The organism is Herbiconiux sp. 11R-BC (assembly GCF_049472555.1).
Classification (GTDB): Bacteria; Actinomycetota; Actinomycetes; order Actinomycetales; family Microbacteriaceae; genus Herbiconiux.
The window spans coordinates 1-205,556 of sequence record NZ_JBCEBO010000009.1 but is presented as its reverse complement, the minus strand read 5'-3'; the positions used below and the strand labels follow the sequence as shown (position 1 = coordinate 205,556).

Annotated in this window: 193 protein-coding genes, 1 tRNA gene, 2 pseudogenes and 1 riboswitch; of the genes and pseudogenes, 95 read left to right on the top strand and 101 right to left on the bottom strand. The window is 70.4% G+C overall.

Annotated features, from left to right (window positions below):
- Both VD659_RS18555 and VD659_RS18550 read right to left on the bottom strand, forming a co-directional pair.
- On the bottom strand, positions 1-395 hold a 395-nt coding region (locus VD659_RS18555; RefSeq protein WP_423262522.1), incomplete at its 3' end, for a nucleoside hydrolase.
- Between the two features lie 130 nt (positions 396-525).
- On the bottom strand, positions 526-1,356 hold the full coding sequence (locus VD659_RS18550; RefSeq protein ID WP_423262521.1) for an alpha/beta fold hydrolase: 831 nt from the start codon (positions 1,354-1,356) through the stop codon (positions 526-528).
- A gap of 93 nt (positions 1,357-1,449) precedes the next feature.
- On the opposite strand from VD659_RS18550, the gene VD659_RS18545 reads away from it, so the two are divergent.
- Entirely contained in the window at positions 1,450-2,409 is a 960-nt protein-coding gene (locus VD659_RS18545; RefSeq protein ID WP_423262520.1) for an LLM class flavin-dependent oxidoreductase, read from the top strand.
- Between the two features lie 201 nt (positions 2,410-2,610).
- Here the strand turns inward: VD659_RS18545 and rsmA are convergent, their stop codons facing one another.
- The 4 genes from rsmA to rsmI all read right to left on the bottom strand — a co-directional run bounded on the left by rsmA (position 2,611) and on the right by rsmI (position 7,073).
- A complete protein-coding gene (gene rsmA, locus VD659_RS18540; protein WP_423262519.1) occupies positions 2,611-3,504 on the bottom strand; it encodes a 16S rRNA (adenine(1518)-N(6)/adenine(1519)-N(6))-dimethyltransferase RsmA in 894 nt (297 codons plus the stop codon).
- Positions 3,501-4,382, bottom strand: a complete 882-nt coding sequence (locus VD659_RS18535) for a TatD family hydrolase (protein WP_423262525.1) — start codon at positions 4,380-4,382, stop codon at positions 3,501-3,503. The genes rsmA and VD659_RS18535 overlap by 4 nt, the downstream gene beginning before the upstream one ends.
- A 26-nt stretch (positions 4,383-4,408) precedes the next feature.
- On the bottom strand, positions 4,409-5,980 hold the full coding sequence (metG, locus tag VD659_RS18530; RefSeq protein ID WP_423262518.1) for a methionine--tRNA ligase: 1,572 nt from the start codon (positions 5,978-5,980) through the stop codon (positions 4,409-4,411).
- Positions 5,981-6,251: 271 nt separating this feature from the next.
- Positions 6,252-7,073 (bottom strand): 16S rRNA (cytidine(1402)-2'-O)-methyltransferase, encoded by an 822-nt coding sequence (gene rsmI / locus VD659_RS18525; RefSeq protein ID WP_423262517.1) that lies wholly within the window; start codon positions 7,071-7,073, stop codon positions 6,252-6,254.
- Between the two features lie 108 nt (positions 7,074-7,181).
- Between rsmI and VD659_RS18520 the strand changes: the two genes are divergently transcribed.
- From VD659_RS18520 to VD659_RS18510, 3 genes are all read left to right on the top strand, one after another.
- Positions 7,182-8,849: a dolichyl-phosphate-mannose--protein mannosyltransferase gene (locus VD659_RS18520; protein ID WP_423262516.1), complete on the top strand. Its 1,668-nt coding sequence runs from the start codon at positions 7,182-7,184 to the stop codon at positions 8,847-8,849.
- Positions 8,846-9,919, top strand: a complete 1,074-nt coding sequence (locus VD659_RS18515) for a YeiH family protein (RefSeq protein ID WP_423262515.1) — start codon at positions 8,846-8,848, stop codon at positions 9,917-9,919. The genes VD659_RS18520 and VD659_RS18515 overlap by 4 nt, the downstream gene beginning before the upstream one ends.
- Positions 9,920-9,988: 69 nt before the next feature.
- Entirely contained in the window at positions 9,989-11,509 is a 1,521-nt protein-coding gene (locus tag VD659_RS18510; RefSeq protein WP_423262514.1) for an NHL repeat-containing protein, read from the top strand.
- A gap of 79 nt (positions 11,510-11,588) precedes the next feature.
- On the opposite strand, the gene VD659_RS18505 is transcribed toward VD659_RS18510, so the two are convergent.
- Complete coding sequence (locus VD659_RS18505; protein WP_423262513.1) at positions 11,589-11,903, bottom strand: DMT family transporter; 315 nt, start codon at positions 11,901-11,903, stop codon at positions 11,589-11,591.
- A gap of 14 nt (positions 11,904-11,917) precedes the next feature.
- Positions 11,918-11,982: riboswitch (guanidine-III (ykkC-III) riboswitch) on the bottom strand.
- A 111-nt stretch (positions 11,983-12,093) separates the two neighbouring features.
- On the opposite strand from VD659_RS18505, the gene VD659_RS18500 reads away from it, so the two are divergent.
- Positions 12,094-15,897 (top strand): AfsR/SARP family transcriptional regulator, encoded by a 3,804-nt coding sequence (locus VD659_RS18500; protein ID WP_423262512.1) that lies wholly within the window; start codon positions 12,094-12,096, stop codon positions 15,895-15,897.
- A gap of 22 nt (positions 15,898-15,919) precedes the next feature.
- On the opposite strand, the gene VD659_RS18495 is transcribed toward VD659_RS18500, so the two are convergent.
- From VD659_RS18495 to VD659_RS18485, 3 genes are all read right to left on the bottom strand, one after another.
- Positions 15,920-16,735: an ABC transporter permease gene (locus VD659_RS18495; protein ID WP_423262511.1), complete on the bottom strand. Its 816-nt coding sequence runs from the start codon at positions 16,733-16,735 to the stop codon at positions 15,920-15,922.
- Positions 16,732-17,757: an ATP-binding cassette domain-containing protein gene (locus VD659_RS18490; RefSeq protein ID WP_423262510.1), complete on the bottom strand. Its 1,026-nt coding sequence runs from the start codon at positions 17,755-17,757 to the stop codon at positions 16,732-16,734. The genes VD659_RS18495 and VD659_RS18490 overlap by 4 nt, the downstream gene beginning before the upstream one ends.
- 135 nt (positions 17,758-17,892) lie before the next feature.
- Positions 17,893-19,068 (bottom strand): RtcB family protein, encoded by a 1,176-nt coding sequence (locus VD659_RS18485; RefSeq protein ID WP_423262509.1) that lies wholly within the window; start codon positions 19,066-19,068, stop codon positions 17,893-17,895.
- 417 nt (positions 19,069-19,485) lie between these two features.
- On the opposite strand from VD659_RS18485, the gene VD659_RS18480 reads away from it, so the two are divergent.
- On the top strand, positions 19,486-20,361 hold the full coding sequence (locus VD659_RS18480; RefSeq protein WP_423262508.1) for a sulfurtransferase: 876 nt from the start codon (positions 19,486-19,488) through the stop codon (positions 20,359-20,361).
- Positions 20,362-20,518: 157 nt separating this feature from the next.
- On the opposite strand, the gene VD659_RS18475 is transcribed toward VD659_RS18480, so the two are convergent.
- From VD659_RS18475 to VD659_RS18465, 3 genes are all read right to left on the bottom strand, one after another.
- The gene (locus tag VD659_RS18475) at positions 20,519-22,486 is read right to left on the bottom strand and encodes a thioredoxin domain-containing protein (protein ID WP_423262507.1); all 1,968 of its coding nucleotides are present in this window, start codon (positions 22,484-22,486) and stop codon (positions 20,519-20,521) included.
- Positions 22,487-22,562: 76 nt separating this feature from the next.
- Positions 22,563-23,300 carry a DUF1684 domain-containing protein gene (locus VD659_RS18470; RefSeq protein WP_423262506.1) on the bottom strand — a complete coding sequence of 246 codons (738 nt, stop codon included), beginning with the start codon at positions 23,298-23,300 and terminating at the stop codon, positions 22,563-22,565.
- A gap of 109 nt (positions 23,301-23,409) precedes the next feature.
- On the bottom strand, positions 23,410-24,693 hold the full coding sequence (locus VD659_RS18465; RefSeq protein ID WP_423262505.1) for a cell wall-binding repeat-containing protein: 1,284 nt from the start codon (positions 24,691-24,693) through the stop codon (positions 23,410-23,412).
- 90 nt (positions 24,694-24,783) lie between these two features.
- On the opposite strand from VD659_RS18465, the gene VD659_RS18460 reads away from it, so the two are divergent.
- The 4 genes from VD659_RS18460 (at position 24,784) to VD659_RS18445 (ending at position 31,786) form a co-directional block, all read left to right on the top strand.
- Positions 24,784-25,590: an alpha/beta hydrolase gene (locus VD659_RS18460; protein ID WP_423262504.1), complete on the top strand. Its 807-nt coding sequence runs from the start codon at positions 24,784-24,786 to the stop codon at positions 25,588-25,590.
- A 61-nt stretch (positions 25,591-25,651) separates the two neighbouring features.
- On the top strand, positions 25,652-29,668 hold the full coding sequence (hrpA, locus tag VD659_RS18455; protein ID WP_423262503.1) for an ATP-dependent RNA helicase HrpA: 4,017 nt from the start codon (positions 25,652-25,654) through the stop codon (positions 29,666-29,668).
- A 59-nt stretch (positions 29,669-29,727) separates the two neighbouring features.
- Complete coding sequence (locus VD659_RS18450; RefSeq protein WP_423262502.1) at positions 29,728-30,936, top strand: MFS transporter; 1,209 nt, start codon at positions 29,728-29,730, stop codon at positions 30,934-30,936.
- Between the two features lie 7 nt (positions 30,937-30,943).
- The gene (locus VD659_RS18445; protein ID WP_423262501.1) at positions 30,944-31,786 is read left to right on the top strand and encodes an aldo/keto reductase; all 843 of its coding nucleotides are present in this window, start codon (positions 30,944-30,946) and stop codon (positions 31,784-31,786) included.
- A 145-nt stretch (positions 31,787-31,931) separates the two neighbouring features.
- Here VD659_RS18445 and VD659_RS18440 read toward each other — a convergent pair whose 3' ends face one another.
- Both VD659_RS18440 and VD659_RS18435 read right to left on the bottom strand, forming a co-directional pair.
- Positions 31,932-32,930 carry an aldo/keto reductase gene (locus VD659_RS18440; RefSeq protein ID WP_423262500.1) on the bottom strand — a complete coding sequence of 333 codons (999 nt, stop codon included), beginning with the start codon at positions 32,928-32,930 and terminating at the stop codon, positions 31,932-31,934.
- Positions 32,931-33,028: 98 nt separating this feature from the next.
- On the bottom strand, positions 33,029-33,244 hold the full coding sequence (locus VD659_RS18435) for a hypothetical protein (protein WP_423262499.1): 216 nt from the start codon (positions 33,242-33,244) through the stop codon (positions 33,029-33,031).
- Positions 33,245-33,446: 202 nt separating this feature from the next.
- Between VD659_RS18435 and VD659_RS18430 the strand changes: the two genes are divergently transcribed.
- Positions 33,447-34,370: a DUF4349 domain-containing protein gene (locus VD659_RS18430; protein ID WP_423262498.1), complete on the top strand. Its 924-nt coding sequence runs from the start codon at positions 33,447-33,449 to the stop codon at positions 34,368-34,370.
- On the opposite strand, the gene VD659_RS18425 is transcribed toward VD659_RS18430, so the two are convergent.
- From VD659_RS18425 to VD659_RS18410, 4 genes are all read right to left on the bottom strand, one after another.
- Positions 34,273-35,553, bottom strand: a complete 1,281-nt coding sequence (locus tag VD659_RS18425) for a glycoside hydrolase family 3 N-terminal domain-containing protein (protein WP_423262497.1) — start codon at positions 35,551-35,553, stop codon at positions 34,273-34,275. The genes VD659_RS18430 and VD659_RS18425 overlap by 98 nt on opposite strands.
- Positions 35,554-35,603: 50 nt before the next feature.
- On the bottom strand, positions 35,604-36,770 hold the full coding sequence (locus VD659_RS18420; RefSeq protein ID WP_423262496.1) for an acyl-CoA dehydrogenase family protein: 1,167 nt from the start codon (positions 36,768-36,770) through the stop codon (positions 35,604-35,606).
- Between the two features lie 204 nt (positions 36,771-36,974).
- Complete coding sequence (locus VD659_RS18415; RefSeq protein ID WP_423262495.1) at positions 36,975-37,511, bottom strand: gamma carbonic anhydrase family protein; 537 nt, start codon at positions 37,509-37,511, stop codon at positions 36,975-36,977.
- A 79-nt stretch (positions 37,512-37,590) separates the two neighbouring features.
- Positions 37,591-39,279, bottom strand: coding sequence for a Na+/H+ antiporter (locus tag VD659_RS18410; protein WP_423262494.1), 1,689 nt, complete (start codon positions 39,277-39,279; stop codon positions 37,591-37,593).
- A gap of 68 nt (positions 39,280-39,347) precedes the next feature.
- On the opposite strand from VD659_RS18410, the gene VD659_RS18405 reads away from it, so the two are divergent.
- On the top strand, positions 39,348-39,749 hold the full coding sequence (locus VD659_RS18405; RefSeq protein WP_423262493.1) for a hypothetical protein: 402 nt from the start codon (positions 39,348-39,350) through the stop codon (positions 39,747-39,749).
- Between the two features lie 51 nt (positions 39,750-39,800).
- Positions 39,801-41,018 carry a low temperature requirement protein A gene (locus tag VD659_RS18400; protein WP_423262492.1) on the top strand — a complete coding sequence of 406 codons (1,218 nt, stop codon included), beginning with the start codon at positions 39,801-39,803 and terminating at the stop codon, positions 41,016-41,018.
- Between the two features lie 13 nt (positions 41,019-41,031).
- Here VD659_RS18400 and VD659_RS18395 read toward each other — a convergent pair whose 3' ends face one another.
- Positions 41,032-42,708 (bottom strand): AMP-binding protein, encoded by a 1,677-nt coding sequence (locus VD659_RS18395; RefSeq protein WP_423262491.1) that lies wholly within the window; start codon positions 42,706-42,708, stop codon positions 41,032-41,034.
- A 61-nt stretch (positions 42,709-42,769) separates the two neighbouring features.
- On the opposite strand from VD659_RS18395, the gene VD659_RS18390 reads away from it, so the two are divergent.
- Positions 42,770-42,922, top strand: coding sequence for a hypothetical protein (locus VD659_RS18390; protein ID WP_171010850.1), 153 nt, complete (start codon positions 42,770-42,772; stop codon positions 42,920-42,922).
- Between the two features lie 42 nt (positions 42,923-42,964).
- On the opposite strand, the gene VD659_RS18385 is transcribed toward VD659_RS18390, so the two are convergent.
- From VD659_RS18385 to VD659_RS18370, 4 genes are all read right to left on the bottom strand, one after another.
- Positions 42,965-43,177, bottom strand: a complete 213-nt coding sequence (locus VD659_RS18385) for a hypothetical protein (RefSeq protein WP_137838211.1) — start codon at positions 43,175-43,177, stop codon at positions 42,965-42,967.
- A gap of 37 nt (positions 43,178-43,214) precedes the next feature.
- Positions 43,215-43,955, bottom strand: coding sequence for a hypothetical protein (locus VD659_RS18380; RefSeq protein ID WP_423262490.1), 741 nt, complete (start codon positions 43,953-43,955; stop codon positions 43,215-43,217).
- A 196-nt stretch (positions 43,956-44,151) separates the two neighbouring features.
- Positions 44,152-45,375 carry an FAD-dependent oxidoreductase gene (locus VD659_RS18375; protein ID WP_423262489.1) on the bottom strand — a complete coding sequence of 408 codons (1,224 nt, stop codon included), beginning with the start codon at positions 45,373-45,375 and terminating at the stop codon, positions 44,152-44,154.
- Between the two features lie 111 nt (positions 45,376-45,486).
- Complete coding sequence (locus VD659_RS18370; protein ID WP_423262488.1) at positions 45,487-47,319, bottom strand: DUF7059 domain-containing protein; 1,833 nt, start codon at positions 47,317-47,319, stop codon at positions 45,487-45,489.
- 28 nt (positions 47,320-47,347) lie between these two features.
- On the opposite strand from VD659_RS18370, the gene VD659_RS18365 reads away from it, so the two are divergent.
- The 3 genes from VD659_RS18365 (at position 47,348) to VD659_RS18355 (ending at position 52,744) form a co-directional block, all read left to right on the top strand.
- Positions 47,348-48,940, top strand: a complete 1,593-nt coding sequence (locus tag VD659_RS18365) for a carboxylesterase/lipase family protein (RefSeq protein WP_423262487.1) — start codon at positions 47,348-47,350, stop codon at positions 48,938-48,940.
- 149 nt (positions 48,941-49,089) lie between these two features.
- Positions 49,090-49,851, top strand: a complete 762-nt coding sequence (locus VD659_RS18360) for an HAD-IIB family hydrolase (RefSeq protein WP_423262486.1) — start codon at positions 49,090-49,092, stop codon at positions 49,849-49,851.
- A gap of 247 nt (positions 49,852-50,098) precedes the next feature.
- Positions 50,099-52,744 carry a LuxR C-terminal-related transcriptional regulator gene (locus tag VD659_RS18355; RefSeq protein ID WP_423262485.1) on the top strand — a complete coding sequence of 882 codons (2,646 nt, stop codon included), beginning with the start codon at positions 50,099-50,101 and terminating at the stop codon, positions 52,742-52,744.
- Here VD659_RS18355 and VD659_RS18350 read toward each other — a convergent pair.
- Positions 52,737-54,023, bottom strand: a complete 1,287-nt coding sequence (locus VD659_RS18350) for a glycosyltransferase family 2 protein (RefSeq protein WP_423262484.1) — start codon at positions 54,021-54,023, stop codon at positions 52,737-52,739. The genes VD659_RS18355 and VD659_RS18350 overlap by 8 nt on opposite strands.
- Positions 54,024-54,372: 349 nt before the next feature.
- Here VD659_RS18350 and VD659_RS18345 point away from each other — a divergent pair, with 349 nt between their 5' ends.
- The 6 genes from VD659_RS18345 to VD659_RS18320 all read left to right on the top strand — a co-directional run bounded on the left by VD659_RS18345 (position 54,373) and on the right by VD659_RS18320 (position 61,984).
- The gene (locus VD659_RS18345) at positions 54,373-55,716 is read left to right on the top strand and encodes a nucleotide sugar dehydrogenase (RefSeq protein WP_423262483.1); all 1,344 of its coding nucleotides are present in this window, start codon (positions 54,373-54,375) and stop codon (positions 55,714-55,716) included.
- 61 nt (positions 55,717-55,777) lie between these two features.
- On the top strand, positions 55,778-56,800 hold the full coding sequence (locus VD659_RS18340; RefSeq protein ID WP_423262482.1) for an NAD-dependent epimerase/dehydratase family protein: 1,023 nt from the start codon (positions 55,778-55,780) through the stop codon (positions 56,798-56,800).
- Entirely contained in the window at positions 56,800-58,623 is a 1,824-nt protein-coding gene (glmS, locus tag VD659_RS18335; RefSeq protein ID WP_423262481.1) for a glutamine--fructose-6-phosphate transaminase (isomerizing), read from the top strand. The genes VD659_RS18340 and glmS overlap by 1 nt, the downstream gene beginning before the upstream one ends.
- A 49-nt stretch (positions 58,624-58,672) precedes the next feature.
- Positions 58,673-60,196, top strand: a complete 1,524-nt coding sequence (locus VD659_RS18330) for a polysaccharide deacetylase family protein (RefSeq protein ID WP_423262480.1) — start codon at positions 58,673-58,675, stop codon at positions 60,194-60,196.
- The gene (locus VD659_RS18325; RefSeq protein ID WP_423262479.1) at positions 60,193-61,179 is read left to right on the top strand and encodes a hypothetical protein; all 987 of its coding nucleotides are present in this window, start codon (positions 60,193-60,195) and stop codon (positions 61,177-61,179) included. The genes VD659_RS18330 and VD659_RS18325 overlap by 4 nt, the downstream gene beginning before the upstream one ends.
- A 211-nt stretch (positions 61,180-61,390) precedes the next feature.
- Entirely contained in the window at positions 61,391-61,984 is a 594-nt protein-coding gene (locus VD659_RS18320; RefSeq protein WP_423262478.1) for an ASCH domain-containing protein, read from the top strand.
- Positions 61,985-62,089: 105 nt separating this feature from the next.
- Here VD659_RS18320 and VD659_RS18315 read toward each other — a convergent pair whose 3' ends face one another.
- The 4 genes from VD659_RS18315 to aceA all read right to left on the bottom strand — a co-directional run bounded on the left by VD659_RS18315 (position 62,090) and on the right by aceA (position 68,899).
- A complete protein-coding gene (locus tag VD659_RS18315) occupies positions 62,090-64,054 on the bottom strand; it encodes a lamin tail domain-containing protein (protein ID WP_423262477.1) in 1,965 nt (654 codons plus the stop codon).
- Positions 64,055-64,184: 130 nt separating this feature from the next.
- Positions 64,185-65,789, bottom strand: coding sequence for a cation:proton antiporter (locus VD659_RS18310; protein WP_423262476.1), 1,605 nt, complete (start codon positions 65,787-65,789; stop codon positions 64,185-64,187).
- A gap of 37 nt (positions 65,790-65,826) precedes the next feature.
- Positions 65,827-67,482 carry a malate synthase A gene (gene aceB, locus VD659_RS18305; RefSeq protein ID WP_423262475.1) on the bottom strand — a complete coding sequence of 552 codons (1,656 nt, stop codon included), beginning with the start codon at positions 67,480-67,482 and terminating at the stop codon, positions 65,827-65,829.
- A gap of 124 nt (positions 67,483-67,606) precedes the next feature.
- On the bottom strand, positions 67,607-68,899 hold the full coding sequence (aceA, locus tag VD659_RS18300; RefSeq protein ID WP_423262474.1) for an isocitrate lyase: 1,293 nt from the start codon (positions 68,897-68,899) through the stop codon (positions 67,607-67,609).
- A gap of 201 nt (positions 68,900-69,100) precedes the next feature.
- Between aceA and VD659_RS18295 the strand changes: the two genes are divergently transcribed.
- Positions 69,101-70,534, top strand: a complete 1,434-nt coding sequence (locus VD659_RS18295; protein ID WP_423262473.1) for a helix-turn-helix domain-containing protein — start codon at positions 69,101-69,103, stop codon at positions 70,532-70,534.
- A 66-nt stretch (positions 70,535-70,600) separates the two neighbouring features.
- A complete protein-coding gene (locus tag VD659_RS18290) occupies positions 70,601-71,494 on the top strand; it encodes a LysR family transcriptional regulator (protein WP_423262472.1) in 894 nt (297 codons plus the stop codon).
- A 24-nt stretch (positions 71,495-71,518) separates the two neighbouring features.
- On the opposite strand, the gene VD659_RS18285 is transcribed toward VD659_RS18290, so the two are convergent.
- Positions 71,519-72,220: a type 1 glutamine amidotransferase domain-containing protein gene (locus tag VD659_RS18285; RefSeq protein WP_423262471.1), complete on the bottom strand. Its 702-nt coding sequence runs from the start codon at positions 72,218-72,220 to the stop codon at positions 71,519-71,521.
- 255 nt (positions 72,221-72,475) lie between these two features.
- On the bottom strand, positions 72,476-73,498 hold the full coding sequence (locus tag VD659_RS18280; protein WP_423262470.1) for an aldo/keto reductase: 1,023 nt from the start codon (positions 73,496-73,498) through the stop codon (positions 72,476-72,478).
- Positions 73,499-73,591: 93 nt separating this feature from the next.
- On the opposite strand from VD659_RS18280, the gene VD659_RS18275 reads away from it, so the two are divergent.
- Complete coding sequence (locus tag VD659_RS18275; protein WP_423262469.1) at positions 73,592-74,158, top strand: TetR/AcrR family transcriptional regulator; 567 nt, start codon at positions 73,592-73,594, stop codon at positions 74,156-74,158.
- Positions 74,159-74,229: 71 nt separating this feature from the next.
- On the top strand, positions 74,230-74,634 hold the full coding sequence (locus tag VD659_RS18270; protein WP_423262468.1) for a VOC family protein: 405 nt from the start codon (positions 74,230-74,232) through the stop codon (positions 74,632-74,634).
- A gap of 54 nt (positions 74,635-74,688) precedes the next feature.
- On the opposite strand, the gene VD659_RS18265 is transcribed toward VD659_RS18270, so the two are convergent.
- On the bottom strand, positions 74,689-75,486 hold the full coding sequence (locus VD659_RS18265; RefSeq protein WP_423262467.1) for a DeoR/GlpR family DNA-binding transcription regulator: 798 nt from the start codon (positions 75,484-75,486) through the stop codon (positions 74,689-74,691).
- Positions 75,487-75,567: 81 nt separating this feature from the next.
- Between VD659_RS18265 and VD659_RS18260 the strand changes: the two genes are divergently transcribed.
- The 3 genes from VD659_RS18260 (at position 75,568) to VD659_RS18250 (ending at position 78,215) form a co-directional block, all read left to right on the top strand.
- A complete protein-coding gene (locus VD659_RS18260) occupies positions 75,568-76,215 on the top strand; it encodes a bifunctional 4-hydroxy-2-oxoglutarate aldolase/2-dehydro-3-deoxy-phosphogluconate aldolase (RefSeq protein WP_423262466.1) in 648 nt (215 codons plus the stop codon).
- Between the two features lie 62 nt (positions 76,216-76,277).
- Positions 76,278-77,588 carry an MFS transporter gene (locus VD659_RS18255; RefSeq protein WP_423262465.1) on the top strand — a complete coding sequence of 437 codons (1,311 nt, stop codon included), beginning with the start codon at positions 76,278-76,280 and terminating at the stop codon, positions 77,586-77,588.
- 9 nt (positions 77,589-77,597) lie between these two features.
- On the top strand, positions 77,598-78,215 hold the full coding sequence (locus tag VD659_RS18250; RefSeq protein WP_423262464.1) for an AAA family ATPase: 618 nt from the start codon (positions 77,598-77,600) through the stop codon (positions 78,213-78,215).
- A gap of 29 nt (positions 78,216-78,244) precedes the next feature.
- Here the strand turns inward: VD659_RS18250 and VD659_RS18245 are convergent, their stop codons facing one another.
- Positions 78,245-78,691, bottom strand: a complete 447-nt coding sequence (locus VD659_RS18245) for a hypothetical protein (RefSeq protein WP_423262463.1) — start codon at positions 78,689-78,691, stop codon at positions 78,245-78,247.
- Between the two features lie 219 nt (positions 78,692-78,910).
- Positions 78,911-79,660, bottom strand: coding sequence for a TetR/AcrR family transcriptional regulator (locus tag VD659_RS18240; protein WP_423262462.1), 750 nt, complete (start codon positions 79,658-79,660; stop codon positions 78,911-78,913).
- Positions 79,661-79,678: 18 nt separating this feature from the next.
- Here VD659_RS18240 and VD659_RS18235 point away from each other — a divergent pair, with 18 nt between their 5' ends.
- Positions 79,679-81,097 (top strand): MFS transporter, encoded by a 1,419-nt coding sequence (locus tag VD659_RS18235; protein ID WP_423262461.1) that lies wholly within the window; start codon positions 79,679-79,681, stop codon positions 81,095-81,097.
- 16 nt (positions 81,098-81,113) lie between these two features.
- Here VD659_RS18235 and VD659_RS18230 read toward each other — a convergent pair whose 3' ends face one another.
- The gene (locus VD659_RS18230) at positions 81,114-81,248 is read right to left on the bottom strand and encodes a hypothetical protein (protein WP_423262460.1); all 135 of its coding nucleotides are present in this window, start codon (positions 81,246-81,248) and stop codon (positions 81,114-81,116) included.
- A 56-nt stretch (positions 81,249-81,304) separates the two neighbouring features.
- Between VD659_RS18230 and VD659_RS18225 the strand changes: the two genes are divergently transcribed.
- From VD659_RS18225 to VD659_RS18215, 3 genes are all read left to right on the top strand, one after another.
- The gene (locus VD659_RS18225; protein WP_423262459.1) at positions 81,305-81,676 is read left to right on the top strand and encodes a PH domain-containing protein; all 372 of its coding nucleotides are present in this window, start codon (positions 81,305-81,307) and stop codon (positions 81,674-81,676) included.
- 66 nt (positions 81,677-81,742) lie between these two features.
- Positions 81,743-82,837 (top strand): type IV toxin-antitoxin system AbiEi family antitoxin domain-containing protein, encoded by a 1,095-nt coding sequence (locus VD659_RS18220; protein WP_423262458.1) that lies wholly within the window; start codon positions 81,743-81,745, stop codon positions 82,835-82,837.
- Complete coding sequence (locus tag VD659_RS18215) at positions 82,830-83,735, top strand: nucleotidyl transferase AbiEii/AbiGii toxin family protein (RefSeq protein ID WP_423262457.1); 906 nt, start codon at positions 82,830-82,832, stop codon at positions 83,733-83,735. Before VD659_RS18220 ends, VD659_RS18215 begins: the two co-directional genes overlap by 8 nt.
- Positions 83,736-83,772: 37 nt before the next feature.
- On the opposite strand, the gene VD659_RS18210 is transcribed toward VD659_RS18215, so the two are convergent.
- Entirely contained in the window at positions 83,773-85,155 is a 1,383-nt protein-coding gene (locus tag VD659_RS18210) for an MFS transporter (protein ID WP_423262456.1), read from the bottom strand.
- A gap of 709 nt (positions 85,156-85,864) precedes the next feature.
- On the opposite strand from VD659_RS18210, the gene VD659_RS18205 reads away from it, so the two are divergent.
- On the top strand, positions 85,865-86,137 hold the full coding sequence (locus VD659_RS18205; RefSeq protein ID WP_423262455.1) for a helix-turn-helix transcriptional regulator: 273 nt from the start codon (positions 85,865-85,867) through the stop codon (positions 86,135-86,137).
- A 112-nt stretch (positions 86,138-86,249) separates the two neighbouring features.
- Here the strand turns inward: VD659_RS18205 and VD659_RS18200 are convergent, their stop codons facing one another.
- Entirely contained in the window at positions 86,250-89,366 is a 3,117-nt protein-coding gene (locus tag VD659_RS18200) for an HD domain-containing protein (RefSeq protein ID WP_423262454.1), read from the bottom strand.
- A gap of 270 nt (positions 89,367-89,636) precedes the next feature.
- On the opposite strand from VD659_RS18200, the gene VD659_RS18195 reads away from it, so the two are divergent.
- The 6 genes from VD659_RS18195 to VD659_RS18170 all read left to right on the top strand — a co-directional run bounded on the left by VD659_RS18195 (position 89,637) and on the right by VD659_RS18170 (position 92,290).
- Positions 89,637-89,807 (top strand): DUF1643 domain-containing protein, encoded by a 171-nt coding sequence (locus tag VD659_RS18195; protein ID WP_423262453.1) that lies wholly within the window; start codon positions 89,637-89,639, stop codon positions 89,805-89,807.
- 111 nt (positions 89,808-89,918) lie between these two features.
- A complete protein-coding gene (locus VD659_RS18190) occupies positions 89,919-90,572 on the top strand; it encodes a DUF5343 domain-containing protein (protein WP_423262452.1) in 654 nt (217 codons plus the stop codon).
- Positions 90,556-91,092: a hypothetical protein gene (locus VD659_RS18185; protein ID WP_423262451.1), complete on the top strand. Its 537-nt coding sequence runs from the start codon at positions 90,556-90,558 to the stop codon at positions 91,090-91,092. The genes VD659_RS18190 and VD659_RS18185 overlap by 17 nt, the downstream gene beginning before the upstream one ends.
- A 28-nt stretch (positions 91,093-91,120) precedes the next feature.
- A complete protein-coding gene (locus VD659_RS18180; RefSeq protein WP_423262450.1) occupies positions 91,121-91,588 on the top strand; it encodes a DUF1643 domain-containing protein in 468 nt (155 codons plus the stop codon).
- A 4-nt stretch (positions 91,589-91,592) separates the two neighbouring features.
- Positions 91,593-92,051 (top strand): hypothetical protein, encoded by a 459-nt coding sequence (locus VD659_RS18175; protein WP_423262449.1) that lies wholly within the window; start codon positions 91,593-91,595, stop codon positions 92,049-92,051.
- On the top strand, positions 92,048-92,290 hold the full coding sequence (locus tag VD659_RS18170) for a hypothetical protein (protein ID WP_423262448.1): 243 nt from the start codon (positions 92,048-92,050) through the stop codon (positions 92,288-92,290). The genes VD659_RS18175 and VD659_RS18170 overlap by 4 nt, the downstream gene beginning before the upstream one ends.
- A 134-nt stretch (positions 92,291-92,424) precedes the next feature.
- Here VD659_RS18170 and VD659_RS18165 read toward each other — a convergent pair whose 3' ends face one another.
- Complete coding sequence (locus tag VD659_RS18165; RefSeq protein ID WP_423262447.1) at positions 92,425-92,592, bottom strand: hypothetical protein; 168 nt, start codon at positions 92,590-92,592, stop codon at positions 92,425-92,427.
- A 64-nt stretch (positions 92,593-92,656) separates the two neighbouring features.
- Between VD659_RS18165 and VD659_RS18160 the strand changes: the two genes are divergently transcribed.
- A complete protein-coding gene (locus VD659_RS18160; RefSeq protein WP_423262446.1) occupies positions 92,657-92,977 on the top strand; it encodes a hypothetical protein in 321 nt (106 codons plus the stop codon).
- An 81-nt stretch (positions 92,978-93,058) separates the two neighbouring features.
- Here the strand turns inward: VD659_RS18160 and VD659_RS18155 are convergent, their stop codons facing one another.
- Positions 93,059-93,610, bottom strand: coding sequence for a hypothetical protein (locus tag VD659_RS18155; protein WP_423262445.1), 552 nt, complete (start codon positions 93,608-93,610; stop codon positions 93,059-93,061).
- 523 nt (positions 93,611-94,133) lie between these two features.
- Here VD659_RS18155 and VD659_RS18150 point away from each other — a divergent pair.
- On the top strand, positions 94,134-95,045 hold the full coding sequence (locus tag VD659_RS18150; protein WP_423262444.1) for a DUF1643 domain-containing protein: 912 nt from the start codon (positions 94,134-94,136) through the stop codon (positions 95,043-95,045).
- A gap of 12 nt (positions 95,046-95,057) precedes the next feature.
- Here VD659_RS18150 and VD659_RS18145 read toward each other — a convergent pair whose 3' ends face one another.
- The 3 genes from VD659_RS18145 to VD659_RS18135 all read right to left on the bottom strand — a co-directional run bounded on the left by VD659_RS18145 (position 95,058) and on the right by VD659_RS18135 (position 96,496).
- Positions 95,058-95,273, bottom strand: a complete 216-nt coding sequence (locus VD659_RS18145) for a hypothetical protein (RefSeq protein WP_423262443.1) — start codon at positions 95,271-95,273, stop codon at positions 95,058-95,060.
- A gap of 81 nt (positions 95,274-95,354) precedes the next feature.
- Positions 95,355-95,912, bottom strand: coding sequence for a hypothetical protein (locus tag VD659_RS18140; protein ID WP_423262442.1), 558 nt, complete (start codon positions 95,910-95,912; stop codon positions 95,355-95,357).
- Entirely contained in the window at positions 95,873-96,496 is a 624-nt protein-coding gene (locus tag VD659_RS18135) for a hypothetical protein (RefSeq protein ID WP_423262441.1), read from the bottom strand. The genes VD659_RS18140 and VD659_RS18135 overlap by 40 nt, the downstream gene beginning before the upstream one ends.
- Before the next feature lie 82 nt (positions 96,497-96,578).
- Here VD659_RS18135 and VD659_RS18130 point away from each other — a divergent pair, with 82 nt between their 5' ends.
- Positions 96,579-96,830, top strand: a complete 252-nt coding sequence (locus tag VD659_RS18130) for a DUF4143 domain-containing protein (protein ID WP_423262524.1) — start codon at positions 96,579-96,581, stop codon at positions 96,828-96,830.
- Here the strand turns inward: VD659_RS18130 and VD659_RS18125 are convergent.
- Positions 96,814-97,692, bottom strand: a complete 879-nt coding sequence (locus VD659_RS18125; protein WP_423262440.1) for an alpha/beta hydrolase family esterase — start codon at positions 97,690-97,692, stop codon at positions 96,814-96,816. The two genes, VD659_RS18130 and VD659_RS18125, sit on opposite strands and share 17 nt — an antisense overlap.
- 80 nt (positions 97,693-97,772) lie before the next feature.
- Between VD659_RS18125 and VD659_RS18120 the strand changes: the two genes are divergently transcribed.
- Genes VD659_RS18120 through VD659_RS18110 form a run of 3 tightly spaced genes read left to right on the top strand, consistent with a single transcriptional unit; the run spans position 97,773 to position 98,755 of the window.
- Complete coding sequence (locus VD659_RS18120) at positions 97,773-98,117, top strand: MerR family transcriptional regulator (protein WP_423262439.1); 345 nt, start codon at positions 97,773-97,775, stop codon at positions 98,115-98,117.
- Positions 98,118-98,168: 51 nt separating this feature from the next.
- The gene (locus VD659_RS18115) at positions 98,169-98,414 is read left to right on the top strand and encodes a CopG family transcriptional regulator (RefSeq protein ID WP_423262438.1); all 246 of its coding nucleotides are present in this window, start codon (positions 98,169-98,171) and stop codon (positions 98,412-98,414) included.
- Positions 98,408-98,755: a type II toxin-antitoxin system PemK/MazF family toxin gene (locus tag VD659_RS18110; protein WP_423262437.1), complete on the top strand. Its 348-nt coding sequence runs from the start codon at positions 98,408-98,410 to the stop codon at positions 98,753-98,755. The genes VD659_RS18115 and VD659_RS18110 overlap by 7 nt, the downstream gene beginning before the upstream one ends.
- A 3-nt stretch (positions 98,756-98,758) precedes the next feature.
- Here the strand turns inward: VD659_RS18110 and VD659_RS18105 are convergent, their stop codons facing one another.
- Positions 98,759-99,328, bottom strand: a complete 570-nt coding sequence (locus tag VD659_RS18105) for a dihydrofolate reductase family protein (protein ID WP_423262436.1) — start codon at positions 99,326-99,328, stop codon at positions 98,759-98,761.
- 175 nt (positions 99,329-99,503) lie between these two features.
- Complete coding sequence (locus VD659_RS18100; protein WP_423262435.1) at positions 99,504-100,733, bottom strand: MFS transporter; 1,230 nt, start codon at positions 100,731-100,733, stop codon at positions 99,504-99,506.
- Between the two features lie 221 nt (positions 100,734-100,954).
- Here VD659_RS18100 and VD659_RS18095 point away from each other — a divergent pair, with 221 nt between their 5' ends.
- Positions 100,955-101,434: a PPOX class F420-dependent oxidoreductase gene (locus VD659_RS18095; protein WP_423262434.1), complete on the top strand. Its 480-nt coding sequence runs from the start codon at positions 100,955-100,957 to the stop codon at positions 101,432-101,434.
- Between the two features lie 124 nt (positions 101,435-101,558).
- Here VD659_RS18095 and VD659_RS18090 read toward each other — a convergent pair whose 3' ends face one another.
- Both VD659_RS18090 and VD659_RS18085 read right to left on the bottom strand, forming a co-directional pair.
- Positions 101,559-102,080: a putative immunity protein gene (locus VD659_RS18090; protein ID WP_423262433.1), complete on the bottom strand. Its 522-nt coding sequence runs from the start codon at positions 102,078-102,080 to the stop codon at positions 101,559-101,561.
- 61 nt (positions 102,081-102,141) lie between these two features.
- Positions 102,142-102,627, bottom strand: coding sequence for a pyridoxamine 5'-phosphate oxidase family protein (locus VD659_RS18085; protein ID WP_423262432.1), 486 nt, complete (start codon positions 102,625-102,627; stop codon positions 102,142-102,144).
- A 223-nt stretch (positions 102,628-102,850) separates the two neighbouring features.
- On the opposite strand from VD659_RS18085, the gene VD659_RS18080 reads away from it, so the two are divergent.
- A complete protein-coding gene (locus VD659_RS18080) occupies positions 102,851-103,420 on the top strand; it encodes a nucleotidyltransferase domain-containing protein (RefSeq protein WP_423262431.1) in 570 nt (189 codons plus the stop codon).
- Positions 103,407-103,790 (top strand): hypothetical protein, encoded by a 384-nt coding sequence (locus tag VD659_RS18075; protein WP_423262430.1) that lies wholly within the window; start codon positions 103,407-103,409, stop codon positions 103,788-103,790. The genes VD659_RS18080 and VD659_RS18075 overlap by 14 nt, the downstream gene beginning before the upstream one ends.
- 21 nt (positions 103,791-103,811) lie before the next feature.
- On the opposite strand, the pseudogene VD659_RS18070 reads toward VD659_RS18075, so the two are convergent.
- A pseudogene (locus VD659_RS18070) lies at positions 103,812-104,003 on the bottom strand (aldo/keto reductase); the annotation flags it as partial.
- A gap of 154 nt (positions 104,004-104,157) precedes the next feature.
- Between VD659_RS18070 and VD659_RS18065 the strand changes: the two are divergent.
- Complete coding sequence (locus tag VD659_RS18065; RefSeq protein ID WP_423262429.1) at positions 104,158-104,382, top strand: winged helix-turn-helix transcriptional regulator; 225 nt, start codon at positions 104,158-104,160, stop codon at positions 104,380-104,382.
- Positions 104,379-104,606, top strand: coding sequence for an RNA-binding S4 domain-containing protein (locus tag VD659_RS18060; RefSeq protein ID WP_137835913.1), 228 nt, complete (start codon positions 104,379-104,381; stop codon positions 104,604-104,606). Before VD659_RS18065 ends, VD659_RS18060 begins: the two co-directional genes overlap by 4 nt.
- A 26-nt stretch (positions 104,607-104,632) precedes the next feature.
- On the opposite strand, the gene VD659_RS18055 is transcribed toward VD659_RS18060, so the two are convergent.
- The gene (locus VD659_RS18055) at positions 104,633-105,127 is read right to left on the bottom strand and encodes an SRPBCC domain-containing protein (protein ID WP_423262428.1); all 495 of its coding nucleotides are present in this window, start codon (positions 105,125-105,127) and stop codon (positions 104,633-104,635) included.
- A gap of 216 nt (positions 105,128-105,343) precedes the next feature.
- Between VD659_RS18055 and VD659_RS18050 the strand changes: the two genes are divergently transcribed.
- A complete protein-coding gene (locus VD659_RS18050) occupies positions 105,344-106,813 on the top strand; it encodes a serine hydrolase domain-containing protein (protein ID WP_423262427.1) in 1,470 nt (489 codons plus the stop codon).
- Positions 106,814-106,863: 50 nt separating this feature from the next.
- Here VD659_RS18050 and VD659_RS18045 read toward each other — a convergent pair whose 3' ends face one another.
- Entirely contained in the window at positions 106,864-108,351 is a 1,488-nt protein-coding gene (locus VD659_RS18045; protein WP_423262426.1) for a helix-turn-helix transcriptional regulator, read from the bottom strand.
- Between the two features lie 156 nt (positions 108,352-108,507).
- On the opposite strand from VD659_RS18045, the gene VD659_RS18040 reads away from it, so the two are divergent.
- Entirely contained in the window at positions 108,508-109,458 is a 951-nt protein-coding gene (locus tag VD659_RS18040) for a DUF1214 domain-containing protein (protein WP_423262425.1), read from the top strand.
- 28 nt (positions 109,459-109,486) lie between these two features.
- Entirely contained in the window at positions 109,487-110,281 is a 795-nt protein-coding gene (locus VD659_RS18035) for a tyrosine-protein phosphatase (RefSeq protein WP_423262424.1), read from the top strand.
- A gap of 24 nt (positions 110,282-110,305) precedes the next feature.
- On the opposite strand, the gene trpS is transcribed toward VD659_RS18035, so the two are convergent.
- From trpS to VD659_RS17985, 10 genes are all read right to left on the bottom strand, one after another.
- Complete coding sequence (gene trpS / locus VD659_RS18030) at positions 110,306-111,346, bottom strand: tryptophan--tRNA ligase (RefSeq protein ID WP_423262423.1); 1,041 nt, start codon at positions 111,344-111,346, stop codon at positions 110,306-110,308.
- 213 nt (positions 111,347-111,559) lie between these two features.
- On the bottom strand, positions 111,560-111,823 hold the full coding sequence (locus VD659_RS18025) for a GlsB/YeaQ/YmgE family stress response membrane protein (RefSeq protein WP_137835907.1): 264 nt from the start codon (positions 111,821-111,823) through the stop codon (positions 111,560-111,562).
- Positions 111,824-111,930: 107 nt separating this feature from the next.
- Entirely contained in the window at positions 111,931-112,104 is a 174-nt protein-coding gene (locus tag VD659_RS18020) for a CsbD family protein (protein WP_137835906.1), read from the bottom strand.
- 101 nt (positions 112,105-112,205) lie between these two features.
- On the bottom strand, positions 112,206-112,811 hold the full coding sequence (locus VD659_RS18015; RefSeq protein ID WP_423262422.1) for a hypothetical protein: 606 nt from the start codon (positions 112,809-112,811) through the stop codon (positions 112,206-112,208).
- Positions 112,808-113,464, bottom strand: coding sequence for a hypothetical protein (locus VD659_RS18010; protein WP_423262421.1), 657 nt, complete (start codon positions 113,462-113,464; stop codon positions 112,808-112,810). Before VD659_RS18010 ends, VD659_RS18015 begins: the two co-directional genes overlap by 4 nt.
- Positions 113,461-113,886, bottom strand: a complete 426-nt coding sequence (locus VD659_RS18005) for a hypothetical protein (protein ID WP_423262420.1) — start codon at positions 113,884-113,886, stop codon at positions 113,461-113,463. The genes VD659_RS18010 and VD659_RS18005 overlap by 4 nt, the downstream gene beginning before the upstream one ends.
- Positions 113,883-114,080 (bottom strand): DUF2273 domain-containing protein, encoded by a 198-nt coding sequence (locus VD659_RS18000; protein WP_137835903.1) that lies wholly within the window; start codon positions 114,078-114,080, stop codon positions 113,883-113,885. The genes VD659_RS18005 and VD659_RS18000 overlap by 4 nt, the downstream gene beginning before the upstream one ends.
- Positions 114,077-114,523 (bottom strand): Asp23/Gls24 family envelope stress response protein, encoded by a 447-nt coding sequence (locus tag VD659_RS17995; protein ID WP_423262419.1) that lies wholly within the window; start codon positions 114,521-114,523, stop codon positions 114,077-114,079. Before VD659_RS17995 ends, VD659_RS18000 begins: the two co-directional genes overlap by 4 nt.
- Positions 114,524-114,615: 92 nt before the next feature.
- The gene (locus tag VD659_RS17990; protein WP_423262418.1) at positions 114,616-115,536 is read right to left on the bottom strand and encodes an HpcH/HpaI aldolase/citrate lyase family protein; all 921 of its coding nucleotides are present in this window, start codon (positions 115,534-115,536) and stop codon (positions 114,616-114,618) included.
- A 123-nt stretch (positions 115,537-115,659) separates the two neighbouring features.
- The gene (locus VD659_RS17985; protein WP_423262417.1) at positions 115,660-117,132 is read right to left on the bottom strand and encodes a cation:dicarboxylate symporter family transporter; all 1,473 of its coding nucleotides are present in this window, start codon (positions 117,130-117,132) and stop codon (positions 115,660-115,662) included.
- 183 nt (positions 117,133-117,315) lie between these two features.
- On the opposite strand from VD659_RS17985, the gene VD659_RS17980 reads away from it, so the two are divergent.
- Together VD659_RS17980 and VD659_RS17975 are read left to right on the top strand one after the other, a co-directional pair.
- Positions 117,316-119,037 carry an ATP-binding protein gene (locus VD659_RS17980; protein WP_423262416.1) on the top strand — a complete coding sequence of 574 codons (1,722 nt, stop codon included), beginning with the start codon at positions 117,316-117,318 and terminating at the stop codon, positions 119,035-119,037.
- Positions 119,034-119,735, top strand: coding sequence for a response regulator (locus tag VD659_RS17975; RefSeq protein WP_423262415.1), 702 nt, complete (start codon positions 119,034-119,036; stop codon positions 119,733-119,735). The genes VD659_RS17980 and VD659_RS17975 overlap by 4 nt, the downstream gene beginning before the upstream one ends.
- Before the next feature lie 58 nt (positions 119,736-119,793).
- Here the strand turns inward: VD659_RS17975 and VD659_RS17970 are convergent, their stop codons facing one another.
- Positions 119,794-120,771: a zinc-binding dehydrogenase gene (locus VD659_RS17970; protein WP_423262414.1), complete on the bottom strand. Its 978-nt coding sequence runs from the start codon at positions 120,769-120,771 to the stop codon at positions 119,794-119,796.
- 191 nt (positions 120,772-120,962) lie between these two features.
- Here VD659_RS17970 and VD659_RS17965 point away from each other — a divergent pair, with 191 nt between their 5' ends.
- Positions 120,963-121,865 carry a CPBP family intramembrane glutamic endopeptidase gene (locus VD659_RS17965; RefSeq protein WP_423262413.1) on the top strand — a complete coding sequence of 301 codons (903 nt, stop codon included), beginning with the start codon at positions 120,963-120,965 and terminating at the stop codon, positions 121,863-121,865.
- Positions 121,866-121,895: 30 nt separating this feature from the next.
- On the opposite strand, the gene VD659_RS17960 is transcribed toward VD659_RS17965, so the two are convergent.
- The 3 genes from VD659_RS17960 to VD659_RS17950 all read right to left on the bottom strand — a co-directional run bounded on the left by VD659_RS17960 (position 121,896) and on the right by VD659_RS17950 (position 125,202).
- The gene (locus VD659_RS17960) at positions 121,896-122,864 is read right to left on the bottom strand and encodes a GGDEF domain-containing protein (protein ID WP_423262412.1); all 969 of its coding nucleotides are present in this window, start codon (positions 122,862-122,864) and stop codon (positions 121,896-121,898) included.
- A 100-nt stretch (positions 122,865-122,964) separates the two neighbouring features.
- Positions 122,965-123,654 carry an ABC transporter ATP-binding protein gene (locus VD659_RS17955; protein WP_423262411.1) on the bottom strand — a complete coding sequence of 230 codons (690 nt, stop codon included), beginning with the start codon at positions 123,652-123,654 and terminating at the stop codon, positions 122,965-122,967.
- Positions 123,655-123,699: 45 nt separating this feature from the next.
- Positions 123,700-125,202: an FtsX-like permease family protein gene (locus VD659_RS17950; protein WP_423262410.1), complete on the bottom strand. Its 1,503-nt coding sequence runs from the start codon at positions 125,200-125,202 to the stop codon at positions 123,700-123,702.
- Positions 125,203-125,426: 224 nt separating this feature from the next.
- Here VD659_RS17950 and VD659_RS17945 point away from each other — a divergent pair, with 224 nt between their 5' ends.
- From VD659_RS17945 to VD659_RS17925, 5 genes are all read left to right on the top strand, one after another.
- The gene (locus VD659_RS17945; RefSeq protein WP_374892951.1) at positions 125,427-125,684 is read left to right on the top strand and encodes a BatC protein; all 258 of its coding nucleotides are present in this window, start codon (positions 125,427-125,429) and stop codon (positions 125,682-125,684) included.
- A complete protein-coding gene (locus tag VD659_RS17940; protein WP_423262409.1) occupies positions 125,681-127,051 on the top strand; it encodes a cupin domain-containing protein in 1,371 nt (456 codons plus the stop codon). Before VD659_RS17945 ends, VD659_RS17940 begins: the two co-directional genes overlap by 4 nt.
- A gap of 142 nt (positions 127,052-127,193) precedes the next feature.
- Positions 127,194-128,132: a sucrase ferredoxin gene (locus tag VD659_RS17935; protein WP_423262408.1), complete on the top strand. Its 939-nt coding sequence runs from the start codon at positions 127,194-127,196 to the stop codon at positions 128,130-128,132.
- Between the two features lie 109 nt (positions 128,133-128,241).
- The gene (locus tag VD659_RS17930; protein WP_423262407.1) at positions 128,242-130,416 is read left to right on the top strand and encodes a glutamine synthetase III; all 2,175 of its coding nucleotides are present in this window, start codon (positions 128,242-128,244) and stop codon (positions 130,414-130,416) included.
- Positions 130,417-130,559: 143 nt separating this feature from the next.
- Positions 130,560-131,042 (top strand): MarR family winged helix-turn-helix transcriptional regulator, encoded by a 483-nt coding sequence (locus VD659_RS17925; protein WP_423262406.1) that lies wholly within the window; start codon positions 130,560-130,562, stop codon positions 131,040-131,042.
- 35 nt (positions 131,043-131,077) lie between these two features.
- Here the strand turns inward: VD659_RS17925 and VD659_RS17920 are convergent, their stop codons facing one another.
- On the bottom strand, positions 131,078-132,256 hold the full coding sequence (locus VD659_RS17920) for an ROK family protein (protein ID WP_423262405.1): 1,179 nt from the start codon (positions 132,254-132,256) through the stop codon (positions 131,078-131,080).
- Positions 132,257-132,456: 200 nt separating this feature from the next.
- Between VD659_RS17920 and xylA the strand changes: the two genes are divergently transcribed.
- Positions 132,457-133,647 carry a xylose isomerase gene (xylA, locus tag VD659_RS17915; protein WP_423262404.1) on the top strand — a complete coding sequence of 397 codons (1,191 nt, stop codon included), beginning with the start codon at positions 132,457-132,459 and terminating at the stop codon, positions 133,645-133,647.
- A 66-nt stretch (positions 133,648-133,713) separates the two neighbouring features.
- On the opposite strand, the gene VD659_RS17910 is transcribed toward xylA, so the two are convergent.
- From VD659_RS17910 to VD659_RS17900, 3 genes are all read right to left on the bottom strand, one after another.
- Complete coding sequence (locus tag VD659_RS17910) at positions 133,714-134,877, bottom strand: hypothetical protein (protein ID WP_423262403.1); 1,164 nt, start codon at positions 134,875-134,877, stop codon at positions 133,714-133,716.
- 1 nt (position 134,878) lies between these two features.
- On the bottom strand, positions 134,879-135,208 hold the full coding sequence (locus tag VD659_RS17905) for a hypothetical protein (RefSeq protein WP_423262402.1): 330 nt from the start codon (positions 135,206-135,208) through the stop codon (positions 134,879-134,881).
- Positions 135,209-135,404: 196 nt separating this feature from the next.
- Positions 135,405-135,884, bottom strand: coding sequence for a VOC family protein (locus VD659_RS17900; RefSeq protein WP_423262401.1), 480 nt, complete (start codon positions 135,882-135,884; stop codon positions 135,405-135,407).
- Between the two features lie 101 nt (positions 135,885-135,985).
- On the opposite strand from VD659_RS17900, the gene VD659_RS17895 reads away from it, so the two are divergent.
- Positions 135,986-136,852, top strand: a complete 867-nt coding sequence (locus VD659_RS17895; RefSeq protein ID WP_423262400.1) for an Fpg/Nei family DNA glycosylase — start codon at positions 135,986-135,988, stop codon at positions 136,850-136,852.
- A gap of 192 nt (positions 136,853-137,044) precedes the next feature.
- Here the strand turns inward: VD659_RS17895 and VD659_RS17890 are convergent, their stop codons facing one another.
- The 3 genes from VD659_RS17890 to VD659_RS17880 all read right to left on the bottom strand — a co-directional run bounded on the left by VD659_RS17890 (position 137,045) and on the right by VD659_RS17880 (position 141,492).
- On the bottom strand, positions 137,045-138,145 hold the full coding sequence (locus tag VD659_RS17890; protein ID WP_423262399.1) for a WxL protein peptidoglycan domain-containing protein: 1,101 nt from the start codon (positions 138,143-138,145) through the stop codon (positions 137,045-137,047).
- A 132-nt stretch (positions 138,146-138,277) separates the two neighbouring features.
- On the bottom strand, positions 138,278-140,113 hold the full coding sequence (locus tag VD659_RS17885) for a fibronectin type III domain-containing protein (protein ID WP_423262398.1): 1,836 nt from the start codon (positions 140,111-140,113) through the stop codon (positions 138,278-138,280).
- Between the two features lie 125 nt (positions 140,114-140,238).
- Positions 140,239-141,492 carry a HupE/UreJ family protein gene (locus VD659_RS17880; protein WP_423262397.1) on the bottom strand — a complete coding sequence of 418 codons (1,254 nt, stop codon included), beginning with the start codon at positions 141,490-141,492 and terminating at the stop codon, positions 140,239-140,241.
- Between the two features lie 215 nt (positions 141,493-141,707).
- Here VD659_RS17880 and VD659_RS17875 point away from each other — a divergent pair, with 215 nt between their 5' ends.
- The 3 genes from VD659_RS17875 (at position 141,708) to VD659_RS17865 (ending at position 143,960) form a co-directional block, all read left to right on the top strand.
- The gene (locus tag VD659_RS17875) at positions 141,708-142,418 is read left to right on the top strand and encodes a BMP family ABC transporter substrate-binding protein (protein ID WP_423262396.1); all 711 of its coding nucleotides are present in this window, start codon (positions 141,708-141,710) and stop codon (positions 142,416-142,418) included.
- Between the two features lie 88 nt (positions 142,419-142,506).
- Complete coding sequence (locus VD659_RS17870; RefSeq protein ID WP_423262395.1) at positions 142,507-142,962, top strand: PPC domain-containing DNA-binding protein; 456 nt, start codon at positions 142,507-142,509, stop codon at positions 142,960-142,962.
- Between the two features lie 38 nt (positions 142,963-143,000).
- On the top strand, positions 143,001-143,960 hold the full coding sequence (locus VD659_RS17865) for a lysostaphin resistance A-like protein (RefSeq protein ID WP_423262394.1): 960 nt from the start codon (positions 143,001-143,003) through the stop codon (positions 143,958-143,960).
- On the opposite strand, the gene VD659_RS17860 is transcribed toward VD659_RS17865, so the two are convergent.
- Positions 143,897-144,781, bottom strand: coding sequence for an MBL fold metallo-hydrolase (locus VD659_RS17860; RefSeq protein ID WP_423262393.1), 885 nt, complete (start codon positions 144,779-144,781; stop codon positions 143,897-143,899). The two genes, VD659_RS17865 and VD659_RS17860, sit on opposite strands and share 64 nt — an antisense overlap.
- A gap of 68 nt (positions 144,782-144,849) precedes the next feature.
- Between VD659_RS17860 and VD659_RS17855 the strand changes: the two genes are divergently transcribed.
- Positions 144,850-145,695 carry an SGNH/GDSL hydrolase family protein gene (locus VD659_RS17855; protein ID WP_423262392.1) on the top strand — a complete coding sequence of 282 codons (846 nt, stop codon included), beginning with the start codon at positions 144,850-144,852 and terminating at the stop codon, positions 145,693-145,695.
- A gap of 37 nt (positions 145,696-145,732) precedes the next feature.
- Here VD659_RS17855 and VD659_RS17850 read toward each other — a convergent pair.
- From VD659_RS17850 to galU, 5 genes are all read right to left on the bottom strand, one after another.
- A tRNA-Ala gene (locus VD659_RS17850) sits at positions 145,733-145,808 on the bottom strand.
- A 29-nt stretch (positions 145,809-145,837) separates the two neighbouring features.
- On the bottom strand, positions 145,838-147,187 hold the full coding sequence (locus VD659_RS17845) for an acyltransferase family protein (RefSeq protein ID WP_423262391.1): 1,350 nt from the start codon (positions 147,185-147,187) through the stop codon (positions 145,838-145,840).
- 163 nt (positions 147,188-147,350) lie between these two features.
- Positions 147,351-148,325, bottom strand: coding sequence for a hypothetical protein (locus VD659_RS17840; RefSeq protein ID WP_423262390.1), 975 nt, complete (start codon positions 148,323-148,325; stop codon positions 147,351-147,353).
- A 74-nt stretch (positions 148,326-148,399) separates the two neighbouring features.
- Positions 148,400-149,053, bottom strand: coding sequence for a GNAT family N-acetyltransferase (locus tag VD659_RS17835; protein ID WP_137835868.1), 654 nt, complete (start codon positions 149,051-149,053; stop codon positions 148,400-148,402).
- 37 nt (positions 149,054-149,090) lie between these two features.
- A complete protein-coding gene (galU, locus tag VD659_RS17830) occupies positions 149,091-149,981 on the bottom strand; it encodes a UTP--glucose-1-phosphate uridylyltransferase GalU (RefSeq protein ID WP_423262389.1) in 891 nt (296 codons plus the stop codon).
- Between the two features lie 85 nt (positions 149,982-150,066).
- On the opposite strand from galU, the gene VD659_RS17825 reads away from it, so the two are divergent.
- Genes VD659_RS17825 through mscL form a run of 3 tightly spaced genes read left to right on the top strand, consistent with a single transcriptional unit; the run spans position 150,067 to position 151,526 of the window.
- Entirely contained in the window at positions 150,067-150,651 is a 585-nt protein-coding gene (locus VD659_RS17825; RefSeq protein WP_423262388.1) for a 5-formyltetrahydrofolate cyclo-ligase, read from the top strand.
- A 43-nt stretch (positions 150,652-150,694) separates the two neighbouring features.
- Positions 150,695-151,042 (top strand): FmdB family zinc ribbon protein, encoded by a 348-nt coding sequence (locus VD659_RS17820; protein ID WP_423262387.1) that lies wholly within the window; start codon positions 150,695-150,697, stop codon positions 151,040-151,042.
- Positions 151,043-151,055: 13 nt separating this feature from the next.
- Complete coding sequence (gene mscL, locus VD659_RS17815) at positions 151,056-151,526, top strand: large conductance mechanosensitive channel protein MscL (RefSeq protein ID WP_423262386.1); 471 nt, start codon at positions 151,056-151,058, stop codon at positions 151,524-151,526.
- 71 nt (positions 151,527-151,597) lie between these two features.
- Here the strand turns inward: mscL and VD659_RS17810 are convergent, their stop codons facing one another.
- The 3 genes from VD659_RS17810 to VD659_RS17800 all read right to left on the bottom strand — a co-directional run bounded on the left by VD659_RS17810 (position 151,598) and on the right by VD659_RS17800 (position 156,244).
- A complete protein-coding gene (locus VD659_RS17810) occupies positions 151,598-151,840 on the bottom strand; it encodes a hypothetical protein (RefSeq protein WP_423262385.1) in 243 nt (80 codons plus the stop codon).
- A gap of 11 nt (positions 151,841-151,851) precedes the next feature.
- Positions 151,852-155,625 (bottom strand): DUF4011 domain-containing protein, encoded by a 3,774-nt coding sequence (locus VD659_RS17805; RefSeq protein ID WP_423262384.1) that lies wholly within the window; start codon positions 155,623-155,625, stop codon positions 151,852-151,854.
- A 133-nt stretch (positions 155,626-155,758) separates the two neighbouring features.
- Complete coding sequence (locus tag VD659_RS17800; protein ID WP_423262383.1) at positions 155,759-156,244, bottom strand: YbaK/EbsC family protein; 486 nt, start codon at positions 156,242-156,244, stop codon at positions 155,759-155,761.
- Positions 156,245-156,312: 68 nt separating this feature from the next.
- Between VD659_RS17800 and VD659_RS17795 the strand changes: the two genes are divergently transcribed.
- The gene (locus VD659_RS17795) at positions 156,313-157,407 is read left to right on the top strand and encodes an LLM class flavin-dependent oxidoreductase (protein ID WP_423262382.1); all 1,095 of its coding nucleotides are present in this window, start codon (positions 156,313-156,315) and stop codon (positions 157,405-157,407) included.
- A 107-nt stretch (positions 157,408-157,514) separates the two neighbouring features.
- Here the strand turns inward: VD659_RS17795 and VD659_RS17790 are convergent, their stop codons facing one another.
- Positions 157,515-159,293 carry a cell wall-binding repeat-containing protein gene (locus VD659_RS17790; protein ID WP_423262523.1) on the bottom strand — a complete coding sequence of 593 codons (1,779 nt, stop codon included), beginning with the start codon at positions 159,291-159,293 and terminating at the stop codon, positions 157,515-157,517.
- A 156-nt stretch (positions 159,294-159,449) separates the two neighbouring features.
- Between VD659_RS17790 and VD659_RS17785 the strand changes: the two genes are divergently transcribed.
- Positions 159,450-160,130 (top strand): 4'-phosphopantetheinyl transferase family protein, encoded by a 681-nt coding sequence (locus tag VD659_RS17785; protein WP_423262381.1) that lies wholly within the window; start codon positions 159,450-159,452, stop codon positions 160,128-160,130.
- 73 nt (positions 160,131-160,203) lie between these two features.
- On the opposite strand, the gene VD659_RS17780 is transcribed toward VD659_RS17785, so the two are convergent.
- Together VD659_RS17780 and VD659_RS17775 are read right to left on the bottom strand one after the other, a co-directional pair.
- Positions 160,204-161,532, bottom strand: coding sequence for a M1 family metallopeptidase (locus tag VD659_RS17780; protein WP_423262380.1), 1,329 nt, complete (start codon positions 161,530-161,532; stop codon positions 160,204-160,206).
- Positions 161,533-161,590: 58 nt separating this feature from the next.
- On the bottom strand, positions 161,591-165,574 hold the full coding sequence (locus tag VD659_RS17775) for a Pls/PosA family non-ribosomal peptide synthetase (protein ID WP_423262379.1): 3,984 nt from the start codon (positions 165,572-165,574) through the stop codon (positions 161,591-161,593).
- A gap of 131 nt (positions 165,575-165,705) precedes the next feature.
- Between VD659_RS17775 and VD659_RS17770 the strand changes: the two genes are divergently transcribed.
- Positions 165,706-166,293, top strand: a complete 588-nt coding sequence (locus tag VD659_RS17770; protein ID WP_423262378.1) for a TetR/AcrR family transcriptional regulator — start codon at positions 165,706-165,708, stop codon at positions 166,291-166,293.
- A 222-nt stretch (positions 166,294-166,515) separates the two neighbouring features.
- On the opposite strand, the gene VD659_RS17765 is transcribed toward VD659_RS17770, so the two are convergent.
- The 3 genes from VD659_RS17765 to VD659_RS17755 are packed head-to-tail and all read right to left on the bottom strand — an operon-like array spanning position 166,516 to position 171,679.
- On the bottom strand, positions 166,516-167,811 hold the full coding sequence (locus tag VD659_RS17765) for a GNAT family N-acetyltransferase (protein ID WP_423262377.1): 1,296 nt from the start codon (positions 167,809-167,811) through the stop codon (positions 166,516-166,518).
- Positions 167,812-167,841: 30 nt separating this feature from the next.
- Positions 167,842-170,376 (bottom strand): right-handed parallel beta-helix repeat-containing protein, encoded by a 2,535-nt coding sequence (locus VD659_RS17760; RefSeq protein WP_423262376.1) that lies wholly within the window; start codon positions 170,374-170,376, stop codon positions 167,842-167,844.
- Positions 170,369-171,679 carry a glycosyltransferase gene (locus tag VD659_RS17755; RefSeq protein WP_423262375.1) on the bottom strand — a complete coding sequence of 437 codons (1,311 nt, stop codon included), beginning with the start codon at positions 171,677-171,679 and terminating at the stop codon, positions 170,369-170,371. The genes VD659_RS17760 and VD659_RS17755 overlap by 8 nt, the downstream gene beginning before the upstream one ends.
- A gap of 170 nt (positions 171,680-171,849) precedes the next feature.
- Between VD659_RS17755 and VD659_RS17750 the strand changes: the two genes are divergently transcribed.
- On the top strand, positions 171,850-172,869 hold the full coding sequence (locus VD659_RS17750; protein ID WP_423262374.1) for a right-handed parallel beta-helix repeat-containing protein: 1,020 nt from the start codon (positions 171,850-171,852) through the stop codon (positions 172,867-172,869).
- A 56-nt stretch (positions 172,870-172,925) separates the two neighbouring features.
- Positions 172,926-173,342 (top strand): nitroreductase/quinone reductase family protein, encoded by a 417-nt coding sequence (locus VD659_RS17745; protein ID WP_423262372.1) that lies wholly within the window; start codon positions 172,926-172,928, stop codon positions 173,340-173,342.
- Positions 173,343-173,474: 132 nt separating this feature from the next.
- Here the strand turns inward: VD659_RS17745 and VD659_RS17740 are convergent, their stop codons facing one another.
- Entirely contained in the window at positions 173,475-173,759 is a 285-nt protein-coding gene (locus VD659_RS17740; RefSeq protein ID WP_423262370.1) for a GNAT family N-acetyltransferase, read from the bottom strand.
- Between the two features lie 89 nt (positions 173,760-173,848).
- Here VD659_RS17740 and VD659_RS17735 point away from each other — a divergent pair, with 89 nt between their 5' ends.
- The 11 genes and pseudogenes from VD659_RS17735 to VD659_RS17685 all read left to right on the top strand — a co-directional run bounded on the left by VD659_RS17735 (position 173,849) and on the right by VD659_RS17685 (position 183,219).
- Positions 173,849-174,985 (top strand): NAD-dependent epimerase/dehydratase family protein, encoded by a 1,137-nt coding sequence (locus VD659_RS17735; RefSeq protein ID WP_423262368.1) that lies wholly within the window; start codon positions 173,849-173,851, stop codon positions 174,983-174,985.
- Between the two features lie 143 nt (positions 174,986-175,128).
- Positions 175,129-175,872, top strand: coding sequence for a glycosyltransferase family 2 protein (locus tag VD659_RS17730; protein WP_423262366.1), 744 nt, complete (start codon positions 175,129-175,131; stop codon positions 175,870-175,872).
- Positions 175,873-175,958: 86 nt separating this feature from the next.
- Entirely contained in the window at positions 175,959-176,603 is a 645-nt protein-coding gene (locus VD659_RS17725) for a TIGR04282 family arsenosugar biosynthesis glycosyltransferase (protein WP_423262365.1), read from the top strand.
- Positions 176,604-176,731: 128 nt separating this feature from the next.
- Positions 176,732-178,036: a molybdopterin-dependent oxidoreductase gene (locus VD659_RS17720; protein WP_423262363.1), complete on the top strand. Its 1,305-nt coding sequence runs from the start codon at positions 176,732-176,734 to the stop codon at positions 178,034-178,036.
- Positions 178,033-178,509 (top strand): hypothetical protein, encoded by a 477-nt coding sequence (locus VD659_RS17715; protein WP_423262362.1) that lies wholly within the window; start codon positions 178,033-178,035, stop codon positions 178,507-178,509. The genes VD659_RS17720 and VD659_RS17715 overlap by 4 nt, the downstream gene beginning before the upstream one ends.
- Positions 178,506-179,975 (top strand): glycosyltransferase family 87 protein, encoded by a 1,470-nt coding sequence (locus tag VD659_RS17710; protein WP_423262361.1) that lies wholly within the window; start codon positions 178,506-178,508, stop codon positions 179,973-179,975. Before VD659_RS17715 ends, VD659_RS17710 begins: the two co-directional genes overlap by 4 nt.
- An 80-nt stretch (positions 179,976-180,055) precedes the next feature.
- Positions 180,056-180,727 carry a hypothetical protein gene (locus VD659_RS17705; protein ID WP_423262360.1) on the top strand — a complete coding sequence of 224 codons (672 nt, stop codon included), beginning with the start codon at positions 180,056-180,058 and terminating at the stop codon, positions 180,725-180,727.
- A 133-nt stretch (positions 180,728-180,860) separates the two neighbouring features.
- Positions 180,861-181,555: pseudogene (locus tag VD659_RS17700) on the top strand (aldo/keto reductase); the annotation flags it as partial.
- A 20-nt stretch (positions 181,556-181,575) separates the two neighbouring features.
- On the top strand, positions 181,576-182,058 hold the full coding sequence (locus tag VD659_RS17695) for a nucleotidyltransferase domain-containing protein (protein WP_423262359.1): 483 nt from the start codon (positions 181,576-181,578) through the stop codon (positions 182,056-182,058).
- On the top strand, positions 182,055-182,411 hold the full coding sequence (locus tag VD659_RS17690) for a DUF86 domain-containing protein (RefSeq protein ID WP_423262357.1): 357 nt from the start codon (positions 182,055-182,057) through the stop codon (positions 182,409-182,411). The genes VD659_RS17695 and VD659_RS17690 overlap by 4 nt, the downstream gene beginning before the upstream one ends.
- Complete coding sequence (locus VD659_RS17685; RefSeq protein ID WP_423262356.1) at positions 182,404-183,219, top strand: hypothetical protein; 816 nt, start codon at positions 182,404-182,406, stop codon at positions 183,217-183,219. Before VD659_RS17690 ends, VD659_RS17685 begins: the two co-directional genes overlap by 8 nt.
- 78 nt (positions 183,220-183,297) lie before the next feature.
- Here VD659_RS17685 and VD659_RS17680 read toward each other — a convergent pair whose 3' ends face one another.
- From VD659_RS17680 to VD659_RS17660, 5 genes are read right to left on the bottom strand one after another with little or no spacing between them, the layout of a single operon-like run.
- On the bottom strand, positions 183,298-184,341 hold the full coding sequence (locus VD659_RS17680) for an alpha/beta fold hydrolase (protein ID WP_423262355.1): 1,044 nt from the start codon (positions 184,339-184,341) through the stop codon (positions 183,298-183,300).
- A complete protein-coding gene (locus VD659_RS17675; RefSeq protein WP_423262353.1) occupies positions 184,338-185,546 on the bottom strand; it encodes an acyltransferase family protein in 1,209 nt (402 codons plus the stop codon). Before VD659_RS17675 ends, VD659_RS17680 begins: the two co-directional genes overlap by 4 nt.
- A 5-nt stretch (positions 185,547-185,551) precedes the next feature.
- Positions 185,552-187,177 carry a hydantoinase B/oxoprolinase family protein gene (locus tag VD659_RS17670; RefSeq protein WP_423262352.1) on the bottom strand — a complete coding sequence of 542 codons (1,626 nt, stop codon included), beginning with the start codon at positions 187,175-187,177 and terminating at the stop codon, positions 185,552-185,554.
- Positions 187,174-189,255, bottom strand: coding sequence for a hydantoinase/oxoprolinase family protein (locus VD659_RS17665; RefSeq protein WP_423262351.1), 2,082 nt, complete (start codon positions 189,253-189,255; stop codon positions 187,174-187,176). Before VD659_RS17665 ends, VD659_RS17670 begins: the two co-directional genes overlap by 4 nt.
- Positions 189,252-190,202 carry an FAD-dependent oxidoreductase gene (locus VD659_RS17660; protein WP_423262350.1) on the bottom strand — a complete coding sequence of 317 codons (951 nt, stop codon included), beginning with the start codon at positions 190,200-190,202 and terminating at the stop codon, positions 189,252-189,254. Before VD659_RS17660 ends, VD659_RS17665 begins: the two co-directional genes overlap by 4 nt.
- A 52-nt stretch (positions 190,203-190,254) precedes the next feature.
- On the opposite strand from VD659_RS17660, the gene VD659_RS17655 reads away from it, so the two are divergent.
- The 3 genes from VD659_RS17655 to VD659_RS17645 all read left to right on the top strand — a co-directional run bounded on the left by VD659_RS17655 (position 190,255) and on the right by VD659_RS17645 (position 193,151).
- Complete coding sequence (locus VD659_RS17655; RefSeq protein ID WP_423262349.1) at positions 190,255-191,619, top strand: amidohydrolase; 1,365 nt, start codon at positions 190,255-190,257, stop codon at positions 191,617-191,619.
- Positions 191,620-191,682: 63 nt separating this feature from the next.
- On the top strand, positions 191,683-192,042 hold the full coding sequence (locus tag VD659_RS17650; RefSeq protein WP_423262348.1) for a cupin domain-containing protein: 360 nt from the start codon (positions 191,683-191,685) through the stop codon (positions 192,040-192,042).
- Between the two features lie 26 nt (positions 192,043-192,068).
- Complete coding sequence (locus VD659_RS17645; protein WP_423262347.1) at positions 192,069-193,151, top strand: LLM class flavin-dependent oxidoreductase; 1,083 nt, start codon at positions 192,069-192,071, stop codon at positions 193,149-193,151.
- 7 nt (positions 193,152-193,158) lie between these two features.
- Here the strand turns inward: VD659_RS17645 and VD659_RS17640 are convergent, their stop codons facing one another.
- Both VD659_RS17640 and VD659_RS17635 read right to left on the bottom strand, forming a co-directional pair.
- A complete protein-coding gene (locus tag VD659_RS17640; RefSeq protein ID WP_423262346.1) occupies positions 193,159-194,067 on the bottom strand; it encodes an amidohydrolase family protein in 909 nt (302 codons plus the stop codon).
- Positions 194,067-194,582, bottom strand: coding sequence for a RidA family protein (locus VD659_RS17635; protein WP_423262345.1), 516 nt, complete (start codon positions 194,580-194,582; stop codon positions 194,067-194,069). The genes VD659_RS17640 and VD659_RS17635 overlap by 1 nt, the downstream gene beginning before the upstream one ends.
- Before the next feature lie 65 nt (positions 194,583-194,647).
- Here VD659_RS17635 and VD659_RS17630 point away from each other — a divergent pair, with 65 nt between their 5' ends.
- The 3 genes from VD659_RS17630 (at position 194,648) to VD659_RS17620 (ending at position 197,267) form a co-directional block, all read left to right on the top strand.
- A complete protein-coding gene (locus tag VD659_RS17630) occupies positions 194,648-195,154 on the top strand; it encodes a RidA family protein (protein ID WP_423262344.1) in 507 nt (168 codons plus the stop codon).
- Positions 195,127-196,404 (top strand): MFS transporter, encoded by a 1,278-nt coding sequence (locus VD659_RS17625; RefSeq protein WP_423262343.1) that lies wholly within the window; start codon positions 195,127-195,129, stop codon positions 196,402-196,404. The genes VD659_RS17630 and VD659_RS17625 overlap by 28 nt, the downstream gene beginning before the upstream one ends.
- Before the next feature lie 83 nt (positions 196,405-196,487).
- The gene (locus VD659_RS17620) at positions 196,488-197,267 is read left to right on the top strand and encodes a lysostaphin resistance A-like protein (protein ID WP_423262342.1); all 780 of its coding nucleotides are present in this window, start codon (positions 196,488-196,490) and stop codon (positions 197,265-197,267) included.
- 30 nt (positions 197,268-197,297) lie between these two features.
- Here VD659_RS17620 and VD659_RS17615 read toward each other — a convergent pair whose 3' ends face one another.
- From VD659_RS17615 to VD659_RS17600, 4 genes are all read right to left on the bottom strand, one after another.
- Positions 197,298-198,365, bottom strand: a complete 1,068-nt coding sequence (locus tag VD659_RS17615) for an ABC transporter ATP-binding protein (protein WP_423262341.1) — start codon at positions 198,363-198,365, stop codon at positions 197,298-197,300.
- On the bottom strand, positions 198,362-199,246 hold the full coding sequence (locus tag VD659_RS17610) for an ABC transporter permease (RefSeq protein WP_423262340.1): 885 nt from the start codon (positions 199,244-199,246) through the stop codon (positions 198,362-198,364). Before VD659_RS17610 ends, VD659_RS17615 begins: the two co-directional genes overlap by 4 nt.
- A 4-nt stretch (positions 199,247-199,250) precedes the next feature.
- Positions 199,251-200,129, bottom strand: coding sequence for an ABC transporter permease (locus VD659_RS17605; protein ID WP_423262339.1), 879 nt, complete (start codon positions 200,127-200,129; stop codon positions 199,251-199,253).
- A 142-nt stretch (positions 200,130-200,271) separates the two neighbouring features.
- On the bottom strand, positions 200,272-201,333 hold the full coding sequence (locus VD659_RS17600) for an extracellular solute-binding protein (protein ID WP_423262338.1): 1,062 nt from the start codon (positions 201,331-201,333) through the stop codon (positions 200,272-200,274).
- Positions 201,334-201,496: 163 nt separating this feature from the next.
- Between VD659_RS17600 and VD659_RS17595 the strand changes: the two genes are divergently transcribed.
- Positions 201,497-202,672 (top strand): M24 family metallopeptidase, encoded by a 1,176-nt coding sequence (locus VD659_RS17595; RefSeq protein WP_423262337.1) that lies wholly within the window; start codon positions 201,497-201,499, stop codon positions 202,670-202,672.
- A gap of 32 nt (positions 202,673-202,704) precedes the next feature.
- Here the strand turns inward: VD659_RS17595 and VD659_RS17590 are convergent, their stop codons facing one another.
- From VD659_RS17590 to VD659_RS17580, 3 genes are all read right to left on the bottom strand, one after another.
- A complete protein-coding gene (locus tag VD659_RS17590; protein ID WP_423262336.1) occupies positions 202,705-203,718 on the bottom strand; it encodes a phosphotriesterase family protein in 1,014 nt (337 codons plus the stop codon).
- Positions 203,719-203,830: 112 nt separating this feature from the next.
- Positions 203,831-204,913 (bottom strand): extracellular solute-binding protein, encoded by a 1,083-nt coding sequence (locus tag VD659_RS17585; RefSeq protein ID WP_423262335.1) that lies wholly within the window; start codon positions 204,911-204,913, stop codon positions 203,831-203,833.
- 116 nt (positions 204,914-205,029) lie between these two features.
- The coding region (locus tag VD659_RS17580; RefSeq protein WP_423262334.1) for an extracellular solute-binding protein at positions 205,030-205,556 on the bottom strand (527 nt) is incomplete at its 5' end.

The window sequence follows — 205,556 nt, the reverse complement described above, 5'->3', positions numbered from 1 at the left end:
AGAAGGTCGTAGTAGCCGGGGCGCGAGCGCCCGAGCTCGACGAGGAGCTCGGCGGAGCTCAGCGGGGAGAGGTTCTTGGGGGCGATCGGCTCCGACCACAGGTCGCCGAGGCCGTCGTGGCCGTGCACGTGCGAGGCGATGCGCGCCTCCCCCACGATCGGCCCGGCGGCCCCCGCGGCCACCAGGGTGTCTTCGAGTCCCGCCACCTTGAGCACGCGGGCGATGTTGGTGAGCGCCGACTCCACCGGGGTGTTGCCGTAGACGCTCGTGATCGCCGACAGCTCCACGTCGGCGCGGCCCGCCAGGTAGAGCAGCGCCAGGGCGTCGTCGATGCCGGTGTCGGTGTCGAGCACGATGTGGCGGGTCTCACGGGCGGAGGGGGTGATGTCGGTCATCGGAGGCCTTTCTGGGCGAGGAGGAAGCGGATGCGCGGTCTGGGCTCAGGATACGAGCGGGCGACGCCGGGAGAAGCGGATGGGGTGGCCACGAGCACGAGCAGATGCGCAACAGTGGTGCTCGGCGGGTTCAGCACGCTGCGGCCAGGGCCTGAGCCTCCTCGACCACGCGGCGCGGGTCGTCGCGCTGCACCGAGTGGCCGGACCCCGCCACCACCGAGTAGCGGAAGCGCGGGTTCGCCCGCGCGAGCCGTTCGCCCTCCTCGACCGTGAACGAGGCGCCCAGTTGAGGGTCGGCTGCGAGCACGTGCACGCGCGGCCGAAGGGCGGCGGCCACCGGCTCGAGCTGCCAGCGCTCGTTGTCGAGCACGGTGCGCTCGATCAGGTAGGGGCTCGCCACACGCGCGGCAGCCACCTTCTGCACGGCGTCCTCGCTGTGCCAGCGCGGATGCTCGCGCAGCAGCGCCGCCGGGTCGAGCGCCTCGAGATCGGCGAGGAGCTCGGCGAGCAGACCGGGCACGGCTCCCTCCGGCACCGCGAACACCGGGTCGAGCAGCAGCAGGGCCGAAGTCCAGTCCGGATGCGCGCCGGCGGCCACCGTGGCGACCGCACCACCGAGCGAGTGGCCCACGACGACGTCCCAGCGGCGGCCCGCGGCGGGCACCAGGGCGGCGACGTCGGCCGCGTAGTCGTCGAGGGCGTAGCGCGTGGTGCGCGGCGAGGCTCCGTGACCGCGGAGGTCGGGAGCGGTGACCGACCAGCCGGCCGCCGCGAGACCGCTCGCCACCTGCCACCAGGTGCCCGCGGCCGAGGGCAGGCCGTGCAGGAGCAGCGCGATGGGGCGAGCATCCGGGCCGTGCGCATCCGTCGTGGGCGGAGGGCCCCAGTGCAGGGTGTGCAGCGTCACGGGGAAGGGCACGGGGGTGAGCGGCTCTGCGTTGTCGGCGTCGTTCGAGGTCACGCTCGATCCTGACATGCGACCCCGACGGCTCGCGCGGGATCCACCGCCATGTGTCGCCGGATTTCGGACAGCCGCGCCCAATAGGGTTGAGACATGAGCTCCACCAACGACATCGGGGTCGTGCTGCCCCGCAACCTGCCCGCCCACCAGGTGCTGCCCTTCGCGCGGCGTGCCGACGAACTCGGCTTCGACCAGCTGTGGGTGGTCGAAGACCTCGGCTTCCGCGGCGGCATCGCGCAGGCCGCCGCCGTTCTCGCGGCGACTCCGCGCATCCGGGTGGGCATCGGCATCCTGCCCGCGGCGGCACGCAGCGTGGTGTACACGGCGATGGAGCTGACGACGCTCGCCGAGCTGTTCGGCGACCGCGTGATCGCAGGCATCGGGCACGGGATGCCCGGCTGGATGCGACAGGCCGGCGTGTGGCCCGCCAGCCCGCTGACGCTGCTCGAGGAGTACTCGACCGCTCTCGGAGCGTTGCTTCGCGGCGAAGAGGTGACCGTCGAGGGGCGCTATGTGCGGCTGCGCGGGGTGCGGCTCGAGATGGTTTGCGACGTTGTTCCGCCGCTGCTCGGCGGGGTGCGCGGGCCGAAGTCGCTCGCGCTGGCCGGCCGGGTGCTCGACGGCGTCGTTCTCGCCGAGCCCGTGACCGAGGGCTACCTCGCGAGTACTCTCGCGAACCTCGGGCCGGGCTCTCACCAGCTCGTGGCCTACAACGTGGCGGCGGTGGACGACTCCCCCGCTGTGGCACGTGACCGCGTGCGGCCCTCGCTCGAGTGGATCGGCGAACCGGACTGGGCCCTGCACATCGCGTCGTCGCCGTTCGCCGCCGAGTTCGCGGCGCACCGGGCCGCAGCTGCCGATCAGGCGGACTTCGCCGCCCGACTCCCCGACGAGTGGGTCGACGCCCTCGCGGTCGTGGGCACTCCCGCTGCCGCTGGCGCCCGGATCGCGGCGCTGCACGCGGCCGGCGCCGACAGCGTGGTACTCATCCCTGCGGGCGAGCCTCTCGAGGCCCTCGAGTCGCTCGCGCGCGCCCTGCCACCCCGTCCATAGCGCCGCCGGCCGCTGAGCGCTCTCCTGCTCCGGCCCGTGCCGCCGTCCACAGGCTACAAAAACAAGGAGTTTCTTACCGACACACCGAGCCGAGCGGCTCTCACTCGGCGTGTCGGCATGGAACTCCTTGTTTTTCTCAGGACTCCTTGTTTTTGGGAGAAGGCGAGGAGGGTGGGGGTGGGGGGCTCGGAGCGGCGGGAGTCAGGCCAGGGAGGCGCGGGCGATCGCCAGGAAGTCGTGCACGGCGAGCTGCTCGCCGCGCGCGGTCGGCGCCACGCCGGCCGCCTCGAGCACGACGGTGGCGCGCGCGGAGTCGCCCAGCAGCACCGACAGGGCCTGCCGCAGCATCTTGCGCCGCTGCTGGAAGGCGGCGTCGACGATCTCGAAGGTGCGCACCCGCAGCTCCTCGGTGTCGAGCCCCGAGCCCACCCGCTCGAAGCCCACGAGCACCGAGTCGACGTTCGGCACCGGCCAGAACACCTGACGCGAGACCTGCCCCGCGGTGCGCCACTCGCCGTACCAGGCCGCCTTCACCGACGGCGAACCGTAGACCTTCGAGCCGGGCGCAGCCGCCAGCCGGTGCCCCACCTCGGCCTGCACCATCACCACCCCGGAGCGGATCGACGGGAAGTGCTCGAGCAGATGCAGCAGCACCGGCACCGAGACGTTGTAGGGCAGGTTGGCCACGAGACGTGAGGGCGCGTCGGGCAGCGAGCGGATGCGCAGGGCGTCGTCGCGGATGACGGTGAGCCGGGCATCCGGAGCCAGCTGCGACACCGTGATCGGCAGCTGCTCGGCGAGGCGCTTGTCGATCTCGACGGCCACCACCGCCGCGCCCGCCTCGAGCAGCCCGAGGGTCAGGGAGCCGAGCCCGGGCCCGACCTCCACCACGGTGTCGCCGGCCTCGACCTTGGCCACGCGCACGATCTTGCGCACGGTGTTGGCGTCGATCACGAAGTTCTGCCCGAGCTTCTTGGTGGGCGTGAGGTCGAGCAGGGCCGCGAGGTCGCGGATCTCCGCCGGCCCGAGCAAGGACACGGATGCGGCCGAGCCGTCAGGCCCGGGAGCCGCCGAGGCGCCGGATGCGTCGCTCACGATGCCTGCACCGGATCGTCTTCCCATCGCCCGTAGACGAGCTCGGTGTTCGAGGAGATCTGCGCCGCGAGCATCGAGACGTCGGTGCCGAGGTGCGCCGCCATCGCGCGGAGGGTGTGCGGGATGAGGTACGGCGCGTTCGGGCGGCCTCGGAAGGGCATGGGCGTGAGGTAGGGCGCATCCGTCTCCACCAGCAGGAGCGCGCGGGGGGCGACCTCGAGCGCCTCGCGGAGGTCGCCCGCGTTCTTGAACGTCACGTTGCCCGCGAACGACATGTACCAGCCGTTCTCGGTGCAGATGCGGGCCAGCTCCGCGTCCCCTGAGAAGCAGTGGAACACCGTGCGCTCCGGGGCGCCGACGCGCTTGAGCGTGGCGATGACCTCGGCGTGGGCGTCGCGGTCGTGGATCTGCAGGGCGATGCCGTTCTCTTTCGCGATGGCGATGTGCGCCTCGAACGAGCGGTACTGCGCGGCTCGCCCGTCGTCGCCGGTGCGGAAGAAGTCGAGCCCGGTCTCGCCGACCGCTCGCACGCGGGGCCAGGAGGCGAGCTCGGCGATCTCGGCGAGCGCATCGTCAAGGCCTCCGGCTTCGTCGTACACCGGCGCCTCGTTGGGGTGGAGGGCTACGGCCGCGAGCATCCGCGGTTCCCGGGCCGCCTGCTCAGCCGACCAGCGGGAGGTCTCGAGATCGGTACCGACCTGTACGACTCCGCGCACGCCCACAGCCGAGGCCCGGTCGAGCTGCTCGTGGTAGTCGATGGGGTCGAGGCCATGGGCGATCTCGAGGTGGGTGTGGTTGTCGTAGACCGGCACCACGAGCGCCTCGGGCAGCGGCGGGTAGGCCTGCTCGGTGCGATCGGAGGGTTCGCGTTCGCGCAGGAACGCGGGGAACGCCTCGGGGTCGCTCACGCCGTGGCCTCGACCTCGATGCGCGGGAACAGGGCTTCGAGCGGCTCGACGCGATCGCCGCCCTGCCACTCGTACGCCGAACGGATGGGCTGCTCCTGCACCGTGCCCACTCCCGCGAGTGCCACCCAGAGCTTGGCCGCGGCCTCGGGCACCACGGGCGAGAGCAGCACTGCGAGGGTGCCGAGTCCGCGCACCGCCGTGTTGAGCACCGTGGCGAGACGGTCGGCGTTCGCCGGGTCTTTCGACAGCTTCCACGGCTCCTGCTCGGTGATGTAGCCGTTCAGCTCGTCGACGAGCTCCCAGATGCGCGCGATGGCCTCATGGATGGCGAGACGCGAGACGGCGGCGTCGGCGGCGGCCGTCACGCGGCGCTCGGTCGCGCGGATGCTGCGCTCGGCCTCGGTCACCGCGGTCTCGACGGCCGCAGGGATGGCGCCCTCGAAGTAGCGGGTGACCATCGCGATCACGCGCGAGGCCAGGTTGCCGAAGCCGTTCGCGAGCTCGGCCTGGTAGCGGGCCGCCAGGTCTTCCCACGAGAACGAGCCGTCTTGACCGAAGTTGATGGCGCGCATGAAGTAGTAACGGAAGGCATCAGACCCGAAGGTGTCGGTGATCTGCTCCGGCGCGATGCCGGTGAGCTTCGACTTCGACATCTTCTCGCCGCCCACGAGCAGCCAGCCGTGGCCGTAGACCTGCTTGGGCACCTCGAGTCCCGCGGCCATGAGCATGGCCGGCCAGATGACGGCGTGGAAGCGCGCGATGTCTTTGCCGACGATGTGGGTGGCGGGCCAGAGCCGGGCGAACTTCTCCTCGTCGTAGCCGTAGCCGGCCGCCGTGGCGTAGTTGAGCAGGGCGTCGAACCACACGTAGACGACGTGCGATTCATCCCACGGCACCTTGATGCCCCAGTCGAAGGTCTGGCGCGAGATGGAGAGGTCGGTCAGGCCCCGGCTCACGAACGACACGATCTCGTTGCGCACGCTCTCGGGCTGCACGAAGTCGGGCCGCGTCTTGTAGAGCTCGAGCAGCCGGCCGGCGAACTCGCTCATCTTGAAGAAGTAGTTGCGCTCCTTGAGCAGCTCGACGGGCTTCGAGTGGATGGCGCAGACCAGCTGCCCCTCGTACTGACCGGTGCCGTCGACGAGGTCGGAGAGCTGCTTGTACTCCTCGCAGCCCACGCAGTAGTAGCCCTCGTATTCGCCGGTGTAGATGTAACCGGCGTCGTAGAGGCGCTGCAGGAAGAGCTGCACGTTCACCTCGTGCCGCGCATCGGTGGTGCGGATGAAGTCGTCGTTCGAGATGTCGATGGTGTTGAGCAGCGGCTGCCAGGCCTCGGCCACGAGCTTGTCGGCCCAGGCCTTCGGCGAGACGCCGTTGGCCGTTGCGGTGCGCAGGATCTTCTGGCCGTGCTCGTCGGTGCCCGTGAGGAACCAGGTGGGGTCGCCCGCCTGGCGGTGCCAGCGCGCCAGCACGTCGGCGGCGACCTCGGTGTAGGCGTGCCCGATGTGGGGCACGTCGTTCACGTAGAAGATCGGCGTGGTGACGTAGAAGGAGGAGCCGTCGGACATGGTGTCCATCCTAAAGGCCGGGCAGCGGGGCCGGGCGTTCTGTGACGAGCGGTGGAAGGTGACCGGATCGGGGACTCCTGTGGAGAACAGGATGCGCTGGAAGGCCAGGCGCGGGTCCAGCCGGTGCCGGGCCGCGCCGAACGACGGAGACTAGGCGCTCGAGACGGAAACGACGGATGCCGGCTCCGGAGTCCTGCGCCGGCTCCGTCGTTTCGGCGATGCGGCGCCCGCGGGAGCGGAGTGCCGGCGCTGCGCCGCGCCCGCGCCGCGGTCAGGCGCGACGGGCCGCCAGTGCGCCCTCGTAGAGGTCGCGGCGGCTGAGCCCGGTGGCCTCCGCGATGGCGGCGGCGGCGTCCTTCAGGCGGTAGCCGTCGGAGACGAGCTCGAGCACCTGCGCGATGCCCGCGTCGAGGTCGATCTCGAGCGCCTCGGCGCCCGCCACGACGATGCAGATCTCGCCCTTCACCCCGGCGGCCGCCCAGGCGGCGAGCTCGGCCGCCGTGCCGCGCTTGGCCTCTTCGTAGAGCTTCGTGAGCTCGCGCACCACGACCACGCGCCGATCCGCGCCGAGAACGGTGGCGAGATCGGCGAGCGAGTCGGCGAGCCGGTTCGGCGACTCGAAGAACACCATGGTGCGGGTCTCGCGGGCGAGCGCCCGGAACGCACCGAGGCGGTCGCCCTGCTTGCGCGGCAGGAAGCCCTCGAAGGTGAAGCGGTCGGTCGGCAGCCCCGACAGCGCGAGCGCCGTCACCACCGCGGAGGGCCCGGGCACCACCGTGACGCCGACGCCCGCCTCGACCGCCGCGGCCACGAGCTGGAACCCGGGGTCGGACACGGTCGGCATGCCCGCGTCGGAGAGCAGCACGAGATCGGTCTCCCGGGCGAGCTCCACGAGCGACGCCGCCTTCTCCCGCTCGTTGTGCTCGTGCAGCGGGATGAGCCGCGGCCGGTTCTCGATGCCGAGACCGCGCAGCAGCTTGGCCGTCACACGCGTGTCCTCGGCGGCGACCACCTCGGCGGCCTCGAGCAGTTCGATCAGGCGCAGCGACGCGTCCTTGAGGTTGCCGATGGGCGTCGCGGCGAGAATGAGCATGCCCCCAGTGTGGCACCCGGTTCTGCACAGGCCGGGGTGCGCATCCGTTCTTCCACACCCTCAGCCGTCCCGCATCGGAGCGAAGGCGGCACCCATTAGCATGGCCCGGTGAGCACAGAGGTGACGACCGGCCCCGCGACCGGCCCGCAGCACGTGGTCGACGCCTCCCGTCCGGCCGCGCCCCCCGAGCGCACCGGCTCGCGCCTCGACGACTGGTGGGTGCGGGTGATGGTCACCCCGGGCCGCGAGCGGCTGTGGCGCTGGGGCGGGCCCATCGCCGTGGTGGTGCTGGCGGCGGTGCTGCGGCTCGTCGACCTCGCGCATCCGCACTCCCTCGTCTTCGACGAGACCTTCTATGTGAAAGACGCGTGGACCACCTGGAACCTCGGCTACGAGGCCGCCTGGCCGCAGAACCCGGATGCGCAGTTCGCCGCCGGAGACACGAACATCTTCCGCACCGACGGCTCGTTCGCCGTGCACCCACCGCTCGGCAAATGGATCATCGGCTACGGCATGGCCCTGTTCGGGCCCACCAGCTCGTTCGGCTGGCGGTTCTCGGTGGCACTGGCGGGCATCCTGCTGGTGCTGCTGATCATCCTGGTGGCCACGAAGCTGTTCAAGTCGACGCTGCTCGGAGTGATCGCCGGCTTCCTGCTCGCGATCGACGGGCACGCCATCGTGATGAGCCGGGTGGGGCTGCTCGACGGCATCGTCGCGCTGTTCCTGCTGGCCGGGTTCGGCGCCGTCCTGATGGACCGGGAGTGGCACGCCGTGCGCCTCGCCGCCGCCATCGCCGCGCGCGAGACGCCCGGCCCGCCGGGGGCCGACGGTTCGGCGACCACCCGCAAGCCGTCCTGGGGCCCCGTCATCTGGTGGCGGCCGTGGCTGATCGCTGCGGCGCTCGCCTTCGGCTTCGGCGCCTCGGTGAAGTGGTCGGGCTTCTACTTCGTGGCGGCGTTCGGGGTCTACCTCATCGTCGTCGACGCGCTCGCCCGGCGGCGCCTCGGCATCCCGTTCTGGTTCAGCGCGGCCGTGCTCAAGCAGGGGCCCGCGACCTTCCTGCTGCTCGTGCCGGTGGCCGCCGTCGCCTACCTCATCCCGTGGATCGGCTGGTTCCGCACCGACGGCGGCTTCTACCGGCACTGGGCCGAGACCTCGAACGGGGCCTGGACGGGGCTGCTCTCGTGGGTTCCTCTGCCCATCCAGAACTGGTGGCACCTCGAGGTGGCGGTGTACAACTACCACGTCAACGAGCACACCCCGCACCCCTATCAGGCGAACCCGTTCTCGTGGCTGTTCCTCGTGCGGCCCACGCAGATGTACGTGGCGCAAGACGATCCGAGCCTCTGCGGCGGTCAGACCTGCTACGAGAACATCACCTCGATCGCGAACCCCATCATCTGGTGGTGCGCCACGGCGGCGATCTTCTACCTGATCTATCGGCTGGTGCGCAAGCGCGAGTGGCAGGTGGGGCTCATCCTGATGGGCATGGTCGCCGGCTACCTGCCCTGGCTGCTCTACGTGAACCGCACGATCTTCCAGTTCTACACGATCGCGTTCGAGCCCTACATGATCCTCGGCCTGACCTTCGTGATCGGTCTGGCCATCGGGTCGCGCGGCGACCCCCGGTGGATGCGCTCACGCAACCTCATCGTGGTGGGCGTGTTCCTCGGCATCTGCGTGCTCGTGTCGGCCTTCTTCTGGCCGGTGTGGACGGGGATGCCGGTGCCGGCGTGGTTCCTGAGCCTGCACTACTGGCTTCCGAGCTGGCGATGAGCCCGGCATCCGGGCCGGCGGGGCGCCCGGGGGCAGTGCTCACTCGCGCGCCCTGGCTGCCCGGCGTGGCCGCCGCGGGCCTCGCGACGCTCGTCGCCTTCGGGCTGCACCTCGCGCTGCCGGCCATCCCCCTGCTCACGGCGGCGGTGGGGCTCGGCATGCTCGTGGGCCAGTTCCCGGCCGCGCAGCGCGTTCTCGACTCGGTGCTGAAGCCCGGGCTGTCGCTCGCCGCGCGCCGCCTCTTGCGCATCGGCATCGTGCTGCTCGGGCTCAAGCTGAGCCTCTTCGACATCGCGGGCCTCGGCTGGGAGGCGATCGTCGTGATCGTGCTCGTGGTCGTCATCACCTTCGGCGCCACCCTCGGTCTCGGCCGCCTGCTGCGGCTGCCGGGAACCCAGCCCATCCTGATCGCCGCCGGCTTCTCCATCTGCGGCGCCTCCGCCATCGGGGCGATGAGCGCGGTCACGCGCAGCAAAGACGAGGACACCGCCACACCCGTGGCGCTGGTGACCCTGTGCGGAACCCTCGCGATCTTCGTGCTGCCGGTGCTGCGCATCCCGCTCGGCCTCTCGGCCGAAGATTTCGGCGTCTGGGTGGGGCTCAGCGTGCACGACGTGGGGCAGGTGGTCGCCACCGCGCAGATCGCCGGTCCGGCGGCGCTCTCGGCCGCCGTGATCGTGAAGCTCACGCGGGTGCTGACCCTCGCGCCGATGGTGGCCGTCGTGGGCCTCGTGGAGCGCCGGGCGGATGCGCGCAACGCGGCCCTCGGCAGCGACCACCCCGCCTACCTGGAGCGTCCTGCCGCGAAGCGCCCGCCGATCGTGCCGCTGTTCATCGCCGGTTTCGTCGGGGCGGTCCTGCTGCGCACCTTCGTGCCGGTTCCGGATGCGGTGCTCGGCGCCGCAGACACCCTCCAGACCGTCCTGCTCGCGATGGCGCTCTTCGCACTCGGGTCGAACATCCGCTTCCGCACCCTGGCGCGCACCGGATGGCGTGCGCTCATCGTGGGGCTCACCTCGTGGCTGCTGATCGCACTGCTCTCGCTCGCGGGGGTCTGGCTGCTCCACTGATCTACTAGTGAGGTTTACTCGCATCTGTGAGACAATGAGGTCTATTCACTTCACGCTCAGAGGATACTCATGCGCTTGTCTCGCCTCACCGTTCTGCCACTCGCCGCCGCGCTCGCGCTCGGCGGAGGCATCGCCGCCTCCGCCGCCCCGCAGGTCACCAACGTGCTGGCGACGCTCCCGGTCGGGTCGTTGCCCTCGTCGGTCGCCGTCGACGGCGCCGGCAACGTCTACACCGTCAACTCGGGCAACAACACGATCTCGAAGGTCGCATTCGACGGAACACTGACCGCCACCTGGGCCACGGCGGGCGTCGGCACGGCAACCCGGGAGGTCGTCGCGGCAACGGACGGCACTCTCTTCACCGCGAACTTCGGCAGCGGCACGATCTCGAAGGTCGCTCCCAGCGGGATGCTGACGGCGAGCTATGCGTCGCTGGGAACCGGCACCAGGCCGGCCGGCCTCGCTCTGGCCTCTGACGGAACACTCTTCACGGCGAACTCGGGTACGAACACGATCTCGAAGGTGAGCCCCAGCGGAACCGTCTCGGTGTTCGCGACTCTCGCCACCGGTTCGGCACCGTTCGACGTCGTGCTCGGCAGCGGTGGCGACGTCTACACGCTCAATCAGGATCTCACCGTGTCGAAGGTGACGGCGGCAGGTGCGGTCACCACCGCTTTCGCAACACTACGGCCGGGATCGGATGGCTCGAATCTGGTGGTCGCCACCGACGGGCGACTCTTCGTGCTCGACTCCAACGGAAGCGGTGTCGAGGAGTTCGCGGCCTCGGGCGCCTTTGTGAGGACCATCGCCCTCCCCACGGCCACCGTCGGGCGCATCGCCATCGACGACGCCAACAACCTGTTCGTCACGCTGCGGGGCACCAAAGCCGTCGCGCTGATTCCCGACGGAGGCGCGGTCGTGCCCTCGATCGCCGCACTCACACCCGGGGCCGACTACTCCGAGCTGGCCGTCACCTCCGATCACACGGTCTACGCGGTGGGTCGGAGTGGCTCGCCGATCGTCTCCCGCGTCGCCCTGCGCGCCAAGGTCACTTCTGCTCCGGTGAACGCGACGCTCAAGGTCGGCGATGCGTTCACAGCCACAGCCACGGCAAGCGGGTACGAACCGCTCAGCTTCGCCCTCGCCGGGGCTGTGCCGCCGGGCATCTCGATCAACAGCGCGACAGGCGTGATCAGTGGTGCGCCCACGACCGCCGCGAGCTACACCTTCAATGTGGTGGCGAAGAACATGTTCGGTCTGTCGAGCACTCAGGAAGCCACCATGACGGTGACACCTGCGGTGATGCCGACGCCCACGCCTACGCCCACGGCGACCCCGCGACCAACGACGACGCCTATACCCACGGTCACTCCGACTCCGACTCCGATTCCGATTCCCGGGACGGGTGTCACCGGCGCGGGCGGAGGAGGTGGGAGCACGAACGGCAGCGGGAGCAAGGATGGCAACGGCACAGCACCCTCCGGCTCACTCGCCAACACCGGCATGCCTGCGCTCCTGCCGGCGGGTCTGGCGTTCTTGATCGCCGCCGCGGGAGCCGCTGCCTTCGTCACCGCCCGGCGCCGCGTCTGAGTGTTCACGGCACGGCAATCAGCGCGGCCAGAAGGTGTCTCTCAACCGTTCGCAGAAGCGAGCGGTTGAGAGACGCGGCTCAGTGCAGGAGCTTCAGGCCGATGACACAGGCGACGATGCCGAGCACGAGCAGCGTCTTCGCCAGCGAGAAGCCCTCCCCGCCGAAGGTCATGGCGTAGAGCACGGTCAGGGCGGCGCCGATGCCCACCCAGACCGCGTAGCCCGCGCCCACCGGGATGGTGCGCAGCGCGAAGGCGAGACCGCCCATGCTGGCCACGAGCGCGGTGCCGAACACGACCGACGGCCAGAGCTTCGTGAAGCCCGCCGAACGGCCGAGGGCCGTGGCCCAGACGGCCTCGAGAATTCCGGATGCGATGAGAACGATCCATGACATGACTGCCCACTCCTGGTGGCCAGTCTTGTCGCTCTCCGGGTACTGAACCCTCGTCCGGAAGCCGCCATCGCGGCCTTGCCGTCAGTCTGGCATGCGGCCCTGATCAGGACCTGTGCAGAGCGCGGACCCCGGACGACCACTGGGCCAGAACCGGGATGCGAGGCATCCGCTGCTCACTAGGCTCAGGAGTGTGACCGGACCTGATTTCCCACCTGAGACGCGCGCCGCCGGCACGCGTCTCGGAGTGCTGGGCCCGGTAGCGGCGCTCGGCGCCGGAGGTTCGGTCACCGAGCCGTCGGGCTCCCGCGCCAAGTCGCTACTCGTCGCGTTGGCACTCGCTGCGCCGCGGCCGCTCTCGGCCGAGCGTCTCGTCGACGAGGTCTGGCTGGAGGAGCCGCCCCGCGGGGCCCGCGCGGCGCTGCAGACGCTCGTGTCGCGCATCCGCACCGCGCTCGGCGACGAGGTGATTGCATCGTCGCCGTCGGGCTACCGCCTCGGACTCGTCACCGATCTGCACGACGCCGAAGGACTGTTGAACGAGGCCCGCGAACTCCTCGCGGCCGAGCGCTTCGCCGAGGCGAACACCACGAGTCACCACGCGCTCGCGCTGTGGCGCGGAGATCCCGGCGCCGATCTCGCTCCAGAGCCCCTTGCCAGCGCGCTCGCCACCCGCGCGGCGCACGTCCAGGACGGCCTCGAGACGGCCGCGGCCGTCGCCGCGCTCGCGCTCGGCGTCGCCATGGAGGCGGAGGCCCTCGCACGCGGGCTCTGCGCGCGTTCCCCTTTCGACGACAGCGCCCACCTGCTGCTCATGCGCGCCCTCGACGAGCTCGGCCGACCCACCGAGGCCCTCGGCGTGTTCGCCGACTTTCGGGAGCGGGTTCAGGATGCGTTCGGCACCAGCCCCGCGCTCGAACTGCAGTCGCTGCACCTCGAGCTGCTCGACCGAGCCGAGGCGCACCCTGCGCGCGGGGGTCGTGCGCCCGGCACGAACCGCGATGCAACGCCCGGCGCGGGAACGCGACCCGGCGCGGGCGGCTCCTCTGCGGCGGCAGACGGATGGGGCGCGGGCGACCCTTCCGGAGACACCGCCGTCGCCGGCAGCCGAGCCGACGACGCCTCACGAGCCGAGTCCGTCTCCGGAGCCGGAGGTGAAGCTGGAGGTGGAGGCCGACCCGAAGCCGAAGGCCGAGCAGCAGCCGCAGCGGGAACGGGATCCGCCACGGCCACCGCCCCCACCGGCCCCGGCGGCACAGCCACGGAGTGGCCCAGCCGCACCGGCCGCACCCCCGACGCCGCGCCCGCCCTCGCCGTCTCGTTCGGCATCCGCGCGGCGCCGAACGAGCTGCTCGGCCGCGACGAGGCCCTCACCGACATCGAGGCGCTGCTCTCGGTCTCCCGCGTCACCACCGTGCTCGGGCCGGGCGGTCTCGGCAAGACACGCGTGGCCCACGAGGTCGCCCGGCGATCCCTCACGGCGTTCGCCCTGGTGGTCGTGGTCGAGCTCGCGAGCGTGCGCACGCCCGAGGACATCGTGTTCGCGCTCGGCTCGGCGCTCGACATCCGCGAGGTGGCCACCAGCAAGCGCCTCGGAGACCAGCGGGTGCGCGACGACCTGCGCTCGCGCATCCTGACACGGCTCGGCGGCGCGCCCGCACTGCTCGTTCTCGACAACTGCGAACACCTCGTGGATGCGGCGGCCGGGTGGTGCGCCGAGCTCACGGCCGAGCTGCCCGCCCTCACCATCCTCACGACGAGCCGCACCCCGCTCGCGATCTCGAGCGAGCGCAGCTACGCGCTCCCGCCCCTCGGTGGCGCGCAGCGCGCCGCGGCCGGCCGGAGCACGATCCGCGATGCGGCGACCGGCGGCGCAGCGACGGCCGGGGACCCGGCGCACAGCACCGCCGACCTCGCCGACGACCCGGCGGTGCGCCTCTTCGTCGACCGCGCCACCGCTGCGCGCCCCGGGGCCGTTCTCCCGCTCGACACGGTGGCGCGGCTGTGCGCCCGGCTGGAAGGGCTGCCGCTCGCCATCGAGCTCGCGGCGGCGCGCATCCGCTCGCTCTCGCTCGACGAGGTGGAACGGCGACTCGGCAACCGCTTCGCGCTGCTCACCGGCGGCGACCGCTCCGCCCCCGCTCGCCACCGCACGCTGCTCGCCGTGATCGAGTGGAGCTGGAACCTGCTCGACACCGCAGAGCAGCGCGCGCTCTGCCGGCTCTCGGAGTTCACCGACGGCTTCAGCGCCGAGGCCGCCGCCGTGGTGGTGGCCGGCACCGGCCCGGGCACCGGCGGCCCGGGCACGGCCGAGGACAGAGACGCCGAGGACAGGGACGCCGAGGACATCGACGAGGTGCTCGACGGCCTCGTGGCCCAGTCACTCGTGATGGTGCGGGAGAACGGCCGCTCGGGCCTGCGCTACCGCATGCTCGAGACGGTACGCGAGTTCGGCCAGCTCCAGCTCGACCGCCAGGGCGCCCGCGACGAGGTTCAGGATGCGCTCTTCGCCTGGGCCGACGGATTCTCGGCCGAGCAGACGCCGGGCACGGACGGCCCGCTGCAGGTCGCCACCTTCGCCGCCGTGGAGGTGGAGGAGGACAACCTGATCGACGTGATGCGGCGCGCGATCGACGCCGAGCGCCCAGACATCGTCGTATCGGTGTTCGCGCTGCTCGGCTACTACTGGACGCTGCGCAGCGCGCACTCCGAGGTCATCGCGTTCAGCCGGCCGGTGTTCGAGAGCATCCGGAGCTACTCCCCCGCCGACGATCGGGTGGAGGCCACGGCGGCGACCCTGCTGATGGTCGCCGGCACCACCATGCTCCTCGACACGCGGTTCGCCGTGCGCCCGCTGTCGAAGCTGCGCGCTCTGCTGCGCGGGCGGCCGCTGCGCAATCCCCGTCTCACCGCGATGGCCGGGCTCCTGCTGACCGAGCGCCGACCCGCTGCGCTCACCGCGGCCGTGGACGCCATGCTCGCCTCGGCCGAACCGCACACGGTGCTGCTCGGCAGCCTCGTGGGCAGCATGGCGGCCGAGAACGACGGTCGCCGCAGCGACGCGATCGCCCTCGCCCGTCGCGGAGAGCGCACCGCCGTCGCGCTCGGCGACACCTGGGGCGGTGCGATGGCGGGCCAGATGCTCGGCCAGCTGCACAGCCAGGGCGCCGACCCGGTGGAGGCGCTCCGGTGGGCCCGCAAGGCGCGGGTGGGGCTCGCCCGGCTCGGCGCGCACGAAGACCTGCGGCAGCTGGAGTGGCTCATCGCCACCAACCTCGTGGTGGTGGGTGAACTCGACGAGGCATCGGAGCTCTTCGACCGCCTGATCTCCTCGCCCGGCCCGGCCGACGGCATGGAGGTGCTGTCGATGGGGCTCGCAGGCCAGGCCCAGATCCTGCGCGCCGAGGGCCGGTTCGCCGAGGCGAGGCTGCAGAACCTCGATTCGCTGGCCGCCTTCGACACCCCGACCACGCGGGCCTCTCCGTGGTTCCGCATCGTGCTCGCGAGCGTGCTCGCCACGATGGTGCTCGACGGCACCGGCACGGAGGCGGAGCAGGCGGCTCTGGCGCGCCGCCTGCGGTCGCGCACCCTGGCCACGATCCGGATGAGTCGCGCCTACGTCGACCAGCCGGTGCTCGGCGCGGCCGTCATCGGGCTCGCGGTGTGGCTCGAAGAGGTGGCGCACGCATCCGGTCCCTCCGCCGCGGCGCCGGGCGCCCCGCGGGGCGATGAACCGGCCGCGGCCTCGCGCCTCGACGCCCTGCCCCTCGAACTGTTCGCCCTCGCCGAGCAGATGGGCGGGCGTCAGGACCTGCCCGCCCTGCACCTCGCGCCCCTGTTCGAGCGCATCACCCGGAGCTATTCGCCCGAGCAGATCGCGGCCGCGCGCATCCGGGCCGGGGAGCTGGCCTACACGGACAGGCCCGAGCGCGTCGCAGAACTGCTGCGAGCGCCCGGGCCCTGGTCGCCGGAGCGGATAGCCGCCCCAGCTCGCTGAGCCGGGCCGGGCATCCGGATGCCTACGCCTTCTTCATGTAGGCCCGCACGGTGAGCGGGGCGAAGATCGCGACGATGACCGCGGCGCCGAGGAGCGAGATCCAGGCGTCCGAGGTCCACGCCCCGGTGTTCGCGAGGTCGCGCACCGCGGTGACCAGGTGCGAGACCGGGTTGATGTTCACGAACCACTGCAGGAAGACGGGCAGGGTGTCGACCGGCACGAAGGCGTTCGAGAGGAAGGTCAGCGGGAACAGCACGAGGAACGAGATCCCCTGCACGCTGGACGCACTCCGCGCGATCACGCCGAAGAAGGCGAAGATCCAGCTGATCGCCCAGGAGCAGGCGATCACCAGCAGACCTGCGACGAGCACGAAGCCGATGCCTCCTTCCGGCCGGTAGCCGATGATGAAGCCCATGGTGAAGGTCAGCGTGGTGGCGATCGCGTAACGCACGGTGTCGGCGAGCAGCGCACCCGCGAGGGGCGCTATCCGCGCTATCGGCAGCGACTTGAAGCGATCGAACACGCCCTTGTCCATGTCCTCACGAAGCTGCACGCCCGTGACCACCGAGGTGGTGATGACGGTCTGCACGAGGATGCCGGGGATGAGGCTCGGCAGGTAGTCCTGCACGCTGCCCGCGATCGCCCCGCCGAAGATGTAGGTGAACATCAGCGTGAAGATGATCGGCTGCAGCGTGACGTCGATCAGCTGCTCCGGCGTTCGCCGGATCTTGAGCAGGCCGCGCCAGGCCATGCTGAACGAGTTCTGCACGGTCTGGGCGATGCTGACGTGGTTCTTGAGCTGCCGGGAGACGCCCGGCGCGATGGTGAGCTGCGTCATCGCGCATCCTCCAGTTCTTTGACGGCGGGGGCGCCGGATGCGTCGAGGGGCGCATCCGGCTCCTCCTCGGTGGCCGTGTGGCCGGTGAGGGCGAGGAAGACCTCGTCGAGGGTGGGCTGCTGCACGGCCAGCTCGGCGACGGCGATGCCGTCTTCGCGCAGGCGGATGAGCAGATCGGTGATGGTGTCGGGGTCGCTCATCGGGGCGGTGATGCGGCCCGCTTCGGGCGAGAGCACCGCCTCCACGCCGAGCACGTCGAGGATGGCGAAGCGCGCCCGCTCGAGGTTGCCGGCGTCGACGAGCTTCAGCAGCAGCGAGGCCGAGCCCACCGAGTGCTTGAGCTCGTCGGCGGTGCCCTCGGCCACGACGATGCCGCGGTCGATCACCGCGATGCGGTCCGCCAGCTGGTCGGCCTCGTCGAGGTACTGCGTGGTCAGCAGCACCGTGGAGCCGGTGGCCACGAGACGCCGGATGGTGTCCCACATCTGCGAGCGCGTGCGCGGGTCGAGACCGGTGGTCGGTTCGTCGAGGAAGATCAGCGGCGGCTGCGAGATGAGGCTCGCAGCGAGGTCGAGCCGGCGCCGCATGCCGCCGGAGAAGTTCTTGAGCGGGCGCTTCGCGGCCTCGGCGAGGCCGAACTCCTCGAGCAGCTCGGCCGACTTGCGCTTGGAGTCGGCTCGGCTGAGCCCGTTGAGGCGCGAGAAGAGCACGAGGTTCTCGGTGGCGCTGAGCGTCTCGTCGACGCTCGCGTACTGGCCGGTGACGCCGATGAGCTGGCGCACGACCTGCGGTTCGCGCCGCACGTCGTGCCCGAACACGGTGGCCTCGCCGCCGTCGGGCTTCAGCAGGGTGGCGAGCATGCGGATGGTGGTGGTCTTGCCGGCGCCGTTCGGGCCGAGCACGCCGTACACCGTTCCGGTGCGCACACTCAGGTCGACGCCGTCGACGGCGCGGTTGTCGCCGAACACCTTGACGAGCCCGTGGGCCTCGACGGCCCAGTCTTGTGCGTGTGATGCGGACATTCGATCTCCTTTCGATCGAGGAGGCGGCCGCCGGTCTGGCGCGCCGCCGTGAAGTTCGAGATCGATCGTGCCCGGGGGCGCTTACCGACCGCTTACGCGGCGCTGACACGGATGCCAGCACCGCGTAAGCGACGCTCAGTTGCCCTTGACGTTCACCAGCTGACGCAGGGTGTGCCGGATGCGCACGAGCTCGCGCGCATCCTCCATCACCCGGTCGATCGGCTTGTAGGCCTGCGGGATCTCGTCGATGAAGGCGTCGGTGTCACGGAACTCGATGCCCGCCATCGCCTCACGGAGCTGCTCGTGCGTGAAGGTGCGCCGTGCGGCCGACCGCGAGTACTCCCGCCCCGCGCCGTGCGGCGAGGAGTTCAGGGCGAGCGCGTTGCCGAGCCCCTCGACCACGTACGACGCGGTGCCCATCGATCCCGGGATGAGCCCGGGGGTTCCTTCGCGCGCGATGATCGCGCCCTTGCGGGACACCCAGACCTCCTTGCCGAAGTGACGTTCCTTCTCGGTGAAGTTGTGGTGGCAGTTGATGCGTTCGAGCTCGTCGAACGGGGCTCCCATCCACTCGGCCAGCTGCCGCACCACCCGGTCCATCATCTCCTCGCGATTCAGCAGCGCGTAGTGCTGCGCCCACCGCAGTTCGGCGATGTACCGGTCGAACTCCTCCGTGCCTTCGACCAGGTAGGCCAGGTCGGGGTCGGGCAGCGCGATCCAGTACCGCGCCATCAGCCGCTTGGCGACGTCGATGTGGTGCCCGGCGATGCGGTTGCCGACGCCACGGCTCCCGGAGTGCAGGAACAGCCACACCGCGTCGGTCTCGTCGACCGAGACCTCGATGAAGTGGTTTCCGCTGCCGAGGGTTCCGAGCTGGTGCCGCCAGCGCTTCGCCCTGCTCGCCGGGTCGAAGCCGGCCTCGACGGCGAGCGCCTCGAGCTCCGCCACGCGCGGCTCGGCGGTGGCGACGATCTTGTTGTTCGCGCCCCCGGCCGACAGCGGCACGGCCCGCTCGATCTGCTCGCGCAGTTCGGGCAGCCCCTTCGGGTTCGCGATCAGCTGTTCGCGCACGAACGGCGTCTTGACCGCGATCATGCCGCATCCGATGTCGACGCCGACCGCCGCCGGGATGACGGCGCCGAGCGTGGGGATGACCGAGCCCACGGTCGCGCCCAGGCCGAGATGCGCATCCGGCATCAAGGCGAGGTGCGGGTGGATGAACGGCATGGTCGAGGTCGTGACGGCCTGAGCCCTCGCGTTCTCGTCGAGGATGCTCGCCCAGTTGAGCAAGCGTTCGGTGATCTTCTCCATTGTCCTTTCTCTCTGTTCGTCGTGCTGTCAGCACTGCGCCCGCTTCGGTTCGGGGCCGCTGCAGCCGCACGGGCAGACGGAGAAGGCAAGAAAAAAGCCCCGGACCACGACGGGTGCGGGGCTGCCGAGCGGAAAGCTCAGATCGCGTGCACCACGCCGACGTACTGAAGGTCGCGCTCATCGCGCGCGCCGAGCAGCGATTCGCTGCTTTTCACGTGGTTCTTCACGGGGCTGTCCTTCGAGTGGTGAGTGGCCGGATGCGCACGGGCGACCGGGGTGCCGACGCGGTCGCGCGGCTCGGCAACGGTAGCGGTGACGAACGGATGCTCACAACCGTCGCGCGCGCACCGTGATGTTCTCGTTACTTTCTGTTGCGATCCACAGGCTCGCGCAGCGGCTTCTGGCTACCGTGGAGCCGTGACCAGTTCGGACCTCCCCCGGGTGCTGCCCCAGCTCGCCTCACCCCTCGTGTCGCCGCAGTGGCTGGCCGACCACCTGGGGTCGGAGAGCCTGGTGGTGCTCGACGCCTCGGTGCTCGCCGTGACGCCGCCGGGCGGCGGGCCGGCGCAGCTGCTGAGCGGCCGCGGCCGGCACCTGGTGCACGGGCACGTGCCCGGCGCGGTGTTCGCCGACGTGCTCGAGAGCAGCGGAACGGATGCCGCCGGCGCGGGCGCGGGGACGTACTTCGCGCGGCCCTCCGCCGAACGCTTCGCCGCCGCGGTCTCCGCCTCCGGCGTCGACGCCGAGGCGGCCGTCGTGGTGTACGACTCCGCCGACGGCCGCTGGGCGGCCCATCTCTGGTGGCAGCTGCAGGCGTTCGGGCACGAGAACGTCGCCGTGCTCGACGGCGGCTACCGTCGCTGGTTCGCCGAGGACCGGCCGGTGGAGACCGGGCCCGTCGAACCGCGCGAGGCGCTTTTCGACGCGGTCGAGCATCCGCAGCGCTGGGCCAGCCGCGACGAGGTGCAGAACGTGCTCGACGGCGACGCCGAGGGCACCGTGGTGTTCGCCGGAGACGCGCCCGCGGGCGCGCACTTCTCCGGCGGCGTGCACCTGCCCGCGTCGTCGCTCGTCGACCCCGAGACCGGGCGGTTCCTCAAGCCCAAACGACTGCGCGAGCGCGTGGAGAGCACGCTCGGGGCGCCGCCCTACCGCGTGTTCGTGCACTGCGAGTCGGGCATCGCCGCGAGCGCGCTGGCTCTCGCCCTCGCCTCGCTCGGCGAGACCGAGGTGGCGGTGTACGACGGCGCCGACCTGCTGGCGTGCCCTTCGCCCGTTTCCGCGGCGGCCTAGCGCGCGACCGACGATTCGGCGGGCCGGCGAAAACCTGCCCGGGTGGTGCGATCGCACGGCGGAAGAGGAGCCGAGAGCAGCGCTATCGGCGACGAGGACAACGCCGCGAGCGTGCCATCCGGGTGCGCCGGACCGCCCGCCGAATCGTCAGACCCGCCTACGTGCGGAGTTGCGCGCCGCTCGTGGCGGGGAGGCGGCACACGAAGTCGGTGCAGCGGTAGGCCGTCGGATGCCCGTCCCGCGCCGGGCGGTCGGCGAAGAGTTCGAAGCCGGCGTCGGCGAGCATCGCGGCGCCCTGCTCGGTGGCGCGGGCCACCACGTCGGCGCCGCTCCACATGCGTACCTCGGCGCGCAGGCCGTCCGCGGCCATGCGCGCGTCGGAGCCGGCATGAATGCCGGCTCCCGCGGCGGCTTCGCCCGTCGCCGCCACACCGAAGCCCGCCGCGTCGGGCTCGATCAACACGAGCTGCTCCGAGGGCCGGGCGAGCCGCACGAGCAGCTCGAGCGTCGCCCCGAACGAGATCGGCCGCGCGCGGGCCTCGTCGACGAGCGGGGCGAGGGCGCGCTGGGCCGCCTCGCGGTAGCGCCGTTCTGCGGTGAGGGCGTGCAGCAGCAGGGCGGCAGATGCGGTGGCGCTCATGCCCGAGGGATAGGCCCCCTCCGAGGGGTCGAGCTCGACGGCGAGCCCCTGCGCACGGAGCACCGGGTCGCCGCCACCGGGAGCCCGGAAGACCGGGCCGCCCGTCGTCATCACCGCGTCGACGAGCATCCGGCCCGCCGTCGCGTAGCGCGCCGAGCCGCGCGCGGCGGCCAGGCGGAGGAGGCCCTCGGCGAGCATTCCGTAGTCTTCGAGCGTGGCGACCGCGTCGGAGACGCGACCGTCGATCGAGGCGCGCACGAGTCGGCCCCCGGGGAGGGCGTGGGCCTGGAGCAGGTAGTCGGCGGCGTGCTCGGCGGCCGTCGCCCAGCTCTCCTGGCCGAACACGAGCGAGGCGCGGGCCAGCGCACCCACGGCGAGCCCGTTCCAGCCCGAGAGCACCTTCTCGTCGAGGGCGGGCGGAGTCTGGCGGGCGCGGGCTGCGGCGTCGAGTCGGTAGTAGCCGCCTTCGACGCGCTCCCCGTCGACCGTGCTCTCCGAGTCCTGCGCCGAGGCGAAGCCGCCCGAGGGCAACTGCATCACGTCGATGAGGAAGCGCGCGACACCCTCCGCCGCCTCCCGGGCCCAGTGGGCCGAGGTGTCGATCGTCCAGGCCGTGACGTAGGCGTCGAGCAGGAGCGCGTTGTCGTAGAGCATGCGCTCGTAGTGCGGCTCGCTCCAGTCGCGCCGGGTGGCGTAGCGGAAGAAGCCGCCCTCCACCGGGTCGCGGAGCTCGGAGGCCGCCATCGCTCGCAGGGTGCGGAGCGCCAGCGCGGTCGCGGGCGCGGTGCCGGCAGCCAGGAGGAACCGCAGTACCGTCGCCACGGGGAACTTCGGTGCACCGCCGAAACCGCCGAACTGCGCGTCTTCGTAGGCGGCCAGCTCCGCCACGACGGCGTCGAGCACCGCGCCCGCGACGGGAGCCACGCGGGCCTCGCCCTCCCCGGTCCCCGCGGCTGTCCCGGCCTCGCGGTCGGCGAGCGCGCGCTGCCCGGCGGCCAGCGCCTCCGCCACCGCGTCGGCGGAGGTGAGAACCTCCGAGCGGTGCGTGCTCCAGGCCTCGTTCACCGCGCCGAGCACCTGCTGGAACGAGGGATGCCCCTCGATCGGCGCCGGCGGCGAGTAGGTGCCGCCGTAGAAGGCCTTGCCTTCCGGCGTCACGAACACATTCAGCGGCCAGCCGAGGTTCTCGGTGAATGCCCCCGCGGCGGCGAGGTAGACGGTGTCGACCTCGGGATGCTCCTCGCGGTCGACCTTGATCGCCACGAACTTCTCGTTCAGGTACGCGGCGAGCACCGGGTCGCTGAAGCTCTCCCGGGCCATCACGTGGCACCAGTGGCAGGTGGAGTAGCCGATCGAGACGAGCACCGGCACCTCTCGGCGGCGCGCGGCCGCGAAGGCCTCCTCGCCCCAGGGATACCAGTCGACGGGATTCTCCGCGTGCGAGCGCAGGTAGGGGCTGATCGCGGTCGCCAGGCGATTCGTCATGAGCCCAGCCTTGCACTCCGCGGAGGCGAGGCCCAGGGCGCGTGGGTCGACATTCCGGATGCGCCGCCCCGGCCGGCTACGCCGCTTCGACCGCCGACTCGCGCACCACGGTCTTCTCCCCCGCCGTCACCGCGACCGCGAGCCGGTTCGCGGCAGGTGGAAGCGGGCACACGTAGAAGTCGGCGAAGGCGCACGGCGGCAGGTAGGCCCGGTTGAAGTCGACCTCGATCTCGCCCGCACCGCCGTCCGCCCGCAGCCGGAGGAAGCGGAAACGGTAGGTGTCGGTGCCGCTCGTGGCGTCGGAGAACACGAGCTGCATGCCGGTGTGCGGCCCGGTGACCACGAACTCGACGGGCTGTCCGGCGATCTCCACCGCGACCGTGCCCGCGAGCACCTGGTTCTCCACGTAGCCGTCGATCTCGTCGACCGCCACCGTGTCGCCCTCGGACGCGGGCGTGAAGACACCCTTCAGCACCCATTCCTCTTGCGGCAGATAGGCGTCGATGTCGGCGACGGCGACCCGGCTCGGCGCCTCGGGGTCGAAGACGCGCAGGGCCACATCGTCGTCGCGACGGAAGTGCCGCAGCAGCCGCCCGCCCACGAGCACCTCCCCGCCCTGCACCAGCGTGAAGACGTCACCGACGATGTTCGAGCCGTCGAGATACCACTCGCCCTCGAGCCCGTCGATCTGCTGCTTCCCGGGCGAGAGCCAGTGCGTGCCCACGAGAGCGGCGACACCGTGAGGGGCGGTGATCGCCCGCATCCGCGCCTCGTGCCAACTCCGCCAGGACTCCTCGAATTCGCGTTCACTCACCCTTCGAGCCTACGCCCGCGCGCCGCACGCACGGCGAGCCGGATGCGCAGCCGCAGCACGCGCATCCGGCCCGTCGCCCGGTGGCCGGCGGAGAGCCGGCTGGCCGCCGTCAGTGGCCCAGGTAGCCGCCGATCGCGGTGTAGTTCGCCGGTGAGACGGTGTTCGGCCCGCCGAGCACGACGATGTGCAGCGGATGCAGCCGAGTGAGCTGTGCGGCCACGTCGGCCGGCACGGAGTCGCGGGTGACGAGCAGCACCGGGGCGCCGTTCTTAATGGCGGCCGCCGACCCCGAGAGGGCGTCGGGGAAGACCTCGCCCGAGGCCACGTACAGGGTGTGGGTGTCGGATTCCGGGAAGCCCGCCGCGATGGCCGCAGACACGGCATAGCGGTCGGCGCCGCCGACGCGGGTGACGGTGCCCGGGGTGAACCCGGCGAGCGTGGTGAGCACGCCGTCGGCCACCGTGTTCGTGCCGCCGAGCACGACGATCTTCGCCGGGTGCAGGCGGGTCAGTTCGGTCTTGACTTCGGCCGAAACAGTGTCATGCGAGACGAGGAGCACGGGGCCGCCGAGCCGGCCGGCCGCGGCCGAGCCGGACAGCGCATCCGGGAACACCCCGCCCGAGGCGATGTACGCGATCGGGCGGTTCGCCCCGAAGGCGTCGAGCGAGACGGCCGCGGAGACGGCGAAGCGGTCGGCGCCGGTGAGCCGCACGACATCGCTGGAGTACGCTCCGAGCGCCGTCTCGACAGCGGCGCTCACCGTGTTCAGACCACCGACGAGCACGATGCGCTGCGGCTGCAGGCGGGAGAGCTCGGCGCCGACCAGCGCCGGGATCGTGTCATGTGCGACGAGCAGCACGGGAGCGCCCTGCGCGCCGGCGGCGGCCGACGCGGAGAGGGCGTCGGGGAACACCTCCCCCGACGCCACGTAGACGGTGCCGCCCTCGGTGGCGAACTCGTGGGCGACCCCCGCCGACACGGCGTAGCGGTCGGCGCCGCCGATGCGCTCGATCGTCGCGTTGATGGTGAGGTGCACCGACACCGCCGGCGTGAGGCAGGGGCCGACCACGAGCTTGAGGCAGTAGCTGAAGGTGTCGACCCCGACGTAGCCGGCGACCGGCAGGTAGCTGAAGGTGCCGTCGAGGTTCATGGTGAGCACGCCGTGCGCCGGTGCGGCCGACACGTCGATGAGGGTGTTCAGCACCACCCCGACGTCGTTGGCGAGCACCCCGTGTCCGGCCGGTGTGGTGAAGAGCGCCCCGGCGGAGAGCACGTAGTCGTCGGCGACTCCCGTCGGATCGGCGTGGGCTGCCGTCGCTGTGAGCAGCGCCGGCGCGAGCACGAGGGCTGCCGCCGCCGCGATGGCGGCGCGGGTCGAGGTTCTGAGTGTCATGATCCATCCTTCTCATTAATGATGATCTCTCAGTTAACGTGGCACTGATCGCCTCTTAACGCCAGAGCCCCGGAGGGATAGATTCCTCGCATGACCGACTTCACCAGCACCGCGCGCGGCGACCGCGTGGCCTTCGACCGCTACGGCAGCGGCCCGGCACTCGTCTTCATCGCCGGGGCGGGGCCGACTCGGGCCGGCGACCCGGTCACCACCGAGACCGCGCAGCTCGCGGCCGCCGACGGCCTCGCCACGCTCGTGTTCGATCGCCTCGGGCGCGGCGAGAGCCCCGCCGACGGCACCCTCGACCTCGACCGCGAGCTCGAGGCCGTCGCGGCCGCCGTCGAGGCGGCGGCCGGCCCCGGCGGCGGTGCTGTGCTCTGCGGCCACTCCTCCGGCTGCGCCATCGCGCTCCGTGCCGCCGTCGCCGGGCTTCCGATCGACGGTCTCGTGCTCTGGGAGGCCCCGCTCGAGGGCGACGCCGCCGACATCGCGGAGTGGAACGCCGGGTTCGAGCGCCTGCTCGACGCCGGCGAGTTCGAACAGGCCCAGATGCAGTACATGCGCGACATGCCACCCGAGTTCCTCGAAGGAGCCAAGGCCTCGCCCGCCTGGCCGCACATCGTGCGCGCGGTGCCGAGCCTCCGGGCCGACGGCGAAGCCCTCGCGTGGGCGACCGAGGCCCTCGAGAACCACGGCTTGGCCGGCATCCGGATGCCCGTGCTCGCCCTCTACGGAACGCAGACCTTCCCCCAGATGCCGCTCGCCGCCGCCCGCATCGCCGCGGCCGTGCCCGGGGCCGAAGAGCGCCCGACGTCGGGCGCAATGCATTCCTGGCAGGCCGACTCCATGGCCGCCGAGCTCGTGGCCTTCGTGAAGGCGGCCGCCGCCCGCGACTGACCGAGCGGCCACGGCAGCCCGCGCCCGCCAGCCGCCCGCGTCCGGTTACGATGGAAGGCTCATGTCAGCCGACTCCTCCCCCGCCGCCGCGCCGGCGCTGCACATCGTCTTTCCTCCCGAGCTGCCCGTCAGCCAGAAGAAGGACGACATCGCGCGCGCCATCCGCGACCACCAGGTGGTGATCGTGGCCGGCGAGACCGGGTCGGGCAAGACCACGCAGCTGCCGAAGATCTGCCTCGAGCTCGGCCGCGAGAACATCGGGCACACGCAGCCGCGGCGGCTCGCCGCCCGCACCATCGCCGAGCGCATCGCCGAGGAGCTGGGCCAGGAGGTGGGCGGCCTCGTCGGCTACCAGGTGCGGTTCACCGACAAGGCGTCGAAGGACACGCGCATCAAGCTGATGACCGACGGCATCCTGCTCAACGAGATGAACCACGACCGGATGCTCAGCCGGTACGACACCATCATCATCGACGAGGCCCACGAGCGCAGTCTCAACATCGACTTCCTGCTCGGCTACCTCAAGCAGCTGCTGCCGAAGCGGCCCGAGCTCAAGCTCATCATCACGAGCGCCACGATCGACCCCGAGAGCTTCGCCCGGCACTTCGCGGACGCCGCGGGCGAGCCGGCGCCGATCATCGAGGTCTCGGGCCGCACCTTCCCGGTCGAGGTGCGTTACCGCCCGCTGGTTCCGGATGCGGAGCCCGGCGACGAAGACCCCGACGCCGACACCGACGTCGACGCCCCCACCCCCGTCCGGGCTCCCCGGGAGGCACGAGCCGGCCGGAACGCGCGCCCCGAATCCGGCAGGAACGCGCAACTCGCGAAGGGCGACACCGACGAGGGGCGCGACCTCTTCCAGGCCATCGGCGAGGCTCTCGACGAGCTCGAGCGCGAGGCGCCGGGCGACGTGCTCGTCTTCCTGAGCGGCGAGAACGAGATCCGCGACGCCGAAGACGCGCTCCGGGGAAAGTACGCGAGCCGCAGCGCCGCGTCCGGCAACGGCGTCGAGGTGCTGCCGCTCTACGGCCGCCTCAGCGCCGCCGACCAGCACCGGGTGTTCCAGCGCAGCGCCACCCCGGGCATCCGTCGCCGGGTCATCCTCTCCACGAACGTGGCCGAGACGAGCCTCACCGTGCCGGGCATCAAGTACGTCATCGACTCGGGCACGGCCCGCATCAGCCGCTACTCGGTGCGCTCCAAGGTGCAGCGCCTGCCGATCGAGCCCATCTCGCAGGCGAGCGCCAACCAGCGCTCGGGCCGTTCGGGGCGCACGAGCGACGGCATCGCCATCCGCTTGTACTCGGAGGAGGACTTCGCGCGCCGCCCCGAGTTCACCGACCCCGAGATCCTGCGCACGAACCTCGCCGCCGTCATCCTGCAGATGATCTCGCTCGGTCTCGGCGACATCGCGGCCTTCCCGTTCCTGCAGCCGCCGGATTCGCGCGGCGTCAAAGACGGGCTCGAGCTGCTGACCGAGCTCAATGCCGTGAAGACGGGGAGCCGGGATGCGCGTCCGGTGCTGACCGCCATCGGCCGCGACCTCGCCCGCCTGCCGATCGAGCCGCGCTTCGCGCGCATGGTCGTGGAGTCCAAGCGCACCGCGACCAGCCGCGAGGTGCTCGCGATCGTGGCGGGCCTGACCATCCAGGACCCGCGGGAACGCCCCCTCGAGAAGCGCGGCCGCACCGACGAACTGCACGGGCGCTTCGCCGACCAGACGAGCGACTTCCTGACCCTGCTGAACCTCTGGAACTACCTCGAGGAGAAGCAGCGCGAGCTCTCCTCGAGCGCGTTCCGGCGCCTCTGCAAGGCCGAGTTCCTCAACTACCTGCGCATCCGCGAGTGGCAGGACGTCTATCGGCAGCTCCGCCAACTGGCGAAGCCGCTGGGCCTCACGATCGGCGAGCCGAGCGTGAACCCGGACGGCATCCACAAATCGATCCTCTCGGGGCTGCTCTCGCAGATCGGCCTGCGCGACCTCGTGAAGAAGGACTACGCGGGGGCTCGCCAGACCCGGTTCTCGATCTTCCCGGGCTCGGCCCTGGCCAAGAAGCAGCCGGCCGCGGTGATGAGCGCCGAGCTCGTGGAGACCAGCCGGCTGTTCGCGCGCATGAACGCCGCCATCGACCCGGCCTGGGCCGAGGCACTGGCGGGCGACCTCGTCAAACGCCACTACTCGCAGCCGCGCTGGGAGAAGCGCCAGGGCGCCGCCGTCGCCGACGAGCGGGTGACCCTCTTCGGCGTGCCGATCGTCGCAAAGCGCCGCGTACAGTTCGCCCGCATCGACCCCGAGTACGCGCGGGAGCTCTTCATCCGGCACGCCCTGGTCGAGGGCGAGTGGGAGTCGCAGCAGGCCTTCGACCGCGCCAACCGGGCGTTCCGCCGCGACCTCGAGCAGCTCGAGGAGCGCTCGCGCCGGCGCGACATCCTGCTCGACGACGAGGCCGTGTTCGAGTTCTACCAGGCCCGCATCCCCCGCGACGTCGTGTCGCAGCGCAGCTTCGAGGGCTGGTGGAAGAAGGCCAGGCACGACGACCCCGAGCTCCTCACGATGACGCTCGACACCCTGCTGCCGGAGGGCGCGCCCGAGGTCGACGAGACCGAGTTCCCCGCGATGTGGCAGCAGGGCGACCAGCGCCTGGCCCTGCGCTACCGCTTCGAGCCGGGCGCCGACGACGACGGGGTGACGGCGACTGTTCCGCTCGCGCTGCTGCCACGCCTCGACGAGACGGCGTTCGAGGCGCAGGTGCCGGGGTTCCGGCGCGAGCTCGTGACGGCGCTCATCCGCTCGATGCCCAAGCGCCTGCGGGTGAACTTCGTGCCCGCCACCGACTGGGCGGGCCGCCTGCTCGTCGAATTGGGTGAGGATGCGGCGAGCGCCCCGGATGCCGGCGCCGGCTTCCTGAGCCGTCTCGCCGCGGTCATGACGAAGCTCGCGCACACTCCTGTGTCGGCCTCCGACTTCGATCGCGACAAGCTGCCCGACCACCTGCGGGTGACGTTCCGCGTGGTGGACGAGAGCGGCAAGACCCTGGGCGCCGACAAGAACCTGGCCGCACTGCAGAGGGAGCTCGCCGATGCGGCCCGGGCCAGCATCGCGCGGGTGTCGCGCGGCGCCCGCCCGACCGGCGATCGCGAGAGAGCAGCGGCCGCCCCCGAGGCCTCGAAGATCGCGGCGGCCGCACGACGCAACCCGGCATCGGCGGGCTTCGCCGAGCGCACCGGCCTCACCGCGTGGAGCTTCGGCACCCTGCCCACCCACGTCGACACCGAGCAGTTCGGGGGCGTCATCCGCGCCTATCCGGCGCTCGTCGACGAGAAGTCGGGCGTGGCGCTGCGGCTCATGGCCACGGCCGAGGAGCAGGCGCGCGAGACCCCGGCCGGGGTGCGCCGGCTGATGCTGCTCGCGGTGCCGAGCCCGGCATCCTACGTTCGCGAGCACCTCACCCAGAACGAGAAGCTGCTGCTGGCGACGAGCCCCTACCAGAACGTGAACGCGCTCTTCGACGACGCCCTCGAGGCGGGGGCCGACGAGGCCCTGCACGCGCTGCACCCCGACGGCCTGGTGTGGACGCCCGAGCAGTTCGAGGCGGTGCGCGACCGCTTCTCGAAGGCCGTGCTGCCGCAGCTCGACCAGACCGTCGCGACGGTGCTGCGCATCCTGAACGACGCCCGCGAGGCGGAGCGGGCCATCAAGAAGGTCACGAGCATGGCGCTGCTGCCGGCGGTGTCGGATGCGCGGGAGCAGCTCGCCGCGCTCGTGCGGCCCGGCTTCGTGAGCGCCACGGGCCTCGCGCGGCTCGGGCACCTTCCGCGGTATCTCGCGGGCATCCGCTACCGGCTCGAGAAGCTGCCCGACAACCCCGGCCGCGACCGGGCCTGGATGACCGAGGTGCAGACCGCGACGGCCCGTCTCGTCGACGCGGGCGGCAGCATCCCGCTCGCGCGGTTCGCCCCCGAGAACCTCGTGCGGGCCCGCTGGCTGATCGAGGAGCTGCGCGTCGGCCTGTTCGCCCAGCCGCTGGGCACGGCCGAGCCCGCGTCGCTGCAGCGCATCACGAAGCTGCTGGTCTAGCTGTGCTTGCTGCCCACTTTCGAGGCCCGGGGCGCCGCTCGGACCCATAGGCTTGACTGATGAGCAGCTACACCTCACTTCTGAAGACGCGCGGCGTCGCCCGCATCATCGCTGCTCAGCTCACCGCCCGCTTCCCGTTCGGGATGCTCTCGCTCGCGTTCCTGCTGCACATCGAGCACACCTACGACTCCTACGGCGTCGCCGGCCTGGTGCTCGCGGCGCTCAGCATCGGCCAGGCCATCGCCGGCCCCATCACGAGCCGCCTGATGGGCATCTGGGGCATGCGGCGGGTCATCCTGCTCACCATGATCGTGTGCTCGATCGCCATCTCCTCGATCGCGCTGCTGCCCCTCACCATCCCCGCCGCGATGGGCGTCGCCTTCATCGCCGGGCTCACGATGCCGCCCATCCAGCCGGCCGTGCGCACCATCTACCCCAAGATGGTGAACTCCAAGCAGCTCACCCCGCTGTTCTCGCTCGACGCCTCGGCGCAGGAGATCATCTGGGTGCTCGGGCCCGTCATCACGACCTTCGTGTCGATCCAGATCGGCACCGTGTGGGGCATCCTGCTCGCCGTCGCGTTCCTCGTGGGCGGCGGAATCTGGTTCCTCACGAGCCCCGAGCTCGGCCGCGTGCGCATCCCGCGCTCGAAGCGCAAGATCGGCGCCGTGCTCAAGAAGCCGCCGGTGCTGCTGGCCACCATCGTCGGCTTCCTGCTCGTGGCCGCGTGCGCCGCCATCGAGGCGGGCGTGGTATCAACCTTCGGCGAGGGCGGCGCCGAAGCCGGCTTCGTGCTCGCGATCTTCGCCGTGGGCTCGCTCGCCGGCGGACTCTCGCTCGGCCACAAGCCGATCGGCCCGTGGGCGCTCGCCCGCCGCATGGCGATCGTGTTCGTGGGCACCGCCATCGCGGCCGCGTGGCTCAACGTCTGGTGGCTCGCCGTCACGCTCTTCATCGCGGGCATCGGCATCGCGCCGGCCCTCGCGGTGATGTTCGCCATCGTCTCGGCGAGCGTTCGCTTCAGCGACACCGCCGAGGCCTACGGTTGGGTGGGGACGGGCCAGCTCATCGGTGCGGCCGTGGGTTCCGCGCTCGCGGGCTTCCTGATCGACGGCGTCGGCTCGGTGGGCGCCTTCCTCGTGGCCGCCGGGCTCGCGCTCCTGGGCTTCCTCGTGCCACTCCTGGGCAAGCGCTTCCACCCCGACCTGCGCGGACGCGACGCGAGCCCGCTGCCCGACACGGAACCCGTTCAGACCGTCACGGGATAATGGGCCCATGGCCGCCGCACTCTCGCCCCTGCTCACTCTGAACGACGGGGCGAGCATCCCGCAGCTCGGTCTCGGCGTCTACAAGACCACGGATGCCGAATCCGCGGATGCGGTCGCCTTCGCCCTGCAGCACGGCTACCGGCACGTCGACACGGCGTCGATGTATCTCAACGAACGGGGCGTGGGCGACGGCGTGCGGCGCAGCGGCCTGCCGCGCGAGGAGGTGTTCGTGACCACCAAGGTGTGGTTCACCGAGAACGGCTTCGACTCCACCCTGCGTTCCTTCGACGAGAGCCTGGGCCTGCTCGGCTTCGACTACGTCGACCTCTACCTCATCCACTGGCCGGCTCCCGAGCACGATCTCTACGTCGACACCTGGCGCGCGCTCGAGCGGCTGAAGGCGGAGGGGCGGGCGCGCTCGATCGGGGTCGCGAACTTCCATGCCAAGCACGTCGACCGCCTGATCGCCGAGACCGGAACGGTGCCGGCCGTGAACCAGGTGGAGCTGCATCCGTGGCTGCCCCAGCGAGAGCTCCGCGCCTACGACGACGCGCACGGCATCGTGACCCAGGCGTGGTCGCCGCTCGCCCGCGGAAACGTGCTCGACCCGGCCCAGGGCGGTGAGCAGCTCGCGGCCCTCGGCCGCAAGCACGGCAAGAGCCCGGCTCAGGTGGTGCTGCGCTGGCACGTGCAGCAGGGGCTCTCGGTGATCCCGAAGTCGGTCACGCCGGCGCGCATCCTCGAGAACATCGACGTCTTCGACTTCGAGCTCGACGCCGACGACTTCGCCGTCATCGCCTCGCTCGAGACGGGTCGCCGCACCGGCGTCGACCCCGACGACCGCAACTGACCCACGTCTCCCGCCGTCCTCTCCCTCTCTCCTCCTCCCGTCTCCTCTCTCCTCGCGAGTCGCCAAAGAGCGCCCTATCGCGGCCCACTTAGGCCGTTATTTGGCGACTCGCGAGGAGTGCGGGGCCGAGGGGGGGGGAAGCGGGCTACCAGCGGGGGTGGATGGCGGCGCGGAAGTAGCGGTCGTAGATGGCGTGCACGCCCTCGTCGAAGGCGGGCGGGAGGGTGAGCGTGCCGGCGGCGGCGTTGGACTCGGCCTGGGCCCGGTTGCGGGCGCCCGGGATGACGGAGGAGACGCCGTCGAGCCCGGCCACCCACGCGATGGCCGCCGCGGCCGGCGTCGCGCCCGGCGCATCCGGCAGCAGCTCGCGCACGAGGGCCGCGAACTCCTGCGCCGCCGCCACGCCCTGCGCGTAGTCGACGCCCGAGAAGGTCTCCCCCACGTCGAAGGCGCTGCCGTCGCGGTTGTAGTTGCGGTGGTCGTCGGCGGCGAACTCGGTCGACGCCGTGTAGCGCCCGCTCAGCAGGCCGGAGGCGAGCGGCACCCGCGCGATGATGCCCACGCCCGCTTCGCGCGCGGCCGGCAGCACCTCGTCGAGGGGCTTCAGACGGAAGGCGTTGAGGATGATCTGCACCGTTGCCGTGCCCGGACGCGCGATCGCGGCGAGCGCCTCGGCGCAGGTCTCCACGCTGACGCCGTAGTTGGCGATGGCGCCCTCCTCGACGAGGGTGTCGAGCGCGTCGTACACGGCGTCGCTCGAGAACACCGGCGTCGGCGGGCAGTGCAGCTGCACGAGGTCGAGGGTGTCGACGCCAAGGTTGCGGCGCGAGCGGTCGGTCCAGGCCCGGAAGTTGGCGAGGGTGAACTCCCCCGGCTCCTGCGGCCCTCGGCGGCCCATCTTCGTGGCCACCGTGAGCGGAGCATCCGGATTCTCGGCGCGGAACCGGCCGATGACCGACTCGCTGCGCCCGTCGCCGTAGACGTCAGCGGTGTCGAAGAAGGTGACGCCCGCGTCGACGGATGCGCCGAGCACCTCGAGCGCGGCGCTCTCGTCGACATCGCCCCAGTCGGCGCCGAGCTGCCAGGTTCCGAGACCGACGATGGACACGGTGCGGCCGGTACGGCCGAGGATGCGCTGGTGCATGCTCCGAGCCTAGCCCCGGCCACCGCGCGTGGCCCGAGATACGTCGATGGGCCCCGGAATCCAGGATTCCCGGGCCCATCGAGACGGTGCGGCGCAGCTCAGTCGCGCAGCTTCTCCTTGTACTCGTTCTTGGCCTGCGTGGCGTCGCGTTCTGCCTCGGCGCGCTTCACGTCGCCCTCGGCGCGCTTGACCTCCGCGTCGGCCTTCACCTCGTCGATCTTGTCGCCCACGCGATCCTTCGCGTCGTCGAAGGCCTCACCGATCTTGCGGCCGGTGGCCTGTGCGGCGTCTTTCGCGTCGTCAACGAAACCCATGAGCGTCTCCTTCGGTTGCCGCCGCCGCCGGAGGGCGACGACGTTCTGTACTGATGGCCTCACCCTTGCACGCTCCGCCCCTGCTCGCTCGCGCATCGCAGAAAGCTCCCAGGCGGCCGACGACCCCCACCCGGGTAACGACCGGATAACCATCCGTCGCCTGCCAGCCCGCACGCAGAGAACCGTCCCTACAGTGAGCCGCATGAGACGACTTCTGCTCACCTCCGCCGCCGTCGCGGCCGTGCTCGTGCTGGCCGGCTGCTCGGCCTCCGGCAGCTCCTCCGCGGGCCCGGCCGATCTCGCCGGCCCCGCTCCGGCTCCCGCGATGCCCGACTCGGGCGAGAAGGGCGACACGGCTGCCGGCTCGGGCAGCAGCTCCGGCATCGCCGCCGATGCCGGCCAGAGCGTCATCACCACCGGCACCATCTCGCTCACCGTCGACGACCCGGCCGCGGCCACCGAGCAGGCGGTGGCGGTCGTCACCGGTCTCGACGGCCGCGTCGACTCACGCAGCCAGCAGGCCGGCAGCGAGGGCCGGCCGGCGAGCGCCCTGCTCACCGTGCGCATCCCGGCGGCGAAGCTCGACCAGGCCGTCGAGAGCCTCAAGGGGCTCGGCGCCGTCGAATCCGTGTCGCTCGACTCGAGCGACGTCACCCTGCAGGTGAAAGACCTGGATGCGCAGATCACCGCGCTGCAGGCCTCCGTCGACCGGCTGGTCACCCTGGTGAGCCAGGCCAGCACCACCGCCGACCTGATCCAGCTCGAGACCGCGATCTCCGACCGGCAGGGCCAGCTCGACAGCCTGAAGTCGCAGCGGCAGTACTTGGCCGATCAGGTGGACTACTCCACCATCACCCTCGACCTGCGGCCGGCCGGCGCGCTACCGAACGACGTGCCGGGAGACTTCTGGAGCGGACTCGCCACCGGCTGGGCGTCTCTCGGGGTCGCACTCTCGGGCTTCGTCGTGGTGGTCGGGGTGCTCATCCCGTGGCTGCTGCCGCTCGCGGTCATCGCGGTGGTCGTTCTGCTCATCGTGTGGCTGTCGCGCCGTCCGTCCCGGGTTCGGCGAGAGCCGCCATCGGCACCGGCGGCTGCTGCCGCACCCAGAGCTCCCGGCGAAGAGTGAGATCGCGCAGCGCCGCCTCGTCGACGGTAGCCGGCGCGATGGTTCCGGCGCGCACGGCGGAGGCGATCGCCGCCACCAGCGGCGGCAGGTCGAGCTGCGTGTTGTAGAGCAGCAGGTCGTTGCCCGCGTTGAGGGCGAGCACCGCGTTGTTCACACGGTCGGCGTAGGCGGGCACGCCGGCGTTCTCGAGCATGAGCATGTCGTCGGTCACGGTGACGCCGTCGAAGCCGAGTTCGTCGCGCAGCTTCTGGTGCCAGGCCGCCGAGAGCGAGGCCGGTGCGGAATCGACCGCGCTGTAGACGAGATGGCCGAACATCACGAGCGAGGCGCCCGCGTCGATGCCCGCCCGGAAGGGCGGCGCGTCCTGGGCGAGCCACTGCGCGGCGGGCAGATCGGTCGTCGGCAGTGAGGAGTGCGAGTCGCCGGGTGCCGCGCCGTGCCCCGGAAAGTGTTTGAGGGTGCTGAACACGCTGCCGCGCTCGGCCGTGACGACGGCGGCGACGCGTTCGCTGGAGGCCGCGGCATCCGTTCCCAGCGCCCGTTCGAAGATGAACGACGAGGGGTCGGCGGTGACGTCGGCGACGATGCCGAAGTTCACGGTCATCCCCGTCGACGCCAGGAGGGCCGCTCGCGCGGTGAAGGCCGCGGTCGTGGCGGCCACCGGCTCGTTCTTGAGCGTGGCGGCCGATTCGAACGAGTCGTCGCCGAGTCGCGCGACGATGCCGCCCTCCTCGTCGATGGCGATGAGGGTGCCGAGCCCGTCGCTCTCGTGCAGAGCCCCGGTGAGGGCGGCGGCCTGCGCGGCCGGCCCGGGCACGTTGTCGCCGAGCAGCAGCAGGCCGCCCGGCGCGTTCGCGGCGAGGTAGGCCTGCAACGGGCCCGGATCGGCGCCCGGGACATGCACCACGAACAACGAGGCGATCTTCTGCTCGAGCGTCATCGTGGCGAGCCGCTGCTCGGCGTACATCCGGATGCGCGCGGCCGGTGTGGCCGTCGGGAACTCCCCGCGGGTGCGCGCGATCGCACCGCCGCCCGCCGCTGCGCCGGCACGGTCGCCGCCGCTGTCGCCACCGGTCGCCGTCACGGCTCCGTCGTCGCCGGCAGCACCGTCCACCGGCGCGCCTGTCGTGCACCCGCCGAGCAGGAGCGCCACCGTGATGATCGCGGCGGAGCCCACGGCCACCCCCGCACGCCGACGGGGAGCGCGGGGGTCGCGGCGCCGGACCCCGCGCGTCATTCGGGAACGGGGCCGAGCAACGAGTTCGCCACCGTCGAGTGCGCCGACTCGCCGTCGGAGGGGTGGAAGATCCCCGCCACGACGTCGCGGTAGAGCCGCCCGAGTTCGCTCGAGGAGTAGATGGCCGAGCCTCCGGCCACCCGCAGCGCCTGGTCGACCACGAAGCGCGCGCTCTCCGTGGCGCGCACTTTCAGGCCCACGAGCTTCGGGAACCACGCGGCGCCGTGCGCGGCCAGCGCATCGACGTCGGCCGCGAGCGCCTCGATCTGCGGAACGATACCGTCGTGCGCGATGCCCGCCTCGGCGACCTTCCAGCGGATGTCGGGGTCGTGCGCGTAGGGCCGCCCGCCGGCCTTCAGCGAGGTGCGGCGGTGCGCGGCCTCGACGGCGAGCTCGATGGCCCGCTGGCTGATGCCGGTGTAGACGGCGGCGAGCAGGATCTCGAAGTTGGAGAAGATGCCGAAGATCAGCGGGTCGGCGCTCGGCCCCGGCGCGAGCTTGCGGAACACCCGCTCGGCGGGCGCGACCGCCCCGTCGAGCAGCGTGGTGTTGCTCTGGCTCGCGCGCATGCCGAGGGTGTCCCAGTCCTCCACGGTGGTGACGCCGGCGGCCGAGCGGTCGAGGAAGGCGTGCACGAGCAGCGGATGCTCCGGGTCGCTGTCGTCGCGCCCGAAGACGCCCAGCCGCGTCCACACCGGTGAGAGCGAGGTGAAGATCTTGCGCCCGGTGTAGGCGTAGGAGCCGTCGGCGCCTGGAACCGCCGCGGTGGTGGAGCCGAAGAGCACGAGGTCGTTGCCGGCCTCGCTGTTGCCGAACGCGAAGATCTCGCCGGCCGCCGCATCCCGCAGCACCCAGGCGAGCGAGTCGTCGCCGCGCTCGAGCAGCACGTGGGCCACGCCGGTCCAGACGAGGTGCATGTTGATGGCGAGCGCGGTGGCGGGCGCGGCCGTGGCGAGGCGGGTCTGCTCGCGGGCGACGCGGGCGAGGCCGAAGCCGAGACCGCCGTCGGCGACCGGGGTGAACATGCGCAGGTAGCCCACCTCGGTGAGCTCCCGGAGGTCGTCGTGCGGGAAGGTGTTCTCGCGGTCGTGCTGCGCCGCCCGCGACCGGATGCGCGCCAGCAGCGCGTCGTCGATCACGGACTCCGTCGTCGTCTCAGCCATCCCGCCATGCTACCGAGCGCCCCTGAACGCGTCCCCCTGTCTCGCCCCGGTCCCTCCCGAACGACGGAGCCGGCGCCCGGATGCGGGCTCAGGTTCCGTCGTTTCGGCGCGCTCGCGCGAGACTCCGTCGTTCGCGGGCGGAAGGGAGGGCGGGAGGCAGGGAGGGATGCGCGCGGCGAGAAGGATGCGCCGGTCGGGACCGCGCTAAGAGAGGTCGTCTTCGAGGGTGGGGGCGAGGGCGCGCGCGTGCGCCGCGGAGAGGCGCAGGTAGGTCTCGGCGTTGCGGCGGATGTGCGCGAGCTCCTCCTCGCCGAGCGCGCGCCGCACCTTCGCCGGCACTCCGGCCACGAGCGAGCCCGGGGGCACCAGTGTCCCCTCCAGCACCACGGCGCCCGCGGCCACGAGCGAGCCTGTGCCGATGACGGCGCCGTTCAGCACGGTCGCGTTCATGCCGATCAGGCAGTCGTCCTCGACCGTGCAGCCGTGCAGCACGGCGCCGTGGCCCACGCTCACGCCCGCGCCGATCGTGGCGGGCTTGCCGGCGTCGCAGTGCACCACCACGTTGTCCTGCAGGTTGGAGCGCTCGCCGAGCGTGATCGCATCCGTGTCACCGCGCAGCACGGCGCCGTAGAACACGCTCGCCCGCTCGCCGAGGGTCACCCGCCCGATCACGGTCGCGGTCGGCGCGAGCCAGGCCGAGGGGGCGAGCACGGGGGTGTGGCCGTCGACGGAGATGATCATGGCTGGCCTTCCGGTGAGAGGAGAATCGGATGCGCGGGGCGCGAGACGCGGCCGGCGCCGGGCCCCGAGACGCCCCGGCTCACAGCCGGTACCCGAGCCGCGACACGATCGCCGCCTCCTGGTAGTCGAGCTGCTCGAGGAACTCCCGGGCCGCGTCGTCGTCGAGGCGGTTCGCGTCGCGCTCGTCGACCACGGCGTTGCGCTGCGCCTGCAGCACCTCGCGGTAGAGGGTGCCGAAGGCCTCGCCGTAGGCGCTCGTGGCATCGGGATCGGGGTCGCGCGCGGCGTCGGCCGACTGCCGCTTCACCATCTGCGTCATGCGTTCCAGCAGCTCGGGCGGCACGCCCTCGGGCGGCGAGGCGAGGAAGCGCTGGTAGACGCCGGCCGAAGCGGCCTGCGCAACCTCGAGGGCGTGCTCGGCCTGCTCGCGGTCGAACTCCTCCTGCCTGGGGTCGCTCAGGTGCAGCGAGCGGATGAGCGCCGGCAGCGTGAGCCCCTGCACGAGCAGGGTGCCCACGGCCACGATGAACGCGATGGCCTGGATCTCGGCGCGCCCCGGAAAAGGGGTGCCGTCGGCGAGCGCGAGCGGGATGCCGGCCGCGGCCGCGAGGGTGACGACCCCGCGCATCCCGGTCCACGACACCACGAGGCTCTCCCGCCAGTTCAGGAACACCGGGAACTGTCGTGGCCTCCGCCCGCGCGCGATGCGCTGCTCGTTCTCCACGCGGATGCGCTCCTGCACGCGCGTGTCGCTCGCGATCCGGCGCCGCATCACCCGGTCGAGCAGGAAGTGCCGCCCGAACGACACGAACACCCACACCGGCCGGATGAGCAGCACCACGAGCAGCACGAGCAGGCCCACCCCGAAGATCTCCCACACCGAGTCGCCCGCGGCCGTGAGGTCCTCCATCACGAAGCGCAGCTGCAGGCCCATGTAGGCGAACACGAAGGCCTCGAGCAGCACGTCGAGCGAGCTCCAGACCTGCCGTTCCTGCAGGCGCGTCTGGTAGCCGGCGCGGCTCGAGCTCGACCCGATGGCGAAGCCCGCGGCCACCACGGCGAGCACGCCCGAGGCCTCGATCTGCTCGGCGAGCAGGTAGGCGGCGAACGGCACCACGAGCCCGAGCACCGTCTCGAGCCCCGAGTCCTTCAGCAGGCGACGGATGACGGTCGCCACCACGGCGAGCAGCAGCCCGACCGCCACGCCCACGATCGCGCTGTAGAGGAAGAGGAGCACCGGGTTGGCGAAGAGCGTGTGCGTGCCCACGACTCCGGCGAGCGTGATGGAGAAGAGCGTCAGTGCGGCCGCGTCGTTCACGAGGCTCTCGCCGGTGAGGATCGACATCACGCGTTTCGGCAGCCCGAGCTTGCGCCCGATGGCCACCGCGGTGACGGCATCCGGCGGCGCCACGATGGCCCCCAGGATGAACGCCGTGCCGAGGGTGAGCGCCGGCACCACCCACGCGGCGAAGACGCCCACGAGCAGGGCGGTGGCCACCACGAGGCCCACGCCGAGACCGACGATCGGCCGGAAGTTTCGCGCGAAGGAGACGAACGAGAAGTTCAGGGCCGCCGAGTAGAGCAGTGGCGGCAGCACGATGCCGAGCACGATCTCGGTGTCGAGCTCGATGCGGGTGAGACCCGGGATGAACGACACGGCGAAGCCCACGAGCGTGATGACGAGGGCCGGCTGAAGCCCGCGGCGCTGGGCCAGCCCGCTGACCGCGATCGCACCCACGATCACGAGGAGGAGCTGCACGCCGTTCACCCCGCCACTCTACCCAGGCCCGCACAGCCTCCACGCGGCCTCCTCGGCGCAGGCAATAGTGTTGCAGCATGACTGATCCGATCGGCGCCGTGTCGCTGATCACCGAGCTGTTCAGCTGGATCGGCCTCGCCGCCGGCCTCGTGCTGCTCGTGGTGGGCCTCGTGCGCGGCGCCTTCTTCCGCGGCTGGCGCGAGACCCTCGGGGTCGTGGTCGTCGACTCCGGCGGCGACCTCGCCTACCGCTGGCTCGGCGACGACGGGATGCTCTACGAGGCTCCCTCGACCGAGCTCGACGCCCCGGTGCTCGAGCCGGGCGACGACGTGACGGTCTACGTGAACCCCCGCGATCCCGCCATCGGCCGCATCGACGATCCGAAGCACGAGGGGCGGGCGCTGCGCACCACGGGCTGGATCCTGCTCGGGCTCGGTGCGGTGGCCGTCGTGGTGCAGTTCGTGTTGCTTTTCGTCTGAGGGCCCGCCCGCGCATCCCAGCCTCGCACGGGCGCCTCTAAGCTGGCTGCCATGCCGGAAGACGCGAAGCCCCACGCCCTCAGCGGCCTCGTTCCCGTGGTGCGGATGCGCTCGCGCGACATCGCGGAACCGGGCCGGGTCTCGAGCCCGCTCGAGCTGCTCTTCGACCTCACCTTCGTGGTGGCCATCAGCTCCATCGTGGGCCAGCTCGCGCACGCCATCGAGCTCGACCACCTCGGCACGGCGCTGCCGAACTACCTCATGGTGTTCTTCGCCATCTGGTGGGCGTGGCTGAACTTCACCTGGTTCGCCTCGGCCTACGACACCGACGACGTGCCGTACCGCCTGCTGACGATGCTGCAGATGGGCGGAGTGCTCGTTCTGGCCGCGGGGGTGCCGGGCGCGTTCGGGAACGGCGACTACCTGCTCGTCACCCTCGGCTACTTCATCATGCGCATCGCGCTCGTCGCCCAGTGGCTGCGGGCCGCGGCCCAGGACCCCGAGGGGCGGCCGACGGCGCTGCGGTACGCCCTCGGCATCTCGGTGGTGCAGGCGCTCTGGATCGTGCGCCTGTTCACCACCGGCGGCTTCCCGTTCGAGGCGCAGGTCGCCGTCTTCGCCGTGCTCGCGGTGCTGGAGATGGCGGTGCCGATCTGGGCCGAACGCCCGGGGTCGACGGCGTGGCATCCGCACCACGTGGCCGAGCGCTACGGACTGTTCACCATCATCGTGCTCGGCGAGTCGGTGCTCGCCGCGAGTGTCGGCGTGCAGGGCATCGTGGGCGCAGGCTCCTCCTCAGGCCCCTTCGTGCTGCTCGCCGCCGCCGGGCTCGCCCTGCTCTTCGGGCTGTGGTGGGTCTACTACCTCGAGCCCGCCCACGAAGGCCTCGAACGCAACCGCGGCCGCTCCTTTGTCTGGGGCTACGGGCACTACGTCATCTTCGCCTCGCTTGCGGCGCTCGGCGCGGGGCTCGAGGTGAGCGTGAACGCCATCGGACACCACGGGGAGACGCCGATGATCGTCGTGGCCTACTCGGTGGCCATCCCGGTGGCCGTGTTCCTCGTGGCGATGTGGGCGCTGTACCGCCCGCTGATCGGGCCCACCGTCATCCCGCCGGCGCTCTCGCTCGGGGCCGCCGCACTCGTGCTGATCGTGCCCCTGTTCACCGACGCTCTGAGCCTGCCGGTGGTCGTGCTCGTCACGACCCTGACGGTGGCCACGGTCATCGCCGGCACCATCCTCTACCGCCGGCCCACAGCATCCGCCTGATCGCGCCGCACGGTCACAGCAGCTCGCGGAGCTCCCGCCGCAGCACCTTGCCCACGTTCGACTTCGGCAGCTCGTCGCGGAACACGATCTTCGTGGGGCGCTTGTAGCCGGCGAGCTCGCCCTTGAGGTAGGCCTTCAGCTCGTCGACGGTGAGCGAGGCGTCGGCCGGCACGACGAAGAGAACGACGGTCTCGCCCGAGCGGTCGTCGGGCACGCCGATGACGCCGGCGTCCTTGACCTTGTCGTTGGCCATCGCGACCTCTTCGACCTCGCTCGGGTAGACGTTGAAGCCCGAGACAACGATCATGTCCTTCTTGCGGTCGACGATGGTGATGTACCCGTCGTCGCTCATCGAGGCCACGTCTCCGGTGAGCAGCCAGCCGTCCTTCAGCACCTGGGCGGTCTCCTCCGGCTGCTGCCAGTAGCCGCTCATCACCTGCGGGCCGCGCACGCACATCTCGCCCGCCACACCCAGCGGAACCGGGTTGCCCTCGTCGTCGCGCATCTCGATGTCGGTGGAGGGCAGCGGCAGGCCGATCGTGCCGACCCGCGGAACGTCCCAGGTGGGGTTCACGGCCACCACGGGCGAGGCCTCGGTGAGGCCGTAGCCCTCGAGGATGTCGTTGCCGGTGGCCCTCTTCCAAGCTGAGGCGGTGGCGCCGCGGAGCGCCATCCCACCCGCCACCGTGAGCTTCACGCCGGTGAAGTCGAGGGCTCGGAAGGCGGCGCTGTCGAGGAGGGAGGCCGCGAGGGTGCTCACCAGGATGAGCACGCTCGGCTTGGTCTTCTCGATGGTCTTCACGAGCGCCGCGGTCTCGCGCGGGTTCGTGATCAGCACGTTGTGGGCGCCGTAGTTGAAGAAGGCCAGGCAGTTCACCGTGAGGCAGAAGATGTGGTACAGCGGCAGGGCGGCCACGACGGTCTCGGCGCCCTCGTCGAGTCGCAGCCGCATCGGCGCGAGCATCTGGGCCTGGTTGGAGAGCAGGTTGAGGTGGCTGATGACGGCGGCCTTCGTGCCGCCCGTGGTGCCGCCGGTGTACTGCAGAAGAGCGGTGTCGCCCGGGTCCATGGCGGGTCGGGGCTTCGAGGCGTGGCGCGCACCGGCCGCGAGGGCGTCGCGGAACGAGACGGTGTTCGCGAGGCCGTGCCGCGGCACGAGCTTGCGCACGTACTTGACCGCGAAGTTCGTGACCACGCGCTGCACGGGCGGCAGCAGGTCGCCCACGTCGGTGAGGATGACGTGCTTCAGCTCGGTCTCGTCGATGATGGCCGCGAGCTTGTCGGCGAAGTTCTGCAGCACGAGAACGGCGACGGCGCCCGAGTCCTTGTAGACCTTGCGCATCTCGTGCGCGGTGTAGAGCGGGTTCGCGTTCACCACGACGAGACCGGCCTTGAGCGCCCCGAAGACGGCCACCGGATACTGCAGCAGGTTGGGCATCTGCAGCACGATGCGGTCGCCCTTCTTCAGCCCCAGCTCACCGAGCAGGAATCCGGCGAAGTGGTCGGAGTGCCGGTTGACCTCGATGAACGACATCTCGGCGCCCATGTTGGAGAAGGCCGTCCGGTCTCCGAAGCGCCGGCAGACCGTGTCGACCAGCTCGCCGATCGACCGATAGCTCACCGGCTCGATGACCGGGGAGAGCTCGGGAGAGAAGCTGCGCAGCCACGGTCGGCTCTCGTATTCGTTCATCGCCTTCTTCGGTGTCGACGGGGAGTGGGCCGCTGCCTACGCTACCCGCTATGGTCGTGGCATGAGCAAAGACGACGACGACTACGAAGGCCGCCCGTCGGGCTTCATCGGCCGCCTCGGGCGCGCCCGCATGCTCGCCTGGATCGTGATCATCGGGCTGGTGGCCCTCAGCATCGGGGCGATCTCGGTGATCGTGGTGCTGCAGAACTCCTGAGCCGCGGCTCGCCGCCGGGGCCCGACGCTCCCGGGAAGGGCGTCAGACCGCGGATGCCGCGGGCGCGTCGTCGTCGGGCGTGGCGTCGTCGATGAGCTCCTGGTCCCACTCGGCGATGGCGGCCTCGGCCTCTTCGCGGGTGTCGAACGGGCCGAGCGTCGGCGCGCCGGGGAACTCCTCGGGGTTGAGGTCGGTGGCCACGTAGTAGGTGACGATGTCGTCGTTCTCGTGCTCGACGATGCGCAGGTCTGTCATACCGTCAGACTAGCGACTCGGCCCGCGGCCGGTTCGATCAGAAGTCGAAACCGCCGCCGAAGTCGCCTCCGCCGAAGTCCCCGCCACCGAAGTCGCCGCTGCCGCCGGCCCAGTCGCCGCCGCCGCTCGCCGTGAAGTCGCCGCTGCCGCCCGACCAGTCGCCGCCGCCGTCGGCCGAGGTGCCGGCATCCGTGCCCCCGGCGTCGCCGCCGGACTGGTCGCCGCCCTGATCGTTCTGGCCCTGGTCGTTCTGGCCCTGGTCGGCGCCGCTCTGGTCGCCGGCCTGGAGGTCGGCCGGCGAGGGCAGGAAGGCACTCACGAGCGCCGAGCCGATGACGTAGCCGGCCACGGTGCCGAGCAGGGAGCTCGCGACCATGCCGCCGAAGCCCATCCCGCCGCCGGCGCCGCCGCCCATGCCGCCGAACGAGCGCTCGAGGGTGCCGGGCTGGCGGAACTCGGAGCGCGTGGCCGACTGCGCGAGCGAGCGCGGGTCGTCGCCAAGGGGCTGTTCGCCGGCCGGGGCGTTCTCGCTGAGCTGGGTGAAGAGCAGCCGGCGCTGCTCGGGGGTGAGCTTGGCGAAGGCCTCTTCGTGCACCTGCTCGATGGTCTCGGGCGGCGCGGTGCGCAGCAGGTAGCGGTAGCGCTCCACCGCGATCTGGTCGGCGTCGCGGCCGGAAGGGGCGCTCTGCGCACCGTAGTTCGGGGCGGGCGTTCCGGCGCCGTAGCCCTGGGGCCGCTGTGGTTCTTCTCGGCCCAGTAGTCGGTCGAGGAATCCCATGGTGATCGCTCCGATCTCGGGCGCCGCCGCGTGCGCCGCCGCTCACGCTCATCCTCCCCCGCTCTCCTGAGCACCATCTGTGCCCCCGCCCCACCAATCCCCTCTCCTCCCCCAGACTCGTCACTTTTGGCGCGATAGCGGGGGTGTTTGGCCCCGAAAGTGACGAGTCTGGGGGTTGTGGGGGGGGGAAGGGGAGTCAGGAGGTGAAGAGGGGGGCGGCGGACTCAGGGCGGAAACCGCGGCCCACGAGGCGCGGAGCGGCGGCTCGGATGAGGGGCACGAGGAGATTGAGGGCGGCGCGCTGCCCGGCCGTGGGCGGGTTCGCGAGCACGGGCTTCTCGGGCGGTCGCCCGATCGCCGCATGCAGCCGCAGCTGCAGGGTCTGCATGGCCCGCACGGGCGGCAGGCGGCGGTGCTGGATGCTCGCGAGCTGCCGCTCGGACACCGCGCCGGTGAGCAGGGGCTCGGCGAGCGCGTTCGCGGTGGCCACGGCATCCTGGATCGCGTAGTTCACGCCCACCCCGAACGCCGGCGACATGGCGTGCGCCGCGTCGCCGATGCAGAGCAGCCCCGGCCGGTGCCAGGTGTCCAGGCGCGACACCTGGACGCTGAGCAGCTTCACCTGGTCCCAGTCGGTGAGCGCGTCGGCCACGCCCCGCAACGGCTTCGCGGCGGCGGTCAGCGAGTCGCGGAAGGCGTCGATCCCGGCCTCACGCAGGGCCTCGAAGCGCCCTTTCGGGATGACGGAGCCGGCCTGGTAGTGGTCGCCGCGGTCGATGGTGAGCACGAGGGCGCCGTCGCCGATGTAGGCGAGGGTGGGCGGCGGGGGCGCGGCGGGCTTCGGCAGCGAGAACCAGAGCACGTCGATGCCCACACCGAACTGCCGCGGCTCGAGTCCGGTCGCGGCGCGCACGGTGGAGGTGCGGCCGTCGGCGGCCACGGTGAGCCGGGCGACGATCTCGAGCTCGCCCTGCGCATCCGTGGCCGTGACACCCGTGACCGCGGCCCCGGCGCGGCGCACGCCGGTGGCGCTCGTGCTCATCAGCAGGTGGAAGGAGGGGAACTCCGCCGCCTTCCCGGCGAGGAAGTTCAGGAAGTCCCACTGCGGCATGAAGGCGAGGAAGTCGTCGGGCGCCGGCAGCGCCCCGAAGTCGACGGCGTGGATGCGCGTGCCGTTCACCACGAAATCGAGCGTGCGCACCTCGCTGTGCGGCAGCGCGAGGAACTCCTCGCGCAGCCCCAGCTGCCCGAGCAGCGTGAGCGTGGAGGGATGGATGGTGTCGCCGCGGAAGTCGCGCAGGAAGTCGCCGTGCTTCTCGAGCACCACCACGTCGACGCCGGCCCGCGCCAGCAGGTACCCCAGCATCACGCCGGCCGGCCCGCCGCCCACGATGCAGACCTCGGTCTCGACCCTGCGCATGCCGCCACTCTATGCCGCACGGGCGGCGCCGTCCCGAGCTCGCTCAGGAGAATCGCCCGGGCGCGGGAGCCGGCATCCGGCGCCCGGGGTCTTCGCGGGGTTCCGCCGGCGTCAGTCCGCCGGAAGGAGGAAGGCGTCGGAGACGAGGGCACGGATGCGCGGCAGCAGCTCCGCGCGGAGGGCCGCGTCGTCGACGTCGAGCACCTCGGCGATGGCGGAGCAGAGCGCGCCGAGGCTGAGGTCGCCGTCGCAGGCGCCCACGAGGGCGGCGAGCCCGGTGTCGAGCCCGACCGCGCGGCCGAAGCCGCCGCCCTGGCGCAGGGTCATCACCACCGGATCCTCCTGCCCGGGCCAGTAGTGCCGCTCCTCGGTGACGTCGGAGGCGTAGACGAGCCGCTCGCGCAGCAGTGCCGCGTCGTCGCGGGCGGCCTGCCAGTCGTGGCCGGCGAGGCACACGGCGAGGTGGTCGCCCAGCCCCACGGGATTGTCGCCGAGCGCCGAGTCGACCCGCTCGTAACGCGCGAGCGTCGGCGCCCCGCTGCGGACCCCGGATGCGCGCCCGACGCCGTCCTCGCCCGCCGGGCTCCTTGCGCTCACGCCCTCGGCGGTGGGCGCATTCCCGCCCGCGTCCATAGCCGGCACGTCCGCGCCCGCGCCGGCGCGGCCGCTCCGGGCGCTCACGGCCGCGGCCGGCCGCCGCAGCAGCACGTAGCCGAACCCCACCTCGAACACCCCGCGCGCCTCGAAGTCGTCGAGCCAGGCGGCGTAGAGCCGCTCGAACTCCGGCGTTCCCGGCCGGGTGCCGCCGTCGCGGATCCAGGTCTCGGCATACGTCGGCGCATCCTGCCGCTCCCGCTCCACGACCCACGCGTCGAGGGTCGCTCCACCGCCCACCGCGCCACCTCCACCGGCTCGGGCACCCGCACCGGATCGACCCACCGCACTCCCCGGCATCGTGCCTCCGGCTCCGGCTCCGGCCCCGTTGACCGCGCCGGCACGGGAATCGCCGCCCGCCGCGCCCTCCACCCACGAGCGCACGCGGTCGAGCCCGTCGGAGACCCCGGCGCCGCTCCCGCGGTACTCCCAGTTCCCGAGCAGCTGCGCGATGCCGCCGGGCGTCAGGTGCTCCCCCGCCTGCCGCACCACCTGCTCCACGAGCGCGTCGCCCTCGAGCCCGCCGTCGCGGTACTCGTATTGCGGCACCCCGTCGACCCGGGGCGTGATCACGAACGGCGGGTTCGACACGATGCGGTCGAAGCGCTCCCCCGCCACGGGCTCGAAGAGGCTGCCGTAGCGGAACTCGATCGAGTCGATGCCGTTCAGCCGGGCGTTGAGCGCCGCGATCTCGAGCGCGCGCCGGGAGATGTCGGTGGCCACCACGCGGCGGGCGTGCCGGGCGGCGTGCATGGCCTGGATGCCGCATCCGGTTCCCAGGTCGAGCACCGAGTCGGCGGGGGTCGGGATCATCAACCCCGACAGCGTCGTCGACGCCCCGCCGATGCCGAGCACGTGGTCCTCGTCGAGGGCGTGGCCGAGCACCGCCTCGCCGAGGTCGGACACGATCCACCAGCTGCCGGCTCCGAGCGCGTCGACGAAGCTGTAGGGCCGCAGATCGAGCAGGGCGCGCACGGAGCCGCCCTCGGCATCCGCAGCCCCCACCAGCCCGAGCTCGCGAGCGCCCGCCACGCCGAGCCGCGGCAGCGCCGTCTCGAGCTCGGCCTCCGGCACGGGGCTGCCGAGCACGAACAACGCCGCGAGCGTGTCGACGGCCTGCGGTCCGGCTCCGGAGGCGCGCCGCCGCGCGAGCGCGCGCTCGGCCGGCAGGCGGCGGCCCCGGAACAGCGCCGCGGAGGCCGCCGCACCCCAGAGCCCGTCGAGCACGTCGACCCGGTAGCGGGCGGTGGTGAGGTCTTCGCGCAGGAGGTCGATCGAATCATGTGGCACGCCACCATTCAATCGCTACAGTGGCCCCATGTCCGCACCCTCCCCCGCCGACGCGACCCCGAGCGACGACGCTCTGCTGGTCACCACCTCATCCGGCCCCGTGCGCGGCTCGCTGCGCGAGGGCCTGCGCAGCTGGCGCGGCATCCCTTACGCCGCCGCGCCCGTCGGCGCTCTGCGCTTCCGCCGCCCGCAGCCGCCCGAGCCGTGGCAGGAGGTGCGCGAGACCGTCGAGTTCGGTCACGCCGCGCCGCAACACGAGAACAAGGCGCTCGCGCTGCCGGAGGGCATCACGCAGTCAGAGGACTGCCTCGTGCTCAACGTGCTGGCCCCGCCGGTCGCGGGCCCGGATGCCGCACCCTCCGCCCCGAGACCGGTCATGGTCTGGGTGCACGGTGGCGCTTACTTCGCCGGAACCGCGGCGCAGCCCCTCTACGACGGCACCCACCTCGTGCAGACCGGCGAGGTGGTGTTCGTGAGCGTCAACTACCGCCTCGGCGCCCTCGGCTTCCTCGACTTCTCCGGCATCGCCACCGAGGAGCAGCCCTTCGACACCAACCTCGGCCTGCGCGACCTGCTCGCCGCCCTCAGCTGGGTGCAGCAGAACATCGCGGCCTTCGGCGGCGACCCCGGCGACGTCACGCTCTTCGGCGAGTCGGCCGGCGGCGGATGCGTCACCACGCTCCTGACCTCGCCGCACGCCGCCGGGCTCTTCCATCGCGCGATCGCCGAGAGCTCACCGGCCACCTCGGTGTATTCGGCCCGGCGGGCGGCGGCGACCGCGGCCCGCTTCCTCGAGATCGCCGGTGTGCCGGCCGACGAGCCGCAGCGCCTCCGCGAGCTGCCGGCCGAGGCGCTGAGCCAGGCCGCCTTCGACCTCGTGAACGCGATCTCGGCCGAGGCACCGGGCACCCTGGCTCTCGCCCCGGTGGTCGACGGCGACGTCGTGCCCGTGCATCCGATCGAGGCCTTCCAGGCCGGCACCCAGCATCCACTGCCGCTCATCATCGGCACCAACCGCGACGAGGCCTCCCTGTTCCGGTTGATGAAGTCGCCGCTGATGCCCATCACGCCGAGCTCCGTGCACGCCATGTTCGCGCAGATCGCCGCCGAGAAGCCCGCGCTCAGCGACGCCGAGGCTCGCGTGGAGGCCGCCTACCCGAAGCGCCGGAGCAGCCCCGCCGAGATCTCGCGCGACGCCGGCTTCCGCATGCCCTCGATCTGGCTGGCCTCGGCGCACAGCCGGGTGGCGCCCACCCGCATGTACCGCTTCGATCACGCCACGCCCATGCTGAAGCTCCTCGGCATCGGCGCCACCCACGGCGCCGAGCTCGCCTACGTGTTCGGCAACTTCCGGGTGGCCAAGAAGGACTTCACCTTCGATCTCGGCGGTCTGCGCCAGGCCGAGCGGGTCTCGGCGGCGCTGCAGCACCGCTGGCTGCGCTTCGCCGTCGACGGCGTTCCCGCCGGGCTGCCCGACGCCACGGGCTCCGCGCTCGACTGGCCGCTCTACGACGTGGCCACGCGGTCGACGCTCGTGATCGACCACGGCGAGCAGGTGGTCGACGACCCCGACGCCGCCATCCGCGAGGCCTGGGGCGACGAGGTGATCGGCTTCGACTGAGCGGGGCGAGGAAGCGCCCCGGCCGCCCGCCTCCCGTGCCCGGCCCGGTAACACCTCCGACACGTTCATCTGCGACAATCGAGACTCCGCCGTAGACCGGAGCGCCTGAAGAAGACCGGGACGCTCTCGACCCAGAGGAGAACTCCGCCTTGACCACGAACGTCCGCCTGGTCGCTTTCGATCTCGACGACACGCTCGCGCCCTCGAAGGCGCCGGTCGACCCCCGCATGGCCGATCTGCTGGTGCAGCTGCTCGGAGCCGTCGAGGTCTGCGTGATCTCCGGTGGCCAGATCGGCCAGTTCCGCTCGCAGCTGGTCGAGAACCTGCCCGAGAGCGCCGGCGAGAGCCTCTCCCGCCTGCACCTCATGCCCACCTGCGGCACCCAGTACTACCGTCACGACGGCGACTGGGAGCAGATCTACGCCGAGAACCTCACCCACGACCAGAAGGCACGGGCCCTGGATGCGGTCGAGACCGAGGCGAAGCGACTCGGCTTCTGGGAGGCCGAGACCTGGGGCCCCATCCTGGAGGACCGCGGTTCGCAGATCACCTTCTCCGCCCTGGGCCAGGCGGCACCGATCCCCGCGAAGTCGGCCTGGGACCCGTCGGGCGCCAAGAAGGAGGCCCTCCGCGCCGCCGTGGCGGAGCTGCTCCCCGACCTCGAGGTGCGCTCGGGCGGGTCGACCTCGGTCGACATCACCCGCGCCGGCATCGACAAGGCCTATGGCATGAACCGCCTGGCCGAGCTCACCGGCATCCCGCTCGACGAGATGCTCTTCGTGGGCGACCGCCTCGACGAGGGCGGCAACGACTACCCGGTGAAAGCGCTCGGGGTGGCGACGGTCGCGGTGGAGGGCTGGCCCGACACAGCGGCCTTCGTGGAGGAGTTCCTCGCGGCCAGGCACGCCTGACCCCGGAAAGCCACGGCTTGTTTGCTGTCTCCTAATGCGATAGAAAGCGTGTACCCGTAACAGCCGTGATCCCGATCACGGGAGGTCCACCGCAGCTCCCGACTGCGCCCGAGTAGACAGTGTCGTCATGACGAGTGCTATGCAATTCGCGACCCGCGTCGCACCGACACCCTCCGCACGCCTTCACGCTGCGGGCCGGCACCGCAGTGTGGTCCCGCGATAGCAGCCCGAATGTCCGGGGCACTTGATGGAGTTCATCGCACATCGCGGTGAGCTCGATCTCATCGCGCAGATCGCCACCGCCCCCACGGAGAGCGCCGTGGTGTTCATCGGCGAACAGGGCGTCGGCCGCTCGCACCTGCTCGAGGCCGCACTGCGGGAGTCGTCGGTGCAGGCGGTGCTGCTGCACGCGAATCCGGCCGAGGCGGCCTGGCCCCTGTCAGGGTTCTCCCGCATCTTCGCCTCGATCGACGACTCGCGGGCGGTGGAGTTCGGGGGTCGCTTCACCCTGCGTTCCACCGAACCGCAGTTCATGTTCGCCGCCGCCCGCGACCTGCTCTCGCTGCTGCGCGGTCTCTCCCTGCCTCCGCTGCTCGTGCTGGTGGACGATCTCGACCGCATGGATGCCGAGACCCAGACCCTCATCGGCTTCATGGCGGGCCGCCTCGCGGGCACCGGTCTCCGCTTCGTCGCGACCGCCGACCAGCTCGCCGAGGACAGCCCGCTCGCCGGATTCCAGCAGCGCGAGATCCACCGCCTGAGCATCGACGAGTCGGTGCACCTCGCCGCGGCCGAGTTCGGACTGGGGGCCGACCCCGGAACCCTCCGCATCGTCGCCGGCCAGTCCGACGGCAACCCGCTCGTCATGATGGAGTCGGCGCGGGCGCTCAGCGCCGACCAGCTCGCGGGGCGGGAACCGCTCGTGCTGCCCTCGCGGCCGAGCGAGTCCCTGAAGGCCGTGGCGAGCAAGAAGCTGAGCGACACCGCCGAACCGCAGCGACGCATGCTCGAATCGATCGCCCTCGCGCCGCTCACGCACGTCGGCGCTCTCACGCGCGAACGCCCCGACGACCTCGACGCGCTCGAGGAGATCCTCTACGCCGGTCTCGCCACCAGCCACGGGCAGTACGTGCGCCTGGTCGAGCCGTTGCTGCGCTCCTATCTTTACTGGGACATGAAGCCGCGCGAGCGGCGCGAACGCCACGCGGAGCTGGCCGGGCTGCACGAGGAGATCGACGACCGCCTGCGCATCTGGCACGCGAGTTTCATGGCACCGGATGCAGAACTCACCGACGATCTGCTGCTCGCCGCCACCCGCTTCGCGCTCGAGGGCGACATCGCCTCCGCCGTCGAGCTCGCCGAGCGCGGGCTGCTCACCGCCGTCGACCTGGAGTCGCGTCACGCCCTGGTGTTCCGCTTCGCCACCGCGCTCACCGGTCAGGGCGAACTCGACCTCGCCGAGCGCTACCTGCTGCACGTGCGGTTCGACCCGGCGTCGGCCGCGCTCAATCTGCGGCTCGCGACCGAGCGCATCCTGGTCGAGTACGAGAAGACCTGCCTGGTGCCCACGGGCGACGTGGAGGCGGCGGTCAGCCTCTACGGTGACGACGATCCCTCCGGTGCGGTGCGGCTGCTCGCCCAGGCGAGCTTCGCCCACGCGGGGCGCTGGGACGTGGAGGAGGCGCGTCGCGGTGTCGCGCTCGCCGGGCGGTTCCTGGGCGAGGCCTCCGAAGACGCCCGGCACGCCCACCGCGAGACGCTCGCGATGCTCGACGCGGTGGACGGCCGCCCCGACCCGGAGCCCGCCACCGGACGGGTGAGCGCGGAGGAGCTGCAGGCGATGTCGTCGGACTCGCTCGTGGCCTTCGCCACCACCCTGAGCTACCGCGAGCGCTACGCCCAGGCGCGGCGCGTCTGCGCGGTGGTGTTCAACCGCCCGCACGGCGAGCCGCTCACGCTCGAGCGCGCCCGGGGCCTCAGCTGCACGAACGAGATGCGCGCCGGCGACTTCCACCGCGCCCGGCTCGCCGTGGAGGAGTGGCTGTCGTTCCCGCTTGCCGTCGCGAGCCACCGTGCGGCGCGAGCGCTCGTGCTGGCCTGGTACCACTACTCGCGCGAGCGGCCCGACGAGTCGCAGGCCTACGCCGAGGAGTGCCTCGAATTCGCCTCCTCCGAGCGCAATCCCGCCCTCATCGCGCGGCTCTTCACCTTTCAGGGGCAGTCGGCGCTGCTCGAGAACCGGGTCGACGACGCCATGCGGCTGCTGCTGCTGGCCGACGCATCCGGAGCCCACCTGCGCAACCCTTCACTGCTGCGGCACTCGGCCGATCTGGTGGAGGCCAGTGTGCTGAGCGGCCGGGCCCGCGAGGGCGAGACGGTGTACCGCCGGATGCTCGAACAGCGCAGCGAACGCCCTTCGCGCTGGCTCGACCTCGCGCTGGCCCGCTCGCGGGCGCTCCTCGCGGCCGACGAAGTCTCGCCCGGGCTGTTCCGCGAGGCCGTGGCCGCGTTCGACGGCACCGAATACAGCTACGACCGGGGGCGCACCCTCATCGCCCAGGCCGGACGCCTGGCCCAGCTGGGCCACGCCGAAGCCGCGGAACACGCCGCGAGCGCCGCCGCCGCCGCCTTCGAGAACGCCGGGGCCACCCTCTGGGCGCGCCGCTTCGTGGCCCGGGCCGAGGCGCCGGCGGCTCCCCCGGTGAGCACGGTGCTCGGCCTCCTCACCCCCGACGAGCGCGAGGTCGCCGAGATGGTGCGCAAGGGTTTCCGCAACCGCGAGATCGCCGCCGAGCTGTACATCTCGCTCCGCACCGTCGAACTGCGCCTCACCCACATCTACCGCAAGGTGGGCGCGCGCTCGCGCTCGCACCTGGCATCGCTGCTCAACTGACGGCGGAGTGCTCGGCGGCGGGCCGCCGCGACGGGCTCTTCCAGGTGCCGCCGGAGCTGCTGAACACCGCCTCGCCGAGCGCGTAGAGGCAGAGCACCGCATCCACGATGCGGAAGAACGGGAAGAACAGTCCGTAGGCGAGGTAGACCGCCCGGCGGCTCACGACGGCCGCGAGCACCGTGAGCAGGTAGTCGGGAAGCACCAGCCCGGCGAGCAGGGCGAGCGGCGGCAGGGCGCCGGCCACGCCCCCGGCGATGCCCGAGGGATCCAGGCCCGCCGCCTCGGCGAGCGAGGAGCCCACCGAGAGGGTGATCGCCGGCAGCAGCAGCACGAGCACCACGCTGGCGAGCAGCAGTTCGGCGATGAAGAGGCTGAGGGCGAGCCAGAACACGCGCATCCGGAAGCGGTGGCGGCCCACGGTCTGCCAGAAACCGAGGTTCCAGCGCTCCACCTGCTTCACGTAGTCGAACAGGGTGTCGGGGTCCTGCGTGAGGGCGATCGCCGCGTGCGGGTGGAACGCGATACGGCCGAGGCGCTTCGCGTGCACCTCGAAGGTCATGTTGTAGTCCTCGATCTTGAGGCCCTGGGCGGCGATGTCGATGTCCTTCAGGATGCTCGTGCGGTACATGCTCGCGAAGCCCGGCACGATCGGCACGACGTTCGCGTAGCGGCCCGCCTGCCCGAACTTGAAGAGGTACTGCATCGCGATGTAGACGCGCTCGCGGTAGGCCACGAGCAGGCGCCCGAAGAAGGTGGGCGACGAGGGGGTGAACAGCGTGGAGGCGCGGCCCGCCACCGCCACGATGCCCGGATCGGCGAACTCGCCGAGCCCGGTGTCGAAGTACTCCGCGCTGAGATGGGTGTCGGCGTCGAGCAGCAGGAGCACCTCGAACCGCTCCGCGATGCGGAAGTGCTCGATCGCGGCCACGAGGGCACCGGCCTTGCCGCGGTTCGGGTTCAGCTCGAGCACCGTGGCGCCGTGCGCGCGGGCGATGACGGCGGTGTCGTCGCTGGAGCCGTCGGACACCACGAACACGCTCACCTCGGGGCCGAACTTGTCGAGCTCGGCGATGGTGCGGCCGATCACGACCTCTTCGTTGTGGGCGGCGATGAGGATGGCGACCTCGTCGCGCCCGGGGCCGGCTGCGGATGCGCCGGGGCGCGCCGACGAGGAGCGCCGCCGCAGCCGGGCGGCCAGCACGCGCATCCCGCCCGCCGTGCCCCAGATGATCGTGTTCACCCCGAGCACGAGGAGGAGGACGATCAGGAACGAGAACATCGCACCCACCCCTCTTCGAAGCTCAAACCTAGTTCGGCCTGCCCGCCGGCCCACCCGCATGATCGTGCGGAAACCCGCACGCAGGGCCCGCTCACCGCAGTCCCCGGCCAACCCGGCGTGGAAAACCGCATGCCTCCGGAAAGCGATTGACTCCCGTGAAGGCCTCCGGAGACAGTGTGTCCGGGGGCACGAGGCCGAACATCGCTTCATCTCCCCACCCGACCCGATTGCGTCGCACGGCGGCGGGATGAACGAGCCTCATACCCAGGGGACCCCCTCGCTCCTCCCGTCGTCGCTGACGCGGTCATCGCAGCAACTGACACGCGCCAGACGATCAAGGGAGAAAGTCGTGACAACGTTCGAGAGCATCACCCGCACCGACATCGGTGAGCCGGCCGAGAGCTGGGATCGCCCGGCGGCGACCACCGCCACCGCCTTCGAATACGACGTGGCCATCGTCGGCCTGGGCTATGTGGGGCTCCCCACCGCCCTCGCGTACCACGGCGCCGACAGCCGCGTGCTCGCCCTTGACACCTCGGAACGCCGCCTCGCGGTGATCCGTTCCCACGAGGCCGACCTCCTCGAGATCGACCACGCGCGGCTGCTCCGGGCGCTCGACCACCCGGGCTTCGTGCTCAGCACCGACCCCGGCGAGCTGCGCAAGGCCGCCGCCGTGATCGTGTGCGTGCCCACCCCGGTCGACGAGCACCTCATCCCCGACCTTTCGATCCTGCGCGCGGCCTGCGCCATGGTGGTCGACCACGCGGTGGCCGGCCAGGTGCTCATGCTCACCTCCACCTCGTACGTCGGCTGCACCGACGACCTGCTCGTGAAGCCGCTGATGGAGCGTGGCTACACGGTGGGGACGGATGTCTTCGTCGCCTTCAGCGCGGAGCGCATCGACCCCGGCAACGCGGCCTTCGACCACGACGAGGTGCCCCGCGTGGTGGGCGGCGCCACCGCCCAGTGCGAAGAGGAGGCGTCGAAGCTGCTGCTCCGCTACGTCACCAAGGTGCACCGGGTGCGCTCGCTCGCGGCGGCCGAGATGACCAAGCTCTTGGAGAACACGTTTCGCGCTGTCAACATCGCGCTCGCCAACGAGTTCGCCGACATCTGCAAGGCGCTCGATCTGAACATCGCCGACGTCGTCGACGCGGCCTCCACGAAGCCCTACGGCTACATGCCCTTCCTGCCGGGCCCGGGCGTCGGCGGCCACTGCATCCCGTGCGATCCGCACTACCTGCTCTGGCAGCTGCGCAAGCAGCGCGTCGCCGCCCCGATGATCACGCAGGCGATGGTGGAGATCGCGGCCCGCCCGAACCGGGTGGTCGACCGCGCGCAGGAGGTGCTCTCGGGAGCCGGCAGCGGCATGCTCGGCACCCGCGTGCTCGTGGTGGGCATCGCCTACAAGCCCGATGTCGCCGACCTGCGCGAGTCGCCGGCCCTCGAGATCCTCGACGGCCTGATCGAGCGCGGCGCCACCGTGGCCTTCTTCGACGAGCACTTCGACTCCGTGCGGCTGCCGAGCGGCATCCTGCTCACCGGTGTCACCGACCCGGCGGCCTTCGAGGCCGAGCTCGTGGTGCTGCACACGCGGCACGCGGATGCTCCGCTCGGCTGGATCGCCCCGCACCAGCTCGTGCTCGACACCACCTACCGCGGCACCGACGTGCCGCAGCGCGTCATCCTCTGACGCTCCCGGCCCGCCCGCCGAACACCCGCCCGCACACGACCAGACCTGAAGGACCAGACCCATGCGCTCAGTCATCACCGGAGGCGCCGGCTTCATCGGCAGCCACCTCACCGAACACCTCCTCGCCCTGGGAGACGAGGTCGTCGTGCTCGACGACATGTCGACCGGCGCCCCGCGCAACCTCATCGACTCGCTGCCCAATCCCCGGCTCTCGATCGTGCACGGCTCGATCCTCGACCGCGACACCGTGATGGCCACCATCGCGGGCGCCGACCGGGTGTTCCACCTGGCGGCGGCTGTCGGCGTGAAGCTCATCGTGGAGCAGCCGCTCTCGAGCCTGCGCACCAACATCCACGGCACCGAGAACGTGCTCGACGCCTGCGTCGAGGCGCGCGCCACGCTGCTGCTCGTGTCCACGAGCGAGATCTACGGCAAGAACACCGCCGACCGGCTCACCGAGGACTCCGACCGCATCCTCGGCTCCCCGCTGAAGTCGCGCTGGACCTACGCGGCCGCGAAGGGCATCGACGAGGCCTTCGCCCACGCCTACTGGAGCGAGTACGGGCTCGACGTGGCCATCGTGCGGCTGTTCAACACCGTCGGCCCCCGGCAGACCGGGCGCTACGGCATGGTGGTGCCGAACCTCGTCGGTCAGGCGCTGCGCGGCGAGCCGCTCACCGTCTACGGCGACGGCAACCAGACCCGCTGCTTCTCCTACGTCGGCGACGTCGTGCCGGCGATGGTGCGGCTGATCGAGGAGCCCACCGCCTACGGCGAGGCGTTCAACCTCGGCGGCGCCGAAGAGGTGTCGATCGTGGGCCTCGCCCACCGCATCCTCGAGGTCACCGGCAGCCGCAGCCCCGTCACCTTCGTCTCCTACGGCGAGGCCTACGCGGCCGGCTTCGAGGACATGCGCCGGCGGGTGCCGGACTTCACCCGGGCCTCCGCGCTCGTGGGCTTCGTGCCGGCGACGCCGCTCGACGAGATCATCCGCCGCGTGGCCGAGGAGATGCTCACCTCGCGCTCGCTCGATCACGAGGGCCCCGGCATCCGCTCGGCCGCCCTCGATGCACGGGGTGCCTGATGTGCGGCGTCGTCGCCTGCCGGATGCCCGGCGCCGCGGCGCCGTTCCTCGTCGACGCCTTGCGGCTGCTCGAGTACCGCGGCTACGACTCGGCCGGGGTCGCCATCCTCACCACGGCGGGCACCACCGTGTCGTCGCGCACCACCCACCGGGTCGACACCCTCGAGCGCCAGCTCGACGCGCTGGAGCAGGCGGGCGTCACCGGAGCACTCTCGGGCACGGGCATCGGGCACACCCGGTGGGCCACGCACGGGGCCGTGACCGAGGCGAACGCGCATCCGCACCTGGACTGCACGGGCCGCATCAGCATCGTGCACAACGGCATCATCGAGAACGCCGTCGAGCTGCGGGCCCAGCTCGAAGCCGAGCGCCACGTCTTCGCCTCCGAGGTCGACAGCGAGGTGGTGAGCCATCTGATCGAGCACGAGCTGCGCTCGGGCGGCGGGCTGCGCGAAGCCGTCACCGCGGCGACGGGACGGATGCGCGGCTCCTGGGCCGTCGTGGCCCTCGACGCGCAGAGCGGCGCACTCGTGGCCGCCGCCCACCGCTCCCCCTTGCTCGTGGCCCGCTCGGAGAAGGGCGTCTTCGCCGCGAGCGACATCAACGCGATCGCGCAGTGGGTCGACCTGTTCCAGGCCATGCGCGACGGCGACGTGGTGGAGCTCGGCGAGCAGTTCGCCTGGACCCGCGCCGGCACCGGGGTCACCCCTCCCCCGTTCGTCTCGTCGATCTGGTCGGGAACGAGCCACGGCCTCGCCGGGCACGCCGACTTCATGGGCAAGGAGATCGAGGAGCAGCCCGAGACGGCCGCGCGCATCATCGACGAGCTCGCCCCGCGCATCGCGAACGGCTCGCTCTGGGCCGAGCTGCAGCTGCCGCCGTTCGAGCGCGTGGCCGTGCTCGGCTGCGGCACCTCGCTGAACGCCGGCCGGGTCATCGCGAACGCCTTCGGCTCGCTCGGCGACGTGCCGAACTCCTCGCTCATCGCGAGCGAGGGCCAGAGCGCCATCGTCGAACCGCGCACCCTCGTGATCGCCCTCAGCCAGTCGGGCGAGACCGCCGACGTGCTGCGGGCCATCGACGACCTCGACCTCGGCACCTCGGCGCTCGTGGCGCTCACCAACAGCGACCACTCCACGCTCGCGCGGCGGGCCGACTCGATGCTGAACTGCAACGCCGGCCCCGAGATCGGGGTCGCCGCCACCAAGACCTTCGTCGCCCAGGTGATCACCGGGGTGGCGATGGCACTGTCGGCCCTCGCGGCGACACGGAGGATCGACCGGGAGTACGCCCGGCGTCAGGTCGACGACCTCCGCCGCATCCCGGATCTGCTCGCTCATGCGATCGCGGCCTCGCAGAAGGCGATCCCGCCGCTCATCGACGAGATCCGGGATGCGCAGGGCTACCTGTTCCTCGGCCGCGGCTCGGGCGTGGTGTACGCGGCGGAGGGCGCGCTGAAGCTGAAGGAGCTGAGCTACCGCTGGGCCGAGCACTACCCGGCGGGCGAGCTCAAGCACGGACCGCTCGCGCTCGTCGAGGCCGGAACCCCCGTGGTCGTCATCGACTCGGGCGACCGGCGCATCGAGAGCAACATCGCCGAGGTCTCGGCACGCGGCGGCCGTGTGATCCGCATCGGCGGAGCCGGCAGCACAATCCCGGCCCTCGGGCTCAGCCTCGGCACGCCGATGCCCGGCGGCATCGACCGCTGGGGGCCGCTCGAGTCGGTGGTGCCGCTGCAGATCCTGGCCCGCGAACTCGCGCTCGCCCTCGGGCGCGACGTCGACAAGCCCCGCAACCTGGCCAAGTCGGTCACGGTCGAGTAGCCGGGCCACCGCATCCGTTCACCGTCCCACCATCGAGAGAGAGCCCATCGTGCAACGAAGCACCCCGACCCGTCCGTCCACGAAGCTCTGGCGGCCCCTGGCGGCCGCACTCTCCACGATCGCGCTCGCCGTCGCCGTCGCCGTACCCGCCTCGGCGGCGGCGAGCGCCGCAACGCCCGGCGCCGCCCCTGCGGCGGTGCTCAAGCAGACCGTCATCAGCCTCACCTTCGACGACGGCAACGCGAACCAGATGACGGCGGCGAGCATCCTGAACGCCAACGGCATGAAGGGCACCTTCTACATCGTCTCCGGCTTCGTGGGCGCGGCCAGCTACTTCACGCGGGCGAACCTCGACAGCCTCAAGGCCGCGGGGCACGAGATCGGCGGCCACACGGTGAACCATCCCGACCTCGCGGTGCTGCCGGCCGACGAGGTGAAGCGGCAGATCTGCAACGACCGCAGCACCCTCATGAGCTGGGGGTTCACGGTGAAGAGCTTCGCGTATCCCTTCGCCTCGTCCACCCCCGCGAACGAGGCCGCGGCGAAGGCCTGCGGCTACAACAGCGCCCGTATGCTCGGCGACCTGCAGTCACGCTTCGGATGCGCCGGGTGCGGTTACACCGAGAAGATCCCGCCCGCGAATCCTTACTACCTGAAGGCCCTCGACCAAGTCGACAACACCTGGACCCTCGCCGATCTCAAGGCCTCGGTGACGAACGCGGAGAAGACCGGCGGATGGGTGCCGTTCACCTTCCACAACATCTGCGACACCGGGTGCGACCTCAACGTGACACCCGCCGTGTTCACCCAGTTCGTGCAGTGGCTGAAGCCGCGCGCGCTCACCAACAACACGGTGGTGAAGACCGTCGACCAGGTGATCGGCGGCACCGCGAAGGCGGCCGTGGCCGGTCCGGCAACGGCGCCGGCCGGCCCCGGCGTGAACGGCGTCATCAACCCGAGCCTCGAGACGGCGGGCGCCAACGGGCTGCCGAGCTGCTGGATGACGGGCGGCTACGGCAACAACACCCCGACGATCACCTGGACCTCCCCCGCGCGAACCGGCTCGGTGGCCGGCTACGTCTCGGTGGCGAACTACGTCGACGGCGATGCCAAGCTGCTGCCCGCCTTCGACCTCGGCGCCTGCACGCCGACGGTCGTGCCCGGGCACACCTACTCGATGCGGGCCTGGTACACCTCGACCGTGGTGACCCAGTTCGCCATCTACCTGCGCACCACGGCGGGCGTCTGGCAGTACTGGACCTCGAGCCCGTGGTTCGCGGCGAACCCGGTCTTCTCCGAGGCCGCGTTCACGACCCCCGCCATCCCGGCCGGGTTCTCGGGCATCAGCTTCGGGCTCAACGTGTTCAGCAACGGCACGCTCGAGACCGACGACTACGCGCTCTACGACTCGGTGGGCGCCCCGGCGCCCACGGTGGTCGCGGCGTCGCCCGCGCCGGCGGCCGCTGCGCCGCTCGTGCAGGGCCCGGTGGAGGTGCACATGAACAGCGGAACGGATACGCCGACGGGCACCGCGCAAGACCTCAGCGGTGTCGCGCCCGGGGACGCGAAATGACCTCGGTCGGCGGTGGTGGCGGGAGCGGTTCCGGCGGGGCACGCAGCGGTGGCCGCCGCACCGCCGGCCTTCGCCGGCTCGGCGCGGGAGCCGTGGTGCTCGGGCTGACGGGAGCGTGCCTCGCGGGCTGCTCCTGGTTCGGCTGCACCTCCTCGGAGTGCGACGGCACGCTGGCCACCGGCTCGCCCTCGGCGAGCGGCTCGGCGTCGCCGTCGGCCTCACGCACGCCGACGGCATCCGGAACCCCGTCGGCCACCGCGACGGCCACGCCCAGCGCGACCGCCGCTCCGGCGCCGCCGGCGCCCGCCCCGGGGCCTGCGCCGGCGCCCGGCCAGGGCTACCCGGTGCACACGGGCATCGTGGCCACCACCTTCTGGGTGGGCGAGATCTTCGACCCGAACGCGGCCGACGGCAGCCAGATGTTCAGCACCTACGACTCGCAGTGGTTCCAGAGCTACGGCGGCTGCGACGGCACCACGGCCGGCGGCAGCTGCGAGACGGAGGCGCGATCGGCCTCGAACGACTACTTCCCCACGCAGATGTCGCCGCGCGAGAACCCGTTCTACCTCGACCTGCCCTTCGACGACATCAACAACGCGGCGGCCTTCGCGCGCCGCGACCAGGTGGTGCCCTGGGCCGACCAGGAGCCCTACGCCTCGCACCACGGCGACCAGGGCTTCAGCTACATGAAGAACCGCTGGGTGGCGCTGACCCTCAACGGCCGCACCTGCTACGCCCAGAACCAGGATGCCGGCCCCGGCGAGTACGACGACGCCGAGTACGTCTTCGGCGCCGGTGACGTGCGGCCGCTCAACGCCCGCTACGGCGGCGCGGGCATGGACGTCTCCCCGGCGGTCGTCGGCTGCCTCGGCTTCTCCGAGCTCAACGGCGAGCAGGGCGGCATCACCTGGCAGTTCGTCGACGACTCCGCCGTGCCCGCCGGCCCCTGGACCCGCATCGTCACCACGAGCGGGGTGCAGTAGTGCGCGACGGTGCACCGTCGCGCCGTGTGGCCGGCGCTAGGCTGCCCGCGTAGGGGTCGCCATCAGCACCGGTAGCGCAGAGCGCAAACCGATCGGGCAGGTGCGGTACTTCGCCGAGGCGACGGCGGTGGCGATCGTCGCCGGCGCAGGAAGCGTGATCGCGACGCTCGTCGCGGCTGACCCGATGGAAGCACTGCACTGACTCGGTATCGTGGTGTTCCTCGCCATCCAGCTGGCCGTGGCGCTGGGGATCCTCGGGGCCTTGTCTGCGCTCACCGCATCCGCCGTCGGTGCCGCCCTCGTGTCGACTGACGCGTGGCCTGCCAGCTCACCGCGCGACCCGCGTCCTCATGACGAGAAGCGTGCAGCGACTGCGGCGCTCTGCTTGGATGGCCTCATGTGGCCTCGGCACGACGGATACCGCGCGATGGAGCTCGGCACGCCCGGCGCCTGGCGCGAGGAGCTGAACGCCCTGGTCCTGATGGGGGTCAAGCGCTCCACGATGGGCCAGGCCGCCGAGTACGCGTCCGAGGGCGAGGGTCTCGAGCACCTCGGCGAGCGCCTCGCTCTGCTCGACAGCACCGGCGGACTCGCCGGCTGGCTCACCGTGACGCGGGTGGACACCCTCCGCTTCGGCGACCTCGCGGGCGCCGTGGGGGATGCCGTGGCCGCGTCGGCCGGCGAGGGCTTCCGTGACGCCGCACACTTGCGCGAGGGCTACGCCCGCCACTGGGCCGGCACCGGCACCCCCGCATCCGACGACACCGTCGTGCACGTCATCTGGTTCACCGCCGAGCCCGCCTGAGGTCTGCTCCGGCCGCTCGCCATCGCTGATGCCTCGCGCTGCGGAGGGAGACACCGAAGGCCGGGCGGGCGCCGAAGCGCCCGGCCCGGCTCGGGGTGGTGGAGGCTAGCCCAGCGCCGTGAGGGTGAGCGTCGCCGTGTAGGTGTTCTGGGCGACGTCGGCCGGGAGCTTGAGGGCCAGGTCGGCACCGAGCTTCGCCGAGCCCTTGGTGTGGCCGGCCATGGCGCTGCCGAGGGTGGAGGCGCTCGCCAGACCGTTGCCGCCGTCGTAGCCCGAGGCCACGGAGGCACCGGCGGAGGCGCCGGCGCCGGCCTCGATCACCGAGGGGGTCCAGCCGAGGTACTTGCCCGAGAACGAGGTGGTTCCCGAGGCGAAGTCGCTCACCTGGGCCGAGATGGCCCAGATGGGGCCGGCGGCGCGGGTGTCGGTGACGCGGATCGGGTTGATCGATCCGGCCGCCTCGAAGTGGTCGCCCTTCGACACGGCGGTGCCGAGGTCGACGATGCCGTTGGTGCCGTCGATGCTCCAGATGAAGTCGCCGGCCACCTCGGGCACGACCACCTGCAGCTGCTGCGCGTTCGGGTCGACCGGCGCGGCCGTGCACTCGATGGTGCCCTCACGCAGCGCGATGCCGTTGAGGTCGTTGTCGTCGGCCCAGACGACCGGCTTCACGCCGTTCGCGCAGAGCGACTGCGGCGCGACGGTGAAGCCCTCGTTGTTCGTGTCCGGCAGACCCGTGGGGCGGTCGAACAGCGCCGTCTGGGCGAAGTGACCCTGCGCGTCGACATCCCACAGCCCGAACTTGCCGCCGCAGGTGTTGTCGCAGATGGCCCACACCGCGCTCTTCTCGGCGTCGTACTGCACCTCCATGACCCCGTTGGGGAAGCCCGTCGAGATGGTGGCGAGCAGCGTGAACTTCGAGCCGTCGGTCTGGTCGAGCGCGAAGGCGTACACCGAGCCGGTGCCCTCGAGGCCCACGAAGTAGAGGCCGTTGCCGTGGTTGGCGAAGGCGGCGGGGTCATAGGTCACACCGGCGTCGGATTTGAAGCCCTTGGCGACGAGGTAGGAGTCGGGCACGAAGGTGATGCCCTCGAGGCCGAGGTTGGCGCCGACGGTCGGCAGGGCCGACACGAGGTTCCACTCCAGGGTCGCCGTGAGCGTGCTGCCGGTGGCGGATGCGTCGTACTTGAGCACCGCCGGACGGCTGACGCTGTTGTTGCTGTTGTTGCGCTCGGAGGAGACGAAGATGCCGGAGTCGGTCTTCACCACGCCCTCGGCGTCGACGTCACCCGTGCCGTCGGTGTACTTGAGGGCCTTGCCCTGCTCCCAGCCGGCGGCCGGAACCCAGGTCGAACCCGACTTCTGCAGCGCGAAGAGCGCGCCCGGGCCGTTGCGCACGGCCCAGAGGGTGTCGGCGGCGCCGTTGGCGCCCGTCTCCCAGCTGAGTCCGCTCAGGTTCGAGGAGAACGGCGCGTAGTTCGCGACGGCCGCATCCGTCACCGTCGAACCGCCCGGCCACGGGGTCGAGGTGGGGCTCGTCGGCGGAGTCGTCGGAGGGGTGGTCGGCGGGGTCGTCGGCGGCGTGGTGCTGCAGACGTTCGCCGCGCCCTTGGAAGGCGTGGTGTTCACCACGAAGGCACCGGTGCCGTCGTCGCAGCGGCCCCAGGTCGCGGGGTAGACCGAGTCGCTCGGCCAGGTGTAGCCGTCGATGAGCGTGGTGTTGTCGCTCAGGAACAGTCGAGCGGCGTCGCCGCCCTTGCCGAGCCCGAAGGTGGATCCGACGTCGAAGGTCGCGTAGCCGCCGGCGGCGATGACGGTGCCGGCCGGGATGTCGAATCGGTCGGAGTCCTTGTCGTCCTTGAGGATCAGGCCCGAGGCGTCCACGGGAGCCGAACCGGTGTTCTTGATCTCGATCCAGTCCTGCGGCACACCGCTCGCGTCGACCTCGTTCACGACGAGCGTGGGCAGACCGGCGGCGGACGCAGCCATCGGCGCGACGAATGCGGCCAGCGGCACGGCGAGCGCCAGGGTTGCGAAAGCGGCTACCGTCGGCCGCCCGAGTTTCTTCATCGATTCTTCTCCGTCTGAGCTGGTGGGAGTACACAGGGCTATCGCGCCTGATCTTGTTCCCAGCAGTCGAACGCCCGGGGTCCAGGGGGTAACGGGCGGTGAATTGCGGCAGACGGATCGGTGTCGCCGGTCACTCCCCCGAGCGCGGCTTGCCGAGGTTGAGCTCGGTCTCCTCCACGTCGATCTTGGCGAGCACCGACTTCACGGCGCGCTCCTGGTAGCGGCCTTCCGCGCGGGCGGCGAGCACCGCATCCCGCTCGGCCGCGATCATGATCCGGCGCAGCCGGTTGTACGCGCGGGCCGGCGGTTCGACGCCGTCACCGGGCGGGTTCTCGAGAGCGTCGCTGAGGAACCGGGCGTTCACCCGCAGGCGGTCGACGACTCTCTGCTCGTCGGCATCCGTCACCTCTTCGTCGAGACGCGCCAGCCCCACGTTCTGCGCCTCGGCCATGAGCATGTGCACCTCGGTCATCTCCTGCGAGAAGTTCGGCGGCGGCAGCCGCAGCCGCCGGATGACGAAGGGCAGAAGCGCCCCGCCCAGAAGCGTGCCCACCACGATCACGAAGGCGAGGAACTGGATGAACGCCCGCCCCGGCGTCTCCACCGGCAGCAGGAACACGGCCGCGAGCGTCACCACGCCCCGGATGCCCGCCACCGACACCGCGATGCCGTTGCGCCAGCTCCAGCCCCGGTTGCGCAGCCACTGCGGTCCGAAGCGGTAGACCGAGGTCGTGATCATCATCCAGACGAAGCGCGAGAGGAAGACGGCGGCGAGCAGCGCGGCCGAGATCAGCACGGTCTCCCACACGCCCGGGCCGTCGCTCAGCGCCGCCGGGAGGATGGTCGCCAGGCTCAGCCCGATGAACAGGAACACGGCGTTCTCGAGCAGGAACTGGATGGTGCGCCAGTTCAGCGACTCGGCGATGCGCGACTCCGCGGTCTGGATGACCGGCGCCCGGAACCCGAGGTAGAGCCCCGCCACCACGACGGCCAGCACCCCCGAGCCGTGCAGGAACTGCGCCGGGATGAACGCGATGTACGGCGTGATGAGCGAGAGACTCGTGTCGAGCACCGGCGCCTTCAGCTGCTTGCGGATGAACCCGAGAACGAACCCGACCACGAGCCCCACACCGACGCCGACGCCGACGGCGAGCACGAACTCGAGCAGGATGCCCCACCCGTTCAGCTGCGGCGCCCCCGGGTCGACGCTGGCCAGGATGCCGGCGATCGCCGCGTTCAAGGCCACGAGCGCGGTGGCGTCGTTCAGCAGGCTCTCGCCCTCGAGCACCGTCACGAGCCGGCGGGGCAGCTTCAGCCGGCCGGCGATCGCGGTGACGGCCACCGCATCCGTCGGCGCCACGACCGCGCCGAACGCGAACGCGGCGGCGAGCGAGATGCCCGGCACCACCCACCACGCGGTGAACCCGACGGTCACCACGGTGAAGGCCACGAGCCCGACGGAGAGCAGCAGGATGCCGTCGCGCCGGGCCCGCACGTCGGCGAACGAGGTGCGGATGGCGGCCGCGAACAGCAGCGGCGGAAGCAGACCGTAGAGGATCAGGTCGGGCTGCACCGCGATCGCCGGCACGCCGGGGATGAACGACACCGCCGCTCCCACGATCACGAGCGCGATCGGCGCCGACCAGCCGACGCGGCGCGCGAGCCCCGTGACGGCGACGGTCACCACGACGAACGACACGATCCAGACGATCGTGGCCACGGGGTCGAGGGTCATCCCCTCATTATCCCGACCCCGTGGCCCTCGTGCGCGCTCAGGCGGCGGCGAACTCCCGTGCGGGCTGCCGGACCGGGGCCGGGTCGACCAGGTAGTGGGCGTAGGCCGGGATGGTGAGGAAGGTGGGGAACTCCTCCTCCAGCGCCACCATCCGCACGATGTTCTCGGCGTCGTCGAAGCGGTCGGCGAGCGAGCGGTCCATCGAGCGCAGCACGTCGTGCAGCACGACCTCCACGTGGTCGTGCGTGATGCGCGTGCCCTCCACGGTGACGATGCCCTGGTGGATCCACTGCCACAGCTGCGAGCGCGAGATCTCGGCGGTGGCGGCATCCTCCATCAGGTCGTCGATCGCCGCGGCGCCGACGCCCCGGAGCCAGCTCTCGATGTAACGGAGCGCGACCGACACGTTCGCCCGCACCCCCGCATCCGTCACCCGCGCCTCGATGGTCGAGAGGTCGACGAGCTCGGATGCCGTCACCGAGACCTCGGGCCGCAGCCGGTCGAGCTGGTTGGGCCGCTCCCCCAGCACCGCGTCGAACTCGGCGCGGGCGGTGTCGATGAGCCCCGGATGCGCCACCCAGGTGCCGTCGAAGCCGTCGCCGGCCTCGCGCCGCTTGTCGGCGGCCACCTTCTCGAGGGCGCGCTCCGTGACCTCCGGGTCGCGCCGGTTCGGGATGAACGCACTCATGCCTCCGATGGCATATGCCCCCCGCTTGTGGCAGGTCTGCACGAGCAGCTCGGTGTAGGCGCGCATGAACGGCACGGTCATCGTGATCTGGTCGCGGTCGGGAAGCACGAAGCTGCGGCCCCGGTCGCGGTAGGTCTTGATGAGGCTGAAGATGTAGTCCCAGCGGCCGGCGTTGAGTCCCGCGGCATGGTCGCGCAGCTCGTAGAGGATCTCGTCCATCTCGTAGGCCGCCGTGATGGTCTCGATCAGGACGGTGGCCCGGATGGTGCCGTGCGGGATGCCCAGCGCGTTCTCCGAGAAGGTGAACACGTCGTCCCAGAGCCGGGCTTCGAGGTGGTTCTCGAGCTTCGGCAGGTAGAAGTAGGGGCCGCGGCCTCCGGCGATGAGCGCCTTCGCGTTGTGGAAGAAGTACAGCCCGAAGTCGACCAGGCTCGCGGAGGCGGCCCGGGTCGACCCGGCCCGGTCGGTGTAGCCGAGGTGCTTCTCGACGAGATGCCAGCCGCGCGGCCGCATCACGATGGTGGGAGTCTCGGATGCCGTGACCCGGTACTCCTTGCCGTCGTCGCTCGTGTAGTCGATCTGCCCGCGGATGGCGTCGAAGAGCGACACCTGCCCGCCGATGACGTTCGACCAGGTGGGGCTCGTGGCGTCCTCCAGGTCGGCGAGCCACGCCTTCGCGCCGGAGTTCAGCGCGTTGATGGTCATCTTGCGGTCGGTCGGGCCGGTGATCTCCACGCGGCGGTCTTCGAGACCGGGGCCGGCGCCGGCGACGCGCCAGCCGGCATCCTCGCGGATCGGCGCGGTCTCGGGCAGGAAGCGCAGGTTGCGGCCGTTCTCGATGGCCTTGCGCTGCAGCATCCGGTCGTTCAGGCGCTCCTGGCGGCGGCCGGCGAACTGGTCGTGCAGCCGGGTGAGGAAGTGCAGCGCCTCTGGCGTGAGGATCTCGTCGAACCGCTCCTGCAGCTCGGCGTGCACCGTGATGGTGGTGGGACGGGGGTGGGACATGTCGGTGGTCCTTTCGTCTGTCAAAAACGTCGGAGTTTCGGTTGGATCGGCGGAAACGACGGACTCTCAGTCCGGTGGCGGCGAGAATCTCCGTCGTTTTGCGGCGTTCCAGGGAGGGTGTGGATCAGTGGAACTGCTCGGACTCGGTCGAACCCACGAGCGCGAGGGTGGCGCTGTCGGGGTTCAGGGCCGTGGCGATCCGGTCGAAGTAGCCGGTGCCCACCTCACGCTGGTGTCGCGTGGCGGTGTATCCGTCGGCCTCGGAGGCGAATTCGGCCTCCTGCAGCTCGACGTAGGCGCTCATGTGCGTCTCGCCGTAGCCGCGGGCGAGGGTGTACATGGAGTGGTTGAGGGCGTGGAAGCCCGCGAGGGTGATGAACTGGAACTTGTAGCCCATCGCCGACAGGTCGCTCTGGAACGTGGCGATCTGCGCATCCGTGAGCTTCGACTTCCAGTTGAAGCTGGGGCTGCAGTTGTAGGCGAGCAGCTTGCCGGGGAACTCGGCGTGGACGGCCTCGGCGAAGCGGCGGGCGAGCTCGATGTCGGGTTCGCTCGACTCGACCCAGAGCAGGTCGGCGTAGGGGGCGTAGGCGAGTCCCCGCGAGATGACGGTGTCGATGCCGGGGGTCGTGCCGTAGAAGCCCTCGGGGGTGCGGGTGCCGTCGAGGAACGGCACGTCGCGCGAGTCGACGTCGCTCGTGATGAGGTTGGCGGCGAGCGAGTCGGTGCGGGCGATGATGATGGTGGGCACGCCGGCCACGTCGGCCGCGAGGCGGGCCGCGTTGAGGGTGCGGATGTGCTGCGACGTCGGGATGAGCACCTTGCCTCCCATGTGCCCGCACTTCTTCTCGCTGGCGAGCTGGTCTTCCCAGTGCACGCCGGCGGCTCCCGCCTGGATCATCGACTTCATGAGCTCGTAGGCGTTGAGCGGGCCGCCGAAGCCGGCCTCGGCATCCGCCACGATCGGCACCAGCCACTCGCGCTCGGGCAGCCCCTCGGCGAACTCGATCTGGTCGGCCCGCAGCAGCGCGTTGTTGATGCGGCGCACGACGGCCGGAACCGAGTTGGCCGGGTAGAGGCTCTGGTCGGGGTAGGTCTGGCCGCTCAGGTTGGCGTCGGCGGCCACCTGCCAGCCGGAGAGGTAGATGGCCTTGAGGCCGGCGCGCACCTGCTGCACGGCCTGGTTGCCGGTGAGGGCGCCGAGGGCCGCCACCCACTCGTCTTCGCGGTGGATGAGGTTCCACAGGTTCTCGGCACCGCGGGCGGCGAGGGTGTTGTCTTCGGCCACTCGACCGCGCAGGGCCACGACGTCTTCGGCGCTGTAGTCGCGCTGGATGCCGTTCCAGCGGGCGTCGGTCTTCCACGACGTCTCGAGCTCGGCGGCGGTCTGGATCTGGTCTCCGGGGCGGGTGGTCATCTCACGACTCCAATGTCATCGACTTGCGGTTGCGGTCGCAGCGGGAAGAGCTGCTTGCATTCGACTATCCGGGCCCCGAGCAGCTTCTTCACCGACAATCACGGCAGAATTCTCGGCATTCTTCTGTTTTCACGAAGAAGCCGGTGTGTCACCATGGACGACATGCCCTCCACCTTCGACGGGCCGTTCGATGATGAACCCATGCTCGATTCATTGACGATCGGCCGACGCATCCGTCAGCTCCGCTCCGACCGCGGTCTCACGCTCGACGAGCTCGGTGCGGCCATCGGCCGGGCGGCCTCGCAGGTCTCGGTGATCGAGAACGGCAAGCGGGAGTTGAAGCTCGGCGAGCTGCAGCGCTTCGCGCGGGTGCTCGACGTCAGCCTCGACCAGTTGATGACCGCCGAGCCGCCCACGAAGCGCGCCGCCCTCGAGATCGCGCTCGAACGGGCGCAGCGCGGGCCGCTCTTCGCGTCGCTCGGCCTCGCCGCCCTCCCGGTGCGCAAGACCCTGAGCGACGAGGCGATCGAGACCATCCTGGGCCTGCACCGCGAGCTCGAGCGCGTGCACGGCGAGCGCGCCGCGACCCCCGAAGAGGCCCGTCGCGCCAACACCGAGCTGCGCAAGGCGATGCGCCGCCGCAACAATTACTTCGGCGAGCTGGAGCAGACGGCCGCCGGCCTGCACGCGGCTGTCGGCCACGAAGGCGGCCCGCTCTCGCAGCGCGTCGCCTCCGACCTGGCCTCGCACCTCGGCTTCACCCTGCACTACGTGGGCGACCTGCCCGGCTCCACCCGCTCGGTGACAGACCTCCGCAACGGGCGCATCTACGTGCCCCTCGGCCAGTCGCCCGATGCCGACCCGCGCTCGGTCGTGCTGCAGGCCCTCTCGTCGCACGTGCTGCAGCACCGGGAGCCGGGCGACTACGCCGAGTTCTTGCAGCAGCGCGTCGAGACGAACTACCTCGCAGCCGCCCTGCTCGTGCCCGAGAAGAGTGCCGTGGGCATCCTGCAGCGGGCGAAGGATGCGCGTGAGCTGTCGGTCGAAGACCTGCGCGACGCCTTCGGTGTGAGCTACGAGACGGCGGCGCACCGCTTCACGAACCTCGCGACCGAGCATCTCGGCATCCCGGTGCACTTCCTCAAGGTGCACGAGTCGGGCACCATCTCGAAGGCCTACGAGAACGACAGCGTGCAGTTCCCCACGGATGCGCTCGGTGCGGTCGAAGGACAGACCGTCTGCCGCTTCTGGAGCGCGCGGCGGGTGTTCGACGTCGAGGACCGCTTCAGCCCGTACCACCAGTACACCGACAAGCCGGCCGGCACCTACTGGTGCACCTCGCGCATCCAGCCCTCCTCGCGCGGTCAGTTCTCGGTGTCGGTCGGCACCGCCTTCGCTCACGCGAAGTGGTTCCGTGGGCGCGACACCACGAACCGCTTCCACTCCGGATGCCCCGACGAGTCGTGCTGCCGCCGCCCGCCCGCGGGGCTCGCCACCCGCTGGACCGGTCAGGCGCACCCTTCGGCCCGCCTCAACTCCTCCCTGCACGCGGCGATGCCGACCTCGGGCTTCACCGGGGTGGACACGACCGAGGTCTTCGAGTTCCTGGAGCGCCACGCGCCGGCCGCCTCGTGACGACACCCCACGGGGCGCGCCGCCCAAATGCGATCGGCACCGGCGAGCTGTAGAAGTATCGGAGACATGGCCCAGCCCAACCTCGAACACCTGCGCAGCTTTCTGGTGGTGCTACGCGTCGGCTCCATCTCACGGGCCGCACCGCTGATCGGTCTCTCGCAGCCGACGGTGTCGGCGCACATCCGGTCGCTGGAGGAGCATCTCGGCTTCGCGCTGTTCGATCGCACGGCCCACGGCGTCGCGGCCACGCCCAAGGCGATCTCGCTCGCGCGAGAGATCGAGTCCCATGTCGACGCCCTCGACGACGTGATGTTCCTCAGCCGAGGTGAGCAGAAGCATCCGGCCATCGATCTCGGGGGCCCGGTCGAATACCTGACGACGGTCGTCCTGCCCCGCTTAGCGACCCTGTCCGGGGCCGCCGAATCGAAGATCCGCGTGCGCTTCGATCTGGCGGCCCCGCTCCTCACCGCGTTGCAGTCCGGGGAGCTCGACATCGTGGTGAGCGCGGTGCAACCCCAGCTGCCCGGCATCGTGGGCGCTCCCCTCTACGACGAGGAGTTCGTGCTCGTCGCCTCGCCCGGCTGGCGGTCCCGACTCGCCGGCGTCGACCCGATCGACCACGAGCTGGCGGCGATCCCGCTGATCGCCTACGCGGAGAATCTGCCGATCGTGCGGCGGTACTGGCGCACCGTGTTCGAACGCCGGCCCGACGACGTGACGGTGGCAGCGGTCATCCCCGACCTCCGCGGGATCGTCGCCGCCCTGGTCGGCGGTGCGGGGATGTCGGTGCTGCCGCTGTACCTGGTGGTCGAGCAGCTCGCTGCAGGCACCCTGGTGGTGCTGCACACTCCTGTGGTCTCACCGCTCAACACCGTGCATCTGGCGACCCGGCGGGGCGACCTCGAGCGGAATCGGCAGCTGCGCGCGCTGGCGCAGGCCCTGTCTTCGACGACGCCCTGACCCCTCGGCCCCACGACCGGCTCATCACGCCGGCAGCGCAGCGACCACCGCGTGCGCGACGGCGGAACTGGACTGGGGGTTCTGCCCGGTGATCAGGTTGCGGTCGACGACCGCGTGGCTGGTCCAGGCCTCCGCGGATTCGATCACCGCACCCCGGCGCACGAGTTCGGATGCGACCAGCCAGGGCGACTTCTCACCGAGGCCTCCGGAGAGCTCCTCCTCGTCGGTGAAGGCCGTCAGGCGGCGACCGGCGAAGGCGAAGGACCCGTCAGCCCTCGTCGCACTCAGCAGAGCCGCCGGGCCGTGGCAGAAGGGGGCGATGATCGTGCCCCGATCGTCGGCGGCGACGAGCAGCGCGCCCATGACCGGGTCGCGTGCCAGGTCGACCATCGGACCGTGGCCCCCCGGGATCACCACGGCGTCGTAGCCGGCCACGTCGACCGAGTCGAGGGCGACCGGCCGGCTCAGCTCCTCGGCGATCTCCGCCAGGTAGGCGGAGAAGTCGTCGATGGCGGCCTGATCGCCCACGATGTCGAGGGAGAGCGAGCCGGGGTCCACCGTGGGCGTGACGCCGCCCGGGGTGGCGAGGGTGATGTCGGCCCCGGCCGCACGAAGGGTGCGGTGGGCGGTGACCAGCTCCTCGGCCCAGAAGCCGGTGGGGTGGCTCGAACCGTCGGTGAGTTCGATCGAATCGGCGGCGGTGACCACCATCAGAATGCGTGCCATGTTTCGTCCTTTCAACGTGCATCCATCCTGATCATCGGGCGCCCCGACCTGGCATCGGAAAACGTGGAGGCCCCATCGGAGATCTGCGCAACCGCCGACGGCGCCGCGCGTCAAGGCGGGAGCGTCACGGACATCGCGACGCCGATCGTGCCGAGCCCGGCGCCGCGGAGCGCGAGAGCCGCGCGGATGACCTGCAGCTCGTGCTGGGTGCGGCGTTCGGCGGCGAGCGCCGCCGCCTCGCCGCCGCCCGGCCCGCTACCGCGCCGACCGAGACGCCCCGGGCCGACGGCGCAACGCGGCATCGGCCACCTCGGGACCGCGGTACACCATGTCCATCGCGCCGATGCTCTCGCCGGGCGCAACGATGACGTCGATGCGGTCGAGGATCTCGTCCGACAGCGAGACGTCGGCCCCGGCGAGGGTGTCTTCGAGCTGCTCCATGGTGCGCGGCCCCGCGATCGCCGAGGTGACGCCCGGATGCGCGATCGTGAACGCCATCGCCAGGTGCGTCAGCGGGATGCCCACTTCCTGCGACAGCTCGACGAGTTCTTCGATGACGGCGAGCCGCCGCTCGTCGCGGAAGTGCCGCATCCCGGTGCTCGCCCGGAAGTTGTCGTTGCTCTGCCCCGCGCGGTACTTGCCCGAGAGCGCGCCGCCGGCGAGCGGGCTGTAGACGAGGGTGCCCATGCCGTACCGCTGGGCCACGGGGAGGATCTCGCGCTCGATCTCGCGGTCGAGGATCGAGTAGTTCGGCTGCTCGGTGCGGAAGCGTTCGAAGCCGCGCCGTTCGGACATCCACTGCGCCTCGACGATCTCGGAGCCTCTCATCGACGACGTGCCGATCGCGCGCACCTTGCCCTCGCGTACGAGGTCGGTCAGCGCCGAGAGCGTCTCGTCGATGTCGGTGTCCGGGTCGGGACGGTGCAGCTGGTACAGGTCGATGTGGTCGGTGCGCAGCTTGCGGAGCGACCGTTCGACGGCTTGCCTGATCCACAGGCGCGAGGCGCCGCGGTGGTTCACGTCGTCGTCGACGGGCCCCCAGAACTTCGTGGCGAGCACGACCTGGTCGCGCTTGCCGACGAGTGCTTCACCGACCACGTCCTCGGAGTCGCCGTAGCGGTCGGCGGTGTCGATGAAGTTGATGCCGCCGTCGAGTGCTCGGTGGATGATGCGCACACCTTCCTGGCGATCGGGATTGCCGAACGAGCCGAGCATCATGGCACCCAGAGCGTAGGGCGTGACCTTGATTCCGGTGCGGCCGAGGGGGCGGTATTGCATGGGGTCCTCCTGTAGGATCAGATACGGAACAACGTTCCGCTCTCACTCGACCACTATACGGAACAACGTTCCGTTTATGCAAGGGGCTCTGTCGTGACCTCATCGGATGCGCCACGCAAGGTGCGAGCGGATGCCCGCCAGAACCTCGACACCCTCCTGGTGGCGGCCCGCACCGTGTTCGCCCGTTCGGGAGTGGATGCGCCGGCCCGCGACATCGCGGCCGAGGCGGGCGTCGGCGTCGGCACGCTCTACCGGCACTTCCCCAACCGGGCCGAGCTCGTGGCAGCCGTCTTCACCACGGAGATCGACGCGACTGCCGCCGCGGCGGCGTCCCTGCTGGAGGAGCATCCGCCCGGCGAGGCCCTCGACCTCTGGATCACCCGCTTCACGCGCTTCGTCGCCACCAAGCAGGGTCTCTCCGCCGCGCTACGGTCCGGCGATCCGGCGTTCGACGCCCTGCCCGCTCACTTCACCGCCAAGCTGGGCCCGGCCATCACCTCGCTCCTCGACGCGGCCGCAGCGGCGGGCGACGTGCGGCCCGGCGTCGACCCCCTCGAACTCCTCCAGGCCGTCGGCGACCTCAGCCACCGCGCCCCCTCCCCCGACGGCTCGCCCAACCCGATGGTGCGCCTCCTCCTCGACGGCCTCCACACCCACTGACCGGTCGCGTCGCCACTGCCCTTCGGCGCGACATCTTGACGCCATCCCCGCACCCCGCCAGCATGGGCGGCATGAGCCTCTTCATCACCTGCCCCGTCGAGAACGTCGAGCGCGCCACCGCCTTCTACACCGCCCTCGGCTGGACCCTCAACGCCGAGATGTCCGCCGACACCGTGTCCTGCTTCGCGATCGCGCCGGAGCAGTACGTCATGCTCAGCAGCCGCGAGATGTACGCGAGCGTGGGCGGCACCGAAGACCTGATCGGCCCGCCCGGCACCCCCTCGAAGGTCACCGTCTCATTCGACCTCGACAGCCAGGAAGCGGTCGACGAGCTCGTCGAGCGGGCCGGCGCGGCCGGTGGTCGCATCGGCGACACCGACGACTACCCCTTCATGTACCAGCGCCAGTTCGACGACCCCGACGGATACCACTACTCGCCGTTCTGGATGAAGCCGACCCCCGACACGGCCGAGTGAGGTAGCCGCCGGGTTCGGGTTCGAGCCCGTTCTCGCCGAGCACCGGTCACCGACTCACGAGCCAGGCTGAGCCAGGCGGAGCTCGATCCCGAGGTCGTCGAGCGACGCGCGCGCGTCCAGCCGCAGGTCCGCATCCGTGACGACACTGTCGAGGGCGTCGAGGGGCGCCACCTTGAACCGCTCGAAGGTGCCGAACTTCGTGCTGTCGGCGAGGAGCACACACGACGACGCGGCGGCCATGGCCGCCTTCTTCAGCACCACCTTGTCGGTGGCCGGGGTGGTGACGCCGTGCGCCAGATCCCAGGTGCCGGTGCTCAGGAAGGCGAGGTCGAGGCTGATCGATCCGAGCGTGGCCGCGGCGAGGCTCCCGCTCGACGATCCGCTCGAGACGTCGACGACGCCTCCGGTGTGGATCGTCTCGATGCTGGGGTAGTCGAGCAGCGTCGTGACCACGAAGAAGTCGTTGGTCACCACGGTGAGGCCGCGGCGCGTGGCCAGAAAGGGCACGACCGCCTCGCAGGTGGTTCCGGCATCCAGGAAGACGACCATGTCATCCTGCACGAGCGTGGCGGCGAGCTCGGCGATCGCCCGTTTGCGCGGCAGTTCCAGCCCGGCCCGGGAGGCGCGCTCCCGTGGCGGCTCGGAGCCCTTCCATTCGCTGAGCCGCACACCGCCCTGAACGGAGACCACCTGCCCGCTCTCCTCGAGCGTGGCGATGTCGCGCCGCACGGTCATGTGCGAGACACCGAGGAGGTCGACGATGTGCCGGATGCTCAGCACGCCCGCGCTCCGGAGCAACCGCAGGATCTCCTGGTGACGCTGCTCGGGAATGAGAGGAGGGGCGGTGCTCACGAGCTAGAGCCTAACGCCCGGCGAGACCAATTCGGGAGAATGTGTGAATGTTTGTGAATCCATGAGCTATTGTGATCCTCAATGTTAAGCAAATTCGACGTGCTGCGCACGATCCACGACACCGGTGCCGTTCTGATCCTCCGTCTCGACAGCGCCGACGAAGCCCTCCAGGTCGCGAGGGCCGCCATCGCCGGCGGCTTCCGCGCGCTCGAGATCACCCTCTCGGTTCCGGATGCCCTGGGCGTCATCCGCACGCTCTCCAGCGAGTACGCCGACCAGGGTGTCGCCATCGGCGCGGGCACGGTGCTGGATGCGGAATCCGCGTTCGCGTGCGTGCAAGCCGGCGCGCGCATCCTGGTGAGCCCGAATCTCGATCCGGGCATGATCCGCACGGCGGCGCGCTACCAGGCCGTGTCGATCAGCGGGGCGTTCACGCCCACCGAGATCGTCGACACCCTGTCGGCGGGCGCGGACATCGTGAAGCTCTTCCCCACCGAGATCGCGGGGCCCGAGTACCTCAAGACCGTCAGGGCCCCGCTCCCGCAGGCTCCGATCCTGCCCGCCGGCGGAGCGACGCCGGAGAACGTGGGCACCTGGTTCGCCGCCGGGGCGGTGGCTGTGGGCGTCGGAAGCGCCGTCACGAAGGCCGCCCGACCCGACGGCGACTATTCGAAGGTCACACGCGCCGCCGAGGCCTTCCTCGCGGCGATCGCGGCCGCCCGAGCCTGACAGACCGAACACCCGAACCACACCCGATCCCCACACGCACCACACACAAAGGAGTGAATGGCATGAGCCAGACGACACTGGAGGCACCCGTCCTCAGCAAGGCCGAGAAGAAGACCGTCAGGATCCGCTGGTTCCTCGTGGGCTTCCTCATCCTGGGCGGGGTGGTGAACTACCTCGACCGCTCTACGCTCAGCGTGGCGAACACGACGATCGCGCAGGAGTTCGGTCTCAACGCCCTGCAGATGGGCCTTCTGCTCTCGGCATTCTCCTGGCCCTACGCGATCGCCAACCTCCCGGCCGGCTACCTCGTCGACAAGTTCGGGCCCAAGAAGATGTTCGCGTTCGCCGCGGGCGCGTGGTCGCTGGTGTCGATCGTCACCGCCGCCGCCAACTCCTTCGGTTTCCTCTACGCGGCCCGCGTCGCCCTCGGGATCGCGGAGTCGCCCTTCTTCACCTCGGCGCTCAAGGTCAACGAGCGCTGGTTCAACAAGAAGGAGCGCGCCCTTCCGGTGTCGCTCGTGAACACCGGCTCGCAGATCGCGAACGCGATCGCGCCGCCGCTGCTCACCTTCCTGCTGCTCACGATGAGCTGGAGGGGCATGTTCATCATCGTCGGCGTGCTGGGCGTCGTGATCGCCCTCGTCTGGTTGCGCATCTACCGCGACCCCACGCTCAAGGAGCAGGCGCTCATCAAGGGCGCCGAGGCTGAAGCCAGGATCGTGGCATCCAAGGAGAAGGTCGCCTGGGGGCAGCTGTTCAAGTACCGCAACACCTGGTTCATGATCCTCGGCGCCTTCGGCATCTTCTACACCGTCTGGGTCTACCTCACCTGGCTGCCGAGCTACCTGCAGACCGCCCGCGGATTCAGCCTCGCCGAGAGCGGCTGGCTCGCGTCACTGCCTTTCCTCTGCGGCATCATCGGCGTGATCTTCGGAGGCTGGCTCTCCGGTCGTCTCGTGGGCCGGGGCGTGAACACCGTGCGTGCCCGCAAGATCCCCATCGTGGGCGGAGCCCTCCTGGCCGCCGCCGCTGTGCTCCCCGTGGCCTACGTCGACAACACGGCGCTTGCGATCGTGCTGCTCTCGGTCGGCTACTTCGCCTCGCAGGTGCCCATCGGATGCCTGTGGACGCTCGCCTCCGACATCGCGCCCTCCAATCAGGTGGCTTCGCTCGGTGCGATCCAGAACTTCGGTGGCTTCATCGGCGCCGCCGTCGCGCCCGTGGTGACCGGTGCGATCCTCACCTCGACCGGAGGCAACTACACGCTCGTGTTCCTCATCGGCGGCGTGCTGCTGCTGGTGGGTGCGCTCTCCTACGGCCTGTTCGTGAAGGAGCGCCCGGCCGCACCGAGCGAGCCTCTGGCGACGGCGTAGCCTGACGACATGGGCAGCACCCTGTACTTCGTGATCGGCCCGGCGGGCTCCGGCAAATCGACCGTGAGCACGCTGATCGCCGAGCGGATGCACGCGGCCTACCTCGACAAGGACTCGGTGGCGACCTTCTTCACCGAGTCCTTGCTCGAAGCCGCCGGCACCGACAAGCACGAGCGCGACAACAACGAGTACTACCAGCGCGTGGTGATGGACCTGGAGTACCGCACGCTGCTGCGGCTCGCCGGCGACAACCTCCGCCTCGGCAACGCGGTCGTGCTCGACGCTCCGTTCGTGCGCTACTTCCCCCGCGACGACTTCCTCGAGCAGGCCGCCGTCGAGCACCACTGGCCGGACGACGTCGAGATCGTGGTGGTGCACGTGACGGTCGAAGGCTCCCGGGCGAAGAACCGGGTGGGTGCCCGCGGCTACGAGCGCGACGCCTGGAAGCTCGCCCACTGGGACGAGTTCTGGGCAACGGCGCAAGCCTCGGAGTGCCGCTGGCGGGGCGCCCACCACATCCTGTTCGACAACAGCGCCGACGGCGCCGCCGGCAACCTCGAGCAGGCGCTGGCGGCCTTCACGACCGGCACCACGGGATCCGCTCCGGCTGACCGCGACCGCGGCTGAGAGCCAGTCCGCAGTGGCAAGGTGCCGGTCTACGACGACACGAAGTAGATGATGAGCGCTATCCCGCCCAGCGCCGCCACGCAACCGAGCACGATCCCCCAGATCGCCAGCCCCCGCCCGCGAGTGCCGTTGGCAGCACAGGCACTCAGCCCGTTGGCCGACAGGACGATGCCCACCACGGTCCCCACGACCACCCAGAGCGGCAGGCCCTCCCACGCGATCGGTGCGAAGCAGAAGCCACCGCCGACGATGCTGACCACCGCCAGAACGAACCCCGCCACCGCCGTCGGCTGCCAGTGGCCCGCGTTGCCCGCCCTCCGGCCGCGATCCTGCGCCCAGATCGCGTAGTAGTCGGAAACTGCCGCGTCGTCGACAAGGATGTCGCGGGCTTCCTGATCGGTCATCGAGATGCCCAGCTCACGGCGGGCTGCCGCATCCTCGAGCGCCTCGCGGAACTGGTCGATCGTCTCGGTCATGGCTTCTCCCCCGTTCGCAGCGATCCCACTCCCGAGGCGGCTCGTTCACGTCTGCTGCGTCACAGCGACATTAGCGCTCGTACACCTGCCCCTCGGCGCATCACCTCGCATCTCGCCGGGGGCCACCCCCATCACCTGACGACATGATGGATTTCGCCTTCAGTCTGAGCGAGCAGATCACGGCGTGGCGCAGGGCCAGCCCGAGGCCGTGGCCGGCACTCAGCGGCGTGGATGCTCGCTCGCGCTGGCGAGGATTCCGTTGACGATCGCCGTGGTCGCCCATCGGGTGCGCTCATCCGGCGTCCCTGACGTGAACACCGTCGATCCGGCTCGGTGCAGCGACGGATGCCGTTCGGCGGTCGCCGCGTCCAGCGTCTCCGTGAGGTCGGCGAGGTCCTGCCCCGCCGGGGTCGCGTGGGCGGCCCATTCGGCGGCAGAAGCCGTTGCATGCTGGAGCAGGAGGTCGATCCCCCGGACCGCGGTCTCGATGTCGACTCCGGCCGCGTCGAGCAGCCGCATCAGCAGCTCGAGGAGGTCGAGGTAGTGGGGGCCATCGGGCCAGGTGGTCAGCGCTGCCGACGCGAGTCCGGGCTGGCTCGCCAGCAGGCCGGCGTAGTCGTCGACCACCCGCTGCAGCCGTTCCCGCCACGCCTCTCGCCCGTCCCAGGACAGATCGAGCTCGGACAGGTACCGGTCGATGAGCAGCGCGTTCAGCTCCGTCGTGTTGCGCACGTAGACGTAGAGCGATGCCGGCCCGGTATCGAGCTCGGAGGCGAGTCGACGCATGGTCAAGGCGGCGGCGCCGTCCCGGTGGACGACATCGACGGCGGCGTCGAGGATAGCCGCTCGCGACAGCGGGGGCTTCGCGGGCCGATCCCGGCGACTGATCGGTTCAGGTCGTGCCATGTCCACAGCGTACTCGGCTTGCATCGTAACGAACATGTTCGTTACGATGCTGTTCGTAACCATTCCCGCGAAAGGATCGCTATGACCAGCACAGCAACGACAGCCACCGCCCCGTCGCTGTCCACCAAGGGCGTCTGGCTGACGCTGATCGTGGTGCTCCTCGCCGACGCGATGGACCTGATCGATTCGACGATCACCAACGTCGCGGCGCCGTCGATCGTCGCCGACCTCGGAGCAGACGAGAGCGTCATCAAGTGGCTCGGCGCCGCTTACGCTCTCGCGCTCGGCTCGCTCCTCGTGCTGGGCGGCCGCATCGGCGACAAGTTCGGCCAGCGCGGCACGTTCCTCGTCGGGATGGCGGGCTTCGTCGCCGCCTCGGCGGCGGCCGGCCTTGCCCTGTCGCCCGAGATGCTGATCGGAGCACGGGTTGCGCAGGGCGTCTTCGGGGCCTTCCTCATCCCACAGGGCATGGCGATCATGACCGCCTCCTTCCCGAAGCCCGCCCTGCAGAAGGCGTTCAGCGTGTTCGCACCTATGCTCGGAGTGTTCGCGGTCGCCGGCCCCCTCCTCGGTGGCATCCTGATCGACGCGAACCTGTTCGGCCTCGAGTGGCGCCCGGTGTTCCTTATCAACATCGTCCTCGGCGGGTTCGCCCTGGTGATGGCAGCGAAGTTCCTGCCGCATGTCCCGCCGCGCCCGGCGACGCGCATCGACGTGTTCGGGAGTTTCTTGCTCGTCGTGGCGCTCTTCGGGGTGCTGTTCGGTCTCATCCAGGGTTCGAGCGATGGGTGGGATGCCCTCGCGATCACGTCCCTCGTCGTCGGCGCGATCGTGTTCGCCGGGTTCGTGTGGCGGCAGGCGCGCACGCCGGACCCGCTGCTGCCGCGCACCCTGCTCGCGAACCGCGGGTTCACGGCGGGCCTCATCGTCGGACTCCTGGTGTTCGCCGGCTTCAGCGGCCTGATGTATGTCATCTCCCTGTTCCTGCAGCTCGGGCTCGACTACTCCCCCACCCAGACGTCGCTGAGCCTCATCCCGCTCACCCTCGGCATCATGGGCGGCTCGGGCATCGCCGCCGCCCTGATCGTGAAGCTCGCCCGCCGCCTGGTCGTGCTCGGCCTCGTCGCGATGCTCGCCGGCGTCGGGCTCATGATCGTGTTCGTCACCGCCGCGGGATCCGACCTCACCTGGTGGCAACTCGCCATCGCCACCCTGTTCATGGGGCTCGGTGCGGGCATCTGCTTCAGCTCCATTTTCAACACCGCGCTCGGCGACGTCGACGCCCACGAGGCGGGCTCGGCCAGCGGATCACTGAGCGCCGTTCAGCAGGTCGCCAACGGCATCGGCTCGGCACTGGTCACGAGCATCTTCCTCACGCTGCTGCCCGGCGGCGACGTGGGCGCCGTCTCCGTGACACTCGTCGTGCTGCTCGCGCTCCTCGCCGTGTGCCTCCTGGTCGTGCCGCTGCTGCCCCGCACCGCGATCGCCGAGGTGGAGTGACCACGCCCTCCCGAGCTCAGCCCTTCGCGGAGCCGCCTTGCGCGTCGAGCGCGGTGGATGCCCCTCCCCGCATCACCAAGGCGGCAGCGAGCGTCACCCCCAGCCGCACGGTCAGGTACACGATGATGCCGACACCGACGCCGCCGGCCATGGCAGGCTCCGCCCCTGCCGATCCCTCGACAGTCGTCGATCTGCCAAACTAGCGCGATGGAAGCCGCCGCACTTATCACCTGGACCCTTCAGAACGAGATTCCCATCCCGCCCGACGTGACCCCACTTCTCCTCGACGGCGAACAAGCCATCGCCGCATTCAAAACCTTCCGAGACTCCGCCGTCTTCACCACCAAGCGGCTCATCGTCAGAGACGCCCAGGGAATCACGGGCAAGAAAGTCGAGATATATTCCCTTCCTTACTCATCGATCAACATGTGGTCTTCCGAGAACGCAGGCAAACTCGACTTCAACTCCGAAATCGAACTCTGGACACGAGCAGGCCACATCAAGGTCAAGCTCTCGAAGGGCGCAGATGTACGCCGCCTCGACAGCCTCATCGCCTGGGCCGTACTTCAGTCTCACTAGCGCTAGTCATTGCGCGACTCGGCGCAACCATGCTTCATATGTTGCGTTTTGGCATATAATTGCAGTATGTCTGGGTCAACTGAGAACACCCTCGCCCGTCTAGCCGGCGGCCAATGGGGGATGTTCACTGCTGCGCAGGCGACTGCACACGGGGTCGCTCGCAGTACGCTGCTGCGCCGCGAGCAGGCAGGCGCGCTCGAACGCGTCCGGACCGGGGTGTACCGGCTTCCGGGTGTCCCATCCGATCGCCTAGACGAGATCCGCGCGGCTTGGCTGGCCTCAGAACCCGAGAATTCAGCGTGGGAACGCCTCAGCAACCCGGACGTCGTCGTCGGCGGTGGCGCGGCCGCGTGGGCGCATCAGCTCGGCGACCTTTACCCCTCGCCAATACTCATGTACTCAAGGAAGCGCCGACAGACGCGACACGATGACGTCCGATACAGCACCCGCTCTGTCCCCGAGCAGGACGTCACAGTGCTCGATGGGCTGCCTGTCACCACGCGAGAGCGCACCATTGCCGATCTCGTCGACGAGCCCGGCACCGATCTCTCCCTGATCGCGGACGCTCTGAGGGACGCTGAGCGTTCCGACGCAGATCTAGACACCGGACGGCTCATCCAACTGCTGGGCGACCGCTCCAAGCGTCTCGGATATCCGACTGGAGCGGACCTCTACGCGCACCTTCGATCACTGACCCAGGTAGATGAGGAACGGCTACGCGACCTGCTGGCGCACACCAACCTGCGCGACATGGTCGCGGCGCTTTCCAACGAGCGCGTTCTGTCCATACTCTCCTCCCTCGAGCACCTGAACCCGCAGCTGACCGCCGAGCAGCTCGACGCCATGATCGCTCCGATAAGAAGCTCGCTCCTGATCGCCCTGAATGAGCAGGTCAAGAACGCGATCATTCCCCTGGGTGCCGACCTGCCGATCGTGAAGATGCCGCGCGTGAACCTCCCGGAGAGCGTGAAGAAGGCCCTGACGCTGCCGGCACTTGCCGAGCTGCAGCAGCTGGCCGTCCCCCGAATTGCACTGACGGTTCCTCCGCTGCCCGAAGAGGTGCGATCGCGGCTCGCTGACCTCGCCCTGCCAGGCAATGCCGCCGATGCCCAAACCAAGTCAGCGACAGCTGAGCCAGCTGAAGCGGCGCAGGATGAGTAGGCCCGAAGAATACGCCACCCCGGCGGCCACATGGACAGCGATCAAAGCCGCCTCGGGCAACGCGGCCACCGAGAAGGGAATCAGTAAACATAACCTCATCCAGCTCCAGCTCTTCGACCGGTTCCTGGCCCGGGTCTTCGCGAACGACGACGCGCCTTTCATACTCAAGGGCGGCACTCGAATGCTCGCCTTCATCCCACACGCACGCGCAACTCTCGATGTCGATCTGGAGACGTCCATTGACGGCGTCGCAGTCGCGATCACAGCCCTCGAGGCACTCGTGTCCGTCGACATCGGAGACCGGCTTCGATTCACCCTCAGCAAGCGGCAACAACGCGCAAGTGGCGAAGACCAGCCGAACATCACCATGGTGACCCTCACGTTCACAGTCACCGGATCCAACCAGCAGGTGAAGGTCGACCTGGCTCTGCACGACCGTGCCGGCGCTGCGACCGTTCGCGCCACACCAGCGTTCCGGGTTCCCCTCCCGCGCGAGGTCCCCTCCCCGGAATACGTGATGATCGCCACCGAAACCCAAGTCGCCGACAAGGTCGCCGCAATGATGGAAACCCACCACGGCGGCCCCGACGGCCGATCAAGCCGCGCGAAGGACCTCGTCGACATCGCCCTCATCGCTCAGAACCTCAGCTGCGACGCGCAGCAGCTCCGACACGCCATCGAGGTTCAAATTGTCGAGCGGAACCTGACCCGTTTCACGCACGTAGACGCGTCCCCTCGAGTCCAAGCCGGATATCCCAACGTCGCAAAGGCAGTTCGCGATATGACCCTGACCGGCGAGGAAGCATTGGCCCTTACGAACGCACTCATAAGTCCCATACTCGACGGCACCGTGACTACCGGAAGCTGGGACCCTGCGCGCGGCGAATGGGCGCCATGAGAGCGCCCGCAAACGAGGCCTAACCACCAACCCGAGCTCAGCCTTTCGCAGAGCCCGCTTGCGCGTCGAGCGGGGTAGACACGCCTCCCCGCATCACCAGGGCGGCACCGAGCGTCACCCCCAGCAGCACGGTCAGGTACACAATGAACCCCGCGCCACCCCCACCAACCGTGGCGTGATAGATCAGCGGAGCCGTGCCACCAAAGAGCGAGTTCGCGACGGCATACCCGAAGCCGACACCGAGCGCCCGGATGTGGGCGGGGAACACCTCCGCCTTGGCGATGCCGTTCACCGACAGGTAGCACGTCAGAACCGCGAACGCGAGAACGAGGATGCCCAGCACCGCCGGCGGCGACGTCACCTGAGCGGCCACGGTCACCAGCACACCGGCGCCCACGAACCCCAGCACCCCGAAGGCGATGAGCAGGGGCTTCCGGCCGATCCGGTCGCTCAGTGCTCCGCCGAGCGGCTGCATCAGCATCAGCGCGACGAGTGCGGCGAGCACGAGTCCGGTCGCGGTGAGCTCACCCGACGTGCCGTCTGCTGTGAAGAACGTCTCGCGAATGAGGAAGGGAACGGTCACCGTCGCGGTGTAGAACGCGGCACTTCCGCCGGCGGTCAGCAGGATCACCCACACGAGCGGCCGCCAATGGTTACGAAACAACGCCTTCATCGTCGAAGCCGGTTCTGAGCTCGCCGGCTTCGGCGAGGAGGAGACGGCGACGGATGACGCGGCGGCAGATGAGGCGGTGCCGGCCCCGGATGCGCCGCGCTTGAATCCGCGCGCCCACAACAGCGACGCAAGCCCGGCCACCCCGCCAACCACGAACGCAACCCGCCACCCCCACTCCGAAATGCCCGCACGATCACTGATCAGCAGGAGCACCAGCAGGCAGGCCTGAGCGAGCACGAGACCACCGACGATCGTGGTGGCCTGGAACGAGGCGAAGAATCCGCGGTGGCCCCGCGTGCCCGACTCCGACAACAACACCGTGGCGGCCGCATACTCACCCCCGGTGGCGATGCCCTGGAGCAGGCTCACGACCACGAGGATCACGGCCGCCCACGCCCCGACCGCGCGCTCGGTCGGGGCAAGCGCGAGAGCGACGGATCCGGCCGACATCATCGTGACCGCCGCAACGAGTGCCCGTTGTCTGCCTCGCGTGTCGGCGAGTCGGCCGAAGAGCCAGGAGCCGAGCGGGCGAACGACGAACGTCAGGGCGAAGAGCCCGTAGACGTAGATCAGCGAATCGGGCGAGTCAGGATCGAAGAACTCGGTACGGAAGTACGGAGCGAAGGTGGCGTAGAGGTAGAGGTTGAACCACTGCACGAGATTGGGCACCGAACCCGCCAGGATGACCCGCACCTGAGCGCGACGATCCGGATGCGCCCCAGCTGCGGCCGACGGGGTGGGAATCACTCGACGACCCTACCGAACGTGCGGCCCCGACGATCGTGGGTCACGATGCGGCTCCCTCCGCAGTTCGAGGAGCGCTCCAGTTGCCGCGACTCCGACAGCCGATCACTTTCGGATCCGCGGCTCCCGGATACGAAGGCGAGCACCCAGCGAGACTAGGCGCACTCGATGGTCCGAGCCTCGACTCGCAGCACACAAAGGTCACTGCCTTCAAGCCCGGGCGGCTGAGACGCGCGGAGCGCGCCCGTCACAACGACTCGCCCGCCCTCGACCACGCAAGCGAGGGCTTGGTGCGCGAGCGCACCCTCACAGAGGATTTCGCACGTGGGCTCAGGTCGACCCACGTGTACATCGTCGGAGAGCAGGAACGCAACCAGCCCCCCATCCGGCCCTTCGCCGACGAACGGTTCGCTCGACACCCGCCCGCACACCTCAACTTGCGAGAACATGCGCCTCCACCTCCTCGCAAGCGCTAGCCAGGCATTCGCAGCATTCAGCGTTTGCCTCCGCGTGCCGCTTGATCCAGATCGCATTGGCGCACTCCTCCGAGCACGCCAGCTGGTCGTACCGCATCTCCTCCCGCGGAACCCGGATGCCGCAGAGCCGACACCGACGCAACTTCTTCATCACATCCTCCCAAAATTGTTATGGCTAGCCAATTGTGATGGATAGCCATAACACTCGCAATGAGTAATCCGGATGCACTGGTTTTGTGCCAATCGACAGCCCCGTCCCCGAGCCCAACTTCGACGCTCTCCGCGCCGAGCTCTCTCGCCTCCGCCACGACCGCGGCTGGTCGTACGACCAGCTCGCCGCCCGCTCTGGCGTCGGCCGCGCCACCCTGGTCTCGATGGAGTCGGGTAAGCCCCGCCGCAACCCCAATAAGCCAGCCTCCCGAGGGAGCATCGAGTCCTGGTATCGCGTTGCTCAAGCGTTCGATGTCACCCTTGGGGAACTCCTGGCTCATCTATACGTGGAGCGTTGAAGTTACATCACGCAAAAGCGATCAGCTGTCACCCTGACCCCGTTCAGGAAATGGGGTCACGGCCGCAACAGCTCGCGACTGTAGTGGTCGATAGGCGACAGCCATCGCGCCACTACTCCTGGCCACCAGATCGTCGATCCCACTGATCGACATCAAGCACTTGAGCGGACGGCGACAAGAATGCAGTGACCGTACTAGCCTCGTCGAGTATCTCGTAGATTCCGTAATCTCGGACCGCGCTAAGGAACGACGTGCGCGTAGCCGAGTCTCGGCCGATCCTCCCGAACACTCGCATACTCACAGAGTTGCGCGAATCGACATCTGTCAGAGCGTTAGTCAGCAGGAATGCGATTGCCCACAGTCGATGCTCGTCAGGGACGTTCGGGTTTGCGCTTTTCACATCCAGCAACGGGCTCCCTGGAAGAATGTAGTGGCGACCCTGACAGCGAATAATGCTCTCTTCTATTCCTTCGGCCGTAGCCTCAATACCGACAGGAACGCAAACATCCGTCAACCGCCCAGCTCGTAACCGTTCCGAGAAGTCGAATCGGTCCTTCAACATGACCGGCAGGTCCTTCGGTATCCTGACCACAGACCAGCCAGACACGCCTCCATGCTTCTTCCAGAGCGCACGAAGAATTCGCGCCTCACCATCTGTCTCGAATCTCACCGCGTCCCATTCTTCAGCAAACAGGCGTCCGCTATATGCCCATGCCAGCGGAAGGCCACAGACCAACGGCCCATCTGGAAGCTGTACGGACTCGGCTACACCGAGCGCTTTTGTCAAGCTGGCCAACGACACTGAAGTTGCCCCTCGAACCGTGCCCAGAACGCGTTCGAAGTTCGCAACAGTGGTGCCCTCGACGGTCCAGACTGAGTCCAGCGAGCCAATGTCCGTGAGCGACCGGCGCTCGCGCGAGTCACCTTGCTCAACAACTACAAATGGAAGGTCTAGAACACTGGCGCGAAATCGAGCCTCCGACTCGAGTGCCTGCTCAATAGCGATGTCCTCCACAAGATAGCCACCCTCATTGGCAGCCCTAGTTGCGGAATAGTTCCGGGTGCCCTCCAGGTTGGCCATCTCCTTATCGATGTGGTCCGCATAGGACGAATAGACCCGGTCAAGGTATTGGTCGTATTCTTCGGTCCGTTCAATCGAACTTCGAGCAACGTTCGTTCGAGGGGCGGTCTTGCCTGTTGCATCGGCCATAGCAGCAACTCCACTCGCAAGAGTGAAGCCAGGAGACGCCTCGGTGACTCTCACGCCGCCGATCGCAGTACCTAGGATGACCTTGGCCCGACCTCCTGGGCGCTCTTGGTCGATGCGGAGGAATCGCCACTCTTGTAGCCATTGACTCCACACGACAGCAAAGGCCACTTCGCATCCGTCGATTGACACTTCGCGCATCTCGACCTGATCGCCGAAGTTGTTGGTGAGCCGACTATCAATCGTTCGCACTAGGCCCGCTGTGGTGAGTGAACTCTCCAGGGCTAGTGCCATCGACTCGAACCCTACGTTCTCAGGATCACCGCCATCAACACTCAGCGTGACGGAGCAGCCTGGCCGCAAGCACCAGTACTTAAGGACGGCCTCGACATCAAGCGCACTCGAGCTTGGGCGAAGCTTGAGACGCACCGAAGTGCCATGTTTCCTCAAAAGTTCAGGGATCTCTTGGCTTGACTTCTCAAGCAGGCGAACCAGATATTGCCCGTGGACATCCCGCAAAGTGAGTTGCCTACCCTGGGGCTCCTCTTGATTCACCGTGATGACTTCCACGTCATCCGCAACCATGAATGCTGACAAGACCCCGATACCGAAGCGGCTGATTGAAGTGAAGTCAGGGTGCTGCTTGCGAAATCCAGAATCTTGATATCTGGACGATCCAACTCGAAGAAAGTTCTTCTCAATGACGGCCTGAGTCATTCCCGTGCCATTGTCTGCAACTGTCAGCACCCGATCGGTGGAATTCCAGGCCACCTGGACTGATTGCTCGTAGGCCGCGTCGGGCTCAATGAATGCCTGAAGGCGAACTGCATCTAGAGAGTTTTGTAGCAACTCCCTCACAACAACACCGCTGTCGTTGTAGAGGGTATGACCCGTCAGCAAATCGAGAATCTTGCCCTGATCTATCGTGAATTCGAACGGCTCCGCCACGAACCCCTTCGCGACGATGTTCGATATGTCGATCTTTCGCCACGGGAATTTATAGCCAGTTGCTCCGTTGGCTTCGCTGGCGAGGGCCCATCTGTGTGTAGTGGCGACTTGCTCTCCGGCGTACTTCAGATATTGCGTTAGGCCGAAGTATCCCTCAGATTCTTTGAACGACGCGTGCACCTCGATAACGTCCGACTGAGGAGCAGGCTCTCCTTCCTCGGCAGCGATCCGCTGAGGACGGACGCTACGAACCGCGGACTGTTTCGCCCATTCGAGCTGGCTCTTCGGGTTACGCGGATTGATTACAAGGGCTGACATCGAAGGTGTGCGGCTTCGAGTGATGTCGAGTAAATCTGCAGTGCGGAGCAAGAATGCCGCATACTGCACGTTAGCTTCCTCTTGCGGATCTTGGCCGTACGGCTTATCGATTCGATATCGTGCAACGTCATCGAGATCATCAGCATGATGGCTTTCGCAGACGAGCCCAAGATCGTCGAGGAAGGTTTCGTCGATATCCCCGAAGATGTTGCGAAGCTCGCCGACGATTCGAGCATCGAAGCCAAGCGCTGGATCCGGAACGTCCTTCAGCCAGCTACGGATACGCAATGCGTGGTTGGCGCGCACGAACTCTTGATACAGGAACCTTTCCGCATCTGCGCCCGGCATCGCTTGGAGTTGCGCCCGGTAGTCCATGAACTCGGGATTGTCTTGGTCGCGTACCTTACTCGCGAATTCGACGTAGCCCTCTGTGTTGGCTCGATTCTCGAACTCATCTCGAGTCACTAGCAGCCCGAAGTCGTGTAGATACGTCGACAGAGTAATCAGAAGCCAGTCGGCGGCGGTCATCAACTCCATCGTGGACTCAGGCACCAACCACTCATACATCTTCAGCATGGTGTCGATATGACCGATGTCGTGCTTCGTGTATTCCTCAAGGATTCCGAACTTGCCGAACTGAGTCAGCGCGTCAGCTACCTGAGTTCGCACATGCAAAAGATTCAGGGCAGAGAATGCGCCGTAATTCTGAGCTTGCGATGCAGCATCTTCTGCCTTGGTGTCGAACTTCGAATCCATGATTCCCCCTTTGGACTGACGCGTCTCGAAGGCCCGTCTCGCGCCCCATCGTCGGACCTAGGCTATCCAGTCGGGTGACATGTCTTGTGCAACTACGCGCACCCAATGGTGGGCAGCGCCAATCGGCTGACACCGGAAACGACGGCCAATGCTAGATGCTCGGCCACGCAGTTGATTTGGGCATAGCCGTCGGACAACCATCGCCGGCGCACAAAGGTCTGGCACCACTGTGATAAGGCGTTGCAGTGGCATCCGAGCAAAGGAGGCCCGATGGCTGAGTTCGTGTCTGACACCGCCGACATCCGTGGCGAGTATCGCTACTCGCTGACTCGCGTGTGGGATCCGACGGTGCCGAACATCACCTTCGTGCTGCTCAACTCGAGCACGGCCGATGCCGCCCAGCTCAATCCCACACTCGGGCGATGCACAACCTTTTACTGAGTCACACCACGTTTCTAAGTGCTCGATTGCTCCTGCCAACGGTTTGCGCGTGTTTTAGCTCCCTCGCGCTCACTTCACCGCTAGATTTTCAGCAACGATTGGGGAGAATCAATGGCCAATGAAGTGCCCTACGCGCCATCGCAAACACGATTGACGAAGTTCCTATCGCACATTCAAAGCGCCGGAGTGCCGACGACCGTAAATGGCCCATACCTTCAGAGCGTCGGCTACAAGGGTGGCAATGACCTGTACATCGTCTCCGTGCTGAAGTTCATAGGTCTGTTGTCTAGCAAAGGTGCACCTACGGACGCCTGGCGCAATTACCGCGACACATCGCGAGCACCATCGGTCCTTGCCTTAGCAGTAAGAACTGGATATGCAGCGCTCTTCGACTTGTATCCGGATGCGCATCAGAAGGACGAGGAAGCTATACGCAACTGGGTTCGATCAGCCACCAGCTACGACGACACGAAGGTCGGATTCGCAGTCTCGACGTTCAAGACGCTGTGCAGCTTGGCTGCTTGGGACACGCCTGAAAGCGGCGCAACACTTGCCTCTCCGGCGGAATCGGCGGACTCGCCAGCGGTGCCCCCCACTACCAAAGTGCCAATTGCTTCGGCTCCCGCACCGACTAACGCCCTCGGTACTCCGTCGATCAACATCAATATTGAGCTACACCTGCCCGTGGACACTGACGGAGACACCTACGACAAATTCTTCGAGGCAATGAAAAAGCACCTCTTCCCTGATGCACCAGGCAAATGAGTTCATCTCGCGCGCTGCCGCCTTCGAGCACGCAGCGCATGAGCTTTTCAGTAGACATGAGACTTCACACTCTCGCGTAGTCCAGCTTGACGAGTCCTACAAGAAAATCTCGGCGCTGAATATCAAGCAAGATGAGCTGATGCGGCAGGCACTCCGGTGTGTCGAGGAAGGACTGTACCGTGCAGCGCACGTAATGGCGTGGGCGGCATTCATGGACTTCTACGAGGAAATCTTGTCCAGCGACGGGCTGGCGGCAGTTCGCCGGGAGCGCGGGAAGTGGGATCACGCCACCGCTATCGAGGATCTACGCGAGTATCGCGGAGAGTACGCGCTGCTTGAACTGGCCCAGCCACTCAAAATCTCCACAAAGAATGAAATGCAGTCCCTAATTGCGCTTCTAAATAAGAGGAATCAGTGCGCGCACCCCAGCTCATACATTCCCGATCTAAACGCTTCCCTGGGCTATATTTCGGAAGTTCTGCACTACGTCAAGTTGCTCAACGGCAAGGCGCCCGCTTAGCGATCAAGGCAAATCGCACGAGCACGTTTTGCGACACTTCATATTCGCGAAACGCGAGGGATTCGGCGGCAAGGTGATCCTGAACCTGTACGCGTTCCGCACCAAGTATACGAAGGTGATGTTGGCGGCGGGCGATCCTGTGGGCCTCGACAACGACCGCATTGTCGCGAGGGCCACGGGAACCGTCGTTGCCGGGTGGGGCGCGAATGACGCCCCTGCGCGCGTTGCCGGGGCGCTGGCGTTGCTGCCGCGCCTGCACGTTCTGGGGACAACGAAGGACGGGCATCCCGGGCATCCACTGTGCGTGCGGGCGGATGCACCGCTGGCCGAGTGGGCGCCGGGCCTGTCTTCAGATCAGGGGGAGGATAGCGCGGCTTCAGTCGCAGATGCCCTGCCCTCTGGGGCAGCGAGCGACCCGCAAATCGCGGTTCAGAACGATCCGTCGGACCGACAGAAGACCAGAGATTCGGCGGCACCATCCGGCTCGATTGCATGAGCGCATGATCGCTCTCGCCGCGTCAGCACGAGCGCTCAGAGTGTTCCAAGTCGTGTGGGTACTCGGCTTCCTCGTGGGAACAACCACTCACACGGCGGATCTGATCGTCGGCGGATTGAACGCCTACAGCGACTTCCCTCTCGGCGTCCGGCTGTTCTGGGTGTCACTGACGATCCTGGATCCGGCCACCGCTGCGCTGATCATCTTTCGACGGCGCTCCGGCATCGTGCTCGGCATCGCCGTGATCGTCGCCGACATCGCGGTGAACTGGACCGTCTTCGCTGTGATCGGCGGACTCCCGTTGTTCGGCGTGATCAGCCAGAGCCTGTTTGCGGTGCTCATCCTCGTCACGGCTCGCCCCCTGTGGAGATGGTTCGCGCAATATTCTCCACGAAAACGCGCCGACCTGAACAGAGAGGCTTCACCGCCCACGATTGCGAGACGGTCGAGGATGGGTCGATGACGGCATATGTTGTCCAGGTCGTACTGGGAGCCGTGTTGGTCGGCGGCGGGCTCTTCATCGTCTGCTTTCGCCGGCTCGTCGCTCGACTTCAGGCGCGGTGGTACCGGAAAATGGAAGGCGCGATTGGGGAGCGTCTCCGTGGGACGACGCCACGCACTATGGGTTTGATCGGCGGCGCTTGGATTCTCGGCGGCGGCGCCTTGCTTTACGTAGGGATCGAGCACCTCGTCGGGACCTGATCCACACACTTCGAGAGTTCGGCGCCATTCCATGTATCCAGAGGATTACTTGGTGACTCGTCGGGAGGTGAATCGACGTGAGCGCTTTGGGGCTGGGCCTTGTGGCGGTCATCGGCCTACTTCCCTCTCGGTTCCTATCGCTGGACGCATCCCACGTTCTTGTCGAAATAGTCCAATGCGATGGCGATATAGCGGATGCCGGAAAGCGAGAGACGCCCCGAGGTTTCGTTGCGATAGTTGCTCGCATTGCCCTTCTCGCAGTTGTACGCCAGATGGCGGCGTCGGAAGGTGTGCAGAATCACGCCCAGGTCGCCTCAGTCGGCAGAACGCTAGGAATCGTCAACTCTGGCTTGTACGCTCGACGGCATGCGCGCATCCGAGACCGTCCATGCAGAACCAGCCTTCTCGCTCGACGCGCCCAATTACCGAGTCAACTTCTGGCAGCGAAGCGGTGAGGGCGCTTGGGTCCTTGACGCATTCGTTCTCACCGAGGTGCGCGATGTGTCCGAAGCACTCGAGTGGGCTGAGGTACAGGCGAACGGGCGACCCTTTGAACTCTTCGCCGAGGGTCGGGATGAGCCGGTCGGCGCGTTCGGGACGCCTCGCACGAGCGGCCTAGTCCGGCTATTCGGCGAGAATCCGAATGTCGGTGAGCCCGTTGTGATCGGACGCTTCAGAAAGGTTTAGCCCCAAGTCGACGGGTCTATCTCCGAAGGCACGGAGGAGGGCCAGGCATGCCTGGCCCTCCTCGCGGCGTACTGGGCGCCCTTAGCCAGCGAGGTCCGAGCGAATGAACGTGACTGTCATGCTTTCTGTGACCTGAGAGGCACTATCGCCGGCTGTCAGATCGCTGCCGCAGGCGACTCCGAGAGAGGCACCGTAGTCGCTGTGGATCGCCGGCCCCTCGAGTTCGTATCCGGGAGGTGGGCTGATCTCGCCCTGCGCCCAGCCTTGGAACTCGCCTGGCCCCTCACTGCACGAAACAGCACGATTGTTCTGGATCGACGACTCCTCCACGTTGGATTTCGAGCCCGCGCCCCACTGGGTGTTGTTCGGCGAAACTCGGATGAGGGAGTAGTGCAACGTCAAGCTGCCTGCTGGTGCGTTGCACTTGATCGTCGCCACACCGTTTATCGTCCCGGACACATGAGACGACGGATGCACGTGCTCCACGTTCAGGTCGCAGATTATCGATGCGGTGAGACCCGACAGTTCTGGAGCCGTCGGTTCAGCGTCAGGCGCAGGCGTGATCTTGAGTTCGGAGTGGCCTGAAATGAAGACCGCGCTGCCGCCATCGTCGGCGCCGCCGGCGATTGTCATCCGGCCCACCACCGACTCCGGACCGAGTGAGGCCGCAGAAGCAGCCGGCGCCACGAGACTCGTTGCCACTGTCAGGCCAGCGACGATGGCGGCAACTCTCAGGGGCGTGCGATTACGAGCCCCGTTTGCGGTTGTCCTGGTCATGATCAAACTCCAATCATTGACCCCCATTTGGGGGATGCGTTCAGACTGCTCCTTACTTGAGCATTAATCAATATTGGTATCAATCGCATTTCTATCCGCTCGAGCACGCCCTGGGCACTCTGGCTCCCGCGACGGAGGCGGGCTGGAGGCCGACCTCTCCGAATAGGCTTCTGACCAGCAGGGCGATCTGCACCTCGACGACGCGGCATCCTATGCAGCCGAGCTGTGCGCATCCGCCGGCTTCCCGCTCCCATTTCGGGTCGTGGCTGGTGGAGTTCGCTTTCTGCTTGCGGCCCGCGTGGTGGGTGCTGCGCGGGTGGGTGCACCTGTCGGTGGTCGAGACGCGTCGCCGCTGTAGCATCTGGTCTGAGGAGGCCCGATGTCTGAGTTCGTGTCTGCCACCGCCGACATTCGTGGCGAATATCGCTACTCACTGACTCGCGTGTGGGATCCGGCGTTGCCGAACATCACCTTCGTGCTGCTCAACCCAAGCACAGCTGACGCTAGCCAGCTCGATCCCACGCTCCGGCGATGCGTCAAGTTCGCTAAGCGCGAGGGATTCGGCGGCCTGGTGATCCTCAATCTTTACGCGTTCCGCACCAAGCATCCGAAGGTGATGCTGGCGGCGGACGACCCTGTCGGCCCCGACAATGACCGCATTCTGGCGAGCGCCACCGGAACCGTTGTTGCGGGGTGGGGCGCGAACGCCACCCCTGCGCGTGTTGCCGAGGCACTTTCGTTGCTGCCGCGCCTGCACGTTCTGGGAGCGACGAAGGACGGCCATCCCAGGCATCCGCTGTATGTGCGAGCCAATGCTCCGCTGGTCGAGTGGGCGCCGGGCATTCCCTCAGATCATGCGGAGGATAGCGCCGCGGTGATCGAAGATAGTGCGCTCGCTGAGGCCGTGAGCGACGCGTCGGCGTATGAACAAATCGTGGTTCGGAGCAATGCGTCGGGCCGGCTACGGACCGATCGGACCGAACGCGACTTCGATCTACTTGCCGACGCGATCTTGGAGGAACTCCAGGTCATCAATGCGTTCATGGAATTCGGCATCCCGGAACGAGCGATCGCCACGCTGGCGAGCGCAGTGACATCCCGCGTGGACTCCGCCTTCGAGGCCAAGTGGTCACCCAACTGGGTGCCACACGGTCGCCCGCACGTATGGCAGGAGTCAGACGGATGGCACGCCCGATGCAACGAGTGTCTAGCCGAATCACCGGTCGGTGCCACCGAAGCGGACAGCGTGGCGTGGTTCGACGCGCATTGGCTGGAAACCCACGCGCACTAGAGACAGCGCCAGCTATTCGTCGAGGTGGCGCACCGGCATGAATGTGGCAAGTGGCATCGGGCCGCGTGTGACGTCATAGTCGCGCAAGAAAGCAATGTACTGACGCTTGTCGATTGCCCAGTCGTAGCTTTCAGCGAGATCTTCGGACTCCTGCGCGGCGAGAAAGGCCTCTTCAATCCGATCTCGATCAGGACCTTGGTCGTTGCGGGCGTTGTGCAGACCAGCCATCCACTTGGCATTCGCACACTTGTATCCGTGTCGACGCACGCCCACCGCACCGGGTGTTCATCTCGCGCTCGCGCGACTGGACTAGGGAATTCGCATGCGGAGAGGGCAGCGAACGAACGACTCCGGTCCTGCGATCGTCACGAGGAGATTGTTGGTCGCAACGGATCCGTAGCTCCAGGGACCGAACTCAAACCGCGTGGCCGACATCGAGATGCCGTTGACAAGAATCGGAGAGCTCTTTCGCGGGGCCTCGAGCAACTGGCGTTGCAGCTCATCCGTCTCTGCAGAGTCGGGCACCCGGGCACCCGAGCGGAAGTCGGGCAGATGGCTGATGTGATGCGTGACCGCATGGATGCTGACAGCGTCTTCGCCGGAGATGGTGCCGGCGAGCCACGTCCAGACCGAAGGCTGCACGCGCGCCTCAGCATCTCCCCGAACGAGGTAGGACACCTCCACGACATCCAGCACGCCGTTGTGGCCTTGCGTCGAGACAGCCCGCAGGTCGACCTGCTCGCTGACCGACAGGGCGATCGGATGCCCGAAACTCACTCTGACCGATTCGAGTGACACACCGAACGGCGTCCGATCGCGCGTCACGCTCAGTACTTCGCCGTCGGATTTCCAGAACCGCAGATCCAACCGGCAGTGGTCACCGCCGTGCCACCTGCCACGGCGGAACCGATGCTCGTGTAGGGCTCGACGATTCGCCTCACCGCTTGCCAGACCGCACTGTTCGCGGGAGCTGCGCCGGAGAGGGGGTAGGAGCCGATACCGCCGGATCGTCCGCCTGTTGCGATCGTCGCGCTCCAGATGTGACTGAAAGCCTGGCCACGGTCTGATCGGATGCTGTACCCGGTCCTGAACTGCGTGTTGCCGAGCTGGAAGTAGATCCAAGAAGTTCCGCAATCGCCGGCCACCTCCAAGCCAGCGGCATCCGAGGGGCGTCCATCACCGAACGAGTTGGAGAAGTCGCCCGGCGCGTTCGCGACCGGCACAGAGAACTGCTCCCCCGAATCTGCCGTGCGGAGTTCGTAGCCGTGGGCGGCGGCGACCTCTGCATCGAACCCAATGACGCTCATGTGTGCCTCCACGACCGTGGAAGTGGGCGCTGGCATCGGGTCAGCGGCTTGCGCGGGGATCGCGACAGATACGGCGAGTAGCACTGCCCCCAGGGTTGCTGTCGAGAGCGACAGCTTGCGGGCGGTGCTCGTAGAGAGCTTCATTGCACGGACCTCCGAGTTAGTTAGTTATATGAGACAACCTCGTTTATGTGAATTGTCCATAGATCGCAGTTGAGGCGCAAGCATCAGAGCGAATGCCAAGGCCGCGGATCCGCAATCACCGTTCGGCGGCGGGTTCGTCGAGGGCTTCGTCATCGGCGAGCTGGCAAAGTGGCGAGCCTGGTCGCGGAAGGACTACACGCTCACTCACTACCGCGACAACCACGGCCGGAAGATCGACGTCGTTCTGGAAGATCGCCGCCGAGAAGTCGTGGGAGCACTGGTGGACGTGCCACCACCGCGCGCAGCGATATTCCACATCACGCAGACCGGCTGAGCGCGCCCATGATGTCGAGAACGATGTCTTCGATGGGGCGGTCCGCGCCTGTTCGACCCAGCAGGGCGGGCGCCGGCTTCGACCCGGGGATGGTGTGGCCGCCGCCGTGGACCGTGTAGAGGGTGACGGGCGGGCGGGCCGGCTCGCGGTACGTCGTTTGCTCCATCCGGGGGCGACGGCGCGTGGCGGGCGATGTGGGGAGATGCGTGACCGTGGGTGTGGCGGTGATGCCGTTGCGGCGGGCGAAGTACTCGGCCGTGGCCGGAGCGGAGAGGGCCACTCCCCCGACCTGGAACATCGTGCGCGCCCACCACGCCATTCGACCGCCCTGGTAGGGGACGATCCGATCCGCCGTACCGGCCACGAGAGCGATGGGGATGGGGCGCTCCGAGGTCTCCGAGAAGGGCCCGAGGAAGCCGGCCCGATCGGGCATGGTCGCTGCCACGACCACCGCACCCGTCAGGAGATCCGGTGCCTCGTGGATGAGGCGGAAGACCATCTGGCCGCCGTTGGAATAGCCGACGCCGACGACCTGGCGCGGGTCGACACGATGGGATCGGCGCACGGAGTCGACCACGGCATGCGCGAACGCGACGTCGTCGACCTGCTCCCTGCGGGCCGGGAAGGAGCTCTCGGCACGGGCGTCGTTCCAGTTGCCGCGGTAGCCGTCGAGGTAGACCACCACTGCCCGGCCGTCGGCTGCGAGGCGGTCGAGGGCGCCTCCCGTGAAGCGGCGGTGAGTCTCGCCGTTCTGTTTCGAGCCGTGGAAGACCAGCACGAGGGCGCGGTCTTCGGCGCCGTCTGGCTCTCCGATCACCGTGAACGAGCGGGTGCGGCCGGCGGCCGTGACTGTTGAACGCATCAGACATCCTTCTGTTCCGGCGGATCTCGCCCGGACACCGCCACGCTAGACTTTGACATCATGTCAAGGTCAAACGCGCGATGAAGATCGGCGAGGTCAGCCGGCGCAGCGGCGTCAGCGCGCGGTCGCTTCGGTACTACGAGCAGCACGGGCTCATCTCGGCGCGCCGAGAGTCCAACGGGTATCGCGAGTACGACGACTCGACGGTGGAGCGGGCCGAGATCATCCACATGCTGTTCGGCATGGACTTTCCGCGGGAGGTCGTGGCGTCGGTGCTGGCCTGCACCGGGGAGGCTCCGGATGCCGCGCACGACGCGCTCGCGGAGCAGCTCGTGCAGGTGCGGGCTGGGCTGGCGGAGCGCATCGAGCAGCTCACCGCGACGCACCGGCAGGTGAGCGCGTTCTTGGAGGAGCGGGGGCTCTGAGGCGCCGCCCGAATCGTCGCTCACCGAGGTATGACTTGTTATACTCACGACATGAAGACTGCCATCTCCGTCCCGGACGGAGACTTCGAGAGGTTCGAGAGAATTGCTTCACGCCACGGCATGAACCGATCGGAGTTCTATCGCCTCGCCGCCAGCCGGCTGGCCGATGAGCTGGAAGGCGAACGGGAACTCACAGCGCTGGCGAACGCGGTGATCAAGCGAGCGGGCCAACCCTCTGGAGACGGCGTGTTCCTGGGCGAGAACGCTCGCCGACAGATCGAGTCCACTGAATGGTGATCGCGTACGGCGACGTGGTGTGGGTGGACTTCGGATCGCCTCGGGGGTCGGAGCCGGCGAAGATCCGGCCTGCGGTCGTGCTTCAAGAGGACTGGCTGTTGGCTACCGATATCAATACCGTTCTGGTCGTTCCACTGACCTCAAATACGGCATTGGAGGGATTCCCTGGCAACGTGGCGATCCCCGTCGAGGCATCTGGACTCGATAGGGACTCAGTCGCGGTGGTCTCTCAACTCGGACCGGTGAGTCGGGAATACCTCGATCCCTATCCCGTCGGGCAGGTTCCGGCGTACTTGCTGGCCAAGATCGGAGCCGGGGTGCGGCTCGTCACGGGCGTCTAGGCGTCACGTGGTGGCAGGCCGGTAGAGCAACGCCACCGCCCCCGATCGGAACTCCTGACGATCCACAAGCTCGAGCTCGAGCCGCTCGCGCAGGCCGGCGAACAGCGTCGGCCCGTGGCCGGCGATCACCGGGTGCACGACGAACGCGTACTCGTCGATCAGGCCCAGGTCGGCCAACGCTAGCGGCAGCGTCACGCCGCCGACCGACAGCGGGCCGCCCGGCTCCGCCTTGAGCCGCCGGACGGCGTCGGCCAGGTCGCCGCGCACGAGTTCGGCGTTCCAGTCGACGCCGGCTTCGTCGAGGGTGCTCGACACGACATACTTCTTCGTGCTGTCGATGGTTTCGGCGAACGGGATGTCCCACTCGTCCATCCAGTCCGGCCACGGCCCCGAGGCCGGCCGCCGCCAGGCCGACTCCATCATCTCGTAGGTCACCCGTCCGTACAGCAGGGCGTCTGCTCGGCCGATCTCGGCGGTCCAGTAGCGCATCGACTCCTCGTCGGGCGCGATTCCCGCCTCGTGATGCACGCAGCCGTCCAGGGTGATGTTGATTCCGTAGCGCAGTGGTCTCATCCGTTGATCTCCCTCGATGCGTCCGGAGCGTTTCACTGGTTCGCCATCAGGCTAGTGACGGATCGGCCGTCCCGCGAGGGGGCTGATCACGTGACGCACGTCAGAATTGCGATGCCCCGAAATTATGAGTAACTGCGTTAGTCATAAAGTGAGCGGATGCTCGCAGAGCCGGCGCTCAACGTTGCCGAGTCGCGCTACGGGCCGGGGCCGCGGCAGTTCTGCCGGGCAACGCGATGAGGGACAGAAGCGCCGTGAGGGCCGAGGCGCCAAGCACGATCCACGTCACCGTGGAGGTACCGGCCGCACCGACGACCGCGCCCGCCACCAGGGTGCCCGCCCCGACCCCGAGGGTCATGGCGCTGACGACCCAGCCGTTCGCCTCGGTGAGGGCGGCGGCGGGGCTGAGTTGCGAGATCCGTTCGAAGACCTGGCCCAGGGTAGGCGGGAGCATCAGGCCGGAGATGCCGGCGGCGATGACGTACGCCCACGTGGGGAGCGCGGTCGCGGCGAGCGGGAGGTAGCCGACGGCGAGGAGCACACCGCACACGGTGAGCAGGCGCGCCGGCGTCGAACCCAGAGGGCGGATGCCGACGACGGTGGCGCCGACGAGGGCGCCGAGCGCGTTCACGGCGAGGATCCAGCCGGCGAGCCCCTCGCTGGCGCGGGCCGACTCGGAGGCGGTCGCCACGATGGTCAGAGCACCGACCGGCACGCCGATGCCGAACGTGAACACCGCGACCCGCGCGACGGCGGGGATGAGGATGGGCGAACGGATGCCGGGATGGCCGGCAGCACCACTGCGGCGGTGTGCCGAGGCCGCGCGCGGGGCGGGGTTGAGGATGAAGGCGAGCGCCCCGACCAGGCCGAGCGCTCCCGCGAACAGCAGGTTGCCGACAGGGCCGAAGACCGCGATGCCTGCGACGGTGAGCAGCGGGCCGACGATGAAGATGATCTCCTGGGCGCCGGCATCCAGGCTGAACGCCGCCTTCAGCTGCGGGCCAGGCGTCACGAGCCGCGGCCACAACGCCCGGAGCGCCGGCTCGAGCGGCGGCGTGAACACCCCGGCGGCCGCGGCGAGCGCCACCGCCAGGCCCGGCAGCGGGGCGAGGGTCAAGGCCATGCCCGTGAAGGCGAGAAAGCTCAGGATGCCGCTGATTGCCAGAACGACGACTTGGCCGAAGCGGTCGATCAGCCGGCCGAGGAGCGGCTGCCCGACGGCGCCGGCGACGACATAGACCGCGGTGATGAGCCCGGCGAAACCGAAGTCGCCGCTCGTGGAGCGCACCAGCTGCACGATCGCGAGGGCGGCCATCGCACCGGGCAGACGGCCCAGCAACGACGTGAACAGCAGGTAGCCGGTGTGCTTGGCACGGAGGACGTCAACGATCGGGGAGGCGGCACTCATCACGTAGCCAGTCTGACGGAGGTCGGTCGCCGGAGCGGCGCCGGAGCCCTGAGCCTCGAGCCGCCGGCCGCCGGCCACCGGTCACCGGCCACCGGTCACCGGTCACCGGCGGCGATCGTCGCCCGGCGTCGGGAAGCGGCGATCGTCGCCCGGCGTCGAGAAGCCGCTACCTGAGCCTCGAGGCCGCCCGGCAACTCACCTCCGTCGCCTACCGTTGACCCATGGCCAGAACCATCTCCACCAACACCACCGTCGACCGCGACGGCATGCTCGAATTCGTGCGACCGCGACACCGGATGCTCGTCGCCACTACGCGCGCAGACGGCCGACCGCAGATGTCGCCGGTCAGCGGCGGCGTCGACGACCACGGGCGGATCGTGACCTCCACCTACCCGGGCCGCGCCAAGACCCGCAACGCCGAGCGCCGCCCGGCCGCCTCGGTGCTCGTGCTGTCGGACGACTGGAGCGACGCCTGGATCCAGGTCGACGGCGACGCCGAGGTGCTCCACATGCCGGAGGCCGTCGACGGGCTCGTCGACTACTACCGCTGCATCGCGGGCGAGCACCCCGACTGGCAGGAGTACCGCGAGGCGATGGCGCTGCAGGACAAGTCGCTGCTGCGCATCACGCCCACCCGCTGGAGCCCCATCTCGACGGGTGGCTTCCCGCCGGATGTCGCGGCGCGACTCGACGCGCGCTGAGCGGCTCGCGCGGACGTCTCACTCCGCGGCAGACGACCCGAGGCGTCCCCTGACCCGCCTGCCACCGGTCCGGGCCGCCGCTGGCGACGGGGCGACGCGGCGACGCGCCATCCGGCATCAGGCATCAGAGCGCGCCCTGGATCGCACGGATGTTGGCACCCAACGCTCCCGACGCAAGAAGCCCCGCGCCGAGCGGGCCCGACGGGTCGGTGCCGAGCAGCGGCAGGCGCTTGAGCGCCGCCCGAACCGCATCGCCCAGGTGCTCGAGCTGCCACGAGATCTCGGCCGGCCCACCATCCCCGGGGGCGGCCAGCGCCGCAGCCTTCGCGGCATAGGCCGCCGCGCCGAGCGCATGCGCGCCCATGTGCGCGACGCCGGCCGCCTGGCCCGCCGCCCACGCCGCCGCCTTGGCGGCGGGACTGCTCACCACCTGTGCCGCACGATTCGCGACGAAGCGTCGACGGATCTCGCCCGCGGCATCCAGCTCTCCGCGGGAAAACGCCCGCGCTCGCTCGATGGCGTCGCGGGGGCGGCCGTCGGCCGGGGCCTCGGCCTCGAACAGCGGCAGCACCCTCTCGGCGCAGTCCGCCGCCCACGCGGCGACGAGCCGGCGGTCATGCTCGCTGAGCGTCTGCGGGGATGCCATACCAGCACCTTCGCACACGGCACGCCGGGATGCGCGGCCTCAGCCCGTCGACGCCCTCCGCTCAGAGGTCGAGCTTCTCGTTGTCGATCTCGATCGGCGTGCCGGTGACCTTCGACTTCACGAAACTGAAGACCGTCGCGATGGTGGAGCCGGGGGTGTCCCAGTATTCGGCCGAGTCGGCGTGCACGATCAGTGCGCGGACGGACGGGTCGGTTCGGCCGCCGGGGAACCAGGCTTCGACGCTCGGGTCCCACATCTCGTCGACGTAGCTCTGCTCGGTGGTGAGCTCGGCGTGGCCGGTGACCGACACCCACGAGCCGTTCGAGCTGAAGGCCAGGTTCACGATCGGGTTCTTCTCGAGGCGGGTGGCCGTCGACGACTCGGCGCTCACCAGGAACCACAGATCGCCGTCGAAACGGTGGTGCTGCTGCTGCATGGCGAACGGCTGCGACACCGGATGCCCGTCGTCGTCGAGGGTCACGATCATCGTGAGGGGGAAATCGTCGAGCAGCTTCGCCAGGGTCTCGATGTCGTCGGTGCCGGTCATGGTGCGCTCCATTCGCTGGTGAGGCTCCACACGCTACGCCCGACCGGGAATCCCGCCAGGGGTCACCCGGAGAAGATGTTGATTTTTCGCCAGATGTAGTGAAATATCAATACACATGATGAAATAGTGTGAGGTTGCCATGCAAGTCCAAGCCCCGTTCCTGGCGATCACGAGATCGCTCGACGGCGCAGTGCTCGACTCACTGGTGCGCGCACACGCTCCGATGAGCATCGCGGAGATCGCCCGGTCGACCGAGAACTCGTACGCCGGCGTGCGCAGTTGCGTTCTGCGCTTGACTGCTCAGGGGACCGTCCGAGCCAGCCCGGCGGGCAAGCTCACGCTCTACTCGTTCAATGCCGAGCACATCCTCGCGCCCGCCATCCGCGAGATCGTCGGCGCGAAGGCCAGATTGTGGGAGCGCATCTCGACCCTGATCACGGCGACGTTCGCCGACCCGCCGGTCTACGCGGCGGTGTTCGGCTCGGCCGCAACAGGCACGATGCGAGAGAACAGCGATATCGACCTCTTTCTCGAGCGGCCGAAGCAGGCCGCCCACGACCGATTCGATGTCGATGCCGAATCGCTCGCGTGGCAAGTGTCGCGCCTCACCGGCAACGAGGTTCGGCCGCTGATCTACGGAGAAGAAGAGGTGTCGGGCGCGATGTCCGGCAAACGCGTGCTCGCCGACATCGCGAAAGACGGCGTCACGGTGGCGGGCGACGCGGCGAGCTTCCGGCGTAGGCTCCGCCGAGGCGCGCGGGCGAGGGCGGGGTCCGAACATGCCACGCATTGATCGCGAGCCTGGCGTGCTGGAGGGGCGCACCACGAAGATGATGCAGTTCCTCGAAGCCACGGAGATCATCCTCGCCCTCGCCGACGACGACGAACTCCGTGACGCCGTGGTGACCCTCGCCGTGCACGCGGGGATCGCGGCATCGGACGTGATCTGGCTTCGCCGCCTCGACTACTACTGGCAGAGCGGCAATCACCACGAAGCGATCGAGCACCTGCGCCGTGCAGATGCCGCTTCGGCCGGGCACCTCTCGACACTCCTGTCACTCAAGACGCGAGCGGGATACGGGCATGACACGATGTCGTCGAGAAACGTGGCGCGGTCGGTGCGAGCCATGCAGCACCTCGCCGGAGCGGCACGAGCGGCCTGAATACGCCAGGCCGGAGCTGGTTCAGCGAGCGAGGGCATTCAGCTCGGCGACGTCCCCCTCGGAGAGGGCGAGGCCGGCGCCCGCGATGTTCTCCCGGAGGTGCGCGACCGACGACGTGCCGGCGATGAGCAGGATGTTCGGCGAGCGCTGCAGCAACCACGCCAGCGCGACCGACATGGGGGTCGATCCGAGCCGCGTCGCGACCGCGGAGAGACGCGTTCCTGGCCGCCTGCCCGAGCCAGAAGCTGCTCGCCAGCGTCTCCGGAAAGTGGGTCACGCTGGTGATGTCCGCCCTCGGAAGCGGGCCCGATTGCACGGGCGACCCCCGGCCCATGCGGTATTCCGAACTCGCCCGGGTGCTGCCGGAGTGAGCCCCAAGATGCTGTCGCAGACGCTCCGGTCGCTCGAGCGGGACGGCCTGGTCTCGCGAACCGCCACCGCCACGGTGCCGGTGACGGTCTCCTACGAGCTCACCGGGCTGGGGCTCTCGCTGCACACCACGGTGCGGCAGCTCAAGCTCTGGTCGGAGGCGCACCGCGACGACGTCGCCGCGCACCAGGACCGCTTCGACGCGCGTACGATTTCCGCATGACGACACCGGATGCCATCGACGACGTCTCGATCGGCGGGGAGAGCATCCGTCTCGGGCAGTTCCTGAAGTTCGCCGGACTCCTCGACAGCGGCGGCCTGGGCAAGGAGGCCATCATCGACGGCTTCGTGAGCGTGAACGGCGAGGTCGACCGGCGCCGAGGACGACAGCTCCAGCTCGGCGATGTCGTGAGCTTCGAGGGGCGCCGGGCGCGCGTCTGCGCCTGACTCCGTAGACCCGACACCTGTCAGGGTCAGCGGAGGCCGAGCGCGGCCCCGATGCCGTTGAGGCGGAGCGCCGTGCCGGTGCGCAGGTGCGGGAGGTCGGCGCTGCCGTCGCCGGTGCGCACGAGGAACGCGACCTGCTCGGTCCAGGTCAGCGTGGTGGCACCGCCTGCCGCATCCGCGAGGGTGACCGTCACGAGCGAGACCCACCGCGTGACGCCATTCACCGCCGCTTCGTAGACGAAGACGATGCGGTGGCTGGGCACGATGTCGAGGTAGCGCGATACGTTACGCAGGGTCTCGCTCGACCCGTCGGGCATCACGAAGGTGCTGTGCGCATCCTCTCCGCCGCCCACCCGGAAGTCGTGCTCGTATGCCGCACCCGAACCCGGGAGCCGGAACCACCGACGGCGGATGCTGTCGACGGCGAACGAGTCGAACACGGCCGGCCGTCCGGCGTCGATCTCCCTCACGATGGTGAAGGTCTCGTGCCGCACCTCCGCGTGCGGCGCCGCGATCGTCATGCCCGGTCAGCCGCTTCTGTACCCATGCCGACAGCCTGCCTCACTGCGCCCTGCACCCGCTAGCGCCAGGGCGCATCACGGTAGCGTCATCCAGGTGCGAGGCCGCCGCGACCCCCGGACGGGTGGTAGAAACTCTGCCCGGCGACTGCGAGAGTTCAGGGGTTCGTGTGCGCCACAGCTGTCGCGCAAGTCGTCTGCTCACGGGGAGAAGCATCCATGACTCGAATCCACCCGCGGGCGCGCCGGGGCCTGGCGGCTGCGGCCGCTGCGGCGGCAGCCGTGGCGTTCGCCGCGCTGGCGACGACGGCATCGCCCGCCGCCGGCGCAGACCGGGATGCGCGCGTCGTGACGATGACGCCCGAGCTGACCGCGAAGATCCAGCACCACATCGAGACCTTTCGGGCGAAGTACGACATCTCGGGGATGTCGATGGCGGTGGTGACCCCCGACCCCGACGATCCCGGCGGGCCGACTCCCGTCGTCACGACCTTCGCCGTCGGCACACCCAACGTGGGCTCGCCGACTCCGGTGGATGCCTCGACGCAGTTCGAGATCGCCTCCGAGACGAAGATCTTCACCTCCGACCTGCTGGCGCACCTGGTCGCATCCGGCACGGTGGCGCTCGACGACCCGGTGCAGAAGTACGCGCCGGCGGGGATCGCGGTGCCCGTGTGGACCGATCCGCAGAGCGGTGAGACGACCCGCATCACGCTGCGCGACCTCGCCACCCACCAGGCGGGTCTGCCCGACATGCCCGGGAACTTCGAGGCCGGGTGCGGTGGCGATCCGGACTGCGTCAATCCGCATCCGGGTTACACCCAGACCATGCTGTGGGATGCCCTCGCGGCGCAGTCGCTGCTCTGGAAGCCGGGGACCGACTGGCTCTACTCGAACTGGGGATTCGGGCTGCTGGGCACCATCCTGTCCGACGTGGTCGATCCCTCGGTGCCCATCGATGAGCCCCCTGCCTTCCAGCCCGCGCTCGAGAGCACGTTCCTCGACGCCCTGGGCATGTCCTCCACGATGCTCGGAACCGGGCCGTCCATCGCCACCCCGTACACCTCCGGCAACACCCCCACCTACTACTGGGAGGACGTCAACGCCCTGGCCGGCGAGGGCGGATTGGTCTCCGACGCCACCGACATGGGCGCTTTCGTCGCCGCGCACCTGGGCTACCTCTCCGACACCGCCCCTCCCGGCGTGCGCACGATGGCGGACACCCTCGAACCCGTCAGCGCCATCACCACCGAGTGCTTCACGCCGACGCAGTGCCAGCCATCCGCCTTCCACATGGGGCTCGGCTGGCAGCTCTACCCGGCGAGCGCGTCGAACATGGGCGTGGACTGGGCGTTCAAGAACGGCGGCACCGCGGGCTTCAGCTCCGACACGACGCTCGCCCCGAGCAAGGGCGTCGGAGTCACCACCATGTGGAACCAGAACCGGGTCGACGACGCAGAGCCCGCCATCGAGCTCCTGACGCTGATCCTCGCTGAGACGCCCGACGCGGGACTCGGCCACGACGCCGGCCACGACAGGGGGCACAGCGAGGGTGACAGCGCCCGGCTCGCGGACACCGGGTCGAGTGCATTCTCGCTCACGGGCGCTGCGGTGGGGGCTGCCATACTTCTGGGCGCCGGTGTGGTTCTCCGCACCCGCCGCAGGGAGGCCGACGACGCCGACGAGTGACCGCTGAACCGAACGACATCGCGCCGAGCGGAAACGCGTGTCGCCGTCCGTCAGGACGCGGTGATCCCGCGCGGGTCGGCCCGCACGGCGTCGCGCCGGGTGGTGACGCCGAGCTTGCGATAGAGCGAGCGCAGGTGCGACTTCACCGTCGGATAGGCGATCCCCAGGTGCACGGAGATCTCGGCGGCGGTCATGGTGGTGCGCAGACAGGCGAGCACGTCCTGCTCCCGCCGGGTGAGGGTACCGGCCTGGAGCCCCGTGAGCCGGCCGCGCCGCTCGAGGACGGTGAGGAGGAGCGCGTGGTGGCGCGATCCCCGGTGGGCGTGCGCTGCGAGAAGATCCTCGATGACGGGATCATCGGAGAGGAAGGGCGCGAGGATGCGTTCGGGCGCCGCCGATTCCAGCGCCCGGTCGAGCTCGTCGTGCGCGCGGGATCCTTGCCCGGCGGATGCCTGCAGCGCGGCCGAGGTGACCAGTGCGGCGACGCGCGCATAGCGGGGCATCGGGTTCGCGGAGGCGAGCTGGAAGGCTCTCGCGGCCAGGGCCGGCTCGCCCAGCCTGCGGTAGAGCTCGGCGAGCAGCGCGTGCGCCACCGCGGCTCCGGTGCGGGCGAGGGCCGGCGCGGCGACGCTCAGCGCCCGCTCGTCCTCTCCCCCGGCGTGGTCCAACCACGCCGTGACCACACGCCGCAGGGTGTCCCACGGGATGCCGTGCTTGTCGCTGGTGGCCACGCCGTTCAGCAGCTCCGCCGCGGCGTAGTACCGGTCGTCCCTCTTGAGGGCGACGAGACTCATCACGAGGTAGAGGCGGGCGAGGGCCTCGAAGTTCGAACCGGGGCTCCCCTCGACGATGAGGGAGTCGAGTTCGGCGACCGCGACGTCGAAGTCCCCTCTCCAGTAGGCGATGCATCCGCGGTTCGCCTGCGGGAGGCCCCCTTCGAAGCGGTCCCAGTCCGACAACGACGGCGCCGGTGGAAGGGCGTCGAGGATGCGCTCGGCCTCGGTGAACAGGCCGGCATGCGTGAGCGCGAACGCGAGATTGGACTGCGCGAGGCGGAACGTCTCGGCGTGACCGCGCAGACGGGCTTCCTCGGCGGCCGAGCGGAGCAGCCCGATCGCGCCGGCGAGGTCGCGGCGCAGCCGCACCTCGGTCCAGCCGAGCAGGAACAGCGCCGAGGGGTAGTCGTCGTCGGGCCCGCACCGGGTCAGGGCCTCGCGGGCGCGGTCGGCGATCGCGGCCTTCGAGGAGGTGTCCGGGGCCAGCAGCAGCTCCGTGAAGCAGGCCACGAAGTCGTCGGCGACCACGCGCGACCCCTGGCCGCGGAGGAAGGTCGCTCCGTAGGGATCGCCGAGCAGGTCGCGGCAGCATGCCCGGATGAGCAGGATGTGCGGGTCGCCCGGATCGGGACAGTCGAGGCACAGCTGCTCGAGCGCACCGGCATGGGACTCCAGGAGGAGACGGAGCCAGTTCCTCTGCAGAATCATCCGGACCCGGTCGGGTTCCGCTGCGGCGATCTCCTGACGCACCGCCTCGATCATGCCCCTACGATAGCGGCGCGCCCGGGTGACGGATGCGGCGGGGCCGGCCCTCCGATTCACCCCCGCCCTCATCCGCCGAGGATGAGACGGGGCATCCTCGCGCGCAGATGCCCGCAAGACTTGCCCGTGATGAACCAGCAGGAAAGCAGGAATCCCATGCCCGACACGAAGGTCACCGTCGTCAACTTCGCCCGAGCGGAATCCGAGCTCATGTTCTCCCGGCTCGCCGCGAGAGCCGGGCTCGGCAGCTGGAACCACTCGCGCAGCCTGACCCCGCTGGACGATCAGCCGATCATCCGCCAGAACCGCGACACCCTCTACAGCAGCACGATCGTCGACGTGCGCGACGGCGTCGCTCTCACGCTCCCCGACACCGGCGGGCGGTACATCTCCGCCCACGTCGTCAACCAGGATCACTTCACCGCCGCCATCCTGCGCGATCCGGGCGAGCACGTCCTCGACCGTGGGCTCGTCGGCACCGACTTCGCAGCGGTGCTCGTGCGCATCCTCGTCGACCCGAACGACTCCGGCGATGTCGCCGAGGTGAACCGTCTGCAAGACGGCCTGCTCCTCACCGGCGGCGGAACCGGGGCGTTCCCGCTGCCCGCTTACGACGAGCCGTCCCAGATCGAGACCCGGAACGCCCTCCTCACCCTCGGCCGCGGTGTGCCGGCCTTCGACCGCGCCTTCGGCACACGCGCGGAGGTCGACCCCGTCATGCACCTGCTCGGCACCGCCGGAGGGTGGGGCGGCCTGCCCGAGTACGAGGCCACCTACATCAGCGTCAATGAAGGCCTGCCCGTCGCCGACTACGAACTCCGCCTGAAGGATGTCCCGGTGGACGCGTTCTGGTCGGTTTCGCTCTACAACGCGGCCGGCTACTTCGAGCCCAACGCGCTCGGCGTGAACAGCATCAACAGCCTCACCGCGGTTCCGGATGCCGACGGCAGCGTGGCCGTGCGCTTCGGCGAGCATCCGGTCGGCTTCCCGAACGCGCTGCCCATCATGCCGGGCTGGAACTACACGCTCCGGCTCTACCGGCCCCACGCCTCCGTGCTCGACGGCACCTGGATCGCTCCTCGCCCGCGGGCCGTCCTGGGCCGCTGAGACGATGGCCGACGGGGACAATGGTCGCGTGAACGACTCGTCCGACCGCACCGTGCCGATCCCGAGCGCCCCGAATCTCCGCGACCTCGGCGGGCTGCCCGCGGAGAGCGGGCAGATCAGACGCGGGGTCGTCTACCGCTCGGCCGGGCTCAGCTCGCTCTCGGATGCCGATGAGCCGCGGTTCGCCGCGCTCGGCATCCGCACCGTCTACGACCTGCGCACCGTCGAAGAAGCCGCGACCGCGCCCGACCGCCTGCCCGAGAACGTGAGCCGCGTGGAGCTCGACGTGCTCGCCGACAGCCCGGTCAGCGTCGCCGCGAGCCTGGGCGAGCTCGCCGCGAACCCGCAGGCTTTCGCCGCGAGTCTGGCCGGCGGCCGGGCAGAGAGCCTCTTCGAGGACACCTACCGCGACCTCGTGCGCCTGCCCTCCGCCCTCGCCGGCTATCGGGCCCTCTACCTCGGGATCCTCGACCCCGCCCGCGAGGGCGCCGCCCTGTTCCACTGCACGACCGGCAAGGACCGTACAGGCTGGGCGGCCGCATCCCTGCTGACCGCGCTCGGCGTGGATGCGGACGACGTGTACCAGGACTACCTGCAGACCAACACCGACCTGCTGCCCGCGCTCGAACCGGTGCTTCTGCGCGCCGAATCGCTCGGAGTCGACCGCGAAGTCCTGCTCCCGGTGCTCGGCGTGCGCGACAGCTACCTCCAGGCCGCCTTCGCCCAGATGCGGGAGCAGTTCGGCACCATCGACGGCTACCTCACCGACGGGCTCGGGCTGACGGCCGGGGACATCGACAGGCTCCGGCACCTGTTCACCTGAGCCCGCCGCAGCGGCGTCCGTGAGCTAGTAGCTCGTTCCCATCGCCTCGCGAACCTGGGCGAGGGTGCCCTCCGCCACCGCGTTGGCGATCTCGTTGCCGCGGCGGAGCACCGTGCGAACGACATCGCCGTCGGCGGCGAAGGCCTGCCGCCTGGCCCGCAGTGGCGCCAGGAAGTCATTGACCGCCGTCGCCGTCACGGCCTTCAGAGCGCTGCTGCCGGCGTCACCGATCTCGTCGGCCAGCTCGGCCGGATCGACACCCAGGCACAGGGCAGCCGTCGACAACAACGCCGAGACACCGGGCCGGTGCTCCGGGTCGAACCCGATCCGCCTCTCCTGATCGGTTCGAGTCCCGCGGATCACCGCGACCGTCTCGTCGGGCGTCATCGACAGCGCGATCGCATTGCCGTAGCTCTTCGACATCTTGCGGCCGTCGAGGCCCGGAACTTCCGGGGTCGCGGTGATCAGCGCATCCGGAACCGGGAAGACGTCTCCATAGCGTTCGCTGAACCTCCGCGCGATCACCCGGGTCATCTCCACATGAGGGAGGTTGTCTTTGCCCACGGGCACCAGGTTGCCCTTGCAGAACAGGATGTCGGCCGCCTGGTGCACCGGATAGGTCAGGAGCAACCCGCTCAAGGCGCGACCGGATGCCGCCAGCTCCGCCTTCACGGTCGGGTTGCGATGCAGCTCCGCCTCGGTGACCAGACTGAGGAACGGCAGCATCAGCTGGTTCAGCGCCGGCACCGCGGAGTGCGTGAAGATCGTCGTGCTCTGCGGGTCGATGCCGGCCGCGAGGTAGTCGAGCACCGCGCTGTACACGTTCTCGCGTACGTTCGCCATGCTCTCGCGGTCGGTGATGACCTGGTAGTCCGCGAGCACGACGAAGGTCTCGACGCCGGCCTGCTGCAGGCGCACGCGCTCGCGGATGGTGCCGAAGTAGTGCCCCAGATGCAGCGGCCCCGTCGGCCGTTCGCCCGTGAGCACGCGATAGCGCTCCGGATGCTCGGCCACGGCGGCCGCGACCTCCGCCGACCGTTTCGTCGTCGCGCTGAAGGATTCCATTCCTGTCTCCCGATCGTCGGGAGCCGCACGGAGTACTCGGGCCGTTCCACGAGCTGCCGTGCAGCCCGTGAACATGCTTCAACCGGCTGCTATCGCAGCCACCACCAAGCGGAACGGTTGAAGTTCATGACAGGGATCCTACTGCGCCCCGCATCCGGAAAGACGACGACGGGGCGCCCGGATGGCCCGGGCGCCCCGTCGGTGTTACGACATTCAGGCCTTGCGGCGGCCGAAGATCAGGCCGTAGATCAGCAGCACCACGATGGATCCGCCGATGGCCAGCAGCCAGGTCTGGATGGAGAAGAAGTCCTGCAGCGGCGCATTGAACAGCAGCCCGCCGAGGAAGCCTCCGAGGAGGGCGCCGACGACGCCGAGGAGGAGGGTGATGAACCATCCGCCGCCCTGCTTGCCCGGGAGGATGAGTTTGGCGATGGCGCCGGCGAGGAGGCCGAGGAGGAGGAAGCCGAAGAAGCCCATGAGTGTGTCTCTCTTTCGTGGTGGTGGGATGGTGCGGGCAGAGATGTGGCCGCCACCGAAGGGTGACGGCCACACTCCGCTGATGCCCGGAGGGTCAGCGCGAGGCGTCAGTGCTTGAAGGCGTCCTTGACGTTCTCGCCGGCCTTCTTGGCGTCGGCCTTGACCTGGTCGGCCTTGCCCTCGGCGACGAGCTTGTCGTTGTCGGTGACGTTGCCGACGGCCTCCTTGGCCTTGCCGGCGAGGTCTTCGGCGGCGTTCTTGATCTTGTCTGCTGCGCTCATGATGAGCTCCTTTCCTAGGGTGTTCCTTGAGGATCGGCCACCGCGGGTGCGGGGCCGGTGAGTCTGCTGCTGTTCTTCCTACCCCGACCGGGGTGTTCCCGCTATTGCAGGCGGGTGGTGGAGGTGACGCGGGCCCGGAATCCGCCGCTGATCTGCACCAGGGCAGGCAGTGGGCGGCCGAGCAGCACGTCGAGGGCACGCACGGCGTCGTCGACGATGGCTGCCGCATCCGCCGGGGAGACGCCGCGGCGGCAGGTGACCGAGATCTTCAGCACCGGGGTGCGCTTCACCCGGTAGGTGCTGACGTGGGAGGCGACGAATTCCGGCCGGCCGGCGATCGCATCCTGCAGCGCGTGCTCGGCGACGGCCGACTCGACCACCGTGGTGCCGTGCTCGCTCGTGGGCTCCCGCACCGCGACACCGGTGTGGCCGCGGCCCTGCCGGGCGATGAACACGATCAGCACGATGACCCCGATCACGGCCAGCAGGAGGAGCGCCGGCATGATCCAGCTCACCCTGGTTCCGCCGAGCGGCGTCTGCTGCAGCCAGCTCGACACCTGGTCCGTGACCTGGCCGGTCGCGCCCGTCCAGCCGTCGCGCACCGCCGGGAGGAGCACGGCGGCCGCGGAGGCCGCACCCACCGCGAGCAGCAGCAGGCCGACGATCAGGATGAGGAGCCGGTTCGCGGCCCTGTTCGTGCTGTTCATGCGCCGATCCTTCCGTTCTCCGCGATGCGCACCCGGGCGGTGACGGCCGGCGTCAGCCGGTACGACTCCAACTGGCGGGACACGTCATCGATCACCGCGGCCTGATCGACCGGGATGCCCGAGGTGGGGGTGAGGTGCACGTCGGCCCGACGGTGCGAGACCGACACGGTGGCGTTGTCGGGGTCGACGTTGCCCGCCAGCGAGGCGTGGCGTGCCAGGGCCGAGGCGATCACCTCGTTGTCGACCACGACCACGGTGCGGCCGGTCGGCAGCAGGTGCCGTGCACGACGGCCCGGAGCGATCGCGGTGATCACGAGCACGAGCCCGATCAGCGCCACCACGATGCCGGCCGCCGCCACGACGCCCACCGGCGCGTCGACCAGGTTCACCGCAGAGGTGAACATGTCCGCCGGCGCCACGAGCAGCGCGGGGGCGCCCAGCAGGGCGAGCACGATCTCCGTGCCGAGCCAGGCCAGGGTCAGGATCAGCAGCACGGCCAGCACGATCGCGAGCAGCGAGCGGGGCGAGTGCGTCTCGCGACGGGCGATCCGCCGGTAGAGGCCGTCGGCCCCGTCCGGTGTGCCCGCCTGCTCGCGGTTGCCGGATGCCGCGGGGCGCGCATCCGCCACCGGGGCGGTGAGGGTCGTGCTCATCGGACTCTCTCCTCTTGCTGGATGTCTGCGGCGGTGAGCCGCACGGTGACCCGGCCGATGGCCGAGCCGGTGAGCGCATTCACCCGGTCGCGGATGGTCTCCTGGGCCCGGGAGGCCCGGTCGACGATCGAGCCGCCGGCACGGTCGACCACGTCGGGGCGGTCGTGCACGCGGCTGAGGGACACGACCCGGATGGGCGTGGTGACCGTCAGCACGAGCAGTCCTTTCTCGTCGGCCAGGGTGACGCCCACGCGGGCTGCCGTGACGCCGAGGGCGTCGGCTGTCACGGCGGCCACGATGCGGTTCAGCGCCTTGGTCGTGACGCGGTTGCGCCCGCGATCGGCGCCGAGCCGATCAGCACCGATCCGATCAGCGCTGACGGGCGAGCCGGCCGCGACAAGGGTCGTCGCGGCGGTGCTCATGACGACGAGCGCTTTCCTCGGAACGCGCCGACCAGAGCCGAGACGTCGAGCTTGCCGTCGAGGACCCGGCCGATGATCGCGCCGATCGCCATGGCGACCGCCACGAAGAAGAAGGCCCAGAAGCCGATCACGACCCAGGTCAGCGCCAGGACGGCGCCGATCAGGATGCCGGTGCGGGTAGCGGACGCGGTCACTGGACTCGAGCCTCAGCAGCGTCATCCTTGTCGTCGGACGGCAGGTGCACGTCGTTGACGGTGACGTTCACCTCGGTGACCTCGAGGCCCACGATCGTCTCGACGGCCTCGATGACGCCACGGCGCACACCGTCGGCGACGTCCTGCAGCGACAGCGGGTACTCGGCGACGATCGTGACGTCGACGGCCACCTGGGTCTCGCCGACCTCCACGGTGATGCCCTGGGACTGGTCGGTGCCGGCGACGGCTTCGCGGATGGCGCCGAACGCGCGGGCCGCTCCGCCGCCGAGGGCGTAGACGCCCCGGGCCTCACGGGCCGCGATGCCGGCGACCTTCGCCACGACCGAGTCGTTGATCACGGTCTTGCCGAGCGAGGTCTGCACGTTCGTCGGAGTCGACACGGCCGGGGTGGCCGTGGTGCTGGTTGGAGTGGTGTTCGCCATGAGTACATCTCCTTGATCCGGGCCCTGGTTGGGGGCCTCATGTGGTTCGTCATAGATAAGACGCGCCGAGATCCGGATTCGTCACACATTCGTCACGACTTTTTTTCCAGCACCCTTCGATCGTGCTCGACCGGCCGTCGCGGCGCCGCGAGACCGAGCGCCGCCGCCTGGTGCTCGAGGGTGCGCGCGCGGGCGAGCCGGGGCAGGTCGCTGCCGTCGCGCAGCACGCCGCCTCGAGCGGCGAAATCGGCGATCACGCCGGATGCCCATGCCAGCTCATCGGCCGACGGGCTCAGTGCCGCGTTCACCGGCTCGGCCTGCGCCGGCTTGAGGCACAGCTTGCCGGTCAGGCCGAGCGAGGCCGACAGGGCGGCCGACTCGTGCACCAGGACGGGGTCGTCGCTCAGTGACGGCCCGTCGATCGGGCCCGGCAGCTGAGCCAGGCGGCTCGCCAGCACGAGCCGCGACCGCGGGTAGGCCATCGCCAGATCGCTCGCCGACATGCCGGTGTCGCGCCGGAAGTCGCCACTGCCGAAGGCGAGGCGGAAGGTCGCCGGCTCGGCCGCGACGGCCACCGCCGCCTCGAGACCGGCCGCGCTCTCGATCAGCGCCACCACGGGTGTGCCTGCCGGGAGGCGCGCCGCGGTGGCGGCCACCTGCTCGGCCGACTCCGCCTTCGCGAGCATCACTCCGGCCAGCCCGGCCGTGCCGGCGACGCCCGCCCCGACGGGCAGGCCGCCGAGCGCCTCCAGGTCGTGTTCCCAATGCTCGGTGGTCGCATCGTTCACGCGCACCCAGGCGGAGCCGGTGCCGCGGCGCAGCCACCGCACCACCGCATCCCGCGCCTGCGCCTTGTCGGCGGCGGCCACCGCGTCTTCGACGTCGAGCACCACGGCGTCGGCGCCGCTCGCCGCGGCCTCTCCGAAGGCCTCCGGTCTGGCGCCGGAGACCAGCAGCCAGGAGCGGGCGAGGGCCGGATCGATGCGGATGCGCGGGGCTCGGTCGGGTGACATGGTCGGCGCCTTTCAGGAGGGAGGGGGTGGGATGCAGAAGGTGAGCCGGCCGGCGGGCGGGCGACCGGCCCCTGAGCCGGGCCGGCGACGGGCGGGAGAGCCGGCCCGACCGCCCGCCGGCGCCTACTTGCGCGACGGCACCGGCGCATCCGGCCCGTGCACGATGCTCGCGATCGCGCCGGTGGAGACCCGCTCGGGGCCGCTGCCGCCGCGTTCGGTCTCCGCCGAGTGCTCCGCGTCGAGCGCCGCGAGGGCGCGGGCGTGGTGGCTCTTCTCGTCGGCGCCGAGGTGGTCGTCGGCACTCATGGTCTGCTCGTCGAAGGGCAGGGTGCCGTCGAGCACCTGTCCCACCTGGACGGTGTCGATCTGCTTGGTCCAGGTGCCGATGAGGATGGTGGCGACGGCGTTGCCGGTGAAGTTCGTGAGCGCCCGCGCCTCCGACATGAAGCGGTCGATGCCCACGATGAGCCCGACGCCGTTCACCAGGTCGGGGCGGTGGGCCTGCAGCCCCCCGGCGAGCGTCGCCAGCCCGGCGCCGGTGACGCCCGCGGCCCCCTTCGACGCGATCATCATGAACACCAGCAGCGAGAGCTGCTCCGTGATGTTCAGCGGGGTTCCGAGGGCGTTGGCGATGAAGATCGACGACATGGTGAGGTAGATCGCGGTGCCGTCGAGGTTGAAGGAGTAGCCCGTGGGAACGGTGATCCCGACCACCGGCTTGGAGACGCCGAGGTGCTCCATCTTGGCGATCAGCCGGGGCAGCGCCACCTCGCTCGAGGAGGTGGAGACGATCAGCAGGTATTCCCGGCCGAGGTACTTCATGACACGGAAGATGTTGATGCCCGTCACGAGCTTCAGCAGACCACCGAGGATCACCACCACGAACAGGATGCAGGTGATGTAGAACGCCACCATGAGCGCCCCGAGCGCCACCAGCGCGGCGACCCCCGTGGTGCCCACCACAGCGGCGATCGCGCCGAAGGCGCCGAGCGGGGCCACCCACATGATCATGGCGAGGATGCGGAACACCAGCACCTGGAGCTGCCGGATTGCCCCGAGGATCGGCTCGCCCTTCGTGCCCATGCGCTGCAGGGCGAAGCCCACGAGCAGCGCCACGAAGAGCGCCTGCAGGATGCTGCCCGAGGTCAGCGAGGAGAAGAACGAGGTCGGGATGATGCCCATCACGAACTCCGTGGAGCTCGCCGGGGCCAGCGCCGAGGTGTCGTAGGTGGTGGAGGCGATGTTGAGGCCGTCGCCCGGGTGGATCAGGTTGCCCACCACGAGGCCGATGCCGAGGGCGAAGGTCGACATGATCACGAAGTAGCCGAGCGCGAGCCCGCCCACCTTGCCGACCGTCGCGGCCTTCGCCACCGAGCCCACGCCGAGGGCGATGGTGCAGAAGATGATGGGCGCGATCATCATCTTGATGAGCGCCACGAACCCGTCGCCCAGCGGCTTCAGCCCCTTGGCGAACTCGGGGAAGATCAGCCCCACCGCGATGCCGGCCGCCACGGCCACGATCACGGCGAGGTAGAGGTAGTGGGAGCGGTCGAGCCGGCGTCTCTTCGTGGGCGGAACCGTGTGCGTCGTTGCCATGGGTCTTCCTAACGGTCAAGGCCGCCTCGTCTTCGTCGACGGCTCGTTGCTGGTGAGGTGATCAGCATGGGCGGGGCCGGGCATCCGGTCGGGCTTGTGTTCATATTGTTCAGACCGGGCTCCCGCGCCCAGGGGTTATCGTGATCAGACCGAATGCAGGCAGCGGCGCCGAAGGAGGCAGCGATGAAGGCGTGGATCGGGGGCCTGAGCATCTCGGCTCGGCTCTTCGCGCTCCAGGTGTCGTTCATCGCGCTGCTCACCGCAGTGGCGGTGGCTTGGCTCTGGGCCGACGCCCAGGCCGACGTCGACGCGGATGCCGCACAGAAGACCATGGCCGTCGCCACTGCCATCGCCGACAACCCGTTCGTGGTCGACGCGCTCTCCTCCGCCGACCCCAGCGCCGCCCTCCAGCCCTACGCCCTGACGCTGATGGCCGACACCTCGACCGACTTCATCACCATCATGAATCCCGATCGAACGCGCTACACGCATCCCGACCCCACCCAGATCGGCAAGCCCTTCCAGGGCACCATCGCCCCCGCTCTCGCCGGGCAGAGCTTCACCGAGACCTACTCCGGCACGCTCGGCCCCTCGGTGCGCTCGGTCGTGCCGGTGACGGATGCGCAGGGCACGGTGATCGGTCTCGTCTCGGCCGGCGTCACCGTGAGCAACCTCTCGGCCGTGCTCGCGCAGCGGCTGCCGCTCGTGATGGGCGCGGCCGTGGCCACCCTCCTGGTGGGGGCGCTCGTGTCGTGGCTGCTGAGCCGCTACCTGCGCCGGGTGACCTGGGGGCGGGGGCCCGAGGCGATGAGCCGCATGTTCGCCTACTACGAGGGCGTTCTGCACTCGGTGCGCGAGGGGCTGGTGCTCGTCGACACCAAGGGTCGGCTCGTGCTCTACAACGACCAGGCCGCCGAGCTGCTGGGGCTGCCCTCGCAGGCTCCGGATGCGCATCCGCTCGCCCTCGACGCCGTGCCGATCGCCGAGCCGCTGCGGGCGCTCCTCGGCAGCGGTGCCGTGGCCGTCGACGAGGTGTACCTCACCGACGACCGGGTGCTCGTGGTGAACCAGTCGGTCGCGGTCTCCGCGGTGTCGAGCGGGCCGGCGCGGCTCCTGGGCACCGTCACGACCCTGCGCGACCACACCGAGCTGCAGCAGCTCACCGGGGAGCTGCGCTCGATGCGCACGCTCTCCGACGCGCTGCGCTCGCAGACCCACGAGTTCTCGAACCGGCTGCACACCATCGTGGCGCTGATCGAGCTCGGCAGGCCGGAACAGGCGCTCGAGTTCGCGGCGCACCAGCTGAACCTGGGTCAGCATCTGGTCGACCAGGTGGTGTCGGCCGCGGTCGACGAGCCGGTGCTGGCCGCTCTACTGCTCGGCAAGTCGGCCCAGGCGGGCGAGCGCGGCATCCCGCTCGTACTCGACGTGGCGCCCGAGCTCGGGGCGACCGGGGTCGCGGCCGACGAGCTCGTGACCGTCATCGGCAACCTGATCGACAACGCGCTGGACGCGGTGGCCGAGCCGTCGCCGGTGGGGGCCGCTGCGGGCGGCCGGGGCGCGACCGGGGGCGGGATCCACACCGAGGCCGGGGAGGCCGCGGCGACCCGCCCGGCCGGGGTCGGGCATCCGCGGGTCACGGTGTCGGTGCGGCGGGAGGGCGGCTCCCTCGTGATCGCCGTCTCCGACACCGGGCCCGGCGTGGCCGACCCGGAGCAGGTGTTCCAGCGCGGCTACAGCACCAAAGACCCGGGCGACACCGGCCGGGGCATCGGGCTGGCGCTCGTGGGCCAGTCGGTGCGCCGCCTGGGCGGCACGGTCACGGTGTCGAACGCGGCCGACGGCGAACCGGGAGCCACGTTCACCGTGGTCCTCCCGATTCCGGCGGCCGGGGTTCGGCGATGAGCCCGCTCCGTGTGCTGGTGGTCGACGACGAGCCGATCACCGCGGAGGCGCATGCCGCCTACCTCGCGCGGCTCGAGGGCTTCGAGGTGGGCGGCATCGCGGGGAACGGGGCGCAGGCGGTGCGGCTGCTGCAGGAATCGGCCGGCCCCTCGGGCACGGGCCGGATCGACCTCGTGCTGCTCGACATGAACCTGCCCGACGTGCACGGCATCGAGCTCTGCCGGCATCTCCGAGCGGCGGGGGTCGACGTGGACGTGATCGCGGTGACCGCCGTGCGGGACATCGCCGTGGTGCGTTCCGCGGTGTCGCTCGGCATCGTGCAGTACCTGATCAAGCCCTTCACCTTCCCCGTGTTCGCGGAGAAGCTCAACGGCTATCGGGCCTTCCGCTCCGGTCTCGGCGACGTCGAGGGGGTGACCACGCAGGACGACGTCGACCAGTCGTTCGCGAACCTGCGCACGGAATCGACCCCGGTGCTGGACAAGGGTCTCGCCCCCGACACCCGGGCGAGCATCATCGCGGCCCTCCGCGCCACCGAGGCGGCGCTCTCGGCCAGCGAGATCGCGACCGGGCTCCGGCTCTCGCGGGTGACCGCACGCCGCTATCTCGAGAACCTCGCCGCCTCGGGAACCGTCGAGCGCTCGCCGCGCTACGGCCAGCCCGGGCGCCCCGAGTTCGAGTACCGCTGGCGGCGCTGACCGTCCGTCGCGGGCGCGGGCGTGGGAGCGAGCGCGGTCGGCGAGCGGCGGCCCCGGGTCAGAAGCGGAGGAGCACCTTCCCTGCGCGACCGGGGACGGCGCTGGCCGCCGCAGCCTTCCGCGCGTCCTCGAAGGGAAACACCGCCTCGACGGGCAGTTCGACCTCGCCCGAACCGACGCGCGCGAACAGCTCGGCGAAGAGTTCACCGCGCTTGGCGGCATCCATCTCGCGGCTCACGCGGCTGCCCCAGAAGCCCTTCACCGTGACGTTCTTGAAGATGAGGGCGCCCGAGGAGATCTGCAGCTCGCCCGATCCCATCGCGCCGAACGACCAGAGAGTGCCGCCCTCCCCCAGCAGTCCGAGCAGGTCGGCGGCCGAACTGCCGCCGACCGAGTCGACCGCCGCTTTCGGGCTCGCGCCGTCCAGCACCGCCGCCGCGGCATCCTGCCAGCCGTTCTTCTCGGTGGAGACCACGTCGTGGATGCCGATGGCCGCGAGCTCGTCGACCCCGGCGTCGCGCCGCACCAGGCCGAGCACGCGCACTCCGCGGTGGGCGGCGAACTGGGCCACGAGGCGGCCGACCGCGCCGTTCGCGGTGTTCTGCACGATCCAGTCGCCGGGCTGGACGTCGAGGTAGTCCAGCAGGCTGAGCGCGCTGAAGGGCATCGAGATGAGCTGCGCCGCGGTCTCGTCGGTGATGGCGTCGGGCACCGGGATGAGACCGGCGGCCTTGGCCACGAAGTACTCGGCCCACACCCCGAAGGTGCCGCCCGTGGCGACGCGCTGCCCCGGCTGCGGCGAGGTCACGCCCTCGCCGAGCGCGTCGATCACGCCGACCGCCTCGGTGCCGGATGCCGCCGGCAGCTCGGGCTTGAAGCCGTACGTGCCGCGGATGGTCCAGAGGTCGTGGTTGTGGATGGGCGAGAGCACCGTGCGCACGCGCACCTCGCCCGGGCCGGGCTCGGGGAGGGGGCGATCGGTGACCTCGAGGACGTCGGTGGCTTCGCCGAAGGTGGCGTGGGTGAGAGCGAGCATGCTTCCAGGCTACGTCCGCTCCGGGCCATGCGCGTCACGCACGTCGAGATCATGTCGCCAGGCACACCCGTCGCAGGTCGCTGGTGTCCGGACGGGTCCGCATCCGGGTAGCGTGGAGTTCGGATTCGGGGCCGCAATCGAGGTGGGTGCGGCGGGGAAAGCCGGATTCGTACGTCAGGAGGACATCGATCATGTCGGAAACAGCCCTCGTCGCCGAAGACCGCGGCGACAACGCCTGGCGCCGGTTCTGGAACAGAGGCGGCTGGTGGAAGGCTGTTCTGGTCGCGGCCGTCTATCTCGCGATCTATCAGGGCCTCGGGTGGCTCATCCAGACGATCTTCGCGGGAGTGATCGACACCGGTGACGTCTTCGGTTCCCCCCTCACCGTCTTCTTCGCCCTCGCGTTGCCGATCCTCCTGATGGCCCTGCTGACCCTGGTGTTCGTCAGATCGCTGGGTTGGCAGGGAGAGATCTTCGGGCGCCAGCCGGTGCGGGGTCGCTGGTGGATGTGGATCGCGGTCGCGTTGATCCTGGTTCCCACCGTGATCCGTCTGTTCGCGGTGCAGTGGTCGGCCTATTCGGCCACGGTCGTGCTGTCCACGCTCTTCTTCGGCCTGTGCGTCGGATTGGCCGAGGAGCTCCTGACCCGCGGTGTCGCCGTGAACCTGCTGCGCCGCGCCGGATACACGGAGCGTGTGGTCTTCGTGCTGTCGTCGCTGCTGTTCGGCTTGCTGCACAGCGTCAACATCCTGTCCGGGCAATCCGCGGCCACCGTGCTCGTCACGGTCGTCTACACCTTCGGCTTCGGCGCGATGATGTACCTCTCGATGATCGCCACCGGGCGCATCGTCTGGGCGATCCTGCTTCACGCGGCCACCGACCCGGTCACATTCCTGGCGGCCGGAGGCATCGACGCCCACGGCAGCACCCAGGGCGACGTCGGCCTGCTGGCGATCGGCTCGATCTTCAACTACGTCTACATCCTCGCCGCTCTCATCGCGATCTTCTTCGTCAAGGGCAAGGTCTACACCGACCGCTCCCCGCGGAAGAAGCACACCCCGACCCCCGATAGCGACCCCACCGTTCAGGCCTGACCGGGAGAAGGAAGCGGCTGAGCAACCCTGCTACGACGTGCCGAAGGGGTTCTGCTTGCGCAACGCCTTGTGCGCGTAGAGACGCTGGTCGGCGCGGTCGCGGATGGAGTGGGCGGTGTCGTCCGGCTCCGCCACGGCGAGCCCGAACGACCAGCGTTCGGGCGTCGAGGCGCGCAGCCGATCGATCAGCTCGAGAGTCTCCTCGTCGGTGGTGGCGGGCAGCACCAGCAGGAACTCGTCGCCGCCGATGCGCGCGACGACGTCGTACGGCCGCGTGTTCTCGCGCAGGGCGGCCGCGAACTCCACGAGCAGGTGGTCCCCGGCCGCGTGACCGCGTTCGTCGTTGATCTTCTTGAAATCGTCCAGGTCGACGATCACCACCGTCACGGGTTGCGTGGTGCGCGCCGCCCGGCCGAGCTCCAGGTCGATGCGGGCGTCGAGGCCGGAGCGGTTGAGCAGCCCGGTGAGCGGGTCGGTGGTGATCTCCCGGTCCAGCCGGCTGCGGAGGTAGCCCGCCGCCTCGAGGCAGAACACCGAAGCGAGCAGGATGTTGACCCAGGTGAGGAGTACCGCGTCGAACGGATTCAGGATGATCGCGGCGAACGAGAGCGCGAACGCGCCCCCGGTGACGGCACGCGCGACCCACCTCCGGTAGAACCACCCCAGGTAGCAGGCGAGCATCGGGTAGAGCACGATGTTGTTCACCGATCCGACCGGCGCGGTCGAGAGGGACATCTGCAGCGACGTGACGACGAAGAAGACGCTGACGCCCACCAAGCCCACCCAGTGCACGAAGCGGATGCCGAGCGCGATCGGGGTGCCGGCGAGCACCACGGTCACCGCGACCCAGAACCAGGTCCATCCGCTCCCGAGCGGATCGCCGGTGGAGGTGACCGCATCCAGGAGCCCGCTGGCCGCGATCACGGCGCCGGCCGCCGCGGTGACCCAGGCGAAGGGCGGCACGGATCGCCGTTCGAGCCACTCCCCTGCCCGGCGCATCGCCCTCCCCCGGCCGATCTGCACTGCTCCTGCGTCGAATCCTAACAAGGGAGCGAGAGCGCGGGGGCGGGGGACGTCGTGGGCGCCCGTCAGCCTCGGGTCATGCAGCGCGCCCGTCGCCCGTTCGGTCGGTGACCCGGCCCCGGGCGATGTGCAGGCGGCGCTGCGCCCGGCGGGCGACGGCGCTGTCGTGTGTGACGATGACCACGGTGAGTCCGCGGGTGCTCCAGATGTTCTCGAGCAGGCCCATGATCTCGTCGCGGGTGTCTTCGTCCAGCGCTCCCGTGGGTTCGTCGGCGAGGAGGACATCGGGTGATTTCACGAGGGCACGGGCGATCGCGACGCGCTGCTGCTGACCACCGGAGAGTTCCGCGGGCCGGTGGGTGAGCCGGTCTCCGAGCCCGACCGATTCCAGGGCCTCTCGAGAGCGGTTCCGGCGTTCTTCGGCGCCGACGCCGAGTGGTGCGAGGGCGGTCTCGACGTTCTCCTGGGCGGTGAGCGTGGGGATGAGGTTGAAGCCCTGGAAGACGAAGCCGATCTCCTTCGCACGGATCGCCGAGAGCCGGTGATCGCCCAGCCGGGACAGCAACGAGGCACCCAAGGTCACATCTCCGGCGCTCGGCCGGTCGAGCGCGCCGAGCAACTGCAGAAGAGTGGACTTGCCGCCGCCGGTGGGGCCCTGAACCGCGACCATCTGGCCATCCGGAATGCTGAGGGTGACGTCGTCGAGTGCCGTTATCCGGCCGTTGCGCGTGTCATAGGTCTTGGTGACATTCTTCAACTCGTACATGACGTGCTTCTTTCTGCAAGGGAGGGAATGGTGGGCGTCCGGTGGTCACGCCACGGAGCGGAGGGCTTCTGCGGGGCGCAGCCGGGAGGCGCGCCATCCGCCGATCGCCCCCGCGAGGAGTCCGCCGAGCACGGCGAGGCCGACGGCGATGAGCACGATCTCGAGGGTGAACGGAGCGTGCAGGGCCACGTCGGCGGTCTGGCCCGCGGCGCCGCTCGCCGCGCCCCCGGCTCGCTGCCCGAATCCACCACCGCCCGCGCCACCGCCGGCACCGCCCGCCGCAGCCCCGGCAGCCCGGCGGGCCGCGCCTCCGAATCCCCCCGTCGATCCGGCCGATCCGCTCAGTGTCGGCGAGATGATGTTGACGACGACGATGCCGACGACCCCGATGACGATGCCGAGCACGCCGCCGATGAGTCCCTGCACGAGGGACTCGCCGGCCACCTGGCCGACGATGCGGCGGTTGCTCCAGCCGATGGCCTTCAGGGTGCCGAACTCGCGGGTGCGGCGGGTGACTCCGGAGATGGTGAAGAGGATCGCGATCAGGAAGGCGGCCGCGAGAACCAGCACCGACAGCCAGGTTCCGAGGCTGCTGACCAGCGACGAGGCCGTCGACAACGAGCCGGTCACGGTGGCCGCGAGATCCGCCTGCGTGTTGACGGTGGCGGTCGGCAGCGCGGACTTCAGATCGGCCTGCACCTGGGACACGTCGGCCGAGGAACCGGCGGTGACGTAGATGGTGCTCAGCATGTCCGGCTGGCTGGAGAGGGTCTGCGCCACGTCCAAGGGGATGTAGACGTCGTCCGCGGTCGCCGAGTCGGATCCCGTCGGCACGACGGTGCCGACGATCGAGAAGGCCGTGCCGCCGACCGTGATGGTGCCCCCGACGGCGAGGTTCGCGCTCGTCGCGTAGCCGCTGTCGAGAACCGCGACATCGGTCCCCTTGTCGGCTTCCGTCAGAAGACGACCCTGGTCGAGGGCGACGGCCGAGAGCGGACCGACCGAAGCGCCGGCGGAATCGACGCCGAGAACGCTGAAGCGATCGAGGTTGAAGGAGCTCCCGCCCCCGGCGGCGGGGGCGGGCGTCGATTCCGTCGCGCCACCGGGTGCGCCGTTCCGTGCGGAAGGGATCCGGCCGCTGAAGGTGACGTTCTCCAGCGCCAGCGCTCCCGTGGCCGCCTGCACGCCGCTGACCCCCTGAACGATCGCGAGGTCGCTCGCGGCGATCGGCGTCTGAGTCGGCGGGCTGGTGAGTCGCGACTGACTCAGGTTCGTCGTGCCCCCCGAGCTGGCCCCGGCGCCGGGATCGAAGGAGAATCCCTGCCCGCCGGGTGCGCCGGCGGTGGGCGGGGTGGCGGCTTGGCTGATCGTGATGTCGGTTCCGATGCCGTACACCGACTGGAGCACGGATACCTGCGCGTTCTGCACCCCCGCCGCGAAGGAATTCACCAGGATCACCAGACCGATGGCGAGAGCCAATCCGCTCGCGATGATCGCGGTCTGCTTGCGACGCCCGACCAGTTCTCGTTGAAGGTATCTCCAGAACACGACGAACTCCTTTTCACGACTGACGCAGTCGAACAGCGGAAAACTAGGACCGCTCCATTTCGGTTCCCGATGAGCTTGCTGAGGCCTGGCTGACAATCGGATGGCCGGGGCTGATCACTCGCCGGCCGGGCGAGTCGAATTGCGACGAGGAGAGGATGCGCGCCGTCCGAGGTCGGGCGTACGCTTCGAGCGACGGCATCAGGCCGCCGGTGATTGGAGATCAGATGGCAATCGACGACGACGACATCACGACCGACGCGGCCGCGGGCGGCGAAGGAACCGCCGACGGCGGGGCGAACCCGGGTGGCCACGACGGCGGAGCCGACGGCTCGGCTGCGGGCGGCGAAGGCACAGCCGACGGCGGAGCGAACCCCGACGGCCACGACGGCGGAGCAGACGGCTCGGCCGACGAAGGAGAAGGTACCGCCGACGGCGGCGCCAACCCCGGCGGGCACGACGGCGGGGCCGACGGCTCGGCGTGACGACCGGTTTCGAGCGCGGGCCGGTGACCCGGCCCGCGCTCTCCCGCTGCATCTCGGTGTCTCCCGATGAGTTCGACCGTGATTTCTGGGGGCGCGAGCCTCTGCTCTCGCGCGCGGCCACGCTGCCCGAGGGGTTCCACGACCTGATCACCGAGGCCGCGGTCGACGAATTGGTGAGCGAGCGCGGGCTCCGCACCCCGTTCATCCGAATGGCCCACGAAGGCTCGGTGCTCCCGCCGTCGTCGTACACCGCGCCGGGCGGATTCGGCGCCGAGGTGGGCGACCAGGTGAGCTCCGAGAAGGTGCTCGCCGAGTTCGCCGGCGGCGCCACCATCGTGCTGCAGGGGCTGCACCGCACCTGGCCGCCGCTGATCGACTTCACGCGACACCTGGTCGACGACCTCGGGCACCCGATCCAGGTGAACGCCTACATCACGCCCGCTTCATCGCGCGGCTTCGACCCGCACTACGACGTGCACGACGTGTTCGTGCTGCAGATCGCCGGAGAGAAGCACTGGCGCATCCATGCCCCGGTGCATCCGGATCCGCTGCGCGACCAGCCCTGGAGCGATCACCGCGCCGCCGTTGCCCAGGCCGCCACGCACGAGCCGGTGATCGACGCGGTGTTCCACCCCGGCGACGCCCTCTATCTCCCGCGCGGCTGGATCCACTCGGCCGAAGCCCTCGGCGGCACCAGCGTGCACCTCACCATCGGCGTGGCCGCCTACACCCGCGCCGACGTGGTGCAGGCGCTGATCGCCTCGCTCGGCGACGTCGCCGCGCTGCGCTCGTCGCTCCCGGCCGGCCTCGACTTCTCCGACCCCAACGCCCTGCGCCCCGTCGTCGACGAGACGCTCGCCGCGCTGCAGCAGGCCTTCGCCGCGATGGCCGGCCCGACGTCATCCGGTGCGCGGCGCGGGGCGCACGCCGCCGCCGCGGCCGCTGCCGCTGCGGAGCCGACCAGCGAGACGGAGACCACCTCGCCCGCCACCTCGATGGCGGCCTCCTCGCCGGATGCGTCCGTCACCGTCTCGACGCACCTCGCGGCGCGCTTCGCCGCGGCCACCCGCCCCGAGCCCGTGTCACCGCTGGCGACCGTCGACGTCATCGCGGCGCTCGACACCGCCTCGCGCGTCCGCTGGCGCGGCTCGCTGCACGCCTCCGTGCGCCTCTCCCCCGACGGCGAGACCGTGCGCATCCGCACCGCCGCCAAGACCGTCTCCCTGCCCGCCGAGGCCGAACCCGCCGTTCGCCGGCTGCACGAGGGCGGCGAACTCTCGCTGGCCGAACTCCCCGGCCTCGACCCCGCCAGCGCGGTCGTCGTGGTCCGCCGCCTCCTCCGCGAGGGCATCCTGGTTCCGGCCTGATGCCGGTCCTCCCCCTCCCCCCGCACGCACCCCCTTCGTGCTCCCAAAAACAAGGAGATCCGGCCCGACGCGCCGCGGTGCATCCGTCGTGCTCCGGCGTGTCGGGCCGAACCTCCTTGTTTTTGGACGGAGGGGGGACCGCGTGAGCGACGTGGGGGTGGAGTGGCGGCCGTGCAGCGACCGCTCGCGGGAGCGCGACGATCCGCTGGCGGCGACCGGCGGACGCGGGCTCCAGTGGTTCCTGGTCGAGAACGAGGGCGCCTGGGGAACCCGCGCCCTGCTCGACCCGCCGTTCGACGAGGAGCTGGGGCGCGCCCTGGTCAACCGCATCGAGGCTGCCGGGATGCGCCCACTCGCCATCCGCCGCACCGGCCGCCACCCCGAGCGGCTCGGCCGCGTCGACGGCGTGCAGCGGCGCTGGCGCTGGGCCTTCGTCGACAGCCGGCCGGGGCACGAGACCGTGCGCTGGGGCGAGGTCGCCGAGCCGCGCCAGCTGCTCGAGGTTCCGCTCGACGGTTCGACGGGCGTCGCCTCCGACCAGCCCGTCTTCGCCGTCTGCGCGCACGCCCGGCACGACCGGTGCTGTGCCGTGCGCGGCCGCCAGGTCGTCGCTCAGCTCGCTGACGCCTTCCCCCACGAGACCTGGGAGTGTTCGCACCTCGGCGGCGACCGCTTCGCCGGCACGATGATCCTCTTCCCGCACGGCCTCTACTACGGCCGGGTCGACGACGGCGACGCCGCGCGCATCGCGGAGAGCTACCGGGCCGGCCGCGTCGAGGAGCGGTTCTTCCGCGGCCGGAGCTCGCTCACGCATCCGGTGCAGGCGGCGCAGCACTACGCGCGCGAGCGATTCGGCGACGACCGTGTCGACGCGTACCCCCCGCTCGCCGCGGAGTGGCACGACGGCGGCGCCGGTCACGGACGCTGGATCGTGACGCTGGCCGACCTGGCCGAACCCGGCGCCCCCATCACGGTCGAGCTCGCCGAAGCCCACTCCGAGCCGCTGCTGTCCACCTGCGCAGCCACCCGCCCCGGCCGCGTGCGGCAGTGGCAGTTGGTCTCCCTCACGCGCGGATTCTGACCGTCACACGCCCGAAACACCGCCGAGACACCGCATCCCTAGGGTGAGGCCAGCGGCGCCCGCGTTCCCCCGCGGTACCCAATTGAGGCCGCGTCGAAGGAGATGACCCATGAGTGGAAACAGCGTCCGCATGCAAGCCATCCGCGATGTGGAGGCCTACGTTCCTCCCGCTGCGGTGTTCACCGAGTCGGAGGAGCCGGGAGAGATCTTCGGCGAGAACGTCTTCAGCCAGACCGTGATGCAGAAGCGACTGCCGAAATCGGTCTACAAGTCGGTCATGGCGACCATCGAGCACGGCGCCAAGCTCGATCCCCTGGTGGCGGATGCGGTGGCCAGCGCCATGAAGGACTGGGCCCTCGAGAAGGGCGCCACGCACTACGCGCACGTGTTCTACCCGCTGACCGGTCTCACCGCAGAGAAGCACGACAGCTTCTTCGAGCCCACCGGAGACGGCACCGCCCTCGCCGAATTCGCCGGCAAGACCCTCGTGCAGGGCGAGCCCGACGCCTCCTCCTTCCCCAACGGCGGCCTCCGCAACACCTTCGAGGCCCGCGGTTACACCGGCTGGGACGTCACGAGCCCCGCCTACGTGCTCGAGAACCCCAACGGCAACACCCTCTGCATCCCCACCGTCTTCGTGTCGATGACCGGCGAGGCACTCGACCACAAGACGCCGCTGCTGCGCTCGCAGCAGGCGATGGGCGAGCACGCCGTGCGCATCCTGAAGCTGTTTGGGCACACGCCGGGCGCCGTGGTGTCGTTCTGCGGCCCGGAGCAGGAGTACTTCCTGGTCGACCGCCACTTCTTCCTCGCCCGGCCCGACCTGATGAACGCCGGCCGCACCCTGTTCGGCACCAAGCCGCCCAAGGGCCAGGAGTTCGACGACCATTACTTCGGCGCCATCCCGGAGCGCGTGCTCGGCTTCATGATGGACACCGAGCGCGAGCTGTTCAAGCTCGGCATCCCCGCCAAGACCCGCCACAACGAGGTCGCTCCCGGCCAGTTCGAGATCGCGCCGATGTTCGAGCGCGGCAACATCGCCGCCGACCACCAGCAGCTGCTCATGACGACCTTCAAGTCGATCGCGAAGAAGCACGGCATGGAGTGCCTCTTCCACGAGAAGCCCTTCCAGGGCGTCAACGGCTCGGGCAAGCACGTGAACTTCTCGCTCGGCAACTCGCAGCTCGGCTCGCTGCTCGTGCCCGGCGACACCCCGCACGACAACGCGCAGTTCCTCGTGTTCTGCGCCGCCGTCATCCGGGCCGTGCACAAGTACGCCGGGCTGCTGCGCGCCTCGGTCGCGAGCGCCACCAACGACCATCGTCTCGGCGCCAACGAGGCCCCGCCCGCCATCATCTCGATCTTCCTCGGCGACCAGCTGGCGGATGTCTTCGAGCAGATCGCGAAGGGCCCGGCCACCTCGTCGAAGGGCAAGGGCTCGATGGTGATCGGCGTCGACACGCTGCCGGTGCTGCCCACCGACCCGGGCGACCGCAACCGCACCAGCCCCTTCGCCTTCACCGGCAACCGCTTCGAGTTCCGCGCGCCGGGCTCGATGCAGACCGTGAGCGGCCCGATGGTGACGATCAACACGATCATGGCCGACTCGCTCGACTACATCGCCACCAAGCTCGAGGCCGACGTGGCCGCGGGCACCGACTTCGACGAGGCCGTGCAGGCGCTGCTCACCGAGATCATCACCGAGCACGGCGCCGTCGTGTTCAACGGCGACGGCTACGCGGATGCCTGGCCGGTCGAAGCGGAGAAGCGCGGCCTCGCGAACCTCAAGACCACGCTCGACGCCCTGCCCGAGCTCATCACCCCCGAGGCGCTCGAGCTGTTCGAGAAGTACCACGTCTTCAACCACCGCGAGATGCACTCCCGCTACGAGATCGGGCTCGAGCAGTACGCCCTGACCATCGGCGTGGAGGCGCGCACCACGCTCGAGATGGGAACCACCATCGTGCTCCCCGCGGCGGTGCGGCACCAGACCGAGATCGCCCTCAACATCGGCGCGCTCAAGGGCGCCGGCGTCGAGACCGACATCGCGCCGCTCACCGAGGTCTCGGCCCCGATCGCCGAGCTGCGTTCGGCCCTCGCCGCGCTGAAGTCGGCGCTCGCGGAGGAAGTGGGTCACTCGGCCCTCGCCGAGGCCGAGCACGCTCAGAAGTCGCTGCTGCCGGCGATGAACGCGGTGCGCGCCGCCGCCGACTCCCTCGAGGAGATCATCGCCGACGACCTGTGGCCCCTGCCCACCTACCAGGAGCTGCTGTTCGTGCTGTAGCCCACATCCCGTCCTGAACCGCAGACTCGTCACTTCTGGCTCCACCCGCGAGGGTTTTCGAGCCAGAAGTGACGAGTCTGCGGCGTTCGCGGAGGGAACGGCGCGTGCCGCATTAGTTGTCGGTACAAGTGATCTATGATCGGATGATGGATGAGACGCGCTGGCTGAACCCCGAGCAGCTGCGTTCCTGGGTCGCATTGGTTGGCGTGGTCGAACGCCTGCCGGGCGTGCTCGACTCCCAGCTGCAGCGCGACGCGCAGCTCACCCACTTCGAGTACTACGTTCTGGCGATGCTCTCCGAGGCCCCCGAGCGCACCCTGCGCATGACGGCCCTCGCCACCATCACGAATTCCACCCTCCCCCGGCTCTCGCACGTCGTGAGCCGCCTCGAGAAGCGCGGATACGTGGAGCGCACTCCGTGCCCCGAAGACCGCCGGGCCACCAACGCCCACCTCACGCCAGCGGGCTGGGAGAAGGTCGTCGCCACCGCGCCGGGCCACGTCGGCACGGTGCGCGAGAACGTCGTCGATCTGCTGAGCGACGAGGAGTTCACCCAGCTCGGCGCCGCCATGTCGAAGCTGCTCGACAAGCTCGACCCCGAGAACACCCTGCGCCGCAACGACTGACGGCGAGCCGGCGCGTGCCGTGCGCGCGACCGGTCTCAGAGCCGGTCGGCGTAGCCCGCCGGGTCGGCCAGCACCGCGGCGAACGCGAGTTCGGCCGCACCGATGAGCAGGATGTCGTCGCCCAGGCTCGACCGCAGCATCCGCGCGTTCTCCCGGCCGCTCCGGATGCTCGACCGCGCCACCGCCCGTTCCAGCCGCTTCGGATCGGCCGAGTACAGGGAACCGAGAAAACCGCCCAGGACCACGAGTTCCGGGTCGAAGACGTTGATGCAGTTGCGCACGGCCACGGCGAGGTGGTCGAGCTGGCGATCGAGCAGCGCGCGGAGCCGGGAGGCCCCGCCGTCCGGGCCGCCGGCTCCCCCGGCCAGCCGCGCGGCCAACCGCGCGTCGAGCTCCACCACCCGCTCCGTCGGCAGATCGAGCAGCTCCAGCAGCGCCGCGCGGGTCACCTCGGTCTCGAGACAGCCGATGGCTCCGCAGTGGCACGGCAGCATCTGCCCGCCGACGAAGGTGTGCCCGATCTCGCCCGCGAAGCCGTCCAGCCCGCCGAGCAGGGCGCCACGGGCGATCACCCCGCCGCCGATGCCGCTCGCCCCGCCATTGAGGTAGACCAGCTCGCGAGCGCCGGCGCCCACCCCGAAGCGCCCCTCGCCGAGCGCTCCGGCCGCGGCATCGTTGGCCACGCGCACCGGCAGCGCCAGCGCGTCGCTGAGCAGCCGGGCCAATGGCACCTCGCTCCAGCCGAGGTGCGGCGCGAGGTCGACCAGGCCGTCACGCTCGCGCACCAGTCCGGGCACGGCGACCCCGACGCCGACGACGACGCGTGATGCCCGCAGCTCGTCGCCCATGCCCGCGACCAGGGCGGACACGATGGTCACGACCTCCTCCGGGTCGGGAGCCCGCCTGGTGTCGTAACGCACGCGCTTGAGAACGGCTCCGCCGAGTCCCACGACCGCGAGGGTCACCGCATCCACCTCGGGATTCACGGCGAGCACGACGGCGCGGTCGCCGGGCCGGATGACGAGACTGGGCCGACCCACCTGACTGGTGGTCTCCGGTTCCGATTCCGAGACGAGGCCGAGACGCGACAGCTCACCGACCAGCGCCCCGATGGTCGAGCGGTTCAGTCCGGTCGATCGGGTGAGGGCCGCCCGTGTCGTCGTCCCCGAGGTGTGCACGCGCGTCAGCACGAGGGAGAGGTTCGCACGGCGCACGTCGTCGAGATTGTTGCCTCGACTCTCAGAATCGGGGGGAATCGGAGATCGCTGCACGACCCATCCTCTCCCCGCGCTCCTCCCCGAAGCGGATGCGCGGTGACATGAACGATATCAGTCGTGATCTCGAGGCACCGGCCGGCGCGGTGTGCACGAAATAATTATGGCGGGCCTCACAACAATTACGCTATCGTCAGACCATGACAACGACGCCAACCCGTGAAGACAAGTTCTCCTTCGGTCTCTGGACCATCGGCTACAACGGAGCCGACCCCTTCGGCGGCCCCACCCGCGCTCCCCTCGACGTGGTGCACGCCGTCGAGAAGCTCTCCGAGCTCGGGGCCTACGGCCTCACCTTCCACGACGACGACCTCTTCTCATTCGGGTCGACGGATGCGGAGCGCCAGACCCAGATCGACCGCCTCAAACAGGTGCTCGCCGACACCGGCCTCATCGTGCCGATGGTCACGACGAACCTGTTCTCCGCTCCGGTCTTCAAAGACGGCGGCTTCACCTCGAACGACCGCGCGGTGCGCCGCTTCGCCTTGCGCAAGGTGCTGCGCAACCTCGACCTGGCCGCCGAACTGGGCGCGAAGACGTTCGTGATGTGGGGCGGCCGCGAGGGCGCGGAGTACGACGCGGCGAAAGACATCCGCTCTGCTCTCGAGCGCTATCGGGAGGCCGTGAACCTGCTCGGCGACTACGTGACCGACAAGGGCTACGACATCCAGTTCGCGATCGAGCCCAAGCCCAACGAGCCCCGCGGCGACATCCTGCTGCCGACGGTGGGTCACGCCCTCGCGTTCATCGAGACCCTCGAGCGCCCCGAACTCGTGGGCGTCAACCCCGAGGTCGGCCACGAGCAGATGGCCGGCCTCAACTTCGCCGCCGGCATCGCCCAGGCTCTCTACCAGGGCAAGCTCTACCACATCGACCTCAACGGCCAGCGGGGCATCAAGTACGACCAGGACCTCGTGTTCGGCCACGGCGACCTGCACAACGCGTTCGCCCTCGTGGATCTGCTCGAGAACGGTGGACCGAACGGCGGGCCTGCTTACGAGGGGCCCCGGCACTTCGACTACAAGCCTTCGCGCACCGAGGACGAGACCGGTGTCTGGGACTCGGCCGCGGCGAACATGCGCACCTACCTGCTGCTGAAGGAACGCGCCGCGGCCTTCCGCGCCGACCCCGAGGTGCAGGAGGCTCTCGCCGCATCCCGCGTGCCGGAGCTCTCGGCGCCGACCCTGGGCGAGGGCGAGTCCTACGACGCCCTGCTGGCTGACCGCTCCTCCTACGAGGACTTCGACGCGGGCGCCTACTTCAACGGCAAGGGCTTCGGCTTCGTGCGCCTGCAGCAGCTCGCGACCGAGCACCTGCTCGGAGCCCGCTAGCCTTGCAGGTCCGGCGGTGAGCGCAAGCCGCCGCGGTTCGCTCGCCTCCGGGCGAACCGCGGCGGCTCAGGCTCCCCGGAGCGCCTGCGCCGCACGCGCAAGGCGTCCGGCGAAGCCGGGCTGGACTGCGGCCCCGGCCGCATCCGCCCCGGCCGCCGCAGCCTCCTCCGCCGCCTCGACCGACAGCGCCCGCAATCGGGCGATCTCCCGGCTCGCGCGAGCGAACCGGCGGACCAGAACGATCGCGGCCACGCGCTCGGCGGCGGCTCGTAGCGTCCAGGCGCGAGAGGCCCGGTGGTTCCGACGCCCTGCTGGCCAGTACGTCGAGGCGGCGACGAGGGCTCCCATCACCGTGACGCCGGCCGCGCCCGGAGCGTCGAGACGCACGAGCAGGAGGCTGAGCGGAAGGATCGCCGTCACGAGATAGACGATCGCCACGACAAGGACACCGAGCACCGTCGTCGCCCGATCCGGGGTGGTGGAGCGGGCGAGTGATTGGAAGAATCCGGCGACGACGAGGATGCCGGCGACGGCGAGGTACGCCGGCAGGCTCGCCAGTGCTGCCGAACCGCTTCGGGAGAGCACGGCCGCGAGCAGGTTTCCGACGACCGCGGCGGCGACCACGGTCGTGAGCGCCACCAGCCACGCCGGGCGTCGCGAACGGCTCCACAGCGTCGCCAGCCGTTCACGCGCCCAGGCGCGGTCGTGCTCGGCCACGAGCAGCGCCCGCGATCTCTCGGGCACGTTGAACGCCCCCAACTGGACGGCGAGGAAGACCATCGCGGCCGACACGGGCAGCAGCACGAACACGACACCGGCCTGTGTCGGGTCGTGGACACACGCGGCGGCGATGAGCACGAAGGCCGGAGCGAGGGAGGCCGTCATCGTCACCGCCACCCAGCCGAGCAGTTGCTGCGTGCGCCCGGCGCCGGGAGTATCGATGAGCTGGCCGCCGATCACGATCGTGTAGAAGCCCAGCAGGATGGGGATGTAGGCGCCGAGCGCCCAGCCGATGTGTTGCAGAACCACCGCCCCGAGTGCGGGAGCGAGCGCCAGGGCGTCGTCGATCGGATGCTCCCCGCCGACGACGAAAGCAAGGCCGACGACGGCGACCAGCACGGCCAGCAGGCCGATCGCGGCGGCTTCCGCCGCGGCGCTGGCCGCTGAGCGGCGCGGGGCCAGAGCCGTCGCCGTCGCCGTCGCGGCGGGAGCGGGTGCAGAGCGGCTCACGTCAGTCGCGGGCGTGGAGGTAGGCGTCGTCGATGCGCTTCGCGAACTCGCGGCTCATGTTGGCGATGCGCCAGTGCTCGTCGACGCCGTCGGGCGCGGCATACGGTGGCTCGGCGGCGTAGGCATCGGCGATCTGCCGGGCGTAGTCGGCCGCGATACGCGGGGTGGCGGCGCGGAGGAGGAGGCGCTCGTCGTACGGGGTGGCGAGGTCGTTGCGGCGCATCCGGATCTCACCGAGCACCAGAACGGTGCCGGTGAGGAAGATCTGGTCGGCCAGCATCATCTGACGCACCCAGGGGGCGAACTCGGCCGTGCTCCCGGGTTCGGTCATGGTCCACCTCGCGCATCGCCGGAGAATGTGAAGGCCGCCCGCGGCGCCGGTCGCACCCGAGACGGGCGTCGCCACGGGCGGTTGCAGCTCGAGGGTATCGAGAAACCAATGGGACTCCCACTCCCATCCGCCGGCGTGACGCCGGCGTCACGCCGTGGCAGCCGCTTGAGCCGCCACCCGCCGCGGTGAGCGGCGGTCAGGCCGCGTCGTGCGCGGCCTGCAGCGCCGCCAGGTCGAGCTTCGACATCCGCATCATGGCGTCGAGGGTGGCAGCCGCCTTCGCCGGGTCGGGGTCGGCGAGCAGCTCCGCCAGCAGCGGCGGCACGATCTGCCACTTCAGGCCGAAGCGGTCGGTGAGCCAGCCGCACGGCCCGGGCTCCCCGCCGTCGGCGGTGAGGGCGTCCCACAGGCGGTCGATCTCGGCCTGGGTCTCGGCGCGGGTGAAGAGCGAGACGGCGTCGGTGAACGGATGCCCGGGGCCCCCGTTCAGCGCCTGGAATTCGAGCCCCTCGAGCACGAAGCTCACGCCGAGCGCCTGCCCGGCCGGCATCGGCCCGCCCTCGGGGTAGCGCGAGACGCTCACGATGCGGGAGTCGTCGAAGAGCGACACGTAGAACTCGGCGGCCTGCTCCGCCTCGGTGTCGAACCAGAGGAACGGGCTGATCTTCTGCGGCATGACTGACTCCCTCGTGAGCGTGTCGTCGGTGCTCCCATGCTAGAGCCGGGCGCTTCGGCGGCGAAGGGCCCACTGTCGCCGGTGTGGCGCAGAATGGAGGAGTGCCCGAACTCCCCGAGGTCGACGCGCTGGTCGCCGAGTTGCGCCCGCGCCTGATCGGCCGCGTGCTCGACCGGGTCGCCGTGGTCTCCTTCGCGGCGCTCAAGACCGTCGACCCGCCGGTCTCCGCCCTCTCCGGCGAGATCGTGCACGCCGTCGACCGGCACGGCAAGTTCCTCGACGTCACCGTCGGCGAACTGCACCTCGTCACCCACCTCGCGCGGGCCGGCTGGCTGCGCTGGCGTGACGGCCCTCCCCCGCCCCCGAGCGGCCGTCCGGGCTCCGGCCCGCTCGCGGCTCGGCTGGTGCTGGCGGGCGACGGCTCCGGCTTCGACCTCACCGAGGCCGGCACCAAGAAGAGCCTCGCACTCTGGGTGGTGCGTGACCCGGCCGAGGTGCCCGGCATCGCGCGCCTGGGCCCCGACCCGCTCGACCCGGGCTTCACCGAGGAGGTGTTCGCGGGCATCCTGGCCGCTGCCGGCCGCGCCCAGGTGAAGGGCGTGCTGCGCGACCAGTCGCGCATCGCCGGCATCGGCAACGCCTACTCCGACGAGATCCTGCACGTGGCCCGGATGTCGCCGTTCAAGCCCGCGGCCATGTCACCGGCCGAGACGGCTGCGCTCTACGAGGCCGTGCAGGGCACGCTCCGCACAGCGGTGGAGCGCGCCCGCGGAGTGGCGGCCAGCTCGCTGAAGAAGGAGAAGAAGGCCGGGATGCGCGTGCACGGCCGCACCGGCGAGCCCTGCCCGGTGTGCGGCGACACCGTGCGGCAGGTCACCTACGCCGACTCGAGCCTGCAGTACTGCCCCACCTGCCAGACCGGCGGCAAGCCCTTGGCCGATCGTGTGCTCTCGCGGCTGCTCAAGTAGGCTGGCGGCGCATCCGCGCCCATCACCGAAGAGGTCTGGAGTCCGGTCGCATCGGCTACTGGTACCTAACCGTTCGCGTCGCACCAGCGACCGGACGACTCCATCCTCACCGCCGGCGCACGCGAACGGCCGAGATCCGGGGCGCCAAGATCGGCCGATCTTTGCACCCTGGCAATCCGGAGGGGTCGCGGCTCAGGCGGCCGGCGTCGGCTCGCTCTCGCGCTCCTCGAGGGCCTTGGCCACCGCATCCTTCACCCGCGCGTCTTCGAGCGCCTTCGCGCGCCGACGACGACGGCGCACGAGCAGCACGGCGGCCACCACGATCGCGGCCACGAGAACGAGCAGCACGAGCAGCGGCCACGGGATGTCGACCGTGCTGGCCGAGCCCTCCACCGTGGTGAGCTGCGGGGTGCCGCCTGACGCGTCGGCGAGCTCGGGAGCGAGCTGCGGGGTCAGCACGGCCTTGGCCGAGAGCACGAAGGCGGGGAACACGCCGGTGACCGGCACCGCGACCTGCCACGACTCCCCCGGCAGCAGTTCGGGAGCGGGCTCGACGCTCGTCACGTCGATCGGCAGCAGTCCGAAGGGGCCGGCGAGCGAGACGGCCTGCGCGGCCGAGAGGCGCACGTTGCCGGTGTTGCGGATGGTGTAGCTCACGGCCGCCTCGCCCGTGCCGAAGGGGTTGAGGGTTCCCGCGTAGTCGACCTGCAGGTTCTCGATCGAGAGCGCCGGGGCGAGGGTTCCGCCGACCCGCAGATGGATGCGGATGCCGAGCCGCCGGTCGACCGTGATGCCCTGGCCGGAGCCGGCCTGCGAGAGCGAGGTGAGCACACCGCCGGCGTAGTCGCCCGGCGTCGCGTCGGCGGGGACGGTGAGCGTGAACGGCACCTCGAGCGACTCGCCGGCGGGAACGGTGACGTGGCCCGAGCCCAGGGTGACCCAGCTGCCGACGGCCACCGAGGGGGTGTCGCGGGTGAGCACGTCCAGTTGTCCGCTCGTGGTGGTGAAGCCGTCGGCGGCGTAGACGTCGAGCTCGAGCGGCGCCTGGTCGTGGTTGGAGATGATGAGGCCGTCGGTGACCTGCCCGCCCGGGTCGACGGAGTAGTTGTAGTTCTGGCGGTCGGCGCCCTCGGCGTTCGAGGAGGTGCGCACCCCCCACGTGACGTCGCCGTCGGCGGCGACGGCGGGGCCCGCGGCGGCGAGACCGGCGACGGTGAAGGCGGCAGCCATCGCGAGGGCGGTCAGGCGGGCGAAGGCGGTGCGGTGACGGGGACGGGCTGCTCGCGCGTTCATCGGGTGATCCTCAACTCGGGGTGGTCATCGGGTGCTGCGGGGTGTTCGGGTGCTGCAGGTGGAGCCGGGTGAAACGGGGGATGGCCGGGGCGGGCGCTTCGTGGCGCCCACCCCGGCCGGTGGTGCGGTGGATCAGCTCAGCGCGGTCAGCGTGAGCGTCGCCTTGTAGGTTCCGTCGGTGACGTCGACCGGGATCTGCAGGTCGAGACCCGCACCGAGCTTCGCCGAACCGAGGGCGTGGCCGGTGGCCGCGCTGCCGAGGGTGGAGGCCGCGGAGAGGCCGTTGCCGCCCACGAAGCCCGAGTCCACCTTGACGCCGGCCGCGGCGCCGCCGCCGGCCTCGACGACGGCCGGGGTCCAGCCGAGGTACTTGCCAGAGAACGAGTTCGCCCCGGAGGTGAAGTCGCCCACCTGAGCGGAGATCGCCCAGGCCGGACCGGTCTTGCGGGTGTCGGTGACGCGGATCGGGTTGATCGAGCCGATCGCCTGGTAGTGGTCGCCGCTCTGCGTGGCGGTGCCGAGGTCGACGAGACCGTTGGTGCCGTCGATGCTCCAGACGAACTCACCGGGGGCGGTCTGCGGAACGGTCACCTGCAGTTGCTCGGCGCCCTTGTTCGGGTCGTCGGCGCGGCTCAGCGTGACGGAGTCCACGACGCTGTTCACGGGCTTCGCGCTGCCGTTGGCCTGGCTGCGGAGGGTCTTCACGGTGATCGTGGAGTCCTTCACCTCGACGGCGGTGTAGTTGCGCACCTTCTCCTGGTTGGAGACCGAGAGCCAGGAGAAGCCCTGGGCCTGGAGGTCGTAGTACTTCGAGCCCGACGAGGAGTTCGCGGTGACGTAGAGCACGCCGCCGGGGCCGGCGACGACCGAGTCCGCACCGGCGACCTCGGCCGGATCGGCCTTGTCGTTGTTGTGCATGAGGTAGGTGCGCGCGTAGCTGTGGTCGTGGCCCTGCAGCACCAGGTCGACGCCGAGGCTCGAGATCACGGTCGGCAGGTCGGCGCGGCGGGTGGCCACGTCGCTGTCGGTGGCGTGCGGGCCGGCCGAGTAGACCGAGTGGTGGAAGGCGAGCACCTTCCACTTGGCCTTCGACCCCTGCTCGGCGACCGTCTTCTGCATCCAGGCGATGTGCGAGGCGTCGTTCAGGCTGTTCGAGTTGATGTCCATGAACAGCACATCCTTGTAGATGTACCAGTAGTCGCCACCCGAGCTGGTGGTGCCGTTGCCGGGGCCGGCGGTGCGGTCGGTGTTCGGCGTGTTGAAGTGCTGCTCGTAGGCCTTGGACCCGACGTCGTGGTTTCCGTTGGTGGCCACGAAGGGGATCTGGCGGAGCTGGTCCGGCACGAGGAACGCAGTGTACTGCGTCTCGTTCGAGGCCGACTCGACCTGGTCGCCGGCGGAGAAGAGCATCTCGGCGTTCGGGTAGGTCTGCGTGGCCACGTTCACGGTGTCGACCCAGCCGGCCGAGTCGCTCGGCACGTTGCCCGAGGAACCGATCTGCGGGTCGCCGAAGAACAGGAAGTCGAAGTCGCCCGAGAACGACTGGGTCTTGAAGCTGTAGGTCGCCGACCAGTTGCCTTCGCTGCCGACCCGGTAGACGTAGCTCGTGTTGGCCTGCAGGCCCGAGATGGTGACGAAGCGGTTGTACTCGCCGCTGGTGGTGAGTCCACCGGTGGCCGCGATGCTCGTGGCCGAACCCGGGAAGGCGCCGCCGACAACGTTCGCGGCGAGGGCGTACTGCACGACCTGCGCGGTGTCGGCAGCGGAGTACCAGGAGAGGTTGCGCGAGGCGACGTCGCCGCCGATGCCGAGCACGATGTCCGACGGGGGCACGTCGGCCGCGTTGGCCGCCGTGGCGCTGAGGGCGCCGCCGCCGAGCACGACGGCGGCGCAGAGGAGCGCTGCCGCGGTGCGCGTGACGCGCCGGTTCGCGAACACGCTGGTCCGCTTGGGGGTGTTGATCGACATGAGAGTCTTCAATACCTTTCAGGTTCTTGGTGTGGCGCGGGATGCGCAGCACCCACGCTCGCGCTGGTCGGTAAACGGTTGTTGAATTGCCCGCGTTCGAGGGGTGGACCGGCCATTGCGGTTCGTCAACCGATCCCGAGGATGCGCTGCACGAACCACACAAGACCGACCAGCGTCACGCCCGCCGCGATCGCCACCCCCACCCAAAGCCCCACGCGGGGCGCCCGGCGGCGCAGCAGCAGGAGCACCGGGAACACGATCGCGATGATGGTGAGCTGCACGAGCTCGATCCCCACGTTGAACACGAGCAGAGACCACAGCAGGGTCCACGACCACGGCTCGTCGATGCCGAGCGCGCCCGCGAAGCCGAGCCCGTGCACGAGGCCGAAGCAGAACACCACCGCGAGCCGCGCCCAGTCGGCCCGTTCCATGCCGAGCAACCCCGAGCGTTCGGGCTGGAACGTCGTGAACACGTAGGGGCGCTTGCGCCAGGTGGTGACGAGGTACCACGCCGCCACCACCGCGATCGAGAGCGCGATGATCGGTTCGACGATCGCGGGCGGCACCGAGACCACGCCGAGCGCCGCCAGCAGGAACGTCACCGAGTGCGCCACCGTGAAGGTCGTGGCGGCGAGCACCACGTCGCGGAGCCGCCGCGAACCCACGATGAGCGCGAGCAGGAACAGGATGTGGTCGATGCCACTCAGCAGGTGCTCGGCGCCGAGCAGGAAGAACTCGGCGAAGCGGTCGGTCCAGGGCTGCGCGGTCGAGAACGAGGGGTTCGCCGCGTCGAGTGCGGCGCTCCCGGCCTGACCGTCGAGGTCGTAGCTCACGATGGTCTTCGTGTCGGTGACGTAGCCCTCGGAGTCGGGGAACAGCGAACTCGAGATCTGGTGCACCGTGTGCTCGACGGGCCCCGACGCGCTGGCCGCCGGCCCTCCGCCCGTGCAGTCGTAGTCGAGCACCGCCTGCGCGTAGGGCACCTCGTCGCGCACGTGCGAGGTGAGGGCGGTGGCCGGCGTCTCGACGCAGGCCACGCCGTCGGCCGTGAGCCCGAGGTGCTGGTCGATGTAGCTCAGGACGGCTTTCTCGTGCGCCCGCAGCGCGGTCGCCTCGTCTCCGGTCTGGAAGACCGCCATCCCCTCGTCGAAGAAGGAGGGGTCGGAGGCCTTCTCCGCGGCCGAGACCACCAGCAGGTCGTATTCCAGCTCGACCGTGGCGAGCACGTGGCCGGGAGCGCCCGCGGCGAGGTCGACGTAGGCGGTGGAGTTGAAGCCGTGGGCGGATGCCGGAGCCGCCGCGAGCAAGGGGCCCGCCAGGGCCACGGCGACCGCGGCGAGCACGCCCGCGAGACCGGCGAGCCGGAGGTGATTCGTCATGGGAGCCTTTCGTCGACTCGCGAAATGTGCCTCACGCGGGTGAACGGCACGCGGCCCGGAGGCGACGCGGGGGCGAACGCCCGCGAACCGGAGCGCTCCGCCCGGCCGCTCCGGCACCGGGCCCCGATACCGTGGGACAGCGTTTCCCCGCTGTTCACCACCCAGGTCTCCCGCCGTCACCCGGGGGCGGGCGGTCCGTGCCATCGTCGGGGGCGATGTCCACCCCCCTCCGCCCCCGCCGGCCCCGAGCATCCGGGCCACTTCTCGGCGTCCTCGCCGTCGCCTCGCTCGCGGCGGCCCTGCTGACCGGCTGCGGCGCCACCGCAGCGACGCCCACCCCGACGCCGACGGATGCCGCGGCCCTGCTCACCCCCCTCGGCGCCGGTTTCATCGGCAGCGCCTCGCCCTCCCCCTCCCCCGAGGCCACCGTCACCCCGGAGCCCGGATCCTGGGCCGGCGTGACGCCGCCGGTCGGCTACCGCGTGACCCTCATCTCGGCCGGCACGGATGCGGCCACGACCACCGTCGTGCAGGCGGTCGCCGACTGGGCCGCGGGAGCCCACGTGGCACTCACGACTCTCAGCGCATCGAACGACGAGGAGGTCGGCACGCTCTTCGACGAGGCCGTGGCCGCGGGATCCGATCTCATCGTGGGCGCCGGCAACGGCGTCATCGACACCTTCATGCTCGTGACCGCGCAGTACCTCGACCAGCAGGTTCTCGTGGTGGGCGCCGAGCTGCCCGAGCCCACGGCCAACGTCACCTCGGTGGTGTGGCCCGGGGCGGTGTTCCGCGGAACGGGGCTCGGCACCTCCGGCGACCTCGACCCCGCCTCCGTCACGCCCGAGCGCACCGCCGACGCCATCGAGGCCGGCGTGGCGAGCGTGCTGCACGGGCACACGGGCATCGTGGTGTATCTGAGCTGACGGCCGCGAGGGCGACGGCGACGCACGGGCGGCACGCGGCCGCACCCGCGTGTCGGAAGCGGGGCCACGGATGTGGTTGGCTCGAAGGGTGCACACCTTTCCCCTCACCCGCGGCCGCAGCATCCTGGTGGTGCTGGAGCCCGGCGACGACGTTCTGACAGGCGTTCTCGTGGCCTGCGCCGCCCACGGCATCGCGCGCGCCGTGGTGCCCGTGTTCCTCGGCGCCTTCACCTCGGTGACCCTGATCGCCGCCGACGGCCCGGTCGACGACGACGACGCTCCCATGCCCACCTCGATCACCCTCGAGTGGGTGGAGGGCTCCGGCTCGGCGACGGTGGCTCCGGATGCCTCGGGCACGCCGGTGCTGCACCTGCACGCCTCGGTGGGGGTCAAGACCGAACGCGGCGCCGCGTACGCCGGCCACGTGCTGGCGGCGACCGCGCACTACACGGTGGAGATCGTGGTCGACGAGGTGCTGGGCGCCGACTTCGCCCGGCTGCCGGATCCGCGGGCCCACGGGCTGAACGGCATCCGCGCCCGCTGAGGGCAGCATCCGCGATCTGATCGAACCAGGGGAGAACGATGAGCGAACGATCGGTGCGCCCGGCGGTGTTCGCCCGGGCTATGGACGAAGCCCGGCGGCCGAGCGGACTCGTGCTCGGCACGGCGGTCGCGGTGCTCGTCACCGCGGCGGTGTTCGGCGCCGGGCGGCTGCTCCGGTTGGTGGAGACGCCGGAGTTCCTGGCCGACGGCGGCATCGTGGCCCTCACCCCCGCGTTCCTCGTGGTCTGGGTTCTCCTGTGGGTCTGGCTGCGGTTCAAGGAGCAGCGGCCCTTCGCCGGGCTGGGCTTCCGCGAACGGCGGCGGGCGGGCATCCGGGCGACGCGGGGCGCCGGGATCGCCCTCGCGCAGATGGGCGTCTACGTGGTGGTGGGCGTGACCACCGGGAGCCTGGTGTTCGTGGCCGACGCCTCGGGCGGGGTGGTGCACACCGCCTCACTGGGCTGGGTGCTGCTCGCGATCGTAGCCTTCGCCGTGCAGAGCGGGGCGGAGGAGGTCACCGCGCGCGGCTACCTGGTGCAGGTCTGGTACCGCCGCACGGGCGTGGTCGGTGCTCTCGTGGTGTCGATGGTCTTCTTCACGGCCGCGCACTCCGTCTCGGGCGACTTCTCCCTGCTGCCGATGATCGACATGAGCCTCTACTCGGTGGTCGCCGTGCTCTGGGCCCTGAGCGAGCGGAGCCTCTGGGGCGTCATCGGCTACCACGCCACCTGGAACTGGGTGCAGGGCAGTCTGTTCGGCGTCGCCGTGTCGGGCACCGAGGTGCCGAACTCTCTGCTCGTCGTGGGGGCCACGCCGAGTGCTCCGGAGTGGATCACCGGGGGCGACTACGGCGCCGAGGGCAGCCTCGTCGACATCGCGGTGCTGCTCGTGCTGATCGCCGGCGCCGTGGTGGCCTACCGGCGCAGCCGTCGGGATCAGGGCGCGCTCGACTCCTCCTCCGCCGCTGCCGCCTCCTCCTCCTCCGCCAGCTCGGCGTAGCCGTCGGCGAGGGCCGAACGCAGGAACGCGTCGGGCCAGAGCGCGAGGGCGGGATGCGCGGCGCGGCCGGCGGCGGCATCCACCGCCTCGGCCGGGACGCCCGCCGCGTGCGACGAGCGCACGAACGCCGCCACCTCGGCGAGCGCGGCGGCCTGCTCGACCACGAAGGCGCGGTCGACCACGGCTCCGTGGCCGGGGATGATCACGTCACCGGGGTCGATGCCGTTCAGGAGCCGGCCCAGCGCATCCGGCCACGACAGCGGAAAGCTGCCCGAGCCGAACATGGGCGGCCCCGACTGCTCGATCACGTCGCCGAGGGCCCAGACCCGCACGTCGGGCACGAAGACGGCGAGGTCGGTGTCGGTGTGCCCGCGTTCGATGGGCAGCAGATGCACCTCGCGCCCACCCGGCCGCACGATGGTGGGCCGGTCGACGAGCACGCTGGGCGCGGTGAGCACCACCTCCGCCCACTCCTTGTCGGCTTCGAGGCCGGGCTGCGCCTGCACGCGGCCGAGGCGCGGTGCCTCGAAGCGTGCGAAGTGGGCCGGGATGCGGTGGTGTCCGTAGACGGGGATGCCGGCGCGCGCGAACCACTGGTTGCCGAAGCTGTGGTCGTAGTGCGCGTGGGTGTCGATCGCCGCGACGACGGGGAGCCCGAAGGCGGCGAGCACGTCGGCCTCGATCGCGGCGGCTTCCGCGGGGTTGTTGCGCGTGTCCACCACGACGACACCGGTGCTGCCCACGATCGCCGTCACCGAGACGTCCACCGGCTGATACCGGCGATGGTGCACACCCGGAGCGACCTCGCGCCACTGGTCCATGCTCCCACCGCCCCTCGGTGCTCGCTTCGATTGTACGACCCGCGGTCCGCGTGGCCGGGGAGGCCGGAATGCGCCCGCCACCCGAGACGGCCCTCGGCTCGGTGCCAGGCAAGGCGGCTATCGTGGCGCACATGGGAACGGGCCGGGTCGGGGTGATCGCCGCTGTCGTGGCAGTGGGCGCGATCGCGTCCGTCGTGGGTGTCAGTGTACTGATCCTCCAGACGTCGGGAGTCTCCTCGGCGGCGTCCGTCAGCGCCGCCTCCCCGCCCGGCCGGCCGGTCGCGCCGCCGCAGACGGCCGAGCCTGCCGGCACGTCCGCTGCCGCCGAGGATGCCGTGACCCCGGTGGCCGCCGCCCAGGTGATCGTGACCATCGGCGACTCGATCATGGCCGGCTACGGCCTCGACGACCCCTCCCAGGCCTGGCCGGCGCTCGTCGGGGCATCCACCGGCGCGACCGTGGTGAACCTCGGCTGCAGCGGCGGCGGATTCATCGCCGAGGGCGACTGCGGGGGCGACTTCGAGAGCCTCATCCCCAGCGCCGTCGCCGCGAACCCCGACGTGGTCATCATCCAGTCCTCCGACAACGACCTCGGCTTCGACCCCGCCGAGGTGCAGGACGCGACGCAGCAGACGGTGGAAGAGCTGCGGGGAGCGCTCCCGCACGCGCAGATCGTCGCGTTCACCACGCTCTGGGACCAGCCCGATCCGGCCCCCGACGACATCCTCACCGGCTCGGCAGCGCTGCAGGACGCGGTCGCGTCGGTCGGCGGCATCTCGCTCGACCTCGGCCAGCCGATCGCAGGCCAGCCCGGGCTGCTGCAGGACGACGACGAGCATCCCACGCCCGACGGCCAGCACGTTCTCGCCGACGTCATCCAGACCGCACTGACCGGCGCCGGCATCCCGCTCTGACGACAGAACCCCGAGATCGGAACGATCTCGGGGTCAGTGGTGGAGCTACGGGGATTCGAACCCCGGACCTTCTCATTGCGAACGAGACGCGCTACCAACTGCGCCATAGCCCCGCTGACGTCGAAACGACAACCCCGAAAGTCTACGACGAAACCGTGCCCGAACGCGAATGCGCTGATCCGGGCCCGGATGCGCCCCACCGCCCGAGCAGCAGCACGGCCGCCGCGAGCAGAACGCTGCCGAGGATGGCGATCGGGAGATCCATGAAGAACTCCATCACCGCGAACGGCGGGATGAACGCGAGCACCGTCGCCACCGCCACCACGGGCGTCGGCGGCACGGGCCCCACCTCCCGTGGCGCCTCCCACCGGCCGACGACGAACGAGAGACCGAACACCGCCGCGAGCACGATCGCGAACATCAGCGGTCGCGACCACCACCAGGCCGGGCTCGCGGGCGCGGGACTGGCACCGGGCACGAGCAGCGCGAGACCCGACACGAGCAGGATGACCGGCAGGTGCCACAGGTAGATCGTCATCAACCGGGAGCCGACGAGGAAGACGACGGCGCGCGCCGCGTGCGTGTTCATGAGCCTCGCGAGGGCCGGCCGCAGCAGGCACAGGATGCACGCCTGGGCCAGAGCGAGCGCCACCAGCGGCAGCGTGGGCGGGTTGAGGTTCGTGAGCATGTCGTCGGAATACGGACCCCACTGCGTCAGCGGCACGAGCGCGGCGTAGGCCGCGACGGCGATGAGCATGAGCGCCCACCAGCGACGGGCGGCGAACCAGCCGTCGGCATACCAGAAGCCCAGCTGCTGCACGAGCAGCCAGACGAAGAACAGGTTCGCGAGACCGATCTCGTCGATGCCTGTGGAGTAGCGCAGCGCATCCACCGTCACCGCTCCGGCCAGCAGCACGAGCAACGTCGCTCTCGGAGCGCGCGCATGCCACGACGCCATGAGCGGCACGAGGGCCTGGCAGAGCGTGTACGCCGCCAGGAACCACAGCGGCGATGCGGCGCCCACCACGGCCAGGCGGACGAGCTCGGGGTCGACCCCGAGCATCCGGGCGCCGCCGATGACGACCACGTAGAACAGGAAGAGCGGGAGTGCGGGCTGAGCCAGGCGGAGCACTCGCGAGCGCACGTAACCGGCCGCCGTGCCGCCCCGGCGGGTGAGGCTGCGCCAAGCCGTGAGGGAGGCGAAGCCGCCGACCACGAAGAACAGCGGCATGATCTGGCCGATCCAGGTGACCGGCGCGAACCACCACTGCGCCTCGAGCGGCCGCGACACCTCGATCGCTCCATCGGGGCCGAAGCCAATGCCGACCATCAGCAGGTGGATGACCACGACGAGCAGCACGCAGAACACCCGCGCGAGGTCGAGGGTGAGGTCGCGCTTCGAGAGGTCGATCGACGAGGTGCTCGCCGCGGCCCGTGAGATTCCGGAGCCGCCTCGGGTGGCCGTGGTGGGGGTGACGCCGCCGTCGCTCATGCGGCCAGTCTATGAGGCCGACTCATGTCCGCAACGGCATATGCCGCGGGATGCCTCCCGAACGGAAGGAGAATCGGGGGTCTCGCGTGCGAAACTCGACTTCTGGGCCCGAATCTCCTTCCGTTCGGCGCGACAAGGAGCGGTGTAGTGCGGCGGGGCGCGGTCAGCCGGCGCGGCGTCGGGCGAGGATCTCGTCGAGGTCGAGCTGCGCAGTGGTGGTGGTGTCGTCGACGATGCCCATGCGGGAGAAGCGCGATGGTACGGCCTGGCGGGGCGCCGGGGCGGCGGGCGCCGGGAGCTCGGCGACGGTCTCGTGCTCGGCGTCGAGGCGGGCGCGGAGGTTCAGCTCGGCCTCGGCGGCGGCGCGGCGAAGCGACTCCCGGTGCGCCGACTCGGCGTCGGCCGAGGCCGAGTCGGCGGCGAGCGGCGAAGCGGCGGCGGCGCTCGTGGCGGGCGTTGCGTCCTCGTCGTAGGAGTCGAGCGGCGGAAGCGCCGCACGTGCGAGGTAGAGCGGGCGAGGCACGGCCACGGGGACCCAGCCCGTGGCATTCGGAGCCGCGGTCACGGCAGCCTCGTCGGCGTCGGCCTCCGCGTCGGCGGAGACCTCCGCGAGCGGCTCGGCGTGGTCGACGAACTCCGGGGAGACGAGGGCGACCGGCCGGGGCAGCCGCAGGCGGCGCCCGGCGCGGGAGAGGCGCACGAGCACGGCGAGGCAGACCACGGAGGTGACCGCGCCCGCGGCGAGGATGACCCAGGTTCCCGTGTAGGCCAGCTGCATCCCACCGAGCACGGCGACCGCCACGGCGACGGCGAACACGCCCGCGGTGACGGCACGGGAACGGCGCAGGCGGTCGGCGGTGCGCACGGCCGACGGGATGGCGTCGGTCTCGCGCTCGATCACGTGATGCTTCAGGATGCGCTCCTGCTCGGCGATCGCCCGCGCGCTCGCCTCGACGCGCACCTCTTCGGGCACCTCGGAGGTCTCGGCCAGGATGCGCAGGGTCTGCTGCAGGCGGACGGCGTTGCGCTCGGTGGCGAGGTACTGCCGGCTGCGGAACCAGGAGGGCACGAGGTACACCAGCCAGAGCACGGCGGCGAGGGCGATGATGAAGCCGCCGCTCAGCCAATCCGTTGTCATGCCCCCACGTTAGGGGTGCGCGAGCCTCGAGCCCCGCTACCCCGGGCGCGTGTCAGCGATTGACGGGAAAACGTCTACCGGGGCTCCACGGGCAGGGCTCGTGCTGCCGCCTGCCGCTCGCTCTCGGGAATGGTCCCGTCACCGGGCGGGATGCGCCCCTCGCGCCAGCGCCGGAGCACCCCGACGGGCAGTTCCTCGCGCACGAGCGCGAAGCAGAAGTGGTCGCGCCAGTCGCCGTTGATGTGGATGAAGCGGCGGCGCAGCCCCTCGTAGCGGAAGCCCAGCTTCTCGACCACACGCAGGCTCGGCCCGTTCTCGGGCCGGATGCAGATCTCGACGCGGTGCAGGCCCACCGAGAAGAAGCAGTAGTCGGTGGCGAGCGCCACGCTGACGGGCGTGATGTTCTTGCCCGCGAAGCGCTCCGAAACCCAGTACCCGATCGAGGCCGAGGCCACCGAGCCGTAGCTGATCGACGAGACGTTCAGCTGCCCGGCGGGCTCGCCGTCGTACTCCATGATGAACGGCAGACCGAGACCCGCGCGCGCATTCGCCTGCAACGACCGGATGCTCGCGCGGGTGTCGAACGACAGCGGCCCGTTCGGGTTGGTCGCCTCCCACTTGCGCAGCCACGAGCGGTTCTCGATCAGCTCGCGCTCGAGCGGCTTCGCGTCTCGAACGCGAATCGGCCGCACCGTGATCGGGCCCTCGGAGAGTGTCGGAACGAACATTGCTCGAACACTACCGCGTAGGAGCGCAGCCGCGCGATCAGAGCCCCTTGGCGAAGTCCTTCAGCCACGGCCGCAAGGCCGGTCCCAGGTCGGCGCGGTCGGTCGCGAGCTGCAGGATGGCCTTGATGTAGTCGAGCTTGTCGCCGGTGTCGTAGCGACGGCCACGGAAGACCACGCCGTACACGCCGCCCGCGATCGTGTCGTCGGCGGCCAGCGTGAGCAGCGCATCCGTCAACTGGATCTCGCCGCCCTTACCGGGGGGCGTCTGCTCGAGCACGTCGAACACCTCGGGCATGAGCACGTAACGGCCGATCACGGCGAGGTTGGAGGGCTCGGTGCCGGGGTCGGGCTTCTCGACCAGTCCGGTGACCTTCACCACGTCGTCTTCGTCGGTCTCCTCGACGGAGGCGACGCCGTAGAGGTGTGCCATCGCCGGCTCGACCTCCATGAGGGCGATGACCGTGGCGGTGCGTGCCTGTTGCACCTCGAGCATCCGCTTGAGCAGCGGGTCACGGGCGTCGATGATGTCGTCGCCGAGCAGCACGGCGAAGGGCTCGTGCCCCACGTGCATGCGGGCGCGCAGCACCGCGTGGCCGAGCCCCAGGGGGTCGCCCTGGCGCACGTAGTGCATCTCGGCGAGGGCGGTGCTCTCGTTCACCACCCGCAGCATGTCGCCCTTGCCCTTCTGCTCGAGCGTCGACTCGAGCTCGTAGACGCGGTCGAAGTGGTTCTCGATGGCGGCCTTGTTGCGGCCCGTCACGACGAGCACGTCGTTGAGCCCCGCATCCACCGCCTCTTCCACGACGTACTGGATGGCCGGCTTGTCGACCACCGGCAGCATCTCCTTCGGCATCGCCTTGGTGGCGGGAAGGAAGCGAGTGCCGAGACCGGCGGCTGGAATGACTGCTTTCGTCAGATGTGTCCCCATGAGGCTCAAGCGTATCCAGGTTTGGTTGCGCGCAGATGACGCGCGTGAAACACCCGTGTCATGCGGGCGACCTAGAATTGCTCGCATGACCTCCGACCCCAGCCATGAGAAGCGGGCCATCCGCGCGGAGCTGCGGGAGCGCCGGAGAACACGACCGGCACACGTCGTCGACACCGCGAACCTCGGCTTCACCGAGAACCTCATCGCTCTCGCGAAGGAGACCGGGGCCCGCACCATCTCGGCGTACCTGTCGACCTCGTTCGAGCCCGACACCCGGCCCTTCCTCAACTGGGCGCTCGCCGACGGGCGGCGCGTCCTGCTGCCGATCGCGCGTCAGGACGGCCTGCTCGACTGGGCCGAGGGCGACGGCGAGACCGAGACCGAGGGGCTCTACGGTCTGCCGGAGCCGGTCGGCGGCATCCTCGGGCCGATCGCCATCAACGACGCCGACCTCATCATCATCCCCGCCTCGGCGGTGGATGCGCGGGGCACGCGCATGGGCTGGGGTCGCGGCTACTTCGACCGCACGCTCGGCTCGATGGAGAAGTGCCCGCCCGTGTTCGCCGTGGTGTTCGACGATGAGATCCTTGACGAGGTGCCTCGCGAAGTCCACGACGCGCCGGTCGACGGCGCCGTCACCCCCACGAAGATCATCCGGTTCTCACGCTGAGCCCGGCTCGGCGCCTCGTTTTCCCAGTTCGACGGAGATTCTCTTGCCCACCTATTCCTACCGCTGCACGGAGTGCGACAACGCCTTCGACATCCAGCAGGCCTTCACCGACGACACCCTCACCGTGTGCCCCGTGTGCGGCGGCAAGCTGCGCAAGGTGTTCAGCCCGGTGGGCGTGACCTTCAACGGTTCGGGCTTCTACCGCACGGATTCGCGGGCCGGCTCGGGCGGAAAGGGCGGCTCTTCGGGTGGCGGCACGTCGACGTCGTCCGACTCGGGTTCCGGGTCAGGGTCGGGCTCGGGCTCGGGCTCGTCGACGCCGAGCACACCGGCGGCCGCTCCCGCGCCGAGCACGCCCGCGAAGAGCACGGGCGGATCCGCCGCCTCCTAATAGGCTTGATCCCATGCTCAAGGGATTCAGGGAGTTCATCCTCCGCGGAAACGTCATCGATCTGGCCGTCGCGGTGGTCATCGGCGCCGCCTTCACCGCCGTGGTGAACTCGATCGTCACCAACATCTTCAACCCGCTGATCAGCGCCTTGTTCAAGGCCGACAGCCTCAACAACGCCGGCATCGTGCAGATCGGCGACTCGCAGATCCTGTTCGGGGCGGTGCTCGGGGCGATCATCCAGTTCCTGATCGTCGCCGTCGTGGTCTACTTCGTCTTCGTTCTGCCGATCAACCACCTCAAGAAGGCAGCGTTCGCCCTCAAGAAGACGCCGGCCGAGTCGATCGAGGACACCACCGAAGAGCTGCCGCCGACCGAGACCGAGCTGCTCATCGAGATCCGCGACCTCCTGGCCCGCCAGAACGCGGCCGCCGCGCTCGAGACCTCCGCCCCCACCGACACTCCCCCGCACACCCCCAAGCACTGACCTCCTCGCGAGTCGCCAAAAAACGCCCCAAACCGAAGGTTATGGGGCGTTTTTTGGCGACTCGCGAGGAGTTACCAGTGGGGCGGGACGTCTTGCTTGAGGCGGTCGTCGTTGGGGCCGGATGTTCCGGGCCGGGGCGGGCGCGAGCCCCAGGCCTCGTCGGTGTCCTCCGCGGCGCGCACGGGAGTGCCGTCGGGGAGCGCCTGCGGGGTGGGGTCGCTGCCCGGCACGGGCGCCGTGGAGGCGCGGCGCGGGCCGGTCTTCTTCACGCGCGGCGCATCCGGCACGCCGGGGGCGGCGTGTCTTCCCGTCATCGGCGGGCAGCCTAGATGTGCACCGAGATGGGCGCGGTCTCCACGAGGGAGAGCTCGCGCACCCCGATGACGGAGGCGATGCGGGCGGCGACGGCCTCCGGGTTCGTGAAGAGCTCGAAGGAGTGCACCCGCAGGTAGTGCCAGCCCAGGCGCCGCAGCATGTCGGGTCGGAGCCGGAGCGACTCGCGGAGCGAGGTGGAGTGCACCACAGCATCCGTCTCGATCGCGATGGCGCGGCCGTCGTGCGAGGCCACCAGGGTGAGCTTGCCGCGGTGCTCGAAGGCCACCTCGAGGCCGCGCGAGCCGAGCCGGCGCGCGAGGTCGATGAGCAGGGCGTCGCCGGGGCTCGAGAAGGTGTCGGGCGTGGGCCCGGTCTCGGCCTGCTGGAGGATCTGCCGCAGCGCCACGACGCCGAAGTTCATGCGGTCCTCGTCGATGTCGGAGGGCATGAAGCAGGAGACGATGTCCATGCTCCGGCGGGCCCTCGTCATACCGACCGCGAGCAGCCGCTCGCCGCCAGGACGAGCGAGCCCGCCGAAGTTGGTGAGCACCCGCCCGTGCGCGGTCTTGCCGTAGCCGACCGAGAAGATCACGCGGTCGCGGCTCTGCGCCACCGACTGCTCGAGAGTGGCCACCATGAAGGGCTCGGCGCGCTCCTTGAGGATGAAGTCGGCGAGGTCGCTGCGCTTCGCGAACGCCGCGAGAACGGCCTGCTGCACCCGCACGGCGTGCTTGGGCGAGGCCGTGATGACCATGAGCGACTCGCGCGGGTAGTTGATGGCGTGGTCGAGCACGAGAGCCACCACCTCGTCGACCTCGGCGTCGACCGATTCGACGGCACCGGTCTCGGAATCGGGCATCCCGCCGCGGCCCTCGACGTAGTGCAGGGCGAGCGAGCCGTGGCCGAGGAACGTTCCGGCCCAGGGCAGCGAGTCGATCTTGCCGCCGTAGAAGCGGTGGTTCACGAGCTCGGCGAGGTCCTCGCCGCCGGCGCGGTAGCTCCGGGTGAGCGAGAGCGTGGGCACGAGGTCGGCGAGGCGGGCCAGCGCGGACTCGGCGTGGAGCTCCTCGACGAGCGAGGCATCCGCCGCGGAGCGCACGCGCTGCTCCTCGATCGGCCGCACCGCGATCTCGAAGTGCGAGGGGGTCTGGGTGACCGGGTCGCCGAACGCCACCACCTGGCGGCCGCGGCGGATGGCTCCCGCGTTCTCGGACAGCGTCGTCGCGCCGGCGTCGACCAGGATGACGGTGTCGAAGGTGATCGCATCCGTGATCTGCGGCACCTCGTAGGGCGAGGCCAGCCAGACCGGCGCGAGCGCCTTGCCGAGGTGCGGGGCCGCCGCGTGCAGCGAGAACGAGGTCACGCCGTCGCTGCGGAGCAGCTCCTTGAGCGCGGTGGCCTCCATCGGGTGGTCGACGAGGCCGACGTTCCAGGTCTCGGCGAGCTGCCAGGCGAGCAGCTGCCCGTTCATCGAGGCGTGGGCCTCGTCGACGAGCCGGAAGTCGCCCTCGAGGCGGTCGAGCACCCCCGTGTTGGCGCCGAGCAGAGCGCGGTCGTTCGCGAGCATCAGCTCGAGCACCGACTGCCACCAGGCGAGCTCGAGCTCGTCGGCCACACCCGACTCGGGGATGTGCCGGTTGGACAGGTCGACGAGCAGCGGGTCGAGCGAGTGCTCGCGCAGCGAATCGAGCAGCGCGGTGCGCTCCTGCAGGTTGGCGAGCACCTCGGAGTCGGCGGCGAGGCCCTCGATCAGGCCGATCAGCTGGTCGATCGGCAGCGAGGAGAGCTGGCGGGCGGTGCCCACCGAGCCGAGCGGCAGATCGAGCTGCGCGAGGTCTTCGGTGACGCGCTGGAAGGCCACCTGCACGTCGTTGATGCCCACGGGGATCTCCGGCGGGATGCCCGCGGCGGCGTAGCGGTACCAGAGCGTGCGCTGCTGCTGGATGCGCCGCAGGGCTTCGTTGATGTCGCCGATGTGCACGCCGGGCCGCACGTACTCCTTGGCCAGGGCCTTGAGGCGCCGGCGGGAGGTCGACGACATCTGCGGCGCGTCGCGGCGAGGCGAGGTGGCGGCGATGAGATCGGTGAGCGAGCGGTCGAAGACCACCGGCAGGAACTTGTCGAGCGTCTCGCGCAGATCGGCGAGCAGGCGCAGGTAGGTACCGAGCTCGGTGAGGCTCGTGAACGGGCGCATGCGGGTCTGGCCGATGAGCTCGTAGGCGCCGGTGAGCAGCCTCGGCAGGTCGCCCGAGTTGAGGCGCTTCGCGAGCTGGTGGGCGCGGTGGGCGTCGTCGCTCGAGGAGAACTGGGCGCCGTACCACGGCGAGTCGTCGGGCCCGTAGCGGAACTGGCCGAGCTCGGCGGCACGGCTGAGCGCCTTGGCCGCCTTCGCGCGGCCGGAGGCGAGCGACTCGAGGGCCGGGCGGTCGAGCCGGGCGGTGGTGGCCGGCGGGTGCGGGAGCAGCGCCAGCCGCGCGAGCTCGCGCAGTGCATCCAGCACCGACACCTTGAGCAGCGGGTCGACCCGGGACATCGAGGCACGGTAGTCGAGCAGCACGCTGCGCAGCCGCACGAGCGCCTCGTCGACGTCAGCCACGCGCGGCTGAGCAGCCTTCTCGTTGCGGCCGATCGAGTGGATGAGGTCGCGGCGCAACGTGCGCGGCGACACGGCCACGCCGGGGAGCCCCACATCCGAGAGCCGGCGGTTGATGCCCGAGAGGCTGAGCCGGCGCGGGCTCACCACGAGCACGCGCTTGTTCTGGGCCACGAGGGCGCCGATGGCGTTCACGATGGTCTGCGTGCCGCCGGTGCCGGGGAGCGTCTTCACGACGAGCGAGTTGCCGCCCGAGATCTGGGCGATCACGTTCTCCTGCTCGCTGTCGGCGTCGAGCAGCAGGGTGTCGGTGGCCGGAGCGCGGTGGTCCTGCGGTGAGGGCTCGACCGGGTGGTAGCCGTCCTGCACCGCGCGGCGCGAGGTGAGGTTGCCGGCCAGCGCGTCGAGAACCGGATGCATGATGCCGGCGCTGTCGGCCAGCATCCCGCTCGCCACGTCGGCGAAGGAGGAGACGACCAGGCGCGGCTGCACCTGGAACCAGGCCAGGTGCGAGGTCAGGCTGCGCAGGCGGTCGATGACGGGCTGCGGCTTGAACACGCCGTTCGAGGCGGCGAGCGCCACCAGGCTCTCGGTGTCGACGGCGATCTCGAACTGCTCCTGCAGCACGCGCACGAGCTCGGGGTTGACGAACGGGGTGCCGCGGAGCTTGAGCTCGAAGTCCCGGCCGTAGCGGCGCACCGAGATGGGGCGGAGCAGCACCGGGGCACGGAAGTTCTGCTCGGCGCCGTCGACCTCGCGGCGCCACTCGGCCAGGCCGATGGCCAGGTGCACGGAGTCGATGCCGCGCACGGAGCGCAGCTCGACGCCCTTGTCGGTGATCGCGCCGGCGGCGATGCGTGCCTGGCGCAGGGCGAGCTCGTCGCGGATGAGGCTCGAGAGCAGGGTGGAGTTGCCCGTGATGAACTGGGCGAGGCCGCCCGGATGCGTGGTGCTGAGCTCGATGCGCGAGCGCGGCGAATCGTCGAAGCGCAGCAGCGGGGACTCTCCGCCGAGGGCGGCTATCTCCTGCCGCCAGCGTTCGCGCGTGGGTTCGACCAGGCTCTCCGTCGAGAAGACCTGGCCTATCGGACTGTTGGACGAGGACTGGCCAGAGCGACCCCACGCCGACTCGACGGAGTCGGCGGCAGACGATGTTTCGTCTGAGTCTCGTTTCTTATCGGCACGCCACACATCGCCACAGTACGTGCGCGGGCCGGATTTCCGCGGAAGCGGGGGCGGGTTTCGCGAATTCGTGGGGTTTTCCGAGGCACCTTGTGCTGGAAACCGCAGTGTGCGGCGGAATCGCCGCCGGCGGCGGGGGTCGTCAGGCGCCGGGGGTGACCGGCATGGCCGTGCCGCCCGTGATCGCCACGAGCTCGCCGAACGTCGTGGGGTACACGGTGTGCGCATGACCGGCGGCGGCCCAGAGCTGCGGATACGCGGCGAGCGCCACGTCGACCACCGTGCGCAGCGGCGCCGGGTGACCCACCGGCGCGACCCCGCCGATGACCTGGCCCGTGGCCTCCTTCACCTGGGCCGCGCTCGCGCGGGTGATGGCGCCGCCGAGCTGGGTGCCGAGCCACGCGGTGTCGACCCGGTGCGCGCCGCTCGTGAGCACGAGGAGCGGTTCGCCGTCGAGCAGGAAGACGAGGGAGTTCGCGATCGCGCCGACGTCGACCCCGAGGGCCGCGGCGGCCAGGGCGGCCGTGCTCGCGGCGTCGTCGAGCCACACGATCTCGCCGCCGGCGCCGTGCGCGGCCAGCTCGGCGCGCACCCGCGCGACGGCCGGATGCTCGGAGTGGGATGCCATGCCGCGATCGTAGCGCCACACCCCGCACCAGGAATAAACGGAGGCGCCCGGCCGCTGAGGAAGAGGTCATGACTCAGCTTTCGGTTCTCGATCTCATTCCTGTTCGCAGCGGCCAGAACTCGGGGCAGGCGGTGGCCGCGAGCCTCTCGCTCGTGCGCACCGCCGAACGGCTCGGCTTCACCCGGTTCTGGGTGGCCGAGCATCACAACATGCCCGCCGTCGCCTCCACCTCGCCGTCGACGCTGATCGCGCACTTCGCGGCGCAGACCGAGCGCATCCGGCTGGGCTCCGGCGGCGTGATGCTGCCGAACCACGCCCCGCTCGCCGTGGCGGAGCAGTTCGCACTGCTCGAGGCCATGCATCCGGGCCGCATCGACCTCGGGCTCGGCCGCGCGCCCGGCTCCGACCCCGTCACCGCCTACATGTTGCGGGGGCAGCGCACGACGCAGGATGCGGACCCCGCCGAGACCTTCCCGACCGATGTCGAGACGGTGGCCGCGCTGCTCGGCTCCGATCGTTCTCCGGCCACGGAGCCGTTCGGAGACGACCAGCCGGGCGTGGGCCTGAACATCCGCGGGCGGTCCTACGAGCTCAAGGCGACGCCACGGGTGGCGACCGCGCCCGAGATGTGGCTGCTGGGGTCGAGCAACTTCAGTGCGACTCTCGCGGCCTCGCTCGGCATGGCGTTCGTGTTCGCGAACCACTTCGGCGCCTCCGGCATCGAGCAGGCGCTCGAGATCTACCGCTCGAGCTTCCGGCCCTCGGAGACGCTGGCCGCGCCGAGAACGTTCCTCACCACGAACATCTCGGTGGCCGACACGGCCGAGGAGGCACAGCTCGTGGCGCTGCCGCAGCTCATCACGATGGCGCGGCTGCGCACGGGCGGCGCGCTCGTGCCGCAGCTCACGGTCGACGAAGCGCGCGAGACCGTGCTCACCGTGCCTGAGCAGGATTCGGTGCTCGAGCAGTCGCGCCGCTGGCTCATCGGCACGGCCGAGGAGGTGGAGGGGCGCATCCGCTCCTACGCGTCGCAGTACGGCGTCGACGAGGTGATGGTGTCGCCCGCGGGGGCCGCCTACGCGTCCGACCCGCTCGACTCCACTCCCTCGCGCGAGCGCGCCCTCGAGCTGCTGGCCGCGCGCTTCCCCGAGCTCGGGGCCTAGGCCCTCTCCCCCACCCCACGTCATCGACCGGTCGCAAAAGGCCCCCATTCTCAGTGAGTGGGGGCCTTTTGCGACCGGTCGAGGGGCGCGGGGTTAGGCGGGGGGGGTCAGCCGCAGGAGGTCAGGCTCTGCACGCCGGCGCCCAGGGAGTTGGGGCCGCCGAGGAGGGTGACCTTCGTGTTGTCGAAGCCCTGGAAGCTCGCGCGCACCGTCGAGGGCACGCAGTTCTGCGGCACCACGATGAGCGGGGCACCGAGCTTGCCGGCGAGCGCGGAACCGGCCAGGGCATCCGGGAAGTTGAGGCCGGTCGCGAGGAACACGCGGTCGGTCTTCTGCTGGTAGGCCGACTGGTTGATGGTCAGTGAGGCCGCGAAGCGGTCGGCACCGGAGAGGCGGAACACCGAGGTGACGCCGGAGACCCCGCTGAGCGACGACTCGATGCCGGACGACACCGAGTTCGGGCCGCCGGCGATGGCCACAGTAGTGATGTTCAGCGACGACAGCAGCGAGCTCGTGTCGGAGTCGACCGCGCCGAGCTGGCCGTTCACGAGCACCACCGGCTCGCCGTGTGCGCCGCCGGCGCCGCTGGCGCTGAGGGCGTCGGGGAAGTTCAGGCCGGTGGCCAGGTAGGCCTTGGATGCGCCGCTGCCGAACGCGTACCGGGCGACGTTGCGAGAGACCTCGAAGCGATCGGCACCGCTGATGCGGGTGACGTTGGCGCTTCCGCCGGCGACGATCTGGCCGAGCCTCGACTCGACGGCCACCGACACCGAGTTCGGGCCGCCGACGATCACGATCTTGCCCGGATGCAGCGCCTGGATCTCTGCGTCGACCGAGGCGGGGAGGCTGTCGGCGGTGGTGAGCAGCAGGGGCGCGCCGTCCTTCACCGCGGCCGGGCCGGCCGAGAGCGCATCGGCGTAGCCCGCGCCCGCCGCCACGTAGACGGCCGCCGCACCGTTCGGGTAGGCCTGCTTGGCGATGTTCACCGACACCTCGAAGCGGTCGGCGCCCTGGATGCGGTCGACGTCGATGTGCGGGTAGCCGAACCAGTCGGTGTAGACGAACCAGAAGTTGAGGTTGCCGAGGCTCGAGCAGGCGTTGCCGTCACTACCCGGCTGCAGCGCCGCCGCGTTGGGCTGGTAGGGCGTGTAGGAGTAGAGCGCGGCTGTGGCCACGGTGCGGATGAACACCGGGTCCGACCCGCATCCGCTGTTCGGAGAGTAGGCGATGTTGGTCGACTGGCCGACCGGGAAGGCCGCCGGCGGGTTCAGCTTGGAGTGCTTCAGCTGACGGGCCGCGTTGTAGACCTGCTTGAAGAAGCCCGCGTAGGCCGGGTCGCAGCTGGATGTGTCGGGGCACTCGTAGAACGTCGCGTAGTCGTACTGCGCGTCGGTGGGATTGCGGGTGTCGATGACCGACGACTCTTTCTGGATGAGTGCGAGCAAGGCCTTCTGGCTGACGCCGCAGGCGGCGCCGGAGCCCGCCACGATGTCGGCGACCGACTGCAGACCGCCCCCGGCGTACGCCGTGCACTCGGCGTTCGCCGACTGGCTGGTGGTGGCGAAGAACTTCGTGTTGGCGCAGTTTCCGTCGCAGGTCTGAGCCCGCTCGTTCAGGAACGACTGCACGTCGCCGGACGACATCGCGGAACCGTTGTACATGTTGGCGTCGGAGATGATGTCACCGGCACGGAAGCTCGCGACGCTTCCGGCGACGAGGTCGGGATGCAGCGACGGCCAACTCGACGTCTCGCGAGAAGCCGGGGCAGGTGACGGCGCGGGCGCCTCGGCCGCCGCGGCGGCGCCGACGCCGGTCATCAGGAGGGCGGCGGTGAGCACCGTTCCCAGGGTGGTGAGCAGGTGCCGGGTGCGCTTCTTCGATGCCATCACGGAGGCGATGCTAACCGTGCTCAACACCTGTCGTCCAGAGTGCGGCGACGATTCGGGGCGCATTCCCACCGGGCTGTCCCCCACCGTGTCCCCCGACATCAGAGGTACGCTCGGGTCGCCGGCGACATGGTCCGGCCGGGAGCGGAGGACGAGGTGAGCGACGCATCCGGAGCACCGCTCCTGCGACTCGCGTTCCTGCGCGACACGGGTGATCGCGCGGCCGACCACGCCGCGCTCTCCCGGTTGGCCGGCGCGCCGGCCCCCGCCCACGACGCCGCAGAAGCCCGGCGCATCGGCCACCTCTGCCTCCACTGCGGCAGCACCGGCCACGGGCGGCCCCTCCTGCTCGACGCCGACGGGATGCCCGTGCCCGGCGTGCACCTCAGCCTCAGCCGCGCCGGCGGGGTCGTGGCGCTCGCTGCGGCGGCGCATCCGGTGGGCATCGACATCGAGTCGGTGAGCACGGCCGCCGCAGCCCGCTTCGACGACGTCGCCTTCACGGCCGCCGAACGGGCCGCGTTCGGCGACGACCCCGACCACCGGATGCGCACGCGCGCCTGGGCGGCGAAGGAGGCCGTGCTGAAGGCGGCCGGCCTCGGCCTCCGCGCGGATCCGCACGCCCTCACCGTCGTGTTCGAGGCGATCGCCGGCCCACTCCCGTATTCGGCCGCCGCCCACCTCGAGCACGAGGCCGTGCCGCGGCTGGCAGGCAGCACTCTCGACGCAGCCCCTGCGGCCGACTTCGCTCTCGGCGAGCCCGAACTCCCGAGCTGGCTCCCCCGAGATCTCGTCGTGGTGGTGGCCACCACCCGGGCGACGCGTCTACTGCCGTAGCAGCACGTCCACGGCGGCCCCGACCGCCGAGCGTCTGCGCCGCAGAGCCGCAGGGCCTCTGCGGCCCAGCACCTCAGAGCTTCGGCAGCGACTTCGCGTACACCCAGCGGTCGATGACCGACCCCACCTCGTCGTCGCCTGAGCTCGACTGCATGATCTCGACGAAGTCCTCGGTGGAGACGAGCCCGAAACGGCACTCCGCGACGTAGGCGCGCAGCCCCGCGAAGAAGGCCTCGTCTCCGAGACGGCGGCGCACCGCGTGCAGCGCGAGCGCACCGCGCTTGTAGACGCGGTCGTCGAACATGCGCGCCGGCCCCGGATCGCCGATCACGAGGTCTTTGGGCTCGAGCGCGACCCGCGCGCGGTGTGCCACGGCGTTCTCGTCGGCCGTCTTCCCCCCGGAGGCCTCCGACCACAGCCACTCGGCGTAGCAGGCGAAACCCTCGTGCAGCCAGATGTCGCGCCACCGCGCGAGCGTGAGGCTGTTGCCGAACCACTGATGGGCCAGCTCGTGCGCGATCAGCCGGTCGCTGCCGTGCACGCCGTCGACATGGTTGCGGCCGAAGATCGCGAGCCCCTGCGCCTCGAGCGGGATCTCGAGCTCGTCGTGGGTCACCACCACCGTGTAACTGTCGAAGGGGTAGGCGCCGAAGAGCGACTCGAACAGCGCCAGCATCTCGGGCACCCGCCCGAAGTCGATCGAGATCTCGCGGTCGAGCGACTGCGGGAAATGGATGCTCTGCGGCACCGGATCCTGCGCGATCTCGCGCGAGCGGTAGCGGCCGATCTGCACTGTGGCGAGGTAGCTCGCCATCGGCTGCAGCATCTCGTAGGTCCAGGCGGTGCGGCCCGAGCGGCTGGAGCGCGCCACCAGGGAGCCGTTCGACACCACGGTGTAGCCGGCCTCGCAGGCGATCGTGATGCGGTAGGTGGCCTTGTCGCTCGGGTGATCGTTGCAGGGGAACCACGAGGCCGCGCCGCACGGCTGGCCGGCCACGATCACGCCGTCGGCGAGCTCCTCCCAGCCCACCTCGCCCCAGGAGCTGCGGATGGGGTGCGGCGCCCCCCGGTAGCGCACGGTGACCGAGAACTCCTGCCCCTCGGCGAGCGCGTGCTCGGGCGTGATCACGAGTTTGCGCGGGGTCTCGGCGAGCTTCTTCGGGCGCTCGCCGTCGACCGTCACCTTCACCACGCTGAGACCCGCGAAGTCGAGGCTGAACCGCTCGAGCGGCATGGTGGCCCTGGCCCGGATGACGGCGGTGCCGTTCAGCCGGTTCGTCGCCACCCGGTAGTCGAGGTCGAGCTCGTAGTGGAGCACGCCGTAGCCGCCGTTGCCGCTCGTCGGCAGGTAGGGGTCACCCGCAGAGGCGGAACCGAACGCGGAAGCCGGATTGAGTGCCATGGATGCGTTCAATAGTGCCACGACCCGCCGCACCCGGCCCGCGCATCCGCCCGCCCGCTCACGAGGGCACCTTCTGGGCGAGGCTCCAGGGGGCGATGGGGTTGCCGGCCCAGAGCGATCCGCCGGGAACGCGTTCGCCGCGCATCACGAGGGAGGCCGGGCCGACGGTCGCGTTGCGGTCGACGGAGGCGGCGGGGAGGATCACGCTGTGCGGCCCCAGTGTGGCACCTTCGGCGAGCACCACGGCGTCGAGCTGCATGATGCGGTCGTGGAAGAGGTGGGTCTGCACCACGCAGCCCCGGTTCACGGTGGAGCCGTCGCCGAGGGTCACGAGATCGGCCTCCGGCAGCCAGTACGACTCGCACCACACGCCGCGGCCGATCTTCGCGCCGAGGGTGCGCAGCCAGACGGCGAGCGCCGGGGTGCCGGCCGCGTTGGCCGCGAACCAGGGCCGGGCCACGGTCTCCACGAAGGTGTCGGCGAGCTCGTTGCGCCAGACGAAGCTCGACCAGAGCGGATGCTCGGTGGCGTCGATACGCCCCACCAGCGCCCACTTCGCCGCGGTCGACACCAGCGCCGCCACGGCCCCTGCGGCGAGCATCACCACGCCCGAGAGCAGCACGGCCCAGCCCAGGCCCACCTCGATCCAGAGCCAGTCGAGGGTCGCGAGCACGCCGAGCGCGATCCACGCCGTGACGACCACCGGCACGATCCGCAGGATCTCCCAGACCGCGCGCGCCACCTTGAGCGCGGTGGGCGGCCGGAAGGTACGCGCCTCGTCGAAGTCGCTGGCCACGCGCCGCAGGCGGACGGCGGGGTTGCCGAGCCAGGAGGAGCCGCGCTTGGCGTTCTTGGGCGCCGACGACAGCACCGCCACCAGGCCGTTGCGCGGAACGCTGCGCCCGGGGCCCGCCATGCCGCTGTTGCCGAGGAACGCGCGCCGGCCGATCTTGGCCTTGCCGATGTGCAGCCAGCCGCCGCCGAGCTCGTAGGAGGCCACCATGGTGTCGTCGGCGAGGAAGGCGCCCGGCGCGATCGTGGTGACGGCCGGGATGAGCAGCACCGTCGAGGCCTCGACGTTCGCGCCCACCTTGGCCCCGAGCATCCGGAGCCAGGCGGGCGTGGCGAGGCTCGAGTAGATCGGGAAGAGCAGGGTGCGCGCACTGTCGAGGATGCGCTCGGTCGACCAGGCCTGCCAGCCGATGCGGCTGCGCACCGGGTAGTAGCCCTCGCGTAGCCCGACGCCGAGCAGCCGCACCGAACCGAGCACGAGCAGGGCGTAGACGAGCCCGGCCACGATGACGGCGAGCGGCATCGCGAGAGCGGCCCGGCCGGCGGCGAGGCCGAGCGAGTCGGCGTCGCCGATCGCGGCGCCGACGACGAGCGCGCCGATGATGACGGAGACAGCGGGCATCGCGGCCATGCCGAGCGAGCCGAGGGCGTAGGCCACGAGCCAGCGGCGGGCGGGCAGCGGGCGCGCGGCCGGCCAGGGGCGGCGCGCGGAGCCCACGCGGCTCGCGGGCGATCCAGCCCAGCGCTCGCCCGAGGGCACCCGGCCGGAGACGGCGGCACCGGGCTCCACCTCGGAGCCGCGGCCGAGCTTCGCCCCACCGAGCAGGGTGCTGCGCGATCCCACGGTGGCGTCGGCGCCGATGTGCACGCGGCCCACGCGCAGGGTGTCGCCGTCGAGCCAGTAGCCCGCGAGGTCGACCTCGGGTTCGATGGCGGCCCCGTCGCCGACCGTGAGCATCCCGGTCACCGGCGGAAGGGTGTGCAGGTCGACGCCCACGCCGATCTTCGCACCCAGGGCACGGGCGTAGTAGCTGATCCAGGGGGCACCCGCGAGGCTCACCGAGCCCACGAGCTGCGCCACTTGCTCGGCCAGCCACAGCCGCAGGTGCACGCTGCCGCCGCGCGGGTACTCCCCCGGGGTCAGGCCCCGCAGCAGCAGCCGCGACGCGACGACCGAGATCGCCATCTTGCCGGGCGGGGTGACGAACAGCACGAAGCCGAGAGCGATCCACCACCAGGAGAGGGTGGGCACGAAGGTCACGGCGCCGGCGGCGTCGAGCAGGTTGTTCGCCGTGGCGAGGTAGACGAACCAGCGCAGCCCCACGAGCACGTGCAGCGGGATGCCGAGCAGCGTCTGCGCGATGCGGCTCGACGCCGGGGTCACGAGCACCGGGCGGTCGGCGGCACGGGACGGGTCGCTCGCCGCGGGCAGGCGCGCGTCGAGCTCGTCGGCGAGCGAACCGATGCGCGGGTGGTCGTAGATGTCGGCCACGCGGGTGTCGGCGTAGCGCTCGCGGATGGCCGACACCAGCTGCGCGGCCGAGAGCGAGCCTCCGCCGTGGGCGAAGAAGTCGTCGTCGGCGCTCTCGACCGGAACGCCGAGGATGCCCGACCAGCGCTCGGCCAGCCAGGCCGCCGTCGGGGTCAGTTCGGCCAGCACCGAGTCGTCGCCGGATGCGGGCAGCGGCCAGGGCAGAGCCGCCCGGTCGACCTTGCCCGAGGTACGCGTGGGCAGCGCGTCGACCACGGCGAGGAGGGGCACGAGGGCGGCCGGCAGCTCCTCGCGCAGGCGGGTGTTGGCGGCCTCGCGGTCGAACTCCACGCCGTCGCCGAGCGCGAGGTAGCCCACGAGGATCTGGTTGCCCGCGGCCGTGGTCTGCACCACGGCGGCGGCGCCGGCCACACCCGGGAGACCCTGCAGTGCCGCATCCACTTCACCGAGCTCGATGCGGCGGCCACCGAGCTTCACCTGGTCGTCGGCGCGGCCCAGGAACACGAGTCCGGCGCTCTCGAAGCGCACGAGGTCGCCCGAGCGGTAGGCGCGCTCCCAGCCGAGGCTCGGGAAGGGCGCGTACTTCTCGGCGTCCTTGACGGGGTCGAGGTAGCGCGCGAGGCCGACGCCGCCGATGATGAGCTCGCCCACCTCGCCCTCAGCCACCTTCTGGCCGTTCGCGTCGACGACGGCGAGCTTCCAGCCATCCAAGGGCAAGCCGATGCGCACGGGGCCGGTGCCGAGCAGCGAGGCGCAGGCGACGACGGTGGCCTCGGTGGGGCCGTAGGTGTTCCACACCTCGCGGCCGCGGGCGGCGATGCGGGCCACCAGCTCGGGCGGGCAGGCCTCGCCGCCGAAGATCACGAGGCGCACGAGCTCGAGCGACTCCTCGGGCCAGAGCGCCGCGAGCGTCGGCACCGTCGAGACCACGGTGATGCCGTGGGCGATGAGCCAGGGGCCGAGGTCGACGCCCGAGCGCACGAGCGAGCGGGGCGCGGGCACGAGGCAGGCCCCGTTGCGCCAGGCCAGCCACATCTCCTCGCAGGAGGCGTCGAAGGCCACCGAGAGGCCGGCGAGCACGCGGTCGCCCGGGCCGATCGGCGCATGCTGCAGGAACAGGCGCGCCTCGGCGTCGACGAAGGCCGCCGCCGAGCGGTGGGTGACGGCCACGCCCTTCGGCACGCCCGTGGAGCCCGAGGTGAAGATGACCCAGGCGTCGTCGCCCGGATGCGGGGTGCCGATGGCGGGCACGGTGCCGGTGGGGGTGGCGAGCGAGGGCGGCCCGTCGAGGGGCAGCTCGCGGGCGGCGAACTCCTCGGCGGCGGCGCGGGCCTCGTCTCCGCCCTGCCCGCCCTCCGGCAGCGCGAACACGCCGCCCTCGCCGATCACGCCCACCACGCGCGCCTCGCCGAACACCAGCCGCGCCCGCTCCTCGGGGTCGTCGGCGTCGACGGGCACATAGGCGGCGCCCACGGCGAGCACCGCGAGGATCGACACGTAGAGCTCACGGGTTCCGGAGGGGATGCGGATGCCCACCTTGTCTCCGCGGCGCACCCCCACCCGGGTGAGGGCCGCGGCCTGGGCGTTGACGAGCCGCACGAGGCGGCGGTAGCTCACCGCGCCGTCGCCGGAGTCGAGGGCGAGCGCATCCGGATTCTCGGCTGCGGTACGCATGATGACGTCGATGAGCGTGCGCTCGGGCGGAGTGCGGTCGCCCGCGTCCAGAACCCTCTGCGGATCGGCGTCGTCTTCGGTCACAGGCACCTCTCCCCGCTCTGCCTCCGGCTCTCCCACCGTACGCGCCCCCGAAGGCTAGTGATGGCAGATGGCCGGGAGGTGAACGGACGGTGACCCGAGGAGCAGAACGACTGTTCCGCTATGATCGGGAGATGTCCGACGACGCCGCCGCCCCCCGCAAGACCTCCGAGGCGCGCGACCGGCTGGTGCGGGTGGCCTCGGGGCTGTTCTACCGCGAAGGCATCAACAGCGTGGGCATGGACCGGGTGCTGGCCGAGGCGAGCGTCACGCGCGCCACGATGTACCGGCACTTCAGCGGCAAGGAGGCCCTCGTGGCCGCCTACCTCGACCGGGAGGACGAACTCCTCCGCCAGCAGTTCGCGGCCGCCGCCGCGACCGTGCCGAGCCCCACGCCCGCTCAGCTCGTGCACCTCGTGATCGAGGGCATCGCCGACGACATCGAGCGCCACCACACGCGCGGCTGCCCCTTCATCAACGCGGCGGCCGAGTTCCCGGATGCGTCGAGCCCGGTGCGCCTGATCGTCGCCCGCCATCGCGCCTGGTTCCGCGCCGCGCTGCACGACGTCCTCGACGCCGCCGGCCACCCGCATCCCACGGCCACGGCCGCCTCGCTGGTGCTCCTGCGCGACGCCGCCCTGGTCGGCGGCTACCTCGACGGCGTGGAGGTGGCCCGCCCTGCGGTGCTGGCTGCCGCTCAGGCCGTGCTGCGCGCGGCCTGAGCGGGCGGCGCCGGTCCCCGCCCGGCGCCGCGCGGCATGTTCCCGTGCGGTCGCTGGCGCGTCCGCGCGCTCACCGTGGGTCGTCGAGCGCGGCCTGCAGCCTTCACTGCCGTGCAGATGTTCTGCGTACGGAATGAGATTCGGGGGTCATCTCCGCGATCTGCAGACATGCCCCCCGGTTCTCATGGCGTACGGAATCGCTCGCGCCCTCGGAGTGCGGCGTCAGAAGTGGGTGATGCCCCAGACCGTGCCGACGGGCGCGAGCAGGGCGCGGAGTGCCCGCGCGGCACCCGGCACCGGCTCCGTGAGGCGGCCCGCCGCCGCGAGCACCACGGGGTCGGCGCCGCCGAGGTAGAGGGAACCGAGCACCGAGACGTCGAGCTCGAGATCGCAGGGCGCCGTGTCGTCGCGGGTGACGGCGGCGCGGCCGTCGGCCACGCGCAGGCGGTAGCGCCCCTCCGCGTGGCCGAGCGGGTCGGTCACGCCGAGCACGATCTCGCCCGCGGCCGCGGCCGCGTAGCCGCGGGCCTCGAAGGCCGCGACCACGTCGAGGATGCGCAGCCACACCCAGTCGTCGAGGCTCGATGCCGCCACCTGCCGCCAGTTCTCGAGCGCCCAGCGCAGCGGATCGTCGACGGGCGCGGCATCCCATTTCACGGCGTCGACGAGGTCGACCGAGGCCAGGAACTCCCAGAGACCGAGGTACGCGTCGGCGTTCTGCGCCACGAGGTCGACGACCTCGAGCACACGCGGATGCGTGTCGTACCCGCCGGCCCGGTAGCTGACGTAGCCGTCGATGGCGCCGCTCTCGTCGTAGTGCAGGGCGGCGCGCACAGCGCGATCCTCCTCACCCTTCTCGCCGACCACGCCGGAGATCCGCTCCCAGTGCTTGCTCTGACGGTCGACCGAGCCGGGCTGCGCCGCGTGGAATCCGGCGAAGATCTCGGGGCCCAGCCGCACGAGCTCTCGCGCGTCGACCAGTTCGCAGCGCCCGCGCGGCGACACGAGGAGCCGGAAGCGCGCATCCGTCGCCACCGTCACGGTGTGCACCTGCGTGGCCACGCCGAAACCGAAGCGACGGTAGATGGTGGCCTCCGACACCGTGAGGGCGGCGACCGCGTAGCCCGCCTCGACCGCGCGGTCGAGGTCGTCGGTCATCACGCGGCGCAGGATGCCCTGGCGGCGATGCGTCGGACGCACCGTCACGCAGGAGATGAGGTGGGCCTGGAGCGGCTCGGCGCCGCCGACGTTGAGGGTCTTCTCGAACGACGCGAACGTCGCGACGGGGTAGTCGGCGCCGAGCGACTCGGCCGGGCGCCCGGCGGCGTAGACCCCCGTGAGCTGATGGCCGTCGCGCGCCATGTGGGCGGCCAGACGGGCGGTCTCCTGATCGCTCAGGCGGGCTTCGTGGAAGCCCTGCGTCTCGGCCTGCAGCCAGCCCGCCGTGGCGGCGGTGGCTGCGCCCGGGCTCTCGACGGCGGCGGGAAAGGTGCGGAACTCGTACTCGGCGGTGCTCATGCTCCCACGCTACGCGATCGCCCGCGCCGCTCATCCGCGCGAGCGTCGCTCCTCTTCGGCGGCACGAGCCCGGCGTGCTTTCGCCACCCAGCCCGCCACCGATCCCACCGGCACGCGCAGTGCTGTCGCCACCCGGTCGATCGGCTTGCCGGCGTCGAGCACAGACGCCACGGCGAGCTCCTCCACCGAGGAGAAGCGGCCGAAGCCGGCGGCCGATGTGGAGGCGGCCGCGCCGCGTGCGGCGTCGGCGCCGGACGGCGTTTCCGTCGCCGCGGGAGCACCGGCGGTGCGCCCCGTGCGGGCGGCCTTGGCCGGCATGCCCGGCACGCGCGCCGAGGTGCCGAGCCGCTGGCGGATGTCGTCGGGCGTCTCCGGCGCCGCGTCGCCCTGGACCGCCTTCGCCACCACGACCGCCGCCGCCGTGACCACGGAGGCGGGCGCGGCGACGGGCGCGGCGGCGGCCGACGGGTGGTCCGAGACATCGCCGACGTCGATCGCGTCGCCGGCTCCGATCGATGTCACGGGATCGGTCGTCGCCGCCTCCGCCGCAGCCGCATCGGCCACCGGGACAGCAGGCGCGATCGGGTTCCCGGGCCGCGGCGGCGGCCATGCGGCCCTACGGGCATCCGGCTCGTCATCGCTCTCCGCCCGTCCCGCCGCGCCGCCACCGCGCTCGAGCTCGTAGCGCTCCTTCTCGGCCTTCGCCACCGCGATCGTCGCCGACTCCACGAGTTCGCGGATGCGGCGCTGCCGGCGCCTCCGGTAGAACACGAACGCGATCCCCGCCACGGGGATGACGAGCAGCAACGCCCAGAGCAGGGCGAGCGGATGCGCCTGGATCCAGAGCAGCAGCTCCCACTGCACCGTCCACCCCGAATCGGTGTTCGAGGACAGCTGCACGTCGTCGGCGCCGTTCGTCTGCGCGATGGCGTTCGGGCCGCTGCCGGTGAGGGTGTTGCCCTCGGCCCTGGCCGAGGTGAGGGCCCCGTCGAACACGATGCCCTCGCCGTTCGTGACGTTCACCGTGTTGCCGGTGACCTCGCCCTGCGAGTCGCGCAGCGAGATGCCGACCGTCTTCTGGGTCACCTCGTTGCCCGAGATCGTGACGATGCTCGTCTCGATCACCGAGAGACCGCCGGAGTGGTTGTCGGCGACGGTGCTGTCCTTCACCGTGAGCACCTTCGAGTTCTCGGTGGTGAAACCCCCGACGTTCTCCCCGGTCGCCCGCGGCGAGCCGTCGAAGCGCAATCCGTAGCCGCCGTTGCCGGTGAGCGTCGCCGAGTCGACCGTGAAGACGTTCACCCCGGTGCCCACTCCGATTCCGTTGCCTCCCGAGTTCTCGACCGTCGTGCCGGTGATCGAGACCGACGTGGAGTTCGCCCCCACCGCGATCCCCTCCTGGTCCGAGTCGCGCACGGTGCTGTCGGTCACGGCGACCGAGGTCACCGAGGCGAGATAGAGGCCGAAGTGCTGCCCCGAGAAGGTGGAGTGCGCGATCGTTCCCGTGGAGCCGACGCTGCTCGAGCCGGTGAGGGCGAAGCCTCCGGTCTCCCCGCTCCAGAAGCCGAGGTCGCCCGCGTCGAGGTGGTCGGCCGAGATGCGTCCCTCGTTCACCCGCACGTAGGCCCGCCCGTCGGTGACGTCGAAATCGGGCGCGTTCGTCTCCGGGTCCCACGAGGTGAGGGTGACCGGTGCGGCCTCCGTCCCTGTGATGTCGAGTTCGCCGCCCCAGACGACGATCGGCATGAACTCGCCGGCATGGCTGAGCAGGCGGATGGTCTGGCCCGGTGCGTCGATCGACAACGTGGCACCGCGGGCGACGAACACGGTCTTCGTGATCAGCACGGTCGTCGGGTCGACGCGGGTGGCCATGCCCGACGAGATGAGGTCGTCGAGCGTGGTCGGCGCGGCCGAGGGCAGCACGATGCCGGTCGTCTGCATGCCGACGGTCTGCACACCCCGCGCGAGCAGCGACCACCGGGCGTCCTGGCTCAGCACGAGTCGTCCCTGCTCCTCGGCCGAGGGGTCGATCGGGTAGGGCGAGAACGTCGTGCTGGGGACCGCCGTCGCCGCAGCGCTCGCCATCAGGTCGAGCCACTGCTGGTCGGCGGAGGTCGAGCTCGGCGACGGCGTGGAAGCCGGGGCCACGCCTCCGGATGCGACCGGTGCGGCGGCCTCCGCGACGGTCGAGCCGGCAGCATCAGTCGGGGTCGCCGCCGCCGATCCCGTGGCGGCGGTCGCGCTCGGTGTGCCCACGGCATCCGTCGCCCCGGTGGCCGCAACACCCGTCGCCGCTGCGCCGCCCGGCGCCGCCGGCGCCGTGCCGAAGAACCCCGCGGCCACGCCGTTCACGAACCCCGTGAGGGCCGCCGGCGCCCCGTGCGAGACGATGACCGTTCCGCCGATGCCCGCGAGGATGAGCACCGGGATCAGGATGCGCACGAGCGTGCGGCCGGTGCGGCCGACGGTGTCGCCGCGCTCCTCCGCGGTGAAACCCGCATCCGGCTTCCCGCCACCCGCTCCGCCCCGCTCGGCACCCCCGTCACCGCTCACGCCGTCACGCATCCTGCTTCTCGGCGCCGGCCGGCGCACCGCTCGCGAAGGAGCCGGCGCCGGCGCCGGCGTCCCCGGCCGCCGGGCGCAGCGTCGACTCCCGCTGCCCCTCGCCGCCGATGGTGTCGGCCGAGCGGGTGAGCCAGCCCTGGGTGTTCATGGTGAACAGCGCGTAGGTCTTGATCGGCAACGCCACGAGCATGGTGATGACGGCCACGAGAGGCAGGATCACGATGTCCTCCGGGCGCCGCCACAGGTGCGAGATGCCGCGGATGCCGCGCCCAACCATCACCCACAGCAGCGCCATCGCGAACGCGAGCAACGGCAGCGGCGCGGTGAGCGCGTGGAACACGTAGAAGATGGCGATGAGCATGCTCACCGGGGTGAAGAGGATCTGCATCACCGTGATCTGCGAGATGAACGGCACCCGGAAGATCCAGCCCCGCCGGATGGCCGTGAGGTAGCAGCGGTAGGAGTTGCGGCTCCAGCGCACGCGCTGCTTCACGAAGGCGCGGAAGGTGTCGGGGAACATCGAGAGGGCGCGCGCGGAGTCCTGGTGCGTCACCCGGTATCCCTCCGAGAGCACCAGCCAGGTCAGCCGCCCGTCGTCGCCGGCCACGCACTCCTTGCCGAGGAAGATCTCGTGCTCGAGGTCGTGCAGCTTCGGCAGGACGACCTCGCGCCGGTAGGCGCTCGTGCGCCCCGAGGCGCAGATCACACCGCCGAAGCGCCCCATCGCGGGGGCGTAGTCGTAGTAGCGCTGGTCGATGATCCAGTCGGCCACCCGCCGCCACACGCTCGTCTTCGGCAGGTAGACGTTCTGCCGGGTGCTCACCGCGCCCACGGCGGCGTCGATGAAGGGCATCTGGATGGCGTCGAGCATCCCGTCCTCCCACCCCGTGTCGGAATCGACCAGCACGATGAGCTCGGTGTCGGCCGCCCGGATGCCCACGCCGAGCGCCGAGCGCTTGCCGCGGTGTTTGAACATGATGACGTCGACGTCGGGATATCCCCGCTCCCCGATGAGCTTCTCGGCCACGGTGTCGGCCACGTCGAGCACGATCACGATCCGGCTCGGCCCCTGCCGCCGCCAGGTCTCGAGGCAGCGCAGCAGCACCTCGGGGTCTTCGTGATACGAGGGGACGACCACGGTGGTCGTCGTGCGGTAGTCGTTCACGACCGGCTTCGTGCTGGCCGAGATGAGCTTGCGGATGAGCCAGAAGCTCCACGACACGATTCCGAACACGCCGAAGGGCAGCAGCCACAGAAGTGAGGTGCTGACGTCGCCGAGGAACGACGAGAAGTCGCTGGGCATCGGGATGCCGCCTGCCTTTCGAGCAGAAGAGCACTCGGCTGGGTTGGCCGAGCGTGACGGGTCGTGCAGGAGGTGCGGGCATCGGCCCGGGTGAGGCCGATTCCTGTCAGCTTAGCGATGTCGCGCAGCGCTTGTCCGGTGCACGGCCACCCCCTTTGTAGGCTGGAGCGATGGGGGTCACGCGCGCGTCGATCGGCGTGCTCGCCGTGGGCACCGTGCTGCTCCTCGCCGCGGTCTCCGGATGCGCGACCGCCGGCCCGGCGTCGGCTCCGGCGAGCGCCCCCGCCTCGTGCCCCTCCGGCACCCTCGTCTCCACGGCGTCCGGGCTCACGGATGCGCTCGCCGCGGCCACGCCCGGCACCACCGTCGTGCTCGCCGACGGCCGCTACGAGGGGCGGTTCACGGTCGCCGTCTCCGGAACGGCGGCGGCGCCGATCACGCTCTGCGGCGCATCCGGAGCCGTGCTCGACGGCGGCGGCACCGACAGCGGCTACACCCTGCACCTCCAGGGCGCGTCGCACTGGCGGCTCGAGGGTTTCAGCGTGAGCGGCGGGCAGAAGGGCGTGATGCTCGACGGCTCCTCGTCGAACGCGCTCACGGGTCTCACCGTGTCGGGCACCGGCGACGAGGCCGTGCACCTGCGCGCGGGCTCGAGCGACAACCTCGTCGAGAAGTCCACGATCTCGGGCACCGGCCGCAGCACCGCGGAGTTCGGCGAGGGCGTCTACGTCGGCAGCGCGCAGAGCAACTGGTGCACGATCTCGGCCTGCGATCCCGACCGGAGCGATCGCAACCGCATCAGCGGCAACACCATCTCGGGCACCACCGCCGAGGCGATCGACGTGAAGGAGGGCACCACGGGCGGGCAGCTGCTGGGCAACGCGCTCGACGGCTCGGCCGCCACCGCCGTCGACTCGCTCATCGATGTGAAGGGCTCGGACTGGGTCGTCAGCCGCAACACCGGCACCGCCGCACCCAAGGACGGCGCGCAGGTGCACGTCATCCTCGACGGCTGGGGCGCCCGCAACGCCTTCGACGGCAACAGCTTCGCCGTGGCGGCCTCGGGCTACGCCGTGTCGATCGTGGGCGACGCCCGAGCGGCGGGCAACCAGGTGGCCTGCGACAACCGGGCGACGGTGGCGGGGGCGGATGCGCCGGGCCGGGCCACGAACGTCACCTGCGTCGGCTGAGACGGTGTTCGCCGGGGCAGGATGACGGCGCCCCGCGCGGGGCGTAGCGTTGACGCATGAGCGACTTCAACCAGCAGATCATCGAGGAGTTCCGCGCGAACGGCGGCACGGTTCAGCGCTTCGGCTCGAGCTTGGTGCTGCTGCACACCACGGGCGCGAAGTCGGGCGAACCGCGGCTGAGCCCCGTGATGGGCATCGCCCAGCCCGACGGCAGCTGGCTCGTGGCCGCCTCGAAGGCCGGCGCGCCGAGCAACCCGGCGTGGTACGCGAATCTGGTGGCGCATCCGGAGGCCGCGATCGAGGCGGCGACCGACGACGGCGTCGCCACCGTGGAGGTGACCGCGGCTCCGCTCGAGGGCGAGGAGCGCGACGCAGGCTGGGCGCAGTTCGTGGCGCGGTCGCCCGGCTTCGCCGACTACGAGGCGAAAGCCGGCGGCCGGGTGATCCCGGTCGTCAAGCTCAGCCCCCGCTGAACCGAAGGGCCCGCCGGGCCGGGTTGGCTGCGCCGCACGAATGGCCCGTTAACGATTGGTGGAGAGGGCCGAAGCCCTCCCCGCCGACGATCTTAGCAAAGGCGAACGGCAGGTTGCCAAATCGCGTCGGCTTCAGCGGGTGAGCAGCCCGGCGCGCTCCGGATGCTCGTCGAACCACTTGCCGACGTACCAGCACATCGGCACGATGCGGGCGTCGCTCGTGGCTTCGACGTCGTCGACCGCGAAGGCCACGATCTCGCCGGCGTAGCCGTGTCCGCGCTGCTTCGGATCGGTGAAGGTGTGGGTGAACGAGACGGTGCCCTCGTTCGCGACGTAGTCGACGGCGCTGACCATGGCGCCGTCGACGCGCAGGGAGTAGCGGTGCTGCTCGGCGTCGTGCAGGAATTCGCGTGCCATGCCTCCACCCTACGTCGGCTTTCCGCGGCGGTGGCCGTGGTGTGCACCTTTGCACCAAACGCCGGGGAGTGCCGCTCCGAACAACCCGCATGACCGCTCCTTCGCCGCTGCCCGCATCCTCCCCCGGCCGACTGCTCGTCTCGGGGGGCGCCGGGTTCATCGGCGGCGCGATCGTGGCGCAGGCGCTCGACGAGGGCTGGCGGGTGCGGGTGCTCGACTCGTTCCGCGACGACGTGCACGCACCGGCCGGCGGCGAAGGCGAGCAGGCGCATCCGGCGTTCGACCCCCGCGTCGACCTGCGCGTCGGCGACGTGCGCGACCCGGATGCGGTCGCCGCGGCCCTCGACGGCGTCGACGCGGTGTGCCACCAGGCCGGCAAGGTGGGCCTCGGCGTCGACTTCTCGGATGCGCCCGACTACGTCTCGTCGAACGAGTTCGGCACGGCCGTGCTGCTCCGCGCGATGGCGGAGGCCGGGATGCGCCGGCTCGTGTTCGCCTCCTCGATGGTGGTCTACGGGGAGGGCAGCTACTTCGGGCCCCTGGGCGTCGTGCGCCCGCGGCCCCGCCGCCTCGGCGACCTCGAGGCCGGCCGCTTCGAGCCGCTCGACGAGCTCACCGGGCTGCCGCTCTCGCCCGCGCTCATCGACGAGGACGCCCCGCTCGATCCGCGCAACGTCTACGCGAGCAGCAAGCTCGGGCAGGAGCACCTCGCCGCCGCGTGGGCGCGGTCGACCGGCGGCCGCGCGATCGGGCTGCGCTACCACAACGTCTACGGTCCCGGCATGCCGCAGAACACGCCCTACGCCGGGGTGGCCTCCCTGTTCCGCTCGGCCATCGAGCGGGGCGAGGCGCCGCGGGTGTTCGAAGACGGAGGGCAGCGCCGCGACTTCGTGCACGTGCGCGACGTGGCGGCGGCGAACCTCGCCGCCATCGCGGCGACGGACACGGTGTCGGAAGCCGCCGGCCCGGGAGACGGCGAGTTCCGCGCCTACAACGTCGGCTCGGGCGTCGTGCACACCATCGGGGATCTCGCCGCCTCCCTCAGCCGCGCCGCCGGCGGTCGGCTGCCGCGGGTGACCGGCGAGTTCCGCCTCGGCGACGTGCGCCACATCACGGCGTCCTCGGAGCGCATCCGGGCCGAGCTCGGCTGGCACGCCGTCGTCGACTTCGACGAGGGCATGCGCGAGTTCGCCACCGCTCCCCTGCGTGCGGCGGTGCGCTCATGACCGCCACCACCCCTCGCGGGCATGCTGCGCCGGCGGATGCGCGCCCCGCTCCGGCGCACCCAACACCGGCGACGCCCGGAGCGGCGGAACACACGCCGGCACCGCCCGCCGGTGGCGACGCCGTGCCGAGCTCGCCTCTCGCGATGAGCCCCGGAGCCCCGGCGGGGGCCTCCGCCTCCCGCGGGCACGTCGCCGCCGCATCGCCCGCGGTGGCCATCGCCGTCGACGTCGTGCTGCCGTGCCTGAACGAGGAGGGCGCCCTTCCCTGGGTGCTCAGCCGCCTGCCGCCCGGCTACCGCGCCATCGTCGTCGACAACGGGTCGACCGACGCGACGGCGGCGGTCGCCAGCGCGGCCGGCGCCCTCGTGGTGAGCGAGCCGCGCCGTGGCTTCGGTTCGGCCGCCCATGCCGGCCTGCTCGCGAGCACGGCCCCGGTCGTCGCCTTCTGCGACGCCGACGCCTCGATGGACCCGGCCGAGCTCCCGACCCTCGTCGCCCTGCTCGACGACGGCTCCGCCGGACTCGTGCTCGGCCGCCGCCGCCCGACCGTGCGCGGCGCCTGGCCGTGGCACGCCCGTGTGGCCAACCGGGTGCTCGCACGCCTCATCCGCCACCGCACCGGCCTCGCCCTGCACGACCTCGGGCCGCTGCGCGCGGCCCGGCGCGAGCAGCTGCTCGCCTTCGAGCTGCGCGACCGCCGCAGCGGCTACCCGCTCGAGATGCTGCTGCGCGCCTGGGAAGCCGGCCTCGTGGTGCGGGAGGTGCCCACCCCCTACACCCCGCGCATCGGCCGCTCGAAGGTGACCGGAACCTTCCGCGGCACCGTCACGGCCATCCGGGACATGTCGCGGCTGCTGCGCGAAGCCCCGCGCGTGACCGTTTCCTGAACATCCCCTGCACGACCAGACCGACGGAGCCTCCGCGCCGAATACCCACTACGCCACTCACGCAGCACCGAACGAGGGATCCACTCATGCTCACAGCCGTCGTCATCGCCAAGGAATGCCTGCCCGGTCGAGTGAAGACCCGGCTGCACCCGCCGCTGAGCTACGAGGAGGCGGCCGAGGTGGCCTCCGCGAGCCTCGCCGACACGCTCGACGCCATCCGTTCGATGCCCTTCACCCGACGGGTGCTCGCCTTCGACGGCGACGTCGTGCCCGCCTCCGCCCACGGCTTCGAGGTGCTCCCGCAGATCACCGGCACGCTCGCCCAGCGCATGGCCGCCGTCTTCGACACCATCGACGGGCCGATGGTGCTCATCGGCATGGACACCCCGCAGGTGAGCCGCGCCTCGCTCGAACCGCTCTTCACGGGCTGGCACGCGGGCATCGACTCCTGGATGGGGCCGGCCACCGACGGCGGATGGTGGGCCCTCGCCATGCGCGACCCCAACGGCGCCGTGGTGCGCGGCGTGCCGACCTCGCAGGAGGACACCGGCCGGCTGCAGCTCGAGAGCCTGCGCGCCGCCGGCCTCACGGTCGACCTGCTGCCGGAGTTCACCGACATCGACACCGTCGCCGACGCCCTCGAAGTGGCGGAGCTGGTTCCGGACGGCCAGTTCGGCCGCACCTTCGGCGCCCTCAGCCGCCGCCTCGTGGCCGAGCACAGCTTCGACTGAGCACCCGCCCGACAGCGCCCCGCGCATCCGCGCCGACGCCCGTGCACGCCCGACGAGACCGAGTCCCCATGCAACGCCTGCTCAACCGCCTCCGCCGCACGGTCGCCGCGCCCGCGAGGAATCCCCGGATGGCGGTGGTTCTCGGACGGCTGCTCGGCTTCGCCTTCCTCGTCTGCTTCGGCACCGGGCTCTACAGCCACTTCCTGCAGGAACCGCTGCCCTGGATGCGCTTCCCCACCCAGCCGGCGCAGCTCTACCAGCTGACGCAGGGGGTGCACATCGTGGCCGGCATCGCCTGCTTCCCGCTCATCCTCGGCAAGCTCTACACCGTGTTCCCGGAGCTGTTCCAGACCCCGCCGCTGAAGGGCTTCCTGCATCTGCTCGAGCGGGCGTCGATCGCCCTGTTCGTCGGCGCCTCGCTCGTGCAGATCACCATCGGACTGCTCAACACCTATCAGTGGTATCCGTGGCCGTTCGGCTTCCGCGAGGTGCACTTCGCGCTCTCCTTCGTGGTGATCGGCTCGCTCGCCATCCACATCGGCATCAAACTGCCGATCATCTCCCGCTACTGGACGAAGCGCCGGGCCGCCACCGCCCTCGCCGACGACGAGCACGCGGATGCCCTGCTCGCGGCCCGCGCCGACGTCGACGCCCGCATCGCCCGGCTCGCCGCCGAGCGCGCCGAGCGCGCCGAGGCCGCCCACCCCGAGGCCGGCATCGACCCCGATCTCGCTCGAGGCGGGCATCCGGAGCGCACTGGCGCCACCGACATCACCACCCGCGGCCTCACGGGCCGCCTGTTCCGCTGGATCGACGACACCCCCGCCGCCGAGCCCGCCGTCTCGCGCCGCGGCTTCCTCACCGCGATCGGTCTCTCCACCGCCTCGGTGGTGCTCCTCACCGCCGGGCAGACCTTCGCGGCGCTCAGCCCGTTCAACCTGTTCGCGCCGCGCGCATCCGGAACCGGTCCCCAGGGCCTGCCGGTCAACCGTACGGCGGCGGCGGCCCAGGTCACCGAATCGGCCGTCGCCCCCGATTGGACCCTCTCCGTCGCCAACGGCGACCGGATGCTCGCCCTCACGCGCGCCCAGCTGCACGCCCTTCCGCAGACGCAGGTCGAGCTCCCCATCGCCTGCGTCGAGGGCTGGAGCCAGACGGCCACCTGGACGGGCGTGCGCGTGAAGGACCTCGCCGCGTCCGTCGGCGCCTCCCCCGACGCCGCGCTCACCATCACGAGCCTCGAGAAGGAGGGCGGCTACCGCGTCACACAGATGGGCGCCGAATACGTGGGCGACGACACCACGCTCGTGGCGCTGGAGCTGAACGGCGAGACCCTCGACCTCGACCACGGCTACCCGGCGCGCATCATCGCGCCCGGGCGCCCCGGCGTGCTTCAGACCAAGTGGCTGAGCTCCCTCGAGGTGACGTCGTGACCGGGCCCGGCCCCTCGGGTGCCTCGGGCGGCTCCCGGATGCGCGCGGTGCGGGCGACACTGGTCGCGGTGGGCGTACTCGGGCTCGCGCTCGGCGCGGCGGTGCTGCTGCTGAAGCAGACCCCGGTGCAGATCGTGGGCGTGGGCGTCTGGATGCTCGGCGCCATCCTCCTGCACGACGCCGTGCTCTCGCCGATCGTGGTGGGGGTGGGCATCCTCGCCCGCAAGCGGGGGCGGCGGGTGCCGTTCGCGCTGCTCGCGATCGTGCAGGCGGGGATCGTGGTGGGAGCGGTTCTCGCCCTGCTCGTGCTGCCCGAGATCTACGCCAAGACCTTGGGCACGGCGAACCCGACGGTGCTGCCGCTCGACTACTCGCTGAACCTCGCGCTCACCTGGGCGGCGGTGGCCCTGCTCACGGCGCTCGCGTGCGGCGCCTACCTGGCGCTCGCCCGCCGCCGGGCGGCCGCCCGATGAGCGGGCCGGCCGCGTCTGCCGACGTCGCCGCCCGCCGCTCGCGCGGGCGGCGCACCGCGGCCGTCGTGGCCACCGCCGTGCTGCTCGCGGCGCTCACCGCGCTGACCTTCCTGGGAACCACCTCGGTGGGCTTCTTCGACCCCGCCGACGCCGGCGGCCTCGTGTTCTTCGCCGTGGCCTCCTGGGTGGTGTTCGCGGCAGCCGTGCTGCTGCTGTTCCGCACCGGGCGCGCGGGCGGCGGGCGCGCATCCGTGGTGCTCGTGCTGGTGGGGGCGGTGGCCCTCGGTGGCGCCGCGCTGGCCGGCCCGCCCACCACGAGCACCGACTCGGCCCGCTACGCCTGGGACGGCATCGTGCAGGTGGCCGGGCACTCCCCCTACGACCACACGCCCGCCGATCAGGCCTACGCCTCGCTCCGCCCCGACTGGCTCTACCCGGCGCCCGTGCTCGACGACGGCGGGCACCCGCAGTGCGTGGGCGAGGGCAGCCGGGTGGCGCGCACGCTGAACGTGCCCGACTTCTCGGTTCTCTGCACCACGATCAACCGGCCGCAAGTGCCCACCATCTACCCGCCCGCGGCCGAGCTCTACTTCGCGGCCGTGCGGGCCGTGGTGCCGGCGGACGCGCCCTACTGGCCGCTGCAGGCTTCCGGGCTTCTGCTCTCGCTCGGTGTCACGGCGGCCCTGCTGCTGGCGCTGCGCAAGCGCGGACTCGACCCGCGCTGGGCGGCGCTCTGGGCGTGGTGCCCCTTCGTGCTCTCCGAGGCGGTGACGAACTCGCACGTCGACGTGCTCGCCGCGCTGCTCGTGCTGGTGGCGACCCTGCTCGTGGCCGGCGGCCGGCGGTGGCGGGGCGGCATCGCGCTCGGGGCGGCGATCGCCGTCAAGCTCGTTCCCCTCATCGCGGCGCCCGCGCTGCTGCGGCGCCAGCCGTGGAAGGTGATCGTTGCCGCCACCCTCACCTTCGCGGTGCTCTACGTTCCCTACGTGCTGCTCTCGGGCATCGGCGTGATCGGCTACCTGCCCGGCTACCTCTCCGAGGAGGGCTATGACGACGGCACCCGCTTCGCGCTGGTGTCGCTCGTGGCGCCGGGGAGCGCATCCGTCGTCGTGGCGGCCCTGCTGATGCTTCTGCTCGCCGTCGTGGTGTGGCGGCGCAGCGATCCGGCGTCTCCGTTCACCGGGCAGCTCTGGATGATCGGCGGCACGATGCTCATCGTCACGCCCCACTACTCCTGGTACGCGCTGCTGCTCGTGCCGTTCATCGTGATGACGGGACGCTGGGAGTGGCTCGCGGTGCCGCTCGCGCTCACCGCGGGGCTGCTGCTGCCGGAGCTCTGGATCGCCCGGCTGGCGCTCCTGGCCGCCGGTGCCCTGGTGGCCGTCGTCTGGATGCGCCGGCACCGTTTCGGCGTCCGCCGCGCCCGTGCCGGCGGCCGCACGAACCTGACCGTTTCCTGGAGATGAGGAAAGAACCCATCTGTTCGGGGCTCGGCACCGAACCCATTGTGTCTCGCAACCACGACTGAACAGAAAGAAGTCATCCCATGCGTACGATCACCAAAGCCTCCATCGGAATCGTCACCGCCGGCCTCCTCGCACTCGGTCTCGGCGCCTGCTCGATGGGGAGCAGCTCCTCCAGCTCCACCACCTCGTCGTCGGTCAGCGCCACGCCGACGCCGGTCGCGTCGATCCCGAAGCTCAGCGGAGTCGACACCGAGGTCACCGTGGACAAGGGCTTCCTCGACGCCCTCACCTCCCTCGGCCTGACCCCGGGCACCGTCGGAACCGCCACCCTCACGAGCGGGGTGCTCGCCTTCCCGATCACCGGCGGCAACGTCAAGTACTTCGACCCCAACGAGGCCTACCGCCCCTACGTGCAGGGCACCATCGAGCACGAGGGCTCGGGCCTCTCGCTCACCGCGGGAAGCACCGTCGTGGAGCTGACCAACTTCACCATCGACCCCGGCACCTCGAAGCTCTACGGTGACGTCTCCGTGAACGGCACGGTCGCCGCTCCCCAGGCCTTCCTGTTCGACCTCGACGGCTCGACCCTGAAGCCCCTGCAGACCGGCGCGAACGACACCGCCATCCTCGAGGGCACCACGGTTCACGTCTCGGCCGACGCCGCGGCCCTGCTGAACAAGACCTTCGGCACGACCGCCGTCAAGGAGGGCCTGCTCGTGGGCGTGGCCAAGATCACGGTCAACACGAAGTAGTCCCCACCCCGCACCACCCCGGAAGGCCCGTCAGCACCCGCTGGCGGGCCTTCCGCCTGCGTGCCGGGGCCCGCCCGACCCCAGACAGGTACGCGCAGAATCTCCTTGCGCGGCCTCGACGGGCGCAGCGTCTGGAGCGAGCCGCAGCTCACCCGACGAGACCACCGCCGCCGTCGAGGCGGCCCTCGCCACCGGCTACCGCCACATCGACACGGCGGCGGCCTATGGCGACGAGCGCGAGGTGGGCGAGGGCATCCGTCGTTCCGGCGCGCGCCGACAGGACGTGTTCATCGAGACGAAGGTGTGGATCAGCGACTATGGATACGACACCACCCTGCACGCCTTCGACAAGAGCGCAGCCAAGCTCGGCGTCGAGACGATCGATCTGCTCACCTGTTCGCCGAGACCACCGTCATCCCGGCCGTGAACCAGACCGAGCTGCACCCCTGCTTCCAGCAGAAGTCGGTGCAGGCGCTGGGCACCGAGCGCGGCATCCTCACTCAGGCCTGGTCGCCGATCGGAGGCATCACCTCCTACCGCGACTCCGAGCGGAGCACCCTCGAAGACCCCATCCTGCTGGCGATCGCGGAAGCGCGCGACAAGGCGGCCGCGCAGGTGATGCTGCGCTGGAGCATCCAGGAGGGCCGTTCGGTCATTCCGAAGTCCACCAAGCCGGAGCGAATCGCCGAGAACTTCGACGTCTTAGGCTTCGAGCTGAGCGCCTCGGAGATCGCCAGTATCCACGCCCTCGAAACCGGCACCCGCGGCGGCCCCGAGCCCGAGTTCATCACCCTCGAGAACTTCGGCCGCCCCATTCCGGAGGGCTGATCAGTGATAATATCTGCTATATGCAGGATGCATCCATCGATCGACTTCGCGCGGATGCGCGGAAGGCCGACGAGCTACGGAAGCAAGCGCGTCGTCTCCTGATCGAGGGCGCTCGCGCGGGTGCTGCTGCGGGCCTGACGCAGCGCCAGATCGCCGAGGCCATGGGGCGGAGTCAGCCCGAGATCTCACGCCTTCTCCGCTTCCACGGCACGAGCCTGCTCGCGCGAAAGCTCGAGCAGAACCGGGCCGAGGTGCTGTCGCACCTCTCCCGCCTCGGCGCCTCGAACGTGCGGGTCTTCGGCAGCGTCGGGCGCGGCGACGACGGCCCGGCCTCCGACATCGATCTGTTGGTGGACTTCGGCACGCCGCCCAGCTTGTTCGAGCTGGCCGACCTCGAATCCGAGCTCGCCGCGCTCCTCGGAGCGCAGGTCGACGTGGTCCCGGCGAACGGTCTGCGGAACAACCTGAGCGACCGCGCTCTCGCAGAGGCCGTGCCGTTGTGAGCCGCACCGAACCGGAGTCCATCGCCGATGCGCTCGACCACCTCGAAACCCTGCGACGCCACATCGAACGCGCCGACCTCAACGACGCAACGGTTGCCGACGCGGTAAGCCTTCGACTCGCTGCGGCGATCGAATCCCTGTCGCAGCTCAGCATCGCAACGCGCGACCGCGTCTCGGGCGGGCACTGGAACGCCATGTGGTCGACACGCAACCGGATCGCCCACGGTTACGCCCACATCGACCTCGCGGTGATCCGCGCGACCGTGGAACGAGACCTGCCCACGCTCGAAGCCGACCTCCGCGCCGAACTCCAGGCACAGACACAGACCGACGGCAGGACAGCTCTTGGCTGAATTCGTTTGCGTGTTCTGTGAGCTGCCCGGCGAAAGATCGAAAGAGCATATTCTCAGGGATAAATTCAACGGGCTGATTCCAACGTTTGATCGCATATTGCTTGATCGAACCGTGGGGGGCGTGCGACAGCCGCGTCAAAGCATCCCGCTCTCGCCATTCATGCTGACGGTCAACCAAGTATGCAAGGCCTGCAACAATGGCTGGCTCAACGATTTGGAAGAAGAGGTGGAAGACCTGATCGTTGGCCTCGCGTTGGCCAAGACGATATCGGTACCTATCGCGCGACGACCTCGCTTGGCGCTTTGGATGGCAACTAGGGCGCTCTTGCGTACCTTGCAAGAACCGGCTGACGGTCGAGCCCCGCGCGTCCTCTTCAACCAGGCCTTTCGCACGCAAATGAGTCCGGAGACAGTATTCGCTCATCTCGCAGTCAGCGACGAATATGCTTTCCCAGCAGGGCGCTGCAGTTGGGCATCGATCGAACCGTCGACTTCTGCGCAGAACTCCTCACGCCCCCCGCACACCAGCTACTTCGCGCTGGTTTCATTTGGAATCCAAGCACTCTTCTTTCAAGTGGCAATCGCCGGCGGAAGTAAGCTCACGACGGCCAAGGCCGCCCAGACGCTGGACCTGGTCCAGCGAGAGCTGCCCTCTCGATTCGTCTACGTTTCGCCGGCAATTCCCGGAGCAATGACCGGCTACCTGACAGCGGGCCAAGCTGTGAGATCCACCGGAGCCTACTATCGCGCACTAGGACTGGCGGAACCCAGACTTAATCCTCCAGGCGAGGTATTTCGGAGGCTGTAGCCACAGCCTTTGGTTTTCGCCTCCTCCTCAGGTAGACGTGGTCACACGGCCTTGAGAATGGCTCAGTGGCGGCGCGGTTCAGCGGCGGCGGCGCGGGCCGGCGGCGTAGGCGCGCCAGAGGATCTTGGCGTGCTCGGCCTTCGCACGGGCGATGCCGCGCTCGTCGCCGCGGAGCGCGCTCACCCACTCGGCGATCCGGCTCCCCGTCGCGCCGAGCAGCATCGACAGGTCGGCGTGCCGGGCCGGCGGCACCTCGGCGTCGCGGGCCGCCATCCTGCCGCGGCGGGGCAGCGTCCCCTCGACGTGGCGCACGGTGAGTTCGGCCACCCCGATGGCGTGGGCGTTGATGATGGAGTGCGCCGCCTCCTCGATCTCCCAGGTGCGCGCATCCTTCGCCTCCCGGGCGAGGCGCGAATGGAACCGCCGGGGCGAGGTGCGGTCGAGCTCGCCCCGGATGAGCAGCAGTGCCGCTTCGCCGAGGCCGATGCGCTCGCTCAGCCGGTAGCGCAGCAGGTGCGGGAGAACGGTGAGGAAGTACACCACCCCGCACAGGATGTAGGCCGAGAGCGCCGTCACCGCGAGGTGCGGCGTCTCGCGAACGGCCGACTGCGCGAAGCGCACCGCTTGCACCGGCGCGGAGGCCTCCGCCTCGTTGATCACCGGGCTCACGAGCACCGCGTGGCTGAGCCCCGGCCGCAGGGCCAGCACCTCGGCTACCACCTGGGTGCCCATCGAGTGCCCGATGAGCACGGGGTCGGTCAGGTCGTAGCGATCGAGCACGCCGGCGACGTGCCGCGCGAAGAACGCGGCCGTGGGCTGCTCCTCCGGTCGCGGGAGTCCGGCGAAGCCGGGGAGGTCGAGGGCGTAGACGTCTCCGTGCTCGGCGAGCGCCGGTGCGAGGAACTCGAAGTACGTGGCGGCCACACCGACGCCCGGCACCAGCACGAACGCCCGGCCTCGCGATCCCGCCGAGGCGCCGCCGTCCTCGGCGTCGCGCCGCCCGTCGCCGTCGAGGTCGAGGTCGCCTCCCGCGCCGGCCGTGATGCGCGTGACCCGTGTCGTCACGCCGTCAATGATGACGCGCTCCACCGTGAGGTCGGCGCGCGCCGCGGATTCGCTCATCGCTCCAGGATGCCAGTCGCCCGCCCGTGCACGATCCGGTCGCTGAACCGGCGCGGCATCCGGAACATGTAGCGCAGGTGGGTGCGCTCCATCAGCCGGAACACCAGGAGTGAGACACCGACCACGACCATCGTGCCGAGCACGGGCCCGAGATAGCGCACCAGCGGGATCTCGAACAGCGCCGGGACCACCGGCAGCAGGCAGAGCGCCCAGATCACCGGAAGCTGGAGGATGTAGATCGGCAGCGTGCGCCGGCCCACCCGCGCCAGCACCTGCGCGACGGCCGGGATGCGGCTCACGATCGCGCAGACCACGATCGCCAGGGCCACCGCCGCCGTGTCCCGCAGCAGGCGGGCCGAGGTCTCGAAGACCTCACCCTGCTCAGTCAGCTGCCAGAGCAGCTGGAACGCCACGAACGCGCCGAGGGTGCCCAGCAGCTTCACCGGGATGCGCCCGCGCGAGAACCACACGAACAGCTTCGGCAGGTACACCCCGGCGGCGAAGAACACCGAGAAGTAGATGATGTGCAGCCACTGCTCCTCGGCGTGGGACGCCGGCACGAGCCCCGACGCCACCGCTAGCGCGGCGAACAGGCCGAGCACCACGAACCACGGCAGACGCTGCAGCGAGGTGAGCACCACGACGTAGAGCGCGAGGGCGAACACGAACCAGAGCGTGGTGTCGGGCAGCGCGAACTGCCGCAGGAAGTCGTGCAGCGACGCCATCTGGAACGGCATCGTCGACACGGCGACCGCCGCAGACATGGCGCCGAACACGCACAGCCACACGACGTAGATCCAGTACGACGAGGCGACCCTCAGTGCGTTTCGGCGGTCGCCCCATCCGTTGCGCACCCGCTCCGAGACCAGCAGACCCGAGATGGTGAACAGCAGCGGCAGCCGGAACGGCCCGAAGAACTCGGTGAACTCCCGCCACGCCCGGGTGCCCGCGGTCGGCGGCGTGAGCGGGTCGTAGACGAAGATGCGCACGTGCAGCATCACGACCGCGATCACGCACGCGCCCCGGGCCACGTCGAGCCACAGCGCCCGCTCCCGCGGTCGGCCGTCGGTGCGGCCGTGCGCCGTCGTGCTCAGGATGCTCGTGGTCTCCAGGGATCGTCCTCTCGCGTGGTGCCCCTGCTGAAACCCCCTGGGAATCTCGGCAGTGAGTGGAACGGGCATCTCGTCGGGACGGATGCCTTCCACTGTAGTTACCGATCGCGCTCGAGCCGAACCGGGCCCGGCGCCCCGTAGCCGCCGCCGCCCGCGGCCGTGACCCGGATGGCGTCGCCGCGCGACACCGTGATGGAGGAGGCCTCCATCGCCAGCGTCTCCCACCCGCCGCCGCCCCGGCTCACGGCCACCGAGGCCGGCGCGCCCGGCCCGCCCCCGCCGACGCCCTGCGCCGCGTGAGCCGGCAGCCGCTGCTCCGAAGCCACCCGGCCACTCGCGGAGTCCGCGAGCAGTTCGTATTCGCGCCGCACGGCGCGGCCGCCCCGCCAGCGGCCGTCTCCGCCGGTCGAGTCGACCAGCTCGCACGCCCGCACCCGCCACGGGTACTCGAGCTCGATCACCTCGGCCGAGACGATGGCGCAGTTCGAGGTGTAGGAGTCGATCCCGTCGTCGCCCGCGAGACCTCGCCGGGCGCCGCCGCCGCCGCCGACCGTGTCCATGAGGGTCTTCTGCGCCCCGGTGCGAGGATCGTCGGCCCGCATCAACAGGGTCGGGAAGGAGACATGGCTCGCGGCCACCGCGCGGTCCGGCAGCAGCTCGCCGATCGCCCGGAACAGCACATCGGTGAGCACCTGCACGGCCATGTGCCGCGACACCACGGCGGCCGGCCGGCGGGGGTTGAACAGCGAGCCGAGCGGTGCGCTGGCCTCGATCAACTGCATGTAGCCGTGGTTCTGGCGCACCTCGGTGCCGAGGAAGCAGCGCAGCGCGTAGCCGAGCGCCGCGCAGGTGCTCGACCACGGCACGTTGAAGGTGCCGGTCGTCTGCTCGGAGGAACCACGGAGGTCGACGTGCAGCCGTCCGCCGCGAACGGCCACGGTGGCACGCACGGTGAGCGGGGTCGAGTAGTCGAGCCCGTCGCCGTCGAGGTGGCCGACGGCGCTCACCTCGCGGTCGGGCCAGCGGTCGAGCAAGGCCGAGGCCCGGGCCGCGGTGTCGTCGATGAGGTCGTCGGCTGCCGCCGCCACGGTCTCCGCTCCGTACCGCGCGGCCAGTTCCTGGATGCGCTCGGCGCCGCGTCGGCAGGCCGAGAGCTGCGCGGTGACGTCGCCCTCCACCGAGCCCGGGTCGCGCACGTTGCGCAGCAGCACCTGCCAGAGCGCCTCGTTGCGCAGGCCGCGCTCGTAGAGCTTCACCGGCGGGAGCTGCAGTCCCTCCTCGAACAGATCGCGGGTGGAGCGGTGGCCGGGCACGGTGCCGCGGTTGCGCGGCGAGACGCCGCCGATGTCGACGTGGTGCGCCACCGTCGCCACGTAGCCGAGCAGCCGCCCCTCCGCGAACACGGGGGTGAAGAGCTCCACGTCGGGCAGGTGGGTCGCCCCGGAGTAGGGGTCGTTGGTCACCACGACGTCGCCCTCGGCGAGAGCGCCGGTGCGGGCCAGCGCACCGGCCAGCGCGTACTCGAGAGTGCCCGCCTGCGCCGGGATGAGGTTGCTGTCGGCGACCAGCCGGCCCCGGGCGTCGAGGAAGCCGCACGAGAAGTCGAGCATCTCGCGGATCATCGGCGAGAACGAACTGCGCTGCAGCAGGAGCGACATCTCCTCGACCACGGTTCCGAGCCCGTTCCAGAGCAGTTCTCGCACCGCGACATCGGCGACCCTCATCCGCGTTCCCCCTCCTCGTCCGCCGGCGCGCTCCGCTCGAGCACCATGCCCACGCCGTCGACCACGGTCACCGCCCAGCCGGCGGGCAGGAGCGTCGTGGTGTCGGTCTGCTGCACGAGTGCGGGGCCGCGGAGCCCGGCCGTCACCTCGGTGCGGTCGAGCACGCGGTAGGCGACCGGATGCGCGGCCGCGGTGAATCCCGATCGCCGCGTCGGCGCAGCGGCCGCGGCGCCTCCCACCGTGGTCTGCGCGGCGACGCCCATCCACTCCGCCCCCGCCCGCGGCACGCTGGCGCGCACCCGGAGGGTCACCAGCTCCACCGGGCTGCCGGGCCAGGAGTGACCGTACGCCGACTCGTGCGCGACGCGGAACGCGGCCTCCAGCCGGCTCACATCATCCGGGCCGAAGTCCAGCCCGGCGCCGGCCGGAACCGTGAGCTCGTAGGCCTGGCCTGCGTAGCGCAGGTCGAGCTCGAGACTCAGCGCCGGTTCGAGCCCCGTCTCCCGCAGGGCCTCCGTGCCTTCCCGGGCCAGCTCGGCCAGGATGCGGGAGATCTCGGCATGGTCGAGGTCACGGAGCGCGCCCACGTGGGTGCGCCGCAGTTCGTAGCCACCGTCGCCCATCAGGAGCCCGAGGGCCGAGGTGAGGCCGGGGTGGCGCGGCACCAGCACCCGCGTGACGCCCAGGTCCTCGGCGATGGCACAGGCGTGCAGGGGTCCGGCGCCACCGAAGGCGATCAGCGCGCAGCGACGCACGTCGAAGCCGCGTCCCACGGTGACCAGCCGGATGGCGTCGGCCATCCGGCCGTCGACGATGCGCACCATGCTGCCCGCCGCCTCCACCACGCCGATGCCGAGGGGCACGGCGACCTCCTGCGCGATGGCGTCGTGTGCTCGGTCGGGATGCAGCGGCAGGGCGCCGCCCAGCAGGCCGCCCGGGTCGATGGAGCCCAGCACGAGATGGGCGTCGGTCACGGCCGGGCGGCGGCCGGTTCCATAGGCGGCCGGACCGGGGTCGGCTCCGGCGCTCTCAGGCCCCACCCGCAGAGCCCCGAACTCGTCGACCCGGGCGAGCGAGCCGCCGCCGGCTCCGATCGGCAGCACGTCGAGCTGCGGGAGGGCGACCGGCAGGCCGGCCACCTCGCCCCGGTAGCGGCGGTGCGGACGGCCGTTCTCGATCAGCGCGATGTCGGCGCTGGTGCCGCCCACGTCGAGCATCACCAGATCGGGCTCGCCGAGCCGCCGTCCGAGCTCCGCCGCCGCGACCGCCCCGGCAGCCGGCCCGGAGACGAGCAGGGTGACCGGCGAGAGCTTCGCCACCGAGGAGGGCACGACCGCGCCGGTGGAGGTCATCAGCTGGAAGGCCCCGGTGAAGCCGCACTCCTGCAGGCGGGACTCCAGTCGTTCGAGGTAGCCGCCGCTCTGCGGCAGCAGGGCCGCGTTGAGGGCCGTGGTGACGGCCCGCGGGTACTCGCGGAACTCCGGTGCCACCACCGACGACACCGTCACCGGGATGCCCGGGAGCACAGCCTGCACGATCTCGGCGGCGCGGCGCTCGTGCTGGGGCGCCGCGAACGAGAACAGGAAGGCGATGGCGACCGAGTCGACCTCGCCGCGCAGGGACAGCGCGGCGCGCCGCACCTGCTCTTCGTCGAGCGGCGTGACGACGGCGCCGTCGGAAGCGATGCGCTCGCGGATGCCGCGCATCCGGCCCCGCGCGACGACGGGCGCGGGCTTGCCCCGCCAGGGGTCGTAGAGATCGGTGCGCTGCTGCGTGCCGATCTCGAGCACGTCTTCGAAGCCGGCCGTGACGAGCATCCCGACCCGGGCGTAGTCGGCCTGGATGACGGCGTTCGTGGCCACGGTCGTGCCGTGCACCACCGCACCGAGCTCGCCGAACCCCAGTCCCGCGCCCGAGAGCAGGCCCTCGATGGCCGTGATGAAGGCGATGCCGGGGTCGGCGGGGGTGGACCGCACCTTGTTCACATGCAGTTCGCCGGCAGCGGTGAGCAGAGCGGCGTCGGTGTGGGTGCCGCCGATGTCGACGGCCACCACCGCCCGCGGCTCCCGCGCGCTCATGCGATCGACTCCACGAGCGCGGCTGCGGCGAGCGCCGAGCCCCACGAGGTCGCCACACCCGCTCCGCCGTGCCCGTAGCAGTGCACCACCTCGGTGGCGCCGACCCGTTCGCGCTCCAGGCGCACGGCCGGCCGGGCCGGCCGCAGGCCAACGCCCTGCCCGATCACCTCGGCCTCCTCGAGAGCGGGCACGAGTCGCCGGGCGCGGCGCAGCAGCGAGGCGGCGAGCGATTCGTCGGGCTCGAGCCCCGTGCGGCCCGGCTGCGAGTCACCGCCCACGATCACGTCATCGTGCCGGGGCACGACGAACAGGGGCGCGTCGGGGCCGTCGCGCACCATCAGGGTGCGGCTGAGGCCCGGATTCCTCAGCCTCACGATCTGCCCCCGCACCGGCTGCACGGAGTCGTCAGCGGTCAGGGCGGCCGAGCCGAACCCCGCCGCCAGCACGACGGGCACGCCGGCAGGCGCGACCTCGGCGAGGTCCGTGACGGTCGCGACGACAAACTCGACTCCGGCGCGCTCCGCCCGCCGGGTCAGCCACGGCAGGTAACGCGCGGTGTCGACGAGAGGAATCACCGACACGACCCCGGCTCCGTAGCCCTCGGGCAGTTCCACCGGGGCTGCGGCGCGCACCGGGGCGGCGAAGGAGCGCATCCACCCATCCGGCGTCCAGGCGGCGACGCCGAGCGTGAGCGCCTCCTGCTCGCGCACACCGGCCGCGGGGTCGGCTGCCACGCGGCGCAGCTCGGCGAGCGTGAGGTAGGCCCAGCGGCGCACGCGCTCCGACTGCTCCACGAGCGTCGGCGCCCAGAGCGAGGCCGCCACGGCCGAGGTCGTGCCCCCGGGCGCATCCCGTGCCATCACCGTGACCGCGTGACCGCGCTCGGCCAGGATGCTCGCGCAACTGAGCCCGACCACGCCGCCTCCCACGACCACGATCCGGCCCATCGTTCGCCCTCCGGTCGAGTCGGAATGAATAATGGATCCTAAACTAGCGCATATGGATCCCATTCAGCCCACCACATCGCGCCTGCCCCGCATCGTCGCCGGGCAGATCATCACGCTCGACGACGAGCAGCCGCGCGCCGGAGCACTGGCGTTCGCCGGTTCGAGGATCGTCGCCGTGGGCTCCCTCGACGAGGTGACCGCGCAGCTGCCGGCCGGCACACCCGTGCGGCAGGCCTCCGGCGTCCTCGTGCCCGGCTTCATCGATTCGCACTTCTACCTGCAGCGCGGCGGGGTCAAGGTGATGGATCTCTTCCCCGAGGGGCCCGTCGACCTCGCCGCTTTCCAGCGGCGCATGGCGGAGACCGCCCTCGACCCCGACTGGCCGGAGGGCGAGCCCTCCGACGCGGTGCGCCGCGAGGGACTGCGCCGCATCCAGCCGCTGCTGCACGCCCTGGGCATCACCGGCATCGCCGACCCCTGGGCCACGGCCGACGCGGTGCGCGTCTACCAGCAGGCTCGCGCCGCCGGCGAACTCAGCCTGCGGATCACGGCCATGCCGTACTTCGAGGGACTCCGCGACCATCTCATCTCGCCCGAGGACGTCATCGCGCGGGTCGGCGGGCTGGGAGTCGGCAGCGGTTTCGGTGACAGCCGGCTCGCCTTCGGCGCGATGAAGGTCTACGCCGACGGCGAGGGCAAGCGGCAGCAGGCGCTGCGCGAAGAGCCCTGGCCGGGAACGGGCGAGCGCGGCATCCAGACCATCGCGGCGGCCGAGCTCGAGCTGGTGGCGCGATTCTGCGCCGAGCAGGGCTGGGCCCTCGGCGTGCATGCCATCGGCCCGGCGGCGATGCGCCTGGCCCTGGACGCCTTCGAGCGGGTGAACGCGGATGTGCCGATCCACGGCCTGCGGTTCCGGCTCATCCACGCCTACCTCGAGCCCTCGGCCGAGACGGTCGCGCGAGCGGCGCGGCTGGGCGTGCTGGTGTCGTCGCAGCCCGCCATCCAGTGGCAGAACGGCGCCTGGCTGCGCGAGACCCTGTGCGAGGCGGCCGAGAACGCCAATCCGCTGCGCAGCTGGATCGACGGCGGCGTGCGGGTGGCACTCGGCTCCGACGGACCCTACTTCCCCTTCGATCCGCTGCGTCTGCTCTGGTTCGTGCGCACGCGGGCGGCCCGCGGCATCGAGGGCCCGCTGGGCGCCGCCCAGAGCCTCACCCCCGAGCAGGCTCTGCGTGGGCTCACCCGCGACGCCGCCTTCGCCGCCTTCGCCGATCACGAGCGCGGCGTGCTGGCTCCCGGGATGCTCGCGGATTGGGCGGAGCTCTCGGTCGATCCCCTGCGCTGCAGCGACGACGAACTCGCGGGCGCCTCGGTGCAGCGCACCGTGGTGGGCGGCCGCACGGTGTTCGAGGCCTGAAGCAGGACCGCCGACCCGGTCGCCGCACTTGCGGATCCATTCTCGTGTATTTAGGATCCAATCATGACGACAACGACCCGACCCCTCGACCTCACCCCCGACGAGCTCGAAGCGAGGCTGCTCGGCCAGCCGAGCGCCGAGCCCCTCTCCGGCCCCATCACCGTGCGCTCGCGCGTGGACTTCACGAACGAGGACCGCACCGTCATCTCGGGCATCTGGGAGTCGGAGCCGGGCACCTCACGCTGGGAGTTCCTCACCCGGGGTGAGATCATCCAGGTGGTGTCGGGCGCGATGACCGTGCAGCGCGACGGCGAGGAGCCCGTGGAGCTGACCGCCGGCAGCGTGGCCTACTTCCCCATCGGCTGGTGCGGGGTGTGGACCGTCACCGAGACCCTGCGCAAGTTCTACGTCGTCTACAAGTGAGCCCCGGATCGGATGAGCACCCCGGTATGACCCGCACCAACCGCCTGCAACTGGGCACCTTCGGAACCAACATCGCCCCCGGAATCACCTTCACGAGCATCCCGGGCACCCTCACCACCGATTGGTCGAGGGTGAAGCATCTCGCCCGGCACGCCGAGAAGATGGACTTCGAGGCGATCGTGCCGGTGCTCCGCTGGAAGGGCTACGGCGGCGAGCACAACCCGCACTCCGACGTGTACGACACCCTGACCTGGGCCGCGGCCGTGGGCGCCGTCACCGAGAAGGCCCGCATCTTCGCCACCGTGCTGATGCCGGTGGTGCATCCGGTGATCGCGGCGAAGCAGCTCGCCACCATCGACCACGTCACGGGCGGCCGCGCGGGCGTGAACGTGGTGGCCGGATGGTACCGGCCGGAGCTCGCCATGTTCGGCGACGACCTCCTCGCCCACGACGCCCGGTACGACCTGGCCGACGAGTGGATCGAGGTCGTGCAGCGCCTCTGGAGCGAGTACGAGGAGTTCGACTACCCGGGCGAGCACTACACGCTGCGCGGCCTGTTCTCGATGCCGAAGCCGCTGGGCGAGAAGCCCCGCATCATGAACGCGGCCATGTCGGGCCGCGGGCTCGACTTCGCCCTGCAGAACTCCGACCAGATCTACATCAAGCTGCGCGACGACCACGACGAGGCCGTCGCCCAGGTGGCCGACATCAAGCGGCAGGCGCGGGAGCGCTTCGGCCGCGAGATCGAGGTGTGGACCTTCGGCTACGTCGTCGACGCGCCCACCGAGCAGCAGGCACAGGACTTCCTGCAGTACTACGCGGGCGAGCACGGCATGCACGACGCCGCCGTGAACGCGCTCACCATCATGGGCGTGGAGGCCGCGGTGGCGGGCGACAACTCCACCGCCGCCCGCCGCTTCAACTGGGTGGCCGGCGACGGGGGCGTGCCGTTCGTGGGCACCCCCGAGCAGATCGCCGACAAGCTCGCCTGGCTCTCGGGCACCGGCGTCGACGGCTGCCTCCTCGGCTGGCCCCTCTGGGAAGAGGGGATGCAGCGCTTCGAGGACGACATCCTCCCCCTCCTGGTGGAGAAGGGCCTGCGGGCCTAGAACCCGGCTACAGACGCAGGATGCGGGCGGCGGTCTCTCCGAGGATCGCCGCCCGTTCCTGTGCGCCGAGACCGGGAAGCCCCTCCACGATGTCGGCGGTGGCGCCCGGGGCATACCACGGGAAGTCGGAGCCGAGCGTGATGCGGTCGGCGCCGACCGCGCGGATGAGCTCCACGATCTGGGTGGCATCCGGCCCCTTCGAGGCCCCGATCCACATCACGATCTCGGAGAGGTCGAAGTAGAGACCGGGGTTCGCCGCCGCGAGCTCGGCGACGACCGGCCACTTCGCCCCGCCCAGGTGGGCGAGGATGAACGTGGTGCGCGGGTGTGCGGCCCCGGCCGCCGCGAGCGCAACCGGCTCCGACCAGCCGTAGCCGCGCACATCCGGCCCGCTGTGGAAGACGATCGGCGCCCCGGCGTCGGCGCACGCCTCGTACACGCCCGCGAGCCCCGGGTCGTCGGGGTGGGTGCGGATGGCGATGGGGTGCAGCTTCAGGCCGCGGGCGCCCCAGTCGCCGAAAGCCTCGGCGAGGTGCGCCGCCGACTCGGCCGAGGTCATCACCGCGGGGTTCGCGGTGACGAAGGGAAGCAGCTTGGGGTGCGCGGCGCCCATGTCGCAGAGCCAGCGGTTGTAGGCGATCAGCGCCCCGGCGTGGTCGGCGTGGCTCGGTGGCACCGGCCAGTGCCGGGCGTCGCCGGCCGGATGCGGCAGCTCGGGGAGCTCATAGCTGCCGAGCAGGGCCGCGTAGTCGAAGCCGGCGTCGTCGAGGGCACGGAGGGCGTCGTCGATCGTGCCCGCCACCCCGGCGAACTCCACGTCGGGCTTCTCGCCGTATTCCACGATCGGGTACGCGGTGAGGTCGTACAGGCCCTCCGCGGCGTCGGCATAGGCGTGCAGGTGGGTGTCGACGCGCATCAGAGCGACCGGTCCTCGAAAGGCGAGCGGGTCTCGAGCACGGCGGTCATCTCGAAGACGTTGCCACCCGAGAGGGTGTTCACGCCGAGACCCATCGAGGTCGAGCGCCCGATCGGGTCGCCGAACACCTCCATGAACAGGTCGGCGGCGCCGTTGGTGACGAGGTTCACGTCGGTGAACTCGGGAGTCACCACCACGCAGGTGAGCGTGCGCACGAAGCCCGTGATCTCGTCGAGCGAACCCACGGCGTAGCGGATGAGGCCGAGCACGTTGACGGCCGCGTAGCGCGCGGCCTGGTAGCCCTCCTCGAGGGTGACGGTGGAGCCGACGCGGCCCGGGAACACCTTGTTGCCCTGGCGATCCTCCGGGGTGATGCCGCTCAGGGTGAGCGTACGGCCCGAACGGTGGAAGGCCTTCATGGTGCCGTAGCGCGTGCCGTAGGGCGGGTTGGCGTAGTCGGGGATGACGAGGCCGAGTTCTGCTGCGCGCTGTTCCGCCGTGGTCGCCGTGGTCACATGTCCTCCTGCGGGTCGATAGAATGGATCCAGTTAAGAGCATATCGGATACAAAGAGGAGAAGGATGCCGACCATCAGCGCCGAGGCCCGCGTGCGGGAGCTGGGTCTCGAGATCCCCGACTACGCCAACCCGCCCTATGGCCGCCGCTACGGCCCGATGAAGCCCTTCCACCGCATCGGCGACCTGCTCGAGATCAGCGGTCTGACGCCGGAGAACCGCGCCGGTGAGCGCCTGCATCCCGGGGTCGTCGGAGTCGACGTCACGATCGAGCAGGGCTACGCGGCCGCGCGGCTCACCGCCATCCACACCCTCGGCATGATACGCTACGCCCTCGGCTCGCTCGACGAGGTGGTGAGTCTCTCGCGCGCCCTCTGCTTCGTGGTCTGCCCGCCCGGCTTCGAGCTGCTTCACGAGGTGTCGAACGGGGCCAGCGACCTGTTCCTGGAGGTGTTCGGCGACGAGGCCGGCAGCATGGGCCGTGCCTCGATCGGCGCCACCACGCTCTCGCGCAACAACTGCTTCGAGCTCTGGCTGAGCCTGGAGTGCGCACCGCGGCGCACGGCCCCGTGAGCCTGGCGGGAGCCGGCGCGCGCGACATCACGCGCACGCTGCCGTTCTGGCTGATCTTCGCCGCCTCGCTGATCGGGGCGATGACGAACGCGGCGAGCACCCCGATCATCCCGCAGTACGTGCAGCAGGTGCTCGGCGGCGACGCCACCCTCTCGGGCGTGGTGATCGCGCTGGCCGCGGTGGCCTCGATCGCCGCGATGCCGGTTGCCGGCTCCTACGGCGACCGCAAGGGCTACCGCACCGTGGCCCTCGTGGGCGGCGGCATGGCGATCGCCGCGCTGCTGCTGCTGGCCCTGGTGCCGGCCTTCTGGAGCGCGGCGACCAGCCGGGTGCTGTTCGGTCTCGGCAACTCGGCCGCGATGACGCTCATCATGGCCTGGCTCGTGGCCATCGCCCCGCCCGCTCAGCGCGGAAAGGCGCTCAGCATCTACGGCCTCAGCGTGTGGCTGGGCGTGGCCGTGGGCCCGCAGCTGGGCACCGTCGTCAACCAGGGTTTCGGGCCGCAGGCCGTGTTCGGCGTGTGCGCGGCACTCGAGCTGGTGACGTTCGCCCTGATCGCCATGCTGCCCTCCCCCACCGGATCCGCCGCCGCGGCTTCACGCACGGGTGACCGTCCCCGGCTCGACGGACGCACCCTCCTGGCCGCGTTCCGGGCGGTCTGGGTGCCCGGCGTGGTCGCCGCGGCGGCCTGGTGCGGAGAGGGTCTCATGCTCGGCTTCCTGATCGTGCACCTCACCGGCCAGGGGATCGCCGAGAGCGGCCTGCTGGGTGCCGCCTCCGTCTTCGCCGTCTTCGCCGTGAGCGTGATCGGGGCGCGCCTCGCACTGGCCGGCCTGCCCGATCGCCTCGGCCCCCTGCGGGCGACCGCGATCTCGCTCACGAGCCTCACCGTGGGCCTCGTGACTCTGGGGCTCGCGGGCACCTTCTGGGTGGCGGCCCTCGGCGCGGTCTTCATCGGCGTCGGCTTCTCGCCGCTCTATCCCTCGCTCACGATGCTCGCGACCCGCGGGCTGAACCCGGGCGACCGCGCCCTGGGCCTCGGCCTGTTCTCGAGCTTCACGAGCATCGGCTACGCCGGCGGCGCCCTGATCGGCGGCATCGCCATCGGCCTGTTCTCGTCGATGTGGGCCTTCTTGATCGTGGCCGGCTTCCAGCTCGCCGCCCTCGCCGTGCTCACGATCTTCACTCGCGACGACCACCCGCGGCCGCCCCTCGCCGACGCGGAGGAGCCCCGCGACCCGGCCGCCTGAGCCCGCCCGGCGAGCTGCGTCGCCGACCGCGCAGGCCACGGGTGTCGGCTAGATTGTGTCACGTCTCTCGCGGAAGGATTCGCATGCGCATCGCCCCTCGGGCCTGGATCGGTTTCGCGATCTGGGCCGGCTACGTCGTCGTCATCGTGACGGTCACCCTGCTCAGCGGTGTGCCCTTCCCCGACATCGGCACCTCCGCCGAATCGACCTGGCGGGGCGCCGTGCTCGACCTCGCCGTGGCCGCGGTTCTGCTGGTCGTGGTGACGTCGCTGCTCGGCTGGTGGCGGCCCGCCCTCGTGGAGCGCAGGCGCTCGCACCACAAGTGGCCGGTCTTCGTGCCGATCGTCATGGCCGTCGTGGCCGTGTTCAACCTCGCGAACACCGACTGGTCCCAGTTCGACGCGTCGTTCCTGCTCTCCCTGATCGCCCTCGGCGTCCTCGTCGGCTTCAACGAGGAGATGATGGCACGCGGCCTCGTGCTCACCGCCTTCCGTTCGCGATGGCGCGAGGGCTGGGTGTGGGCGCTCTCCAGCGCGCTGTTCGGCCTGATGCATCTCGCGAACGCACTCCTCGGTGCGCCCCTCGCCTCCTCGCTCCAGCAGGCCGTGCTCGCGTTCGCCTCCGGAACCGCGTTCTACATCCTGCGCCGCGTCACGGGATCGCTGATCTGGGCGATGCTGCTCCACGGCCTCTGGGACGTGTCGGTCTTCTCGGTCGGTCACGCACCCGTCTCGACGCCCTTCGCCGCCCTCCTCGCCCCCGTGGTGGGCATCCTGGCCCTCGCGGTCGTCTACTGGGTCATCAAGGGCACCGACGAACGGTCCCCCTCCGTCACGGCGTCACCGGCCGCGGCAGCCGGATAGAGCGGCCGCACCGAGCCGCACGCCCAGCCCTCAGGCGGCGGCGAGGGCTCCGGTGGCCGGCGCCGACGCGGTCGTGCTGATCACGTGCACGCGGCCCGTGTCACGGCAGCCCACCCGCGCACGGGAGCCGACCACCAGAGCCGAGACGTCGGCGGCCGGGGGCAGGGAGCACACGATCCGCCGGCCGGCATCCGTGCGCAGCTCGAGCCGGAATCGGCTGCCCTGGAAGCTCAGCAGCCGCACGGTGCCCTCGATCGAGAACGCGGATGCGGCGGCGCCCGCCGAGATCACCTCGAGGTCCTCCGGCCGCAGCACGGCTGTTCCCTCGCCGGCGTTCCCGGGCTCGAGGTCGCAGATGGCCCCTCCCTGGGTGGGCAGCAGGTTGGCCTCGCCGAGGAAGCCGGCGACGTACTCGTCGACCGGACGCCGGTAGAGCGACTCAGGAGTGTCGACCTGCACCAGACGGCCGTCGCGCATGATGGCGACGCGGTCCGACATGGTCAACGCCTCGGTCTGGTCATGGGTCACCGACACCGTGGTGATGCCCACCTTGCGCTGGATCCGGGTGATCTCCACCTGCATCTGCTCACGCAGCTGCTTGTCGAGGGCGGCCATCGGCTCGTCGAGCAGCAGGATGCCGGGATTGGCCGCGAGAGCCCGGGCCAGGGCCACGCGCTGCCGCTGGCCGCCCGAGAGCGAGGCGGGCGAGCGGTCGGCCATGCCGGGCAGCTGCACGAGAGCGAGCATCTCGTCCGCCACCGCACGGCGCTCCTTCGCGGGGCGGCGCGCGGCGAGCAACGGGAACGACACGTTCTCGCCGATGCTCATGTGCGGGAACAGGGCGTAGGACTGGAAGACCACGCCCACGTTGCGCTTCTGCGGCGCGCGCTTCTCGACGTTCACCCCGTCGAAGCGCACCTCGCCGGAGTCCACCGTCTGCAGCCCGGCGATGACGTTGAGCAGGGTGGACTTGCCGCTCCCGCTCGCTCCGAGCAGGGTGACGAACTCCCCCGGCTGCACGTCGAGCGCCACTCCTTTCAGCACGTGGTTGTGGCCGAGGGTGACCTGGACGTCGGAGACCGAGAGGGCGATGGTCATTCCGTGACTCCTTCCAAGGAGGGCGTTGTGGGGGTCGGCGAGGCGGCCGAGATGCGGCGTCTCAGCCGTGCGGCGCGCACCGCGTTCGAGAGGGGGAGGATGGCGAGCACCACGATCGCGAGCAGAGACACCAGCGTCGAGGCCGCCGTGAGCTCGGGCGAGAACGCCTCCTGCGAGGCGTTCAGCATGCGCAGCGGCAGCGTCTGCTGCCCCGGAGGCAGCAGGAACACCGCGAGCACGACCTCGTCGAACACCACCACGAAGGCGAACAGCGCCCCCGAGAGGATGTACGGCACGAGGGCCGGCAGTTCGATGGTGCGCAGGATGAGGGGCCAGCGCGCACCCATGGTGCTGGCCGCGAGGCGCAGCGCCGGGTCGATGCGGGCGATGCCCCCCGAGGCGATCACGAACACGTAGGGCAGCGCGATCAGCGCCTCCCCCACGATCAGCGTGACGAGGGTGCCGCGCAGGAACCCGAGCTCGAGGTTCACCCCGTACAGGCCCACCGCATACGCGATCGGCGGCAGCGCGATCGGAACGATGAACAGGGTGCGGATCCACCGGGCCGCCGCACGGCTGCGCACCCGGGTGAGCCCGATCGCGCCCGCCACGCCGAGCACGGTCGCGATGAGCGTGGAGAGCGCGCCCGTCCACAGCGACAGCCAGAACGAGTTCATCCACTTGCGGTCGGAGAGCACCTCGCCGTACCACTGCAGCGAGAAGCCCTTGGGCGGGAAGAGGATGAAGCTGCCCTCGGTCCACGAGGTCGAGACGAGGATGAGGAAGGGGACGATCAGCAGCAGGCTGGCGAGCGCGGCGATCACGATCACCGGAATGCGGTACCAGCCGAGGGAGCGGGCGACGGTCGCGGTGGTGCTCATTCGGTCATCCCCATTTCTCGCTCACCTTGAACAGCCGGTCGGAGATGAGGTAGATCAACATGGTCCCTCCCACCAGCAGGATGCTCATGGCGGCGCCGAGCTCAGGCCGGTTGGCCTGGTTCATCTGGGAGTTGATGACCCCCGACACCGTCATGTTGCCCGGGCCGCCGAGCAGCAGCGGCGTGACGTAGAAGCCGAGCGACATCACGAACACGAGAACACCGCCGCTGATCACCGAGGGCAGGATCTGCGGCCAGGTCACCGTTCGGAAGGTCAGCAACGGCCCGGCTCCGAAGACGGTGGCCGCGCTCAGCTGCTCCTTGTCGATCGCCTGCAGCGCGGTCATCACCGGCAGCACCGCGAACGGCAGCATCACGGCGATCATGGCCGGGTACATGCCGATCGTGGTCTGGTACAGCTCCACCGGTTCATCACTTAGCCCGATGGTGGAGAGGAACCAGTAGATCGCCCCCTTGGGCAGCTCGAGCAGCATCCAGCCGAAGGAGCGCACCATGATCGAGGTCCACAGCGACAGGATGAGCGCGGCGAGAAGCACGATCCTCAGCCAGGCCGGCGACGAGACGATCGCCAGCGCGTAGGCCGAGCCGAGGATCATGGTGATCACCATCACGATCAGGGCGAGCACCACCGTGCGGATGAGTGACGAGGTGAACGCCGGCACGCTCCAGATCTGCAGATACGAGCCGGCGCCCTCCTCGAACGACTGCAGCACGAGGGCGATCAGGGGAAGCCCGAGGGCCACGACGAAGAAGATCAGCGGCGGCCAGAGCAGCCACCTCTTCTCGCCGCGACTGGCGCCGAGCGGACGCGTGTGCTTCGCCCCGCGTCGGGTACGCGGCGAGGCCAGGGATGTGGTGGTCACTCTGACATGCTCCAAGGTCGACGTTTCGCGGATGTTTCCCGCCCGCCTGTCGGGTCGGCGTTGGATCCAATATAGATACTTATGGATCCGAACGCATTACCGCCGTGTTTCGGTCGTGTTACGGATGCGGCGACGAGCGCCGCTACCCGGCCAGCCAGGCCGTGTAACGGTCGACCGACTCGGCATAGGCGTCGGAACGGCCCTGCGCATCCGCGGGCACCGTGGCGGTGTGGCTCGGAGCGTTGGGCAGGCGATCGATGGCCTCGGGGCTCATGTAGTCGAACGCCGCCGACGAGCTGGGCCCGTAGTTGGTGCGCTCGGAGAACGCCGCCTGCTTCTCGGGGTCGGCCAGGAAGGTCGCGAGAGCGAAGGTGTTCTCGGGATTCGGAGCCTGGGCGGCGATCACGAAGAGGTTCGCTTCGACGAAGGCGCCATCCCACACCACGGTGGTGTCGACGCCCTGGTTCTGCAGGCCCGCGAACAAGCCGTTGGGTCCGAAGGCCAGGGCGACACTCCCCGAGGAGAGCAGTTGCTGCACCTGCGGGTACTCCGTGTAGAAGGTGAGGTACGGCCGCAACTGGTCGAGCTTCGCCTCGGCGCGGTCGAAGTCGAGCGGGTACAGGTCCGCGGGCGCCACGCCGTCGGCCAGCAGCGCGGCCTCGAACATGTAGTCGTGGTACTCGCCCGGAACGGCACGCATGCCCGGGAACTTCTCGACGTTCCAGAAGTCGGCCCAGTTCTGCGGGCCGCCGTCGGGGAAGGTGTCGGTGACGTACGCCTGCGCGTAGCCGATCATCATGCCGCCGAACGCGTAGTCCTGCACCTCGGCGGGCAGGAGATCCCCGCGGGGCACGCTGTCGGGCAGCACCTGGAGGCTGTCTTTGTAGAGCCCCACTTCGGCGAGCCCCGTCATCTGGGCGTCGTAGTCGCCGGGGCCGCCTTCGAACATCTCGTTCTGCACGGCCCCGGCGATGGTGGTGGAGACCACCTCGGTGCCGGTCTCGGCGGTGAAGTCGTCGAAGAACACGGCATTGAAGCTCTCGTTGGTGGAACCGCCGTAGTCCGCCCAGACCACCGTCCCTCCGCCCGGCGCCGGCGAGGCGGCGTCGGTGGTGCCGGCGGAGCCGGAGGAGGCGCAGGAGGTGAGCGCGAGCGCGGCGGCCGCGGCGATGGCCACGGCGGCGGGGCGGAAGGAGGGTTTCATCGGATGGTGCCTTTCTGCAGGAACGGAGTCGAAGACGGGTAGCGCAGGGTCGATGGGGCAGACCGGTGGAACTTGTTAGTATCCGTTATAGTGGTATTTGGATCCAAGATTAAGCAAATGTTGTCCAATCTTGATTCTTCGCAGCGCTGAGGAAGGCGGCATCATGAACGTCCCGGAGCACCCGAGGTTCGGCCTGGACGAATACCGCGAGCGCACCGGCCGGCTGCGCGCCGCCCTGCGCGAGCTCGAGATCGACGTGCTGCTCGTGACCTCTCCGGCGAACCTGTTCTGGCTCACCGACTACGAAGCCTCGTGGTACCCGCCCCGCCTGCCGGTCGGCGTCGCCGTCTGGGCGCACGAGGAGCGCACCCTGTTCTTCGACTGGAGCCGGCACGAGGAGTTCCTGCCCTACGACGCCCTCTACGACGAGGCGGAGTTCTTCGACTACGGCACGGCGCACATCACCGTGGCCGAACAGCTCGCCCGGCGCAGCCCGGGAGCCCGGGTGGCGCTCGAATGGTCCTCCCCCACTCCGGTGCCCGGCGTGATGGTGCCGCTCGGCGAGGAGCTCAGCGCCCGCGGGATGAGCGTGTCGGCCGGCGACTGGATCGTCGACGGCCTGCGCGTGTACAAGTCGCCCGCCGAGCGCGAGCGGGTGCTCGCAGCCGGCGCGATCGCCGATCGCGTGTTCCGGCGGCTGCACGAGACCCTGCGGCCGGGGCTCAGCGAGCTCGAGGTCGCCGCGCTGGTGACCACCTTCATGTCGGAGGAGGGCGGCGAGGTGCCGGCGCAGCATCCGCTCGTCGCGTCGGGCCCGAGCGCGTGGCGCGACGTGCACTCCTTCCCCTCGCGCCGCGTGCTGGAGCCCGGCGACATCGTCTCGGTCGACGCCTCGGCGGTGGTGGACCGCTACCACGTCAACCTCTGCCGGGTGTTCTCGCTCGGCCGGGCGCATCCGGGGGTCTCGCAGCTTCTCGACGCCGCCCGTGAGAGCCTCGACGTCCTGTGTGCGAACGCCCACCCGGGAGACGACCCGGCGATCGCGATGGCCCGTGCCGAGCAGGCGCTGCGCGACCGCGTGCCGGCCGAGAAGGTGTGGTGGACCGGGGGCTACGCCCTCGGCGTCTCGTTCCCGCCGAGCTGGGTGGGGCACACCTACCTCGCGAACGACGGGCCGCACCGCATCACCCTCGAGGAGGGCTACCTGTCGAACTTCGAGTCGATCCTGCGCGACCGGGTGGAGCACTTCGAGGCGGCCGCCATCGACACGGTGCTGATGACCGACGAAGGTCTCCGGCCGCTCTCCACCATCCCGCGCGAGCTGCTGATCGCGGGCTGAGCCGGCACGAGCACCTCCCCGGCCTCCGCGGCTCACTCCCCGAACAGCGCCCGCCGAGCATTCTCGGTGTGGATCTGCCGCAGCACCTCGGGCTCGATCCCCGCCGCGGCCGCGTGCTCGGCGAACTCCTCGAACAGGAAGACGAAGCCGGGTCCGCCGAGGGCGGCCTGGTGCGAGCGCTGGAACACGTCGTGCGAGAGCAGCAGCTGGCCGGCGAAGCCCTCGTCGATCAACGCTCGGAGGTGCTCGATCCGCCGGCGCAACTCGGGCAGCACGAGCTCGCCGCCGATCTTGCAGGCCATCATGCAGTCGTACTGCACGAACACGCCCCGCCGGGCCAGGGCACGGGAGTACTCGAGACTCTTCACCGTGTCGGTGTGGCCCACCGCGATGCGCGCCGGGTCGACGCCCTCCGCGTCGATCAGCAGCTCGAGCTGCGCGAGGCCGACCGCGAAGGTGGGCGCGTGCGTGCTGATCAGGGCCCCTGTCGCCCGTGAGGCGATCGCGGCGGCGCGGAACGAACGCTCCTCGCGCGGGGTGATGTGGGCGAAGTCCGAGGCGATCTCGCCGAGCACCCCGGCCCGCACGCCCGTGCCGGGGATCTCGTCGACGAGGTCGGCGATCAGGTGCTCGGCGATGCGGGAGGTGCTCGTCTGATCGAACCAGCGGTGGTCGAGGTAGGCGTCGTAGTAGTGGCCGGTGCCCAGCACCACCTGCACCCCGGTCTGCTCGGCGAGAGCCTTGATGGCGAGCACGTTCGCGATCGAACGCGATCCCGTCTCCCGGTTCTGCAGCTGGTGGCGGGGGTCGGTGTCCCAGAGCACGGGCGCCGCGTGGTCGGTGAGCTCGCCGCAGCTGAGCTCCACCAGGGTGCGGCCGCCGGCGGCGAGGAAGCGTTCGACGTCGTCGACGCGCTCGGCCCAGACGGTGGAGAAGCCGTCGCGCGGGATCATCCGGGTGCCGTTGGCGAAGAGGTGCTCGTGCGGCAGTGTCACGCCCAGCTGCTCGGGGGTGATCGTGCCGGAGACCGTCGGCAGCGTGTGCATCGCAGTACTCCTCGGCGTCGTGCGGCGGCTCCTGGTGCAACGCACGGAGGAGGAGTCCCCGGGTTCTGCGGCCCGAGGGCTCCCCCTCCGTGCGATCCGTTCGCCCTGAGGCCTACTTGGCCAGCCAGGCCGTGTAGGAGTTCAGGAGCAGGTCCTTGTTGTCGGCCCGCCACTGGACGTCCCACTCGAGGGTCTTGTCGTGCTCGGGCGAATTCGCGACCGCCGCAGCGACATCGGGGGCCAGTTCGTCGAACACCGCCGAGTTCACCGGCCCGTACTTGGTGCGCTCGGTGAACACGGCCTGGTTCTTGGGGTCGTTGATCCAGGCGGCCAGCGCGAGCGCGGCATCCGGGTTGTTCGAGGTCTTCGGGATGACGAAGCCGTTCGCGTTGATGAACGCCTGGTTCCACTGCACGGTCACGTCCTCACCCGCGTTCTGCAGTGCCGTGAACTGACCGGTGACACTGACCGCGATGGAGGCGCTGCCGCTGGTGAGCAGCTGCTGCACCTCGGGGTAGGACTGATAGAACACCAGGTCGCCGCGGATGCTGTCGAGCTTCTTCTCGGCACGCGGGATGTCGAGCGGGTACAGGTCCGCCGGCGCGACACCGTCGGCCAGCAGCGCGATCTCGTACGACGCGTCATAGCTTCCCGGGGCGCCGGGCCAGGCACGCTTGCCGGGGTACTTGGCCGTGTCGAAGAAGTCCGCCCAGTCCTTCGGCCCACCGTCGGCGAAGGTCTTCGTGAGCCAGCCCTGGGYSATRCCGATGTAGAAGCCGCCGACCATGTAGGGCGACAGGTTGTCGGGCAGCAGGTCACTGCGGTCGGCCTCGGGGATCTCCATGAGGTTGGCCTTGTTGGCGAGCACGTCGGAGGMGCCCACCTGGAAGATGTCGTAGTCGCCGGCGTCGCCCTCGAGCATGCCGTTGTAGATGGCGTCTTCGATCGAGACCGAGGTGACGTCGACGCCGGTGCTCTCGGTGAAGCCGTCGAAGTAGGCGACCTGGCGGCTTTCGTTGGTGGGTCCGCCGTAGTCGGCCCAGATGATGCTGCCGCTGATCGGGGCGGTGCTGGCCTCGCCGGCGGCGGTCGAGTCGGTCGTGGGGGTGCTGCTGCAGCCGGCGGCGAGGGCCGCGACGGCCACGACCGCGAGCCCGGAGAGGGCCACGCGGCGGAACCGGGTGATTGGTGTCATGGAAGCGATCCTGTTCTGGGTTCGGGAGGGAAACACTGTGGATCCAATTTATCTAGTAATGGATCCTGTTTCGTGTCGGGGTTGTTTCGGCGATGTAAACGGTGCCGACGGATGCGCTACTCGGCGAGCCAGGCGGTGTAGGAGTCCAGCAGCAGGTTCGAGTTGTCGGCGCGCCACTGGTTGTCCCAGTAGAGTCCGATCTTCTCGTGCTCGGGCGAGTTCACCAGGCCGGCGATCACGTCGTCGGAGAGCGACGAGAAGGTCTCGGAGTTGACGGGCCCGTAGCCCGTGCGCTCGGTGAAGACGGCCTGCTTCTCAGGGTCGTTCATCACGGCGGCGAGCGCCATCGCCGCATCCGGGTTCTTCGCAGCCTTCGGCACCGAGAACCCGCTCGGCACGATGAACGCCTGGTTCCACTGCACGGTGACGTCTTCGCCGGCGTTCTTCAGGGCGTTGAACTGCCCGGTCACGGTCACCGCGATGGAGGCGCTGCCGCTGGTGAGCAGCTGCTGCACCTCGGGGTAGGACTGATAGAACACCAGGTCGCCGCGGATGCTGTCGAGCTTCTTCTCGGCACGCGGGATGTCGAGCGGGTACAGGTCCGCCGGCGCGACACCGTCGGCCAGCAGCGCGATCTCGTACG

Bases quoted from the DNA above. Each gene is read 5' to 3' on its own strand.
- VD659_RS17810 (WP_423262385.1), bottom strand. From the start codon at position 151,840: ATGACGGGAAGACACGCCGCCCCCGGCGTGCCGGATGCGCCGCGCGTG.
- VD659_RS17835 (WP_137835868.1), bottom strand. From the start codon at position 149,053: ATGTTCGTTCCGACACTCTCCGAGGGCCCGATCACGGTGCGGCCGATT.
- VD659_RS18220 (WP_423262458.1), top strand. From the start codon at position 81,743: ATGTCTGGGTCAACTGAGAACACCCTCGCCCGTCTAGCCGGCGGCCAA.
- VD659_RS17760 (WP_423262376.1), bottom strand. From the start codon at position 170,376: ATGCGTGACGGCGTGAGCGGTGACGGGGGTGCCGAGCGGGGCGGAGCG.
- VD659_RS18090 (WP_423262433.1), bottom strand. From the start codon at position 102,080: ATGGCATCCCCGCAGACGCTCAGCGAGCATGACCGCCGGCTCGTCGCC.
- VD659_RS18465 (WP_423262505.1), bottom strand. From the start codon at position 24,693: ATGACACTCAGAACCTCGACCCGCGCCGCCATCGCGGCGGCGGCAGCC.
- VD659_RS18270 (WP_423262468.1), top strand. From the start codon at position 74,230: ATGAGCCTCTTCATCACCTGCCCCGTCGAGAACGTCGAGCGCGCCACC.
- VD659_RS17865 (WP_423262394.1), top strand. From the start codon at position 143,001: ATGAGCGAACGATCGGTGCGCCCGGCGGTGTTCGCCCGGGCTATGGAC.
- VD659_RS18155 (WP_423262445.1), bottom strand. From the start codon at position 93,610: ATGACAATCGCCGGCGGCGCCGACGATGGCGGCAGCGCGGTCTTCATT.
- VD659_RS18225 (WP_423262459.1), top strand. From the start codon at position 81,305: ATGGAAGCCGCCGCACTTATCACCTGGACCCTTCAGAACGAGATTCCC.
- VD659_RS17975 (WP_423262415.1), top strand. From the start codon at position 119,034: ATGAGCCCGCTCCGTGTGCTGGTGGTCGACGACGAGCCGATCACCGCG.
- VD659_RS18485 (WP_423262509.1), bottom strand. From the start codon at position 19,068: ATGGAGAAGATCACCGAACGCTTGCTCAACTGGGCGAGCATCCTCGAC.
- VD659_RS18010 (WP_423262421.1), bottom strand. From the start codon at position 113,464: ATGAGCACGACCCTCACCGCCCCGGTGGCGGATGCGCGCCCCGCGGCA.
- VD659_RS17790 (WP_423262523.1), bottom strand. From the start codon at position 159,293: ATGGCATCGAAGAAGCGCACCCGGCACCTGCTCACCACCCTGGGAACG.
- galU (WP_423262389.1), bottom strand. From the start codon at position 149,981: ATGGGGACACATCTGACGAAAGCAGTCATTCCAGCCGCCGGTCTCGGC.
- VD659_RS18420 (WP_423262496.1), bottom strand. From the start codon at position 36,770: ATGGCTGAGACGACGACGGAGTCCGTGATCGACGACGCGCTGCTGGCG.
- VD659_RS18285 (WP_423262471.1), bottom strand. From the start codon at position 72,220: ATGGCACGCATTCTGATGGTGGTCACCGCCGCCGATTCGATCGAACTC.
- VD659_RS17745 (WP_423262372.1), top strand. From the start codon at position 172,926: ATGAGCGACTTCAACCAGCAGATCATCGAGGAGTTCCGCGCGAACGGC.
- VD659_RS17880 (WP_423262397.1), bottom strand. From the start codon at position 141,492: ATGACGAATCACCTCCGGCTCGCCGGTCTCGCGGGCGTGCTCGCCGCG.
- VD659_RS17765 (WP_423262377.1), bottom strand. From the start codon at position 167,811: ATGAGCACCGCCGAGTACGAGTTCCGCACCTTTCCCGCCGCCGTCGAG.
- VD659_RS18495 (WP_423262511.1), bottom strand. From the start codon at position 16,735: ATGACGCAGCTCACCATCGCGCCGGGCGTCTCCCGGCAGCTCAAGAAC.
- VD659_RS18120 (WP_423262439.1), top strand. From the start codon at position 97,773: ATGAAGATCGGCGAGGTCAGCCGGCGCAGCGGCGTCAGCGCGCGGTCG.
- VD659_RS18015 (WP_423262422.1), bottom strand. From the start codon at position 112,811: ATGAACAGCACGAACAGGGCCGCGAACCGGCTCCTCATCCTGATCGTC.
- VD659_RS18450 (WP_423262502.1), top strand. From the start codon at position 29,728: ATGAGCAGCTACACCTCACTTCTGAAGACGCGCGGCGTCGCCCGCATC.
- VD659_RS18390 (WP_171010850.1), top strand. From the start codon at position 42,770: ATGAGCAAAGACGACGACGACTACGAAGGCCGCCCGTCGGGCTTCATC.
- VD659_RS18460 (WP_423262504.1), top strand. From the start codon at position 24,784: ATGACCGACTTCACCAGCACCGCGCGCGGCGACCGCGTGGCCTTCGAC.
- VD659_RS18095 (WP_423262434.1), top strand. From the start codon at position 100,955: ATGGCCAGAACCATCTCCACCAACACCACCGTCGACCGCGACGGCATG.
- xylA (WP_423262404.1), top strand. From the start codon at position 132,457: ATGACAACGACGCCAACCCGTGAAGACAAGTTCTCCTTCGGTCTCTGG.
- VD659_RS18405 (WP_423262493.1), top strand. From the start codon at position 39,348: ATGACTGATCCGATCGGCGCCGTGTCGCTGATCACCGAGCTGTTCAGC.
- hrpA (WP_423262503.1), top strand. From the start codon at position 25,652: ATGTCAGCCGACTCCTCCCCCGCCGCCGCGCCGGCGCTGCACATCGTC.
- VD659_RS18080 (WP_423262431.1), top strand. From the start codon at position 102,851: ATGAGCATCGCGGAGATCGCCCGGTCGACCGAGAACTCGTACGCCGGC.
- VD659_RS18445 (WP_423262501.1), top strand. From the start codon at position 30,944: ATGGCCGCCGCACTCTCGCCCCTGCTCACTCTGAACGACGGGGCGAGC.
- VD659_RS18085 (WP_423262432.1), bottom strand. From the start codon at position 102,627: ATGACCGGCACCGACGACATCGAGACCCTGGCGAAGCTGCTCGACGAT.
- VD659_RS17945 (WP_374892951.1), top strand. From the start codon at position 125,427: ATGGCAATCGACGACGACGACATCACGACCGACGCGGCCGCGGGCGGC.
- VD659_RS17695 (WP_423262359.1), top strand. From the start codon at position 181,576: ATGCAGGATGCATCCATCGATCGACTTCGCGCGGATGCGCGGAAGGCC.
- VD659_RS18435 (WP_423262499.1), bottom strand. From the start codon at position 33,244: ATGGGTTTCGTTGACGACGCGAAAGACGCCGCACAGGCCACCGGCCGC.
- VD659_RS17800 (WP_423262383.1), bottom strand. From the start codon at position 156,244: ATGGCATCCCACTCCGAGCATCCGGCCGTCGCGCGGGTGCGCGCCGAG.
- VD659_RS17680 (WP_423262355.1), bottom strand. From the start codon at position 184,341: ATGAGCGAATCCGCGGCGCGCGCCGACCTCACGGTGGAGCGCGTCATC.
- VD659_RS17740 (WP_423262370.1), bottom strand. From the start codon at position 173,759: ATGGCACGCGAATTCCTGCACGACGCCGAGCAGCACCGCTACTCCCTG.
- VD659_RS17665 (WP_423262351.1), bottom strand. From the start codon at position 189,255: ATGAGCGCGCGGGAGCCGCGGGCGGTGGTGGCCGTCGACATCGGCGGC.
- VD659_RS17705 (WP_423262360.1), top strand. From the start codon at position 180,056: ATGCGTACGATCACCAAAGCCTCCATCGGAATCGTCACCGCCGGCCTC.
- VD659_RS17955 (WP_423262411.1), bottom strand. From the start codon at position 123,654: ATGTACGAGTTGAAGAATGTCACCAAGACCTATGACACGCGCAACGGC.
- VD659_RS17885 (WP_423262398.1), bottom strand. From the start codon at position 140,113: ATGTCGATCAACACCCCCAAGCGGACCAGCGTGTTCGCGAACCGGCGC.
- VD659_RS18400 (WP_423262492.1), top strand. From the start codon at position 39,801: ATGCCGGAAGACGCGAAGCCCCACGCCCTCAGCGGCCTCGTTCCCGTG.
- VD659_RS17645 (WP_423262347.1), top strand. From the start codon at position 192,069: ATGACCCGCACCAACCGCCTGCAACTGGGCACCTTCGGAACCAACATC.
- VD659_RS18190 (WP_423262452.1), top strand. From the start codon at position 89,919: ATGGCCAATGAAGTGCCCTACGCGCCATCGCAAACACGATTGACGAAG.
- VD659_RS17795 (WP_423262382.1), top strand. From the start codon at position 156,313: ATGACTCAGCTTTCGGTTCTCGATCTCATTCCTGTTCGCAGCGGCCAG.
- VD659_RS17990 (WP_423262418.1), bottom strand. From the start codon at position 115,536: ATGTCACCCGACCGAGCCCCGCGCATCCGCATCGATCCGGCCCTCGCC.
- VD659_RS18235 (WP_423262461.1), top strand. From the start codon at position 79,679: ATGACCAGCACAGCAACGACAGCCACCGCCCCGTCGCTGTCCACCAAG.
- VD659_RS18415 (WP_423262495.1), bottom strand. From the start codon at position 37,511: ATGATCATCTCCGTCGACGGCCACACCCCCGTGCTCGCCCCCTCGGCC.
- VD659_RS17980 (WP_423262416.1), top strand. From the start codon at position 117,316: ATGAAGGCGTGGATCGGGGGCCTGAGCATCTCGGCTCGGCTCTTCGCG.
- VD659_RS17655 (WP_423262349.1), top strand. From the start codon at position 190,255: ATGGATCCCATTCAGCCCACCACATCGCGCCTGCCCCGCATCGTCGCC.
- VD659_RS18245 (WP_423262463.1), bottom strand. From the start codon at position 78,691: ATGACCGAGACGATCGACCAGTTCCGCGAGGCGCTCGAGGATGCGGCA.
- VD659_RS18045 (WP_423262426.1), bottom strand. From the start codon at position 108,351: ATGATCGAGGCGGTGCGTCAGGAGATCGCCGCAGCGGAACCCGACCGG.
- VD659_RS18380 (WP_423262490.1), bottom strand. From the start codon at position 43,955: ATGGGATTCCTCGACCGACTACTGGGCCGAGAAGAACCACAGCGGCCC.
- VD659_RS18145 (WP_423262443.1), bottom strand. From the start codon at position 95,273: ATGGCTGGTCTGCACAACGCCCGCAACGACCAAGGTCCTGATCGAGAT.
- VD659_RS17610 (WP_423262340.1), bottom strand. From the start codon at position 199,246: ATGAGCACCACCGCGACCGTCGCCCGCTCCCTCGGCTGGTACCGCATT.
- VD659_RS18395 (WP_423262491.1), bottom strand. From the start codon at position 42,708: ATGAACGAATACGAGAGCCGACCGTGGCTGCGCAGCTTCTCTCCCGAG.
- VD659_RS18170 (WP_423262448.1), top strand. From the start codon at position 92,048: ATGACGGCATATGTTGTCCAGGTCGTACTGGGAGCCGTGTTGGTCGGC.
- VD659_RS18325 (WP_423262479.1), top strand. From the start codon at position 60,193: ATGACCTCGGTCGGCGGTGGTGGCGGGAGCGGTTCCGGCGGGGCACGC.
- VD659_RS17860 (WP_423262393.1), bottom strand. From the start codon at position 144,781: ATGGACCAGTGGCGCGAGGTCGCTCCGGGTGTGCACCATCGCCGGTAT.
- VD659_RS18020 (WP_137835906.1), bottom strand. From the start codon at position 112,104: ATGAGCGCAGCAGACAAGATCAAGAACGCCGCCGAAGACCTCGCCGGC.
- VD659_RS17985 (WP_423262417.1), bottom strand. From the start codon at position 117,132: ATGGCAACGACGCACACGGTTCCGCCCACGAAGAGACGCCGGCTCGAC.
- VD659_RS18515 (WP_423262515.1), top strand. From the start codon at position 8,846: ATGAGCCCGGCATCCGGGCCGGCGGGGCGCCCGGGGGCAGTGCTCACT.
- VD659_RS18240 (WP_423262462.1), bottom strand. From the start codon at position 79,660: ATGGTTACGAACAGCATCGTAACGAACATGTTCGTTACGATGCAAGCC.
- VD659_RS18475 (WP_423262507.1), bottom strand. From the start codon at position 22,486: ATGACGAATCGCCTGGCGACCGCGATCAGCCCCTACCTGCGCTCGCAC.
- VD659_RS18290 (WP_423262472.1), top strand. From the start codon at position 70,601: ATGGCCCAGCCCAACCTCGAACACCTGCGCAGCTTTCTGGTGGTGCTA.
- VD659_RS18055 (WP_423262428.1), bottom strand. From the start codon at position 105,127: ATGACGATCGCGGCGCCGCACGCGGAGGTGCGGCACGAGACCTTCACC.
- VD659_RS18005 (WP_423262420.1), bottom strand. From the start codon at position 113,886: ATGAGCACCGCCGCGACGACCCTTGTCGCGGCCGGCTCGCCCGTCAGC.
- VD659_RS18260 (WP_423262466.1), top strand. From the start codon at position 75,568: ATGTTAAGCAAATTCGACGTGCTGCGCACGATCCACGACACCGGTGCC.
- VD659_RS18160 (WP_423262446.1), top strand. From the start codon at position 92,657: ATGCGCGCATCCGAGACCGTCCATGCAGAACCAGCCTTCTCGCTCGAC.
- VD659_RS17925 (WP_423262406.1), top strand. From the start codon at position 130,560: ATGATGGATGAGACGCGCTGGCTGAACCCCGAGCAGCTGCGTTCCTGG.
- VD659_RS17600 (WP_423262338.1), bottom strand. From the start codon at position 201,333: ATGAAACCCTCCTTCCGCCCCGCCGCCGTGGCCATCGCCGCGGCCGCC.
- VD659_RS17630 (WP_423262344.1), top strand. From the start codon at position 194,648: ATGCCGACCATCAGCGCCGAGGCCCGCGTGCGGGAGCTGGGTCTCGAG.
- VD659_RS17845 (WP_423262391.1), bottom strand. From the start codon at position 147,187: ATGAGCGACGGCGGCGTCACCCCCACCACGGCCACCCGAGGCGGCTCC.
- VD659_RS17615 (WP_423262341.1), bottom strand. From the start codon at position 198,365: ATGACCATCGCCCTCTCGGTCTCCGACGTCCAGGTCACCCTCGGCCAC.
- VD659_RS18115 (WP_423262438.1), top strand. From the start codon at position 98,169: ATGAAGACTGCCATCTCCGTCCCGGACGGAGACTTCGAGAGGTTCGAG.
- aceA (WP_423262474.1), bottom strand. From the start codon at position 68,899: ATGACCACCCGCCCCGGAGACCAGATCCAGACCGCCGCCGAGCTCGAG.
- VD659_RS17780 (WP_423262380.1), bottom strand. From the start codon at position 161,532: ATGGCACTCAATCCGGCTTCCGCGTTCGGTTCCGCCTCTGCGGGTGAC.
- VD659_RS18315 (WP_423262477.1), bottom strand. From the start codon at position 64,054: ATGAAGAAACTCGGGCGGCCGACGGTAGCCGCTTTCGCAACCCTGGCG.
- VD659_RS17735 (WP_423262368.1), top strand. From the start codon at position 173,849: ATGACCGCTCCTTCGCCGCTGCCCGCATCCTCCCCCGGCCGACTGCTC.
- VD659_RS17890 (WP_423262399.1), bottom strand. From the start codon at position 138,145: ATGAACGCGCGAGCAGCCCGTCCCCGTCACCGCACCGCCTTCGCCCGC.
- VD659_RS18050 (WP_423262427.1), top strand. From the start codon at position 105,344: ATGACTCGAATCCACCCGCGGGCGCGCCGGGGCCTGGCGGCTGCGGCC.
- VD659_RS18295 (WP_423262473.1), top strand. From the start codon at position 69,101: ATGCTCGATTCATTGACGATCGGCCGACGCATCCGTCAGCTCCGCTCC.
- VD659_RS18385 (WP_137838211.1), bottom strand. From the start codon at position 43,177: ATGACAGACCTGCGCATCGTCGAGCACGAGAACGACGACATCGTCACC.
- VD659_RS18135 (WP_423262441.1), bottom strand. From the start codon at position 96,496: ATGAAGCTCTCTACGAGCACCGCCCGCAAGCTGTCGCTCTCGACAGCA.
- VD659_RS18175 (WP_423262449.1), top strand. From the start codon at position 91,593: ATGATCGCTCTCGCCGCGTCAGCACGAGCGCTCAGAGTGTTCCAAGTC.
- mscL (WP_423262386.1), top strand. From the start codon at position 151,056: ATGCTCAAGGGATTCAGGGAGTTCATCCTCCGCGGAAACGTCATCGAT.
- VD659_RS18110 (WP_423262437.1), top strand. From the start codon at position 98,408: ATGGTGATCGCGTACGGCGACGTGGTGTGGGTGGACTTCGGATCGCCT.
- VD659_RS17965 (WP_423262413.1), top strand. From the start codon at position 120,963: ATGTCGGAAACAGCCCTCGTCGCCGAAGACCGCGGCGACAACGCCTGG.
- VD659_RS18150 (WP_423262444.1), top strand. From the start codon at position 94,134: ATGTCTGAGTTCGTGTCTGCCACCGCCGACATTCGTGGCGAATATCGC.
- VD659_RS18195 (WP_423262453.1), top strand. From the start codon at position 89,637: ATGGCTGAGTTCGTGTCTGACACCGCCGACATCCGTGGCGAGTATCGC.
- VD659_RS18215 (WP_423262457.1), top strand. From the start codon at position 82,830: ATGAGTAGGCCCGAAGAATACGCCACCCCGGCGGCCACATGGACAGCG.
- VD659_RS18510 (WP_423262514.1), top strand. From the start codon at position 9,989: ATGCGCTTGTCTCGCCTCACCGTTCTGCCACTCGCCGCCGCGCTCGCG.
- VD659_RS18060 (WP_137835913.1), top strand. From the start codon at position 104,379: ATGACGACACCGGATGCCATCGACGACGTCTCGATCGGCGGGGAGAGC.
- VD659_RS17595 (WP_423262337.1), top strand. From the start codon at position 201,497: ATGAACGTCCCGGAGCACCCGAGGTTCGGCCTGGACGAATACCGCGAG.
- VD659_RS17825 (WP_423262388.1), top strand. From the start codon at position 150,067: ATGACCTCCGACCCCAGCCATGAGAAGCGGGCCATCCGCGCGGAGCTG.
- VD659_RS17855 (WP_423262392.1), top strand. From the start codon at position 144,850: ATGCGCCCGCCACCCGAGACGGCCCTCGGCTCGGTGCCAGGCAAGGCG.
- VD659_RS17900 (WP_423262401.1), bottom strand. From the start codon at position 135,884: ATGCCGCAGAAGATCAGCCCGTTCCTCTGGTTCGACACCGAGGCGGAG.
- VD659_RS17725 (WP_423262365.1), top strand. From the start codon at position 175,959: ATGCTCACAGCCGTCGTCATCGCCAAGGAATGCCTGCCCGGTCGAGTG.
- VD659_RS17620 (WP_423262342.1), top strand. From the start codon at position 196,488: ATGCGCATCGCCCCTCGGGCCTGGATCGGTTTCGCGATCTGGGCCGGC.
- VD659_RS18350 (WP_423262484.1), bottom strand. From the start codon at position 54,023: ATGTTCTCGTTCCTGATCGTCCTCCTCCTCGTGCTCGGGGTGAACACG.
- VD659_RS18375 (WP_423262489.1), bottom strand. From the start codon at position 45,375: ATGCGCAGGGTCGAGACCGAGGTCTGCATCGTGGGCGGCGGGCCGGCC.
- VD659_RS18105 (WP_423262436.1), bottom strand. From the start codon at position 99,328: ATGAGACCACTGCGCTACGGAATCAACATCACCCTGGACGGCTGCGTG.
- VD659_RS17730 (WP_423262366.1), top strand. From the start codon at position 175,129: ATGAGCCCCGGAGCCCCGGCGGGGGCCTCCGCCTCCCGCGGGCACGTC.
- VD659_RS17930 (WP_423262407.1), top strand. From the start codon at position 128,242: ATGAGTGGAAACAGCGTCCGCATGCAAGCCATCCGCGATGTGGAGGCC.
- glmS (WP_423262481.1), top strand. From the start codon at position 56,800: ATGTGCGGCGTCGTCGCCTGCCGGATGCCCGGCGCCGCGGCGCCGTTC.
- VD659_RS18365 (WP_423262487.1), top strand. From the start codon at position 47,348: ATGTCCGCACCCTCCCCCGCCGACGCGACCCCGAGCGACGACGCTCTG.
- VD659_RS18125 (WP_423262440.1), bottom strand. From the start codon at position 97,692: ATGCGTTCAACAGTCACGGCCGCCGGCCGCACCCGCTCGTTCACGGTG.
- VD659_RS18310 (WP_423262476.1), bottom strand. From the start codon at position 65,789: ATGACCCTCGACCCCGTGGCCACGATCGTCTGGATCGTGTCGTTCGTC.
- VD659_RS17960 (WP_423262412.1), bottom strand. From the start codon at position 122,864: ATGCGCCGGGCAGGGGAGTGGCTCGAACGGCGATCCGTGCCGCCCTTC.
- VD659_RS17710 (WP_423262361.1), top strand. From the start codon at position 178,506: ATGAGCGGGCCGGCCGCGTCTGCCGACGTCGCCGCCCGCCGCTCGCGC.
- VD659_RS17640 (WP_423262346.1), bottom strand. From the start codon at position 194,067: ATGCGCGTCGACACCCACCTGCACGCCTATGCCGACGCCGCGGAGGGC.
- VD659_RS17770 (WP_423262378.1), top strand. From the start codon at position 165,706: ATGTCCGACGACGCCGCCGCCCCCCGCAAGACCTCCGAGGCGCGCGAC.
- VD659_RS17670 (WP_423262352.1), bottom strand. From the start codon at position 187,177: ATGAGGGTCGCCGATGTCGCGGTGCGAGAACTGCTCTGGAACGGGCTC.
- VD659_RS18100 (WP_423262435.1), bottom strand. From the start codon at position 100,733: ATGAGTGCCGCCTCCCCGATCGTTGACGTCCTCCGTGCCAAGCACACC.
- VD659_RS17755 (WP_423262375.1), bottom strand. From the start codon at position 171,679: ATGCCCAGCGACTTCTCGTCGTTCCTCGGCGACGTCAGCACCTCACTT.
- VD659_RS17590 (WP_423262336.1), bottom strand. From the start codon at position 203,718: ATGCACACGCTGCCGACGGTCTCCGGCACGATCACCCCCGAGCAGCTG.
- VD659_RS18230 (WP_423262460.1), bottom strand. From the start codon at position 81,248: ATGGCCGGCGGCGTCGGTGTCGGCATCATCGTGTACCTGACCGTGCGG.
- VD659_RS17720 (WP_423262363.1), top strand. From the start codon at position 176,732: ATGGCGGTGGTTCTCGGACGGCTGCTCGGCTTCGCCTTCCTCGTCTGC.
- VD659_RS17840 (WP_423262390.1), bottom strand. From the start codon at position 148,325: ATGACAACGGATTGGCTGAGCGGCGGCTTCATCATCGCCCTCGCCGCC.
- VD659_RS17970 (WP_423262414.1), bottom strand. From the start codon at position 120,771: ATGCTCGCTCTCACCCACGCCACCTTCGGCGAAGCCACCGACGTCCTC.
- VD659_RS17905 (WP_423262402.1), bottom strand. From the start codon at position 135,208: ATGACCGAACCCGGGAGCACGGCCGAGTTCGCCCCCTGGGTGCGTCAG.
- VD659_RS18545 (WP_423262520.1), top strand. From the start codon at position 1,450: ATGAGCTCCACCAACGACATCGGGGTCGTGCTGCCCCGCAACCTGCCC.
- VD659_RS17875 (WP_423262396.1), top strand. From the start codon at position 141,708: ATGTCCACCCCCCTCCGCCCCCGCCGGCCCCGAGCATCCGGGCCACTT.
- VD659_RS18430 (WP_423262498.1), top strand. From the start codon at position 33,447: ATGAGACGACTTCTGCTCACCTCCGCCGCCGTCGCGGCCGTGCTCGTG.
- VD659_RS18255 (WP_423262465.1), top strand. From the start codon at position 76,278: ATGAGCCAGACGACACTGGAGGCACCCGTCCTCAGCAAGGCCGAGAAG.
- VD659_RS17650 (WP_423262348.1), top strand. From the start codon at position 191,683: ATGACGACAACGACCCGACCCCTCGACCTCACCCCCGACGAGCTCGAA.
- trpS (WP_423262423.1), bottom strand. From the start codon at position 111,346: ATGGAATCCTTCAGCGCGACGACGAAACGGTCGGCGGAGGTCGCGGCC.
- VD659_RS18075 (WP_423262430.1), top strand. From the start codon at position 103,407: ATGCCACGCATTGATCGCGAGCCTGGCGTGCTGGAGGGGCGCACCACG.
- VD659_RS17750 (WP_423262374.1), top strand. From the start codon at position 171,850: ATGGGGGTCACGCGCGCGTCGATCGGCGTGCTCGCCGTGGGCACCGTG.
- VD659_RS18040 (WP_423262425.1), top strand. From the start codon at position 108,508: ATGCCCGACACGAAGGTCACCGTCGTCAACTTCGCCCGAGCGGAATCC.
- VD659_RS18340 (WP_423262482.1), top strand. From the start codon at position 55,778: ATGCGCTCAGTCATCACCGGAGGCGCCGGCTTCATCGGCAGCCACCTC.
- VD659_RS18505 (WP_423262513.1), bottom strand. From the start codon at position 11,903: ATGTCATGGATCGTTCTCATCGCATCCGGAATTCTCGAGGCCGTCTGG.
- metG (WP_423262518.1), bottom strand. From the start codon at position 5,980: ATGTCCGACGGCTCCTCCTTCTACGTCACCACGCCGATCTTCTACGTG.
- VD659_RS17660 (WP_423262350.1), bottom strand. From the start codon at position 190,202: ATGGGCCGGATCGTGGTCGTGGGAGGCGGCGTGGTCGGGCTCAGTTGC.
- VD659_RS18490 (WP_423262510.1), bottom strand. From the start codon at position 17,757: ATGTCCGCATCACACGCACAAGACTGGGCCGTCGAGGCCCACGGGCTC.
- VD659_RS18440 (WP_423262500.1), bottom strand. From the start codon at position 32,930: ATGCACCAGCGCATCCTCGGCCGTACCGGCCGCACCGTGTCCATCGTC.
- VD659_RS18200 (WP_423262454.1), bottom strand. From the start codon at position 89,366: ATGGATTCGAAGTTCGACACCAAGGCAGAAGATGCTGCATCGCAAGCT.
- aceB (WP_423262475.1), bottom strand. From the start codon at position 67,482: ATGTCCCACCCCCGTCCCACCACCATCACGGTGCACGCCGAGCTGCAG.
- rsmI (WP_423262517.1), bottom strand. From the start codon at position 7,073: ATGCTCATTCTCGCCGCGACGCCCATCGGCAACCTCAAGGACGCGTCG.
- VD659_RS18250 (WP_423262464.1), top strand. From the start codon at position 77,598: ATGGGCAGCACCCTGTACTTCGTGATCGGCCCGGCGGGCTCCGGCAAA.
- VD659_RS18355 (WP_423262485.1), top strand. From the start codon at position 50,099: ATGGAGTTCATCGCACATCGCGGTGAGCTCGATCTCATCGCGCAGATC.
- VD659_RS18025 (WP_137835907.1), bottom strand. From the start codon at position 111,823: ATGGGCTTCTTCGGCTTCCTCCTCCTCGGCCTCCTCGCCGGCGCCATC.
- VD659_RS18280 (WP_423262470.1), bottom strand. From the start codon at position 73,498: ATGCAATACCGCCCCCTCGGCCGCACCGGAATCAAGGTCACGCCCTAC.
- VD659_RS18185 (WP_423262451.1), top strand. From the start codon at position 90,556: ATGCACCAGGCAAATGAGTTCATCTCGCGCGCTGCCGCCTTCGAGCAC.
- VD659_RS17995 (WP_423262419.1), bottom strand. From the start codon at position 114,523: ATGGCGAACACCACTCCAACCAGCACCACGGCCACCCCGGCCGTGTCG.